This window comes from Maritimibacter sp. UBA3975, assembly GCF_002384975.1.
Classification (GTDB): domain Bacteria; phylum Pseudomonadota; class Alphaproteobacteria; order Rhodobacterales; family Rhodobacteraceae; genus Maritimibacter.
The window spans coordinates 479,358-650,633 of sequence record NZ_DGCP01000017.1 but is presented as its reverse complement, the minus strand read 5'-3'; the positions used below and the strand labels follow the sequence as shown (position 1 = coordinate 650,633).

Sequence of the window (171,276 nt, the reverse complement as noted above, 5' to 3'; positions counted from 1 at the left end):
TCCAAATCATTTGACGACGGACACTTCGCGTATCTTACAAACGCGGCAGTGCCCGACACCGTAACGGACCCTCGGGCCGTGGCTCTCAGCCGTGTCGCATCTGAAATGGGCAGCAATCGGCTTAGCGGCTCGGAATAGTCTGAAATTCAACGCGCGGCCCCGCCGTCGGGCGGTTCCTATGCGTGATCATGCCGCCCGTTTAACCCGCGCAAGCATAGTGGAACATGCAATTGCAAAAGATCGGCATTGGGCCGCAAGAGCCAGTTGGGCCGATCAGTGCCAAGGAGTTTTGTCCGCACTGCTGACCTTCGACCTCTGTATCAATCTCGCGACCGAAGCGAATGGCCAGTTCGGTAAACCGGACATGCAGCGTAGTCCAACACCATGAATGCACGCAACGGGCCGAAAGCAGAACTAAAACCAGGCTCGAATAGGATAGAACTTGTTACATTTGTGTTGTTAACACAAATGTAACAACTTTCCCCGCCGCCAAGGATGGATTGAAAATCCTCGTGTCGGTGGTTCGATTCCGCCCCCGGGCACCATTTTTCTAGATACTTGCAGATAGTGGCGGCCGCTCGGATTCAAGCTTTGCCTCGTGTTCAGTCTGGTTGATCTTGAAGATCGACACCGCCGCGCGGAGACGTTCCGTTCCGTTTGCCAGTGCGTGGCCGGCGGCCTTGTTTCCTTCAAACACCACCGTGTTTTCGCGTGTAGCCTGGTCCAGGTCTGCGAGCCGGGACGTGACCGATTCAAAATCCTTTGACCGCGAGACGGCGCTTTCGGAAATGGCGCCGATCCGCGAGACGATGTCTTCGACTGCGGCGAGGACGCGATCGTTCGCTTTTCCGGAATCCCGGACGAGGCCCACGCCTTCGCCGACGTGCCTGTCGCTCGCTGCAATCAGATCATTGATTTCACGCGCCGCATCTGAACTGCGCTGAGCGAGCGCCCGCACCTCACTTGCGACAACCGCGAAGCCGCGGCCGCTTTCACCCGCTCTCGCGGCTTCGACACCGGCATTCAGCGCAAGCAGGTTCGTTTGAAATGCGATGTCGTCAATGACACCAACAATATTCTGAATCTGTTGGGAGGACTCCTCTATCGCTCCCATCGCGTGGACCGCTTTCCGGCCCAACTCCGCGCTGTTCTCCACCTCCGCCCGTGACTCATCGGCCTTTGTCTGCGCCGTCCTGGCCTCGTTCGCCGTTTCGCGGATGGCTTCATTCAGCTGGGATATGGTCGCTGCGATGGCAGCAAGACTGCGCGATTGGGCCTCGGTTTTCTGGGACATGTCTTCAGAAGACTTGAGCAGCAAACCGACTTCGGAATTGATCATGTCCGCATTGGATTTGACGGTTCCGATAAGCTCGCGAAGTGCTGCAGTTGCAGCACTGAAGTCTTCTTCCAGATCGGAATAGTTGGCAGAAAACTCGCCTTCCAGCTCGTTTCTGAGGTCGGCATTTCGCAGATCGCGCAGCCCTGTACGCAATGTCGCGACGACGGTCTCCTGCTCTCTGACGAGCTCCGACATCCGGGCCGCGTCCCGGTCGGCTTTGAGCTTGGCCCGAGCGTCGGTTTCGCGCGCATACTCTGCTTCCTCTTCCGCGCGCCGAAGTGCCTCCTCCGCCTGAAGGCGGCTCTGATCGGCTTTCTCTCGTTCCATTTCAGCTTCGACAAGCGCCGCCTCGGCGTCTGCTTTCGCTTGCTCGGCTGCCTTCATGCTGAGGGCCAGTTGGCGGGACTGATCCCTGTCGTGCGCATCCATGCGTTGCCTGATCACGATCGCATAGCACAACGCCGCAGCTTCGAAGATGACGACGACGGCGTGAAACATGGTTCTGGGAAGGTTCTGAGAAAGCTCGGTCGTGGGATATACCAACGCTGGCATGAGCACGGTCAACGTAAGGTGATGGACCGCAATAAGGGCCGTCGCCGCAAGTGTCGCGCGCAAATCCGAAAAGATCATCGTTCCAGCGAGGACGGCGAAGTAGACCATATGCGAGTCGATCTGCCATCCATGGCCTGCCAGAGCCGCGTTCATCACCGCGACCGCTCCGACCCAGGTGATCGCATTCGTCATCGCTGCGAACCTTGGGAGAGCGCGCGTTGCGACCAAGCCGGCCACGGCCCATAGGAGTGTGATTGTCCCCACGGCGACGACATTTGTCCCAGCCCACCAAGAAACGGCGCAGTTCACGGGAATCCATAGAAGGGCGCAAAGGGCGACCAAGCTGGAAACGCGTCGGTCAACCATTTCGTTGTTGAGGAACGTTGGTGTCATGAGTTTGTCCTGCACAATGCCGCAATGAGGGCGCCGTCGATGACGGCCCAAGCACCTTGCTGTCGAAGTCTTGCAGAGAACCCGCGATCATCTGACGAAGCAAAGACGCCAAACATGGCTCGCCTGGGTCCGATGATTTCGCCGCCTTGCTCGGCAACGATTGCTTCCGCGTCCTCGCCCCAGTTCGAGATCACGAGCACGGGACCCTCAGATCGACCGGGCGCGGAGGCCACGACCACGAAGGGGCCAAGCAAGATGCCCCCGAAGGCGAAGGTCAAGAAAGCAATGACGGCCAGAGTCTGTGTCAATGAAGCGGCGTTCATGCCGCTTCATGTCATTCAGGCGTTCCCAAATGTTTAATGATCGAGGCGCCTCGTGCGATCTTTCAGGTCCGCATGATCGGAACAAAAGGGTCCCCGACGCGGAACATGCCGCGTCGGGGCTCACTCAAAGAACGAAGTCGTCCGTGTCGAACCTGTAGTCTGCGGCGAGGATAGTCAGGTCTGCCGCGCCGTCGCCGTCGGTATCGCCCAGCAAACGGTCGCCAGACTGCCAAAGACTCCCGGCCCCGGCGCTGCCGGCCGCCTGTCCCAACCAGACGAACGCCTGATCGTCGGACTGCGTCGTATCCGCATCGATCCGGTTGAGATCGATCACGTCGCCCGCAGCGAAATCGGTGATCGTGTCGATCCCCCACGCGCCGCTTTCTTGCGCACGGTAGAAAAGGAAAGTGTCGGCGCCGCTGCGTCCGGTCAGGGTGTCAGCCCCGCCGCCGCCGAACAAACGGTCGTTGCCGCTGCCTGCATCGATCTCGTCGTTGCCGGACCCCCCGAAAATGGCGTCATCGCCATCGCGCGCAAAGACCCGGTCGTCGCCTTCGTTGCCGCGGACAATGTTCGATGCGTCATTGCCAAGGATGAGATCGTCTCCGCCGCTGCCTGTCGCAGCAATCGGCGCCGTTCCGACGAGTTCGAGCTTTTCCAAGCCGTCGCTCATGGTGAAGTCTACCGTGGTGTAAGCGGTGTCCCAGCCGCCGTCGGCGTGGACAATGGTGTTTTCCTCGGTGATTTCGAACGTGTCCTTGCCGTCGGTCCCGGTCAGGATCGGGCCAGAGGGTGTCGGATCGGGCTCGGTCGGGTCCGGCTCCGGTTCCGGCTGAGGAGCGGGCTCGGCAGGTTCGGGATCGGGCTCTGGTGTCGGCTCCGGCTCGGGTGCAGGGGTGGTCTCGGTCGTCTCGACATAGCCGTCGTCCGTCAGTGTGAGCTGAGCATCGTCGAAAACCAGCGTCTCGACGTTCCACAGCCGATCCCGGCCCCATGTCTCGGTCAAATCCTTGACCTGCCAGGACCCATCGTCTTCACCCATGAACTTGTAGGAGGCAAGCACACCGTCGAAGATCGCAGTGTCATGGCCACCGCCGCCATAGATAAGGTCGTTCCCTTCGCCGCCGCGGAAGGTGTCGTCGCCCCCTTGTCCGCGCAGCGTGTCATTGGCCCCGGCACCGTCCAGGTAGGCCCCGGCATCATAGGCGGTCACATCATCCTTGAGGCGGGTGCCGATGACATAGCCGAAGGTCGCGGTGTTCGCGCCTTCTTCGGTCGGCGCGCCGTAGCGGCGACCTTCGGTGTTGAAAAAAATGGTGGGCGCGATGATGTCGGATTCGGCATCGCGCACGGACCGGTCGACCGTTACGACGTTGTCGTGGTCACGCCCGCCGTGGAAGTTGATGTCCCGGTCGGTTTCCAGAACGTGAACCTCGTTCCCGACGGCCGACCGCCACGAGGCGAAAAGCACGCTGTGGCGCATATCCATGTCGCTGTGGTTCAGGAACGAGCTGTCATAGACGTCACGAATTTGAATGGCATAGCCGTTGCCGCCCGCACCCTTGTTATGTGCGCCGGTGAAGGTCGTATGATCGGTGGATATTTCTCGCGAAAGCGCCACGTTCAGCCCCAGCGATGGCACGTCATACGATTTGATGTCATGAATAACCGCTCCGGTGGTGCCTTCGACTTCGATGACCGCGTTTCGGTTATAGTTTGAAAGCGTGTTCGAAAAGTCGGACGGGTCAGCCGGGCCGAGACCATAGTCGATCGTGAACCCGCCCAGGGCAATGTTGTCCAGAAGGTCAATCTCCTGAATGGTCGTTTCACCACGGTCAAAGTCGAAATGAACTCCGCCGGTAAAGGTCAGGGTGTTGCCATCGACCTCGGCGATCTCGACGATAGAGGTGCGCAACGGCGCGTCCTTTCGCCACAAGGTGTCTCCGATGTCTTCGAAAAAGGCATCGGTATTCTCGGCGAAAAGATAGACGTGGTCGCCGACCTCGAAGGAATGCGGGCCGTCCAGAGTAATCCGGGGGTCGCCTTCGTTGACCGAGGACTTGAGCGTCATGTCCCCCTCGCGTGTGCCGCCATCGATCTCGAATGCCGCTTCGCCGAGTGTGCCGGGCACATGGATGGTCACATCTTCCGAGCCGACGCCCTGGATGGCGATGTCGCTGCGGTCCACGACGATGGTGCGATCGAAATGATAGTCACCAGCGCCGAGTGTGATCGTTGCGCCCGGTGCCGCCGACTCGATCAGCGATTGCAACTCGGACGCGCTGATCGACGGATCGACGACGATGTCGCCTTCAGCGGGAAGCGCCGGTATTTGACCTTCTGAATTGTCATCCACAGGTGCTTCTTCTGCGGGGGGCGCTTCCGCAACGGGCGTCTCGTCGGTCGTCGCGTCGGGAAGCGTGACCGAGATAACCTCGAACGACGCCACATCGGCATCAGCCACGAAGCCACCGTCCGCGCGTGCACCGGGAGCAAGGTCGTCTACGGTCACCCGGAACACGTCCGGCCCGATTTGTTCGAAGCTGGCATCGCCCCAGATTTTCGAGATGTCGCCATCCAGGCGAATGTCGATCGAGACAGGGCCTGCGACGGGCGAAGAGTTGAGAATTTCGTAGTCAGCTTTGAACCCACCGGTCCATTGGCTAACGAGGTTCACGTCAGTCATTCCATGCTTCCATAGAGAGGTTCCGACCGGTCGAATATGAACCCGAAAGGGGTCGTGTGCCGGACGATCATTTCAAGCGGTGAGCGCCACGATCAAAACCAAACCGCCCATTTCTGGACCACACATTCAAACGCTCGGCTTGGTGTTTAAAAAAATGGTGAATGGTTTTCAATAATCATGAAATTCTCGGCATGAAATCGCGCAGCGCGTGTTTGTTTTCCCACAGGGGAGGATTACTGAGCGAAATATGTAAGCAGTAACTCGCAGTATTAAATGCGCGTTTAATCACGAATTAATATTCCCTACCGGCACCATCCCGATCGCGGCTCCGGATGCGAACCTGACCGATGATCGTTGTGACCTGTTGGTGGAGAGCCTGTTCACCGCTATGAAGAAGCTGGGGATGCGCTTGCGCGGAGCGTCTTTCAGGGACCGCAGACCAAAGCAACAAGCAGTCCTCACATGCAATCGTTCACAAATGCCCGACCCTGCCCGCATCTGCGTTGACAACCGGGTGTGCATCACCTTCGGTAGGGAGCGGAAAGAACAGTGGGTGGAGCCGGGTGACAAAGACTTTCGACAAAGTGGCGGCCATCATCGTGGAGTGGTCTGATGTGGAGATCGACTCTATCGGACCGGACAGCCACCTCGTCGAAGATCTTAAGCTGGATTCCGTCGACCTGTTCGACGTGGTCTTCGCCCTTGAACGCGAGTTCGATATCGAGCTTCCCATCGAAGAATGGGGCGAGGAGCGTGAAGGGCAGGAGCCGATCCAGGCCCCGGAACTTTTCATGAAGAATTTCTGCGAGAGAATCGACAATCTGGTCGCGCAGAAAAGCGCCGCCTGAGTGAAACGCACGGGCCGGCTCGCAACTTGTTATGTGAGGCGTGGATGAGCCGATCTGTCGTCATCACGGGCGTTGGGCTGGTGTCGGCCTGCGGCACGACAGCGGACGGGCATTTGGCGTCAATCGACGGTGCCCCCACGAAGCCGGATCGGGACGTCTTCACGCCCCATTCCGTGTTCCGCGCGGCGCCCGTCGATTTCGCGGAAACCATCTCGAGCAAGAGCGACCGCCGACAGATGGAGCCGTGGCAGCTCCTCGGCGTGACGGCGGCTGGGTTCGCGCTCGAATCTGCCGGGTTGGCTGAACGCGATACGCGCGAACACCTGTATCTGAACGTGGCCGCCAATGGCGGTGCGCGCGAGGTGGATGTGGATATGGAGGTGCTTGCGGACCTGCATGGCACGGCCGATCCCGAAGGCGCGCTCGTTGGCGCTCTGTCACGCAAGCTGCGGCCTTCGTTCCTGCTTGGGCAGCTATCCAACATGCTTGCCGGCAATATCGCCATCGTCCTTGGCGTTGGCGGCGGCGCGCGGACCTTCATGGGTGACGAGATGGCCGGGATCGAAGCGGTGGCCGACGCGGTCGCCCGGATTGCCTCGGGCCAGTCGGAGCGGGTGCTCGTTGGCGGCGTGCAGGACGCGGAGCGGTCCGATCTGTTCTTGTCTCTCGCGCTCGGCGGGCTGTTGTCGGAAGGGGAAGTGCCTCCGGTCCTTGATCCGGCGCGCACGGGGCAAACGCCGGGCAGCATCGCAGCCTTTCTGGTCCTGGAGTCCGGTGAGGCAGCGCAGGCGCGCAAGGCAGAGGCGATCGCTCAGCTCTCGCCGGTGACATCGGCTTTCGGGCCGGGGGCTGTCCCGGCGTGCGTGCAAGGCCTGCCGTCGGGGGACGTGTCCGCCATCTTGTCTGCCGTGTCGGGTGTGCAGCCGGAAACGTTGCAGGTGTCCGAGGCGTTGCAGCAGGCGTGGCCCGATGCGCATATGATCGCGACCAGCGATCTTGCCGGCCACGGCGGTGAAGCGGCATTCCCCTTTGCGATCGCCTTGTCGGCCCTCATGGTGCAGACCAAGCGCGCCGAGCGCGCCGTGTCGGTCGGCGTGTATTCAGACGGAGCAGCGACGGCAATGCTTGAGGCCGCCCGATGACGAGCGCGCCGTCCATCGCTGTGACCGGACTCGGTATCGTCTCGTCGCTCGGACGTGGTGCTTCCGCGAACTGGGACGCGCTGCACGACGGTCGGTCAGGGGCCGCGTCCGTCACGCGGTTTCCGACCGAGGGCCTCGCCACGCAGTTTGCGGCAACGGTGGACGACATCGTGGACCCGACGTTGCGTCCGACGGAGCGCACGACCGCGCTGGCCATTCTCGCGATGGACGAGGCGTTGGAGCAAGCCGGACACGACACCACCGATCCCTTCCCCGGAAAGCTCGTCGTCGGCATTCCGCCGATCCAGATGGAGTGGTCAGACCGGATTGCCCTCGACCGTTTGGTGCCAGAGGGGGCGGGTGACTATGCCGACCTTATCCGCGTGGCGCGCGATCCCGGCCAAAGGGCGCTCCGCGACACGGTGCGGTTTGACGGCACGACACGAGCGCTCGCCGAACGCCTGCGCCCGTCAGGTCGCCCCGTGACGATTACGACGGCCTGTTCCTCCGGTGCGACGGCCATCCAGATGGGGGTGGAGGCGATCCGGCGCGGCGAGGTCGACCGCGCGCTCGTACTCGGGGCGGATGCGTCGGTCAGCCCCGAGATGCTCCTGCGGTTCGGTCTGCTCGCAGCCCTGTCGCGGCGCAACGACAGCCCCGAGACCGCGTCGCGACCCTTCGACAAGACCCGCGACGGGTTCGTACCGGGGGAAGGGGCAGGGGCGCTCGTCCTCGAGCGGGCAGAGGTCGCGCATGCGCGCGGGGCGCGGGTCCTGGGCTATGTCAGGGGCATCGGAGAACGGTTGGACGCCTACCACCGTATCCGCCAACGCCCCGATGCCGGACCGGTGGGCGTGGCGATGGGGGCCGCCATTCTGGATGCGGGGCTCGCGCCGGAGGATATCAGCTACGTCAACGCCCATGGCACCGCGACAGGCGAGAACGATCGCGTGGAATGCCTCGGCATTCGCAACGTCTTCGGCGAAAGCGCCGAAAATCTGCCGGTCTCTTCGCTCAAGTCCATGACCGGTCATACGCTGAGTGCGGCTGCTGCAATCGAGGCGGCGGCCTCTCTTTTGATGCTGGCCGAGCAGACGCTTCTGCCTACGATCAACTACACCACGCCGGACCCGGACATACTTCTGGACGTCGTTCCGAACGCGGCGCGGGCGGCACCCGTCACGCATATACTGAGCAATTCCTTCGGGTTCGGCGGGCAGAATGTCTGCCTCGTCCTGTCGGCGGAACCATGAACGCTCAAACTGGTCCGGCGCGGATCACACAGGGCACACAGAAATCGAGGGCGAAATGCCAGCTTATCTGAACGAGATTGGAACGGCGGTTCCGGTGCATGACGTGCATGCGCCCTATCTCGAAATCGCGCCATACTTCCTGCCGTCCGAGACCGAGCGGCGCAGCTTCGCCAAGATGGCAAAGCGGGCGGGGATCACGCACCGGTATTCGACGCTGGAACCGGCCGACCCGTCCCGCTGGACCGACAGGTACGACGCCGAAGGCTTCTATCGTCCGGGCGCCTTCCCGACGACGGGCGAGCGGATGAAGCGTTATTCGCGGGAAGCGCCGCTTCTGGTGGATCGCGCGCTTGCAGACCTCGCCAAACGGGCTGGGGGCGGCTGGGCCGAAGGGTTGACGCACCTCGTCATCTGCACCTGCACCGGGTTCGCCGCGCCGGGGCTGGATCATCACCTGGTCAACGCGCATGGCATCCCGTCGACGGTCGAGCGCACGCTGATCGGTTTCATGGGCTGCAACGCTGCCATCAATGGGTACAAGACCGCGCGGCATATCGTGATTTCGGACCCGTCCGCCAAGGTGCTTGTCCTCAACGTCGAGCTCTGCGGACTACATTTTCAGGAGAACGCGCCGCTTCAGACTGCGCTGATGTTCATGCTCTTTGCCGATGGCGCGGCGGCGGCCCTTGTCAGCGCTGAGCCGACCGGCTTCGAACTGGAAGCGTTCCGCTCGGATATGCTGCCGGACAGCCGGGACCATATCACATGGGACATCGGCGACGACGGGTTCGACATGTGGCTTTCCGGCCGGGTGCCGCGCACGATCTTCAAGAACCTGCCGGGGCATTTCGAGACGCTGGCCGCCGCCGCAGGTCGCGACATCGACCTCTGGGCGATCCATCCGGGCGGGCGCACGATCATCGATGCGGTCGAGGCGAGCTTGTCTCTGACGCCGGCCGATGTGGCCTGCTCGCGGGGCGTGCTCAACGATTTCGGCAACATGTCCTCAGCCACGCTGCCTTTTGTGCTCCAGCGCATGCTGTCGCAGCCGCGCGCGGGCCGCACCGGCGTTGCCATCGGGTTTGGGCCGGGGGTGAGCGTCGAGAGCATGGTGTTCTCGGAGGCGGCGCAATGAAGGATGGCGCTTTCGTCTTGCCGGGGCGCATCCACGAAGAAGAGTTGATGGATATTGAGGATGTGCCCGAGGCCGAGCTCGCCCGTTGCCTGCGTGACCTCGCCCGCGTCAACGTCATCAGCGCAGGCTATAGGCCGACCTTGCACTGGCTCGACCAAGCGACCATCGGGCGCGACCGGGTGTCCATCGTCGACATCGGCTGCGGCTACGGTGACATGCTGCGGCGTGTGGAACGCTGGGGCAAGGCGCGCGGGATCGAGACTGACCTTTTGGGCATTGACCTGAACCCCAAGACCATACGCATCGCGCAGGCCGCGACGGACCCGGCGTCGACGATCCGCTGGGAGGCCGTAAACCTCTTCGACATACCCGAAGACCATCGCCCCGACATCGTCATCAGCTCGCTTTTCGCGCACCACCTCGGCGACGAGGAACTCGTCGGTTTCGTGCGTTGGCTCGATCGCAACTGCCGGGTCGGATGGTTCATCAACGATCTGCACCGGCACTGGATTTCGGCCTGGGGCCTCACGCTCATCTTCGCGTTTTGGCCGGTCCACCGGTTCGTGCGCAACGATGGTCCCGTCTCGGTGCGCCGCGCCTTCATCCGCGAGGATTTGCGGAGGGTCGCGGAGGCCGCGGGCGTGCCGGAACGGACTCTCACGCTCAGATGGTGGTTTCCGTTCCGTTTTGGCTTCGGCCGGATCACCGAAAGGGGATAGCCATCGCCGGGATCGTCGTCATCGGAGGAGGTCTGGCGGGGGCCGCGACGGCGACGCACCTCGCGCAAGCCGGCCGCGCCGTCGTACTGTTGGAGCGGGACCGGACGCCAACCAGCAAGGTTTGCGGGGAATTCCTCGGACCGATGGCCTGCCGCGAACTTGCCGGGCTTGGCATCGACCTTACTGCCCTGGGCGCGCAAGCCATCGGGCAGATGCGATTGTTTGCAGGTCGCCGCAGCGCCGATGCCCGACTGCCTTTTCAGGCAAGCGGCTTGTCCCGAACGATCCTGGACGAAAAACTGCGGGGGGTCGCGGCCGAGACTGGCGTGGACGTGCGACTGGGCGTTCGTGCCACTGAAATCGCGCGGCGGAACGTGACGCTCAATGGTGGAGGCCACATCGCGGCAGATGATGTGGTCGTCGCGACTGGAAAGCACGAGGTGCGCGGCGTGGTGCGGCGGTCGGTCGCGAACCAGAAGGACGCCAAGATCGGGATCAAGGAACACCTGCGTCTTGCGCCGGAGCCTTTCGCCGAGATGGGAAAGGCGGTCGAATTGCATTTCTTTCCCGGCGGCTATGCCGGCCTCATGCCGGTCGCGGACGGCGTCGCCAACCTGAGCATCGCGATGGAGACCGAAGTCTGGCGCCGCGAAGGTTTGACGCCGGCCACCTATCTTGACTGGTTGCGTACATCTGTAGGGTCGCTCTCAGAGCGGCTTGCCGGTGCGGATCGTGTCTTTGACCGTCCCTTGATGGTGAGTGGCGTGCCCTACGGCTTCCGCCTGTGGAACGCGCCGTCGGATGCGCCGGGTCTCTGGCGCGTCGGGGATCAGGCCATCGTGACGCCGTCATTGACCGGTGAAGGTATGTCGCTGGCCCTCGGCACGGCGCGGTGTCTTGCGGAGTGCCTTATCGAGGGTGCACCTCAAAGTACTTATCGCGACCGGCTCCGGCGCAGGTATGGACGCCAGATCGCGGTCGCCCGCGCGTTCGAAGTGATGCTGGAGCGGCAGGCACTCCGGATGCCCCTTCTGACCGCGCTGGCAATGTTTCCCGGCGCCCTCAGAACCGGCGCAACGTGGTCGCGTGGTGGCTAGCGCGATATTTTTTGCGAGTTGAGAGGAGTGTTCAGGGTCCAGGGCGTGAAACGGCGTCTGGCCGGATTGCTGTAGTGCCTTTGGGCCCGTCCGAAACGACCCAATACCCAGCCGCGCGCAGCTCACGCCGCATGGCGCCCAGCCGGGCCGGGCGTGACCGCCAACCTTGAATCTGGAACAGCGCAGGCGCCGAGAATGTGCCTGCGTCGATGGCGGCGAGACAGGCGGATACGATCTCGGAATCCTCGCCTTGTGTCGCAAGCGCGACGACCACTGGCGATGGGATGCCCGACGCCTCGACGAGTTCGGCCCAAGGCAGGGCAGGGCGCGTCGTTCGCACCATCGCAGCGGCGCGGGACGGGAGCAGGTATTGGAGGAGGTCCCGGGCCGTCGGTCGATCGAGGCGGTCTTCGGGCGGCACTTCGCTGCGCGGGCGATGAACCGCGACCCCGCCCGCGGTTTGCGCAAAGCCAGCCTCGACCAACCGGATGCCAGCGCGCCCAGCGAGCATTTCACGCATCCGCTTGACGGCGGGCCAGTCGGTCACACAGATCGCGCCCTCAACGCCGTTTCGCAAGAGGAGTCCGTCGATCACATCAATCGGCGCACCTATCTGGAGCACCCGCAGAGGCTTGGCATTTCCGGCGACATGCTCCAGCGCCTCCTGCCTCAGGTCGCGCGTCTCCGCCTTGGCTTGCCACACATGAGCGGCCCGTAGAGCAGGCCGCAATGCCGCGTCCGGGAAGCTCGACGCGACGAACCCGGCTGCGGTGACTGAAGGCAGCTTGGTAAACTGGACATGGTATTCGTCGCCCCGACGCATGTAGGTCGCGAACCGCTCATCTGACAGGAGGCGCACCAGATGAGCCTGCTGGTCTGCGGATGCCTCGTTGACATTGTGCGAGTGGATCACCTTCACACCCATCCCCGCGCCCTTGGACTGATGCGAGAACTCGGCGCGGAAATTGTACTCCGGCGGCAGGATGAGAAACCGGACGTCGGACCGGTAGAGGAGCCGATTGAACGACGGCTGGTCCTGGGTCGAGACTGCAATGGTTTCGCGATAGCTATCTTCCCAGGCGGAAAGGAAGCTCCGGGTCGCGGGATCGGTGAGGTTCAAGCCGATGAAACCTGCATTCAGGCCTGTGAAACATTCGGGAAGGGCCAGATCCCATGTTTCGAGCGGATAACGCCGGAACGGGGTATGGCAGGCGGCAAGACCGAAATCCTCGAGCGCGTCGAAAACCGAGGTCACGTCACCCGCGAAGATCGTATCGGAATCGACATAGATGACCTTATCGTACGGTGCTGTCGTGACGGCGCGGATTTTGCCGATGCGGGTGTGGTCGTCTGGCGCAATTTCGATCCGCTGGATTGCGTCGAACCCTTCTGCCGGCGGGTCCGCCAGCGTCGTCGCGAGCGTGACATGGGCTTCCGGAGTGATCGCGCGCAGAGATGCGACCGACCGTTCGGCCTGCGCAATGAAATGCGGTGTGTCTGCGTAATAGAGAAATCCACGGGTCTTGGTCATGCGAAACGATCCTTTGGGCGATCCCGGCGTTAAACCTGCGGGCCGACGACGGTGCAAGGGGCAAGCGGTTCCGCACGTTGTGCCTGACAGCCCAAACACATCGCGCGAGTGGCTTAATCAAGCTCCTGATTATGGACACTATCCTGACGTGTCCCTCTTGCCGCCCAGGGTTCCTTCGGCGAGGCTGCGCGGGCGCGAACGGGAAAGGTGTATGCGATGGCCGAAGAAGAGATGTCGACCGGAATGATGGGTGCTGAAAGCCTCGTGCGGACCTTGGTGGCGGGCGGGGTCGATACCTGTTTCGCCAATCCGGGCACCTCGGAGATGCATTTCGTCTCGGCGCTCGACAGGGTGCCCGAGATGCGCTGCGTGTTGTGCTTGTTCGAGGGCGTGGCGACCGGCGCGGCGGACGGCTATGCGCGCATGACCGGGCGGCCTGCGGCGACGCTCCTTCACCTCGGTCCGGGTCTCGCCAACGGGTTGTCAAACCTGCACAACGCCAAACGCGCGCAGTCCGCGGTGGTCAATGTGATCGGCGATCACGCAACGGGTCACCGGCAACTCGACGCACCCCTGACTTCCGATATCGAGGGCGCCGCGCGACCCTTCAGCGACTGGGTGCGCACCTCGCCCAACGCCGATGCCGTGGCAACGGACGGGGCGGCGGCCATCGCGGCGGCACGCTCGCTCAATGGTCGCGTCGCGTCACTCATCCTGCCCGCCGACACCGCCTGGACCCCGCTGTCACCGGCGCGCAGCGCCGATACGCGCGACGGGGTCGCGCCTGTCCCGGCTATCACGCCACCCGCCAAGGCCGACCCCGACCGGATCGCGGCCGCCGTCGAGGTGCTGCGCCGCGACGAGGCGACCGTGATCTTTCTCACCGGGGAAGCGGTGCGCGACCCTCTGATCGACGTGGCCGGCCGGATCGCGGCGGCGACCGGGGCTGACCTCATGACCCCGACACAATGCCCCGTGATTTCGCGCGGAGCGGGGCGGCCCGAGGTCACGCGTCTGCCCTATCCGATCGCGCAGGCGGTCGAGGCTCTGTCTGGCTATCGCAACGTTCTCCTGCTCGGTGCCAAGGCGCCCGTCAGCTTCTTCGCTTATCCCGGGCGGCCGGGCGAACTCGTGCCGCCCGGTGTGAATGTCCAGAAGATCTGCGGACCGGAGGACGACATCGCCGATACCCTCACCGCGCTCTGCAATGCGCTGGGCGCGAACGAGGTCGAACCGGCGCGGGCACCACTCGACGTCCCGGCGCAGCCCTCGGGCGAGATCACGCCGGAAAGCCTTGGTCCCGCCATCGCGGCAGCGATACCGGACAATGCCATCGTGATCGACGAAAGCCTGACCTCGGGCCGCAGTTTCATGGGCCCGACGTCCACGGCACGCCCGCATGACTGGGTTCTGGGCACCGGCGGCTCCATTGGCTATGCACTGCCCAATGCCATCGGTGCGGCCATCGCTTGCCCGGACCGCAAGGTGATCTGCCTCGAGAGTGACGGGAGCGGGATGTACATGCCACAGGCGCTTTGGACGATGGCGCGTGAGAAGCTTCCGATCCTCATCGTGATTTTCGCCAATCGGAAATACCAGATCCTGCGGGCGGAGATGACCAACGTCGGCGCTCAGATCGGGCCGTCGGCCGCCTCGCTCCTCGATATCGACCAACCGACCATCGACTGGACCGGGCTTGCCCGTAGCCTCTCGGTCGAAGCGGAGCAGGTGACGGACCTCGATGCGCTCAACCGGGCGCTGGCGCATGGGGTCGCTCTGGACGCGCCTTACTTGGTGGAAGTCGTGCTCTGAGATCAGCCGATCAGCGTGCGCAGATAGATCAGGGCGGCGAAAGCGGCTATCACCATGAGGTAGCCTGCCAGCACCACGGCCCCGTCGCGTGCCAGGATGCCAAAGGCGAAGACGGCGATCGGCAGGCCCATGATCGGTGCCGCGATGGGCAAAGCCCCGAGGACCAGCATCGACGCGCCGGAGGCCATGAGCAACAATGCAATGATGGTCAGAGAAACGCGGCTGCCTGACAGGTACTCCATGCGAACGTGCAGGTGCCGGCGCAGCCAGTGAAGGGCCGGACGCACCCGTTGCGCTGCGTGGCAGATCCTGTCTGCGGGCAATTCACGGTCGCGCATGAAGCGGGGCAGGGCGATCTTGCGGTTGCCGAGCAGCATGTGAAACCCGATCACGGCCACGAGCGTGCCGAGGACGCCGCCCACACCGGGGATCATGCCGACAGGCAGGATCAGGAAAATCGCAGCGATCATGAGCAACGGCGCATGGCCCTGCGCGCCGATCGTGCGCACGAGTTGATCGACCGTCACGCATTCCTTGTCTTGCGCCAGCCGCTCGAGCCGCTCAGCGAGTTCCGGCATCGCCTGCGGTCCGGGTCCCGACATGGACGGGTCCGCGCCGGCGGGTATGTAATCTGTCGGTCGCATCCGGCGCTTGCCGGAGGAGTGCGTCACGCTGTCCGTCATGGGGACCTTTCGGGCGGTCGGGAGCGCAAGCGGTACTGCCCGCCTCGCGCGGTTTTCTATGTCCGGTCTCAACGGCGTCTGTGCGCGAAAGTTCCGCTTTTTCCGCAGCCTAGTCGCGCCTCGCCAGCGCGCCTCGCAGGGCGAGAGCTTCAAGGACGGCGCGGGGGTTGCGTGGGCGGTCGAGGTCCATTCGGGCCAGCGCTGCGGTGTCCGCGCCGGATTTGACGAGGCCAGCGAGGATCAGGCCTGCCATTGCGCCAGGGCTGCCCTGGGCCTGTGACAGCCGCTCCAGGGCCGGGAGGATGCGCCGTTCGGTCGCGTCGAAATCCGTGCCGAAGGGGAAGGTCGGCAGGTCGAAGGGGGCGAGCCAGCGCTCGACCCGGTCGGGCAGGTTCACGCGCCAGCCCGCCGGGATCTCGAAATCGCGCGCGATCTTGCCCGCCCGCTTTGCGTCCTCCAGCAGCGCGTCCTGAAACCGGCTGTCGGTGATGCGCAGCATCCGGGCCACAACGTCCTCGTCGCGCTGTCCGCGCAGGTCGGCGATCCCGTATTCGGTCACGATGATGTCGCGATACTGGCGCGGCACTGTTTCGTGCGGATGATCCCAGACGATGTTGGACTGGGTGCGCCCGCGCCGGGTCCGCGTGGCCGGCAGCGTGATGATCGAGCGGGCATCGTCGAGCGCGAAGGCCTGTTCGACGAAGTTGAACTGGCCGCCCACGCCACTCACCTCGGACCCCTGCGCGGTGGCGTCACTGACCACGCCGCCCAGAAGCGTGGCCTTCATCGCCGCGTTCACGAACCGAGCGTCCTTGCGCGCGGCCCGTTTTGCGGCTTCGTCGCCGTAGAGCTGATTGGTGAAGGACACCGGCACCATGTGGATCTTCGCGCGGTCCGGTTCCGGAAGATCGCGCAGCCGGGCATAGAAGTCGTGGCAGTCGACAAAGAACCCGGCATGGATCGCGGCGCCCGCCACCTCCCGCCGGATGATCCCGGCCTCGAAGAGCTGAAGGATACCGTCGACCAGCATCTCGGTCACGGCGTAGAGCCCCTCTTCGAACGGGCCGTCCTCGCGCGGGGCCTGGGTGCGGTCCGGCGCGAATGGCGTCGCGTTGTGGATCTCGCCCGTGCGCCCGTTTTGGCGGGCGATGAGCGCGTGGGCAACCGCATCCCCGATGGCGCCGATCCCGATCTGGATCGTGCCGCCGTCACGGATCAGGCGCGACGCGTGGAGGCCGATAGCGTGTTCGACCGCGCCCACCGGGCGTTTAACGACCGAGAAGAGGTCGAAATCCGCGCCGTCATACAGCAGGTCCACGTCTTCGCGCGGCACCCGCGCCTCGGGGTTGGTAAAGGCCGGGAGGTTCCGATTCACCTCGCCCGCGACCAGCAGGTCGAGGGTTCCCTCGGCGCGGTCGCGCAGAAGATCGGTCGAAATGTCGGTATTGCACGACAGCGACAGCGTGCCATCCGCATCCTCACCGAACAGTTGCAAGATGACGTTGGGCTTCCAGTCGCGCAGCACGTCATAGGCGTGGGTGTAGTTCGCGGCGATATAGCGGCGCTGCATCTGCGGCACACCCAGCCAGCGGCCGGCGAGGAGGAAGAACTCGGACACCTCGATATTGTCCGGCAACGTGCCCGCGCGCATCATCCGGGCATAGTCCAGCGCGGGGTAGTCGCCGAACAGCCGGGTCGCGGCAGGGGCGAGAAACCGGGCCGCCATGCCTTCGGTCATGTCGGGCGCTTCGAGAGTCAGCGCGGTGAGGATCGTCAAACGCGTTTCCGGACGCGCGGCCACCGCGCGGGTGAGCGCGTTGACCAGAGTGACGGGCTTGCCGAGCCCCAAAGGGAGCGCGAGCCGGATGTCGCCCCCTGTCCGCGCGATGATCTCGGCGGCGATGGCATCGGGGTCCGACGGGCTGTCAGCCAAAATCGGACCACCCCGCATCCGGTTGGAACCGAGGGCCGTGCGTGTCTGCGAGCGAGGACAGCACCTTGGGCACGTCGCCGCGCGTGCGCGCGTAGGTCAGCGGACCGCCCCGGAAGGGCGCCCAGCCGGTGCCGAAGATCACCGCGCCGTCGATCGTATCGGCATCCGGCGCGACGCCGTTGCGCAGACATTCCACGGCGGCGTCGCACATCGGCAGGATCAGCCGGTCGGCGATTTCCGTGTCGGCCTCGCCGGTCTCCGGCGGCTCGTCGCTGTCGTAGTCGTAAAGACCCTTGCCGGCCTTCTTGCCGGTCTCGCCCTTGTCGACCTTCTCGGCCAGCCAGTCGGGAGTGTCCGCCACCGGGCGGTCGAGGTCGCGCCGCATGGATTTCGCTACTTCGAGGCAGATGTCGAGACCCACCTGATCGGCGAGCGTCACCGGACCCATCGGCATCCCGAAGGCCAGCGCGGCACGGTCGATTTCCTCCTTCGACTTGCCCTCGTCCAAGAGCGCCATCGCCTCCATCAGGTAGGGGGCGAGGACGCGGTTCACGAGGAAGCCGGGATAGTCAGTCACACGGGCAGGCAGCCGGTCTATGCCCGCCACGAAGGCTGCGAGACGGTCCAGCACCTTCTTGTCCGCCCTGTCATGCGAGACGACCTCGACCAGCGGCATTTGCGAGACGGGGTTGAAAAAGTGCAAGCCTGCGAAGCGTGTCGGGGCAGAAACGCCGTCGACAAGGTCGGAAAGTTTCAGGCTCGACGTATTGCTGGCAAGGATCGCGCCGGGCTTCAACTTGCCTTTCAGCCCCGCGTAGATCTTTTCCTTCAACTCCGGTTTCTCCGGCACCGCCTCAATAACGAGGTCCGCGCGGGACCGGCCCAGACCCGACGGGTCGGGCATCATCCGGTCGAGCGCATCGCGCGCGTCGATCCCGCTCAGGTGCTTTTTCTGGTAGATCTTGGAGGCTCGCTTCACGGCGGCTCCGAGCGGCTCCAGCGCGACGTCTTCCAGCGTTACGCGCTTGCCCTGCATCGCGCTCCACGCGGCGATCTCGGCACCCATCGCGCCTGCGCCGATGACATGCACATGGTCGATGCCGTCATCGCCCTTGCCGCCTTCCTTAAGCTTGCGGCGCAGGAAAAAGACGCGGATCAGATTGCGGGCCGTCTCGGTTTCCAGAAGGCGGGCGAAGGAGGCGATCTCGCCCTTCTGCATCGCGTTCCGGTCACCGCCGTGATCGGCCCAGAGGTCGATCAGCGCGTGCGGGGCGGGGTAGTCCGCCTTGGGCGCCTGTTTCTCGGTCTCGCTGCGCATCCGGCTCGCCGCAATGGACCGCGCGACGCCGGTGCGCATGGCACCTGCGCGCAGGTTCGTGTCCCGGTCCACCTTGCCCCGCGCGGCGGCCTCGACCGCCGCATCGACGTGGCGATCCGGCACGAGGTCATCGACGATACCCAGTTTCTTTGCCTTCCGGTCATGGGCGGATTTGCCGGTCAGCATCATCTGCATCGCCTCGACGGGGTCGATCAGCGCGGGCAGGCGGAAGGTGCCGCCGAGCCCGGGATGCAGACCCAGCTGAACCTCGGGAAATCCGGTCTTCACGCCCTCGATCCCGATGCGGTAGTCGCAGGCCAGCGCGAGTTCGAAACCGCCGCCGAGCGTCGCGCCGTGGATCACGGCCACTGTCGTCATCGGCAGGGCTTCGAGGCGGTCGAGCACCCGGTGGCCCTCGGTCAGCATTTCCTCCGCGGCTTCACGTTCCAGCCCGGAAAACCCGTCGATGTCGGCCCCTGCCGCGAAACCGCCGGGCTTGGCGGACCGCAGGACGAGCGTTTTCGGCTGCACTGCCTCGACATGCGCCACCAGCGCGTCGAGTTCACGCAGAACGGCCTCGGAGATCACGTTGGTGCCCGTATCCTTCAGATCGAGCCAGAGGGTGAGCGTGTCGCCCGCCTTCTCCAGCCGCCAGTTCTCGGCCTCGGGGGGCGTGGCGGCGTCCTCGGCCGGGTCGTCGGGAATGATGGTGTCCAGTACGTCGGTCATGCGGCCTCCAGAAGCATTGCGCCGCCCAGCCCGCCACCAATGCATTCGGTGGCGATCCCGCGGCGATGGTTGCCTGCCTTCATGGCGTTGGCGAGGTGCAGGACGATGCGGTTCCCGCTCGTGCCGACCGGATGGCCGAGGCTGATCGCCCCGCCGTCGACATTGAGCCGTGCGCGGTCGATCCGCCCGAAGGCTTCGTCATAGCCCAGCACGTCGCGGCAGAAGTCGTCGTCCTGCCACGCGGCGAGGCAGGACAACACCTGTGCGGCGAAGGCTTCGTTGAGTTCCCACAGGTCGATGTCGTCGACCGACAGCCCGTGGCGCTGGGCAAGGGGCGTGGCGGACAACACGGGGCCCAGCCCCATGATCGACGGGTCGAGCGCGGCCCATTCGCTGTCCTTGATCTCGGCGATGGGCTCCAGCCCATGCGCCTCGACGGCGGTTTCCGAAGCGAGGATGAGCCATGAGGCGCCATCGGTGATCTGGCTCGAATTGCCGGGGGTCACCTTGCCGTAGGGTTTCTCGAAGGCCGGGCTCAGCTTGGCGAGCTTCTCGATCGAACTGTCGGGGCGCACCCCGTCATCGCTGCCATGCGCACCGCCGTCACGGTCGAAGGCCGGCACCACTTCGCCGTCCAGCGTGCCTGCCTCCTGCGCGGCGGCAAGGCGTTTGTGGCTCTCGACGGCGTAGGCGTCAGCGGTGGCCCGGTCGATGCCGAAGCGGTGGGCGAGCACCTCGGCAGTCTGGCCCATGTTGAGCGTGGTGATAGGATCGGTCAGGCCCCTCTCCAGCCCAACGACGGGGGAGAAGAAGTCGGGCCGGATCTCGGTCAGCTTCTGCGCCTTGTCGAGCGGGCTCTTGGCCTGCGCCATGCCGCCGAACCATTCCGTCGCGGACTGGCGCAGGACGAGCGGGGCGTGGCTCAACGCCTCGGTGCCACCGGCGAGGATCATTTCGTGCGACCCCTCGCGGATGTAGCGATATGCGGTGTCGATGCTCTGCATCCCGGAGCCGCAGTTGATCTGGACGGTGAAGGCAACTTGCTCTTCTCCCATCCCGAGCCGCAGCGCAGCGACCCGCGCCGGGTTCATTTCGTCCGAGATGACGTTGACGCAGCCTAGGATCACGAGATCGAACGCGCTGCGTTCAAAGGGCTGCCGTGTGAGGAGCGGACGACCCGCCTGTACGGCGAGGTCCACGGGGGTGAAGGGTCCGGGTTTGCCACGCGCACGCAGGAAAGGTGTGCGCGCGCCATCGACGATATAGACGGGTCTGCTCATTCTGCGGCCTCCCGCGGCGTATCGAAGTCGTTCTCCGGATTGTGCCGCATATCTGGGAAGAAGGTTTCCAGCTCTGCGGGGGTGTATTCATCCACCGCGACGGTCTTTTGCACCGCCTTCTGGGCTTCTTCGAGTTGCTTGAACTCGGCATCGGAGAGGATGCCGGCTTCGAGCGCCTGCGCGGGGGTCTTCTTGACCTCGCGCAGCCGCTTCTCGATCGGTGCGACCTCCAGCACGCGGGCATATGCCTCTTCAAGGATGCCCAGGCCGCTGTCCGGCTTGGCCGGGTGCAGAAGGCCGACGAGACGGTCGCGTGCCTCGGACGGGTGATAGGCGATCATGGCCGCTGCTTCCGTCAGGTTGTGGGACGGGGCGTTCCGATGCGCGGCGGGGCGCAGGACCGGGCGCAGGAGCCAGCGCACCCAAGCGGCGGGGAAATTCTCGATCACCTCGTCCAGCGCCTTGCCGATCCGGGCGAAGGACGTGTCGGCGGAGAACCTGACTAGCGGCAGATCCGCCTCTTGGCGGCCTTCGTCCTCCCACCGCTTCAGCGTTGCGGCGACGAGATACATCTCCGACAGGGCATCGCCGAGGCGGGCCGAAATCATCTCGCGCCGCTTGAGGTCGCCGCCGAGGCTGAGGAAGGCCATGTCGGCAGTGACGGCAAAAGCTGCCGACCAACGCGACAAGCGGGAATAGATGGGGACTGCGGCGCCCGCGTCTTTGGGCACACCACCGCGGCCTGTCCAGGCAGACCCCCATGCCTTGAAGAAGGTCTTCATGGAGTGGCTGACGTGCTTCCAGAAGTGCTCGTCAAAGTCGGTGAGCGCTTTGTCCTGATCGGGTTCCTGAAGCGCGCGCATCTCGTCCAGAATATGCGGATGCGCCCGGATCGCGCCCTGGCCGAAGATGATGAGGTTGCGCGTCACGATGTTCGCGCCTTCCACCGTGATCCCGATGGGCACGGCGCGGTATATCGGCTGGAGGTAGTTCAACGGCCCGTCGATCACGGCCTTGCCGGAATGGACGTCCATCGCGTCGTCCACCGCTTCCCGCATGCGGGTGGTGGCGTGGTATTTCATGATTGCCGAGATGACGGCGAGGTTGTGCCCCTGATCGAGGGTCGCGGTCGTGAGCCTGCGTCCCGCGTCGATGGTGTAGGCATTCGCCGCGATCCGCGCGAGCGGCTCCTGCACGCCACCGAACAGGCCGATGGGCATGCCGAACTGTTTGCGCACCCGCGCGTAGGCTCCGGTCGAATGGGCCGCGACAGAGGCCGCCGCAGCCGACAGGGAGGGCAGCGAAATGCCCCGACCGGCCGACAGCGCGCTCATCAGCATCATCCAGCCTTTGCCAGCGTAATCGGGCCCGCCGATGATGTTCTCGAGCGGGATGAAAACGTCCTCGCCGGTGGTCGGGCCGTTCATGAACATGGTGCCGGAAGGCAGGTGGCGCCGCCCGGTCTCCACCCCCTGCAGATCGGTGGGCACGAGGGCGCAGGTGATGCCGAGGTCGCTCTCGCCGCCAAGATGCCCGTCCGGGTCGCGCAGTTGGAAGGCGAGGCCCAGAACCGTGCAGACCGGCGCGAGGGTGATATAGCGTTTGGCCCAGTTGAGCCGGATTCCCAGAACCTCTTTGCCGTTCCACTCGCCCTTGCAGATCACGCCGTTGTCCACCATTGCGGAGGCATCCGACCCCGCTTCTTCACTGGTGAGACCGAAGGCGGGAAGCTCCTCGCCCTTGGCAAGTCGCGGCAGCCAATGTGCCTGCTGGTCGTCTGTGCCAAACTGGAGGATCAGTTCGCCGGGTCCGAGCGAGTTGGGCACCATGACGGTCACGGCCCCGGCGAGGGAATGGGCCGAGATGTAGCGCACCACTTCGGAATGGGCGTAGGCCGAAAAGCCCAGCCCGCCATGTTCCTTGGGGATGATCATGCCGAAGAACCCCTTGGCGCGCAGGAAGTCCCACGCCTCGCGGGGCAGGTCGCCGGTCATCTTGTCGATTTCCCAGCTGTCCAGCATGTCGCAGAACTCGCGGACCGGCCCGTCCATGAAGGCCTGTTCCTCATCCGTCAGCTTTGGCGCGGGGACGCCGCGCAGCATCGACCAATCCGGGTTGCCGGAAAACAGTTCGGCTTCGAAATGGACATCGCCGGACTCCACCGCTTCGGCTTCGGTGCTCGACAGGGTCGGCAGCGCACCCTTGGCCCACTTGAAAATCGGCTTGGTCAGGTAGTTCTTGCGAAATGACATGGATCGCCCTCCTGACCGGTCAACGCCGGGTGCGGTCGGGTGTTCCTTCACGGGCGGGTGTATCGGCCGCAGCGCTCGGTGCGCCGCTCGCATGTTTCGGGCAAGCCGTTGACCGCGTGCGGAAAACCGGGCAGCCAGCGCCGCCATTTTCGTGGCGTCAGCGCAGAGGTTTCGTCAGGAGTTCAGGATCTCGTTGCGGCGGGCGCGTTCGATAGCGGCGTAGTGGTCGTAGAGATCGAGTTGCGCGGCGTTGAACCCATTGCCCCGGATGTCCAGCGCCGCCAGCGCCTCGGCGATCCGGCCCCGGATGGCGGGCACCTCGCCCGCATGGACGCAATAGGTGGTAAGATACCACGCCACGAAGCGGGCCCGGAAGGCGGGCCCCACGGCGTCCAGCCCGTCGAGCGCGTGGGCGAGTTCGCCGGGCGTCGTCGCCTCCCATGTCGCGATGCGGAAATCCGACCGGCCATAGGCGACCACGGGCTTGCCATGCACCAGCGCCTCGAACAGAACGCCGGAGTTGCAGCCGACCACCGCTTCGGCCCCCGCGATCAGCGGATGGATCGAGCCGGTGGAGAGATGCAGGTTGCCGTAGTCGCGCGACAACTCCTTCAGCCCCGCTTCGATACGGCGCGCGGTGCAGAGCGGATGACGCTTGGCCACGACCGACCAGCCCCGCGCCCTGGCCTTGGCCGCGGTTATGGCGAGCGCATCGATCTGGTCTATATGCGCAAAGCCCGCGACCGGGTCCTCGATCGTCTGGAGGGGCACGAACAGATAGGGGCCTCCGGGCAGGTCCGCCTCTGGCTTCGGCTGGGCATATTTCGACGCGTTCCGGCGCACCAAGGTCTGGCGCAACTCTGCCACGAAATGCTCGGCGGTCTTCAGCGGGACACGCTCGATCTCGTGGCGAAAACGCTCCGGCTCGTTCGCGAGCTTCGAGAAGCCCGAGTATCCCATCGGATCGGCGGTGTAATAGGGCGGAACGTAGCTTTCCTTGAACCGAAGCAAATTGCCATCGTCACCATGCGAGTGAAAGCTGATGACAAGCTGGCCGTGGGCATGCAGCCGTTCGGCCCCGTCGGCGGCATAGGGCAGGCGGATCGGGCGCACCGTCACGGACAGTTCCGCCAGCGCGACGAGGAGCGAGGCGTAAAGCCGTTGATGCCGGTCGCGGTCCAGCGGGTTGTCGAACCACTCCGACGGCACTTCGAGGATGACATCGGCGTCGCTCATCGCCTCACCGCATCTCGCCGCGCGGGAACAGGAGGCGGCCGAGGAGCTGGCCAATCTTCGACGGGCTGCGGCGCACGAACAGGATCGGGTCGCGCTTGAGGTCGGCGACCATCGCGTGGTTCCCGGTCACCCGCAGGCCCCAGGACAGAACCGGCACCCAAACCTTGAAGGCACCCAAGGCGTCGGCATTCGGATACATGAGCCCGACCTGAAGCGGGCGATGATGCGACCAGTGGCGGCGCACATATTCCGCGGGCTCACGCAGAAATTCCGGCGACTGGTCGGGCATGGCCTTGGAAACATAGAGCCGGTCCACGATCGGGGCGAGGAGCCAGAGGCGCCACCCGAAGTGCCCGTAGTTCACGATCCTCGGCTGGCCCGCCCGCACGTTCACCGGCTTCGAGACGCCCGCGTAGATCGGCCTGTCGTCCGTCAGCCCGTTGGTGTCGAGGAAGGCGCGTTCGACGAGCGCAAGCTCCTCGGGGTGGAGCGACACTTCTTCCTCGGGGCCCTGTGCGGGCGTGGCGGGAAAGAGCGTTCCGTCCTCACGTCCGAAGTAGCGCTTAGCGATTTCCGCGTTGCTCTCTGCCGTCTCTGCCACGATCCGCTCCGACAGGTCCGGGGTCAGATACCACGGTTTCGTCATCGGCAGGCCGCGTTCCTCGCGCCAAGCCTGAAGTCCCGTCGTCACCGTCTCGATAAAGGTGAAATAGGCGTCGCGGTTCTTGAACTCGCGCGTGTTGTACATGCGTATGAGCTCCACATGCGCCGTCGAGAGCCGCGCGGAATTGGCCTGCAGCCCGTCGGGCTCCGGCAACTCGCGCAACATGGGCAAGTTGGTCACATGCGCGAAATCGGTGAGCAGATCGCCACCCTCGAAACCCTCCTTGCCAAACAGCCGCGCAGTCACGTTGTCCGGCCCGATGGCCTCCGCCCAGGCATCGAGCGGATTGCGGTAGTCGAGCCGCTCGCGCGTCACTTCGTCGGCGAGCCATGCCTCGAACGACACGTCCACCCGGCCCACGGCCCCGCCCGCGACGAACTCGGCATATTGTGCGTTGGCCCATTCGTCCTGACGGCGCAGGTAACAGACCATCTCCACCGGGTAGTCCGAGAAATAATGCGCGATCTTCACCGCGTTGCGTTGCAGGAAGAATGCCTCGCTCGACAGGACGATGGTGTGGATCTTGCCCCCGGCCAGCGCCACCCCCCGCTCGATATGTGCCTTCAACCCGGCGGCGTTCTGCATGGCGGCGGGCGTGAACTCGGAATGCCCCGCCTGCTTGTGCGGGCGCACCGTCTGCCAAAACAGGCCGACCTCGGGATACCAGACACCTTCGCGCAGAAGCGCCGGGCGGTTCGTTTCCATCAGGTGCTGGATATAGGTCGAGCCGGTCTTGGTCGCGCCGATATGGACAATGATGCGTGGCTTCTGCCCGGGCGCGGCAAACCCTTTCTTGGCGGTCCGCACGAGGTCGTTGCGGGCATAGGCATTGACCGCGTCCACCAGCCCGGCCTCGCGTTCGGTCGCGGGCGGGGTGAGGTAAAGCGCCATAAGCTCGTCCTGCGGGATCGGGGCGAGGTCCACGGCCCGGTCCACGAGGTCACGCCGATCCGCGCGCACCGCTTCGATGATGAGCTGGTAGGCACCCGCGCGCTGATGGCGCAGGCTCTGACCCGCCCGCGTCCCGTCGAAATCCGCGCCGCGCAGATGGCAGTTGTCGAAAGCGCTGCGCACACTGTCCCACAGCGTCCGGAACACCTCGCCGTCGCGTTCGCGTGCCAGCGAATAGGTCGCGCCGAGGAAGATGAGGTGGACGAACTGCGACAGCACGATGTTGAAATGCGGCCGAAGCGGGCTGTCACGTTCGGCCGCGCCCGCCTGCTTGAACTGTTCGAAGACGAGCGAGAAGTTCTGGAGGAACCGTTCGTTGTCGCGCTCGGTCCGCTTACGTTTCATGGTGGAGCCGTGGCGCACGCGGTAGCGCGTCGCCTCTTCCGCGAGGAGCGACACCGTGTCAGCGGCCAGAAGCGCCTGAATGACGAAGGGCCGCTCTTCCATCTGTGTCAGCTCAAAGCGCAGCCCGATGCGCTCGACGAAGTCGCGCCGGTAAAGCCAGAGCCAGAAATGCCAGCTCTCCATCAGCAGAGGCATGTCGCGCACCGCCAAGCGCTCCAGCGTATCGGGGAAATACTGCTCGGCCACGTCGGGCGAGAGGGTATGCCCCTCGACCCCCTCGGTCTCCACATGCCGCCAGATCTTGCGCCCGCGTACCATGTCCGACCCGGTCCGCTCGGCCATCTCCACGGCCTTGGCGAGGAAGGCCGGGTTCGGCATGTAGTCGTCCGCGTCTATGAACCAAACGTAGTCGCCGCGCGCCACGCCGAGCGCCTTGTTGCGCGCAAAGCCCTGGCCCACGTTCTTGTCGAGCATCATGGGCCGGATGCGCGCGTCCTCTTTAGCCAGCCGGTCGATGATCGCCTGCGAGCCGTCGGGGGAGACGTCGTTCACCGGGATGATCTCGATCTCGCGCAGGGTCTGGCGCTGGACCGACCGGATGCATTCCTCAATGTAATTCTCGACCCCGTGCACCGGAATGATGATCGACACCTTGGGCTCCGCCGGCGCCTCGGCCACCGCTTCGGGCAGGGAATAGGGGCGGTGCGCCTCGATGAAGTCGAGCGCATCCTCGACCCGCGAGGGCACTGCGCAGCCGGGGACGTGGTAGATCGTGTACCAGATGTAGAAGGCGTGAAAGATGTCCTCGAGCGTGCGGGTCCGGTGGCGGTGGGGGATCGCCTGCCGGTCGTCCGTCAGGCCCCAGCCCGCGTAGAACGGCACGCCGAATGTCACCACCTTCTTGCCGGCGAACAGCGCCTCCAGCCCCATCTGGCTCGTGCCGACATAGACCGTGTCGACCATGTCGAAGACCGTGTAGGGGTTCACCGGATCGGTGAGGATCACGACGCGTTCGGTGCTCTCCAGATGGGTGTAATAGCCCATCCGCTTGCTCTTCTCCCAACTCGAATCCGGGTGTGTCTTGACGATGATCTGCGCATCCGGGTTCTCGCGGATCGCGGTGAACAGCATCTCCTCGAACGCCGCTTCGTCGACCTTGCCGTAGACGGTCGAGGCATCGGCAAAGGCCTGATCGCAGACCAGAACGCGGCGGGCGTAGCCGCCGGGCAGGGTCGGTGCCTCCATCGGCTGCGCGTTGTATTTTGAGATGCGGCGCGCCACCATCCGGTCGATCAGTCCGCGCGCGCGAGTTTGCTCTTCCTGGGTGAACTCCAGCTCGCTGTTGAGCCGCTGGATCAGACGGTTGGGATAGTCGGCCATGAAATAGTAGGCCATGTCATCATAGACATAGCCCAGGCAGGCCATCTCGGGATCGCCCTCGCGAAACGCATGCGCCCAGCTGTGCGAGGTGGCGACGAAGGCAGGTTCGAAAAACAGCAGGTCGGCCCCGACCGGCACCTTGTTCAGGAAGCGCACGCCTCCGGTATGCGTGAACTCCGGATCGCGAAAGATCGTGCCGGTCAGAAGGAAATGCTCGGCGTCATCGACCCCCTCGTCATCGACCGCCTTGATGTGCGGAAAGAGCGTTTTCAGGTTCGCGCCGAACTTGGTGTCGATATTGGCGCGGACGTAGCCGCAGCCGACTGGGCGTTCGCGCAGGGCGAGCACGTAGTCGCGGATGTCTCGCTCCGGGTCGTGGTCGATCTGCCGCGTGTCGAGCAACTCGCAGAAACGCTGGAAGGCAGACTGGTTCTCCGACATCGCTCAGAATTTTCCTGCGGTTGGGGCCGTGATCTGTAGCGGGCCGTGCATGGATTCCCAAAGCCGGACCGCCCGCACCTCGGCTTCGGTCGGGGGGCGGCGGTGAACCGGCTCGGCGGCTGCTTCGAGAAAGAGCTCCTCCCAACCGTCATGCACGACGGTGTTCGCATAGCGTTCAAGAAACAACTCGCGCGCCCGCGCGCCCATCCGCTGCCTGAGGGCATCGTCGGACATGAGCTTGCGCATGTCTTCGCCCAGCGACCCCATGTCCTGACCGCCGGACGAGAGGAACCCGTTTTCACCGGGGATGATCTGTTCGTTCACGCCATTGCAGACGGCATAGCCGATGCCCGGCACGCCATGCGCGTTCGCCTCGCACAGCGTCAGCCCGAACCCCTCGAAGAGCGCCGGGGTCACAAAAACATCCGCCTTGCGATATTCGGGGTAGGGGTCGCTGAGTTCGCCCACGAACACCACCTGCCGCGCGATGCCCAGCTTGCGCGCGAGTTTCTTGAGCGGCCCTTTGGACTTGCCGTCGCCCACGATGCGCAGGTTCCAGTCGGGAAACTGCCGGGCCAGCGGCGCAAAGGCCTCCAGCAGCCGGTCCACGTTCTTGCGCGGGACGAGGCGCGAGACGGTGACGACGTTGCGGGTCTTTTTAGTGGCAGCAAGATCCGCCAGCGCCTCGGGTTCGCGGATCGTGTTTGGCACGACGCGCACGCGGTCGCGGATATCGGGTTGGAACGTCTCGCGGAAGGCGTCGACGAGGATGTGGATGCGCGTGGCTCCGGAAAAGGTGATCTGACGCTCGTCCTCGGGAAACACGCCCAGCCAGTTGGGGAAGCGCGGGTCGATGTGCTCGGACAGCACGATGGGCAGGCCGGTCTTGTATGCGCAGCGAAGGTAGCGCGTGAAGGCGCGGTTCATGTGCAGACCCACGAGAAGGTCGAGGTTGCGAGCGGCAACTTCCAGCGCCATCTGGTCGTCCGCCGGCGCATCATCTTTCTCGCTCAGATGAACGACCTCGATCCCGTCTTCGAGGGGCCAGAGTGAAGGGCCCTTCTTGTCATCGAAAGTGAAAATCACGACATGGTGCCCGCGCACGCGCATCGCGTTGGCCATCATGTGGCCGACGTTCTCGGTGCCGCCGCGCCCCTTGGTGATCCAGGGGACGAAGAAACCGATCCGCAGTCGCCCCGTGTCTTGCGTTCCGGTTGTCGCCATCGAGCCCTTCCCCTAGGTCGCCGCAGCGCGGCGTCTCAGTCGTCTACCGAAACAGCTCACGCGTCAACGCGTCATAGCGCACGAGGGACGTGAGAACACCCGCAAGTTCGTCCACCGGGATCATGTTCGGCCCGTCGGACGGCGCGTTGTCCGGGTCTTCGTGGGTTTCGAGGAACACCGCCGAGACACCGACCGCACAGGCCGCCCGCGCAAGGATCGGCGCGAATTCGCGCTGCCCGCCCGATGTGGTGCCCTGTCCGCCCGGCTGCTGCACGGAGTGCGTGGCATCGAATACGACCGGGTATCCGGTCTGCGCCATGATCGGCAGGCCCCGGAAATCCGTGACCAGCGTGTTGTAGCCGAAAGACGTGCCCCGGTCGCACAGCATGACCTTGTCGTTGCCGGTCGAGGCAATCTTGTCGGCCACGTTGCCCATGTCCCACGGCGCAAGAAACTGACCCTTCTTGACGTTAACCGCGCGCCCCGTCTCGCCGGCGGCGAGCAGGAGGTCGGTCTGGCGGCACAAAAATGCGGGGATCTGGAGCACATCGACCGCTTCGCCCACGGGGCCGCACTGATGCGCGTCATGCACGTCGGTCAGGACCGGCACGCCGAACTCGTCACGGATCTTGGACAGGATCGACAAACCCTCGTCCATGCCAAGACCCCGCGTGGTCGAAATCGACGACCGGTTGGCCTTGTCGTAGCTCGACTTGAAGATGAATTTCGCACCCGCCGTCTCGCAGGCCGCCGCGATCTTTTCAGCCATCATCCGCGCATGGTCGAGGCTTTCGAGCTGGCAGGGGCCGAGGATGAACGCGACGGGGTTCTCACCGCCCACGCTCAGGTCGAGGATATCGACGGTCTTGGTCATTGGGCGATGGCCTCCAGTGCCTGTTCGATGCGGGCTGTGTCGTGCGGGTTGTTGAGCTCCCAGAACACCCGGCCGCGCCCGTCCACTTCGACGCAGCGCACCGGCGCGCCGTTGGCGAGAAAACGCAGCTGCTCCAACCCTTCAAGCCGTTCCAGTTCGCATTCCCCCCACGCCGCATAAGACAGCAGAGTGTCGCGACGATACGCATAGACACCGACATGGTGGAAAACGGGGATCGGGTCCATGTCCGCGACCTTTTGCGGGTCGAGCCACGGGATCACTTCCTTCGAGAAATAGAGCGCGTTGCCATGCACGTCCTGTACGGCGGTGGTGCCGCCGACCATGCCGTTCTTGCGGTCCTCGACGAAATTGCCATAAGTCTCGCGGTCGCAGCGGATGATCGGCGTGGCCATGACCGCATCCGGGTCGCGCTTCATCTCGTCAATGAGCGCCTCGACGAACCACGGCGGCGTCAGCGGCGCGTCGCCCTGCAGGTTCACGATCAGGTCGGCATCCAGTTTGGCCCGCGTGACCGCATCGGCGCAGCGCGCGGTCCCGTTCTCGGCCTCGCGGGACGTCATGATGACCTCGGCCCCGAACCGCTTGGCGGCATCCTCAATCCGCGCATCGTCCGTGGCGACATAGACCGCATCCACGCCGGGCACCGAACAGGCCGCCTCCCAGCTCATCTGGATCAGCGACTTGTGGCTTCCGTCAGGCTGGCGCAGCGTGACCAGCGGTTTGCCGGGATAGCGGGTCGAGGCATAGCGGGCGGGGATCAGGATGACGGTTTTCATTGGACACCGAGACGCAGGAGGTCGTGAAGGTGGACGATGCCGATCGGCTCGCCCGCCTCGTTCGTCACGAACAGCGCCGAGACCGAGTGTTCCTCGATCCGCGAGAGAGCCTGGCTCACCGGGACCTCCGTGCTGGTGGTGATCGGTGTTTTCGTCATGATCGCCTGCGCGGTATGATCGAACAGCCCGTCGATGTTCCGGCGCACGTCCCCGTCGGTGATGATCCCAACGAGCTTGCCACCTTCCACGACGCCTGCTGTGCCGAAGCCCTTTTCGGAGATCGTCAGAACGGCTTCCTTCATCGGCGTCTCGGGCGCAAGAAGCGGCATCCGGTCGCCGTCGTGCATCACCTGACCCACGCGCATCAGTTGCACGCCCAGTTTTCCGCCGGGGTGGAAGACACCGAAGTCCGTCGGGCTGAACCCACGCTTCTGCATGAGACTTGCGGCCAGCGCATCGCCAAGCGCGAGCGTCATGGTCGTCGAGGTCATCGGCGCCAGCCGGATCGGGCAGGCCTCAGGCACCTTGGGCAGCAGGAGCCGGAAGGTGGAGGCCATCATCAGGGTCGAGCCGGGGACCGAGGAAATGCCGATCACGGGGATCGAAAAACGCTGGCAGTATTCCAGCATCACGAGCAATTCGTTCGTTTCGCCGGAGTTCGAGATGAGGATAACGGTGTCGGCCTCCTCGATCATCCCGAGGTCGCCGTGGGCGGCCTCAGTCGGATGGATGAAGAACGCGGGAGAGCCGGTGGAAGACAGCGTCGCGGCCATCTTTCGCGCAATATGGCCGGACTTGCCCACGCCACCCACCACCACCTTGCCGGTCCGCTCGAGGATCATCGAAACGGCGGCTTCGAAGTCGGAGGGCAGGTTTTCGGAAAGCGAGGTGAGCGCCGCAGCCTCGGACAAAAGCACGTCGCGGGCGGTGTCGATCACGGTCGTCGGCATCTGTTCCAAAATCATTCTCAGCGCCACCCCGACGGAGGCGCTTGGGCGCGCAAACAAGTGTCACAATACCCCCGGCGCGTCAACTTGGCCGGGCACGGGCGGGCATCAGGACTGAGGAGTTCCGGCGAGGGCGTCACGCAGGACCGCCGCGAGTTCCGCGGGTGGGCAGGGTTTCTGTAGGATCGGGGCCACCACCGGGCCCATCTGAGCCTCGGAAATCTCTGTGTAGCCAGACATGTAAATGACCGGCAGGTCCGGCGAAATCGCGCGTAGCGCGACCGCCAGTTCAAATCCGCTCATGCCCGGCATCACCACATCGGTCAGAAGCAGGTCGCAGGACTCGCCGCTCGAAACGTGGTCGAGCGCCTCGGACCCGGAGCATGCCGTCAGGACACTGTAGCCAAGCCCTGCCAGCACATCGCGGGTGAGGGCGAGCAGGTCGGGCTGATCGTCGACGAGGAGAATCCGCTGTCCCGTGCCGGTGGGTAGGATCGGTGGGGGCGGTTCGGCCGCGGACTGCTGATCAGGGCGACCACGGGGCAGGAACATCCGGATCGTCGTGCCACGTCCGACGTCGGAGTAAATCTTGAGAAGTCCCCCCGCATGCTCGACGAAGCCGTAGACCATCGACAGGCCAAGCCCCGTGCCTTCACCCTGTGGCTTGGTTGTGAAGAAAGGATCGGTTGCACGCCTGCGCACTTCGGGCGTCATACCGGGGCCATTGTCGCTGACCGAAATTTCGACGAATTCTGTGATGACGTCCTGATCTGCGTCAGGCCTGTTTTCGCCAAGTTGGCGGCGTGTCATACCGTCGATTACGCGCGCCCTAATCTCGATCCGATTTCCCTGACCGCTGTCACGGATCGCGTCACGTCCGTTGAGTGTGAGGTTCAGGAGCGCATTCTCGAGCTGCGCCTCATCGCACAGGACGTGGAGCCCTTCTGCCGGTGGCGTGATCGAGACCTCGATCGAAGCGTCCACCACAGGCCGGGCGAGAGCCGACAGATTTTCGAGTGCCCGGGCCACCGGGACAGGCTGTACAAGTGTGGGTTGGCGCCGGGCGAATGTGAGAAGCCGCTGTGTCAGCTCGGCGCCGCGCCGGACCGCATTGCGGGCCGTATCGAGAAACCGGTTGTCGGCGCCGGGCGTCTCGTCCCGGGCCAGTTCCACGGCATACTCGATCGTGCCGAGCAGGTTGTTGAAGTCATGCGCGATTCCGCCCGTGAGTTGCCCCAGCGCATCGAGCCGGGCGGCGCGTTCGAATTGCTGGCGCCCACGCTCGATCTCGGTCACGTCGTCCAGCGTCACGACGGTCTGCACGTCGTCCGTGGTACGGGGTGCGACACGGGCGCTGGTGACACGCAGGTATCGCGCTTCTTCACCGTCGCCCATGATTGCGACCTCGCCGCGTAATGCCTCACCGGCGACCGCGCGCCAGAGGGGATGAGCATCGCGGGAATAGACTGTCAGGTCTTCGGTCCGCCTCAGCGGGACGCGATCCGGCCAGTCGCTGTCGGCGCCGAACGCATCTGTACCAAGCAGGTCACGCGCGCCCGGGTTCGCGACCCGGATCGAACCGTCCGGCCCAAGCCCGAGGATACCGTTGCGCGCTGTCAGCAGGATCGCATTGAGCCGTTCGTCGAGCGAGGCGATGCGCATCGCGTCCCGCAGTTTGGTGCGCTGGGCCGACAGAATGAGCCCCGCCACGAGTGCTATGCCGATGACGAACGCAGCGATCAGGCCCGAGGCCAGAGCCGTGATCCGCAATCGGTTCGCCTCCAACTCGTTGTTCAGAGCTGTGTTCAGCGTTTGGTGAAGGGCCGCGAGATCGGCTATGGCGTCATCGTCCGGCAACCGAACGGCCGCGTCTATCTGGCCAATCGTCGCGCCGGCGGCGTACAGACGGTCCACGTCGTCGAGTTTCGACGCATAGGCGTCGAGCGTCGCGAGCAGATCGGCCGTGTCCAGCGGGATGTCTTGCCGTGCGGCCATGGCTTCGAGGTCGGAGATGTAACCGCGGGCCTCGTCGTAGTTCGCGCGTGCTGCGACGCCATAACGCTCTTCGTCGGTGCGCAGCACATGGTTCTTGAAGTTGTGAATGAACCCGCCGTAACCGATGGACCGTTCGAGTGCTGCGATGGTGGCAGGGACCTCTTCGGTGACCAGTTCGAACTCCGCTTCGGACTGGCGGACGGTAGAATAGAGCGCGCTTGCGGCGACCAACACCAGCACGCCCCCAACCGCTGCGAGTGCGGCGAACCAGAACGACCGCCCGGATAAGGGGGTCGCGCTGTCCGCCCGTGCGCGAGTCACGCCGGGTCCCCCCCTGTGTCGGGCGCAAGCAGCCGCTCGACTTCGGCGTTCAGGGTGTCGGGCGGAAACGGCTTGGACAGCGTGACGTCCGCGCCCATGTGCCGGGCGAGATCGAGCATGTGTTCCTGCCCGCTGAAACCGGTCGCCCCCGAGATCGCGATGATCGGCAGGTCGGTGGGCGCGCGCAACCGGGAGTCGGGACCAGGACGCCGGATGCGATTGATAAGCAGGATTCCCCCGTCCGCCACCGGCTGACCGAGGTCGCGGACATAGATGTCGGTAATAAGAAGGTCGACGTCCTGCGTTTCGAGGATGTCGATAGCCGCCGAACCGCGCGCGACCACCACCACACGATGATCCTGCCTGCGCAGGCTGTGCTCCAGCAAGAACCCGAAATCGGGGTCATCATCCATGATGAGGATATGCGCCATGCGCCTCCGCACCTTTCATCGCGAGCTTGAGTGGGCGTGGTTCGCGACACGCCCCATTCGCGTTTTGCACGGACCACCCGATGCCCTGCAACAAAAAAAGGCGCCGCAGAGCCCGCGACGCCTCGACAGTTAAGGGTTTGTTTTCGCTTACTTCGTGTGCCCGCCCAGCGTTTCCGCGAACCAGTCGGCGATGAGCGAACGGCCGAACGACATGTTGTCCGCGCCGACATGTTCGACACCGCCTTCGTATGCGGTGAAGATTTTCAGCTCCCGCTTGGGCGAATTGGTCAGCTGGTCATAGGCCTGCCGGGCGTATTCCAGTCCGATCTGGCGGTCCTTTTCGCCGTGGGTGACGAGGAAGGGAACCTTGATCTTCTCCATCTGGCCATTGAGGTTCATCCCCTTGGCCTTCTCCATGAAATCGTCCTGATCCTTGGCGTCGAATACCCACCAGACATGATGCCAGTAATGCGGTACCGGGTTCTCGCCCTCACGCCGCATGCGTTTTTCCTGCACTTCCGCCCAGTTGTGGTTCGCGCCCCAGACGGCGCCAGACGCATAGCGCGGCTCGTTCGCGACGATGCGCGGGACATAGTACCCGCCAAGCGAGATGCCAGAGCAGCCAACGCGCGCCGCGTCCACGTCGGGGCGGGCTGCGGCATATTCGTAAACCGGCGTCCCCCAGCGTTCGCTGTCATATGTCGCGTGCAGTCCCTGAAGCCGGATCGACTCGCCCGTGCCGGGCTGGTCGACACACAGGGTCGAGATGCCACGGCGGGCCAGTTCTTGCGGAAGCCAGGTCCAGTAGAGCAGTTCCTTGTTGGAATCGAGCCCGTTCAGGAAGACGACGCAGGGCGCCTCGCCATCGACCCCCTCGGCGCGGGTGAAATAGGCAGGCAGCACCTTGTCTCCATAGGGTATTTCCACCCGCTCGCAGTTCTCTTTGCGGTAAGACACGTACTTGTCGAAGCATTCCAGAGCTTTGGCAAAAGTCTCGGCCCGGCCCGGATGACCGTGGCCCTGCATCCGCTCGGCAGTGAGCAGGTAAAGGCAGGCGCGCCGAAGCTTGTCGCCCGCGGAAAACAGCCGGTCTTTGGCCTCGTCATCGGACGCCTGCGTGATCAGGTCTTCGGCCTTCTTCAGCCATTCCTTGAGAAATTCGGCCGTGCCCGCATCCTCACCGGCTTCGGCCTTTTCCAGAAGCGGTTTGGACATGTCGATGATCTCACCCATCTCGCCGCCGGACTGTATCGCGATCGACAGGGACAGGTTCCAGACATAGTTCGGAAAATACTCGAAAAGTGCCATGCACGTTCCTCCTCAGATTTCGTGCGGACGCTACGGCTGCTTCCTTGCAATGTGAAATTGAAAGGGGAATGGGCAGGTATCGAGCACATCAATAGACCGGATGAGAAGAAACAATTTCTCCAATACTCGCCGCGTCCTTAGGTTCCCGGCGAAAACAACAGGAGAGTGTCCGTGCGGGCCGACCGTTCGAAACCAAGTGTAGGATCTGATCGCAGCGTTGCCGTGTCCATGCCCGTTGAGGGGGACGCCCGTCCTGCCGTCCGCGTAGGCAGGCCCTTGTGCCGGCTCGACGACCTGCCGGTTGGTCAGTCGCGCGGGTTCGACCCACTGGGTGAAGGGCGCGACACGATGTTTATCGTGCGACAGGGCGACAGGCTTTACGGATACCGCAACCGCTGCCCTCATTACGACAACGTCCGTATGGCGTGGAAGAAGGACGAGTTCCTTAATTCCGACCGTAGCCGCATTGTCTGCGGTGCCCACGGCGCGCTTTTCGAGATCGACACCGGGCGCTGCACCCTCGGCCCCTGTCTTGGTGACAGCCTGACTCCCGTCGCGCTTGATCTACGCGAGGGCGAAGTCTTCCTCTCCCACCCTTACGCCCCTGGGCTGCGCCCACGTCCGGGCCGCCAAAAGACCTGAAGGAGCTTTTCATGCCGCGTCGTATCGTCGACCTCTCCGTTACCCTGAAGGCCGGGATCGCCTCGGACCCGCCGCCGCTTTTGCCCAAGATCACTTATCGTGACCACGCTTTCGGAGCCGCCGAGTTCGCGCCGATGGCCGGGTTGGAGGCCTCGGACATGTTGGAAGGGGCGGGTCCCGCGTCGGAGGAATGCCTCGTCACCACCCATGTCGGCACCCATATGGACGCGCCGTGGCATTATCACCCGACCATGAACAACGGCGAACGGTCGATCACGATCGACGAGGTGCCGCTGGAATGGTGCATGGGACCGGGCGTGAAGCTCGATTTCCGCGACATGCCGGACGGCCACGTTGTGACGGCGGCAGAAGTCGAAGCGGAACTCGCGCGCATCGGACACGAGCTTCAGCCGGGCGACATCGTGCTCGTCAACACCGCCGCCGGGGCGCGCTACGGTGAGGACGATTACCTCACCCGCGGGATCGGCATGGGACGCGAAGCGACGCTGTATCTGACCGAACGGGGCATGAAGGTCTGCGGGATCGACGCCTGGGGCTGGGATGCGCCGATGTCCTACCAGAAGCAGGCCATCGCCGAGACCGGGAACAAGTCGCTTCTGTGGGAGGGTCACAAGGCCGGCGCCGAGACCGTCTATTGCCACATGGAGAAGCTTCACAATCTCGAAGAGCTTCCTGCGACCGGCTACACGGTGGCGGCCTTTCCGGTGAAGGTAGAGCGCGGTTCGGCGGGCTGGACCCGCTGCGTGGCGATCTTCGACGACTGAAGGGCTTGAACTGCTGATGCACGCCGGCGATCGCTCGCGACGCTGGGAAGTCCGATCAGCGTCCTGCGGCTGGTCGAAAAACTGGTGAACGGCGCTGCGCGCCTGCCCCGGACTCGAGAGTAGATCCATACTTCGGCCCGGCAGAATTGCATCGACGGCGTGAATATGTCGCATCAAGTCAAACAGTTTTACCAATATGCGTGCCGGGGGTAGTGTCTCGGTGAGGAGAAATGGGAGGCATTCATGGGCGACAACCTGTCCAAACATGTGAAATCCGCGCTGATCGTCGGTGGCGGAATCGGTGGCCCGGCAGCGGCGATACGGCTGGCGGAGCGTGGTGTCGCGGTGGACCTCGTGGATATCGAGGAGAACTGGGGCGTGGCCGGGACCGGCGTGACGCTTTCCTCGCTGACCTGCCGCGCGCTGTGCGACCTTGGCTTTGCGGATGAGCTGATGGAAAAGGGCAAGCTTCATGACGGGCTGACGATGTGCGACCCCGTCGGCAACGTGGTGGCCGAACATGATACGCCGCGGCTCTACTCTCCCGACGTGCCCGGCGAAGGTGGCGTGATGCGCCCCGTGCTTCATGACATGATGGCGCGCCGCATGGAGGAGTTGGGCGTGAAGGTTCGCACCGGCACCACAGTTACGGCGCTCGATCAGGACGACCTCGCCGTCACGGCGACTTTCACGGATGGCTCCACAGGCACCTATGACCTCGTCATCGGCGCGGACGGCATGTTCTCCAAGGTGCGCGAGATGGTCATGCCCGACGCGCCTGCGCCGGTCTACACGGGGCAGGTCTGCTGGCGCGCGCAGATGCCGTTGCCGCCGCACTGGACCCGGGCAAAGATGTTCATGGGACCAGTCAAGGTGGGGTTCACGCCATATGCCCACGACCGGATGTACATGTTCCTGCTGGAAAACGTGACAGACAAGCCATTCTATGAACCCGACGAGTTGTTGCCGAAGCTCAAGGCCCTGCTTGCGCCCTTCGGCGGCGAACTTGCCGAGATCCGGGACGCAATGAACGAAGACACGCCGATCCTCGCACGTCCGCTTGAGGCGATCCTGCTGGACCGCCCGTGGAACGTGGGGCGGGTGCTTTTGATTGGCGACGCGGCCCACGCGACTACCCCGCATCTGGCTTCCGGCGCCGGAATGGCGGTCGAAGATGCGATCGTGCTGGTCGATGAACTGGACAAGGCCGAGACCTTCGAGGGTGCGATGGAGTCCTTCATGGCCCGCCGCCTGCCGCGCGGAAAACTGGTGGTCGGCAACTCCCTCAAGCTCGGGGAACTGGAGCAGGCGGGGGCAGGCATGGACCAGATTGGTCCGCTCATGGGTCAGTCGCTCGCGGCAATCGCGCAGCCATACTGACGCGCGGGACGCAGAAAAACGGGCGGCTGCGTTGCGGCCGCTCCGTGTCAGGGTTCTAGGCCGGCGAACACAAGCGCGACCAGACGCGCGATCCGATCCTGCCGCTGAGCCCGGTCTCCATAGCTAAGACCGCGGCCCAGAGTGTCGAGCAGCAACTCCAGGTCCTGGCGCGTCACATCCGGTCGCAACTCACGCGTCGCAATCGCGACCAGCCGGAACTTGTCGAGCGTTGAAATGACGCGTTCGCGCAGCTCCGTCAGGTCATCCTCGACATCGGCTACGGCGAGTGCCTGACCCAGCGCCGCGTGGTTCGCGATGTCTTCGGCCAGCGCATCGAATAGCCGCCGAAAGCCGTTCGGCGTTTCCGGCGTGTCGGCGGCCAGTTGTTCGAAACGGACAACATTCTCGTCGAACACCGCCAAGGCGAGCGCTGATCTGTTCGGAAAATTGCGATAAAGCGTGGCGCGACCTACCTGTGCTTCCATAGCAATCCGGTCGAGAGCGATGTCGAAGCCGTCGCGGGCAAAGACCTCAGCCGCAGCTCTCAGGATCGCGTCGCGATTGCGCTGCCCGTCCGCTCTCATCCGTTTCCGCTCCATCGGAAGTCTGTAGCCCGACCTGTCGCGGCCCGGCAAGCGGTGTGACCCCGAAAACGTCCGGCAAAAGGCTGTGTGCGGGTGGCGCCCGGCAGTGCCGTGGAGCATGCCGGGCGTCCGGTCAGGCCTGGACGACCTGTTGGTCGATCGCGCCGAAAACCGACTGTCCGTCGGCGTCGAAAACCTCCATCTTCACCCGGTCGCCGAAGCGCATGAATCCGGTCTTGGCCTCGCCCTCGTCGATCATCTCGATCCCGCGCCGCTCCGCGATGCAGGAAGAGCCGACGTCGCGGTAGGTTTCATTCGAGACGGTGCCGGAGCCGATGACGGTGCCGGCAACAAGGTCGCGGGAGTAAGCGGCATGGGCCACCAGTTCATCGAAACCCACCGACATGGCGTAGCCATTGGCGGACCCGAACTTTTCGCCGTTCCACCAGACGTTCAGCGCCAGATCGACGCGCGCATCGCGCCATGCCGCGCCCAACTCGTCTGGGGTGACGGCGACCGGGGCCACCGCACACGGCGGCTTTGCGAGGACCCAGCCGAAGCCTGCTTTCATCTCAATCGGCGCGATCCGGCGCAGGGACCAGTCGTTGATCTGCACGATCAGGCGGATGTGCGTGCGAGCCGCCTCGGCGGAAGTGCCCAGCGGCACCTTGTCGGTGATGATCCCGAACTCGCCCTCGAAGTCGATGAAGTCGTCTTCGGTCGCGAATTTCACGTCCTCGGTCGGTCCGTAGAATTTCGACGACACGCCTTGGTACATATAGGGAAACGGCGGCTTGCTCTGATCTTCCATCCCGAAGACCTTGCTCATCAGGTCGCCGTGACTGTCATAGGCCGACCCGTCGAGCCATTGCCAGGCGCGCGGCAGGGGAGCCAGCGCTGCGGCGGGGTTGAAACCGCCTCCAAGGCCGTTGTTCACGGCTTCGTATTCCATCTCGAGCTGGATCTCGACCTCGTCCCAGCGCTCCATGAGCTCCTGCATTGTATGCGCGCCCTTGGCGGGTTCGATGCGGGTCATGTCACGGCTGACGATAAAGAGCCGTCCGTCCTTCGTGCCGTCCGGCAACGTCGTGAATTTCATGCTGTCCTCCTTTTGAGTGTTCTTATCTGGTGTCAGGCAAAAGCTGCGTCGACGAGCGCCGGGGCATCGGCATCGCGCTTGAAGCCGAGCCGGTCGGCGGTCTCCGTCTCCAGCCGGGGAAACTGGCCAAAAAGCGCGACGGTCGCGGGGTCGGGGTCAAAGGTGACGCGCGACGGGCTGTCGGGAAAGCGGGCGTGGAGCGCCGCGACCAGCTCACCGAAGGTGAGCGACAGGGCGGGAAGGGTGAAGGCACGTTCCGCCCCGATCTCAGGCAACTTGGCAGCGTGGATGAAGTTGGCCGCCACGGTGTCGACCGAGGTAAGCCAGCTCCGGCTGTCCTGAGCTACCGGGAGAGTGATGTCCTCGCCGCGGCGGACGCTCCAGAACAAGCGCGACATGAAAGCCGACTTGAGTCCCGCATCCGCCCCGTCGCGCGCCATCACACCGGAGGGGCGCAACGATACCCCGTCGAGCCACCCTTTCGCGGTGAAGTTGGATAGCGCCACTTCCATCATCAATTTCTGCGCGCCGTAGACCATCGTGGGGGCAAAGGGCGTCGCATCCGTCACCGGGTCCGGGAGAGGCATGGCATAGACCGCGATGGTGGATGCGAAGACCATGCGCGTTAGCGGCGCGGTATCCCGCAGGTATTCGAACAGGTCGAGTGTCGCGTCGACGTTCACCGCGCGGGCAAGGCCATAATCGGCTTCTGCTGCGCCGCCCAGTATGGCGGCCAGCATGATTACCGCGTCGGCCCCGTCGAGCGCCGCGCCGCGTAGGTCAGGGTCGGAGAAATCACCATTGAACATTTGCGCATGCGCCCCTTCGGGTGCCGTCAGGCCAGCCCGGTCGACGAGCGACAATGCCGTGACATCCGGATCCGCCGCGAGTTGCGCCGCCACGCGTTGCCCGACGAATCCGCCTGCGCCGATGACGGTGACTTTCATGGATCGGAACTCCGTGGCATGGTTGGTTGATCGACCAAACACTAGGGTCAATGCCTTGAAGGAACAAGAAAAGGCAGACGTTTCGGATATCCGTTTTTTTGTCGCAAGGTATTGATGAAAACCATGAGACTTTCCTCGGATTATCGGTTTGAACGAAGCCCGAGACGGCAGCGAAGGGAGCAAACGTCCGATGGCCAGATATCTCAAGGAAGGCGTTGACCCGGGTGTCGTGAAGGCGGCGGATGACAAGGTGCGGGGGATCGTCGAGGCGACGCTTGCCGACATCGAAGCGCGGGGGAACGCGGCGATCCGTGACCTCAGTGTGAAGTTCGATGGGTGGGACCGTGACGACTACCGGCTGACGTCGGACGAGATCAACGCCTGCATGGACGAGATGAGCGCCCAGGATCTTCATGACATCGAGTTCGCTCAGGACCAGGTGCGCGGCTTCGCGCAGATCCAGAAAGACGCGCTTCTGGACGTCGAAGTCGAGACGATGCCGGGCGTGATCCTGGGTCACAAGAACGTGCCGATCCAGAACGCAGGTTGCTATGTTCCCGGCGGCAAGTATCCCATGCTCGCCTCCGCTCACATGTCGGTGCTGACGGCCAAGGTCGCGGGCGTGCCACGGGTCATCACCTGCGCGCCGCCTTACAAGGGCCGGCCCGCCGCTGCCATCGTCGCGGCACAGCACATGGCCGGGGCGGACGAGATCTATGCGCTTGGCGGCATACAGGCGGTCGGCGCGATGGCGCTGGGGACAGAGACCATCGACCCGGTGGATATTCTCGTGGGACCGGGAAACGCCTTCGTCGCCGAAGCCAAACGCCAGCTCTATGGGCGCGTCGGGATCGACCTCTTCGCCGGTCCGACCGAGACGCTCGTGATCGCGGACGAGACGGTGGATGCCGAGCTTTGCGCCACCGACCTTCTGGGCCAGGCCGAGCACGGGCCGGACAGCCCTGCGATCCTGCTCACCACGTCCGAAAAGCTCGCGCGCGAGACGATGGCAGAGGTCGCGCGGCTGCTCGAAATCCTGCCCACCGCCGGGCACGCGGGCAAGGCGTGGGAGACCTACGGCCAGGTGATCGTCGTCGAGGATCATGACGAGATGCTGGCCGTCGCCAACGACATCGCCTCGGAGCATGTGCAGGTGATGACGGATCGTGACGATTGGTACCTCGACCACATGGTCAACTACGGCGCACTCTTTCTCGGCCCGCGCACCAACGTGGCCTATGGCGACAAGGCGATCGGGACGAACCATACGCTCCCCACGAAGAAGGCCGGGCGCTACACCGGTGGCCTCTGGGTCGGCAAGTTCCTCAAGACCCACACCTACCAGAAGGTGCTGACGGACGAGGCCTCGGCGCTGGTCGGGCGCTATTGCTCGCGCCTGTGCATGTTGGAGGGGTTCCAGGGACACGCCGAACAGGCCAACGTACGGGTGCGCCGCTACGGCGGGCAGAACGTCGCCTACGCCGAAGGTGCAGCCCCTGTCGTCGGCGCAGACAAGGCAGCAGAATGATGGACCTGCCACGGACACCAAGTCTGAGGCTCGACGGGAAACGGGCACTCGTCACGGGCGCCGGGCGGGGCATCGGACTTGCGGCCGCTGCGGCACTCGCCGAGGCGGGGGCATCAGTGACGCTCGCGGCTCGCTCGTCGGGCGAAATCGAGGCCGCTGCCGAGGCCGTTGTCGCGGCCGGCGGTCAGGCCGACGCGATCACTCTGGACGTTTCCGATATCGCAGGCACCACGCGCGAAATCGCACGATCCGGGCCCTTCGACGTGCTGGTCAACAACGCGGGCACCAATCGGCCCAAGCCGGTCTGGGAGGTCAGCGAGGGCGACTACGATGCCGTGCTCGACCTCAATCTGAAGGCCGCGTATTTCGTGGCCAAGGCGGTGGCCGAGGGCCTCATCGCCGCGGGGCGCGCCGGCTCGCTGATTCATATGTCGAGCCAGATGGGGCAGGTCTCCGGACCGGGTCGCTCGCTTTACTCAGCCTCGAAATTCGCCATCGAGGGAATGAACAAGGGTCTGGCGATCGATCTTGCGCCACATGGCATCCGCTCGAACACCATCGCGCCGACCTTCATCGAAACTCCGCTCACCCGGCCCTTCTTGGACGATCCCGGGTTTCTCGAAACCGTGCTGTCCAAGATCAAGCTCGGACGGCTCGGACAAGTGACGGACCTCATGGGCGCGGTGACATTCCTGGCCTCGGACGCGTCGGGGCTGATGACCGGCTCGACGCTTACAGTGGACGGTGGCTGGACCGCCGAGTGACGCGGGGTCTGGCCCTGATCGCAGCTGCGAGGTAAGCGATGGCATGGACCTCGCTTTTCCAATCGCCCTGTCGCTGATCGCCGCCGCCATGTGGGGTATTTCCGCCCACATTCAGCGGCTTGGCCTCGACGGCACAGATGCACTCACCGGCGCATTCGTCTCGGTCGGGACCGGCGCGCTCCTCATGTGGAGCGCAGCGCCGTTCTTCGTTCAGTCTGCATGGTGGACCCATCCCGCGACGCTGATCTTCCTTGCCGTCGGCGTGATCTTTCCGGCGCTGGGGCAGCGGTTTCAGATCGCGAGCGTGGACCTCGTCGGCGCGTCGCTGACAGCTTCACTCTCCTCCGCCGCCCCGGTGGTCGCTGTGACCATCGGCGTGCTGCTGCTTGGCGAAACCCTCGGCCTGCAAGGCGCGCTCGGCATCGCCATCATGGTGACGGGCTTCGTTCTGGCCACGCATTCGCCGCGTGGGATCAAGCGGGGATTTCCGGTCTGGGCGTTGTTCGTCCCCGTCGGCGCGGCGGTGGTCCGCGGGATTGCCCAGCCGGGGCTCAAATTGGGGCTCTCCGATCTTCCGAGTCCGGCCTTCGCACTTCTGATCGGCACGACAATGTCCACGGTCACCCTCGGCTTACTGCTTCTGCCGCGTGCCGTGCGTGGCCGGGTGTCCCTCGGAGGCGGGTGGATCTGGTTCGTGCTGAACGGCGCGATGTTTTCGCTGGGAATACTCTGTCTCAACATGGCCCTGTCGCGCGGGACCGTCACGCTCGTCTCGCCGCTCGCAGCAACGACGCCGCTCTGGACGCTGGCCTTTGGCGCTCTCCTGTTCAAGCGGGAGCAACTGGGCCTCAAGCACTTGGCCATCGCGCTCATGGTAGTGATCGGTGCGGCGCTAATCGTCACCCGGTGACACCCATCCTTGCAGCGGTGCGGTCCTGTCCTCGGCTAATGCGGGTGTCGAAAGACTTGTCTGAAGTATGCTTAGTTTCGCAGTGCGGAATATAATTCTGAAAACTGGACAGGTGGAACCCTCCCGATTAACGTGACTCTGTGACCCATTTGTTCGCGCTATCGAACCGCGTCGGGTCCATACAGGGAGGAACACACATGAACAGGAATTTACTCGCCGCAATCGCGGCTCTTGGGCTGTCGTCGCCCGCTTTCGCTCAGACGCCGGACTATGGCGACGCGGCCAACTGGCTGTGCAGGCCGGGTGTCGAGGGGCCCTGCGCTGCCAATCTCGATACGACAGTGATCGAGGCGGATGGAAGCACCCGGCGCGAGGACTTCGTCGCTGCAGAGGACCCGGGCGTCGACTGCTTCTACGTCTACCCCACGGTCTCGACCGATTCGACGCCCAACTCCGACATGCAGGCCGACCCGGCGGAACGCACCGTGGCCGAGCGCCAGTTCGCCCGTTTCGGCGAAGTCTGCCGCCTTTATGCTCCGCTTTACAGGCAGGTGACACTCGCGGGTCTGCGCGCGCAGCTGTCGGGGAGCAACGCCGGGACGGATTGGGCGATGGCGATGGGCGACGTGGGCGCGGCTTTCCGGCAGTACATCGAAAACGACAACGACGGGCGCCCCTTCGTCCTGATTGGCCACAGTCAGGGCTCGATCATGCTGGAACCGCTTATCGCACGCGCCGTCGCCGGAACGCCGCTGGCCGATCAACTCCTGTCCGCGATCCTCGTCGGAACCAACGTCGAACGGCCGACAGGTGAACCATCAGGCGGCGATCTCGCATCCTTGCCGCGGTGCGAGTCGGCGCAGGACACCGGGTGTGCGATTTCTTATGTCACGTTTCTCGAGGGCGCGACGCCGCCGGAAGGCGGATTGTTCGGGCGCGCGGAAGGGGAGGGGATGCAGGTTGGCTGCACCGACCCCGCAGCACTCCTCGGTCGTGATGAACTCATGCCGTATTTCCCCGTGGAATACGGCGGCTCGGCGCGGCAGGGCGACCCCTGGCTGGCCGATGGCGAGATCGGAACCGGTTGGGTTTCCACGCCCGGGCTCCTCAGCGCCGAGTGTATCGACCGGGACGGGGCGCAGTTTCTGTCGCTCAAGGTCCATGCCGAACCGGAAGACCCGCGCGCAGACGACATCGGCGGAGAGCTGACCGTCATGGGCAACCCCTCACCGCAGTGGGGCCTCCACCTGATCGAGATGTACGCCACGCAGGGCGACCTGATCGAGTTGGTCCGGCAGCAGGCCGCCGCCCACATGACCGATTGACAGGCCGGGGCGTCGGCAACCCGTCGCCCCGAAGCAACGACGCGTCAGCCTGCGAGATCGACGGCTGCGACGTAGCGCCCGTCCCATGCCCTGTAGAACATGACGGTTCCGGAGACCGTGCCGTTCACGACGGCACGCCGCACCACGTTGGATGACAGCCCGCAGAACGCCGTCACCTCGGCAGAGCCCAAAAGCTGACGACGCTGCAAATTCACGAAGTATCCGTCGCGGCTGTCGAAGGCCGTCGATTTCCCGAATTTATGCACGTTCGCGCGGTCCTGTTGAAGGACGGCCGCAGCGCTCTGCAAACGTACACCCTTGGAATTGAAATGGTCGAAATCCGACCAATCGGCCGTGTAGCGCACGACGAACGTGCCGGGAAGTTCGGACGGGTCGGACGTGTAGGGGATACAGTCCTGAGCGAGGGACGGTGACGCGGCCAAGGCTACGAGGAGCGAGAAAAGGGATGTGAGCTTCATTGAGTCCTCCTTTTCCCGATAATACGCGCGGCCGCAGGAGCCATCCATGCGACAGATCAAGTCGACTAGTCGCATGGGCAAGGCCGGTTCGCTCGGGTAAATGAGGTGCAAAGGAGTGCCCATGCAGCCCCAGATTCCCCTGACCCGAGACCTTGTGCTGATCGGCGGCGGCCACGCTCATGCGCTCGCGCTGCGGAAGTGGGGCATGGCACCCCTACCGGGTGTGCGCCTGACGCTCATCAACCCCGGTCCGACTGCGCCGTATTCGGGGATGCTTCCCGGGCATATTGCCGGGCATTACAGCCGGACAGACCTCGACATCGACCTCGTTCGGCTCGCGCGGTTCGCCGGGGCCCGGCTGATCCTCGGCGCGGTGGACGGGCTGGATGCGCAGGCTCGGACCGTGCACGTCGCGGGGCGGGGAGACATTGGGTATGATGTGGCCTCGGTCGATATCGGCATCCACGCCGAAATGCCGGGGATCGAAGGGTTCGCAGACCACGGGATCGGGGCCAAGCCGCTGGATCGGTACGCCTCGGCATGGGAGCGCTTTGTTGCCGAGGTTGTTGATGGCGGCGCGCGGCCCGAGGTTGCCGTGATCGGTGGAGGCGTGGCCGGAACGGAGCTTTCGCTCGCCATGTCCCATAGGCTCACCGAGGCGGGCGCATCGCCGCGGGTGACGCTCATCGAGGCGGGCCCGGATTTGACCGGCTTCACGCCCCGTGCGCTGTCCAGCGTCCGAACGGCGCTCGCCGATCATGGTGTCGAGGTGCTGACGGGTAGCGGGGTGGCACAGGTCGCGCCGGATCACGTCATCCTCGTCGATGGCAGGACCATTCCGGCGGCACTAACCGTTGGCGCGGCAGGCGCTTTCGCCCATTCCTGGCTGGCGGACACAGCGCTGCCGACCACGTCCGAGGGCTTCCTCCGCGTCGGCCCCACGCTTCAGGTGGAGGGGCACCCGGAGCTTTTCGCCGTCGGCGACTGTGCACACCTCACCGAAACGCCGCGCCCGAAAGCCGGGGTCTTCGCCGTGCGCGCCGCGCCGGTTCTCGCCGCGAACCTCAAAGCGGCGTTGTCGGGCGGCCCGATGCGGTCGTTCCGCCCGCAGAAGGACTTTCTCAAGCTGGTCTCGCTCGGCGGCAAATCTGCGCTCGCCTCCAAGTGGTCGCTTGCGGCGGCCGGTCCGCTCCTTTGGCAATGGAAGAACCGGATCGATCAGAAATTCATGGACCGTTTCCGCCACCTGCCCGACATGACCGCACCGGGATTGCCGGCGCAGGTCGCAGATGGCGTGCGTGCGGAGCTTGGGACGGACGCGCAGATGTTGTGTGCCGGCTGCGGGTCCAAGGTCGGGCCGGACGTGCTTGCCGCCGCGCTGGCGCGGATGCAGGCAGGCCCCGGGCGCAAGGATGTCCTGTCTGGGCCCGGAGACGACGCCGCCGTTCTCGATATCGGCGGGGTGCGGCAGGTTCTGACCACCGACCATCTGCGCGCGTTCACGGAAGACCCGGCCCTGTTTGCCCGGATCGCTGCTGTTCACGCGCTTGGCGACATCTGGGCGATGGGGGCGGAGCCGCAGGCCGCACTCGTCTCGATCACCTTGCCGCGCCAGTCCGAGCCGCTACAGGCCCGCGTGATCGCCGAGATCATGGCAGCGGCCGAGGATGTCATCACCGCTGCCGGTGCGCAGATCGTCGGTGGTCACAGCACGATGGGGGCCGAAATGGTGCTGGGCTTCACCCTCACCGGGCTGGCCCCCCGAGATCCCATTTCGGTCGCAGGCGCAAAACCGGGCGACGCCGTGATCCTCACCCGGCCCATCGGAACCGGCACGCTTCTTGCGGGTGAGATGCAGGGCAAGGCGGACGGCCGCGACGTGGCCGAAGTCCTCGCCACCATGGCCCGACCGCAGGGCGCAGCCGCCGCCGCACTGGCCGGCGCCCATGCCATGACGGATGTGACCGGCTTCGGCCTCGCAGGCCACCTTGCCGCCATCTGCAAGGCGTCGGGCGTCGGGGCGGAGATCGACCTTTCCGCCGTTCCGACCTATCCGGGCGCGCGGGCGCTTGCGGCGCAGGGCGTGCGCTCGACGATCCATGCCGCGAACGTCGCCGCCGCGCCGGTCGCGGGAATGGGGGACAATGACCTTATGGCGCTGCTGCATGATCCGCAAACCGCCGGGGGCTTTCTCGCGGTCGTGTCGCCGGATGATGTCGCTGGATGCCTCGCGGCCATTGCTGCGACGGGTGAACCCGGCGTCGTGATCCGGCGGATCGTTGAAGGCGCGGGTCTGTCTGTCGCCTGAACGGTCAGCCGTAGGTATTCACGAGGTCGCGCGCGGTCGCGGACAGGGACGCGTCCGACAGATCGTCGAGATTCAAGACCTGTTCAGGCTCGGCCTCCCGCCGAATCCGTTTGTATCGCGGGTCGTAATGCGTGCCGATCAGGGCCTCCGCCAGCGCTGTCCAGTCGCCAGCCGCCGCGAGCTCCTTCCATCCGCCAATGACCTCGCGCCCATGGTAGCATACGAGCTGGTCGAGGGTGGCAGCGAGCCGTTCCGGGTCGTCAACGATATCCGGGTAGGTGGCGACGGAATGGCGCGCGCGGGCGGTGAGCGGGGCCGATATTTCGACATAGGGTGCTGCGAGCATCGCTTTCCATAGCGACGGTGGGACGAGCACCTCGCCCACCTTGCTGCTCTCGGCTTCCACGAACACGGGCCGAGACGGGTCGAGCCTTGCGAGCGTCATGGCGATGCCCGACTCGAACGCCTTCTGGCTCGGTTGCGCGCCGCCCACCAAGCCGAAGAGCGACCCCCTGTGCGAGGCGTGCCCTTCGAGGTCGAGCACCTGACCGCCCGAGTCTCCGATGTGATGCAGAAGCCGCGTCTTCGCCGACCCTGTCCCGCCGTCGATCAACATAAGCCGGTGGGGCAGGGCATCCCGGTGGAGCATATCCACGACCAGCCGGCGGTAGGTGCGGTAGCCCCCCTCAAGCACATCCGCGCGCCAGCCGATCTGGCTCAGGATCGACGCGAAGGAATTGGAGCGTTGCCCGCCGCGCCAGCAATAGACCAGCGGTTTCCATCCGCCGTCGCGCCCCGCCAGCGGCCCCTCGATATGGGCCGCGGCATTGCGCGCGACCAGCGCCGCGCCGATCTTGCGGGCCGTGAACGGGTCCTGCTGCACATAGATCGTGCCAACCCGTGCGCGCTCGTCATTGTCCAGCACCGGCAAGCTCATTGCCCCCGGCACCCGATCCTCGGCGTATTCGGCGGGCGAGCGCGCGTCGATGATGTCGTCGAAACCGAGCGCGTCGAGATCGGTGAGCGAGGTAAGCCGGACGGCCATGGGCACTCCTTCGGGGCCGGGCCGCGCCCGGTTTCGATTGCGGGGTTTAGCCGAACCGCCCGGTCAAGGCCAGCCGGGGCTTGCGCCGGCGCACGGTGCGTCGGAAACTGCGCCATGAGCGCCGACGATCCGATCCTGATCTATTGCCGCTGGGAGGCGGCAGGAGGCATCGAGCGCGTCTCTCTGCGCCTGCGTGATTTCCTGCGCCGTCACGGTGTCGCAGCGGAACTCGTCTGTCGCGGCGGTGGCGAGGTTTATGGTGCCCGCGCCCTGCCGGTGGAGGCGTTGAAGCTGCGGGGACGTCGTCTCGTCGTTTCCCGCAAGCGCGATCTGCTCGAGATTGGGCCGCGCGCGCTGACCGCGCGTCTTGTCTATTGGCGTCACGTTCCGGTCGTCGGCGGCGTGGCGCGGCGAGGCCTGGACCGGGCCTTCATCGAAGCGATGAGCCACATCGGCCCCGTGATCTGCGTCTGTGACGAGCTGGCCCGAGACATTTCCGGATTGCCCTTCGTGCGGCGACGAGCAATCCGGTCAGCACTATCACCCGTCGCGGCGAACCTCCCGGCCTCGGTCGCGATCCGTGCGTCGGCGGAGATGGGCCACCTTGTCCACGTCGGGCGACCCGGAAGGCAAAAGCGGTTCGATCTGATCTGTGTGGCCATCGGGGACGCGCGCGCGCAAGGACACCGCGTCCAACTCACGGCCTTCGGATATCCGGCGGACCAGCCGGTGCCGGAGGGGGTCACGCTCGCGCCCCCGGGCGCGGACCCGCAACCCGCACTCGCCTCGGCCGATGCGCTGGTCGTCTGGTCCGACTACGAGGGCTTTCCCACGATCATGGTTGAGGCCGCCCTTGCCGGGTGCCCGATCCTTGCGAATGGCTTTCACACCGGCCGCGCGGACTTCGTGCGTCGCATAGGGCCCGTCACTGAAATCGACCCGTCCCCAGACACACTCACTCGTGCCTTTACGCGGCTTGCGCGAGGCCGCTATGATCTTACCGGGGTTTGGGACGAGGCGCTTTGGCCAGTCTGGCAGGAGGCGCTTGGTCTGGAGATATCGGTAGAATGTCGCGATCTGGCGCGTTCTGACGCCGATACAACCGGTCTGCGCGCGTCGAAGGTTTGAATAATGCTATACAGCGCAACCACCGTTTCAGGGCATTCACGCCTGATCGCCACCGAAGATGACCTGCACGACTGGCTTGTGAGACCGCGGAAGATGTCGGAAGTCGCCTGGTATCTGAACCCGTACACACTGGCTCTCCAGCGCGCCGGTCAATTCCCGGTGGGGGCCGACGACTTCGTGGTGGCCGACGGCGGGGTGATGGCGCGGTTGGCTGCGCGGGTGGCAGGCAGGCCCTGCGAAAGCCTGTCTTTCGATTATTCGGCAGTCGGTTTGCGGGCAATTGACCGGATCGCGGCGGCCGGCCTGCGCCTCGCCCTTGTTGGCGGTACGGCGCAGGAAGCCGCAGGTGTCGCCCGGTGTCTCGAGGATCGACACCCGGGCCTCGACATCGTGTTGGCGCGCTCCGGCTATGACATCGCCGGGCGGCAGGTGCTCGACGAACTCGCGCGTGCCGAGCCGGACGTGGTTCTGTTGTCGGTCGGGAGCCCGTGGCAGGAGCAACTGGCGCTTCAGGCGAAAGCGTGGCTCGCGAAACCGGCGGCTATCGTGACCTGCGGCGCGTTTGTCCACCAGACGGCACGACATCCCTATTACCCAGATCCGATCGTGCGGCTGAACATGCGCTGGCTGTACCGCGCCCTGCGGACGCCGCATGTGGCGTTGCGGATCGCACGGTATTATCTGCCGTTCGTCACGCGCGCCATGCTCAGACAGCCGACGCTGCCCTTCCGGCGCTAGTCAGACGAACTCTGCCTGATCCTCGCGCGCGGCGATCTGCAAATCCTTCAGGAAATGCGGGTCGGCGGCGTGGACCCGGTTCCACGTCGGGATGAACGGTGTCTCGTGCGGGTTGTCGAGAAAGATGTTCCCGGCGCGGATGATGTTCTCGGCAAAAAGCTCGATCGACTTCTCCTCGCCATGCCGGTCGATCAACAGGCCGTTCATCTTGGCGTCGTTGTAATAGCCGTCGAGCAGGTCGAGCGCCTGGCGGTAATACGTCGCCTTGAGCGTGCGGAAGACGTTGGGCGTAAACACGGTTCCGTCTGCGGCGAGCTTGCGGAAGATCGCCTTGCAGATGTCAGTGGACATGCGGCTTAGCCCGGTCGAAGCATCCTCGGCCGACAGGTCCTGATGCTTGTGGTCATAGGCATCCGCGATTTCGACCTGGCAGACCGATTTCGGCGCGAGGTTTCGCCATGCCTCGGACAAGACGCCGATTTCCAGCCCCCAGTCCGACGGGATGCGCAGGTCGGGCAGAATCGCCGTGCGCATCGCGAATTCACCCGAGAGCGGATAGCGGAACGAGCGCAGGTAGTCGATGTAATCGCGGTCCCCGATTACCTTCTTGAGGGCGATGAGAAGTGGCGACACCAAGAGGCGGGTGACGCGACCGTTGAGCTTGCCGTCCCCGATCCGGGGGTAATATCCCTTGGCAACCTGGTAGGGGAAAGTCGGGTTCGCGACCGGATAAACCAGCCGCGCGAGCATCTCGTTGTCGTAGGTCAGGATATCGCAGTCATGGATCGCCATGACCGCGCTGTCGGCACATCCGATGAGATAGCCGATGCAGGACCAGACATTTTTGCCCTTGCCCGGCTCTTGCGGTGCGAGGCCGAGGTTCTCCAGCCGCGCCTGCATTTCCTGCATCCGAGGGCTGTCGTTCCAGATGACGATGTGGTTCTGGGGCAGCCGTGCAAAAAACTCCCGCGCTTTGCGGAACTGGCTTTCCTCCGCGCGGTCCAGCCCGATAACGATCCGGTGCAGGTACGGGACCTTGGAGAGCTCGTCGATGATGTGGCTCAGCGCTGGCCCTTCGAGCTCCGAGTAGAGTGAAGGCAGGATGAGGCTGATCTTACGGGTCTGGGCGAAGGCCGCCAGCTCGTAATTCAGCTCCTCGACCCCGCGCGAACGCAGGTTGTGGAGCGTCGTGATATTGCCGTTCTGGTGAAAGTCAGCCATGCCGCGCCCCGTTCTGCGAAAGGTCCAATTCGTCAATAACTTGGCCCACCGTAATGTTCCAGCCTTCGGGGCCGGGATGCGGCGCGCGCCGGATGCGACCCTCTGTCTCGCCCGGCAAATCGGGGAGCGCCGACCCGTGCGGGTTCGGGATGATGACGCCGATATCCGCGGACGCGATCATTTCGGCGTCGTTGGGCGCGTCGCCGAGCGCCATCGTGCGCAGGGGTGCAAGCCTGTTTGTGACCTCAGCCATCGCGTCGGCCTTGGTGCGCCCGAACGACAGGGTAAGGAAACGGCCCCCCATCCGGGCCTGAACGCCCGCGCGGGCAAGTGCTCCAATGAACTCCTCCCGGTCCGCGTCGCTGCCCGACCATGTCCCGGGTTCCGAAAAAAGGCGCCGCTTGGCCTGTGTGGCGGCATCGAAGGACAGGCCGGTCACCTCCGCCACGCCCTGTGCGTCCAGATCGCCGAAACCGGTGAAGGACGCGCGCAAGGCGTCGGGCAGGGCATCCAGCGCGTCCCGAAGGCGCAGATAGTCATCACCGGCCCCCTGCGCCTTCGCGCCCGGCGCGATCACGCCAGCGCCGTTCTCGACAATGGCGGGCCAGGCCTCCAGCCCCATCGCCGCGCGCAGCGGGATCACCTCGGCGGCGGTCTTGGAGGTGGCGAGGACGCAGCCGCCCCCAATCGCCAGCAACCGCCTCATGGCAGGGCGTGCGGGCGACCAGTCGTAACTGGCATGATCGAGCAGGGTCCCGTCGAGATCGGAGAAGACGAGCAGCGGGATGGGCCGGTCGGGGTCGGACAAATGCCCCTCCTGTGCGGATCAGTGGTCCAGCCGATTGGACAACACGGCGCGCAGGGCCGCAACGTCGAATGGCAGGTTCATCGCCTCAAAAACCGGGCGCAGGGAAGACGGGTCCGTCACCGTCGTGTCGTGGTGAAGATGAACTGCGTGATCCGGGTGGCTGGCTGTATAGTCGGCAAAGCGCGCATCCAGCCGTGCGACCATCCGGGCCACATCGCCGGGTGGGTGCTCGGCCCACCATTTCGAGGCCGCGACATCCGCCGCCGCCCGGGAATTGAACAGGATCATCGCGTTGGGAAAGCTGCGGCGCAGCGTGTCGATGTAGGTGTCGAACCTGTCCTCCCACGGCTGAAGGCGGATTTCCTTGAACCCCAACCAGCGGACGTCGTGGGGGGGACGGATGACATGGGCTGCAAAGGCGAGGCCAAGCGCCGCCTCCAGCGCCCATTCGTCGATCATGTCGGCTCCGTGCCAGGGATGGTCCGGCCCGCGCGGGTCTTGCCCCCAGGTCATGTGCGCACGCGTCGCGCGCTCGCTCGCCGTCACCAGCGCGCCGAATGCGTCAAAGCTCTCGCCCGCGATATGGACGCCCGGCGCGCTGTTGAGGAGCGCCTGAAGGAGGGTGGACCCGGATCGGCCGTAGGTGAGGATGAAGACGGTGCCCTCGAGCCGCGGAAACCGGCGCCGGAATTTCGTAAGCAGATCCGGCGCGGGGCGTCCGATCATGGCGCGGAACCGGTCTCCAAGCCGCCCGATCATGGATGCAGCCGTTCGTGGATTTGCGAAGCGCGCACGAGCGCGGCGGCACCGCGGAGCGCGTCCGACACCGACGAATCTGCTGCCGCCTCTGCCAGGCCGGCGAGCGCCTCACCCTCAGCCAGGTCCAGCGCGATCCGTTGGGATGCCGGGCGCAGGAGGTCGCAGTAATGCGACACGACCGAGCGCAGAGAGAGGGCACTGGCGGGAGCGCCCCGCAGAAGTCGCGCAAGTCGGGCGTATCCCGCGTTGATCGCCGCGATCCGAGCGTCGAGGTCGGCCAGTGAAACCACCGATACAGTGACACCGTCATCCCCGCCTGCGCGGCGTTTCGCATAGCGCGCGACCTCAAGCTCCGCCGGGCCGGGCGTCACGTTCGCCAGTGGGATGTCCGCGCGGCTATAGGGTATCGTCCGCGTTGCCCAGAGCAGCCGGTGCACCTGCGCGCGCGTGGGGCCGCCATAGCCGATTACCCGTAGCGAGCTGGGGCCAAACGCCGCCGCGAACCGCGATGCAATAGGGGCTTGTGCGAGGAAATCCGGGTTCAGACCGGCGAAAAAGCTCAGGAACGTCGGACGTGGGCGCGGCGCGCGGCAGACTTGTGCGTACCACGAGGTCAGGAGCGACAGCGGCTCACGCACCGTGAATATCGTGGTCACGCGATGCGGGGCGAGCCGACTGGCGAGGTCTGCCAACGCCGCCTGCGGGTCGTTGCACAGTGCAAGCTGCACAAATTCCTCACTGGAGATCAAAGCTCTGCGCGCCGGAGCGCTTGAAAGTTCATTTTGAAGCCGCGCATATGCCACGTCAGCGTCCGGGCCGCCCCGATACCAGGACGGCGCGACAAACCCATGGGTCTGCGCGAGCGGGACCGAAAGCCCCGCGTGGTTCGTCGGCGCCACGGGCAGCCGTCCCGCCTCGACATAATGCAGGCCACGCCGCGCGAGGCCTTTTGCATTGGCGGCGCAGTAGGCCTGAAACGCCGTGGTCCCGGTCTTGTAATGACCGATATGAAGGTAGACCCGCATCAGTTGAGCCAGCGAAAGCGGCCGAGCGCCCAGCGGTAAAGGCGCAGGAGGAGTGGCATCAGTGCCGGAAACCGCCGCCCGAGCGAGCGCCCGGCGACGACCACGCCGTGTTTCCAAGTGTCAGCACGCAACAGGCGGGACGGGAGGCTGCGGTATCGGCGCGTCGACTCGAGGACTTCGAACCAGAACGGCGTTTCGGCCAGCGCGCGCCAGAACAGCCCCGCGAATTCCACGTCCGGTTCCCGCCACGGTTTCTGATGCGCGGCGGCGAAATGGACGATGAAGGGGTCAGCCTTGGCCGCGAGCGCGGCATTCCGGATCGGCACCGGTACGTTGTCATAGGCCCCACGGTCGGAATTATGCACGTTGTAGCGCGGGGGGAGGGTGAGGGCTTCATCCTTGAACACGACGTTCAGAATGTCCTGGTCGCGAAAGAAGTATCGGTTTCCCGTGACCCGCCTCCGCAGGTCCGCGCCGACCGCTGCCACGTCCATCGCCGCAAAGTTCAGGATCAGAACACCCGCGTTGAAATACCGCGCGATCTCGTCGTCCGCCAGGCCGAGGTCACCCGACAGATAGTCGTACAGGTCCGGCACCGCCGGGTCTCGGGTGCGGACGCGCGTTGCCAGCACGCGGGTCATCAGCGCGTCCGTCACGGCGGCGATCGGCGCGTTCCCCATCTCGGTATCGAAGAGCTCTGCGACGTCGCCGCACAGGACGAGATCGACGTCGAGATAAACCAGCCGCCTCACCTCCGGCAGCAGGTCGAACAGCAGGAAACGGTTGTAGGTCGCGTTGGACGGCGCATGGTGGCGCGCCCGGTATTCTCCCGCGAACGGCTGTGCGACGTTGATCGGGTGGAGCGAGATTTCCGGGTAGGCGACGAGGACGGAAGCCAGCAGATCCAGGTCACGAGGCCCGATGTTTTCATGCAGGTAGAACAGGTTATAGTGCCGCTCGGGGTCCGTATGCCGGGCGAGCGAGGCGACCATAGCAGCGGTCTGCGGCAGATAGGCCCTGTCGGAGGTGAAGGCCACGTTCACCTCGGTCTCCCCATTGAAACGGTCGCCACGCGCGTAGGGGATAACCAGGCTGCGTGACAGGTTCAGGATGTTGACCCGCCGCACGACAGTCTCAGGATTGTCGCGCAAGTACTTGCGGACAAACACCGTGAACAGCCGCTCCGAGACGAAGCCGAGGTAACGCGCGTTATAGGGGCTGACGTGGGGGCGCGGGATGTCGGCCGCGCGCAGCGCTTCCAGCAGGTTGAAGGCCCAACTGCAATAGGCGTCGATGATGTCGCGTCGCGCGTACACCATGTTTGCCAAGAGAAGCTCGCGGCCGTCCAGCACCGCGCGGAAATCCTCCAGGTATCCGGGCGACACGTCGGCGATGCGGGCCTCGACAAAGGCGAGGTCGCGGGGGTCGTGCTGGTCTCGGTAATTTTCGGCCACCGTCATCGGCATCCGATGCGCGACGGGGAGCACGAGGTCCACGCCCGGATGCGCGGCCAGCCAGTCATCGGTCTGTTGGGCATAATCCTCGAGCCGCAGGGCGTCCGGCCAGACTTCGGCGGCGGGCGAGCGGTGGTCGCCCGCAAAATCCAGAAACCGGCGGTAGTGCATCAGTCCGATATGGGTCGAGGTCGTATCGTTCTTCCACACCCAGTAAAGCGTCGTGAGCTCTGAATACGCGCCGTTGTGGGGTGACAGGGTCTCGCCGGTGTCGTCACCGATCATGCCCGGCAGGGGGGCGTCGGCCAGCGCCCGACCCGCATGGATGGGCGTGATCGACGCGCTCGTAACCACGGGCGCGGGGGCGTGATGCGCCGTGTAGATCGTGGCCTTCATCTACGGCTCCCGGCAGGCTCGCGCCTGTCTACACGCGCCCGGATCGACGCGAAAGTCTCAGCCCGCCGGATTGGCCGCATCCCGGCTGTTCGCGGACTTGCGCATCAGGGCAATGAGCAGACGCTGCTCGTCATAGGACAGGCCATGCAGGATTTCGTTCTGAAGGATGCGGACCTGCGGGCGGGCGCGGTCGAGCAGTACGACGCCATTCTGCGTAAGCCTGAGTGCCTTGGCCCGCCGGTCGGTCAGCGAAGGACGGCGGTCGATCATCAGCTTGGCCACAAGCCGGTCGACCACCCCGCCGATCGTCACCTTGTCATAGGCAATCGTCGCCGCCAGCCGCGCCTGATCGATCCCGGGCATCTCGGCCAGCGCTTCAAGCGTGGCGAATTGCACGGGCGTGAGGTCGAGCCCGATCTCGGCCATCCTCTCGCGAAACAAGGCCGTGGAGACCTGGTTCATCCGGCGAATGAGGTGTCCGGGCATGTCGAGGAAATCCGGGCGGGCGTCGGTCATGGGCACAGGCTAGCCGGTGGGCCGTGGATTTGACAAGTATGCGTATCATCCGCATGAAGTCACGCAGTGCGGCTGCACGGCTTGCAAAGGAGAGCGCCATGACAGACCTCTTGTTCGACCTGCCCGAAACCCCGAGCATAGTGGTGCGCGGCGAAACGGCTCGTTACCCGGTGCGCCGCGTTTTCTGTGTGGGCCGCAACTATGAAGCGCACGCGACGGAGATGGGGAACGTGGTCGACCGCGAGGCGCCTTTCTACTTCACGAAGTCGCCCGCGCACCTGATACACAGTGGTGCGACGCTGCCGTATCCGCCGGGCACCGAGAACCTGCACCACGAGATGGAGCTTTTCTTCACCATCGGAAGTCCGGTCCATCACGCATCGAAAGAGGAAGCAGTGGGCGCGATCCACGCCTACGGCGCGGCGCTCGACATGACCCGGCGCGACCTGCAGGACACGGCGAAGGACAAACGGCGTCCGTGGGATCTGAGCAAGGATTTCGAGGGCAGCGTGGTCGTGGGCCCGCTCACCCCGGCAAGTGATGTGGGTGAGATCGGACCGCAGCGCATCTCGCTCGCCGTGAACGGTGAGACCCGGCAGGATGCGACCCTGTCGCTCCTGATCCATTCCTGCACCGACATCGTGACGCACCTGTCGCGCTTCTACCATCTCGCGCCGGGTGACGTGATCCTGACGGGAACCCCCGCCGGGGTCGGCGCGGTGGGGCCGGGGGACCGGTTGTCGGGCACCATTGACGGGCTCGCGCCGGTTGAGCTCACCATCGGTCCCGCGGACTAGTCTCAGGCCTTTTTCTTGCGGCCCTTGCCCTTCTTGGTGGCCTTTTCGGCGATAAGCTCGACGGCCATTTCCATCGTCACGTCTTCGGGCTTGGTGTCCTTGGGCAAGGTCGCGTTGACCTTGGCCCATTTAACGTACGGCCCATAGCGCCCGTCCATTACGTTGACCGGCCCGCCCTCTTCGGGATGCTCGCCAAGCTCCTTGAGCGCCTTGGCCGCGCCGGCCCGCCCGCGCCCAGGATTGGCGCGTTTCTCGGCCAGGAGCTCGACCGCCCGGTTCATGCCGATCTCGAACACGTCGTCCGGGTCCTTGAGGTTGGCATAGGTCGGTTTGGGCGCGTCGGGAAGCTGGTGCATCACATAGGGGCCATAACGACCGAAGTTCGACTTGATCTCGCCGCCCTCGGGATGGGTGCCGACAAGACGCGGCAGGCTGAGAAGCGTGAGCGCCTTTTCAAGGTCCATGTCGTCCGTCGACCAGCCTTTGGGCAGGCTTGCCCGGTCGGGTTTCTTGTTGTCCTCGGTCACTTCGCCGCGCTGAACATAGGGGCCGAAACGGCCCGAACGCAGGCTGATTTCCTCGCCGTTCTCGTCTTCGCCCAGCACCCGGTCGCCCTGCGTTTCCTCGCCGCCGCCGATGGGGCGGGTATAGCGACATTCCGGGTAGTTGGAGCAGCCGATGAAACCGCCTGAGCGCGAGGTCTTCAGATGCAGATCGCCATTGCCGCACAGCGGGCATTTGCGCGGGTCCGACCCGTCCTCGCGCGGCGGATAGAGCTGCGGGGCCAGCGCCGCGTCGAGTTTGTCGAGTACTTCCGAGATGCGCAGTTCGCTCGTCTCGGCGATGGCGGCCGAGAAGTCGCGCCAGAACTGGGCGAGCAGCTTCTTGTAGTCCTGGTTGCCCGCCGAAACCTCGTCCAGCTCTTCTTCGAGCTGAGCGGTGAATTCGTAGCCCACGTAGCGGCGGAAGAAGTTGAGCAGGAAGATCGTGACGATCCGCCCCTTGTCCTCGGGAAAGAGCCGGTTCTTGTCCTTGCGAACGTATTCCCGGTCCTGAATCGTCGTGACGATCGAGGCATAGGTGGAGGGGCGCCCGATCCCGAGCTCCTCCATCTTCTTGACCAGCGTCGCCTCGGTGTAGCGCGGCGGGGGCTGGGTGAAATGCTGTTCAGGCGTGACGTTTTCCTTGGCCGTTGCATCGCCCTGCGAGAGCTGCGGCAGGCGGCCGTCGTCGTCATCCTCAAGCACGTCGTCGTCGCGCCCTTCCTCGTAGACCTTGAGGAAGCCGTCGAAGAGCACGACCTGCCCGGTGGCCCGCAGACCGACCTGACCGTCCTGCGATCCGACCTCGACCGTCGTGCGCTCGAGCTTCGCGCCCTCCATCTGGCAGGCGAGCGTGCGCTTCCAGATCAGGTCGTAAAGCTTGCGCTGATCCGGCTCCAGTTTCGGCAACTGGCCCGCATCGACGCTCATGTCCGTGGGGCGGATACATTCGTGCGCTTCCTGCGCGTTCTTCGCCTTGTTCTTGTAGACCCGCGGCTCTTTCGGCACATATTCGGCGCCGTAGCGGGAGGCGATTTCCTCGCGCGCGGCGGTCATCGCCTCGGGCGCCATGTCGATCCCGTCGGTCCGCATGTAGGTGATGTAGCCCGCTTCATAGAGACGCTGGGCGGTCGACATCGTCTGGCGCGCGCCGAAGCCGAACTTGCGGCTGGCTTCCTGCTGCAAAGTCGAAGTCATGAAGGGGGCCGAAGGGTTGCGGCTGCCCGGCTTGGCCTCAACCGAGGTAACCGCGAGGTCGCGTTTCTCGACGGCGGCGACCGCCAGAGCGGCAGCCTCTTCATTCTCAAGGTCGTAACGGTCGAGCTTCTTGCCGGCGTAGTTCACCAAACGCGCCTCGAACGACTGGCCACGCGGCGAGGTGAGCAGGGCCTTCACGCTCCAGTATTCGCGCGCCTTGAACGCCTCGATCTCCATTTCCCGCTCGACGATGAGCCGGAGGCAGACCGATTGAACCCGGCCTGCCGAGCGCGCGCCCGGAAGCTTGCGCCAGAGAACCGGCGACAGGTTGAAGCCCACGAGATAGTCGAGTGCGCGCCGGGCGAGGTAGGCTTCTACAAGGTCGCCGTCCACGTCGCGCGGGTTCTGCATCGCTTCGGTCACGGCGCTCTTGGTGATCGCGTTGAAGACGACACGGCTGACGGCCGTGTCCTTCTTGATCGCCTTGCGCTTGCGCAGCGTCTCTTCAAGGTGCCACGAAATCGCCTCACCCTCGCGGTCGGGGTCGGTCGCGAGGATCAGGGTGTTGTCGTCCTTGAGCGCGTCGGCGATCGCCTTGACGTGTTTGCGGCTATCCGCGCCGACCTCCCATTTCATCTCGAAATCGTGCTCGGTATCGACCGAGCCGTCTTTCGGGGGCAGGTCACGCACATGCCCGTAGGAGGCGAGAACCGTGTAGTCCTTTCCCAGATACTTGTTGATTGTCTTGGCCTTGGCAGGGCTCTCAACGACGACGACTGGCATCGATTTCCTCGCGACTCGGATAAGGGGCGTCTGGGGGGGTTAGATGGGTCGCGGTCGCAGGGGTTGTCAATGGCACGCCGGATCACGCCTTGTCGGGCGCTTCAGCCCAACGGGTCAGGCGCGGCGCGAAATCATGCCGCCCGGCGCCCGTTGAATCTGCCCCTCGAGTTCGAGATCGGTAAGCTCGGAAGCAACCGTGCCGGTGGGCAGCGCGAGGTCGCGCACAAGCTGGTCTTCGGACACCGGGCTGGGTCCGAGCCGGTCGAGGATCTGCTGATGCAGTGCCGCCGTTTCCGAAAGCGTGCGGGTCTCGGGCGGGGCAGGGGGGATGTCCACCGGAGGCGCGCCCACGAAGGGTTCGCATACCACTTCGGCCGGAATGTCCGGCTCGGCGCGGGGGGCGGCGACAGCTTCGGCATCCAGCGCGTCGAGCATGTCCCGTGCGCCGCGAAGGAGCGTGGCCCCGTCTCGGATCAACCGGTTACACCCGCTGGCCCGCGCATCGAAGGGGTGGCCGGGGACCGCGAACACCTCGCGCCCCTGTTCGAGCGCCATTTCGGCGGTGATAAGAGAGCCGGACTTTGCGGCCGCTTCCACCACCACCACGGCCCGCGACAGGCCCGAGATGATGCGGTTGCGGCGCGGGAAATGCCGGGCTTGCGGGGTGAGTGACATGGGCGCTTCCGACAGGCGCAGCCCGTCTCGTCCGATTTCCTCGCCCAGGACGGCATTCTCTGACGGGTAGATGACGTCGACACCGCCGGCCATGACGGCGATGGTCCCGGTCGCGAGCGCGGCCGCATGGGCTGCCGTGTCCACGCCGCGTGCCAGTCCGGAGGTCACGACCATCCCGGCCTCCCCCAAGTCAGCGGCGAGTTTGCGCGCCATACGGGTGCCGAGTGACGAGGCATTGCGCGCGCCGACCAGTCCGACCGACGGCCGGGCGAGCAGGCCGATGTCTCCGATAGCCCAAAGAATCGGTGGGGGATCCGGAATGTCCGTGAGCATTGCGGGATAGTCCGGCGCCCCGAAACACAGCATCCGCGCGCCGCATTTCTGGGCCCAGTCGAGCTCTTTCTCGACGATGGGAAGGGGGCAGACCTGATACTCAGTCACGCCCGCAGCCTTGGCCACATCCGGCAGCACCTCAAGCGCGGCTTCTGCCGATCCGTGTTCGCCCATGAGGCGGAAGAATGTGGTCACGCCCACGCGGCGTGAGCGCAAGAGGCGGAGCCAGGCCACCCGATCTTCCGTGCTTTGGGGTGGGGTGAGGGGGTGGTTGGAAGGGAATAAATCCACGGGGCTACCTGATTCCGTCTCTTGCCCGTTTACCATGCGACTCAAATGGTTAACGGGCCGTTACCAACGGAATAACCCATGCAGCGGCGAAGCTTATGGGGCGTTTGTCCGCCAGTCGGCGCGCGGGCTTTGCCGCGCGCCGTGGTCTTACGACTGACTTCCGCCCACGGTCAGCCCGCCGATCATCAAGGTCGGTTGGCCGACGCCAACCGGCACCCACTGGCCGGCCTTGCCGCAGTTACCGATACCGGGGTCGAGCGCCATGTCGTTGCCGACCGCGCGGACCTGCTTCATCGCCTTGGGTCCGTCGCCGATCAGTGTCGCGCCCTTCACCGGCGCACCGATCTTGCCGTTCTTCACACGGTAGGCCTCGGTGCAGGAAAAGACGAATTTGCCGTTCGTTATGTCGACCTGTCCGCCGCCGAAGCCGACGGCGTAGATCCCGTCCTTGAGGTCGGCCACGATTTCGCCGGGTGTGGCGTCGCCGCCCTCCATGATCGTGTTGGTCATGCGCGGCATCGGCGCATGGGCGTAGCTCTCGCGCCGTCCGTTGCCCGTCGCCTCGACCCCCATGAGGCGCGCGTTCTGGCGGTCCTGCATGTAGCCGACGAGCACCCCGTCCTCGATCAGCACCGTGCGCGAGGAGGGCGTGCCCTCGTCATCAATGGTGAGCGAGCCGCGCCGGTCCGCGATGGTCCCGTCGTCCACGACGGTGACGCCCTTGGCTGCGACCTGCTGGCCGACGAGGCCCGAGAAGGCGCTCGACCCCTTGCGGTTGAAGTCGCCCTCGAGCCCGTGCCCGACCGCCTCATGCAGCAGGATGCCGGGCCAGCCGTTTCCGAGCACCACATCCATCTGGCCCGCCGGCGCCGCCTCGGCCTCGAGGTTGACGAGCGCGATGCGCAGAGCCTCGTCCACGCTGGCCTTCCAGTGATCCGCCTCGATCAGCGGCGTGAGGCTTGCGCGACCGCCGCCGCCGTGGCTGCCGCTCTCGCGCCGCCCGTCCTTCTCGACGATGACCGAGACGTTCACGCGGGTCATGGGCCGGGTGTCCGAGACGAGGGTGCCGTCCGGGCGCAGGATGTGGACTTCCTGCAGACTCGCCGCAATCGTGGCGGACACCTGAACCACACGTTTGTCGCGGCCACGGGCGTATGCGTCAATTTCGCGCAGGGTTTCGACCTTCACCGGGAACTCGGCGTCGGTCATCGGATCGTTGTCCGTATATAACTTGTGATTGGTGCGCGCCGGCGTTGCGGCCAGCGTCCCGCCGCCTTCGGCCACCGCGAGGCGCGCGGTCTCGCAGGCGCGGATGAGCGAGGCTTCCGAGATGTCGGTGGAATGGGCGTATCCCGCCGTCTCGCCGCGTACAGCCCTGAGACCAAAGCCTTCCGAGGCATCATAGCTTGCATTGCGCAGCCGCCCGTCGTCGAAGACGAGCGCTTCTGACCGGCGTCGTTCGAGGAAAAGCTCCCCGTCGTCGGCGCCGTCCGTGGCTGCGCGCAGGCTCTTGAGTGCGCGCTCCTGGTCGAGCTGGTTGTCGAACGGGCGGAAGGGGGATTGGTCGGTCATGATGTCCTTTTCTGCCTGCTATGATCTGCATCAAAAGCATGCGAGATGAAGCATGTGTGCGGCTGAATGTAGCAGGATTTATCTTGTTCCTAGCCCCCTAATATGGTTTTAGACGCCCGGGAGACAACGGGATTCCCACGCACGGTGTGGTGAATACGGATGTGTGGCGCGAACCCCGCGTCGAGACAGGATGATAGGGAAGCAAAGAATGACGAAGACCCTGCGGCCTCTGGCCCTTCTGGCGGCAACTTTCTCGGGCGCAGCGGCCTGGGCTCAGGACGTGTCCCAAGAGCTCGAAGTGATCGGCGCGCCGACCGCCCGCGGCACCGGGTTTCAGCCGGCTGCCACCGACATCGCGCGGGCCACGTTCAGCCTCGACACCATGCTTCTCTACATCATCATCGCCATTTCGGTCTTCGTCGCGGCGCTGATCATCTGGGTGATCCTTCGCTACAACCGCGCGGCCAACAAGACGCCCGGGACCTTTACCCACAACACGGGTGTTGAGATCGCATGGACGCTGATCCCGATCGTCATTCTCGTCTTCATCGGCGCTCAGTCGCTCCCGGTTCTGTTCAAGCAGCAGGAAATCCCGGAAGGCGACGTGGTCATCAAGGCGACTGGCTACCAGTGGTACTGGGGCTACGAATACGTTGACGAAGAGTTCGGGTTCGACAGCTTCATGTTGGGTCGCGACGAGCTGGGCGAATATGGTTACGACGATGATCTCTATCGCCTCGCTACCGATACCGCCGTTGTGGTTCCGACCGGCAAGAAGATCGTCGTGCAGGTGACCGGCGCGGACGTGATCCACGCTTGGACCGTGCCTGCCTTCGGCGTGAAACAGGACGCGGTGCCGGGTCGCCTTGCCGAGCTTTGGTTCACCGTCGACGAGGGGATGGAAGGCATCTACTTCGGCCAGTGTTCGGAGCTTTGCGGCAAGGACCACGCCTTCATGCCGATCACGGTCAAGGCCGTGAGCCAGGAGGCGTACGACGCCTGGCTGGAAGAGGCGCGCGCGGAATACGCGGGCATCCCGGCCAAGGTGCAGGTGGCTTCGGCCGAGTGAACGGACCGGGGGGCCGCCGCAACGCGGCCCCGCGTAATCCGACCCCAAGGGGCTCTGGCCTCCGAGGTGATGAAACATGAGCGACACGACCATTCTTGATCAGGACCGCGACGCAGGCTTCGGCGACTACTTCGCCCTTCTGAAGCCGCGCGTGATGTCGCTCGTCGTGTTCACGGCCTTCGTCGGCCTGCTCGTCGCGCCCGGCGCGATCAATCCCTTCGTCGGGCTCTGCGCGATCCTGTTCATTGCCGTGGGCGGCGGTGCCTCCGGCGCGCTCAACATGTGGTGGGACGCGGATATCGACGCCAAGATGCGCCGCACGGTGAAGCGCCCCATTCCCGCTGGCAAGATCGAGCCGGGCGAGGCGCTGGGCCTCGGCATCGCGCTCACCGGCTTCTCGGTCATCATGCTGTTCCTCGCGACCAACTGGGTCGCCGGCGCGCTTCTGGCCTTCACGATCTTCTTCTACGTCGTGATCTACACGATGTGGCTCAAGCGTTGGACGCCGCAGAACATCGTCATCGGCGGGGCCGCAGGTGCCTTCCCCCCGATGATCGGATGGGCCGCCGTCACCGGCGATATCGCGCTCGAGTCGATCCTGATGTTCGCTCTGACTTTCGCGTGGACGCCGCCGCACTTCTGGTCGCTCGCGCTCTTCGTGAAAAGCGACTACAAGGATGCCGACGTGCCGATGCTGACCGTCACCCACGGTCGCCGGGTCACGCGCAACCATATCCTCGTCTACACCTTCGCGCTCGCCGCCGTGGCGATCGGCCTGGGTCTGACCTCCATCGGCGGGCCCGCCTACATGGCCGTGGCGGTCGTCATGAACCTTTGGTTCATCAAGGGTGCGATCGACATCTGGCGCCGGACCGATGCCGACAGCGAAGCGGACAGCCACCTCGTCGAGCGCAAGTTCTTCAAGTTTTCGCTGCTCTACCTCTTCGTCCATTTCGGGATGCTGTTGGTGGAGACATCGCTGACGCCCTTCGGGCTGGGAGGCTGGTCATGACCCAGATTCGCGCAACGCACGAAATTCACGGACGCCGGCTGTCCCGCAATATCGGCCTGGGTATTGTGCTCGTGGCCTTTGTCGGCATCGTATACGGCCTCACCATTGCCAAGGTCGGCACGGACCCCAATGACGATCTGGGCGCGCCCTGGGCGCAGGCTCAGGACAAGGCGGCGAAATGAGCGAACGGTCGACAACCAAATCAGCCCTGATGCTGGTGGGCGTCGTCGTGTTCATGGGTGGCATGGCGTGGGCGGCGGTGCCGTTCTACGACTGGTTCTGCCGCGTGACCGGCTTCGGCGGAACGACCGCCGCCGCGGACGCGGGATCGGACGTGGTGCTGGACAAGACGATCAAGGTCCGTTTCGACGGCTCCGTCGAGCGCGACTTCCCGTGGGAGTTCAAGCCGGCGCAGCGCCAGATGGAAGTGAAACTCGGGGAGACGGGGCTTGCCTTCTATGAGGCGACGAACACCTCCGACCGCCCGATCGCGGGCACGGCGAGCTACAATGTCGCCCCCTATTCGGCTGGCGGCTACTTCACCAAGATCGATTGCTTCTGCTTCGAACTGCAGGTGCTCGAACCCGGCGAAACGGTGATGATGCCCGTCACTTTCTACGTCGATCCCGAAATTACCCAGGACCGTGACGCCAAGTTTGCCAAGGTCATCACGCTCTCGTATACCTTCCACGAAACAGATCTGCCCGAGGAATACGCCGCGCTGGACGCGGATGTATCGGGACAGGCGGATCAGAACTAACCCAGGGACGCAAAAGATGGCCCACGCCAAGAACCACGACTACCACATCCTGCCTCCGTCGATTAACCCGCTCCTCGCGGCGGTCGGCGCTTTCGTCATGCTCTTCGGGGCGGTGAAATGGATGCATGACAGCGGCCCGTGGATCTTCCTCGCCGGCCTTCTCGTCGTGCTCTACACCATGTTCACCTGGTGGTCCGACGTGGTCGAAGAGGGCCAGACGGGCGATCACACACCGGTCGTGCGTATCGGGCTGAAGTACGGCTTCATCCTGTTCATCATGTCCGAGATCATGTTCTTCGTGGTGTGGTTCTGGAACTTCTTCAAGCACGCCATGTACCCGATGGGCCCCGAAAGCCCGGCCGTTGATGGCGTCTGGCCGCCGGCAGGGATCGAGACGTTCGACCCCTGGCACCTGCCGCTCATCAACACGCTGATCCTGCTCCTGTCCGGCGCGGCGGCGACCTGGGCGCACCACGCCCTCGTGCATGAGAACAACCGCAAGGACGTGAAGACCGGCCTGATCCTCGCGATCCTGCTGGGCATCCTCTTCACCTTCTTCCAGGCCTACGAATACAGCCACGCCGCCTTCGGCCTGTCGGGCAACATCTATGGCGCGACCTTCTTCATGGCGACGGGTTTCCACGGCTTCCACGTCATCATCGGGACGATCTTCCTCTTTGTCTGCCTGATGCGCATCTACGCGGGCCACTTCACGCAGGACCATCACGTCGGCTTCGAGGCCGCCGCGTGGTACTGGCACTTCGTGGACGTCGTCTGGCTCTTCCTGTTCTGCGCCGTCTACATCTGGGGCGGCTGACAACAGCGACAGATCGAATTCGGACGGGCGGGGGTGACCTCGCCCGTTTCACGTTCGGGGGTGTCTCCCACCGCCAGACAACACGCTCTGGAGGCCCCCGAACGCCGGTGCTAAGGGAAACCCATGCTGAAACAGGTCATCACCGCCATCCTGCTGATCGCCGGCCTCGCGTCCTTCGTGTCGCTTGGTGTCTGGCAACTCCAGCGGCTCGAGTGGAAACAGGGCGTGCTGGACGAGATCGAAGCGCAGATCGCCGGAGAGGCGGGGCCGCTGCCCTCAGACCCCGATCCCGAAACGGACCGCTATCGACCCGTGGCCGTCACCGGCACGATGGGGGACGATGAAATCCACGTCCTCGTCTCCTCGCGGGACTTCGGCGCGGGCTTTCGCATCATCGCGCCGTTTACGACCGAAACGGGCCGCCGCATCCTCGTCGACCGGGGGTTCGTGCCGACCGAAATGAAGACCGCCGCGCGTACGACCGGGCCGATGGAGGTGGAGGGGAATCTGCATTGGCCCGAGGAGCGTGACAGCTTCACCCCGGACGACGATCCGGACGGCAACTGGTGGTACGCCCGCGACGTGGACAAGATCGCCGGGGCGCTCGGCACCGACCCCGTGCTCGTCATCGCGCGCAGCCAGACGGACCCCGACGTCTTACCCCTCCCGGTCACGACCGAAGGCATCCCGAACGACCATCTGGAATACGCGATGACATGGTTTCTCATGGCCGTGACCTGGGTGGTGATGACAGGGTTCGCACTTTGGCGTATACGGCGGCGGAACGAGAAACGGGTGGCCGGGACGTGACGCGCAAGAGCGTCGTTTCGCACCGGAACCAAGCCGGAAACCGCGCCAGTTTGAGGAGCGCGACACCGGCCCGGACCGCCTGCAAGGACGAGGACACGAGCACATGAAATACGTCTCGACACGCGGGAGCGCTCCCACGCTCAGCTTCGAGGAAGCCATGCTGACCGGGCTCGCCCGTGACGGCGGCCTGTATGTTCCCGAGTCCGTGCCGACCATGACCACCGAAGAGATCGCGGCTCTCGCAGGTCGATCCTATGAAGACGTGGCCTTCACGGTCATGAAGCCTTTCATCGGCGACAGCTTCTCGGACAACCAGCTCCGCGCCCGCATCCGCCACGCCTACGCGGGTTTCGGCCACGCGGCCCGCGCGCCGCTGGTGCAACTCGGTCCCAATCACTTCCTGCTGGAGCTGTTCCACGGTCCGACGCTGGCGTTCAAGGATTTCGCCATGCAGCTTATCGGCCAGCTCTTTCAGGCGGCGCTGGAGCGGCGGGGCGAAAAGATCACCATCGTGGGAGCGACGAGCGGCGACACCGGCTCGGCGGCGATCGAGGCGTTCCGGGGGCTCGACAATGTCGACGTCTTTATCCTCTTCCCCGATGGCCGGGTGTCCGATGTGCAGCGGCGGCAGATGACCACCCCGTCCGAGGGCAACGTCCACGCGCTCGCGCTGGCGGGCGATTTCGACGATTGCCAGGCCCGGCTCAAGGACATGTTCAACCATTTCGAGTTCCGCGACGCCGTGGGGCTCGCCGGTGTGAATTCGATCAACTGGGCGCGGGTGCTGGCGCAGGTCGTCTACTACTTCACCTCCGCCGTGGCGCTGGGCGCACCGCACCGCGAGGTGAGCTTCACCGTGCCCACGGGCAATTTCGGTGACGTGTTCGCGGGTTACATCGCGCGTCAGATGGGCCTGCCCATCCGCGACCTCGTGATCGCGACGAACCAGAACGACATCCTGCACCGGACGCTGGAAACAGGCTCCTACACCAAGGAAACCGTGCTGCCCTCGGTCAGCCCCTCGATGGACATTCAGGTGTCGTCCAACTTCGAACGTGTGCTGTTCGACGCCTACGGTCGCGACGGCGCGGTCGTAGCCGACCAGATGGCCGACCTCGCGGGCGATGGCTTTACCATCAGTCAGGGTGCCATCGACTTCCTGCGCGGTCAGTTCAAGTCGGGCCGCGCATCTGAGGAAGAAACGCTTGCCACGATCCAGTCCACATGGGACGCGACGGGCGAAGTCATCTGCCCCCACACCGCCGTCGGCGTGAAGGTCGCGAACGAGCACCAGTCGGATGTGCCGATGATCACGCTTGCCACGGCCCATCCGGCCAAGTTCCCCGCAGCGGTCAAGGAGGCTTCCGGCCGTGATGCCCATCTCCCCCCGCGCATGTCGGACCTGTTCGACCGCGAGGAACGGGTGCGCAAGGTGCCCAACGACCTCACCGCGCTCGAAACCCTGATTTACAACGAGCGCCGCACATGACCATTCGTTTCGACACCCTGTCCAACGGCTTTCGCGTCGTGACCGAACACATGCCCGGGATCGAAAGTGCGAGCCTCGGCGTCTGGATCACGGCTGGCGGCCGGCATGAGCGGCTGGAACAGAACGGTATCGCACATTTCCTGGAACACATGGCGTTCAAAGGGACCAAGCGGCGCACGACGCTCCAGATCGCCGAAGAGATCGAAGACGTGGGCGGCTACCTGAATGCCTATACCGGGCGCGAGGTGACGGCCTATTACGCGCGGGTCCTGCGCGAGGATGTGGCGCTGGCCGTTGACGTGATCTCCGACATCCTGATGAACCCGGTTTTCGACCCGGACGAAATCGAGGTGGAGCGCGGCGTGATCCTTCAGGAAATCGGGCAGGCGCTCGACACGCCCGACGACGTGATCTTCGACTGGTTGCAGGAAGCGGCCTATCCGGAGCAGGCCATCGGTCGTCCCATCCTCGGCCCCGCCGAACGGGTGCAGGGCTTTGCGCGCGGCGATCTCGCCGGGTTCGTGGATGAGCACTATGGCCCCGACCGCATGATCCTCGCCGCTGCTGGCGCGGTGGACCATGACGAAATCATGCGACTCGCAGAAAAGGCCTTCGGCGGCCTCAACCGCCCGTCGTCCAGCGTGATCCAACCTGCCGGCTTCGTCGGCGGCGAGCGGCGCGAACTCAAGCACCTCGAACAGGTACATTTCACGCTCGCGCTGGAGGGGCCGGGCTACCTGGACGATACGATCTATACTGCGCAGGTGTATGCCAACGCGCTCGGCGGTGGCATGTCCTCGCGCCTCTTTCAGGAAGCGCGGGAGAAGCGGGGCCTGTGCTACACGATCTTTTCGCAGGCGGGCGCGTGGTCGGACACCGGCCTCATCACGATCTACGCCGGCACCTCGGCGGGCGAGATCGCGGGACTTGCGGAGCTGACCATCGACGAGCTGCGCCGCGCGGCCACCGACATGACCGTGGCCGAAGTCGACAGGGCGCGCGCGCAGTTGCGTGCCGGGATGCTCATGGGTATGGAATCGGCCTCGTCCCGTGCCGAACGGCTGGCCCGGCAGGTGGCGATCTGGAACCGTGTCGTGCCTGTCGAGGAAACCCTCGCGCGGCTCGACTCCGTCACGACCGAGGACGTGCGCGGCCTCGGCACCCGGATCGCTACGAACCCGCGCGCCGCGCTCGCGCTCTATGGCCCTGCCGAAACTGCACCGACGCTGTCCGCACTGACCGACAGGCTCGCCGCGTGATGCTCCGGCGGCCGAAAAAGGTCCGGATCGATACCGAGCGGCTGACCCTTCGCCCGCTCAACCACGGCGATTTCCACGCATGGACCGAGCTTCGCGCCTCCAGCCGCGCGTTTCTCACGCCGTGGGAGCCGACCTGGACTGCCGACCACCTGACGCGCAAGGGCTTCACGAACCGGGTCTATTGGGTGAATCGCTCGGTCTCTCAAGGCTCGGCCCTGCCGCTCCTCATCATCCGCCGCCACGACAATGTGCTGCTCGGCGCGATCACGGTGGACAACGTGCGGCGCGGCCCGGCCCAGTCGGCCACCTGCGGATACTGGGTCGGCGAACCTTTCGCTCGGCAGGGTTACATGCGTGAGGCGCTCGACGCCGTGGTGAACCACGCCTTCACCGAGATGGACCTTTCGCGGCTCGAGGCGGGCTGCCTGCCGGAAAACACCGCCTCGCGCGGGGTGCTGGAGAAATGCGGCTTCAAATACGAAGGCGTGGCGCAGAGCTACCTCCAGATCAACGGACGTTGGCGCAACCACGTCCTGTATGCCGCGCTCCGTGCCGACCGGCGGGGGCGGACGGACGCGGGCTGACCAACAGCTTTCTTCAAGTTGACGCCGGCGACGCAGGACCGCTCATGTTCTGCGGCCAGACGCTCGACAAGCTCGTGCGCCATGTGCCGGGTCAACGCTGACCAAGGTCAGGCACGCCCTCACACGGAGTTGAGGCGACAGGCCCGTGATCCATGGCAGGATGCGGGCCATGTCCATGATCCGCCTTGCCGCCGCCCTGACCCTCACCGCCACGCCACTCGCCGCGCAGGAGCGCATCGAGTCCCATTGTCACGCGCTCGCGCAGAACATGGCGGCCCCCTATGTCCAGCTTGCCTCCTACACCGACCCGGTGCCGGCCGAGAGTGTGCGCATTTCCTATGTCGGCCATGCCTCGTTCCTGATCCAGACCGAGGGCGGGCTCGCCTTCATCACCGATTACACGGGCGATCAGGGCGGGGCCGACCTGATCCCGGACGTGGTGACGATGAACAACGCCCATATCAGCCACTTCACATGGTCGCCCGACCCGGACATCCCGAACGTGTTACAGGGCTGGGCGGATGGCGACGGCCAGCGAAACCACGAACTCGACCTTGGTGAGGCGCTGATCCGCAACATCCATACCGACATTCGTGGCTATGAAAGTCTTGTCGAAGATGGAAATTCAATTTTCGTGTTCGAGGTGGCCGGCCTGTGCATTGGGCATCTGGGCCACCTCCACCACGTTCCCGACGCGGGCCAGTATGCCGAGATCGGGCGGCTGGACGTGGTGATGGCGGCCGTGGACGGGGGCGTTTCGCTCGACACGCAGAGCATGATCCGCGTGATGGAGCGGCTGCGTGCCCGCGTGGTCATTCCGATGCACTGGTTCGGGCGCTACACGCTCGACCGGTTCCTTGGCGGGATGCGCGACGGGGACTTCGACGTGGTCGATGCGGGGATCGGAGAGATCACGCTGTCGATGGACACGCTGCCGGGACGACCAACGGTGATGGTGCTTCAACCGGGCATGCTCGACTGACTTGCCCCGCGCCCGTTTGGGTGCCATCCAGTTTCCATGAGCGATCTCAATCCTGCCGATGCGGCTTTCGAGGCCCGCCTGCGCGACGCGCTGCCCGAGGCCGCGTTCCGCCCCCTGACACCTGCTTATCTGGAAGAACCGCGCGGGCTGTTTCAAGGCGGCGAGGGCCTGCTGGTCGCGCCGGGATCGACCGAAGACGTGGCGAAGGTCGTTCGCGCGGCCCTCAAGGCGCGGGTTGCCGTGGTGCCCTATGGCGGCGGGACCGGGCTCGTCGGCGGTCAGATCATGGCCGAGGGGCCGCGCCCGGTGATCCTGTCGCTCGAACGCATGACGCAGGTGCGCGGCGTTTATCCGACTGAAAACGTGGTGATCGCGGAAGCGGGCGTGATCTTGGCGGACTTGCAATCGGCGGCCGAAGCCGAGGACCGGCTGTTCCCAATGTCGCTGGCCTCGGAAGGCTCCGCGCGGCTGGGTGGTATCCTCTCCACCAATGCAGGCGGCGTGAACGTCCTGCGTTACGGGAACACGCGCGAGCTATGCCTCGGGCTGGAGGCCGTGCTGCCGGACGGCACGATCTGGCACGGGTTGAAGCGGCTCAGGAAAGACAACACCGGCTACGACCTGCGCGGGATTCTCGTGGGGGCCGAAGGCACGCTGGGCATCATCACGGCGGCGTCGATGCGGCTTTTCCCTCGCCCCGCCCGCACAGGGACCGCACTCATTGCAGTTGAAAGCCCGGCGGCGGCGCTGGAGCTACTGGCGCTCGCAGGCGCGCGGATCGGGCCGGGGATCAGCGCGTTCGAGCTGGTGTCGGGGCAGGGGCCGCGATTCCTCGTCGAAACCGATTGCCCGGCGCGGTGCCCGATGGACCCGGTGCCGGACTGGTCGGTGCTGATCGACCTCGGCCTTGGTGCTGAGGACGATCCCGACGCCGCCCTCACGGGGCTCTTCGAGGCGGCGCTCGAAGCAAGCCTTGCCCACGACGGCGTTATCGCGAGCAGCGAAACGCAGAGGGCCGAACTGTGGCAGATGCGTGAGGAAATCCCCGAAGCGAACCGGCGGATCGGCTCCGTTTCTTCCCATGACATTTCGCTGCCCCTGTCCGAAATCCCCGCGTTTCTGGAACATGCGGGGGCCGCGGTGGCCGCGCTTGGGAATTTCCGGATCAACGTGTTCGGCCACTTGGGCGACGGCAACCTGCACTACAATATCTTCCCGCCCAAGGGCGTGGCGCGCGACAGCCTGCGCGACAAGCGCGGCGCGGTCGCGGCGGTGGTCTATGACCTCGTGGCCGAAAAGGGGGGCTCGTTCTCGGCTGAACACGGGATCGGCCGGCTAAAGGTCGCGGACCTCGCCCGCTACGGCGATCCGGCCAAGGCTGCGGCGATGCGCGCGATCAAGGCGGCGCTGGATCCGGACGGCATCATGAACCCCGGCGTGATGCTGGAGCGGTAGCTGTTGCCAAATTGTGCGCCTGCGGCGCGCTCAGGTCTGGTGACAGGTGACACAGGCCTCACAAGGCATGGCGACCATGTGAAAGCGCCCCGCCGAGGGGGATGGCGGGGCGCTGCACGGGGGGACGTGCTGATCAAGCAGCGGTCCGTGCTCCCACGAACCAAAGTTGACGGTAGGAGCGAGTCGTTAAGAAAACGTCTACGCGCCTTCAAAGTCGCAAAGCGTATGAACGGCCATGCCCATCCCGTCGAGTTTGGCGTGGCCGCCAAGCTCCGGCAGGTCGACGATGAAAGCGCAGCCCACCACCTCGCCGCCCAACCGTTCGATAAGCTGGATGCCCGCCGCTGCCGTGCCGCCCGTGGCCAGGAGGTCGTCGACGAGCAAGACACGTTCGCCGGGCTGGATCGCGTCGTCGTGGATTTCCATCACCGCCTCGCCGTATTCGAGTTCATAGGCCTGGCTCACCGTGGCACCCGGCAATTTTCCCTTCTTGCGGATCGGTGTGAAGCCGACAGAAAGCTGGTGCGCGATGGCACCGCCGATGATGAAGCCCCGCGCCTCCAGCCCCGCGACCTTGTCGATCCGGGTGCCGGCATAGGGGTGAAGCATCTGGTCGATGCACATGCGGAAGCCACGCGGGTCGGAGAAGAGCGTGGTCACATCGCGGAACATGATCCCCTCGTGGGGGAAGTCGACGATGGTGCGGATGTAGTCCTTGACGGTTTTCATGGGGTCACTTCGTATTTTCGATCATGGAACGGCTCACCACATAAAGGAGCGTGTCGCCGGGTGCACGCTGACATTCGGTCATGGTCAGCTCGAAGATCTTGAGCCCACCGACCTCCTCGACAATATCGACAAAGCCCGTCTCGCGCGTGAAGGTGGCGTGCGACCAGAAACCCATGAGCCAGCCGACGAGTTGCTCATAGGCCATGCCTTCGCCAGAGTTGGCCGCTTCCAGCGCCCTGGCGCAATCCCATCGGCCGGCCCCCATCACGAACCCGTCGGCCTGCGCGGGCAGGGCGGAACAGAGGGAAAGGAAGGCGGCAGGGACGAGACGGCGCATGGCGGGCTCCTTCAGCGGGCATAGTGGCGTTGCAGGGCCATGATGTCTTGCGGGCCGAGCGCCGTCGAGGCATTCGTGTCCTGCGCGAAGACAGAGGTTTCGTCGTAATGCGGGTTTCGGATGTCCGTCATCAACCCCATTGCCTGTGTCAACTCTTCCAGCATGACGCTCTCATAGGCACGAATCTGGAGCGTGGTGGAGAAGATCACGGCCACCTGCCGGATGCGCCCGGTCTCGCGCTCGAACAGCACGCGGGTGGAGGCTCCGCCGAGGGGCGAGCCGTCCACGCCCTCGATCCCCGTGCCCGCGATCGGTTCACCGCGTTCGAGGTCGAAAAAGAACAGTTCGATTTCCGCTTCCGCGCCTTCGTCGACTTCGACAAGCCGCACGCCAGCTTCTGCGCCGTTCAACTCCTGTATCGCCCGTTCCAACGCTGCGAAGGCGCGCAGGCGTTTGCCACCGAGATAGGCGTCGTCCATCTGCCGGATCGCGATGCGGATCGGCCGTCCCTCCCGTTCCCACCGCACGAACGGCTTGCGGCATTCCCCGCCCGGCTCGGCCCCACAGGCGACGGCGTTGTAGAAATCGTCGTCGCTCATCGGTCCGCGCGCCTCGACGAATTCCTGTGCCAGCGCGGCCCCCGGCAGAAGCGCCGCGAAAAGCGCGGCCCGCCAGATCAAAGGACGCGGCCCGCCACTGTGGTGAGCTTCGCGACAAGATCGGGGTCGCGCTTTTCCGGGGCCGTCATGATTGCGAACTCCAGAGCCTTGTCGCAGCCGTGCGGGCAGGCTTCACGGGTCGCGCCCAGAAGCGCGGGCAGGCGGGCGATCAGGTTGCGCGCGTTCTCGGAATTTGCGCCCAGCGTGGCGATGATCTCGGCAATGTCGACCTCGCCATGGTGCGGATGCCAGCTGTCGTAATCGGTGATCATGGCGACGGAGGCATAGTCGATCTCGGCCTCGCGGGCGAGCTTGGCCTCCGGCATGTTGGTCATGCCGATCACGTCGCAGCCCCAGACCTCACGGTAGAGCTTCGATTCGGCGAGGGTCGAGAACTGTGGCCCCTCCATGCACAGGTAGGTGCCGCCGTTGTGGACGCTGACCCCGGCCTCCCGTGCCGCCGTCAGACAGGCATCGGCCAGCCGCGCGCAGATCGGGTGGGCGAGGCTCACATGGGCGACGCAGCCGGTGCCGAAGAAGCTTTTCTCTCGCGCTACGGTCCGGTCGATGAACTGGTCGAGGATCACGAAATCGCCCGGTGCCATATCCTCGCGGAACGACCCGCAGGCGGAGACCGAGATGATGTCGGTCACACCCAGCGATTTCAGCGCATGGATGTTGGCGCGATAGGGCACCGTGGTCGGAGTATGGACATGCCCGCGCCCGTGGCGGGGCAGAAAGGCCATGCGCACCCCGTCGAGCGTGCCGGTCAGCACCTGATCGGACGGGTCACCCCACGGCGTCTGGATCGTGACCCAGTCCGCGCCCTCCAAGCCCTCGATCTCGTAAAGGCCCGATCCTCCGATCACGCCGATCATGGTTTCCGCCATCCTGCCCTCCTGTCACTCGCGGCGAGTGAAGCAGCCTTACGGGGCCGAAGCAAGCGGATCGGGCCAAGCCTTGCACCCTGCGGGACAGGGTTTTGCGGGATTGCGGGTGGTCTTTTCTGCATTGCGGCGATAGGAGGGGCGCGCGAACAATCAATCCCTACATGAGGTGCCCCGTGGCCCGAGCCCTGCTGGCGCGATTTGCCAACCGCATAGAGACTCCCGACCTGCGCATCGCGCCGGGCAGCCCGCTGAACGCCGGGCGCATCCGGATCGAGCTGCTGTCGGGCCTCACCGTGGCGCTGGCCTTGGTGCCCGAAGCGGTCGCCTTCGCCTTCGTCGCGGGGGTCCATCCGCTCGTTGGCCTCTACGCGGCCTTCCTCGTGGGGCTCATCACAGCCGTCTTCGGCGGGCGTCCGGGCATGATTTCGGGGGCCACCGGCGCGCTGGCCGTGGTCATGGTCGCGCTGGTGGCGCAGCACGGGGTGGAATACCTCTTCGCCGCCGTCGTCCTTATGGGGCTGATCCAGGTCTTCGCGGGGGTCATGCATTGGGGCAAGTTCATCCGGCTCGTGCCGCATCCGGTGATGTTGGGCTTCGTCAACGGGCTCGCCATCGTGATCTTTCTCGCGCAGCTCACGCAGTTCAAGGTGCCGGGCACGATGGAGGCCACGGGGCACGGCATGGGCGGGGGCGAATGGCTCTCGGGTATGCCGCTTTACACCATGCTCGGCCTCGTGGCGCTGACGATGCTGGTGATCTGGGCGATGCCCAAGATCACGCGCGTCGTCCCCGCGCCGCTTGCCGGGATCGGAATCGTCGCCGCCGTGGTGATCGGCTTCGGCATCGACGTGCCGCGCGTCGGCGACCTTGCCACGATCAAGGGCGGCCTGCCGCCGTTTCACATCCCGATGGTGCCGTTCAATCTGGAGACGCTCCAGATCATCCTGCCCTACGCGGTAATCCTTGCGGCCATCGGTCTAATCGAAAGCCTGCTGACCCTGAACCTCGTGGGCGAGATGACCGGCCAACGTGGCGGCGCATCGCAGGAGTGTATCGCGCAGGGCGTGGCCAACACGGTGACGGGGTTCTTCGGCGGCATGGGCGGTTGCGCCATGATCGGCCAGTCGATGATCAACGTGAAATCCGGCGGGCGCACGCGGATCGCGGGCATCGCTGCGGCGCTGTTTCTGTTGTCCTTCATCCTCTTCGCCTCGCCGCTGATCGAGCAGATCCCGCTGGCCGCCCTCGTGGGTGTGATGTTCATGGTCGTCATCGGCACCTTCGCCTGGAACTCTGTCCGCATCCTGACCCGCGTGCCGCGCATGGACGCTTTCGTGATCCTTCTCGTGACGGTCGTGACGGTGATGGAAGACCTCGCGGTCGCCGTGGTCGTCGGCGTGATCGTCTCGGCGCTCGCCTATGCCTGGGGCAACGCGACGCGTATCCGGGCCAAGACCTACACGACTCCAGAAGGGGCCAAGGTCTATCAGGTCAACGGGCCGTTGTTCTTTGGCTCGTCCGACGGGTTCACGGAACTGTTCGATGTCGAGAGCGACCCGTCGCGCGTGGTCGTTGACTTCGAGGACAGCCGTGTGGTGGACCAGTCCGCCCTTCAGGCGATCGAGGCGATTGCGGGCAAGTATGAGGCGGCGGGCAAGCAACTCCAGCTGCGGCACTTGTCGCGGGATTGTCACCAGCTTCTGAAAAAGGCCGGGCACCTGATGGTCGATAGCGATGACGATCCGGACTACCAGGTCGCGGTCGATTATTCGGTGCGCACGGGGATCCTTGGCGGGCACTGATCGGCTTTTCGTCGGCCCCGTTCTTCTCTGGAATGCTAAAGACGCGGGGTCTCAGTGCAGGCCGTGACCAACGCGCCTGCATCAAAACGACAGATGCGTCCGCTTGAAGTCGCCCCGCGCCTTCAGGCCATAGCCCACCGCCCGGTCGATTGCGATATGGCTCCACCAGATCGCGCCAAGCGCGAGGATGAGCGGCGCTCCGACCCACCAGCCAAGACCGATCACGACGGCCGGCCCCGTGAAGACATGGGCGATGTTGTAGGCAACAGCGCCCACGCGTGCCCCTGCGAGATAGCCGAGCGCGCTCAGGTCCGGCGCAAGGATCAGGACCGCGAAGAGCCACCAACTCTCCCCGCTGGACGCGAACAACCCAAATCCAAGAGCGGTGAGCGCAAGGCCTTCGAGCCGCAAATGGACAATCTGGTCGCGGTCGAGCGGTTGGCGCGGTGTGGTGGTCATGGCGGTCTCCTTCATTCAGGAGAACGTTCGCATCTTCGCCTGTGAATGGAAATCCGCCAGAACTGGTGATCAGATATTCAAAAGTGACTGGCTCAATCGTCCGGCCGTGTCAGCTCAAATGCGTCGCGGATGATCGTGTAGTCCCGATAGCCGAGTCGCGAGACCATTCCGAACTTCGTGATGTCGAACTTGCCGTCCACGAGGCAATCGTCGCGGATATGCACACCGACGACCCGACCGACGACGAGGAAATTGTCCTCGCCCTCCAGCGTCACGAGCTGGCTCAGCTTGCATTCGAGCGAGGCGGGGGCGAGCGCGACGCGGGAACAGGCGATCTCGTTACAGGCGGCCTTCGTCACCTTGGCATGGGGAAACTCATCCTCGCCCGCCGAAAGCGTCTGCGAGCTTGCGTTCATGTGGTCGATGGCTTCGGCCTCCACCACGTTCACGCAGAACACGCCGGTCTGGTCGATGTTACCCAGCGAATCCTTGCCGCGCGCCCGGTCCGACTTGCCCGAGGTCGAGGCGAACATGACCTGCGGCGGCGAATAGGCCACGCCGTTGAAAAAGGAATAAGGGGCGAGGTTGTCGATGCCCCGGCTCGACCGGGTCGAAATCCAGCCGATCGGGCGGGGCGTGATGATGGCATTGAAGGGGTTGTGGGGAAGGCCGTGGCCGTCTTCTGGTCGATAAAACATGGCGGTCCTCGTCTGGTTGCCCTTTGCTACCGCGCCCGGCCGGGGATTGGAATGCGCCGGGGCGCGCGATCCGCCGGCATCCTCCCGAATTCACGAAGATATTCCCGCACCGCCGCCGCCGTCTCGGGGCTTTCACCTCCCCGCTGGTTTGGGCTATGGCGGGGAGGCAGGCCGACAGAAGGGGGCGCGCGCTGTTCAATCTGGCACCAGAAACGCCCGCCGACTGGTGGGAGGTCGAAGCACTCTACGACCTCTGTTTCGCACCGGGGCGCGAGGCGCTGTCCTCCTATCGTCTGCGCGACGACGTTGACCCCGTCGTCGGGCTGTCCACGACCGCGCGCGACGGTGACGGCATCCTCGCGGGCGCGATCCGGTTCTGGCCCGTGCATGTGGGGAGTCACGATGCGCTGCTCCTCGGTCCCGTGGCGGTCCACCCAACCCGGCAGGGCGAGGGGCTGGGCGGCCTGCTCATCAGCCACAGCCTCGACCTCGCGCGCGCACAGGGTTGGGCGCGCGCGCTTCTCGTGGGGGATGCACCCTATTACGGGCGCTTCGGGTTCGACCGACTGGAAGGTGTCGAGATGCCGCCGCCTACCAACCCGGACCGCGTACTGGGCATCGCTCTGGCACCGGAGGGCTGGTCGGGCGTGACGGGCAGGGTTCGGCGATGGACCGACCCCGGCTGACGTCAGTTGCCGGTCGCGTCACGGCGGAACAGGTAATCCATCACCGGCTCGCGCACCGACTGAATGCCCGATCCCCGCGCCTCGTCGAGCACCTGGCGCAATTCGGAGAGGTCCGTGCGCCGGATCAGGTGTTTCACCGGGCCGACCGAGGCGGGGCGCATCGACAGGCTGCGCATCCCGAGGGCCGCGAAACAGACCGCTTCGACGGGCCGCCCGGCATCCTCGCCGCAGAAAGACAGCGGTGTCCCGGCCTCTTCGCAGCGTCGGATAATCATGTCGATGATGTTCAGAAACGACGCGTTCAGTGTGTCATAGCGCCGCCGAACCCGCTCGTTTTCGCGATCTGCGGCAAAGAAGAACTGCTTGAGGTCGTTGCCGCCGATCGAGATGAAATCGGCTTCCTCATAGAACTGCCGCGGCGCGAAGGCGAGCGAGGGGGTCTCCAGCATCGCGCCCACCTCGACGTTCTTCGGCAAGACGTGACCCATCGTCTCCTCCCGCTTGAGCTCGCGGTAGAAGATCTCTTTGGCCTGCGAGAATTCCTCGTACTGGGCGACGAACGGAAACATGATCGACAGATCGCGCCCGGCGGCCGCCCGGATCAGCGCCTGGACCTGCATCCGCATCACACCGGGCTTGTCGAGCCCCACGCGGATCGCGCGCCAGCCGAGCGCGGGGTTCGGCTCCTCGGTCGGCTTCATGTAGGGCAGCACCTTGTCCGACCCGATATCGAGTGTGCGAAACACGACGCGCTTGCCACTGGCGGCGTCCAGCACCCGCGAATAAAGCGCCGCCAACTCGCCCCGGCGCGGGACGTTGGAGCGGATCAGGAACTGAAGCTCCGTGCGAAACAACCCGACGCCCTCGGCGCCGGAGCCTTCGAGCGACGGCAGATCCGCCATCAGACCCGCGTTCATCATCAACGAGACGGTTGTGCCCTCGTCGCTGGTCGCCGGCATGTCGCGCAGGCCGACATAGCGCTGTTGTTGTTCGGCCTGCATCGCCATCTTGTCGCGGAACGCGCTGCGCACGCTGTCCTCGGGGCGCAGGTGGACCAGCCCCTGATCTCCGTCGACGATGATCGGGTCGCCGTTCAGCGCCTCGGTCGTGATGCGCCGCGCGTTGACGACAAGCGGGATGGCCAGCGCACGGGCGACGATGGCGGCATGGCTCGCCACCGACCCGCCCTCGAGCACCACGCCCTTCAGTCCGCGCCCGTATTCGAGCAACTCGCCGGGGCCGATGTTCTGGGCGATCAGGATCGGGTCCTCGGGCATCTCCGCACCCGTATCGCCCCCTTGGCCGGTGAGGATACGCAGCAGCCGGTTGGACAGGTCGTCAAGGTCGTGGAGCCGCTCGCGCAGGTAAGCGTCAGGCACCTGCGCCATGCGCGAGCGTGCAGAGCTTTGTTCCTTCTCAACGGCCGCCTCGGCAGACAGGCCCCGGTAGATGTCCTCCTCCATCCGGCGCATCCAGCCCTTGGAATTGGCGAACATCCGGTAGGCTTCGAGCACCTGCAACTGGTCCTTGTCGACGCCCTGTGTTGTGGCGAGCAGCTCGTCCACCGACACCCGCAACTCGTCCACGGCGGCCCGCAGCCGGCGTGCCTCTTCGTGTGGGTCATCCGCGATCGGGTTCGTCACCACCACACGGGGCTCATGCAGCCAGACATGACCCTCGGCGATCCCCTCCTGCCCGGAACCGCCCCGGAACATGGCCGGACGCTGGTGGAGGGCGGCAAGCGCCGCGCCCTCTCCGACGAAGGCTCCAAGTTCCGTCATTTCGGCAAGGACCATCGCCACGACTTCCATGCCGTAGACCTCGTCCTCGGTGAACCCGCGCGCCTCTTTCGATTGGACGACAAGGACGCCCAGCGTCTCGCCCAGCCGCTGGATCGGGATGCCGAGGAAGGACGAGAAGATTTCCTCGCCGGTTTCAGGCATGTAACGGAATCCGCGCTCGGCGGGTGCATCCGGCGTATTGATGACCCGCGAGGTGCGCGCCACGCGACCGACAAGGCCCTCGCCCATCCGCATCCGGGTCTGGTGGACGGCTTCGGCCTTCAGACCTTCGGTCGCGCAGAGTTCCAGAGTGTCCGAATCCCGGAACAGGTAGATCGAGCAGACTTCCACGCCCATCGAGGTGGCGATGATGCGGGTCACATGGTCCAGACGCTCCTGACCCGCGGAATCCGCGGCCAGTGCTTCACGCAGACGGCCGAGCAGCTTGCGCGACTCGGACGGCTCCGTTTCTGGCGTGTGTTCCCTGTTCACGATGCATCCCCGGACATTCGACATGGTTAAAACACACCGCCGCCCCCGGCGGAAAGCGTTTTCAGCGAATCATTAGGCGGTCTTCGGCTTGTGACGCGGGCGCAAGCGCACCAAGCGCATGACTGCAAGTCCGGCGGGCGGTCGGGGAATCCGTGCGGAAAACGCGCGATGCACCCCCGGCCATCCGGGCGATGTCCTGATCGCGGGTACGCCCCGTGACCCTGTCAGACCTTGTCGAGGTCGAACGCGTCGTGGAGGGACTGGACGGCCAACTCCATATATTTCCGGTCCACCAAGACCGAGATCTTGATCTCGGACGTCGTGATGACCTTGATGTTGATGCCCTCGTTCGCGAGCACCGAGAACATCCGCGCCGCGATCCCGGCGTGGGAGCGCATACCGATCCCCACGACCGACACCTTCGCCACATCTTCATCCGCGACAAGCTCGCGAAAGTTGATGTCGCCCTTTTCCTTGGCCGCGGTCAGCGCTTTTTCCGCGCGCGCCACCTGTCCCACGGGGCAGGAGAAGGTCATGTCGGTGCGACCTTCCTCCGAGATGTTCTGAACGATCATGTCCACGTTCACGCCGGCCTCGGAGAGGGGGGTGAAGATCGCGCTCGCGATGCCGGGGCGGTCGGCCACCGAGATCAGCGTCATTTTGGCTTCATCGCGGCTGTAGGCCACACCGGAGACGGCATTCTGTTCCACGATTTCCTCCTCGTCGCAGACCAGCGTGCCTGCATTGGGGTCATATTCTTCGAAAGACGACAAGACGCGCAGCTTCACCTTGAAGCGCATGGCAAGCTCGACCGAGCGGGTCTGGAGCACCTTGGCGCCCAGGCTGGCCAGTTCGAGCATTTCCTCGAAGGCGATCTTGTCGAGCTTGCGGGCCTTGTCCTCGATCCGGGGGTCGGTGGTGTAGACCCCGTCGACGTCGGTGTAGATGTCGCAGCGCTCAGCACCGAAAGCGGCGGCAAAGGCCACGGCGGTGGTGTCCGAGCCACCCCGGCCCAACGTGGTCACCCGGCCCTCGGGCGAGATGCCCTGAAAGCCCGCCACCACGGCGACCTTGAAGCCTTCGTCGAATTTCGCGTTGATCGCGTCGGTGCCGATGTCTTCGATCCTGGCCGACGAATGGGCCGAGTTGGTCTTGAGCGGCACCTGCCAGCCCTGCCAGCTGCGCGCCGGGACATCCATTTCCTGAAGTCGCAGCGCCATGAGACCGGCGGTCACGATCTCGCCCGAAGCCACGACCGCATCGTATTCGCGCGCGTCGTACATGGGAGAGGTTTCTTCGACCCAGCCGACCAGCTCGTTGGTCTTTCCGGCCATCGCCGAGACGACGACAATCACGTCGTAGCCATTCGCGACTTCGCGCGCGACCCGCTTGGAGGCGCGCGCGATCCGGTCGAGGGTGGCGACGGAGGTGCCGCCGAATTTCATCACCAGAAGCGGCATTTGCGCCCGTCCCCGTGGTCCCAGTCAATCCCGCGCCTGATAGAGCCCGGCGCGGACTTGCGCAAGAGGTCAGGGAACCGCGACGGGCTCTTCCTGGAGCGTCACGTTCGGGATGTCGGCCGGTGTGAGACCCTGCAGGGTCAGGGCCACCGAGGCCGCGACGCCGCCGCCTGTGCTGCTGGTCGTCCAGAGCAGGTAGAGGCCGTCCGCGCCGCCATCGACGATGGAGTAGTTGCCCAGTTCCCCGGCCGGGACCATCACCACGTCGTCGGCGGTGTTGAAGTCGGTGACCACGCGGTCGTTCGTGCCGTCGGTGCCGACCTCGTTTCGCACGAAGATCGTGTCGTCCCCGTCGCCCAGCGTGATCTCGCCCACACCTTCGACCGCGACGAAGTCGTTGCCACTGCCGGCGTTGACCGTGTCGTTGCCGGTGCCGGTCTCGATCGTGTCGTCGCCGCTGCCGCCGCTTATGTCGTCATCGCCAGCGCCGCCGTCCAGGGTATCGCCCATCGCTTCGCCGTTGATGATGTCGTCGCCGTCGCCACCACGAATGGTGTCGCCGCCGTCGTAGCCCAGCAGTGTGTCGTTGCCTGCGCCACCATCGATCACGTCGGAGCCGCTCCAGCCGTCGACGTAATCGTTGCCATCGCCCGCGTCGATCGTGTCGCCGCCGGTATCGCCGAAGATGGTGTCGTTCCCGGCGCCGCCGGTCACGGTGTCGTCGCCAGCACCGGCATCGATGTCGTCTTCGCCGTCACCGCCGTCGATGTCGTCGTTGCCGCCGCCACCTTCGATGTTGTCGTTACCCGCGCCACCGCGCAGGATGTCGTCGTTGGTGCCGCCGAGGATCGTGTCGTCGCCATCGCCGCCATCGACCTCGTCCGCGCCGCCCATGCCGTCGATGGTGTCGTTCCCACCGCCACCGTCGATCATGTCGTCGCCCGGATTCCCGAAGATCTCGTCATCGCCAGCGCCGCCGAAGATGGTGTCGTCGCCGCTGCCACCGGCGAGCGTCGTGCCGCCATCGCCGCCGGTGATGACGTCATTGCCATCGCCGCCTTCGATCAGGTCGGTGAGGATGCCGCCGCCCACGATGTCGTCGCCGTCACGGGCGATGATCGTGTTGGCCGTGGAGTTGGCCGAGAGCACGTCGTCATCGTTGGTGCCGAACACGTCCGGACCCTGGATGTCGTCAATATCCGCCTCGGTCAGACCCTTGAGCAGGATGCGGGCATAGACCACGTCGGACCCCGACGAACTGTCGGTGATCGTGAACAGGAGCCCGGCGTCGAGCCCGGTGGCGTTCACCGCGAGTGCCCCGTCGAGGGCCAGTTCGTTGGCGTTGGCGCCCACGATGGCCAGCACGTCGGTCGAGGTGTCGAAATCTTCGATCACGGCGACGTTCGGCGTGGTGCCGTCGGCCTCGTAATAGTCGGTGCCGGAATTATCCACCACGAAGGTGTCCGCCCCGTCGCCGCCGGTCGCGCTGTCGCCGATATCCATGTACAGGGTGTCGTCGCCGGCGCCGCCGTCGAGCGTGTCGTTACCCTGTCCCCCATTCAGGACATCATTGCCATCACCGCCATCGAGCGTGTCTTCACCGGCGCCGCCGTCGAGCGTGTCGTTGCCCGCGCCGCCCGAGATCGTGTCGTCGCCGACGCTGCCGGAGACCGTGTCGTCCCCGTCGCCGGCCGTGATGGTGTCGTCGCCAAGCCCGCCGTCGACGAAGTCGTCGCCGTCGCCTGCATCCACCGTGTCATTGCCGTCGCCCGCATAGATCGTGTCGTCACCGGCACCGGAAATGATGGTGTCGGCCCCGTCGTCGCTGTTGATCGTGTCGGCCCCGGCGCCGGTCGTGATGGAGTCGTCGCCCGCGCCGCTCCAGACCTGGTTGTCGCCGTCGCCGACGTCGATGTCGTCATCGCCATCGCCACCGCGCACGGCATCGTTGCCGGCGCCCGCGACGATGGTGTCGTTGCCTATCCCGCCGCGCAGATCGTTGTTGCCTTCGCCGCCGTCGATCGCGTCGTTGCCGTCGCTGCCCTGGACGTAGTCGTCGCCCGCGCCGCCATCGAGGTCGTCATCGCCCGAGCCGCCGTTGATCTCGTCATTGCCCAGACCGCCGGTGATCGTGTCGATCCCGTTGCCGCCCTGGATCTCGTCGTCGCCGTCGCCACCATCCACGGTGTCGTCGCCGTCGCCCGCGTCGATCTTGTCGTTGCCGGTTCCGCCGGTGATCACGTCGTCGTCGGCGCCGCCGTAAATCTCGTCGTCGTCCGCGCCGCCGTCGATCACGTCATTGCCGGACTTGCCGCGCAGGATGTCCTTGCCCGCGTCGCCGGTGATCGTGTCTGCGCCCGCGCCTCCGGTCACGTCGTCGTCGCCGTCGCCGCCGCTTACGGTATCGTCGCCGAAGCCCGCGTAGATCGTGTCGTTTCCGCCATCGCCCGAAATGATGTCGGCGCCGCCCACGCCCTGGATCAGGTCGTCTCCGAGACCGCCGGAAATGGTGTCCGCGCCACTCCCACCGTCGATGGAGTCGTTGCCGGCGCCACCATCGAGCGTATCGTCGTTCGCGCCGCCGGTGATCGTGTCGTTTCCGGCTTCACCGAGGATCGTATCCTCGCCACCGCCGCCGTTGAGGTCGTCATCGCCCGCGCCACCGGTAATCCGGTCGTCGCCCGCTGCGCCAAACGCATAATCTTCACCCGCGCCGCCCCCGATGGTGTCATCGCCGAAGCCGCCGTAGAGATTGTCGTCGCCGCCCTGGCCATAGATCTGGTCGTCACCGTTCATGCCGCTGACGGTGTCGTCCCCGTCGAGTGCGTAGATTTCCTGCGCTCCGGCGCCTGCGTAGTAGAGGTCGATCTGGTCGGTGAGGTAGATCGGCCCGGTGTTCACACCGCCGCCGCCTCCGGTGCCGCCCGTGCCGGACCCGCCGTTTCCGCCGGGGTCGATGGTGCTGCCGCCGCCCTCGTTGCCGTCCATGTCTTCATTCGGGTCCGGGTCGTCGTCCGGCGTGAAGTCGAACAGAAAAGCAGCGCCGATGAGAAGCGGGATGAGCAGCAAGAGCAGAAACATGGACAGTGTCCCCCGAAGTCGAAATGCATACGGGTATGGACGCCGGAAAACTGGCCCCATCCCCCCCAAGTGTTCTTGAACTTACCCGGCATTAAGACTTTTCGCCTAGAGAAATCCCGGCTTTGGCCAAAAAAAAGCCACATTAACCAAGAAGTTAGCCGCCCACTGTTTCCGGCGCGCACTGCACAGCGTGCGGCATGTCGAATTGTTCCGAAACTGGAAACGCGCTACTGCGCGGCGATTCCCTCGTCGCCCTCTTTGCGTTGCGCATTGGGAAAATGGGCGGCGAGCCAAGGGAAGTAGGGGAAGACCTCGGCGATCTGGTCGTCCGACAGATGCTCGTCGGACTGGTGCGCCCGGCTGTCGTTCAACCCGTGAACGGCGCGCAGGTAATAGGGCCTGAGATGCGTCACCATGTACGACGGGTGACGCTGCCCGATCCGCTTGTGACTGGTCAGGAACGGATTTCTCTTGGTGTCCGAGGGCGCGATCAGCGCCAGGCCGAGGTTCGTGTAAGGCACATAGCGCTGCGACAGCCACGACAGGCGACCGTCCTCGATGCCGAGCGTATAGCCGCGCGGAAACGACAGGAACGTGTAGGGGCGCGGGTTCATGGGGTCGCGCAGGGCGAAGGTGCCGTAATGCTTCACGGCCGCCACGAAGTCGGTCGAGACGGCGTCGTCGTCGTCCAGCACCACCTGCGCCACGGTCTGATCCTTGTAGAGCTTCGCGACCGTGTTCTTCATGATGTGCCCGGCGGAGCCTTCGGGACGGTACAAGATCCGGCAGCGCTCTTTGCCCAGCACGTCAAAGCACAGCTCCCGCAAGCGCTTTTGCCAGCCTTCCGGCATCAGGCTCGAGGACAGGACCATGTGCTCAAAGGCGCGGTCGGTCTGGCCGGTGAGGCTGGCGAGCGTGACCTGCTCGAAATACTTCATCCGCTGGGCAAGCCGGTCGCTGTCGAACAGTAGGTTCGGATCCGCCGCGTGGTCGGATTTCCAGCCGGATTGGCCGAAGAACGAGAACCGGGTTTCGAAGACGACCTTCATGGCTCGACCCTACCAGCTTTCCGGGCGTTTTCTACAGGCTAGTTGGCCTTGCGCGTCGGGATGAAGGGCAGGGGAGCGACGGCGATCCCGTCTTGCAACAAAGCGAGCGCGTCCTTCGGTTTCGCCTCGCCGTAAATGCCGCGTTTGGGCGTCTCGCCCTCGTGAATCTTGCGCGCCTCGGTGACAAAGGAGCTGCCGACATAGTCGCATTCCGCCTCCACCTTGGCCTTGAACGCGGCAAGGTCCGCTTCGCGGGGCGGTGTGTCTGTTTTCGGCGCGGGGGTTTTCGTCGTGGCCACGCGGGGGGCCATGAGCGATTTGGACACATCGCCGCTGCCGCAGTCCGGGCAGGTGACATGCCCCGCCTTGGCGAGCGTGTCGAAGGCGCCTGCATTCTGGAACCAGCTTTCGAAATCGTGCCCGTCGGCACATTTCAGAGCGTAACGGATCATGTTGCGAACCTGTCACAAAGGGTTTGCGAATATGTAACCCTTCGTGCGTCCCGCGCAAGGGTGTTCGGTGCGCCCGATCACATGCCGCGCGGGTCGAAGTGTTTGACGATCTGGCGCAATTCCGGCTCGTCGAGCACCTTGGCGGCCTTCTTCGGGCTCAGCCATTTCCGTTTGCGCTGGCCTGCTTCCGGCCAGTCGTTGAGCAACCGGCGCACCCTGACGGGAAAGATGGCCACGACCACCGGAAGGCGCTCTTTTTCGTGGACCTTGAAGTAGGAATAAAAGCCCACGACCGTATCGAGCGGCGTGCCATCGACACCGGCTTCCTCGAAAGCTTCGGTCGCGGCGGCCTGTGCCGGCGTTGCCCCGTCCATCGGCCAGCCCTTGGGCAAAATCCACCGGCCGGTGCCCCGCGAGGTGATCAGGAGCACCTGAAGTTTGCCGTTCTTCACCCGGTAGGGCAGCGCGCCGAACTGTGTCCGAACGTCCCGCTTGCCCGCCGATTGCAGGTGGACTGGCTTTTGCCTTGCGTTCACGACGATCATCCTGCTCGGAACCTTCTGCCGTAGGATGATGTTAGCGGCGGCCCGCCCGCCGGGGAAGGCCGAACTTGGCGAATATCACGCGCGCGCCCGTCCGTGGCTCAGTCGCGCTGGCCCGAGAACTGCGCTTGCCACGCCTCGCGCTGCTCGTCGGTGATCTTTGCGAACAGCACCTCCGGCACGGTGAACGCGTGGCCTGCGGGCAGCGCCGACAACGCGGTGGCCAGATCGTCGGGCCAGTCTGTGTCGAGCGTGTTCATGCCGGACAGCATCTTGGCCGCCGCATCGGGCACGAAGGGGGACGAGATCACGGCATAGACCCGGATCAGGTTCAGCATCAGGCGGATGATCGCGGCGGCGCGGTCCTCGTCCTCCTTGAACACCGACCACGGCGCGGCTGCCTGAAGGTATTCGTTGCCGACGGCCCAGATCGCGCGAAGTTCCTGCGCGGCCTTGCGGATTTCCATCGCCTCCATCTGGCGTTCGTAGGAGCGGATGCGTTTTTCCAGATCGGCGATAAGCGCGGTTTCCGCCTCGCCCATCTCGCCCGCGGCCGGAACCTCCTCGCCGAATTTCGAACGGCAGAACTTGGTGACGCGGCTGACGAAGTTGCCCAGCACGTCGGCGAGGTCCTTGTTGATCGAGGATTGGAAGTTTTCCCAGGTGAACTCGGCGTCCGAGTTTTCCGGCGCGTGGGACAGCAGCCACCAGCGCCAGTAGTCGGCGGGCAGGATGTCGAGCGCCTGATCCATGAACACGCCGCGCCCTTGCGAGGTCGAGAATTGGCCGCCATCGTAGTTCAGGTAGTTGAACGACTTGATGTAATCGACCAGCTTCCACGGCTCGCGCGACCCCATGATCGTCGCGGGGAAGGACAGGGTGTGGAAGGGCACATTATCCTTGCCCATGAATTGCACATAGCGAACATCGTCGGCGCCTTTGTCGGTGCGCCACCAGCGTTCCCATTCACTTTCCGAACGTCCCGTCGCTTCGGCCCATTCTGCCGTCGCGCCGATGTATTCGATGGGGGCGTCGAACCAGACGTAGAAGACTTTGCCCTCCATCCCCGGCCAGTCGGCGTCGCCGCGCTTGACCGGCACGCCCCAGTCGAGGTCGCGGGTGATGCCGCGATCGCGCAGTCCGTCACCATCATGCAGCCATTTCTTTGCGATGGAGGTCGTGAGCACGGGCCAGCCGGCCTGACTGTCGATCCACTGATCGAGCTCGTCCTTCAGCGCGGATTGCTTGAGGAACAGGTGCTTGGTCTCGCGCACCTCCAGATCGGTCGAGCCGGAGATGGCCGAGCGCGGCTCGATCAGGTCCACGGGGTCGAGCTGCTTGGTGCAGTTCTCGCACTGGTCGCCGCGGGCCTTGTCGTAGCCGCAGTTGGGGCAGGTGCCTTCGATATACCGGTCGGGGAGGAAGCGGCCGTCGGCGTTGGAATAGACCTGCTCCTCGCTCACTTCCTCGATGTAGCCGTTGTCGTAGAGCTTGCCCGCGAAGTGCTGCGTCAGCTTGCGGTTCTGGGGCGAGGACGAGCGGCCGTAATGGTCGAAGGACAGGCGGAACCCCTCGGCGAGCTTCGTCTGAACGCCATGCAGCTCGGCGCAGTACTCCGCGACCGGCTTGCCCGCCTTCTTCGCGGCGAGTTCCGCGGGGGTCCCGTGTTCGTCCGTCGCGCAAATGAACATCACTTCGTGACCGCGCGCGCGCATGTAGCGGGCATAGAGATCGGCGGGAAGCTGGGACCCCACGAGGTTCCCGAGATGCTTGATCCCGTTGATATAGGGCAGGGCCGAGGTGATGAGGATGCGCGACATGTTCAATCCTTGATCCGTTCGCGCCGGGTGTAACGCAACCGAATGGGACGTGCCAGATGTAAGGCGGGCTCAAAGCGCCTGCTTCACCGCGCGATTGAGGGCCCGGTAGGAACGGGCGGTAATGGGGCAATGCGCGGGACACGAGATGGCGAGCCCCCGTGCGCGTGAGTTTTCGGCAGCGATCCGGGCCAGGTGCCGCACAGGCGGGCAGGGGCCGGATCAGGTAACGAGGACCAGCGCCACGATGGAGACGAGGAGGAGCGCCATGCCCGCCACTTCCCGCCGCGTGGAGCGGTCGTGGAACACCAGCCACGACACCAGCAGCGAGAAGACGAGCTCGATCTGCCCGAGCGCCCGCACATATGCCGCGTTCTGGAGCGCAAAGGCCACGAACCAGCCGAGCGACCCCAGCATCCCCGTCACGCCCACCAGACCTGTGACCCGCCAACGCCGGGCGACCCGCGTGATCTCGCCCGGTTGAGCCGCGCGCAGATAGGCCGCCATGACGATGCTCTGAAACGTGGTCACGGCGGCCAGCGTCAGCACCGCCCGCAGGAACGCGCTGTCGGCGGCGATCTCCAGTGTCGCGCCGCGATAGCCGATGGCGGCCATGCCGAAAAGCGCGCCCGCGAGCAGGCCCAGCCCCGACGCCTTGTTCACGAGTGCTAGGCGCCCTCCGCCGGTGCGCCAGCTCAGGAGCACGACGCCGACCACGCCCACGAGGATCGCCGCGAAACCGGGCGCCGTGACCGGCTCGCTCAACAGCACCAGCGAGAAAAGGACGACGAGGATCGTCTCGGTCTTGGTGAATGCGATGCCGACGGCGAAGTTGCGCTCCGAGAAGAGCTGAACGGTCGCCATCGTCGCGACGACCTGGCTCAACCCGCCGAACACGACGAAGGTCCAGAACCGGGGGGTGAAGGCGGGCAGGGGCTCGCCACGTTGCACGAGCCAGACCGCGGTCACGGCGATTGCGATGGGTGCTGCAAACACGAAACGGGCGAACGTCGCGCCCCCGGCGCTAAGGCCGCTGCCCTTGAGCGTCTTTTGCAGCGCGAAGCGAACTGTCTGAACGGCCCCGGCGGCGAGCGCCACGAGCACCCAGACTTCGATCACCGTATCTCTGCGGCGTCGTAGCCGTTCCAGACCATGATCTCGCGCGCCGCGCGCAGCCGGTCGGGCGGGATCGCACCACCCTTGTTCAGGATGGCGCCGAAGCGATTATCCGGGCGACCCAGCACGAGGGTCCTGTCGTCCGCATCGGCCCAGAGGACGAAAAGCGTGCCAGTCGCATCTGCGAAATCGAGCCGGCCGTTGCCCCGGTCGATGGCCGTCACCACGTTCTCGCCACCGGGACGCACGAGGAAAAGCGTGTCGCCTTCCCGGTCATGAAAGCTCCAGCGCCCGCCGGGCGCACGGCCGACGGCCCCCACCTCGACCCATTGACCCATGAGGCGATCCACATCGAACCCGGCCACGGCCGTCATGCGAGGAGTGTCGGGACCGCCCGTGGAACAGGCGGCCAGAGTCAGAAGGGCGGCGACGATAAACGCTTTCATGCCGCCCTTCTAGGGTTTGGCTTACTGCGGGACCAGTACAATCTCGGACGTATCGTATCCGTTCTTGCGCAGGACCGAATAGGCCTGATCGAGCTGGCTCTGCCGGATCTGCGGGGTGCGCGACAGGACCCAGCCGGTGCTTCCGCTCGGCTCGCCCACAACGGCGAGCGAGTAATCCGATGCGACGTAGAGTACCCAGTAGTCCCCGACGCCAATACCCGGCAATGCCTGAACGAAATCGACCTTGACCTTGCCGGGGCCGACCGGCGTGGCTTCAGCCTTGCGCGATCGGGCGGGGCCGTCCGGCGAGCCCTTGTGGCAGGTGTTGAGCACTTCGAACGTGTCGCCCTGAAGCGTGTATTGCGCGGTCACGCCCGCGCAGTTCGTCTCGAACCAGTTGGGGAAGCGCGCGATTTCGTACCACTTGCCCATGTAGCGCTCGACGTCGACATTGACCGTGGTCATCGGCACCGAGGTGTCGCGGTATTCGGCCATTGCCGGGGTGGCCATGGCAGCGGCGGCCGCCAACGCCATCAGGCCTTTCGTGAAACGCATGTGTCTGTCTCCTTGTCCGTTTGGAATGGATACGGCGCGCGACGGTCTCCGGATGAGTTCAGAACGGCATCGGGTGCGCTTTGTGGGCGGCGGAAATCTCGGCCTGCACCTCGTCCGACAGGGACAGGTCGGCGGCACCGAGCGCGCGTTCTATATGCTCGGGTTTCGTCGCGCCAAAGATCGTCGACCCCATGAAGGGCCGCGACGTGCAGAAGGCCAGCGCCATGTGAACCGGATCAAGCCCGTGTTTCTCTGCAATCGCGAGATAGGCGTCGATAGCCGGCCAGACGCGGTCCGTGGTGCGCCCGCCGAGGTTCGACACATGTGTCATGCGCGACCCTTCGGGCACGGTCCGGCCGCCCTCGTACTTCCCGGTCAGAAGTCCTGCGGCGAGCGGCGAGTAGGCAAGGCACCGGACGCCCTCGTTCATGCACAGTTCGGCAAGGTCGAGGTCGAACAACCGGCACAGCAGCGAATATTCGTTCTGGATCGTGACCACTTCGGGCCCGCCCATCTCCCGCGCGATCTGGAGCCATTTCTGCGTGCCCCAGGCGGTTTCGTTGGACAGTGCGAAATGCCGGACCTTCCCGGCGTCCACCAGCTCGGTCATCGTCTCCATCACGTCGCGCATGTGGTCGTCTGTATCCACCGGGTCCTGCCCGGACGGGTCGTATTTCCAGTTCTGCCGGAAATGGTAGGAGCCGCGCTGCGGCCAGTGCAGCTGATAGATGTCGATGTGGTCGGTCTGGAGTCTGCGCAGGCTGCCCTCGACCGTCTCGCGCAGGATCTCGCCGTCATACCCGTCCTCGCGCACCGTGGCCGAAGGGCCCGTGACCTTGGTGGCCAGCACCACGTCCTCGCGCCGACCGGTCCTGGCGAACCAGGTGCCGATGATCTTTTCGGTATTGCCCCAGTGATCCTTCGACAGCGGGTTGGTCGGATACATCTCGGCGGTGTCGATGAAGTTGATCCCGTGATCGAGCGCCATGTCGATCTGGGCATGACCCTCGGCCTCGGTGTTCTGCGTGCCCCATGTCATCGTGCCGAGGCAAAGCTCACTGACCTCGAGAGCGCCGCCGGCGAGCGTATTCATTCTCATGTGGGAAATCTCCTGTCCGGTTCGCGCGCACTCTTGCGTGGACGATCAGGAAAGTGAACCCCCGGGATCGGGCGATCCCGGGGGTGCCTGGTCAGGGCCGGACGTAGGCGTAACCCTGCTCCTGCAACTCCATCAGCCGCACGACTCCCGAGGGCACGACGTGAGCCTCGGACAGGAGCGCGACTTCGGTGCCCGCCTTTTTTGACATGTTGCGCAGGGTGTTGCCGCAGGCGGCGAAGGTGATGTCGTCGCTTTCCAGCGACATGGTCGAGATCCGGTCCGCCACCGGGCTTTTGCCGTCCACGAACATGGTCAGACCGGGGCCGTATGCGACGATCTCGATCACCACCGTGTCCCCCTGTTCGGCATAATAGCTGCGCACGTTCTGGGCATTGTTCAGCGCCATGTTCATGACCTGCGCGTCGGCCTCGTCCACATGGATGGCAAGGTGGTGGGTCTCTCCTTCGGCGAAAGCCGAGGTGGCAGTGGCGAGCGCGATGGCGCTCGCGAGAGCTAGGTGTTTCATGGTTTCCTCCCGTGTTGTGATACTATCGTATCATTGAATTCGTGAATGTGTTGAAAAATTCCTGTCGGGAGGGATTGAGAACATAATGGGAACATTTATCATGGGGGCATGCACCAGACCGTTCTTCTCGACCGCCGACCGCATCGCGACCGCCCCGGCCAGCCCTTCCTCGGGCGGCTGGCGCTGACGCAGGCGCGGGTGCATGAGCTGTGCGGCCCGGCACGTCATACGCTGGCCGGGATCGTCGCGGGCGGTATGGAGGGGCCGGTGATCTGGGTGCGTCCGACGTGGGAGGGGGCGCGGGTCCACGGGCCCGGTCTGGCCCGCCTGATGGACCCCGGCCGTGTGGTCTTCGTCGATGCCGAGCGGCCCACGGACCTGCTCTGGACGCTGGAAGAGGCGCTGCGCTCCGGCGTCGTGCCGCTGGTGGTGGGCGAACTGCCCGGCCCGCCGGGGCTTACCCCCATGCGGCGCCTGCAACTGGCCTGCGAGGCGGGCGCGGGGCAGGGGCTGCGCCCGCTCGGGCTGGTGCTCACCCCCGAGGGGGCGAGTCCGGGGGGCGAAAGCCGCTGGCACATGACCCCGGCCCACGCGCTGCGCGAGGAGGGCTGGCACCTCACCCGCGAACGCCACCGGCAGGACCCGCCCCGCTCGTGGCAGGTGGGCGTGAAGGGCGAAGGTTTCGCGCTGGGCACCAGCCTCTCGCCCGAGGGGCCGTTGCCACATTGAGCGCGGGCAAGCCCGCGCGCAGGTCTTGCGCGTCACCGCCTGCGGCGGACACGCGCGGTGGGAGGGGCGCTGCCCCTCGCCAGGTTTGACAGGCAAACCTGTCTCACCCCGAGGTATTTTGGGACCGGAGAAGACATGAAAAGGCCCGGTCGTTTGACCGGGCCCTGTCGTTGCGTCTCGGGGGCCTCAGGCGGCCTTGGCGGCGTCCGGGCCGAAGCGGCCGTAGAAGGTTTCGCCCTTCTGGGCCATCTCGCGCAGGAGCTTGGGCGTGGTGAACCGCTCACCGTAGGCCTCGGTCAGGTGGTCGCAGATTTCGACCGCCTTCGCGGCGCCGATCATGTCGAGCCACGAGAACGGCCCGCCCGACCACGGCGCGAAGCCCCAGCCGAGGATCGCGCCCACGTCGCCCTCGCGGATGTCCATGAGAACGCCCTCTTCCAGTGCGCGCACCGCTTCGAGGACCTGGCTCATCATCAGGCGATGCTGCACCTCGGTCAGCTCCGGCTGATCGTCCGAGGCCGGGAACCGTTCCTGCACGACCGGCGAGAAGCCGGCGCGCTTGCCCTTCTCGTCGTAGTCGTAGAACCCCGCGTTGGATTTGCGGCCCAGACGCCCTTCGTCATACATCCAGAACATGATCTCGTCGGTCGCGTCGTCATAGGCATCGCCCATCGCGGCCTTGGTCGCCTTGGCGATCTTCACGCCGAGGTCGATCGAGGTCTCGTCCACCAGTTGCAGCGGCCCCACCGGGAAGCCGAGCAAGCGCGCGGCGTTGTCGATGAGCGGCATCTCGGTGCCTTCGGTGACCAGCCGAACACCTTCGTTGATGTAGGGGATGATGCAGCGGTTGGCGTAGAAGAAGCGCGCGTCGTTGACCACGATCGGGGTCTTCTTGATTTGGCGCACATAGTCGAGCGCCTTGGCCACGGCCCGGTCGCCGGTTTCCTTGCCCTTGATGATCTCGACAAGGGCCATCTTCTCGACGGGCGAGAAGAAGTGGATGCCGATGAATTGGTCGGGACGCGACGACGCCTTGGCCAGATCGGTGATCGGCAGGGTCGAGGTGTTGGTGGCGAAGATGCAGGTGTCGGGAATGACAGCCTCCACGTTCTTCGTCACCTCGGCCTTGATGCCCGGATCCTCGAACACGGCCTCGATGATGAGGTCGGCGTCGGAGAGCGCGTCGTAATCCGTGGTCGCGGTGATGCGGCCCAGAACCTCGTCCTTCTTCTCAGGCGTGGTCTTGCGCTTCTTTATGCCCGCGTCGAGGTAGTTCTCGACATAGGCTTTGCCCTTGTCCGCGGCCTCTTGTGTCTGGTCGATGAGCGTGACCTCGATGCCCGCCTGTGCAGACACCAACGCGATGCCCGCGCCCATCATGCCGGCGCCCAGAACGCCCACCTTCTTCACGCGCTGATCCGGCACGCCTTCGGGGCGCACGGCACCCTTTTCGAGCGCCTCCTTCGAGAGGAACAGCGAGCGGATCATGGAGCCCGAGGACGGGTCCATGATGACCTTGGTGAACCAGCGCGCCTCGATCTTGAGGGCGGTGTCGAAGGGAACCATCAGCCCCTCATAGACCGCCGAGAGCATCGCCTTGGGGGCCGGGTAGGCGCCCCATGTGTTTCCCATGATCATGGCATTGGCGCCGACGAAGGTCTGGAAGCCCGCCGGGTGATAGGGCGCGCCGCCGGGCACCTTGAAACCCTTTTCGTCCCACGGCTTCACGATGTCCTTGTCGGTCGCTTCCAGCACCCAGGCTTTTGCCGCGGCGACCGGATCATCGACCACCTCGTCGATCAGGCCCGCTTTCTGCGCCTGTTCCGGCGAGGACATTTTCGCCTGCAGGAGGAACGGCGAGGCCGCCATGACGCCCAGTTTGCGGGCAAGGCGCGTGGTGCCGCCCATGCCGGGGAAGATGCCGACCTGAATTTCAGGCAGGCCAATTTTGGCCTTGGGGTTGTTGGCCGCGAAGATGCGGTGGCAGGCCAGCGGAAGCTCAAGCCCGATGCCGAGCGCGGTGCCGGGTAGGGCTGCCGCGACGGGCTTGCCGCCCTTGTTGGTCTTGGGGTCCATCCCGGCGCGTTCGAGTTTGCGCAGCATCTTGTGGCCCGTCATCGTGCCCTCGAACACGCCCTCGGCGCCCTGTTCCTTGAACTGGGCCAGGATGTTCAGGTCCATGCCCCCAGCGAAGGTGTCCTTGCCGGAGGTGATGACGATGCCTTTGACGCTGTCGTCGCCCAGAGCCTCGTCGGCCAGCGCGGTCAGCTCCTCGATACCCTGCTGGGTGAGGACGTTCATCGAACGGCCCGGCAGGTCCCAGGTGATGATGGCGACGCCGTCGGCGTCTTTTTCCATGGTGAATTCAGCCATTGGTCGAAACTCCCTTACACGCGCTCGATGATGGTGGCGGCACCCATGCCGGAGGCGACGCAGAGCGTGGCCAGACCGGTCGACAGGTCGCGCCGCTCCATCTCGTCCAGAAGCGTGCCGATGATGATCGCGCCCGAGGCGCCGAGCGGGTGGCCCATCGCGATGGCGCCTCCGTTCACGTTCAGCTTGGAATGGTCCACGTCGAAGGCTTGCATGAAGCGCAGGACCACGGCCGAGAACGCCTCGTTCACTTCGAACAGGTCGATGTCGGAGATCGACATGCCGGACTGTTCGAGGATGCGTTCGGTCGCGGGCACGGGGCCGGTCAGCATGATCGTCGGGTCGGTGCCGATCTTGGCCGTCGCACGGATGCGCGCGCGGGGCGTCAACCCATGTTTCTCGCCGAATTCCTTGGAACCCACGAGGACCGCCGCCGAACCATCCACGATGCCGGACGAGTTGCCGGCGTGGTGGACGTGGTTGATGCGCTCGAGGTGCGGGTACTTGAGCCGGGCGACCTTGTCGAATCCGGGCATGCTCTCGCCCATGTCCTTGAACGACGCCTTGAGAGAGCCGAGGCCCTGCATGTCGGTGCCGGGGCGCATGTATTCGTCATGGTCGAGGATGGGGAGGCCGTTCACGTCCCGCACCGTCACAATCGACTTGTCGAACCGGCGCTCTTCCCAGGCTTCGGCGGCGCGCTTCTGGCTTTCCACGGCAAAGGCGTCCACGTCATCGCGCGAGAACCCGTATTCCGTGGCGATGATGTCGGCCGAGATGCCCTGCGGCACGAAATAGCTGTCCATCGCGACGGTGGGATCGACGGCGACCGCGGCCCCGTCCGAGCCCATCGGCACGCGGCTCATGCATTCGACGCCGCCCGCGATATAGGCTTCGCCCGCGCCGCCCTTCACTTGGTTGGCCGCAAGGTTCACGGCTTCCATGCCGGAGGCGCAGAAACGGTTGATCGACAGGCCCGGGATTCGCTCGTCGAGGTCGGAGGCAAGCACGGTGGTCCGTGCAAGGCAGCCGCCCTGTTCCATCGCCTGCGTGGCGTTGCCCCAGATCACGTCCTCCACGGCGTGACCGTCGAGGTTGGAGCGTTCCTTGATCGCGTTCAGCATCTGCTTGCCCAGGCTGACCGAGGTCACTTCGTGCAGGCTGCCGTCGGCGCGGCCCTTGCCGCGCGGGCTGCGCACGGCGTCATAGATATAGGCTTCGGACATGGTGTTCCTTTCGGTGTCGTCAGTCGTTGATCAGGCCCGGTCGGCAGGCGAGCCGGGCATCAGGTCATAGGGGTGTTTCCACCCCGGTGTTTCGGAAATGCGGTCGAGCCAGGCCGAGATCGCGGGATACTCCGCGCGGTCGAAGCCGAAGGGCTCGGGGTAATAGAGGTAGGCACAGCACGACAGGTCGGCCATCGTGAGCCGGTCGCAGGCGAGCCAGTCGCGGGTCGCGAGTTCCGCCTCCAACACGGCGAGCGCGGCTTTGCAGCGGCCTTGCATGAAGGCGATGACATCGGCGTTGCGATGCTTTTCCGGCAGGAAGTTCATCAGGAACCGGGTGACGCCGAACTGCGACGATCCCTTGTGGTTGTCCCAGAACTGCCAGCGCAGGATCTCGCGCCGCTCCGCCGGGTCGTCGGACCAGAACTTGCCGGTTTGCTCCACCACCCAGTCCTGGATCGCGCCCGATTGGGACAGACGCAGGTCGCCATCGACCAGCACCGGGGCCTCGCCCATCGGGTTGATCTCCTTGTAGGCGTCCGAGCGGGCCTCGCCGCTGAAGAAATCGACGAACACTGGCTCCCAGTCGATGCCCGCAAGCTCCATCGGCAGCGCTGCCTTGTAGGAATTTCCGCTTTCGCCGAAGCAGTAGAGTTTCGCCGTCATGTTCCGTCCTCCCGATCTGTCGTTTGTTCGTGCGGGAAGACCGGGGCCCCGCCCCGGACATCCCGAGATGTGCGGCCCGGAGCAAAACCCCCGGACCCGCGTCGATCAGGGCAGGCGCACGTTGGCGAAGCCCGGATAGACCGCTTTCACGATCTCGTATTGTTGGGCCTGCTCGATCCGCACAAGGTACCAGGCGCCGCCGTCCTGCAATGCGAGCGTCTGGGTGTTCGTGGTCTGCCGCCCTTCGGGGCCCTTCACGGTCGTGCGCGTCGGGATGAAGGCAAAGTCGATGCCGTCATTGGTGGTGCCCGTGGCCATCCGGTTCATGTTCATGTTGAACTTCTCGACCTTCACGTCGTCCATGAAGACGGACATCTGTTTGGCCAGCGTGCTGGCAAGCTGATTGGCCGGGATGCCCGTCTGCCGGGACATGTAGTCGAGAACCCTCGGTGGCATCGCGTTCAGGACGCCCTCGAAGTTGTTGGACTTGAAGTCCTGCGCGAAGCTTTGCGTCACCGCTTGCACGGCGGCCTTGTCCGAATTGTCGAAGGCAAGCGCCGACAGGGGCAGGGCGGTCGCGAATGCGGCGGCGGTGAGTATGCGTTTCATGGGTCCTCCTCAGCGTTTTCTCTCATCGATCTCGGCATTGAAAAGCCGAAGCCGGTGCGTCAGCGCGTCGGTATCCGTCACGCTGTCGAAATGCTCGAACAGGAAGGAGAGCGCTTCACCCTCGTCCAGCCCCGCCTCGCGGGAAAAGGACTTCAGTTTCCGATACCCGTCCTCGGTCATGGCGACCGGGAAACGCCGGGTCAGGCGGAAACGCTTGGGCATGTGGCTCTCTCCTCCCTTGAACGATCAGAACGCTTCGGCGGCCAGCTCCATCACCGGGTCCGCACCGCTTTCGATGCGGGCGAGGTGCATCTTGGTCGCCGGAAGCTGGCGCTTCATGTAGTAACGCCCGGTTGCGAGTTTCGTCTCATAGAACGCCGCGTCATCGGTGCCCGCGTCAAGGGCGTCGTAGGACGCCTTGGCCATATTGGCCCACATGAAGCCAAGGCAGACATGGCCGAACATGGTCATGAAGTCATAGGAACCGGCCAGCGCATGGTTGGGGTTCTTCATGCCGTTCTGCATGAAATACATCGCGGCGGCCTGAAGATCCTTGGAGGCGTCCTTGAGCGGATCGAGGAAGTCGGACTTGAGCGGCCCGTTGCCCTCGTTCTCCTTGGCGAAGTTCTTCACCAGCTCGAAGAAGCCCATGACGTGCTTGCCGTTGTCCTGGGCGAGCTTGCGGCCCACGAGGTCGAGCGCCTGAATGCCGTTCGCGCCCTCATAGATCATGGCGATCCGGCTGTCGCGGACGAACTGGGACATGCCCCATTCCTCGATATAACCGTGGCCGCCAAAGACCTGCTGCGCCTGCACGGCGCTTTCCAGACCCTTGTCGGTGAGGAAGCCCTTGAGCACCGGGATCATCAGCGAGACGAGGCCCTCGGCCTCCTCATCGCCTTGGCGCTGCGAGCGGTCGATCAGTTCGGCCGACCACAGCACGAAGGCGCGCGCGCCTTCGATAAAGGACTTCTGGTCGAGCAGCGCACGGCGGATATCCGGGTGGACGATGATCGGGTCGGCCGGTTTCTCGGGTGCTTCCACGCCGGTGATGGCGCGGCCCTGAAGCCGGTCGCGGGCGTATTCCAGCGCGTTCTGGTAGGCGGCGGTCGCCTGACCCAGCCCCTGAACGCCGACGCCGAGACGGGCCTCGTTCATCATGGTGAACATGGCGCGCATGCCCTTGTGCTCGGTCCCGAGCAGATAGCCGGTCGCACCGTCGTAGTTCATCACGCAGGTGGAATTGCCGTGGATGCCCATCTTCTCTTCCAGCGCACCCACGGAAACCGCGTTGCGCTCACCCAGAGAGCCGTCCTCTTTCACGAGGAACTTGGGTACGATGAAGAGCGAGATGCCCTTCACGCCGTCCGGGCCGCCGGGAATTTTCGCCAGCACGAGGTGGATGACGTTGTCCGACATGTCGTGATCGCCGGCGGAGATGAAGATTTTTTGCCCGCTGATCTTGTAGGTGCCGTCATCCTGCGGCTCGGCCTTGGTGCGCATGAGGCCCAGATCGGTGCCGGAATGCGGCTCCGTCAGGTTCATGGTGCCCGTCCACTGGCAGCTCACCATGTTGGGCAGGTAGGTCTGCTTCTGCGCGTCCGTGCCGTGCGCGTGGATGGCGGAATAAGCCCCGTGCGTCAGGCCCTGATACATGTTGAACGCCATGTTCGAGGCCGTAAGGAACTCGCCCACCGCCGAGCCAAGCACATGGGGCAGGCCCTGACCGCCGTATTCGGGGTCGCAGTCGAGCCCGGTCCAGCCGCCGTCGCGGACCTGATCGAAGGCCTCCTTGAAGCCGGTCGGCGTGCGCACGACACCGTTCTCGAGTTTGCAGCCCTCGACGTCGCCGACGCGGTTGAGGGGCGCGAGCACTTCGGAGGAAATCTTGGCGGCCTCTTCGAGAATCGCCGAGGTAAAGCTCGGGTCGAGGTCGTCGTAGCCGGGAATGTCCTTGGACTCGACCTTCAGCACATCGTGCAGGACAAAGGCCATATCGCGGGTGTCGGGGGTGTAGCTGGGCATGTTCTCTCCCTAAAAATATTCTCTGCGCGGCGTTATTCGGCCGCTTCGTCCTGTTCCATCGAGGCCAGCATCTTGCGGCCCCAGTCCAGTTGGCCGGAGAGGTCGCTGATCGCCTCGTCCAGCTCGGCGCGCTGGGCGCGCAATTCGTTGAGGTGGCGCTCGGCCAGATCGATGGTGCGCGTGTATTGCGTCCGTTGCTGATCCCCCACGTCGTAGAGGTCGAGCAGCTGGCGAATCTCTTCGAGCGGGAAGCCGAACCGCTTGCCCCGCAGGATGAGTTTCAGCCGCGCCCGGTCACGCCGGGTGAACAGGCGTTTCTGACCGTCGCGCACGGGCGAGAGCAGTTCCTTCTGCTCGTAAAAACGCAGGGTCCGTGCGGTGACGCCGAACAGATCGCACATTTCGCGAATGGTCATGAGATCGTCGGTCATGCCAAACTCCAGTTGGTTGCGGTGACGCTGACATAGGTCACTTGCCGCCGGAGTTCAGCAGAACATTACGTTTACGTCAACGTAACGTGGCGTCACAACGCCGAGAGGGCGCCCTCAGCCCTTTTTCATCGCCGCCGAGACCTGTTCGCGCATCTCGGCAAGCTCCTGACGCGCGGTCTTGAGATCCTCGATCTGCTGCCCGAGAACGCCCAGCTGGCGGTCGGCCATCTCGATCCAGACCTCGTTCTGCGCCTCGGTGCCCTGCTCATCGTAGATCAACAGGAACTGGCGGCACTCTTCGAGCGAAAAGCCCCACCGCCGCCCACGCATGACGAGCGTCATGCGTGCGACCTCGCGCGGGGTGTACCAGCGCGTGCGCCCTTCCTTCTCGGGTTCGAGAAGCTCGATGTATTCGTAATAGCGCAGGGTGCGCGGGGTCACGTCGAATTTCTCGCACATGTCCTTGAAGGACAGGCGGTCCGATTTCGCCCCGGATACGTCTTTCATGGTCATGGCCGTCGCTGGATGATCCTCACTGTGACGCAGGGTAACGGGGGAATCAGGGCGCGTCCAGTCGTTTCGCTTTGCGAAAGTCTGTTTCGCTATGTGGCCTGTGCGCTGCCATGCGGAACGCGCCTGCGCGCGTGCAGGTCTTGCGCCGCCCTGCCTCCGGCAGGTCGTCGCGGTGGCGCGGGGCGGCTGGTGTCATCCTGCCGCGCCCGATTCAGTTCATGAAGCCGGGCGCGAGCCAGTAGAAGGTGTAGGCGACGATCAAAGCCGGCACTGCCGAATAGAGCGTCGCGATCACGGCGGCCCGCGGATTGAGCGCGATGGCCGGGAACAGCGCATCCCCGTCGTTGGAAATGGCATTGCCCATGAGCGCCGAGAACGGGATCAGCCCGTTGATATAGAGCGTCGCGACAAGCACCTGAGGGCCGCACCCCGGCACGAAACCGATGGCCACGGCGATCAGAGGCAAGAGAGGGGCGACAGCCGCGAAAAGCGCCTCGAGGTCGAGCCCGGAATAGGCCGCGAGATAGTCATAGGCGAGGTAGGCGCCGATCACCCAGACCGAGATGAACGAGGTCTCCTCGGCCATCCGCGTGATTGGAGCGTCCGCCGGGTTGGTCATCGCCTGAAGCGGAGAAAAGGCCCATATGACGAGGCCCAGGAACGTGCCCGCAAGCGCGATCCAGAGGATCGGGATACCGGCGATCGACCCGATCTCGACCATGCCAAGCTGGGCCGCGCCGACGACGAGGCCCGGGACGGCGAGGCCGAGATAGGCGTAGTCCACAAGGCGGGTCTGGCCGATCAGCGGCACTTCGTGATGCCCGGCGGCCGAGAGGTCGCGAAATTCCGCCGTGTTGAACTTGTCCACGATCCAGCCGGACACGATGCCGACCCCGAAGGACAGGGGCAGGACGACCGCCGCCGCATCGGGCCGGGTCGCGATCAGAAGAAACGCCGCGTCGCCCATCGTCGCGGTCAGCGTCGCCACGACCGCGCCGAATCCCACGTTGCCCGAGGAATAGGCCGCGACCACCACGACCGCGCCGCCACAGCCGGGCGTGGCACCCAGCAGGGCCGCGAGCGGCACCTGCGCGCGCCCGGCAGACCGAAGAGACCGGCCGATATCGAAACCGAACACCCGCTCGGCGCCGTAAAACAAAAGCAGCGTCGCCGCGACGAAGACCGAAACCTGCACATAGGCATCCGTCATGAGCTCCCGCGTCAACGTGCCGAGGCTGCCCGGAGCGATGGTGAGCACGAGCAGGACGAACAGCACGAACAGACGGCGTGGCCGGAACGCGGGCCATGTCCGGTTGGCTTCTTCAACGTTCATCCAGTCGATCGGGGTCATGCGCCACCTTTTTAGAACGGTTCCAAGTTTGGGAGTTTAACACTTGTTTGTCAGGCAGCAAGGGGCGAATAACGGGGCGACTGGAGGACCGATGGACCGGAAGAAAAAAGCTCAACTCGTGCGCCACTTCACCGAAGCGATCCCGTTTTCGAACGCCTTATCCATGCGACTGGACGAACTGGGCGAGGGGGATGCGGTGATCTCGATGCCCCATGACGACCGTTTCGTGGGCGACCCTGCGACGGGCGTCATTCACGGCGGCGCCGTGTCGGCGCTGATGGACACGACGGGTGGCGCGGCGGTGATGAGCCACCCGGATGCGCCCGTTGTGACGGCAACGCTCGACCTGCGCATCGACTACATGCGCGCGGCCACGCCGGGTCAGCGGATCGTGTGCCGGGCCGAGTGTTACCACGTCACCCGCTCGGTCGCCTTCATGCGCGCCTGGGCGCATGATGACGACTCAGACAACCCCATCGCCACGGCGACGGGGGCCTTCACGGCGGATGGCGGCAAGACCACGGACAAGAGCGCGGGGGCCCCGACATGAGGCGCCCCGAACCCGTGCAGGTGGTCAAGGAACGCCGCGACGCGGCCCTTGCGGCACTGGTCGACCGGGTGCCCTATATCGGCTTTCTCGGCGTCCATTTCGACCGGCGCGGCGACGAACTGACCGCCGTTCTGCCCTATACCGAAACGCTGATCGGCAACCCGGCGCTTCCCGCGATCCACGGCGGGGTCACCGCTTCGTTCCTCGAGGTCACCTCGATCATCGAACTGGGGTGGGTGCTCCTGTGGGAAGAGATCGAAAGCGGGACGCGCCCTATCGAAGACATCACCCCCGAAACCCTGCCGCGTCTGCCCAAGACGATCGACTTCACCATCGACTACCTGCGCTCGGGTCTGCCGCGTGACGCCTATGCGCGCGCCCGGATCAACCGCTCCGGACGACGGTATGCCAGTGTTCATGTCGAGGCATGGCAGGACAATCGCACGCGCCTCTTCGCGCAGGCCACCGGGCATTTCCTGATGCCCGCGGGCGATGGCTGACACCACCGGGGCGATCACGCACCGCCGGGTTCTGAAAATCGCCCTGCCGGTGGTAGCCGCGAATGTCACCGTGCCGATCCTCGGCGCGGTGGATACCGGCGTTGTCGGGCAACTGGGGGAGGCCGCGCCCATCGGGGCCGTGGGCCTCGGCGCGATCATCCTCACCGCGATCTACTGGATTTTCGGTTTTCTGCGCATGGGAACCGCCGGGCTCGCCAGTCAGGCGCTCGGAGCTGGCGACCGGGGCGAGCTGGCCGCGATCCTGACCCGCGTGCTGATGATCGGGCTGGCCGGCGGTACGGCGATCATTCTGCTTCAGGTGCCAATCTTCTACGGCGCGTTCCTCATCTCCCCCGCTTCGGACGAGGTGGAGGGGCTGGCGCGGGCCTACATGGGCATCCGTGTCTGGTCCGCCCCCGCCATCATCGCGCTCTACGGCGTCATGGGCTGGCTCATCGCGCAGGAGCGCACACGCGGGCTGCTCGTCGTGCAACTGGCGATGAACGGCGTGAACATCGGCCTCGACCTTCTGTTCGTGCTGGGCTTCGACTGGGGCGTGCAGGGCGTGGCGGTGGCCACCGTGATCTCGGAGTGGAGCGGTCTGGCACTGGGCCTGTGGCTGTGTCGCGGCGCGTTCCGGGTGCCCGCGTGGCGCGACTGGGCGCGGGTCTTCGACCGGGTGAGGCTGGTACGCATGGCGCGGGTGAACACGGACATCCTGATCCGCTCGCTTCTGCTCGAAGTGATGATCGTGAGCTTCATGTTCACCGGCGCGCGCTTCGGCGACGTGGCGCTGGCCGCGAACCAGGTGCTGTTGCAGTTCCTCCACGTCACCTCCTTCGCGATGGACGGCTTCGCTTTCGGGGCCGAGGCGCTGGTGGGCCAGGCGCTGGGCGCGCGCAACCGGGCGGCCCTGCGCCGTGCGGCCATCTTCTCGTCGATCTGGGCGGCGGTGGTGGTCGTGGTGCTGGCGGCGGTCTTCGCACTCGCCGGCGGCTGGATCATCGACCTGATGGCGACTGACCCGGGCGTGCGGGAGGCCGCGCGCGGCTATCTCGTCTGGATGGTGCTGGCCCCGCTCGTGGGCTGGGCACCGTGGATGCTCGACGGCATCTTCATCGGCGCGACCCGCACGGCGGACATGCGCAACATGATGCTGGTGTCCCTGGCGGTATATCTCGTCGCGCTCGCGGCGCTCGTGCCGTGGATCGGCAATCACGGCCTTTGGGCGGCCTACATCATCTCCTACGCCGCGCGGGGCGTGACGCTGGCCCTGCGTTATCCTGCGCTGGAGAAAGGAGCGGGCTGACGCCCGCGCAGGGTGTGCGCCGACCTGCCTTCGGCCGGTCGGCGCGGTCGCGGGGCCAGCCCCGCACCCCGAGGTATTTCCGGACCGAAGAAGATCAGAGGATCTCGAGCACCTGTTCGGGCGGGCGCCCAAGACGGGCGGTGCCGTTCGCGAAGACGATGGGACGCTCGATCAGCTTGGGCGTCTGCGCCATCGCCGCGATGAGGGTCGCCTCGTCGGTGTCCCTCGTCAGGCCGGCCGCTTTGAACTCGGCCTCCTTCGTGCGCATCGCGTCGATTGCGGGGAGGCCGAGGGCCGCGAGCGCGGCGCGGATCTCCTCCTCGGTGGGCGCGTCTTCAAGGTACTTGCGCACCGACGGCGCGATCCCGCGCGCCTCCAGCAGCGCGAGCGTTTCGCGCGACTTGGTGCAGCGGGGATTGTGCCAGATGGTCACGTCGCTCATAGCCAGGTCTCCCGTTGTGTGCCGATGGCCTTGCTGATGTGGTCGTGGCCGTCTTCGGCCAGCATCCGGTCCAGCCCGCGTGCGATCCGGTCGGCGAGGCTGAGACCCTCGTAGGCCAACGCGGAGTACAGCTGCACCGCATGCGCCCCGGCCTTGATCTTGGTGTAGGCATCCTCTGGGGAGGAGATGCCGCCGACACCGATCAAAACCATGTGGCCGTCCGTAAGCCTGGACAGGCGGGCCAGGACGCGTGAGGATTTTTCGAACAAAGGTTCGCCCGAAAGCCCGCCCTTCTCGCCCCGGCTTTCACTTTTCAGACCTTCCCGGTCCAGTGTCGTGTTGGTCGCGATGATCGCGTCCAGGTGCACGGCGCGGGCCACGTCCGCGATTTCGCCAAGTTCCGCCTCGGTCAGGTCAGGCGCGATCTTGAGGAACACGGGGATGAACCTGTCCATCCCCTCGCGTGCCGCCATGACGCCCGACAGCAGCGCATGGAGCGCCTCGGCCCCTTGCAGGTCGCGCAGCTTCTCGGTGTTGGGGGACGACACGTTGACCGTCACGAAATCCACCACCGGGCCGCAGCGTTCCAGCACGCGCACATAGTCGCCCGCCCGGTCGTCGCTGTCCTTGTTGGCCCCGAGGTTCAGACCCACCGGCACGCCCGCGCGTCGGTCACGTTTGGTCAGGCGCGAGAACGCCGCTTCCATCCCGTCGTTGTTGAAGCCGAAGCGGTTGATGACCGCCCGGTCCTCGGCAAGCCGGAACATGCGCGGTTTCGGGTTGCCGGGCTGGGCGCGCGGGGTCACGGCACCCACTTCGACGAACCCGAACCCCGCCTGCGTGAGCGCGTCCACCACCTCGGCGTTCTTGTCGTAACCTGCCGCGAGTCCCACAGGGTTGGGCAGGTCGAGCCCGCCGACATGGCACCTGATCCGGTCGGATGTGAAGGTGCCCGACAGCGGCACGAGCCCCGCCTTCATGGCGGAAAGCGCAAGCCGGTGCGCGCGCTCCGGGTCCACCCGGTGCAACGCTGTCAGACCGATCCGCTCGACGAGGTTCACTTGACCTCCGCGGGAAGGACATGGCCCTCGGGGCCGAGCGGGTAGGGCTTGGCCCAGACGACATCGGTGGCGTCGAGGCTGCGGTAGAGATGCGGAAACAGCGCACCGCCCCGCGACGGCTCCCACTCAAGCGCGTCGCCCAGAGCATCGGTCTCGACGGCCACGATCATCAGCCCCTCTTCGCGGGCGAAATGCTTGGCTGCCGTTTCGGCCACCTGGCCCGCGGTCGAGAAATGGATATAGCCATCGGCAAGGTCGATCGGCGCGCCCTCGGTGCGGCCCGCCGCCTCGAACGCGGCCCATTCCTCGGCCCGGAGTATCTTGTAGATCAGCATGACCCTCAAATGCCGCGCGCCGGCGGGACGGTCAAGATGAACCGACGCTCCGGGCGTATGCAGGTCGCGCCTTTCGGCCTGTCCGCCGCCTGCCTCGCGCGCGGGCAGGGCGCCCGTTACAAAGGCGTCACGGGAATCGGCGAAGTGAGACAAGCGCTTGCCTTTGACAGGACGCGCGACTCGTCGCACTCTGACCGAATAGTCAAAAAAACAGGGAGACACCCCATGAAACGCGTCCTCGGCTCGGCGGCCGTGCTCGCCCTCTCGTCAGGCATGGCCTGGGCGGACTTTTCGCTCACCATCCTGCATACCAACGATTTCCACGCCCGTTTCGAACCGATCAGCAAATACGACTCGGGCTGCTCGGCGGAGGACAACGACGCAGGCGAGTGCTTCGGCGGTTCCGCCCGCCTCGTCACTGCCATCGAAGAGGCCAAGGGTCGGGCCGAGAACTGGCTGCTCGTCGACGGCGGCGACCAGTTTCAGGGCACGTTGTTTTACACCTATTACAAAGGCGCGCTCGCGGCCGAGATGATGAACAAGATGGGCTATGACGGGATGACCGTCGGCAACCACGAGTTCGACGACGGCCCCGAAGTGCTCTCGGGTTTCATGGACGCGGTGGACTTCCCGGTCCTCATGTCCAACGCCGACGTGTCGGGCGAGGAACTGCTGGCCGACAAGCTGATGAAATCGACCGTCATCGAAAAGGGCGGCGAGAAGATCGGCCTCATCGGTCTGACCCCCATCGACACGGACGAACTGTCGAGCCCGGGCAAGGACATCATCTTCACCGATCCCTCCGACGCGGTGCAGGGCGAGGTCGACCGGCTCACCGAGCAGGGCGTGAACAAGATCGTGGTGCTCAGCCATTCCGGCTACGGTGTGGATCAGACGGTGGCGGAAAACACCACCGGCGTCGACGTGATCGTCGGCGGTCACACCAACACGCTGCTGGGTGACATGGACGGCGCTGCCGGGCCCTATCCCACAGTGGTCAACGGCGTGCAGATCGTCTCGGCCTATGCCTATGGCAAGTTTCTGGGCGAGCTCAACGTGACCTTCGATGACGCGGGCAACGTGACCGACGCTTCGGGCGCGCCGCTCGTCATGGACGCGGCCGTGACCGAGGACGAGGCGACCGTGGGCCGCATCGCCGAGGCCGCCGAACCGCTTGACGAGATCCGCAACCGCGTCGTGGCCGAGACCTCCGAGGCGATCGACGGCTCCCGCGATACCTGTCGGGCGGGCGAGTGCCAGATGGGCAACCTGGTGGCCGAAGCCATGCTCGACCGGGTGTCCGATCAGGGCGTGACGGTGGCGATCACCAACGGCGGGGGGCTGCGTGCCTCCATCGACGCGGGCGAGGTGACGATGGGCGAAGTGCTCACGGTGCTGCCGTTCCAGAACACCCTTTCGACCTTCGAAACTGACGGCGAGAGCCTCATCGCCGCGCTGGAGAACGGTGTGAGTCAGGTGGAGGAAGGCGCGGGCCGCTTCCCGCAGATCGCCGGGATGCAGTTCACCTGGGACCCGGAGGCGGAGCCGGGCAGCCGCGTCGTCGACGTCTGGGTGCGTGAGGGCATGGACTGGGCCCCGATCGATCCCGAGGCCACCTACCTCGCCGTGACGAACAACTATGTGCGCAATGGCGGTGATGGCTATTCGGTCTTCGAAGGGGCCGCGAATGCTTATGACTTCGGTCCCGACCTGGCCGATGTGACGGCGGAGTACCTCGCCGAAATGGCGCCCTACCAGCCGTTCACGGACGGACGCATCAAGACGGCCGAGTAAACGCGACCCCGACGATACATCAGCCCTCGCCGGGTGACCGGCGGGGGCTTCCTTTTTGGGCGCGCGCCCCTATCTTTGTGGGCGAAAGGATCGCGACATGGATCATCCCCTCATGGACCTCATCTCGGCGAAGATCGCTGAGGCCGAGAAGAACGGCGAGTTCGACAACCTGCCAGGCGCGGGCAAGCCGCTGCCGAAGGACGACGATCCGGAAAACGCGCTCCTGCGGCGGATCATGCAGGAAAACAACGCCGTGCCACCCTTCATCGCGCTGGGCCGCGAACTCGAGAAGCTGCGCGAGGAGCTCAGGCGCACCACCGACACCGTGTCGCGCAAGGACATCATGAAAGAGATGTCCATGATGGAAGCCAAGATCGCCATTGCCCGCAAGGGCTGGACCGGCTGACCGCACATGTGCGGGCGCATGGCCAACACGCTGCCGCATGACGCGATGGCCAACCTGTTTGCTGCCACGCCTGCCAACGCGCTCCCCCCTCTGCCTGACTACAACATCTGCCCGACGCAGGAGGTCGCGGTCGTCACGCAAGAGGGCGGGCGGCGCTATCGCCCGATGCGCTGGGGGTTCTTGCCTGTGTGGTACAAGGCCGTGAACGACGGGCCTTTGCTCATCAACGCGCGTGCCGAAACCGTGGCCGAAAAACCTGCCTTCCGCAAAGCGGTGCGTGAGCGGCGGTGTCTGGTGCCGGTGTCGGGGTTTTACGAATGGTATCGCGCGGGCGAGGAGAAACTGCCGCACTACTTCCACCGCGCCGATGGCGAGCCTCTCGTGATGGCCGGCCTCTGGCAGGACTGGGGTGAGGACGCGCTGCCCACCTTCGCCGTGCTGACCATCGAGGCCAATGCGCTCATGGCTCCGATCCACAACCGTATCCCGGTGGTGGTCGAGCCGCAGGACTGGGCCAAATGGCTGGGCGAAGAGGGGCATGGGGCCGCCACTCTGATGCAGCCGCCCGCCGAGGAGGTCCTGACATTTCATCGCGTGGACAAGGCCGTGAACTCCAACCGCGCGGCCGGTCCCGACCTGATCGAACCGCTGGCGGCGTGACCTGACTGTGCGGGCGTGCGCCCGCGCTCTCAGATGCGAGGGGCAGGCCCCTCGCGCTCCCCGTCCTTAGTTGAGGGGTGCCCCCTCAAACACCCCGATGGGGGCCAGCCCCCAGGACTCATTTGCGGGCAAATGAGTCCTCCCCCGAGGTTTCTGGAAACAGAGAAGATCAGAGTGCGTCGCGCAGCGTGGCGAGCGGGTAGCCCAGACGCAAGATGTTGCGGCGCAGGGGCGCGAGGGGGAAGCGGCGGAGCGGGCTGCGCATGAGGGCGGGCCGGATGTCATCGCCCAGAAACAGGCGCGCGGCGGCGTGGCCGGACCAGGTGCCCATCGCAACCCCGTTGCCGTGGTAGGCCATCGCGGCGAGCGCTGTGGGGTCGCCTGCAACCACGCTCACATGGGGCAGGAGGTCGCGTGACAGGGCGGCGAGGCCGGACCAGGTCTGCGCGATCTCGACCCCGCGCCACGCCGGGAACATCGCGTGGAAATGAGCGATCAGGCGGCGGGTGGTGCGCCTGTCGGCGGCGACCGATGCGCGGATGCCGCCGCGCATACCGAACAGGAACCGCCCGTCTGGCATCCGCCGGAAATAGTGCAGGAGCGTGCGGGTGTCATAGGCCATGAGGTCCGATGTCCAGCCCTGCGCCGCCTGTTCCTCAGGGCTGAGTGGGCGGGTGACGAGGACGTTGGACTGCACCGGGAGCACCGGCGCCTTCAGGGGGCCGAGCGCTTCGGGCGTGTAGCCGTTGGTGGCGACGAGGAGGCGCGCGGCGGTGAGCGTGCCCTTCGGCGTCTCGAGGTGCCAGCGGTGGCCTGACTTGGTCAGGGTCGTGACCGGGCTCATCGCGTGAATGTGCGCACCGGCCGCGTGTGCGGCACGGGCGAGCCCGATGGCATAGGCGCCTGGGTCGAGGCCGAAGCCCTTGCGCAGGTGAAGCCCCGCGTGAAACCCCGGACCGCCCAGCCCGCGCGCGTCGAGATCGGCTTTCGACAGAACCCGCGCCCCGATCCCGTGGTCGCGGTATTGCTGCGCTTCGGCCTCGAACCCGCGTGCCGCACGCGGGGTATGGGCCAGCCGCACTTCGCCATCCGAATGGCGCTGCACGTCGATCCCGTGCCGGTCGATTAGCGCATCCACATGGTCGATGGCAGCGACCTGCGTGTCGTGCAGCGCGCGGGCCGCCGGCGCGCCGAACTGCCGCTCCAGCATGTCGCCCGAGAGCCCCGCGCCGCCGAGGCAGCAGAACCCGCCGTTGCGCCCCGACGCGCCCCAGCCAGGGGCCTGCGCGTCGAGCACGGTGACCGCAACCCCCGCCTCGGCGAGCGTGAGCGCCGCCGACAGGCCCGTGTAGCCCGCGCCGATCACGGCAACATCGGTCTCGCCCCCGGCGAAGACCGGCCAGTCCCGGTCGATGGCCCAGGCGCAATGCTCGCGAGGAGCGTCGGAATAGGCGCGCGGTTCGTAAAGGTGGGTCACAGCCGCCCGAGGTAGGTCCGGTACTCGATCTGGCTGATCGCCGTGGTCAGCTGCGAGATCTCATCGCGGCGCACAGCGGCGTAGATATCGCGGTAGCCGGGCAGGAACATCGCCTCAGCCACGTCGCTGTCGGCGAAACACTCGACCGCCGTGAACCAGTCCGAGGTGAGCGGATCGGAGAACTCCCCGTTCTGCTCGTCGAGCGGCGCGGGCAGCGGCAGGTCCGGGTGATCGAAGCCATACAGCATCCCGCCCAGAACGCCGGCGATCACGAGGTAGGGGTTCGCATCCGCCCCCGCGATCCGGTGTTCGAGCCGCGCGCCTGGCCCGGCCACTTCCGGCAGGCGCACGGCGGCGGCCCGGTTGTCGAGCCCCCAGTCGGGCGTATGCGGCGCGAAGGAGCCGCGCTGGAACCGGCGGTAGCTGTTCATGTGCGGCGCGAAGATCGCCTGCAAGTCGTCCATCGTGTCCAGCGTGCCCGCCACCGCCTGCCTGAGCAGCGCCGAGGGCTCATCCCCGCCCTCGTCGAAGACGTTCTCGCCCGCCTCGTTCACAACCGAGACATGCACATGCATCCCGTTGCCGGGGTAGTCGGCATAGGGTTTGGCCATGAAGGTCGCGCCCATCCCGTGCTTGCGGGCCACGCCACGAACGATGCGGCGGAAATAGAGCGCATCGTCGGCGGCGGCCATGACGTCGTCAGTGTGGTGGAAGTTCACCTCGAACTGGCCGGGCCCGTATTCCGCGATCAGCGTGTCCGGGGTCATGCCCTGATCCCACGCCGCATCGAGGATGTCGTCGAGGATCGCCTGCGTCCGGTCCAGCACATCTAGGTCGAAATTCTGCGCGGTGGGCGAGCGGTCGGGCGGGATCGGCGCGTCGTTCATGTCCTCGCGCGGCTTGTAGAGATAGAACTCGAGCTCGGTGGCGACCACCGGTTTCATCCCCCGCGCGGCGAAGATCTCCAGCACGTTTTCAAGCTGGCGGCGCGGCGAATAGGGCGCGACCTTTTCGTTCTCGTCATGCATCTCGCACAGAACCTGCGCGACGCTCCCGCCCGAGGCAGAAGCCCAGGGCACCGGGCGCAGCGAGCCGGGAACCGGGTAGAGCTGGCCGTCCGGGTCGCCCACGGCGATGCCCAGCCCGGTGTCTTCCACCTCTTCGCCCAGAATGTTGGGGGCATAAGTCGACAGTGGCATCCGCACACCGCCCTTGGCGATCTTCTCCTCGTCGTCGCCGGGGAGCCATTTGCCGCGCAGGATCGCGTTGATGTCGCACATCATCAACTCGACCCGTTCGGGGCGGCCGTGTTCGTCGCAGAAGGCTGCGTATTCGTCGAGGAAGTCTTGCATGTCAGGTGGCATTCTCTTCGCGCCGGCGTCGAACCACCGCGCGTTTCGTTGTGATCGAGAAAGTGATGACGCCAATTGTCACGAAACCGATCAGGATGGAAGAGAGCGCGTTGATCTCGGGGCTGACGCCCAGCCGGACGGCAGAGAAGATCTTGATCGGCAGGGTCGTCGAGGACGGACCCGACGCGAAGGAGGCGATCACGAGGTCGTCGAGCGACAGGGTGAAGCCCAGCAGCCAGCCGGAGATGACGGCGGGCGCGATGATCGGAAGCGTGACCGAGCGGAACGCGTCCCACGCTGTGCAGCCGAGGTCCAGCGCGGCCTCCTCCAGCGAGCGGTCGAAGGACACGAGGCGCGACGACACGACGACGGCGACGTAACACATCGAAAACGTCGTGTGGGCGAGGATGATGGTCAGCATCCCACGGTCCAGCCCGACCGCGATGAACAGAAGCAGGAGCGACAGGCCCAGGATCACGTCGGGCATGACCAGCGGCGCATAGATCATGCCGGAAAACAGCGTCTTGCCGAAGAACTTGCCCCCGCGCACGAGGACATAGGCCGCCGCGGTGCCAAGGACCGTGGCGAGGGTCGAGGAGATGAGCGCCACGCGCAGCGTCACCCAGGCCGCATCGAGGAACGCCTCGTTGCGGAACAACTCGCCATACCACTTGGTCGAAAACCCCGCCCAGACCGTTACCAGTTTGGATTCGTTGAACGAATAGATCACGAGGATGACCATCGGCAGATAGAGGAAGGCGAACCCGATGGTCAGGGAGGTCGCGTTGAACCAGCTCAGCCTACGCATGGGCCGCACCTGTGCTCTTCAAGGCCACGGGCCTTTCATCGCGAAGAACGGGGGCACCCCGTGATGAGCGATGCGGCCTCATCCCTCGGCCTCCCTTTGCTTTTCCTCGTTGCGCTGGAACAGCACGATCGGGATCACGAGCAGGAGCAGCAGGATCACCGCCACCGCCGAGGCCACCGGCCAGTCGCGGTTGGAGAAGAACTCTTCCCACAGTACTTTGCCGATCATCAGCGTCTGCGAGCCGCCCAAAAGGGCCGGGATCACGAATTCGCCCATCACCGGGATGAAGACGAGGAAACAGCCGGCAATGATCCCGTTGCGTGACAGCGGGAAGGTGACGAGCCAGAAAGCCTGAAACCGCGTGCAGCCCAGGTCTTCGGCCGCTTCGAGCAGCGAGGCGTCCAGCTTCTCAAGCGCCGAATAGAGCGGGAGCACCATGAAGGGCAGGTAGGTATAGACGATGCCGATATAGACCGCGGTGGGGGTGTTCAGGATCTGAAGCGGCTCGTCGATCACCCGGATCGCGATCAGAAGCTGGTTCAACAGCCCCTCGTTGGCGAGGATCGCCTTCCACGAATAGACCCGGATGAGGAACGACGACCAGAACGGCAGGATGACCAGCATCATCAGCGTCGGACGCCATTCGTCCGGTGCGCGCGCCATGCCGTAGGCCAGCGGATAGGCGACGCAAAGCGCCGCGAAGGTCGAGATCGAGGCGATCTTCAGCGACGACAGATAGGCTTTCCAGTACAGGTCATCGGTCGTCAGGAACTTGAAATTGTCGAAGTCGAGCTGGCTAACGAAATCCTTGATCCCCTGCCAGCCCGCACTCAGGTCGAGGTTCGGCGTATAGGGCGGGATCGCGAGTGCGATATCCGACAGGCTGATCTTGATGACGATCAGGAACGGCACCAGAAACAGCGCGATCAGCCACGAATAGGGCAGGAGGATGAGGGCCGCCCGCTTCATTCCGTCAGCACCACCCCGGCGGAGGCGCGGAAGGAGAGCCAGACCTTGTCCTCCCAGCTGTAGTCGCGCCGCGAAATCCGGCTGGAATTCGTCATGGTCGCCTTGACCATCTGCCCGCCGGGCAATTCGACGTGATAGGTCGACAGGTTCCCGAGATAGCCGATGTCGATGATCGTGCCCTCGACGGCGTTGGCCCGGTCGTCGGGCTGCTCGCGGGTGACGAGGATCTTCTCGGGCCGGATCGCGAAGGTGACGTGGCTCCCGTCGGCGATGTCGGCCTCGCATTCCGTGACGTGGATCGGGTCGGCCCCCGCCGCGAAGGACACGTCATAGGCGTATTCCCCGGTCGCGGTGGCCGTGCCTTCGATCAGGTTCACGTCCCCGATGAAGTCGGCCACATAGACGGTGTTGGGCGTCTCATAGATCGCGGGCGGCGTATCCACCTGCACGATCCTGCCCGCGTCCATCACGGCCACGCGGGAGGCGACGGTCATCGCCTCTTCCTGGTCGTGTGTCACGATGACGAAGGTGGTCCCGGTCTTCTCCTGAATATCCATCAGCTCGAACTGCGTCTCTTCGCGCAATTTCTTGTCGAGCGCGCCGAGCGGCTCATCGAGGAGCAGGAGCGCGGGCGCCTTGGCGAGCGAGCGGGCCAGCGCCACGCGCTGCCGCTGGCCGCCGGAAATCTGGTGCGGCTTGCGCTTGGCGAACTGTTCCAGCCGCGTCAGGCGCAGCATTTCCTGCACGCGGTCAGGGATCTCGGCCTTGGGCATGTCCGAGCGTTTCAGCCCGAAGGCGATGTTGTCGTAAACCGACAGATGCGGGAACAGCGCGTAGCTCTGGAACATCATGTTCACCGCCCGCTGGTTCGGCGGCACATGGGCCATGTCGCGCCCGTCGATCTCGATCGTGCCCTCGCTCGGCGTCTCGAAGCCCGCGAGCATCCGCATCATCGTGGTCTTGCCGCAGCCCGACGGCCCCAGCAGCGCGAAGAATTCCTGCGGATAGATGTCGAGCGTCAGGTCGTCGATCGCCGTGAAGGCCCCGAACCGCTTGGTGACGTTCTTGAACCGGATCAGGGGCACCGCCTGCGGGTCGGTCCACGGCGCGAAAGTCCCCTCTTGGGGTATCGGTTTCGTCTCTGCCATCTGTCCCCCGGATGAAAGAGGCCCCCGGACGTGCCGGGGGCCGGTGCAGGCTCAGGTGCCCGACTTGATCTTGGTCCACAGCCGCGTGACGGTGCGCTGCACCTGCGGCGGGTAGGGGGTCGTGGTGAACAGGTTGTCCAGCGTCTCCTGGCTCGGATAGATCGCGCTGTCGCCGATCACGTCCTCGTTCAGGAAGTCCTGCGACGCCTTGTTGCCGTTGGCGTAGTAGACGTAGTTGGACGCCTGCGCCATGTTCTCGGCATCCATGATGAAGTTCAGGAAGGTATGGGCCGCTTCCGGGTTCGGCGCATCGACCGGGATGGCCATCTGGTCGAACCACATCTGCGCGCCTTCCTTCGGCACGACGTACTCGATGGTATTGCCGTTGTCGGCCTCGGCGGCGCGGTCACGGGCTTGCAGGATGTCGCCGGACCAGCCGACCGCCACGCAAATGTCGCCGTTCGCCAGCGCGTCGATGTATTCGGACGAGTGAAACTTCTGGATATGGGGCCGGATCGGCATGTAGACGTCTTCGACCTTGGCGATCACGTCGGGGTCATGGCTGTCCGGGTCCTCACCGATATAGTTCAGCGCGGCCGGGATCATCTCTGCCGGCGCGTCGAGGAAGTGAACGCCGCAATCGGCGAGCTTTTCCATGTTCGCGGGGTCGAAGACCAGCGCCCAGCTGTCCAACGGGGCGTCTTCGCCGAGCGCCTCGGTCACCCTGCCGACGTTGATGCCGATGCCCGTGGTGCCCCACATGTAGTTGATCGAGTATTCCCCGCCCGGGTCGTACTTGTCCGTGCGCGTGCTCACCACGTCCCACAGGTTCTCTGCGTTGGGCAGCTGCGACTTGTCGAGCTTCTGGAACGCGCCGGCCTGAATCTGACGCTGGAGGAACGTGCCGGTCGGCACCACCACGTCATAGCCGGACCCACCGGCGAGCATCTTGGTCTCCAACACTTCGTTCGAGTCGAACACGTCGTAGATGAGATCGATGCCCGTCTCTTCCTCGAACTGGGTGAGCAGGTCTTCGTCGATATAGTCGGACCAGTTGTAGACACGCACCTCCTGCGCCGTCGCCGCACCGGCGATCAGGGCGAGGCCCGCGGTCATCGTGACCAGTTTCGTATTCATTGCAGTCTCCCTTGTTGGACTTCCGCCCCATTTTCGCGTTATTTGATCAAAAGTGACCGGTGTCGGCAAGTCGGTCAAGTCGATCACCCCGCTGGGGTCGCGTTTGACACTATCGGTGAGAACCGCAAACGCAACGGTAAGGTTGGACGGGCGAGAGGAATTGGCGTGAACGCACCGCATGAAAAGATGCCGGACCATGAAAAGGCCTACCGGGCGCTGCGCGACATGATCCTGCATGGCGAACTCGCGCCCGGTCAGGCGGTCACGATCCAGGGGCTGGTCGAGACGCTGGGCCTCGGCATGACTCCGGTGCGCGAGGCGATCCGGCGGCTCACGTCGCGTGGGGCGCTGGAGTTCAAGGGCAACCGCCGCGTTTCCGTTCCCGAAATGGACGCGGGCACCTATGACGAACTCGCCTTCGTGCGCCTCACGGTCGAACCCGAGCTCGCCCGCCGCGCCGTTGAAAAGCTGGACGAAAACGCGATAGGCGAGCTCGAAGCACTGGATGCGCGCGTCGACGACGCCATCGAGCGCGGCGACGTGCGCGACTATCTCGAGGCCAACCGCCTCTTCCACACCCGTCTCTATCAGGCCTCAGGGGCGGATGTCCTGCTCGCGATTTCCGAAATGCTCTGGCTGCGCTCTGGCCCCTCGCTGCGGGTCATGCTGGGCCGGGCGGGAACCGCGAACCTGCCCGACAAGCACCGCGAGGCGCTTGCGGCGATGCGGGCTGGGGATGCCGACGGGGTGGCGGAGGCGATCCGCGGCGACATCCTTCAGGGCATCAAGCAGGTGACCTCGACTTTGGGCGATGACGCGTGAAGTCGCAGCGGGCGCGTTGACAGTCCAAAATTTGATCATATTGTGAGCGCGACTTTTCCCCGACCCGGAGCGCGCCATGAACAAGATCACGAATCACATGCCCACCGCCGAGCTTCAGGCGATCGACGCGGCGCATCACATGCACCCGTTCACGGCGAACGACGAACTCGCGGAAAAGGGCGCGCGGATCATCACGCGGGCCTCCGGCGTGACGCTCACCGACAGCGAAGGGAACGAGATCCTCGACGCGATGGCGGGGCTGTGGTGCGTGAACATCGGCTACGGGCGTGACGAACTGGCCGAGGCCGCCGCGCGCCAGATGAAGGAACTGCCGTATTACAACACCTTCTTCATGTCCTCCCACGTTCCCGCCATCGCGCTGGCCCAGAAGCTCGCCGAAATGGCGCCGGGCGATCTGAACCACGTCTTCTTCGCCTCCGGCGGGTCCGAAGCGAACGACACCAACATCCGGCTGGTGCGCCGCTACTGGGACCTGATGGGCAAGCCCACGAAGAAGGTCATCATCAGCCGCAAGAACGCCTATCACGGCACGTCGGTCGGGTCCGCCTCACTCGGGGGCATGCAGGGGATGCACGCGCAGGGCGGTATGCCGATCCCGGACATCGTCCACATCGGTCAGCCCTACTGGTATCTCGAAGGCGGCGACATGAGCCCCGATGAGTTCGGCCTCATGCGCGCGCGCGAATTGGAGCAGGAGATCGACAAGCTGGGCGAGGACCGGGTCGCGGCCTTCATCGCGGAACCGATCCAGGGCGCAGGGGGCGTCATCATCCCGCCCGACAGCTACTGGCCCGAGGTGCGCCGCATCTGCGCCGAGCGCGACATCCTCTTCATCGCGGACGAGGTGATCTGCGGCTTCGGACGCACGGGCGAGATGTTCGGGACGCAGTATTACGACCTGACCCCCGACATCATGACGGTCGCCAAGGGCCTCTCGTCGGGCTACGCCCCCATCGGCGCCTCCATCGTGTCCGACGGCGTGGCGAAGGTGATCGACTCCGAGGAATTCACCCACGGCTACACCTATTCCGGCCACCCGGTCGCCGCCGCCGTTGCGCTCGAAAACCTGCGCATCATTGAGGAGGAGGACATCGTCGGCCATGTGAAGAACGAGGCCGCGCCTTATCTCGCCGAGAAATGGCATTCGCTCGCCGACCACCCGTTCGTGGGCGAAACGACCATCGTCGGCATGATGGCCTCGCTCGCGCTGACCGCCGACAAGTCGGTGCGCAAGCCGTTCAAAGCGCCGGCCGGAACCGTGGGCTACATGACCCGCGAACGCTGCTTCGCCAACAACCTCATCATGCGCCATGTGGCCGACCGGATGATCGTCGCCCCGCCGCTGGTAATGACGAAATCCGACATCGACACGCTTTATGAGCGCGCCGTGAAGTCGCTCGACGAGGCGTATAAGAACGTCACCGACGCGGGCCTTATGGAAACCGCCGACTGACAAGATCGCGCCCGACCCGCCCGCAGGGCGGGCGTGAACGCCCACCCTCGGGGCGGGCGCAATCCGGAGGGCGTTTCTTGACCCGTCTCGACATCCTCACCGCCAATGACCGACCGGGCGAATACCCGGCGTCCTACTACGCGGCCAGCACCCCGACGCTCGACCCGATGCCACCCGCGCAGGGCGACATCCGGGCGGACGTGTGCATCATCGGCGGCGGCTTCACCGGCCTGTCCGCCGCGCTCCATATGGCCCAATCCGGGCTGAACGTCGTGGTGCTTGAGGCGCAGCGCGTGGGCTTCGGCGCGTCAGGGCGCAACGGCGGGCAGGTGAACACCGGCCAGCGGCAGGACCAAGACGTGCTGGAGGAGATGGTGGGCGTTGAGCGCGCCCGCGCACTGTGGGATCTCGCCTGCGAGGCGGTGGAGCTCACCAAATCGCTCGCCGCCACCCACGCCCCCGACGCGGGCTTCACCCCCGGCGTCATCCACGCCGACCACCGCGCCCGCTACGTTGCCGAAAGCCACGCCTACGCCCGCAAGCTGAACGACGACTACGGCTACGACAGCATCCGCGCGCTGGATCGCGAGGAACTGCGCGCGCTCTGCGCCTCGGACGCCTATCACGGCGGCACCATCGACACGGCCGCAGGCCATCTCCACCCGCTCGCCTACGCGCTGGGCCTCGCCCGCGCCGCACAGGCCGCAGGGGCCCGCCTGTATGAGCGCAGCCGCGTGATCCGCGTGACCGAGGGCGACCCGGCGACCGTCGAGACCGATGCCGCCCACATCACCGCCGACCACGTTCTCTGGGCCACGAACGGCTATATGGGCCGGGCCGAGCCGCGCGTGGCGGACAAGGTCATGCCCATCAACAACTTCATCGTGGCGACCGAGCCGCTGGGCGAACTGGCGGACGCGCTTCTGCCGGGGAACCACGCTGTCGCGGACTCCAAGTTCGTCATCAACTATTTCCGGCTGTCTCAGGACAAGCGGATGCTTTTCGGGGGCGGCGAGAGCTATGGCTACCGCTTCCCCAACGACATCGCCGCCAAGGCGGGCAAGCCGATGCGCCAGATTTTCCCGCAACTGGCCGATGCCCGGATCGACTACGCCTGGGGCGGCACGCTCGGGATCACGATGAACCGGATGCCGCATTTCACCCGGCTTTCCCCCAATATCTACGCCGCCACCGGATACTCGGGGCAGGGGGTCGCCACCGCCACCCTGGCGGGCAAGCTGGTCGGCGAGATGGTGGCGGGGCAGGCGGGGCGCTTCGACCTGATGGCCTCGGTTCCGACCCCGCGCTTTCCCGGCGGCGCGGCCCTGCGCACCCCGCTCCTCGTTGCCGGGATGCTCTGGTTTTCGCTCCGCGACCGGCTCTAACCGCCCGTCCGCGCCTCGATCTGTTGCCGGAACGCGCGCGGCGACAGGCCCGTGGCCCGGCTGAACACCCGGCTGAAATGCGACGGGTCCTGATACCCGAGCGCATAGGCCACCTCGGACACCGACAGGTTGGAATAGGCAAGGTTGCGGCGCGCCTCGCGGATCACCCGGTCCTGAATGACGCCCGAGGCCGGTCGTCCCGTCGCCGCCCGCATGACCCGGCTCAGGTGGGTCGGCGTCACCGCCAACTGGCCGGCATAATCCGCGACCCCTAGATGCTCGACAAAATGCGCCTCCACCAGCGCCTCGAACCGGCGTTGTAGCGTGGTGTCGGGCGAGGCGGCGGCGGGCGCCTGATCCGCGATGGCCCGCGCCACAAGCCCGGCAAGCAGCGCGATCCGCGCGCGCAGCACATGGGCGCGGCCGAAATCGCGCGTCTCGAACTCGTCGAAGATCGTGGTGATCGTGTCGCGGATATCCATGTTGCCGGGCACCTGCGCGGGGCGCGACAGCACCGGGCGCAGGCCCTCGCCCTCGGCCAGCCATTCGTCCAGAACCTCGCTCGCCACCGTCACGACCCAGCCCTGCGTGCCCGGCTCGAAGCTGTAGGAATGGACGCAGCCGGTCGGCACGTTCACGACCGTATTGTCAGATAGGTCCACCTCTACATCATCGAACCGCCCTCGTGCATGGCCGCGGTGCAGCATGAGGAACTGATGCAGCCGCCCGTGCCGGTGCGGTGTCAACTCCCAGTCATGCAGGGCCGAACGCACCTCGATCGTCTCGCAATGCACGACATCGGGCAGGTCCGCGAGCTCTCCGAACAGGTTGAAATTGGCGATCTGATCCATGTTCGATCCGTACATGTTTCGGACGGGTCGGTCCATTCAAATGACCGCATCGCGGAGGCATCTATCGACGGAACGCGAGGAGGAAACGCATGACCACCACCAAGACCAAAGTCGGAATCATCGGGGGCGGCCCGTCCGGTCTGCTCCTGTCGCAACTGCTGGACCTCAAGGGGATCGACAGCGTCGTCCTCGAAAGGAAGAGCCGTGACTACGTTCTGAGCCGCATCCGCGCGGGCGTGCTGGAGCAGGGCTTCACCGACCTGATGCGCGAGGCGGGCGTGGGCGAGCGGATGGATGCCGAAGGCGAAATTCACGAGGGCGTCGTGATCTCGGACAACGGAACCGAACACCGCATCGACCTCAAGGGCCTGACCGGCGGTGATACGGTCATGGTCTACGGCCAGACCGAAGTGACCCGCGACCTCTATGACGCCCGTGAGGCGCGTGACGGCAAGGTCATTCACGACGCCGACAACGTCCAGCCCCATGACCTGACCACCGACGCCCCCTACCTGACATATGAGAAGGATGGCGAGACGCACCGCGTCGATTGCGATTTCATCGTGGGCGCCGACGGCTTCCACGGGGTGAGCCGCAAGTCGATCCCCGAAGACAAGATCACCGAATACGAAAAGGTCTATCCCTTCGGTTGGCTCGGCATCCTGTCCGAAACCAAGCCGGTGCATGACGAGCTGATCTACGCCCGCTCCGAGCGCGGCTTCGCCCTGTGCTCGCTGCGCAGTCAGGTTCTCAGCCGCTACTACGTTCAGGTTCCGCTCGACGACAAGGTCGAGGATTGGTCGGACGACCGCTTCTGGGATGAGCTGAAAGCACGGCTGCCCGAGGACGTGGCGGCCCGGCTGGAAACCGGCCCGTCGATCGAGAAATCCATCGCCCCGCTGCGCTCGTTCGTCTGCGAGCCGATGCGCTACGGCAACCTGTTCCTCGCAGGTGACGCGGCCCATATCGTGCCGCCGACCGGGGCAAAGGGCCTGAACTCGGCCGCAAGCGACATCTACTATCTCTACCACGCGATGGTGGCGCATTATGATGAAGGCGACAGTTCGGGGCTCGACAGCTACTCGGAAACCGCGCTGCGCCGCGTCTGGAAGGCCCAGCGATTCAGCTGGTGGATGACGTCGATGCTGCACCAGTTCCCGAACGAAGACCCGTTCGACCAGAAACTTCAGGAAATCGAGCTGAGCTACTTCCTGTCGTCCGAGGCCGCGCGCACATCGCTGGCCGAAAACTATGTGGGCCTGCCGTTCTGATCGCACCGCAGGCCGGATGACCCGAACGCCCCCGCCCTTCCGGCGGGGGCGTTTTCGTCTTGTCCGAGGGGCGGAGCCAGTGCCCTGACGCCCCGCCGATCATGCCCCTGCGGCGGTTTGACCTATGTCATGGCCGCACCCCCCGACGCGCCCGTATGTAAGCTCAGACAGAAACGGAGCGCTGACAGATGTACAAGAATATCCTGGTCCCCATCACCTTCGACGAAACGCGGGACTCCAAAACGGCCCTCGAAATCGCCCATGCGATTTCCGATGAGGGCGCAAAGATCACCGCCCTGCACGTCGTCGAGGAAATTCCTTCCTACGTCGCGCAATACCTGCCCGAGGGGCAGATGACCGAGAACGTCCACGAAATCGAAAAAATCCTCGCCGAGAAGATCGCGAACGAGGTCGGGGTGGACGTGAAGGTCGTGCAGGGTCACGCGGGCCACTCGATCGTCGATTACGCCGCCAAGAACGGCGTCGACTGCATCGTGGTCGCCTCCCACCGGCCGGGCTTCCAGGACTATTTCCTGGGCAGCACCGCTGCGCGCGTCGTTCGGCACGCGCCATGCTCGGTCCACGTCGTGCGATGAGGAGGATCTGCGCACACGGGTGAGGCGGGGCGGGCCGGTTGCGGCCCGCCTTTTTCGTGCGCATATGCCTTGCAGGAGGTGCCGCGCATGATCTGTCCCAACTGTGCCCGCGAGATGGAGCACATCACACGCCACGGCGTGACGCTCGACCGGTGCGAGGTCTGCGGTGGCATCTGGCTCGACCGTGGGGAGCTTGAGCATCTGCTGGAAACGGTGCGCGCGCCCGTCGTCCTGCCCAACCCGGAACCCGCCCCGCGCCCGGCCGCGCCCGCGCGCCGGCCCGAGCCCACCCGGCGCGAACCCCGGTGGGAGGAGCGCGCGCCGAAGAAGAAGGGCAAGCGCAAGGCCCACCGGAAGAAATACTCCCCCAAGGCGCGGATCAAATACATGCTGAAGGAACTGCTCGACTGAGTTTCGCGGGCGCGGCAGCGGTGCTACGCTCGGGCCAACACAGGAGGAACCGATGCCGACCATCCAGACGTCCAACGAATACCAGACCGTGCTCACCACCTTCGAGACGACCCCCGGCACCTGTCAGGATCTGCTCGACCTGCTGAACGATGCCTATGCTGTGTTCATTTCCAAACAGCCCGGTTTCATCGGGGCCGGTCTGCACGTCAATGATGCGCAGACGCGAATTGCGAATTATTCGCAATGGGAAAAGCGCGAGGACTTTCAGGCGATGCTGCGCACCGACGAAATGCGGCGGCGCAATCGCGAGATCAACGACCTGTGCAAGAGTTTCGAGCCGGTGATGTACGAGCTCGCGGCGACCTTCTGAGCAATCAGCTTGCGCGCCGTTTGGGGGCCGTGCGTCCCTTCGCTGCAGGGCTCATGCGGCGGTCGTCCACCCGGCGATGGCGCGACAGCGGCGCGGGCACGACCGGCCCCTGAACCGGCGCTTCGGCCTTGTCCGGCAGTCCGGACCCCGCATTCCCCAGGCGGCGCAGAACGCTCACGACCTCGGTGCGCAGCCGCGCGATCCGGCCCGAACCCGGGCGCGGCCCGCGGCCACCCGGGTAAAGACGCAGGCCGAAGAACGCGCCCAGCCGCACCTTGCGCAGATGTCCCAGAGCCTCGGCCCGCTTCTGTTCCAGCACGGCCTTCAGAAGCCAGGACGCCGAGAAGGCCCAGACGCCAAGGCTTTCGTCCCAGTAGACGACGTTGTGGGCTTGGATGACCTCGGCGAGCCAGCCGGAGCCGTTGTTCTTGATCCCCGACAGGATCATCACGTTCCAGCCCGTCGTCCACACGATCGCCCCCATGACGAGGTAGAATTTGCGCTCCCACCCGGTCGCGTCGGGCGCGTAGATCAGAAAGCAGGTGAGCGACATCATCAGGTAGAGCAGGACCGCCGAGACATAGTGGAACGCCGGCGACAGCTCCAGCCCGAGGGCGCGCTGCGTGAAGGTCGAGATCGTCTCGCTCTCGTTCGGGAAGAAGGCGACGCCGATCGCCGCCAGCCCCGCGACCATCGCGATCAGATCGGGCGAAATCCAGCGGCCCGGATAGCGTCGCAGGCCCCGGTGAACGGCAAGGAAAAGCCCGATGGCCACCAGCCCGCCGACGAGCAGATCACGCTGTGTCGTGTGAAAGAAATCCGAGATTGTCGGCTGCACGCGACCGTCCGCGACAAGGCCCGCCACTGCGAGAAGCAGCGGCAGTAGTATTCCAATCAGTCCAAAAGCGATGCGAAGCCGGAAATAGGCTCTGGCGCCGTCTTGAACGTGGTTTCTGGGCCATAAACTGTTCATGTTTGGTCGACGAGTGGCAGCACCACCAGTCTACGCCAGCGGGTGGCCCGATCAAGCCACGTCAGGCGAGCAACACGGTAAGGATACCCCTACTAGTTGCGTGCTTTTAGTCAAATTTAAGACAAATTGTCGCGCGGAAGGCGCCGCAATGCATACCAAAAAAGAGCCGGGACCTCGCGTATCACCGCCTTTGTGATTCGCCAAGGATTGCCGCCCCTTAGCGGCGTGGTCACGCCGCTTGCGTCCAGTCCGAGCCGCCGAGCGGTCAGAAGCGCCCGCGGCAGATGCCATGAATCCGTCACAATGACCACCCGTGCGCGCGGACCCAAAAGCCTCCGGGTTTGGACCAGATTTTCGAGCGTCGAGGTAGACAGGTTTTCCAGCAGGATCCGGTCGGACGGCACGCCCATGCCGGTGAGGATCTTGGCACTCGCCTCGGCCTCCGATGGTGGATGCTCTCCCACCGCGCCGGTGGCCACGATCCGCTCCGCCTGACCGGCCAGGAACAGACGCCCGGCCGTCTCGGCGCGACGCCGCAACGCTGGCGAGGGCACACCGTCGGGCCAGACGGCGGCGCCCATCACCACCGCGCTCACTCCGGGTAGAGTTGGGCGCACTGGGCTTTCGCGAGGTTGGCTTTCTCCTGCAACGCGGGCAGCCGGGCCTTCAGCGCGGCAAGCTGGCGGCGCTGGTCGGCGACATCGATCGGCACCGGGGTCTCGACCGTGCGGAAATCCGTCTTGGTGCACTCGTAAGGCTCGCCGTCCCGGTCGCGACAGACGGCCCGATACTCGTAGGGTTCGGTCGAGCGATGGATCGCATAGCCGCGCGCCACGTTCCCCTCAAGCTCTCCGATCCGGCTCTCGGCCGCGCGCAGGTCCTGCGTGTTGCGCAGGACGCAAAGGTCCTGCTCGGTGCAGGCGGCAAGCGCGAGGAGCGCGGCGAGGGCGAAGAGACGTGATTTCATGGTGCGATCATGCGGCGGCGGGCGCGGGCTGTCTAGCGGGCCGGCGCGTCAGCCAAGGCCGAGGTCGGCGGGTGTCAGCCGGAATGCCTTGCCGAACCCGCCGTTCAGATGCGCGGCCACCACGTCGAAGGTGACGAAGTGGAAATCCGCGAAGTCGACATAGAGTTTCGATTTCGGATGGGTGGCGAGGTAATGCGCCCGCAGCGCCGGGTCCTTGCGCAGAAACCGCGCGGTCGCCTCGAGCGTGAGGCGCGGATGCGTCAATGGATCGCCGCGCGGTCCCGGCTCTCCGACCAGCAGACTCGCCTTCGGGTCGGCCCGCAGCGCAACCGTGTGCGCCGCAAGGTCGGACACCAGCGTCAGCGGCGCGCCCCGCGGCGTCGTGCCAAGGGCGATGCGAGTCACGACGGGGCGACCCTCCGCCAGCACGGCGAGGGCCGCGAACCGTGCCTCGTCGATCAGCGACCGGGCCAGCCGCCGCGCCTCGTCATCCGTCGGGCGGATCGGGTTGGTCCGGGGCCTCTCGGGCCCCGTGTCAGGCACAGCCATCTATCGCCACGCGATGCGCGCGGCCTACGCTGTTCATGCGGTTGAGAAGGTCCGTAATGCCGACCCCGCGCGATGTGGCCACGGCGACGATCCCTTCGTCCCAGGCTTCCCGCCGGCGAATGCCACCGGCGCGGGCGCTGGCGGCTTCGTCCGCAACGGCATCGTAAAGGGCGAGGGCCTCGGCCCCCACATCGGCGCGCAGTGCGTCGGTCGCACAGGCGCATTGGCTGTCGCTGGTGCCCGGTCGCGCCTCGCACATCGCTGCGGCATCCGCCCGGGCGAGGCCCGGCGCGAGGGCGAGGATGACGACTGTTAGGCGTAACATGGCGCAAGCCTAAACGCGCCAAAGGGCAGGACGCAATGGCCCCGCCCCAGAAGTGATCATGCGCGAGCAGTCAGGCTCAGCTACAGGTGTCGATCGCGTTGACGTGCTTTTGCCCAACGCTTTCCATGCGCAGGAGCAGGTCTTCGCCGGTCATGTTGTTCTGCGTCGCAGTGCTCTCGAAGGCGGATTCCCATGCATCGGCAAGGGGCATCTCCTCACCTTTCAGCGACAGGAAGGTGTCGCTGAGCGTGTCATAGAGATTGCGGTCTTCCAGCGTGATGTTGCTGTTGAGCGATGTCGTGGCGCAGTCGCACTGCGTCGCGGAAGTGCCCATGTCGACGCACAGCTCGGCGGACCCGGCGTGGGCGGCGAGCGGCATCAGGGCCAGAATGGACAGAAGCTTTTTCATTGCAACGGTTCCCAGGTCAATTTGAGCCTTAAGGAGTCGCACGACTTTGCGGTGGATTTGTGGCGCGGATGTGCCGGACATGGGGCGGCCCGCGCGGGTTGCGTGACGTGGCGTAGCAGCGCGCCACCCCCTCCCGCTGGTGGAACATTTGCCCAGAGCGAGCGGTTGATCACACGAGACGGCAACGATTTGCCGACACAGAAAGGATGGGAACATGAACAGAGGAACCGCGATCATACTTGGCCTCGTGGTCATCGTCGTGCTGGCCTTCGGGTTCTACATGGTCGATTTCGACGTGACCGAAGAAGGCGCGATGCCGGATGTCGACGTCTCGGTGGAAGAGGGTGACATGCCCGAAGTCGATGCCGAGGTGGGCGAGATCGAAACCGGCACCGAGACCGAAGAGGTCACCGTCCCGGATGTCGATGTGGATGTCGACACCCAGGAAGAAGAAGTCGAAGTCCCGACCATCGACGTGAACCCGCCGGAAGACGACAACCAGTAAGGTCGTTCGAGCGGACGAATATCATGCCCCTTCGCGGTGACGCGGAGGGGCTTCGTTCTGCCTGAGTGCGAAAGGTCCGGACGGCGCCGGATTTGACAGGCTCCGCCCGTGGGCTAGTCTCGAACCGATCGGTCGATAACCGACAGGCGAGCCGGGGGAGACATGCGCCGCATCCTGATGATCTGTGTCCTGGTGGGTGTGCTGCCGTCCCTCGCACGCGCGGAACCGGTCACCAAATATGCGCCGATCGTGGTGGACCCGGATTTTCCGGGCGTCTTCGCGCTCTTGGGCACCATCGACGGGCGCACGGCGCTGAACTTCGAGCGTGCGATGGACGAATACGGTCGGCCGGACGTGCTCCTGCTGTCCAGCGGCGGCGGGCTGGTGGGCCAGGCCCTGCTCATCGCGCGTCGGGTGCGCGAGATCGGGGCGGACACGCATATCTCCGAAGGCGACCGGTGCTTCTCCGCCTGCGCCTACATCTTCCTCGCAGGCACCGTCCGCAACGCCGAAGGCGATCTCGGGCTGCACCAGATCAGCTCGGACAATGCCGACCTTGTCAGCGGGCAGATGTCGGTCTCGGACATCATCGACACGCTGTCGGATTTCGATGTGCCGAACGACCTCATGGTCGAGATGTTCCGCACGCCGCCCGACGAGATGTATATCCTGACAGACGCGGAGAAGGTCCGCTACGCGCTTCTGGCCGGGCCAAGCGGGCGGGGGGCACCCGATCCGCGCGCGCCGGAGCCGCCGGTTGTCACGCCGGGGCGCAGCGCGGAACGGGCGGCGTTCGACTTCCTCGCGGCCTTCTTCGCTGCGTGGTCGCGGCCCAACGAGACCGCGCTGGAGCGCACGGTCGCCATGTACGGGCCGAGCGTCGATTTCTACGGAACACGATATTCCAAGGGGGAGGTCGCGGCGGAAAAGGCGCGCTTCGCCGAGCGCTGGCCAAGGCGCGACTACCGGATCATCGGCGAGACGGTGGCGATCTCCTGCGATACGGCGCGGTGCTATACGCAAGGCAACTACAGCTTCCGGTCGAGCTCGTCGGTGATCGGGGACGAGTCGGCGGGGGTGGCCTATTTCGAGATGATATTACAAAGACTTGGCGCCGGTTTCGCCATCATCAAGGAAGACGGGCGCGTCGTCGAACGGCGCTAGGGCCCGCCTACTTGCAGGTGTCACCCAGCGCCCGGTGAACCGCGCCGGTTTGGTCCAGCGACGCCTTCAGCGCCTCGAGGGGCATACCGTTTTGCTGGGCGACCGCGGCGACGGCGGCGCGCCAGGCTTTGAGCCAGCCCTGGCCGGTGGCGCGGTTGGCGAGGTAACCCTTTGTCACCGCATCATAAAGCGCCACCTCGGAGCCCGAAACCTGTGCCCTAAGCTTCTCGGTGGCGCAGGCGCATTGCGCGGGCTCGGTGCCCGGCAGGACGCGGCAGAAGGCCGTGATATCGGCCTGTGCGGCCAACGGGGCAAGGGTGAGGACGGTGGCGAGGGCGATGCGTTTCATCCCGAAACGCTAGGGGCGTGCGGGGGGCTTGTCCATCGGGATCGCTGTCACATTGCGGGGAGCGGGCGCGCGGCGCGCGGGGCCTTCATGAAAAGGGCGAACATCCGCTCACGGCCTGTCAAAGAGCGTACACAGCCTGTGCACACGCTGTGCATACGCACGCCACACAAGCACGGCGTTAACCTTTCCGCGCTGAACTGGCCGCCCGACCCGAGGAGCCCCCGCATGACCCGACGCCGCCCGGCCAGCGCCACCCGCAAGATGCAGCTTCGATACCTCGTCGACCGGATGCAGCAGGTGGAATGGGACCTGCACCAGCCCATCGTCGACCGCTGGGCCATTCCCCCGGCGTGGAAGGACCTCGCCGCCCGCACCCCCCGGCGCGAGAAGGTGCGCATCACGATCCGGGTCGAGGAGGACGTGGTGAAGTTCTTCAAGTCGCTCGGCGCGGGGTATCAGGTGAAGATGAACGAGGTGCTGGCGAGCTTCATGCACGCCAAGCTCGCCGGGCTTCTGGTCGATGAGGACGCCATCGGGGAATACGCGCGGGAGGCGGCGCTGAAGGCCCGGCCCGAACTTGGCGACACGGACCGCTTTTATGACAAGGTGCAGGCCGTGGTCGATGAGTACTAGAAGGAGCAAGGGGAGGGGTGAAACCCCGTCTATCGCCGGAGGGGGCCGATCTGAGCGAAGAGGACATCTCGCTCGTCACCGGCTGCGACTGGCGGCAATTGCAGCCGGTCATGGCCGAGGCCGAGGGGCAGACGCCCTATGGCGAACCGGCGGTGTTCTCGGTCAGGGGCGTGGTCGTGGGCCAGAACGCCGAGGCCGAACCCACGAGCATCTTCGGCACGTTCCGGGTGCAGGGCATCGGCCTGGACGTGGCGGTGACGCGGACGATGGTGATGGCGCGGTAGGGGGGGTGCTGAGCCGTGCGCGCGCCTGACCGTCGCGCCGGAGGTGCGCATCAAGAATGTGTGGCGCCTTCACATGGTCCAGCCAAGCGCGGAGCCGTGCGCGCCTGTCCGTGGGGTGGCGCTTTTGTCGGTTGAGCGGGGCGCTTTATGGGGCCGTGTCATTGCCGGGGTCGGCATGGGCGCTGGTGGTTGAGAAGCGCCAGCCCGCCGGGACGGGCAGGCGCTCGCACGGCGGCCTAACGGCCTTGATTCCGTGCGGTTGCTTGCCGCCCAAAGTTCATTGATAGCGTAGGACGCTACTCATTCCAACTATTGATTGCAAGGGTTCTCGTAAAAAACCGATACTACGGCTGTTGATTAGACGAAAAAAAGAAATGGCGATCTCTAGTCTTGTGAAGGTCAAAGTGTGCGATATGAGCGTCTGTCATTTCAACGTTGTCTGAAAAAAGCTGAATGCACGATTCATCCATAACGTATTCGGCAATCACCGCAGAAAAATCCTTATCATAAACACCATTTAATATCTTTAGATTTGTCGAGGGGAAGGATTTCTTGAATTCAATATTATATTTCGGCAGAAAGTATCTGATCATTGCGGCCTCATAGAGGCTGACGCGTTCCGCCATGCTCATGCCGAATAGTTGATCCAATCCTTTAGAGATTCGATCATCGGAAATCTTTTCATCTTGCTCATCGGCAAAGGGATTTAATTGGGTGATTAGTTGGTTGCTGGCGAGTTCGACCATTAGTATTGAGAGTTGGCATCCTTCTGATGGCCCTCTAATTGCAATCTCTTGCAGTTTTTCATGCTTCAAGAGGCGATCTGCCGCGGTCCTACTTCCATCTGTTCCATATGCCTGCCCAATATAAAGAACTTTGAACGGCAAAGGGTGGCCGGTGCATGCAATTAGCTGTTCGGTGCTTGGAGCGGTTTTTCTCCCGTCTTTGTCAATGATGTAATAGTACTGTTCATCCATATGAAGTGCGCTGCCAGTAGGCATTTCGAGCGTGCCAGTTGCTTCAGTACCTCCTATGTCCATTACGACCAGAAGGGTATTTCCCGCCCTTGCAACGGATCGCATGACAACTCGTGGTGTTTCTCCAATAAAATAAATGTGAGATCGCGAAGGAACTCCGTTCAGGTAGTCGTCGTATTCTTCCAATTCATATATGACCTCGGGCGGTAGGACAGCATAGCTGTAAGCATACATTCCGACCGCGTTCTCTACCCCAAATGCAGCACCTAAGAATAAATCATCAATCATCGCCCCCGCCCTTTCCGTCCAGCCCTCTGCCCCGGCCTCCCGGCCGTTGAGCGCCCCTTGGTTGCCTTCTCGCCGGCGGCCTCCACCGCCGCCTGACGCGCCATCGGGTCGTCGGCGACGGCCAGGTCCACCGCTTCCAGCCGTTTGACCTCGTCGCGCAGGCGGGCGGCTTCCTCGAACTCCAGGTTCTCGGCGGCCTTGCGCATGTCTTCCTTCAGACCCTCCAGATGCGCCTGCAGGTTCTGGCCGATGCCGACCTTGTCCACGGTGGCGGTGACGCGGTTCATGTCCACGTCGCCCTTGTAGAGACCGGCCAGCACGTCCTCGACATTCTTGCGCACCGTCGCGGGGGTGATGTTGTGCTCCACGTTGTAGGCGATCTGTTTCTCGCGGCGGCGGTTGGTTTCGTCCAGCGCGCGTTCCATCGAGCCGGTGATGCGGTCGGCATACATGATGACGCGGCCGTCGGCGTTGCGCGCGGCGCGGCCGATGGTCTGGATGAGGGAGGTTTCCGAGCGCAGGAACCCCTCCTTATCCGCGTCGAGAATGGCGACGAGGCCACATTCGGGGATGTCGAGCCCCTCACGCAGCAGGTTGATGCCGATCAGCACGTCGAAGGCGCCGAGACGCAGGTCGCGCAGGATCTCGATCCGTTCGATCGTGTCGATGTCCGAGTGCATGTAGCGCACGCGGATGCCCTGTTCGTGCATGTATTCGGTCAGATCCTCGGCCATGCGTTTGGTCAGCGTGGTGACGAGGGTGCGGTAGCCCGCGTCGGCCACGCGGCGCACTTCGTCGAGGAGATCGTCGACCTGCATCTCGACAGGCCGGATTTCGACCTGCGGGTCGAGGAGGCCGGTGGGGCGGATGACCTGTTCGGTGAAGACGCCCTCGGTGCGCTCCATCTCCCATTTCCCCGGGGTGGCGGAGACGAAGACGGATTGCGGGCGCATGGCGTCCCATTCCTCGAACTTGAGCGGGCGGTTGTCCATGCAGGAGGGCAGGCGGAAGCCGTGTTCGGCCAGCGTGAACTTGCGCCGGTAGTCGCCGCGATACATGCCGCCGATCTGGGGGACGGAAACGTGGGATTCGTCGGCAAAGACGATGGCGTTGTCGGGGATGTATTCGAAGAGCGTCGGGGGCGGCTCGCCGGGATTGCGGCCGGTGAGGTAGCGGGAGTAGTTCTCGATCCCGTTGCAGAAGCCCGAGGCCTCGAGCATTTCGAGGTCGAAGCGGGTGCGTTGTTCGAGGCGCTGGGCTTCGAGCAGCTTCCCCTCCTTCTCGAATTCGGCGAGGCGCAGGGTGAGCTCGCGTTTGATGCCCTCGATGGCTTGGCGGAGCGTGGGCGTGGGCGTGACGTAGTGCGAATTGGCGTAGATGCGGACCTTTTGCAGGCTGTCGGTCTTGGCGCCGGTGAGGGTGTCGAATTCGGTGATCGACTCCAGCTCCTCGCCGAAGAAGGACAGGCGCCAGCCGCGATCCTCGAGGTGGGAGGGCCAGATTTCGAGGGAGTCGCCGCGCACGCGGAAGCTGCCGCGATCGAAGGCGTTGTCGTTGCGGCGGTATTGCTGGGCGACGAGGTCCTTCATCATCATGCGCTGGTCGTATTCCTCGCCCACCGTGATGTCCTGCGTCATGGCGGTGTAGGTCTCGGGCGACCCGATGCCGTAGATGCAGGAGACGGAGGCGATGATGATGACGTCGTCGCGTTCGAGGAGCGACCGGGTGGCGGAGTGGCGCATCCGGTCGATCTGTTCGTTGATCTGGCTTTCCTTCTCGATGAAGGTGTCGGACCGGGGGACGTAGGCCTCGGGCTGGTAGTAGTCGTAGTAGGAGACGAAATACTCGACCGCGTTGTCCGGGAAGAAGCCCTTGAACTCGCCGTAAAGCTGGGCGGCCAGCGTCTTGTTCGGGGCGAGGATGATGGCGGGGCGCTGCGTCTCTTCGATGATCTTGCCCATCGTGTAGGTCTTGCCGGTGCCGGTCGCGCCGAGAAGCACCTGATCGCGTTCGCCGCTGCGCACGCCCTCGGCCAGCTCCGCGATGGCCTTGGGCTGGTCGCCCGCCGGGCTGAACTCGGTGTTCATGCGGAAGCGGATGCCGCCTTCCAGCTTGGGCCGGGCGGTCGGGGCGACGGTGGGCGAGGTAAGGGGGCTGTCGGGCATGGGAGACTCCTTCGGCCCACACAGTTGTTCTCTTTTTGGCCCCGTTCAAGGGGCAAGGCGGCGCCGGGGTGCGTGCTCCTGACAGGAGGTGGCGGGAGGGATGTGCGCAAAGGCCACATATCGAACATTAGAGCCTTGGAAACGGGCCATGACGGAACGGTCCGTTGACAGAATACAGCCTTCGGGCGAGTCTGATGCAAACAAAAGAGGCATCAGAAGATGTCGAGCAGACAGGCAAATACCGCGACGGCGGCCCGACGGGGTCCGCCACCGCCCGGCGATGAACAGATGCTTGCCCTTGGCAAGCTGTCGTTCCTTGCGTCCTATTGCCCGCTTCACCGCACCTATCCCGGTCATGTCATTTCGTCGATCTTCATTCCGGCGGTGAACAATTCCTGCGTCCGTTTCTTCGAGAACGCCGACGGCGCGACGGCGGCGGCGCTGATCTGGGCGCGGCTGGACGAGGCTGTGTCGCGCCGGATGCTGTTCGACGGTGTTGCCCCGACCAATGACGAGTGGGCGGCAGGCGACACGCTGTGGTTCATCGACCTGCTGGCGCCCTTCGGGCATGGGCGCGCCATCGCGCGCGAGATCGCCCGCCACCCGCCTGATGTGCCGTTCTACTTCGCGCGGCTCGACCGGCAGGGGCAGGTGAAGAAGGTGGTCGAGGGCGACCGGAACCGGGGCCAGCGCGGGCTGGTGCGTGCGCATTTTACGGATGAGGTTGCCTGATGGGGTTCCCGCGTCCCTCCACCGGTGCGGTCACCGAGGATACCGGCGTGGTCGGCGGCAACCTCGTCGCGAGCGGTGACATCGACTATTATGTCGGCAACGACAACGGCGACTGGACGCCCGGCACGCTGACGGGCACCTACGGCGACCTCGTGATCGACAGTGACGGGGTCTGGACCTACACCGCCGACAACTCGCAACCGGCGATCCAGGCGCTGGACACGGGCGATACGCTGACCGAGGTGTTCAACGTCACGTCGACAGGTGGCAATTCCACCGTCACCATCACCATCAACGGGCTGGACGAGCCGCCCTGCTTTACGCGTGGCACGATGATCGACACGCCCCACGGCCCGCGCCCGGTCGAGGCGCTCAGGGCGGGGGACGAGGTGCTGACGGTCGACATGGGGGTGCAGCGCATCCTGTGGGCCGGGTCGAAGCGGGTCGATCTGCGCGACGCGGCACCGGATGCGCGCCTGCGCCCCGTGCGTGTCACGGCCGGCTCCATCGCACCGGGGGTTCCCGCGCGCGATCTGCTCGTCTCGCCCATGCACCGCATCCTGATCGACGGGCCGGAGGCCCAGCTATACTTCGGGCAGGACGAGGTTCTGGCAGCCGCGCGTCACCTTGTGAACGGCACCACGATCGTGACCGACGCGGTGGGAGAGGTGGAGTATTTCCACCTGCTGTTCGCCCGTCACCAGATCCTGAGCGCCGAAGGGCTGATCAGCGAGAGCTTCTATCCCGGCGGGGTCGGGCTGTCGGCCTTCGAGGAAGAGGCGCGCGAAGAAATCCTGACGCTGTTTCCCGAGTTGCGCACCCTCACGGGCGGCTATGGCAAGACTGCGCGCGACGTGCTGAAACGGCATGAAGCCGATCTTCTGCGGCGGGTGACGCTGCCGCAGCCGTTGATCCGGCCTCTCATGGACCGGAAAGCCGCCTGAGAGCGCAGGCCGTTCCCGACATCGCTGGTGCCCGGCGTCAGGCTCTGGCGCACGAATCACTCCCCCGATCTGGCGAATACCCGGCGCCGCGTCATTGCGCGATTCTGCCGTCATGAGGCTTCGTCTCTGCCCTGCCTGCGCTGTTGCGCACGGAGGCGGCTTCGCCGTTCCTGCCGCCCTCTCGCGGGTGCGCGAAATGGTTACGATTTCCTTACCACCTTAAGGCGAACTTTAATTTCTTTTTTCCGTTTAGGTAGAATTTTGCGTTGCGGCGCACCGCCCGGACTTGGTAGTCATTGGGTGCAAGCAGCAGACTGGCTGCCGGTCCCGGTGAACACCCACCCCACCCCTCGCTCCCTCGCCGGGGCCGGCAGTCACCCTCCCAAAGCGGGGCTTTTGCCCTTGCGAAAGCCCCGCTTTATCCCCCATAAAACAGGCGATCAGACGGAGGCTTCCATGCGTGCTCGCATTTACAAACCCGCCCGCAACGCGATGACGTCCGGCCAGGCCCGGACCAAGCAGTGGGTGCTCGACTACGTCGCGGACGAAAAGCGCGAGATCGATCCGCTGATGGGCTGGACCAGCTCCTCCGACACCCAAAGCCAGGTGCGCATCCGGTTTTCCTCGAAAGAGGCGGCGCTCGCCTATGCCGAGGAGAAGGGGATCGACGCTGTGGTGATGGAGCCGCACAAGCGCAAGCTCAACATCCGCCCCGGCGGCTATGGTGACAACTTCGCCACCAACCGGCGTCAGGTCTGGACGCACTGAACCTTGCCGCAGTCCGGGCGTTCGGGGCATGGACCCCAGCCCGGATGACCAAATGCCCGACCGTTCCAACGTAATCGCCGCCCTTCTGCGCCGCGTGGAGACCGTGACCCTGCTTGCCGTGCTTTGCGTCGCGGGCGGGGTGTGGGCCTTTGTCGTGCTGTCCGGGCAGATGATCGAGGGCGACCTGCGCGCCTTCGACGAATCCGTGCTGATGGCGCTGCGCAGCGCGGGCGATCCGGCGACCCCGATCGGCGGGCCTCAGGTTGAGGTCGTGATGCGCGACATCACGGCGCTGGGCGGGGTCACGGTGCTGACGCTGGTGACGGTCGCGGCGCTCGTCCACCTCGTCCTGCGCGGCCGGCGCGGCGCCGCGCTGTTCCTTGCCATCGCGGTGCTGGGCGGGCGGGCGCTGTCGCACGTCGCCAAGGCCGGGTTCGACCGCCCGCGCCCCGACCTCGTCCCGCATGGGGTGGAGGTCGCGACCGCGTCCTTCCCCTCGGGCCATTCGATGATGGCGGCGGTCACCTACCTCACGCTCGCGGTGATGCTGGCCCGGCTGGAGGGCCGCCGGTCGATCCGCGCTTTCTATGCCGTGGCGGCGGTGCTTCTGACCCTGTCGGTGGGGGTGAGCCGGGTCTACCTCGGTGTCCACTGGCCGTCCGACGTTCTGGCGGGCTGGACGCTGGGCGCGGCCTGGGCGCTGATCGTCTGGCTCGTGGCCCGCTGGATCGGCAAGCGCAGGGAGGCGGCGCACCGTCCGGCAGACTGATGCTCAGCCGTCGAGGAACGCGCGCGCCGCCGCCTCGAACTCGCGCGGCTTCTCGGCATGGAGCCAATGGCCCGCACCCGGGATCTTGGCCTGCCGCGCCTCGGGGAAGAGGGTCTTGATGATCTCGCGGTGCTCGGGCCGGACGTAATCGCTCTCGGCCCCGGCGAGGAACAGCGTCGGCCCCTCGAAGCTGCCGGTCACATCGGGAAAGCCGGTGACCACGTCCATGTCGCGCCCCAGCACGTCGAGGTTCAGCTTCCATTGCCCCTCGCGCACGTCGAGGGACTGGAGCAGGAAGGACCGCACGCCCTTTTCCGCAACCGCCTCCGCAAGCGCCGCATCCGCGTCCGAGCGTGTCTCGATCCCCGAAAGGTCCAGCGCCTGCATCGCCTCCACCAGCGCCATCTGGCTGTGGCCATAGGCGACGGGGGCGATATCGGCCACGATCAGGCGGTTCACGCAGTCGGGCCGGGTAAGCGCGAGCACCATCGCAGCCTTGCCCCCCATCGAATGCCCGATCACATCCGCCGTGCCGCCGATCTCGCCGATCACCTCGGCAAGGTCGCGGGCCATCTCGGGATAGGACTGGCTGTCCGCGCGCGGGCTGTCGCCGTGGTTGCGCATGTCGACCGTGACGACCCGGCGGCTGTCGGCCAGCCGCTTGGCGATCACGCCCCAGTTGCGGCCCGATCCGAACAGGCCGTGGACGATGAGGACGGGCGGGCGCGTGTCATCCGCGCCGAAGGATTGCATCGCGAGCATGAACCCCCCATAGCGTGCGGGCGTTGAGGCGAAAAGACCCTTCGCCTATTCTGCTGCCGGAAAGAGAGAGACATGGACCTGCACGCCCGCGCCGATCACCTCGCGCAGCTCATGGAAGAACGGCTGGACATCCGCGGCCCCGACCTCGCCACCAAGCTCAGGCGGGCGGGGCGGCGCATTCCGCGCTGGGTGCGGCGCGAACTCGACGCACTGGTCGAGGCGCTGGACCGGGTGGACCACCCAAAGCTCGCGGCCCAGGTGGATTACGGACGGATCGAGACGGGGACGAAACGCGCCGAGGGCTGGCTCGAAGCGGTGGACCCGTGGGACCGGCGCAAGAGCGTGGTGATCCACTGGCTCGCGGGAAATGCGCTCAACATCCTGATCGTGATCGGCATAGCGCTCGCCCTCATGGGCTGGCGCGGGCTGCTCTGACACTTCTCTGGTCCGAAAATACCTCGGGGAGCGCGAGGGGCCGCGCCCCTCGCCGCCGCGACGGCCCGGCGTAGCCGGGGCGGCGCAAATGCTGCGCGGGCGGCCCTGGCCGCCCGCACCGCCTGATTACAGGTCGGGGTAGATCGGGAAGGCGTCGCAGAGGGCGGCGACCTTGGCCTTCACGGCCTCTTCAACGGCCCCGTTGCCCTCTTCACCGTTCGCGGCCAGACCGTCCACCACTTCGACGATCAGGTCGGCGATCTGGCGGAACTCGTCCTCGCCGAAGCCGCGGGTCGTGCCCGCCGGCGTGCCGAGGCGGATGCCCGAGGTGACCATCGGCTTTTCCGGATCGAAGGGGATGCCGTTCTTGTTGCAGGTGATATGGGCGCGGCCGAGGGCCTTTTCGGTCGCGTTGCCCTTCACGCCCTTGGGGCGCAGGTCGACGAGCATGACATGCGTGTCGGTGCCGCCGGTCACGATGTCCAGACCGCCCTTCATCAGCTGGTCGGCCAGTGCCACGGCATTGGCGCGCACGGCCTTCTGGTAGGTCTTGAACGACGGGTCGAGCGCCTCGCCGAACGCCACGGCCTTGGCCGCGATGACGTGCATCAAGGGGCCGCCCTGGATGCCGGGGAAGATCGCCGAATTGATCTTCTTGGCGATCTCGGGGTCATTGGTCAGGATCATGCCGCCGCGCGGGCCGCGCAGGGTCTTGTGCGTCGTGGTGGTCGCGACATCGGCATGGGGGAAGGGCGAGGGGTGTTCGCCCGCCGCCACGAGGCCCGCGAAATGGGCCATGTCGACGAGGAGGTAAGCGCCGACCATGTCGGCGATTTCACGGAAGCGCGCGAAGTCGATCTGGCGCGGGATGGCCGAGCCACCTGCGATGATGAGCTTGGGCTGGTGTTCCTTGGCCAGCGCCTCGACCTCGTCATAGTCGATCAGGTTGTCCTGCTTGCGCACGCCGTACTGGATCGCGTTGAACCACTTGCCCGACTGGTTCGGCGGCGCGCCGTGAGTCAGGTGGCCGCCGGAGGCGAGGTTCATGCCGAGGATCGTGTCGCCCGGCTTGATGAGCGCGGTGAAGGCGCCCTGGTTGGCCTGCGAGCCGGAGTTGGGCTGCACGTTGGCGAACTGGCAGCCGAACAGCTCGGTCGCGCGTTCGATGGCCAGCGTCTCGGCCACGTCGACATACTGACAGCCGCCGTAGTAGCGCTTGCCGGGGTAGCCCTCGGCGTACTTGTTGGTCATCACCGACCCCTGCGCTTCCATCACGGCGGCGGAGACGATGTTCTCGGAGGCGATGAGTTCGATCTCGTCGCGCTGGCGGCCCAGTTCGCCGGTGATCGAGGCCCAGAGCTCGGGATCGCGGGAGGAAAGCGGCTCGGAAAAGAAGCCGGGTGAGCGAATGTCCTTCATGGCGCGTCTCCTTGGGACTGGCATATGCCGCTCACATACGGCCTTTTCGGCTGTGCTGAAAGGCCGGGGGCGACACGCAGGGTCAAATTCGCGGCAATTCTGGCGCTTGGGAGAAACTTGTGTTTCTTTCGGAACCAAGTGAGCGTGACAGGAAACCAGCGGGGCGTGGAGATGGCACCAAAACTGGCCTTCATGGCCTCCGACGGCCCCAATGCGCAGACCGCCCTGGCGGAGCTGTGCGAGCGGTATGGCAATGTCCCTCCCGCCGAGGCCGACGTGATCGTGGCGCTGGGGGGTGACGGCTTCATGCTCCAGACCTTGCACGGGACGCAGGAGCTCGACGTGCCGGTCTATGGCATGAACCGGGGGACGGTCGGTTTTCTGATGAACGAGTTTTCCGTGGAGCGGCTGGAAGAGCGGCTGGGCGACGCGGAGCTGGAGGTCATCAACCCGCTGAAGATGCGCGCGACCACGCGGGACGGGGGCATCGTCGAGAAGCTCGCGATCAACGAGGTGTCGATGCTGCGGGCCGGGCCGCAGGCCGCCAAGATCGCGATCTCGGTTGACGGGCGGCGGCGGCTGGCAGAGCTGGTCTGCGACGGTGCGCTGATCGCGACGCCTGCGGGCTCCACCGCCTACAACTATTCGGCGCATGGTCCGATCCTGCCCATCGGCGCGGATGTGCTGGCGCTGACCGCCATCGCGGCCTTCCGCCCCCGGCGCTGGCGCGGGGCGCTGTTGCCCAAGGCAGCGAGCGTCCGGTTCGACGTGCTGGAGCCCGACAAGCGCCCGGTCATGGCGGATGCGGACAGCCGGACGGCGGGGGTCGTGACCTCGGTCGAGGTGACGAGCGCGTCGGACATCCGGCACAAGGTTCTGTTCGATCCCGGTCACGGGCTCGAGGAACGGCTGATCCGGGAGCAGTTCGTCTGACGCGGCCGGGGCCGGGTCAGTCCAGCCGGGTCCAGCCTTCGCGCTTGCGGTAGATCGTCGACGGCGACACGTCGAGCACCTTCGCCGCGCGGGGGATGGAGCCGCCTTCGGAGGCGATGGTCGCCTCGATCACGGCGCGTTCGATTTCGGCCAGCGGTCGCCCGATGAGCGGGGCGAGGTCGCCGCGCGCGGCGGTGCCGTGGCTGTTGGGCGGGCGCAGGCTGGACAGCGTTTCCTCTTCCAGCACGTCTGTCGGCAGGTCGCGGGTCGAGATGACCTCGCCACAGGTCAGGAGCACGCCGCGCAGGGTGTTGACCAGTTCGGTGAGGTTGCCGGGCCAGCGATAGGTGCTGAGGACCGACAGGGCCGGGCCGCGCAGGTCCGGGGCCTCGCGCCCGAGCGCCTTTGCGATGTCGCGCGTTTTCGTCAGGAGTATGTTGCCCACGTCGCCGCCGCGCATCCGGAGCGGGGGCAGGGCGAAGGCGAGCACGTTCAGGGCGTAGTAGAAATCCTCGCGCAGCCGGCCCTCGGCCAGCGCCTGGGCCGGTGTGCGCGACATGGTGGCGATCATGCGCGCGGTCGCCGCGGCCCCGTCGGGCGTCGCGTGCTGTGCCACGAGCGGCAGGAGCCGGGCCTGAAGGCGGGTGTCGAGCTCGTCCACCCGGTCGATGAGGAGCGTGCCGCGCCCCGCCCGCGCGACGGCGCCCGAAGGATTGGCCGGTGACAGTTCCGTCTCCAGCGTTTCGGGGTCGAGCGCGGCGCAGTCGAGCGTGACGAATGGCGCGCCCGCACGCGACGAGGCGTCGTGGATCGCGCGGGCGAAGGTCGAGCGGCCGGTCCCGATCTCGCCGTGGATGAGCACCGGGTCTGAGACGCTGGCCGCAGCGTCGATCTTTCGAAACAGCCGGCGCATCTCGGGAGTGGTGCCGATCATCCCGTGAACCGGCTCGGGCAGGCGCGATGCGGGGCCGCTGTCAGGCGCATCCCCGTCATTCGCGGCTTTCACCTCGGCGCGGTGAGACGCCGTTGCGGGCTGACGGGCGGTGCCGGTGCCCGTGACCGACCGCAGGGTCCGGGTCAGGCGGGCGTTGGAGAAGGGGTGGAACAGGCAATCATCCGCGCCGACGCGCATCGCCTCGGCGGCGTCGTTGATCTGATCGCTCTCGGCGATCACGATGACCGAGATCTGTTTCTCGGCTTTGCACATGGTCAGGTAGGGGATGAGGGATTCGCCCTCGATCTTCAGCGGAATCACCAAAAGGTCTGGATTCCGTGACTTGCACAGTTCGGTCGCCTCATAGAGCGTGTGCGCACGCAGAAGCGTGCAGCCTGCCATGGCGAAAGCTTCTTCGGCAAAGAAATCGGCGGCTTCCGCCGTGCTGACGACAATCGCGAGTGGTTGATCGTCCACTGCAACGCGTTCTGACGCGTGGTCGAACTCGCCTTGTCTTCCCTTATCCACAATGCCACCCCGATCTGCGCACGTCCTTATCATTTCGGACGTAACGGATAAGGACATTGCAATTTTTCATTAATAAAATCCACCCCGGCGGACCCCGCCGGAGCGAATTTAATGTAATCAGTTACTTGCTGATCAGGTCAGGCGGTGGCGTAGCCAAGATCCTGCAACGCTTCGCGAATCTCATCGAGAATCGCCGGATCGTCGATCGTCGCGGGAAGTTTGAAGTCCTTTCCGTCGGCGATGGACACCATCGTGGCGCGCAGGATCTTGCCCGAGCGGGTCTTGGGCAGGCGGTCGACCACCACGGCGGATTTGAACGCGGCGACCGGGCCGATCTTGTCGCGCACCAGCTTGACACATTCGGCCACGACCTCTTTCTCATCCCGGTCCGAACCGGTGTTGAGGCAGAGAAAGCCCAGCGGGAGCTGGCCCTTGAGCTGGTCCGTCACGCCGATGACCGCGCATTCCGCCACGTCTGGGTGGGAGGCCAGAACCTCCTCCATCCCGCCGGTCGACAGGCGGTGGCCCGCGACGTTGATGACGTCATCGGTGCGCGCCATGATGTAGAGGTATCCGTCTTCGTCCACATATCCCGCATCCCCCGTCTCGTAATAGCCGGGGAAGGTGGTGAGGTAGGATTTGCGGAACCGGTCCTCGGCATTCCACAGCGTCGGCAGCGTGCCGGGGGGCAGAGGAAGCTTGGCGACGATGGCGCCCAACTGGCCGGCGGGGAGTTCGTTGCCGCCTTCGTCGAGGATCTTCATGTCGTAGCCGGGCATCGGCACGGCGGGCGAGCCGAGCTTGGTTTCGAGCAGTTCGATCCCCACCGGGTTCGCCACGGCCGGGAAGCCCAGTTCGGTCTGCCACCAGTGGTCGATGACCGGCACGCCGAGCTGGTCCTGCGTCCAGACGATCGTGTCGGGATCGGCCCGTTCGCCGGCGAGGTACACGGTCTTGAGGCACGACAGGTCGTATTTCTTGATGAAGTCGCCCTTCGGGTCTTCGCGCTTCACGGCGCGGAAGGCCGTGGGCGCGGTGAAGAAGGACTTTACGTTGTGCTCGGAAATCACGCGCCAGAAGGTGCCCGCGTCGGGCGTGCCGACCGGCTTGCCCTCGAACACGATGGTGGTGTTGCCGTGGATGAGCGGCGCGTAGCAGATATAGCTGTGGCCCACCACCCAGCCCACGTCTGAGGCGGCCCAGAACACGTCGCCCGGATCGACGTTGTAGACGTTCTTCATCGTCCAGTTCAGCGCCACCAGATGCCCGGCGGTGTGACGGATCACGCCCTTGGGCTGGCCGGTGGTGCCGGATGTGTAGAGCACATAGGCCGGGTGATTGCCCTCGACGGGGAGGCAGGGGGCAGGGTCGGCGGCGCTTACGTCGTTCCAGTCGTAATCGTATCCGTCCTTCATCTCGGCGGTGAGCGCGTCGCGCTGGAGGATCACGGTAAACTCGGGCTTGTGGTCGGCCAGGTCGATGGCACCGTCGAGGAGCGGTTTGTAGGGCACGGTGCGGTTCGGCTCGAGCCCGCAGGAGCCTGCGATGATCGCCTTGGGGGTCGCGTCGTTGATCCGGGTGGCAAGCTCGTTCGACGCGAAGCCGCCGAAGACGACCGAATGGACTGCGCCGATCCGCACGGTGGCGAGCATGGCAATGACCGCTTCGGGCACCATCGGCATGTAGATGATGACACGGTCGCCCTTGGTCACGCCCTTGGCGGCCAGCCCGCCGGCAAGGCGCGCGACGCGGTCCTGCAATTCGGCAAAGGTGATCTTGTCCTTCGCGCCGGTGATCGGGCTGTCATAGATGATCGCGGTCTGGTCGCCGCGCCCCGCGTCGACGTGGCGGTCCACGGCGTTGTAGCAGGTGTTCACCATCCCGTCGGAGAACCATTCGTAGAGGTCGTTGCCGAGGTCGAACAGCGCCTTGGATGGTTTCCTGTCCCAGTCGATCGCCTCGGCGGCGTCCATCCAGAACCCTTCCGGGTCGTTCTGCCAGCGGGCGTAAACTTCCTGATAGGTCGACATGAAAACCTCCTCCGCGTTCTGTCAGCCGAGGTGGTAGTGACGTGACGTCGTTTGGGCAAGTCTGTTGGTGGTAACCTGCGACCTTATGGCCGGGAAATTTGCAGAACCGGCGGAATCAGGCCTGCAAAGTTTTGCAAATCATCCGCAAATTCGCAGTTGGGCGCGGTAGCGGCGCGGAGTTTGCAAAGTCGGACTTTGCGGGTGAGGGAATCGGTGACCCCGTGTACGGCCGAGCGCCACCCGCGCCCTGGCCGGAACAGGGGCCGGTGGGCAAGGCGGCTATTTCGGCGGCCAGTCGACCTCGCCCGCGCGGGTGAGGCCCTCGGCGGTGAAGCGGTAGAAGACCGCGCAGGGGGTGTCGCGGTCGGCGCTGCATTCGGACGGGTGGCGGCGGAACACCATGCCGCCCTCGACCGTGCGGAACCCCTCGGCGATGCCCCGGAAGCCCTCGACGAAGCCCTGGCCACGGGCGAGGTGGACGGCCACCTCGCAGCCCGCCCAGCCACACCAGGCCGAGCCGATGGGGCCGCAGTTGGCGGTGCCGTAGTTCACCAGCCAGTCGGCGCGCCCGTCGCCGTCAAAATCCTCCTGCCGGGTGAAGCCCTCGTTCATCACCGCGCCCCGGTTGTGGGCGTCGCGGCAGTAGGATGTGACTTCGGAGCGGGCGGCGGCATCGGGGTCGCGGGCCGGGTCGGGGTCGGCGCGCCAGCAGGCGGAGAGCGCGTGGTCGATGGCGGCGCGGGAATTGGCCAGCGGCAGGTGATCGCGCCACAGGTAGTCGTCGGTGAAGAAGGTCACGGTGCCGGAAGAGCCCGCCTGCAACGCCTCGATCCCCGCGGTCCATTGCGCGCCGGTCATGCCCTTTTCATAGGTGCCCTCGCCGGTGGCCATGAGGCGCAGGTCCCAGATCTCCTCCCCGTCCACGCGGATCGCCACGCCGAGGTCGCCGGGCGTGTCGAAGCCCGCGACGGAGGCGGCGAGGACCAGCGGCTCGCCCGGCACGCAGGCAAGCGACAGGCAGTTGTGTGTCCCGGCTTCGGGGTTTTCATAGGGGCAGATGCTCGCCCCCGTCTCGCCGGTGATCGGGTTGTCGGGGATGATCGTCCAGCGGGACGTGTCGGCAACGGCGGGCAGGGTGACGAGACCGGCGAAGAGTGCGGCGCGGATTGTCGGCAGGATCACGGGTACTCTCCCTCCCTCACATGGAACGGGGTGAGCGTAACGGGCCTGTCGCGCGATGCAACGGCGCTGCGCGGGCCCGTCAGCCGTAATGGGCGACGGGCGTTCCGGCGATGGCCGACACGTTCAGGAGCCCGCGCGCGGTGATCGACGGGGTGACGACGTGGGCGCGGTTGCCCATGCCCATGAGGATCGGGCCGACTTCGAGCCCGCCCGCCTTCATCTTGAGCATGTTGCGCACGCCGGAGGCCGCGTCGGTGTTGGCGAAGACCAGCACGTTCGCGGGGCCTTCGAAGCGGGCCCCGGGGAACATGCGTTCGCGCACGTCCACGTCGAGCGCGCTGTCCACATGCATCTCGCCCTCATAAGGGAAATTGCGCTCCTCGCTGTCGAGAATGTCGAGCGCGCCGCGCATCCGGCGGCCTGTGTCGCAGTCGAGGTTGCCGAACTGCGAGTAGGAGCACAGCGCCACCTTGGGGGCGACGCCGAAGCGCCGGACGTGCCGTGCCGCGCCGCAGACGGTTTCCGCGATCTGTTCGGCGGTGGGTTCCGGGTGAACATGCGTGTCGGCGATGAAGAGCGGGCCGTCCTGAAGGATCATGAGGGAGAGCGCGGCTACGGGATGGTGCTTCTCGGGCCCGCCGCCCAGGATCTCCTGCACATATTTCAGGTGCCACAGGTATTGGCCGAACGTGCCGCAGATCAGGCTGTCGGCCTCGCCGCGATGCACCATGATACCGCCGATGGCGGTGGTGTTGGTGCGCATGATCGCGCGGGCGATGTCGGGGGTGACGCCGCGCCGGGCCATGATGGCGTGATAGGTTTCCCAGTAGTCGCGGTAGCGCGGGTCGTTTTCCGGGTTCACCACTTCGAAATCCCGGCCGGGCTTGAGCGGCAATCCCGCGCGGGCGAGGCGGGTTTCGATGACTTCGGGGCGGCCGATGAGGATCGGGGCGTCGGTGGTTTCCTCGAGCATCGCGTTGGCGGCGCGCAGCACGCGCTCGTCCTCGCCCTCGGCGAACACGATCTTGCGCTCGGCGGTGGCGGCGGCCTCGAACACCGGACGCATGATGAGGGCGGAGCGGAACACCGAGCGGTCGAGCCCGTCCTTGTAGTCGGCAAGGTCGGGCAGGGGGCGCGCGGCCACGCCGGACTCCATCGCGGCCTTGGCCACGGCGGAGGCGACGACCCCCATGAGGCGCGGATCAAAGGGTTTGGGGATCAGGTAATCGGCGCCAAAGGTGAGCTGTTCGCCCTTGTAGGCCGCGGCGGCCTCGGCACTCGTGGTGGCGCGGGCGAGGGCCGCGATCCCCTCGATACAGCCGATCTGCATTTCGTCGTTGATCTCGGTCGCGCCCACGTCGAGCGCGCCCCGGAAGATGAACGGGAAGCACAGGACGTTGTTGACCTGGTTGGGGTAATCCGAGCGGCCTGTGGCGATGAGCGCGTCCGGGGCCACCTCGCGCACGAGGTCGGGCATGATCTCTGGCGTCGGGTTGGCGAGCGCGAAGATGATCGGGCGCTCGGCCATCTGCTTGACGTGCTCCTGCGTGAGCACGCCGGGGCCGGAGAGACCGAGGAACAGGTCGGCATCCGCCACCACGTCGTCGAGGGTGCGCAACTCGGTCTCCTGCGCGAAGGCGGCTTTCTGCGGGTTGAGGTCGTCGCGGCCCGTGTGGACCAGCCCGTCGACATCGCAAAGCCAGACGTTTTCACGCCGCACACCCAGTTTCAGGAGCATGTTGAGGCAGGCGATACCGGCGGCACCCCCGCCGGTGGAGACGACCTTGATGTCCTCGAAGGATTTGCCCGCCACGCGCAGCGCATTGGTGGCGGCCGCGCCGACGACGATGGCCGTCCCATGCTGGTCGTCGTGGAAAACGGGGATGTTCATGCGTTCGCGGCAGATTTGTTCAACGATGAAACAATCCGGGGCCTTGATGTCCTCAAGGTTGATCGCGCCGAAGGTCGGCTCCAGCGCGCAAATCAGGTCGGCAAGCTTCTCGGGCTCGGATTCGTCAAGCTCGAGGTCGAAGCAGTCGATGTTGGCGAACTTCTTGAAGAGCACCGCCTTGCCCTCCATCACTGGCTTGGAGGCCAGGGCGCCGATGTTGCCGAGCCCCAGCACGGCGCTGCCGTTCGAGACGACGGCGACGAGGTTGCCGCGGGCGGTGTAGCGGGGCGCGGTGAGCGGATCGGCCTTGATTTCAAGACAGGCTTCGGCGACGCCGGGGGAATATGCCAGCGACAGGTCGCGCCCGTTCGCCATCGGCTTGGTCGCGCGGATTTCGAGTTTACCGGGGCGTGGGAACTCGTGATAGTCCAGCGCGGGGTGGCGGGGCGTGGTGCTCTGGTCGTCGGCCATGTCTCTCCTCCCGGGAGGTAGTTTAATGCTAAACCAAATCCTTCCAAGCGCGGCATAGCCGATCACGCGGGGTCAAGGCAAGCGACCGCGCGATTCGCCTTGCACCGGGGCGAAAAGGTTTCAAACTGCACGATACGGACAAAGGAGGCGCCCGTGTCAGAAAATACGGCGGCGGAGAAATCCCTGATGGACCTGGCGAAAGAGGTGCGGGTCAATGCCCACGCGCCCTATTCCGGGTTCAAGGTGGGGGCGGCGCTCCGGTCGACCTCGGGCCGGGTGCATCTCGGCGTGAATGTCGAGAACGCGGCCTATCCCGAAGGTACCTGTGCGGAAGCCGGGGCCATCGCGGCGATGATCGCGGCGGGCGACACCGAGATCGCCGAGATCGCGGTGGCGGGCGATGCGCCGGAGCCGGTGACGCCCTGCGGCGGATGCCGCCAGAAGATCGCGGAATTCGCGCCCAAGGGCGTGCGCGTGACGATGGGCACCATGACCGGCGAGGAACTGGTCGTGCCGATCGAGGAGCTCATCCCCTGGGCCTTCGCCAAGGCGCAGATGGAGGGCGGATGACCCGCGCGTTTCTCATCGTGATGGACAGCGTCGGGATCGGCGGTGCACCGGACGCGGATGCCTTCTTCAACGACGGCACGCCGGACACGGGGTCGAACACCGTGGGCCATATCGCCGAGGCCTGTGCGGCGGGACTGGCGGACGAGGGGCGCGCGGGTGCCTTGCAACTGCCCAACCTTGACCGGCTCGGGCTGGGCATGGCGGTAAAGCTGGCGTCCGACATGGTCGCGCCGGGGCTTGGTGCCGACCCGGCCGGGGCCTGGGGCGCGGCGACGGAGGTGTCGCGGGGCAAGGACACGCCGTCGGGGCACTGGGAGCTTGCGGGCGTGCCGGTGCCGTTCGACTGGACGTACTTCCCGGACGAGGAGCCGGCGTTTCCGCCCGAGATCACCCAGGCGATCTGCGATGCGGCGGGGGTCGATGCGATCCTCGGCGACAAACATGCGAGCGGGACAGTCATCCTCGAGGAACTCGGGGCGGAGCATCTGCGGACCGGCCTGCCCATCTGCTACACGAGCGCGGATAGCGTGCTTCAGATCGCGGCGCATGAGGAGGTTTTCGGGCTTCAGAGACTCTATGACGTCTGTGAGGCCATCGCGCCGATGCTGCACGAACGCCGGGTCGGACGGGTGATTGCGCGGCCCTTTCTGGGCGATGCGGACAGCGGGTTCGAGCGCACGGTGAATCGGCGCGACTTCGCGCTGGCCGCGCCGGAGCCGACGCTTCTGGACTGGGTGGTCGAGGCGGGGCGACCGATGCATGCGGTCGGCAAGATCGGGGATATTTTCGCCCACCGGGGCGTGACCGACAATGCCAAGGGCGCGGATGAGGACCTGATGGAGGCTCTGATCGCGCTGGGCGGGACGGCGGAGGAGGGGAGCCTGACCTTCGCCAATTTCGTGGAGTTCGATTCCAAGTATGGCCACCGGCGCAACGTGGCGGGATATGCCCGGCACCTCGAATGGTTCGACGCGCAGCTCGGTCGGTTCTTCGCGACCATGCGCGAGGGGGATCTGGTGATCTTCACCGCCGATCATGGCAACGATCCCACATGGGTCGGGACCGATCACACGCGGGAGCGGGTGCCGGTGCTGTGCCAGGGGATCGGGATGCGCAAACTGGGACTGATCGCCTTTGCCGACGTGGCTGCGAGTGTGGCCGAGCACCTCGGCCTCACGCCGCGCGGGGCCGGGAGGTCATTTCTGTGACTGAGACCGAGGAGCTGACCGACGCCATCGCGAAACTGCCCAAGGTGGAGCTGCATCACCACATCGAAGGGGCGGCCCAGCCGGAGCTGGTGCGGCGGATGGCGCAGGAGAAGGGTTTGAACCTTTCGAACATTTTTGACGGGTCGGGCGCCTATAAATACGCAGATTTCTTGCAGTTTCTCGATGTCTACGAGCAGGCGGTGCGTCCGTTCCAGACGCCGGAGGATTATGCGCGGCTGACGCGATCCAACCTTGAGGAAGCAGCCGCGCACGGGGTCGTCTATCTCGAAACCTTCGTCTCGCCCGCCTTCTGCGGCGGTGGCGACGTGGCGGCGTGGAAGGAATACATCCACGCGATCCGGGAGGCGGCGGCGGCCGTGCCCGGGATCGACATGCGGGTGATCGTGACGCCCGTGCGTCACTTCGGGCCGGACCCTGCAAAGGCGGCGGCGGCCTGCGCGCAGGACACGGCGGGCGATTTCGTGACCGGCTTCGGCATCGGCGGGGACGAGAATGCGGGGCACCTGTCGGACTTTACCTATGCCTTCGACGCGGCGCGCGAGGCGGGGCTGGGGCTGACCGCCCATGCCGGCGAATGGGGCGGGCCGCAGTCGGTGCGCGATGCCATCGACCACCTCAAGGTCACGCGGATCGGCCACGGGGTGCGCGCGATCGAGGATGCGAAACTGGTCGAATACCTCGCGGCCTCCGGCATCGTGCTGGAGGTCTGTCCGCAGTCGAACGTGGCGCTCGGCGTCTATCCGTCGACCCGCGCCCATCCCATCGCCAAGTTGCGCGCGGCGGGTGTGCGTGTGACCGTGTCGACCGACGACCCGCCGTTTTTCCACACCACGATGACGCGGGAGTACGAGGAACTGGCCCGCGCCTTCGATTGGGGCGTTGACGATTTCCGCGCGCTGGGCAAGACCGCCGCCGAGGCCGCGTTCTGCGATGAGGACACGCGGGCCGCGCTGAGTGAAAAACTGGAGACCTTTCATGTCTGAACATCTGACCGTCGTTAAGCACCCGCTGGTCCAGCACAAGCTGTCGATCATGCGCGACAAGAGCACATCGACGGCGGTGTTCCGGCAGTTGCTCAAGGAAATCAGCCTGCTGCTCGCCTATGAGGTAACGCGCGACCTGCCGATGACGACGAAGACCATCGAGACGCCGCTGATCGAGATGCCCGCGCCGATCCTCGACGGACGCAAGCTCGCCCTGATCTCGATCCTGCGGGCGGGCAACGGGCTTCTGGACGGGATGCTGGAGCTGATCCCCTCGGCCCGGGTGGGGTTCGTCGGGCTGTACCGCGACGAGGAGACGCTCAAGCCGGTGCAGTATTATTTCAAGGTCCCGGACCTGATGAGCGAGCGGGTGGTGATCGCGGTGGACCCGATGCTGGCCACTGGCAACAGCTCGGCCGCGGCCATCGACCTGTTGAAAGAGTCGGGCGCGACCGACATCCGTTTCCTGTGTCTGCTAGCGGCCCCCGAAGGCGTGGCCCGGATGAAGGAGGCCCATCCGGACGTGCCGATCGTGACGGCGGCGCTGGATGAGAAGCTCAACGAAATGGGATATATCGTGCCCGGTCTCGGCGATGCCGGGGACCGGATGTTCGGCACGAAATAACCTGTTTCCAAGGTCTTGTGTCGGTTTTGTCGTGGGACCCCTAGACTCGCTGTGGAGCTTGGGTCATGGTGAACCCAATCTATAGTGTTGGGGGACACTGAATGAAAATTGTCAGTTATCTGAGCGCCTTGGCCATCGCTGCCACGATGACCACCACGACGGCCGCTGCCGTCACATTGGAACAGGGCGCCAAGCCGCGTGAGACGCCGCCGGCCGCCTATGGCGGCGATGTCTATGTCGACAGCCGGGGCTGCGCCTATGCGCGGGCCAATGTGGGGAGCGCCACCAACTGGGTGCCGCGCCTGTCGCCCAACCGCAAGGAAGTGGTCTGCGGGCTGAACCCGACCTTCGCCGCCGGCACGCCGCGCGCCTCGGCGCCGCCCCGACCGATCGCACCCCCTGCACCGGAAGCAGTGGCCGCAGCACCGTCCGCCGAAGCTCAGGCGACGACGACTGCCAGCGCCCGTGCGCCGGGTGCGCTGACCACGATGCGCACGCCCAGCGGCGCACCGGCCCCGTCCAACCTTTCGGCCCAGACCGAGCGTCAGGTTCAGACCCAGCCGCGACAGGCGGCGTTCCAGACCGCCGGTGGGCTGTTCGGCAACCTTCCGACGCCGAGCCCGGCGCCGGAGCCGTCGAACCTGTCGGCGGGTCGCAGCGACGTGGCCGAAGCACCGGGTGGAAATCGCCGGATGGAAGTGACCTGTCCTGCCACCTCGGGCAGCGCCCGGGTGCGGATCGGCGGCGCGACCGTCAACGTGAACTGCGGCACCTCGGCGACCCAGCCGCGCGTCTACCGCGTCCAGCACACCGACGGCTACATGACCGAGCTGGTGGCGACCCCCGCCCCGGTGGTCATGGCGCAGGCCGCTCAGGTCTCCACCTACGGCCAGTACCGCCCGGCGCGCACCTATGCCAACTCCGGCTTTGCGGTTCCGGTGATCCCGAACCCGCCGTCGCCGCGTGTCACGGTGAACCACCCGACCTATCCGGTCTATGCGGCCACGCCGGACCGGCGCGCGCTGACCACAGCGCCGCGCATGACGATGCAGGACGCCAACATCACCTCGACCTACCGCGTGCCGCGTGCTGGCGAGAGCTATCAGGCCTATATCGCCGACAAGGCGCGGGCGATGGCGCAGTCTGGCATCCCCTACAACTACGGTCGTGAGCTTCAGGCGCGTCCGCTGCCGTCGCCCTTTGCCCATGATGGCCGCAACTATCACCGGGCTCCGGCCACGGTGCGCGGGTCGGTCTATTCCAACCCGCCCGCAGCCGTCACTGCGCCGGTGCAGGCCACGCCCGAAGGGTATCGCCCGGCATGGGAAGACGGTCGGCTGAACCCGGCGCGTGGACCGCGCACCATTCAGGGTGAAGTGGACATGCAGCAGGTCTGGACCAACACCGTTCCGCGCCGTCTGGTGACCGTCAAACGCTGACCGCGACGCCGCTTCGACACACAGAAAACCCCTGCCGACCGGCGGGGGTTTTTCATTCGCTGCACATGCTTTGAAGGCTGATCCACGCGTTGTCGGGGATGAGCGGCTCGGCGGCGTCGACGGCGACCGGATCGGCTTCGATCAGGCCCAGTGTCGACTCGCCGGTCGGGTCCAGCGCATAGGCGTAGGGGGTCGAGCGCACGCCCGCTTCCGCGAAGGCCGCGATGAGCGCGTCGTCGGGCAGGGGCGCGGGAGCCGTGGTGAGGATGTCCTGCGCGTAGGCGTCGAGGACCGGGTCGGACAGCGCCCCCGTGGTCAGCATCCGCACGGTCGCGACCAGCCCGGCATGTTCCAGCAGGTCCTGCATCGGGTCGCTCCGCCGGATGCGCAGCGCCTCGGCGAGCAGGGCACCGGCGGCGGCGTCCGGTTCTTCGGCGCTTTCGATCAGCGCGTCGTTCAGGACGATGATACGGCCGGGAAGGTGGGTCGCACGCTCGACACCGCCGGTCACCATGACCACGCGCGGCGCTTCGGGCCCCATCACGCGGCGGGCAAGGCGGGTGAGCGCGGCCTGGCCCGCCGCGCTGTCGCACGCCGGGCCGGTCACGCGCAGGATGCGCGACAGGAGGCGTTCGCCCACGTCCGTGCGCGTCACATCCGGCAGGAGCGTTACGGTCTGGCGCGTAAGAGCACCCGGAAGCCACGCGACGGCGGCGGTGACGAGACCGACGGTCACCGCGGCGGTCAGCACGAAGCGCACCCGCCCGCTGCGCGGCCTGCGCCGGGCGATGGCTTTGCGGATGCGTTCGATGGCCGCGATCATGTCGTCGTCGGCCAGTTCGAGTTGCTCATCCTCGGAGGGCGCGTCGGAGGGGGCGTAGAGGGCCGGGCGCTTGCCCGGGTTGATCCGGTGCAGCGCGGCCAGCGACCAGTGGGACAGGGCGCGGTCGGCCATGTCGGTGACGGTGAGCGTGGCATCCCCGATAGACACGACAACGTCGACGCGCTGCGCCGCCGGGTCCGGACGCCAAAGCCCGGGCGCCTCCAACCTGTCGTATTCCTTCAGGGCCGTCATGGGCCGCTCGCTGCTCGTTTTCGTGGTTCAGAGGAGGATACGCGGGGAAATACCGTTTGGAAAGGAGCCGGAAAGCCGCGTGATCGGGAAACAAGCGATTCCTTACTTGCAGAGCCCGCGCGTATTAAGTGAGACTTGATTGGTCCGAACGGAGGCGTGCGAAAGGTGCATGGCTGATTCGAAATTGGACGATACGCTGTAAGCGGACCGTGGGACCGCGCCGGGATGCGGGATCTATGTGACGGAGTTTCGAGTGGTGTTTCGCCGCGACAAGGACAGTGCGACCTGGCGCATCACGCCCGACCTGATGGGCGTGCTGGACGAGAGCGGCTATTTCACCCAGACGAATCCGGCCTGGTACAAGACGCTGGGATACCGCGCGAGCGAGGTCGAGACGCGGCCGTTCATGGAATTCGTCCATCTGGAGGATGTGGCGCGCACCGAGAAGGCGTTTCACGACATCAAGCGGGGCATGCCGATCCTGAAGTTCCGCAACCGCTATCGCCACCGGGACGGGCATTATCGCTGGCTGTCGTGGAACTGCGTGCCGGAGGGTGACGTGTTCTTCTGCTCGGCCCGCGACATCACCGCCGAGAAGGAGAAGGAAGACGCGCTTCTGTCCCATGAGCAGGAGGCGGCGCTGCGCGAACAGTTCATCGCCGTGCTTGGTCACGACCTGCGCAACCCGATCGCCGCCACCGGGGCCGCCGTGCGTATGGCGAAGCGGGAGCCGCAGACGGACAAGGCGCGCGAACTTCTGGACATGGCGACGGGGTCTCTCGACGGCATGTCACGGCTGGTCAATCACGTCATGGATTTCGCCCGCGCGCGCCTTGGCGGCGGCATCGACGTGGACATCACCGAGGAGCGGCCCCTGCGTCCGGCGCTGGAGCAGGTGCTGGACGAGGTCAGGCTGGCCCATGAAGAGGTGGTCATCGAGGCTGAGTTCGACTTCGTGGACCCGGTACGCTGCGATCCCGACCGGGTGTCGCAGCTCTTTTCCAACCTGCTCACCAATTCGGTGACCCACGGGCTCCGCTCCCGCCCGATCCGGGTGGCGGCGCGCGACGAGGGGGGCGATTTCGTCCTGTCGGTCGGCAATACCGGCGAGCCGATCGCGCCCGAGGCGCTGCCCAAGCTGTTCGAGCCGTTCAAACGCTCCGAGGTGCGCGAGTCGCAGGAGGGGCTGGGTCTGGGCCTGTTCATCGCGCATGAAATCGCGCTGCGCCATGACGGCGAGATCGAGGTGCAATCGGACGCCGACTGGACCCAATTCACCTTTCGGATGCCACGCAACGACGCCTAGGCGCGGGCGAGCCGACGCCCCAGGAGGATGAGGCCGCCCAGAAACGCCACCAGCAGGTAGTCGATAAGCGGGATGCGCGCGACTTCCTCGAGCCGGGCCCAGCCGCGGTCGGAATAGACGACGAGCGTTCCCGCGACGATCACCACGGCGATCCCCCAGCGCACCGCCCGCGACAGGCCCAGCCCGTGCATCTGGGTGATGACGATGAGGGCCGCGAAGCCGAAGGCGAACATCGGCCAGAAATCCTGCCCGCCCACCACTGCGACGATCACGCCATGGATGAGGACGGTGGCCTCCAGCACGAAGGTCCACCAGCGGTTCGTATGGACGCGGGTGAAGATGAAGCTCGCCTGGATGAACAGCAGGAACGTGTATAGGAAGCCCCAGATGTGGCCCCATGTCACCTCCATCGGGTGATACCAGTAGGTGAACGTCACGGCCCAGGCGAAGTAATAGCCGTGGGTGCGGATCAGCAGCGGGCGCGTGGCCGCGAACCAGCCTTTGCCGTGGCCGAAGAACAGCCCGCGCCGGGGGGCCTCCATCAACAGGACGAGCACGAGGACCAGCACGACCGAACCTTGCGAATACATCACCGGGACGTCCTGCGCGAGACCGTCGTAGAACACCGCGGTCTGGAGCGCGTGGAGCGCGACGAAGAGGGCGGTTCCGCCGAGGGCGACCCAGTTGAGCGGGTGCATGGTGGCCCGGTTGCGCAGGCTGTCGCGGTTGCGTTGGGACCACCAGATGAGGCCCCAGATGAACGCCTGATGCGCGAGGTATCCGCCCCAGGCGGTCGCGCGGCTCCAGACATCCGGGTCGGGGCGTTTCCACAGATACCAGTTGTACCCCTGGTCGGGCGGAAACGTGATCCCGGCGATGACCGGGTGCAGGAGCCTGATCGCAAGGGCTGCCAGCACGGCGATGAGCACGGAAAGCGCGAAGGGGCGGGCGATGGCGGCTGGCATGGATGTCCCGGTCTGTTTTTCCGATTACGCCCTGTTCGCGTCCCGGGATCAACCGCGATGCACAGGTTGCCCAGTATTCAGGCACAGGCGCGCGGCGAACGTGCTGGCATGCAACGAGATTTGCAACCGGCGTGCGGCTTGCCTAAAACCGAGGCATTCGCCTTGCAGGCCGGGCGCCCCCCTGCCAGCGTGGCCCCAAGCGAGGCGTGAGTGCCGGGATGAATTACGACAAGATCGACAAGAAGGCCCGAAAGGTGCTCGAGACCAACGACCGGGGTCTCTATACCGTGCCGACCAAGGGGCTGTATCCCTACCAGTGGAACTGGGACAGCGCCTTCGCGGCCTGGGGCTTTTCGGTCTTCGACGCGAAGCGCGGCTGGGCCGAGCTTGAGACGCTGTTCCAGGGCCAGTGGGACACGGGGATGGTGCCGCACATCGTCTTTCACAAGCAGAGTTTCGGCTATTTCCCCGGCCCGGACGTGTGGGACGTGGACCGCGTGCCGCATACCTCGGGCATCAGCCAGCCGCCGATCGCGGCCACGATGGCGCGGGCGGTCTATGAGGCGGACAAGCGCTATGGCCATATCCACATGGAGCTTCTCTACGGCCGGCTCGTAAGCTGGCATCGCTGGTGGATGAAGAACCGGGTCGAGAACGGCATGGTCTGCATCACCCATCCGTGGGAGAGCGGGCGCGACAATGCCGTGGACTGGGACGCGGCGCTGGTCGGTGTCGATACCGCGCAGGTGGGCGAATATCACCGCTCCGACACCGATCACATCGACCCGTCGATGCGCCCGAGCCAGCTTGATTACGACCGCTACGTCGCTCTCGTGCAGCTGTCGAAAGCGGCGGATTGGAACGAAAAGGTCATCGCCGAGACGAGCCCGTTCCGGGTGGCCGATTGCGGCATGACCTTCATGTTCCTGCGCGCCTGTCGCGACCTCCTCCATATCGCGGCCGAGTTCGACATGGGCACGGACGAGATCGAGGGCTGGATCTATGAACTCAAACAGGGGGTGAAGGGCCACTGGAACGAGGCGCGCGGGCATTACGACAGCGTCAACATGCGCACCGGCGCCTTCACCAACACGCTGAGTTCGGCCAGTTTCCTCAACTGGTATGCCGGGATTCGCGACGACCGGCAGCTCAAGCACCTGCACCGCATCCTCGATCAGGTGAAGTTCGGCATTCCCTCGCTCGACCCCGAGAACCCGCATTTCGACCAGTTGCGCTACTGGCGCGGGCCGGTCTGGGGCATCATCAACTCGCTGATCGGGATCGGGTTGGCCGAAACCGGGCACACCGTGCTGGCCGAACGGCTGCGCAAGGACACCCAGAGGCTCATCGCCGAGCACGGGTTCTACGAATATTTCTGCCCCATCGACGGCGCGTCGGCGGGCGGGGGCGAGTTCACCTGGACCGCCGCCGTCTGGCTCACATGGGCCAGCCCCCATGCGAAGGGGCGGTTCTAGGCCGTTAGGCGAATCTTCACCGCCGGATGCGAGGAACGCACCGAAGTGGCACGCGCGGCGTGCGGCCGGACGGAGCGTATCATGCGGTTTCTCAACAATCTGAGCATCTCGAAAAAGATGCCGATCATCATGGTCCTGCTGGTGGTGCTGTCGGCCAGCGTTTCGGGCGTGCTGTCCGCGACGAAACAGCGAAAGGCGCTGCTGGACAGTGCGCAGGAACAGCTGGCCTCGGTGGTCGACACGCGCGCGCAGCTCATGGCGCAGGTGACGCAGGCTGCGGCGATGAACCTCGACGCCCTTGTCGACAGGCCGACGACGATTGCGCAGGTCGGTGCGCTCCTGAACGGCGTCGCGATGCTGGGGGAAGAGGCGCCGGAGCGCCTGACCGAGGCTTTTGTCACGGCCAATCCCCATCCGGCCGAGGCGCGCGCGGAACTGGTCGAACCGGCGGCGGCAGGCCTGTGGGCTTACGGCGGGGCACATAAGGTCTTCCACCCGCAGGTGCGGGCTTTCGCGGGCCATTACGGTTACCTCGACGTCTATGTGATCACGCCTGAAGGGCAGGTGATCTATTCGATGAACAAGGGGCCGGCTTTCACCGAGAACCTCGCCACGGGGCCGTTTGCGGATGAGGTGCTGGGCCGGACCTTTGCGGCCGCATTGGCGAACGGAGACGCGCCGGATCGGGCGGTCGGCGGCCTTTTCGGTGAGCATCGAGGCGCCGTTGCGACCTTCATCATGCAGGGCGTAGCCGGTCCCGATGGCGCGGTGCTGGGTTACCTTGCGATCCAGCCGGACACCGCCACGCTCGACTGGGTCGCCAACGACCCGAGCGGGTTGGGCGAGACCGGGGAAGTGTTCGTCATCGGCGAAGATGCCACGTTCCGCACCGGCTCGCGCTTCGAAGGCGGTCACGCGGCGACCGACCCGGTGCGGGGCGGGCCGCAGATCGAAGCCGTGCTGGCCGGGGACACAGGGGTCGAAGTCGGCACAGGGCAGGACGGACGCCCGGCGCTCATCGCCTATGGCCCTCTCGGCGCGGCGACGCCCGGATGGGGCGTGGTGGCAGAGCAGGACATGGAAGAGATACTCGCGCCCGCACGCGACCTCATGGTGCAGATGGTGATCCAGCAGGGACTTGTGATCCTGTGCGTTTCCGTCGTCGCATTCCTGTTCTCCGCGAGCCTGGCGCGGCCACTGCGGCGTGTGACCGGGGCGATGACCGACATTTCGCGGGGCGAGCTGGATATCGAAGTGCCCGACGTCACGCGCCGTGACGAGGTGGGCCAGATCGCCGGGACGCTGGAACAGTTCCGCGTGGGCCTTATCGAGTCGCGCAAGCGGGCGTTTCACGGCAATTTCCGCAGCGCGGCCTTCGCCAACAGCCGCTCGGCGATCATGATGACCAACATGTTCCATGAGATCATGCATGTGAACAAGGCGCTTGCGGACATGCTGCGGCGCTACGAAGACGTGTTTTCCCAGGTCGTGGGCCGGTTCGATGCGGACGAGATCGTGGGCCGATCGGTCCATGATTATCACCCGCCGGGCATACGCGAGCGTGTCGAGGCGGTGCTGAAAGATCCCGCGAACCTGCCCTATTCTGCCGATATCGCCTTTGGCGACGTGCGCATCACGCTCGACATTTCGGCGGTCCACGACGAACATGGCAAGCACATCGGCTATGTGACCGAATGGACGGACGTGACCGAAGGCTACATGAACCGCGCCATACTGCGCGCAATGGACGCCAACCAGGTCAAGGCAGAATTCGCGGCCGACGGCACGCTCATGCGCACGAACGACATGTTCACGCGGGTCGTCGGCGCACCGGCGGGACCGGCCGGGTCGATCAACGCGATTTCACAGGTGTCCGACGACCTTGCGGCGGCGTTCGAGCGCGCGAAAGGGGGCGAGGCTGTTTTCGACCGGTTCGAATGGCCGCGCGGGGATGGCGACACGGCCATCATCGACGGCTCCTTTGCCCCGGTGACGGACGGCAACGGCCGGCTCATGCGCGTCGTGCTCGTCGGAAACGACATCACCGAAGCCACCCGTGCGATGCGCGCGGCGGAGGACGACAGGCGCGCGATGCAGGAAGGTCAGGCGCGTGTCGTGGACGCGCTTCGTGGAGGTCTCGAGAGCCTGGCCGAGGGCGACTTGATGACCCGGATCGACGATGCGTTCCCTGCGGACTACGAACAGTTGCGCAACGACTTCAACCGTGCGGCGGACAAGCTGCTGGAGGCAATGCGCGGCGTGATCGAGAACGCCGACCTCATCACCGGCGAGGCCTCGGAAATCTCCTCCGCCGCAGACGACCTCTCGGCCCGGACCGAGAAACAGGCCGCGACGCTGGAGGAAACCGCCTCCGCGCTCGACCAGCTGACCTCCTCGGTGCGCTCGGCGGCGGATGGCGCGGCCCATGCCAACGAGATCGTCGAGAAAGCGCGAGAAAATGCAGCGGCTTCGGGTGAGGTCGTGCGCGAAGCGGTCGGGGCGATGGGCGAGATCGAAACCAGCTCGACCCAGATTTCCAAGATCACCGGCGTGATCGACGACATCGCCTTCCAGACCAACCTGCTCGCGCTCAACGCAGGGGTAGAGGCGGCCCGCGCGGGCGAGGCCGGGCGTGGTTTCGCGGTCGTGGCCTCGGAGGTGCGCGCGCCGGCGCAGCGCTCGTCCGATGCCGCACGCGAGATCAACGAGCTCATCTCCGCCTCGGGCGGGCAGGTGAAACGCGGTGTGAGCCTCGTCGGGCAGGCCGGTGAGGCACTGAAGGGGATCGTCGAGAGCGTGACCGAGATCAGCCGGAACGTCTCGGAGATCGCTGTCAGTGCGCGAGAGCAAAGCTCGGGCCTTGCCGAGATCAACACGGCGGTGAACCAGCTCGACCAGGTGACGCAACAGAACGCGGCGATGTTCGAGGAAACGACGGCGGCGAGCCACGCACTCACCCGCGAGGCCGAGACGCTGGCGCGCACAATGGGACGATTCCGCACGGGCGACCCGGCGGCTGGCGCCGCCGAACCCCCGGTGGACTTTGCCTCCCGCCGCGTTGCACCCAAGCCACCCGCCGCCGCGGCGCCGCTCGCCACACAAGCGGTTGCCGCGCCGGTCGTCGATGACGACGACGGGTGGGACGAATTCTGAGGCGCGGTTGCCGGTCGGCTGGGGCGGGCGACGCGGGCCCATCTGCCCGCGCTTACCCTGATCGGTCAGTCGCTGCCGCCGGAGAGGCAGGTTTCCAGCGTCGTGGCGAGACCGGTCATGAGGGCGGCGTAGAGTTCCGGCCCCGGCTCCAGGGTCGTGCCGGTCGCGTCGAGGACGCCGGTGCGCAGGCCCGTGCCCTGTTCGATGGCCGCGAGGAGATCCGGGTCCGCGCCGGGTTCGGAGAAGGCGCACTCAACGCCATGATCCGCGACAAGGTCACGCAGGTCTGACAGGGCGGCGGCGGAGGGTGCCGAGGCGTCGCCGGGTTTGACCGTCCCGATCACGTCCAGCCCGTAAGACCCGGCGAAATAGCCGAAGGCATCGTGCATCGTCACGATCTCGGCCCCGTTGAAAGGGTCGAGCCGGGCCGAGATTTCGGCGTCGAGCCGCGAGATCTCGACGATCGCCGCCTGTGCGTTCTCCTGATAAAGCCCTGCGTTGTCCGGATCGCGGGCGGCGAGTTCCTCCGCCAGCGAGCCGAGCCAGGCGCGGGCGTTGTCGGGCGAGAGCCAGGCATGGGGGTCGGTGCCTGCGTGATCGTGGTCGTGTTCTTCGCCGTCGGCGGCGTCTTCCTCACCGAGCAGGGTCGCGTTTTCTTCCTCATGCAGATGGACATCCGCGTCGGAAAATTCGCGCAAGGTGGTGGCCGGCAGGTCCAGAAGCGCGATGGTTTCGGCCCGCGCGAGCCCGTCGAGGGCGCGTTCGAGCCAGGGCTCGAGGTCCGCGCCCATCCAGATCACGAGATCGGCCTGTTCGAGCAGCCGCGCCTGACTGGGCTTGAGCGCGACGGAATGCGGGTCCGTCGCGCCGCTCACGAGAAGGTCGGGCGTGCCGACCCCGGCCATGACCTGAGCGACGAGCGAATGGACCGGCGCGATGTCGGTCACGATCTGCGGCGGGTCCGCGAGCGCGGGCAGCGGGGCGAGGAGGACGCTTGCAAAAAGTAGGTGCTTCACTTGTCGGGTCTCCAGCAATGTTATAGTGTTACACGAACGTAATATCATAACACTCACGGGCGCAACCCATGAATCACGACCCTTCCGCCGCCTTTCACGATCACGACCACGGGGCCTGCGCGGCCACCGCGCTTGAACAGGCCGAGGCGATCTGCGCGCGCCACGGGGTCCGGCTGACGCCGGTGCGCCGCCGCGCGCTCGAGATCCTGCTGGAAGAACACCGCGCGCTCGGCGCCTATGACGTACTTGCGAAACTGGCCGAGGACGGGTTCGGCAAGCAGCCGCCGGTGGCCTACCGCGCGCTCGATTTCCTCGTGGAACACGGGCTGGCGCACCGCATCCGGCGGCTCAACGCCTTCACGGCCTGTACCCGTCCGGGCGACGCCCATGCGCCGGTGTTCCTGATCTGCACGCAATGCGACGCGGTGGCCGAAGCGCCGGGGGTGGAGGTGCGCCACGCGCTCGACGGTGCGGCCGGCGCGATCGGGTTCACCGTGACGCGCGCGAATGTCGAGGCGGTGGGCCTGTGCCCGGGCTGTGGGGGCGGGGCATGAGCCTTTTGCGTGCCGACAACCTGTCGCTGTCATATGGCGAGCGCAAAGTGCTCGACGGGGTATCGCTGGCCATCGAGCCCGGCGAGATCGTGACGCTGGTGGGCCCGAACGGGTCCGGCAAGTCGTCGCTGGTCAAACTGCTGACCGGACAGATCCGGCCCGATGCGGGGCGCGTGCAGCGCAAACCAGACCTGCGGCTGGGCTATGTCCCGCAACAACTGGCGCTCGATCCGAGCCTGCCGATGACCGTGACGCGGTTTCTCAACCTGCCCAAGCGGCGCCACCCGGAGGCGATCCGGCGGGCCGAGGGGGAAACCGGGATCATGGGGCTGGGAGAGCGGCAGGTGTCGCAGCTTTCGGGCGGGCAGATGCAGCGCGTTCTGCTGGCGCGCGCGCTCCTGACGTCACCCGAGCTTCTGATCCTCGACGAGCCGACGCAGGGCCTCGACCAGCCCGGGGAGGCGGCGTTCTACCTTCACCTCGAGCGGCTGCGTGACGAGCTGGGCTGCGCGGTGTTCATGGTGAGCCATGACCTTCACGTCGTGATGAGTGCGAGCGACCGGGTGATCTGTCTCAACCATCATATCTGCTGCGAAGGCACGCCGCATGTGGTGAGCGAAGCGCCGGAATACCGGGCGCTGTTCGGCCACGGGACGGGCGGCGCGCTGGCGCTTTACCAGCACGAACATGACCATAGCCATGAGCATCATCACGACCATGCTTGACGATTTCCTCGTGCGCGCCGCGCTGGCCGGCGTCGGTCTGGCCGTGGCGGCGGGGCCCTTGGGCTCTTTCGTGGTGTGGCGACGGATGGCCTATTTCGGCGATGCGACGGCGCATGCGGCGATCCTCGGCGTGGCGCTGGCGCTATTGTTCTCGGTCCCGGTGACGGCAGGCACGCTGGTCGTGGCACTCGCCATGGCGCTGGCGGTGAGCGCGCTGGCCACGCGCGGGCATGCGATGGACGCGACGCTGGGGGTGCTCAGCCATTCCGCGCTGGCGCTTGGGCTGGTCGCGATCAGCTTTGTGCCCGGCGTTCGGGTGGACCTGTCGGCGTTCCTGTTCGGTGACATCCTGTCGGTGACACGCGCGGACCTTGGCGTGATCTGGGGCGGGGCCGTGCTGGTTGCCGCGCTGCTTGTCTGGCGCTGGTCCGCCCTGCTTACCGCGACCATGTCGGAGGAGCTGGCGGTGGCCTCGGGCATCGACCCGCGGCGGGAGCGGCTGGTGCTGACGCTGGCACTGGCGGTGGTCGTGGCGGTGGCGCTCAAGGTCGTGGGGGCGCTGCTCATCGCGGCCATGCTCATCATCCCGGCGGCGGCGGCGCGGGGTCTCTCGCGCACGCCGGAGGCGATGGCAGGCTGGGCCGTGGTCATCGGGATCGGCGCCGCGTTGGGCGGGCTCGCGCTGTCTTACGGGGCGGATACGCCCACGGGGCCGTCCATCGTGGTGGTGGCGGCGGCGGCGTTTCTTGGCGTGGTGAGCGTGGCGCGCCGTTAGGGCAGCGCGTGAAGCCAGAGCCAGATCGTGAGGATCGAGGTCGCGGTGGCCACGAGCACGCCGGTCGCGTTCACCCGTTTGCTCACCCCGTACATGTTCGCGAAGAGGAACGCGTTGACGCCGGGCGCCATCGCGGCGGTCAGCACGGCGGAACGGAACTGCGCGTCGGTGAGCCCCGTGAGCGTGCCCATGACCCAGGTCACGGCGGGGTGCAGGACGAGCGAGACGCCCACGATCCACGCCACCACCCGCATGTCGCCCTGCGGTCTGTAGGCCACGAGCACGCCGCCGAGGCCAAAGAGTGCGGCGGGCAGGGCGGCGCGGGCGACGAGGTCGACCGCATCGCGGGCCGGGCCGGGCAGTGTCAGGTTGGTCACGTTGGCGAGGATGCCGAGCGCGATCCCGATAACGAGCGGATTGCGCGACATGGACCGGGCGACGCCCATGACCGGGGCCATGACGCCCGAGCCGCCGGAGCGCACGATCTCCATCGCCGTGACGCCGATGACGTAGCAGACCGGCGCGTGGATCGCGATGATCGCGTAGTTCGGGCCAAGCGCGTCGCTGCCATAAGCGCGCTCCATGATCGGCAGGCCGAGCAGGACCGAGTTCGAGAACAGGGTGGCGAAGCCGATGGCCACGCTGTCCGCCCAGGGCCGCCCGAACAGGTAGCGCGCGCCGAGGAGGCCGGCGGCGAAGCCGGTGAAGGCCCCGGTGTAGAAAGAGGCCAGCAGCGCCGGGTCGAAGTTCGCCCCGAGATCGAGGGTGGACAGGGCGCGGAACAGAAGGACCGGGACCGCGAAATTCTGCGCGAATTTCATCAGGCCCTGCACGGCGGTTTCGCCGAAGCCCAGTTTCCAGCTTGCGAGGTATCCGAAGCCGAGCACGAGGAAGACCGGCAGGATGACCTCGATCAGGGCCTGCATCAGATGTCGTAGGTGATGGTCATGCCATCGTAGGCCGCCGAGATATGGTCGGGCGTTTCGGCCGAGATCGTGGCGTGGTCGATGTCGATATGCATGTTGGTGAGCACCCCGCGCCGCGTGCCGGATTGCTCAAGCCAGTCGAGCGCCTTTTCCACATGGACGTGGGTCGGGTGCGGTGCGTAGCGCAGCGCGTCCAGCACCCAGCAGTCGAGCCCGGTGAGCACGTTCCACGCCTCGTCCTTCATTTCGGACACGTCCGGGAGATAGGCGAGGTCGGCGACGCGGAACCCCAGCGCGTCGATGTTGCCATGCTCCACTTCGAAGGGTGTGAAGGTGATCGGGCCACCTGCGCCGTCGATGGTAAAGGGGTCGTCCCGGTCGATCGTGTGCATGTCGAGGATGGGCGGATAGCTCGACCCCGCCGGCTGCACGAAAGCATATCCGAAGCGGGAAAACAGCGCGTCCTGCGTGGCGCCGTCGGCATAGACGGGGAGGCGTTTGCGCATGTTGAAGACGATCATGCGCAGGTCGTCGATCCCGTGGACGTGGTCGGCATGGGCGTGGGTGTAGAGCACCGCGTCGAGCGTGCCGACATTCGCGTCGAGCAATTGCGCGCGCAGGTCGGGCGAGGTGTCGATGAGCACGCGGGTCGTGCCCTCGCCCTCGGTCCGCTCGACCAGCATGGAACAGCGGCGGCGCGTGTTGCGCGGGTTCGTCGGGTCGCAGGCGCCCCAGTGGCCGCCCAGACGTGGCACGCCCCCGGAGGAGCCGCAGCCCAGGATGGTGAAGGTCAGCCGGGCCATCAGGCCGCCTTCCAGAACAGGCGTTCGAAGTTCTCCTGCGTGGCGCGGGCGAAATCCGGGTAGTCGAGGCCGAAGACCTCGGCCCCCACGCGGGCGGTATGCGCGGTGAAGGCCGGTTCGTTGCGCTTGCCGCGATGGGGCGGGGGGGCGAGATACGGGCTGTCGGTTTCCACGAGGATACGCTCGAGGGGAGCCGCGCCGAAGATGTCGCGCAGGTCGGTGGAGCGCGGGAAGGCCGCGATGCCGGACATGGAGAGGTAGAAGTCGAGGTCGAGCGCGGCGCGCGCCAGTTCCGGCCCGGAGGAAAAGCAGTGCATGACGCAGGTGTAGGGGCCCGCCGCGTGTTCCTCGGTCAGGATGCGGGCCACGTCGTCATCTGCGTCGCGGGCGTGGATGATGAGGGGCAGCCTGGTCTGGCGCGCGGCTTCGATATGGATGCGCAGGCTCTCCTGCTGGATGTCCTTGGAGTCGGCCGTGTAGTGGTAGTCCAGCCCGGACTCGCCGATGCCCACGAATTTGGGATGCTCGGCCAGCGCCACAAGCTCCTCCACGCTGGCGAGCGGTTCCTCGGCGGCGCTCATCGGATGGGTGGCTGCCGCGAAGAAGATGCGCTCATGCGCCTCGGCAATGGCCCGAACCTGCGGCACGTTCCTAAGCTTGGTCGCGATGGTGACCATGCGCGTCACGCCCGCCTCGGCGGCGCGGGCGACGACATCATCGAGTTGCCCTTCGAAGTCCGGGAAGTCGAGGTGGCAATGGCTGTCTGTGATCTGGGGCTGCTCGGTCATGCTGCCTGTGCTGCGGCGGTCTCGTTGATCTTGAAGACGATATCGAGGATGAGGGCGGCAGGGTCAAGGTTCACCGCCCGTCCGTGACCCGCGCGGGCCGAGATCGTCTGGGCCAGTTCCGCCCAGCGGCGCGCGGCGCCGGGGTGGGGCGCGAGGCGGGCGAAGAGGGCGGTCTCGCCCGGTGCGGCCTCGACCAGCGGCGGGCGTCCGGCACCGGCGCGCGCAAGGCGGGTGAGGAACAGGTCGATCAGGTCGAGGATCAGCGCGTAACGCGTGGCATTGGCCGCCCCCGGCGCGCTCTGGGCGAGTGCGATGGCGCGCGGGCGGTCGTAGCGCGGCGCGTGGGAGAAGATGGCGATGAGGTCGGCATAGATCGCGAGGCCCCCGATATTGATGAGCCGGAGCGCCTCGCCCACCGAGCCGCCCGCAAGCTCCCCTAGTGCCTCGGTGTCCGGGCCGGGGGGGGTGCCGGCGGCTTCGAGCGCCTGCGCGAGGTCGGGGGGGGAGAGCGGGGAGAGCCGCAACTCGCGGCATCGTGACCGGATGGTGGGCAAAAGCCGGCTGGGCTGGTGGCTCACGAGAAGGAGTGTGGCGCCCTTGGGCGGTTCTTCCAGCATTTTCAGAAGCGCGTTGGCGGCCTGCGTGTTCATCTCGTCGGCGGCGTCCACGATCACCACGCGCCGCCCGCCTTCGGCGGAGGCGGAGAGACCGAAGAATTCGCGCAGGCGGCGCACTTCGTTCACGCGGATGTCGGCGGAGCGCTTGTCGCCCTTGTCGTTCGGACCCCGGCGCAGGAGGAACAGTCCCGGCTCGGCCAGTTGCATGGAGCGGCGCATGACCGGGTGTTCGGGGTCGATGTCGAGCGATGTGGGCGTGGGCGGTGCGCCGAAGAGGCCCGCGTCATCGGCAGGCGGGGTGGCCAGGAGGAACCGCGCGATGCGCCATGCGAGCGTGGCCTTGCCCACCCCGCGCGGCCCGGTGATGAGCCATGCGTGATGCAGCCGCCCGCCCGTATAGGCGTCGAGGAACCCGCGCTCGGCGGCGTCCTGCCCGGTTAGCAGGGGCGTTTCGCGCGGATGGGGCGCGCCCTCCACGCGGTCGGGTTCTGGCAGTTCGAGGATGTCGCTCATGCGGGCCAATCTACGCCATTGCGCGGCGGGCGAAACCCCGGATCGCTAGCCGGCGAGGCGGTCGTGGGCGATGCGGGTGACGTCTTGGGCCACCGCCTCGGGCGCCCGGTCGCCGTCGATCACGACGCAGCGGTCGGGGGCCGCTTTCGCGAGGTCGAGAAAGCCCGCGCGCATCTGAACCTGAAGGTCGGCGCCGAAATCCTCGAACCGCTCCTCGGTCCCGTTGCGCCCCTTGGCGCGGGCATGGCCCTTGGACGGATCCATGTCGATGATGAAGGTGAGGTCCGGCTCGCGCCCGATCATCAGGGCGTGGAGGTCGTCCACGATCTTGCGCAGGCCGGGGGCGCGCAGGCCCTGATACATGCGGGTGGAATCGGCGAAGCGGTCGCAGATCACGGTGCGCCCGGCCGCGAGCGAGGGCTCGATCAGCCGTTCGAGGTGGTCGCGGCGCGCGGCGGTGAACAGCAGGATCTCGGTCTCGGCCGACCAGCGGTCCGGGTCGCCTTCGAGCACGAGGCGGCGGATTTCCTCGGCGCCAGGGGAGCCTCCGGGTTCACGGGTCGCGACAACGTCCACCCCGTCGGCGGCGAGCCGGTCGGCCAGCATCCGGGCCTGGGTCGACTTGCCGGAGCCGTCGATCCCCTCGAAGGTCATGAACAGACCGGGCATCCGGGTCAGTTCACCGCGGGCTGCGTTTCGGGCGCCTCAGCCTCGCCGACCCCGGCGAGGTCGCGGGCCATCGAGAACACCTGACCGGCGGCGGCGGAGAAGCGCGGCAGGAAGCCCGCCTTGCCGACGCTGTTGGCGGCGACAAGCGGGATCACCGTGTCGCCCATGCCGTCACGCCGGATGGTGAAGGTGGCGATCTCGTCGCCCTGTGCGATCGGCGGCTCAAGCGGGCCGGTCCACGTCACGTCGCCGGTGATACCGTCCTGCGCGGTGACCGGCATGAGGAGTTCGAGGTCTTCGGCGGGGGCGAGGGCCACGGTCGGCGCGTCGCCCAGAAACACGGGGACTTCCGCGATGACCTGACCGGCCTCAACGGCGGTGCGCATCACGAACTGACGGAACGACCAGTTGAGAATGGCGGCGCTTTCGGATTTGCGCGCGGCTTCGCTGTCCAGCCCCGAGATGACGAAGACCACCCGGCGCTTGCCCTGCATGGCGGAGCCGACGAGGCCGTAGCCCGCCTCCTGCGTGTGGCCGGTCTTGAGCCCGTCGGCGCCGAGGCCAAGGGTGAGCAGCGGGTTGCGGTTGAACCGGTTGTCCGGCGCGCGTCCGTCGTAGGGAAATTCGTTCATGCCGAAATAGTGGTAATACTCCGGAAATTCCTCGATCAGGCGCGTGGCCAGAATGGCGAGGTCCTCGGTGCTCATGCGCTGGGCCGGGTGGGGCCAGCCGGAGGCATTGCCGAAGGTGGAATTCTCCATCCCCAGCGCCTGCGCCCGCTGGGTCATCATCGAGGCGAAGGCGTCTTCCGTGCCGCCCAGCCCCTCGGCCACCACGACGCAGGCGTCATTGCCCGACAGCACGATGATGCCCTTGATGAGCTCTTCCACCGTCGGCCGGTCCTGGGTCGTGAGGAACATGGTCGAGCCGCCCATGTCCATCGCGCGCTGGCTTACATTGAACTGGGTGTCGAGCGACACGCGCCCGTCCTCCAGCGCCTCGAACAGCATGTTCAGCGTTATCAGCTTGGACATCGACGCGGGCGGCAGCGGCACCTCTGCGTTTTTCTCCATCAGCACCGTGTCGGTGGTGAGGTCGACAACATAGGCCGAGCGCGCAGTGGTCTCGAAGGCGAGGGCGGGAAGGGCGGTGAGCCCGGCCAGCAGTGTCAGAAGCAGGCGGGCCGTGACGTGGCAGCGTCGCATGGAAGGGTCCTCGTCTGTCCCGGCCGGGGCCGGGCACTGGTCAGTTGGTCACATAGTACGCGTCGTTGAAGCCCAGCTCCTTGATCTTCTTCAGAAGCTGCGCCCGTTCCGCGCCGGTTCCCGCCGGGCCCACGATGACCCGCCAGAAATCCTTGCCGCTCATCTTACCCGGCTTGATCGTGGGGACCATCCCCGCGCGGCGCAGGCTCTCGGCAGTGTTATTTGCATTCTGCTCGACCGAGAAGATGCCGATCTGGATATAGGGCTTGGACAGCGACGAGGCAGGGGCGCTGCGGGTGGGCTGCGGCGCGGTGGCGGCGGCCACGGTGCTGGAGGATGTCGCGGGCGCGGAGGTGCCGTTTTCGGCCGCGTCGAGCGCGGCGGCGGCGGCCGCGATCGGGTCGAGCGCGCGCGATTCGACCTGCGGTGCGGCGGCCACGGTGGTTTCTGCGCCGTCCGACCCGGTTTCGGCGGGGGCGTCTTCGGACACCTCCTCGCGCCGAAGCGCGGTGACGCTGAGATCGGCAGGCTGCCCCGCCAGCATT

160 protein-coding genes (1 of these 160 cut by a window edge) are annotated in these 171,276 nt (G+C 65.5%); 66 read left to right on the top strand and 94 right to left on the bottom strand.

Translation table 11 applies throughout. The features are described from left to right. Positions 1-550: 550 nt before the first annotated feature. The 3 genes from B2585_RS19750 to B2585_RS19740 all read right to left on the bottom strand — a co-directional run bounded on the left by B2585_RS19750 (position 551) and on the right by B2585_RS19740 (position 5,293). Positions 551-2,083 carry a methyl-accepting chemotaxis protein gene (locus B2585_RS19750; protein ID WP_292025653.1) on the bottom strand — a complete coding sequence of 511 codons (1,533 nt, stop codon included), beginning with the start codon at positions 2,081-2,083 and terminating at the stop codon, positions 551-553. Positions 2,084-2,280: 197 nt separating this feature from the next. After that, positions 2,281-2,607 carry a hypothetical protein gene (locus B2585_RS19745; protein WP_292025652.1) on the bottom strand — a complete coding sequence of 109 codons (327 nt, stop codon included), beginning with the start codon at positions 2,605-2,607 and terminating at the stop codon, positions 2,281-2,283. 124 nt (positions 2,608-2,731) lie between these two features. Further along, a complete protein-coding gene (locus B2585_RS19740) occupies positions 2,732-5,293 on the bottom strand; it encodes a calcium-binding protein (protein ID WP_292025651.1) in 2,562 nt (853 codons plus the stop codon). 563 nt (positions 5,294-5,856) lie between these two features. On the opposite strand from B2585_RS19740, the gene B2585_RS19735 reads away from it, so the two are divergent. From B2585_RS19735 to B2585_RS19710, 6 genes are read left to right on the top strand one after another with little or no spacing between them, the layout of a single operon-like run. Continuing rightward, complete coding sequence (locus tag B2585_RS19735) at positions 5,857-6,141, top strand: acyl carrier protein (protein ID WP_292025650.1); 285 nt, start codon at positions 5,857-5,859, stop codon at positions 6,139-6,141. Positions 6,142-6,185: 44 nt separating this feature from the next. Beyond that, a complete protein-coding gene (locus B2585_RS19730; RefSeq protein WP_292025649.1) occupies positions 6,186-7,283 on the top strand; it encodes a beta-ketoacyl synthase N-terminal-like domain-containing protein in 1,098 nt (365 codons plus the stop codon). Next, positions 7,280-8,536 (top strand): beta-ketoacyl synthase N-terminal-like domain-containing protein, encoded by a 1,257-nt coding sequence (locus B2585_RS19725; protein ID WP_292025648.1) that lies wholly within the window; start codon positions 7,280-7,282, stop codon positions 8,534-8,536. Before B2585_RS19730 ends, B2585_RS19725 begins: the two co-directional genes overlap by 4 nt. Before the next feature lie 55 nt (positions 8,537-8,591). Then, the gene (locus B2585_RS19720; RefSeq protein ID WP_292025647.1) at positions 8,592-9,671 is read left to right on the top strand and encodes a type III polyketide synthase; all 1,080 of its coding nucleotides are present in this window, start codon (positions 8,592-8,594) and stop codon (positions 9,669-9,671) included. Further along, a complete protein-coding gene (locus B2585_RS19715) occupies positions 9,668-10,390 on the top strand; it encodes a methyltransferase domain-containing protein (protein WP_292025646.1) in 723 nt (240 codons plus the stop codon). Before B2585_RS19720 ends, B2585_RS19715 begins: the two co-directional genes overlap by 4 nt. After that, on the top strand, positions 10,339-11,487 hold the full coding sequence (locus B2585_RS19710) for an NAD(P)/FAD-dependent oxidoreductase (RefSeq protein ID WP_339717007.1): 1,149 nt from the start codon (positions 10,339-10,341) through the stop codon (positions 11,485-11,487). Before B2585_RS19715 ends, B2585_RS19710 begins: the two co-directional genes overlap by 52 nt. Before the next feature lie 31 nt (positions 11,488-11,518). Here B2585_RS19710 and B2585_RS19705 read toward each other — a convergent pair whose 3' ends face one another. Beyond that, positions 11,519-13,018, bottom strand: a complete 1,500-nt coding sequence (locus B2585_RS19705; protein WP_292025644.1) for a glycosyltransferase — start codon at positions 13,016-13,018, stop codon at positions 11,519-11,521. 216 nt (positions 13,019-13,234) lie between these two features. Here B2585_RS19705 and B2585_RS19700 point away from each other — a divergent pair, with 216 nt between their 5' ends. Next, on the top strand, positions 13,235-14,830 hold the full coding sequence (locus B2585_RS19700) for an acetolactate synthase large subunit (RefSeq protein WP_292025643.1): 1,596 nt from the start codon (positions 13,235-13,237) through the stop codon (positions 14,828-14,830). Positions 14,831-14,832: 2 nt separating this feature from the next. Here the strand turns inward: B2585_RS19700 and B2585_RS19695 are convergent, their stop codons facing one another. From B2585_RS19695 to B2585_RS19630, 14 genes are all read right to left on the bottom strand, one after another. Continuing rightward, the gene (locus B2585_RS19695) at positions 14,833-15,513 is read right to left on the bottom strand and encodes an exopolysaccharide biosynthesis protein (RefSeq protein WP_292025642.1); all 681 of its coding nucleotides are present in this window, start codon (positions 15,511-15,513) and stop codon (positions 14,833-14,835) included. A gap of 109 nt (positions 15,514-15,622) precedes the next feature. After that, positions 15,623-17,446, bottom strand: a complete 1,824-nt coding sequence (locus B2585_RS19690) for an acetyl-CoA hydrolase/transferase C-terminal domain-containing protein (protein ID WP_292025641.1) — start codon at positions 17,444-17,446, stop codon at positions 15,623-15,625. Next, a complete protein-coding gene (locus tag B2585_RS19685; RefSeq protein ID WP_292025640.1) occupies positions 17,439-19,493 on the bottom strand; it encodes a 3-hydroxyacyl-CoA dehydrogenase NAD-binding domain-containing protein in 2,055 nt (684 codons plus the stop codon). Before B2585_RS19685 ends, B2585_RS19690 begins: the two co-directional genes overlap by 8 nt. Beyond that, a complete protein-coding gene (locus tag B2585_RS19680; protein WP_292025639.1) occupies positions 19,490-20,773 on the bottom strand; it encodes an acetyl-CoA C-acetyltransferase in 1,284 nt (427 codons plus the stop codon). Before B2585_RS19680 ends, B2585_RS19685 begins: the two co-directional genes overlap by 4 nt. Next, positions 20,770-23,025, bottom strand: a complete 2,256-nt coding sequence (locus tag B2585_RS19675; RefSeq protein ID WP_292025638.1) for an acyl-CoA dehydrogenase — start codon at positions 23,023-23,025, stop codon at positions 20,770-20,772. Before B2585_RS19675 ends, B2585_RS19680 begins: the two co-directional genes overlap by 4 nt. A 174-nt stretch (positions 23,026-23,199) precedes the next feature. Further along, positions 23,200-24,261: a hypothetical protein gene (locus B2585_RS19670; RefSeq protein ID WP_292025637.1), complete on the bottom strand. Its 1,062-nt coding sequence runs from the start codon at positions 24,259-24,261 to the stop codon at positions 23,200-23,202. Positions 24,262-24,265: 4 nt separating this feature from the next. After that, the gene (locus B2585_RS19665; RefSeq protein WP_292025636.1) at positions 24,266-28,042 is read right to left on the bottom strand and encodes a glycosyltransferase; all 3,777 of its coding nucleotides are present in this window, start codon (positions 28,040-28,042) and stop codon (positions 24,266-24,268) included. A 3-nt stretch (positions 28,043-28,045) separates the two neighbouring features. Next, positions 28,046-29,266, bottom strand: a complete 1,221-nt coding sequence (locus B2585_RS19660; protein WP_292025635.1) for a glycosyltransferase — start codon at positions 29,264-29,266, stop codon at positions 28,046-28,048. 43 nt (positions 29,267-29,309) lie between these two features. After that, a complete protein-coding gene (kdsA, locus tag B2585_RS19655; protein ID WP_292025634.1) occupies positions 29,310-30,140 on the bottom strand; it encodes a 3-deoxy-8-phosphooctulonate synthase in 831 nt (276 codons plus the stop codon). Then, the gene (locus B2585_RS19650) at positions 30,137-30,937 is read right to left on the bottom strand and encodes a 3-deoxy-manno-octulosonate cytidylyltransferase (RefSeq protein WP_292025633.1); all 801 of its coding nucleotides are present in this window, start codon (positions 30,935-30,937) and stop codon (positions 30,137-30,139) included. The genes kdsA and B2585_RS19650 overlap by 4 nt, the downstream gene beginning before the upstream one ends. Further along, positions 30,934-31,887: a KpsF/GutQ family sugar-phosphate isomerase gene (locus B2585_RS19645; RefSeq protein ID WP_292025632.1), complete on the bottom strand. Its 954-nt coding sequence runs from the start codon at positions 31,885-31,887 to the stop codon at positions 30,934-30,936. The genes B2585_RS19650 and B2585_RS19645 overlap by 4 nt, the downstream gene beginning before the upstream one ends. A 105-nt stretch (positions 31,888-31,992) precedes the next feature. Then, positions 31,993-34,200 (bottom strand): hybrid sensor histidine kinase/response regulator, encoded by a 2,208-nt coding sequence (locus B2585_RS19640; RefSeq protein WP_292025631.1) that lies wholly within the window; start codon positions 34,198-34,200, stop codon positions 31,993-31,995. After that, a complete protein-coding gene (locus B2585_RS19635) occupies positions 34,197-34,631 on the bottom strand; it encodes a response regulator (RefSeq protein WP_292025630.1) in 435 nt (144 codons plus the stop codon). The genes B2585_RS19640 and B2585_RS19635 overlap by 4 nt, the downstream gene beginning before the upstream one ends. A 147-nt stretch (positions 34,632-34,778) precedes the next feature. Beyond that, complete coding sequence (locus B2585_RS19630) at positions 34,779-35,939, bottom strand: alpha/beta hydrolase family protein (RefSeq protein WP_292025629.1); 1,161 nt, start codon at positions 35,937-35,939, stop codon at positions 34,779-34,781. 228 nt (positions 35,940-36,167) lie between these two features. On the opposite strand from B2585_RS19630, the gene B2585_RS19625 reads away from it, so the two are divergent. The 3 genes from B2585_RS19625 to B2585_RS19615 all read left to right on the top strand — a co-directional run bounded on the left by B2585_RS19625 (position 36,168) and on the right by B2585_RS19615 (position 38,746). Continuing rightward, on the top strand, positions 36,168-36,581 hold the full coding sequence (locus B2585_RS19625) for a Rieske (2Fe-2S) protein (protein ID WP_292025671.1): 414 nt from the start codon (positions 36,168-36,170) through the stop codon (positions 36,579-36,581). Between the two features lie 11 nt (positions 36,582-36,592). Next, a complete protein-coding gene (locus B2585_RS19620) occupies positions 36,593-37,366 on the top strand; it encodes a cyclase family protein (RefSeq protein WP_292025628.1) in 774 nt (257 codons plus the stop codon). A 243-nt stretch (positions 37,367-37,609) separates the two neighbouring features. Next, positions 37,610-38,746, top strand: a complete 1,137-nt coding sequence (locus B2585_RS19615) for an FAD-dependent monooxygenase (protein WP_292025627.1) — start codon at positions 37,610-37,612, stop codon at positions 38,744-38,746. Between the two features lie 47 nt (positions 38,747-38,793). Here B2585_RS19615 and B2585_RS19610 read toward each other — a convergent pair whose 3' ends face one another. The 3 genes from B2585_RS19610 to B2585_RS19600 all read right to left on the bottom strand — a co-directional run bounded on the left by B2585_RS19610 (position 38,794) and on the right by B2585_RS19600 (position 41,376). Further along, positions 38,794-39,345, bottom strand: coding sequence for a TetR/AcrR family transcriptional regulator (locus B2585_RS19610; RefSeq protein ID WP_292025626.1), 552 nt, complete (start codon positions 39,343-39,345; stop codon positions 38,794-38,796). Between the two features lie 118 nt (positions 39,346-39,463). Further along, entirely contained in the window at positions 39,464-40,429 is a 966-nt protein-coding gene (locus B2585_RS19605; protein WP_292025625.1) for a fumarylacetoacetate hydrolase family protein, read from the bottom strand. Positions 40,430-40,461: 32 nt separating this feature from the next. Then, the gene (locus B2585_RS19600; protein ID WP_292025624.1) at positions 40,462-41,376 is read right to left on the bottom strand and encodes an NAD-dependent epimerase/dehydratase family protein; all 915 of its coding nucleotides are present in this window, start codon (positions 41,374-41,376) and stop codon (positions 40,462-40,464) included. A gap of 190 nt (positions 41,377-41,566) precedes the next feature. Here B2585_RS19600 and hisD point away from each other — a divergent pair, with 190 nt between their 5' ends. The 4 genes from hisD (at position 41,567) to B2585_RS19580 (ending at position 45,903) form a co-directional block, all read left to right on the top strand. Beyond that, positions 41,567-42,904: a histidinol dehydrogenase gene (gene hisD / locus B2585_RS19595; protein ID WP_292025623.1), complete on the top strand. Its 1,338-nt coding sequence runs from the start codon at positions 41,567-41,569 to the stop codon at positions 42,902-42,904. After that, positions 42,904-43,668, top strand: coding sequence for an SDR family NAD(P)-dependent oxidoreductase (locus B2585_RS19590; RefSeq protein ID WP_292025670.1), 765 nt, complete (start codon positions 42,904-42,906; stop codon positions 43,666-43,668). The genes hisD and B2585_RS19590 overlap by 1 nt, the downstream gene beginning before the upstream one ends. 43 nt (positions 43,669-43,711) lie before the next feature. Beyond that, on the top strand, positions 43,712-44,578 hold the full coding sequence (locus tag B2585_RS19585) for a DMT family transporter (protein ID WP_292025622.1): 867 nt from the start codon (positions 43,712-43,714) through the stop codon (positions 44,576-44,578). A gap of 197 nt (positions 44,579-44,775) precedes the next feature. Then, positions 44,776-45,903 carry a DUF3089 domain-containing protein gene (locus B2585_RS19580; protein WP_292025621.1) on the top strand — a complete coding sequence of 376 codons (1,128 nt, stop codon included), beginning with the start codon at positions 44,776-44,778 and terminating at the stop codon, positions 45,901-45,903. A gap of 44 nt (positions 45,904-45,947) precedes the next feature. Here the strand turns inward: B2585_RS19580 and B2585_RS19575 are convergent, their stop codons facing one another. Beyond that, complete coding sequence (locus tag B2585_RS19575; RefSeq protein WP_292025620.1) at positions 45,948-46,382, bottom strand: hypothetical protein; 435 nt, start codon at positions 46,380-46,382, stop codon at positions 45,948-45,950. 121 nt (positions 46,383-46,503) lie between these two features. On the opposite strand from B2585_RS19575, the gene selD reads away from it, so the two are divergent. Next, the gene (gene selD, locus B2585_RS19570; protein ID WP_292025619.1) at positions 46,504-48,690 is read left to right on the top strand and encodes a selenide, water dikinase SelD; all 2,187 of its coding nucleotides are present in this window, start codon (positions 46,504-46,506) and stop codon (positions 48,688-48,690) included. A gap of 4 nt (positions 48,691-48,694) precedes the next feature. Here selD and mnmH read toward each other — a convergent pair whose 3' ends face one another. Further along, positions 48,695-49,735, bottom strand: coding sequence for a tRNA 2-selenouridine(34) synthase MnmH (gene mnmH, locus B2585_RS19565; RefSeq protein WP_292025618.1), 1,041 nt, complete (start codon positions 49,733-49,735; stop codon positions 48,695-48,697). A 114-nt stretch (positions 49,736-49,849) separates the two neighbouring features. Between mnmH and B2585_RS19560 the strand changes: the two genes are divergently transcribed. Together B2585_RS19560 and B2585_RS19555 are read left to right on the top strand one after the other, a co-directional pair. Then, positions 49,850-50,863, top strand: a complete 1,014-nt coding sequence (locus B2585_RS19560) for a glycosyltransferase (RefSeq protein WP_292025617.1) — start codon at positions 49,850-49,852, stop codon at positions 50,861-50,863. A gap of 93 nt (positions 50,864-50,956) precedes the next feature. Continuing rightward, the gene (locus B2585_RS19555) at positions 50,957-51,601 is read left to right on the top strand and encodes a WecB/TagA/CpsF family glycosyltransferase (RefSeq protein ID WP_292025616.1); all 645 of its coding nucleotides are present in this window, start codon (positions 50,957-50,959) and stop codon (positions 51,599-51,601) included. On the opposite strand, the gene B2585_RS19550 is transcribed toward B2585_RS19555, so the two are convergent. Genes B2585_RS19550 through B2585_RS19525 form a run of 6 tightly spaced genes read right to left on the bottom strand, consistent with a single transcriptional unit; the run spans position 51,602 to position 57,780 of the window. Next, positions 51,602-52,822 (bottom strand): glycosyl transferase, encoded by a 1,221-nt coding sequence (locus B2585_RS19550; protein ID WP_292025615.1) that lies wholly within the window; start codon positions 52,820-52,822, stop codon positions 51,602-51,604. Continuing rightward, the gene (locus tag B2585_RS19545; RefSeq protein ID WP_292025614.1) at positions 52,815-53,630 is read right to left on the bottom strand and encodes an HAD-IIB family hydrolase; all 816 of its coding nucleotides are present in this window, start codon (positions 53,628-53,630) and stop codon (positions 52,815-52,817) included. The genes B2585_RS19550 and B2585_RS19545 overlap by 8 nt, the downstream gene beginning before the upstream one ends. Positions 53,631-53,648: 18 nt before the next feature. Continuing rightward, positions 53,649-54,389: a sulfotransferase gene (locus tag B2585_RS19540; protein WP_292025613.1), complete on the bottom strand. Its 741-nt coding sequence runs from the start codon at positions 54,387-54,389 to the stop codon at positions 53,649-53,651. Continuing rightward, a complete protein-coding gene (locus B2585_RS19535; RefSeq protein ID WP_292025612.1) occupies positions 54,386-55,414 on the bottom strand; it encodes a hypothetical protein in 1,029 nt (342 codons plus the stop codon). Before B2585_RS19535 ends, B2585_RS19540 begins: the two co-directional genes overlap by 4 nt. After that, a complete protein-coding gene (locus B2585_RS19530; RefSeq protein WP_292025611.1) occupies positions 55,414-57,264 on the bottom strand; it encodes a DUF4422 domain-containing protein in 1,851 nt (616 codons plus the stop codon). The genes B2585_RS19535 and B2585_RS19530 overlap by 1 nt, the downstream gene beginning before the upstream one ends. Positions 57,265-57,321: 57 nt before the next feature. Then, complete coding sequence (locus B2585_RS19525) at positions 57,322-57,780, bottom strand: MarR family winged helix-turn-helix transcriptional regulator (protein WP_292025610.1); 459 nt, start codon at positions 57,778-57,780, stop codon at positions 57,322-57,324. Between the two features lie 98 nt (positions 57,781-57,878). Between B2585_RS19525 and B2585_RS19520 the strand changes: the two genes are divergently transcribed. Further along, positions 57,879-58,577, top strand: a complete 699-nt coding sequence (locus tag B2585_RS19520) for a fumarylacetoacetate hydrolase family protein (RefSeq protein ID WP_292025609.1) — start codon at positions 57,879-57,881, stop codon at positions 58,575-58,577. Positions 58,578-58,579: 2 nt separating this feature from the next. Here B2585_RS19520 and topA read toward each other — a convergent pair whose 3' ends face one another. The 3 genes from topA to tldD all read right to left on the bottom strand — a co-directional run bounded on the left by topA (position 58,580) and on the right by tldD (position 63,970). Further along, on the bottom strand, positions 58,580-61,099 hold the full coding sequence (gene topA, locus B2585_RS19515; RefSeq protein WP_292025608.1) for a type I DNA topoisomerase: 2,520 nt from the start codon (positions 61,097-61,099) through the stop codon (positions 58,580-58,582). A gap of 114 nt (positions 61,100-61,213) precedes the next feature. Then, positions 61,214-62,341 (bottom strand): DNA-processing protein DprA, encoded by a 1,128-nt coding sequence (gene dprA, locus B2585_RS19510; protein ID WP_292025607.1) that lies wholly within the window; start codon positions 62,339-62,341, stop codon positions 61,214-61,216. 204 nt (positions 62,342-62,545) lie between these two features. After that, entirely contained in the window at positions 62,546-63,970 is a 1,425-nt protein-coding gene (gene tldD, locus B2585_RS19505) for a metalloprotease TldD (RefSeq protein WP_292025606.1), read from the bottom strand. Positions 63,971-64,178: 208 nt separating this feature from the next. Between tldD and coxB the strand changes: the two genes are divergently transcribed. The 11 genes from coxB (at position 64,179) to B2585_RS19450 (ending at position 74,207) form a co-directional block, all read left to right on the top strand. Further along, a complete protein-coding gene (coxB, locus tag B2585_RS19500) occupies positions 64,179-65,039 on the top strand; it encodes a cytochrome c oxidase subunit II (RefSeq protein WP_292025605.1) in 861 nt (286 codons plus the stop codon). A 76-nt stretch (positions 65,040-65,115) separates the two neighbouring features. Then, entirely contained in the window at positions 65,116-66,051 is a 936-nt protein-coding gene (gene cyoE, locus B2585_RS19495; protein WP_292025604.1) for a heme o synthase, read from the top strand. Continuing rightward, positions 66,048-66,233 (top strand): hypothetical protein, encoded by a 186-nt coding sequence (locus tag B2585_RS19490; RefSeq protein WP_292025603.1) that lies wholly within the window; start codon positions 66,048-66,050, stop codon positions 66,231-66,233. The genes cyoE and B2585_RS19490 overlap by 4 nt, the downstream gene beginning before the upstream one ends. Further along, entirely contained in the window at positions 66,230-66,811 is a 582-nt protein-coding gene (locus tag B2585_RS19485) for a cytochrome c oxidase assembly protein (protein ID WP_292025602.1), read from the top strand. Before B2585_RS19490 ends, B2585_RS19485 begins: the two co-directional genes overlap by 4 nt. Before the next feature lie 16 nt (positions 66,812-66,827). Beyond that, positions 66,828-67,628, top strand: coding sequence for a cytochrome c oxidase subunit 3 (locus B2585_RS19480; protein ID WP_292025601.1), 801 nt, complete (start codon positions 66,828-66,830; stop codon positions 67,626-67,628). A 123-nt stretch (positions 67,629-67,751) separates the two neighbouring features. Further along, on the top strand, positions 67,752-68,438 hold the full coding sequence (locus B2585_RS19475; RefSeq protein WP_292025600.1) for an SURF1 family protein: 687 nt from the start codon (positions 67,752-67,754) through the stop codon (positions 68,436-68,438). Between the two features lie 103 nt (positions 68,439-68,541). Further along, a complete protein-coding gene (gene thrC / locus B2585_RS19470; RefSeq protein WP_292025599.1) occupies positions 68,542-69,927 on the top strand; it encodes a threonine synthase in 1,386 nt (461 codons plus the stop codon). Next, entirely contained in the window at positions 69,924-71,186 is a 1,263-nt protein-coding gene (locus B2585_RS19465; protein WP_292025598.1) for a M16 family metallopeptidase, read from the top strand. Before thrC ends, B2585_RS19465 begins: the two co-directional genes overlap by 4 nt. Then, positions 71,186-71,770 (top strand): GNAT family N-acetyltransferase, encoded by a 585-nt coding sequence (locus B2585_RS19460; RefSeq protein WP_292025597.1) that lies wholly within the window; start codon positions 71,186-71,188, stop codon positions 71,768-71,770. The genes B2585_RS19465 and B2585_RS19460 overlap by 1 nt, the downstream gene beginning before the upstream one ends. A 169-nt stretch (positions 71,771-71,939) precedes the next feature. Then, entirely contained in the window at positions 71,940-72,752 is an 813-nt protein-coding gene (locus B2585_RS19455) for an MBL fold metallo-hydrolase (protein WP_292025596.1), read from the top strand. Between the two features lie 36 nt (positions 72,753-72,788). Continuing rightward, positions 72,789-74,207, top strand: coding sequence for an FAD-binding oxidoreductase (locus B2585_RS19450; protein ID WP_292025595.1), 1,419 nt, complete (start codon positions 72,789-72,791; stop codon positions 74,205-74,207). Between the two features lie 198 nt (positions 74,208-74,405). Here B2585_RS19450 and B2585_RS19445 read toward each other — a convergent pair whose 3' ends face one another. Genes B2585_RS19445 through B2585_RS19430 form a run of 4 tightly spaced genes read right to left on the bottom strand, consistent with a single transcriptional unit; the run spans position 74,406 to position 76,822 of the window. Next, a complete protein-coding gene (locus B2585_RS19445) occupies positions 74,406-74,936 on the bottom strand; it encodes an adenine phosphoribosyltransferase (RefSeq protein WP_292025594.1) in 531 nt (176 codons plus the stop codon). A gap of 4 nt (positions 74,937-74,940) precedes the next feature. After that, a complete protein-coding gene (locus B2585_RS19440; RefSeq protein WP_292025593.1) occupies positions 74,941-75,273 on the bottom strand; it encodes a 5'-methylthioadenosine phosphorylase in 333 nt (110 codons plus the stop codon). An 11-nt stretch (positions 75,274-75,284) separates the two neighbouring features. Further along, positions 75,285-75,953: a DUF2927 domain-containing protein gene (locus B2585_RS19435; protein ID WP_292025592.1), complete on the bottom strand. Its 669-nt coding sequence runs from the start codon at positions 75,951-75,953 to the stop codon at positions 75,285-75,287. Next, positions 75,950-76,822: an S-methyl-5'-thioadenosine phosphorylase gene (locus B2585_RS19430; RefSeq protein ID WP_292025591.1), complete on the bottom strand. Its 873-nt coding sequence runs from the start codon at positions 76,820-76,822 to the stop codon at positions 75,950-75,952. Before B2585_RS19430 ends, B2585_RS19435 begins: the two co-directional genes overlap by 4 nt. Positions 76,823-76,995: 173 nt before the next feature. Between B2585_RS19430 and B2585_RS19425 the strand changes: the two genes are divergently transcribed. Then, positions 76,996-78,624 (top strand): SulP family inorganic anion transporter, encoded by a 1,629-nt coding sequence (locus B2585_RS19425; RefSeq protein ID WP_292025590.1) that lies wholly within the window; start codon positions 76,996-76,998, stop codon positions 78,622-78,624. A gap of 81 nt (positions 78,625-78,705) precedes the next feature. Here the strand turns inward: B2585_RS19425 and B2585_RS19420 are convergent, their stop codons facing one another. Both B2585_RS19420 and B2585_RS19415 read right to left on the bottom strand, forming a co-directional pair. Then, positions 78,706-79,083, bottom strand: coding sequence for a DUF4260 domain-containing protein (locus B2585_RS19420; protein WP_292025589.1), 378 nt, complete (start codon positions 79,081-79,083; stop codon positions 78,706-78,708). A gap of 92 nt (positions 79,084-79,175) precedes the next feature. After that, positions 79,176-79,781 carry a flavin reductase family protein gene (locus B2585_RS19415; RefSeq protein ID WP_292025588.1) on the bottom strand — a complete coding sequence of 202 codons (606 nt, stop codon included), beginning with the start codon at positions 79,779-79,781 and terminating at the stop codon, positions 79,176-79,178. A 155-nt stretch (positions 79,782-79,936) separates the two neighbouring features. Here B2585_RS19415 and B2585_RS19410 point away from each other — a divergent pair, with 155 nt between their 5' ends. After that, positions 79,937-80,467 (top strand): GNAT family N-acetyltransferase, encoded by a 531-nt coding sequence (locus B2585_RS19410; protein WP_414674073.1) that lies wholly within the window; start codon positions 79,937-79,939, stop codon positions 80,465-80,467. A 2-nt stretch (positions 80,468-80,469) separates the two neighbouring features. On the opposite strand, the gene ptsP is transcribed toward B2585_RS19410, so the two are convergent. The 12 genes from ptsP to B2585_RS19350 all read right to left on the bottom strand — a co-directional run bounded on the left by ptsP (position 80,470) and on the right by B2585_RS19350 (position 94,883). Beyond that, entirely contained in the window at positions 80,470-82,740 is a 2,271-nt protein-coding gene (gene ptsP, locus B2585_RS19405) for a phosphoenolpyruvate--protein phosphotransferase (protein ID WP_414674072.1), read from the bottom strand. A gap of 224 nt (positions 82,741-82,964) precedes the next feature. Then, positions 82,965-84,200 (bottom strand): aspartate kinase, encoded by a 1,236-nt coding sequence (locus B2585_RS19400; protein WP_292025586.1) that lies wholly within the window; start codon positions 84,198-84,200, stop codon positions 82,965-82,967. Positions 84,201-84,269: 69 nt separating this feature from the next. Continuing rightward, on the bottom strand, positions 84,270-87,281 hold the full coding sequence (locus B2585_RS19395; protein ID WP_292025585.1) for a beta strand repeat-containing protein: 3,012 nt from the start codon (positions 87,279-87,281) through the stop codon (positions 84,270-84,272). Positions 87,282-87,508: 227 nt separating this feature from the next. Next, a complete protein-coding gene (locus tag B2585_RS19390) occupies positions 87,509-88,330 on the bottom strand; it encodes a glycosyltransferase (RefSeq protein ID WP_292025584.1) in 822 nt (273 codons plus the stop codon). 38 nt (positions 88,331-88,368) lie between these two features. Next, positions 88,369-88,782 (bottom strand): DUF1178 family protein, encoded by a 414-nt coding sequence (locus tag B2585_RS19385; RefSeq protein ID WP_292025583.1) that lies wholly within the window; start codon positions 88,780-88,782, stop codon positions 88,369-88,371. Between the two features lie 77 nt (positions 88,783-88,859). After that, positions 88,860-89,327 (bottom strand): NUDIX hydrolase, encoded by a 468-nt coding sequence (locus B2585_RS19380; protein WP_292025582.1) that lies wholly within the window; start codon positions 89,325-89,327, stop codon positions 88,860-88,862. A gap of 98 nt (positions 89,328-89,425) precedes the next feature. Further along, complete coding sequence (gene metG / locus B2585_RS19375; protein WP_292025581.1) at positions 89,426-91,144, bottom strand: methionine--tRNA ligase; 1,719 nt, start codon at positions 91,142-91,144, stop codon at positions 89,426-89,428. A gap of 219 nt (positions 91,145-91,363) precedes the next feature. Further along, entirely contained in the window at positions 91,364-92,260 is an 897-nt protein-coding gene (locus B2585_RS19370; RefSeq protein ID WP_292025580.1) for a DMT family transporter, read from the bottom strand. Continuing rightward, positions 92,257-92,703 carry a lipocalin gene (locus B2585_RS19365; RefSeq protein ID WP_292025579.1) on the bottom strand — a complete coding sequence of 149 codons (447 nt, stop codon included), beginning with the start codon at positions 92,701-92,703 and terminating at the stop codon, positions 92,257-92,259. Before B2585_RS19365 ends, B2585_RS19370 begins: the two co-directional genes overlap by 4 nt. Before the next feature lie 21 nt (positions 92,704-92,724). Further along, positions 92,725-93,258, bottom strand: coding sequence for a lipocalin family protein (locus tag B2585_RS19360; protein ID WP_292025578.1), 534 nt, complete (start codon positions 93,256-93,258; stop codon positions 92,725-92,727). Positions 93,259-93,316: 58 nt separating this feature from the next. Then, on the bottom strand, positions 93,317-94,357 hold the full coding sequence (locus B2585_RS19355) for an aldo/keto reductase (protein ID WP_292025577.1): 1,041 nt from the start codon (positions 94,355-94,357) through the stop codon (positions 93,317-93,319). Positions 94,358-94,448: 91 nt separating this feature from the next. Next, positions 94,449-94,883 (bottom strand): DsrE family protein, encoded by a 435-nt coding sequence (locus B2585_RS19350; RefSeq protein WP_292025576.1) that lies wholly within the window; start codon positions 94,881-94,883, stop codon positions 94,449-94,451. 108 nt (positions 94,884-94,991) lie between these two features. Between B2585_RS19350 and B2585_RS19345 the strand changes: the two genes are divergently transcribed. After that, a complete protein-coding gene (locus B2585_RS19345) occupies positions 94,992-95,612 on the top strand; it encodes an ImuA family protein (RefSeq protein ID WP_292025575.1) in 621 nt (206 codons plus the stop codon). A 186-nt stretch (positions 95,613-95,798) separates the two neighbouring features. Here B2585_RS19345 and B2585_RS19340 read toward each other — a convergent pair whose 3' ends face one another. The 9 genes from B2585_RS19340 to B2585_RS19300 form a co-directional block, all read right to left on the bottom strand. After that, on the bottom strand, positions 95,799-97,985 hold the full coding sequence (locus B2585_RS19340; protein ID WP_292025574.1) for a 3-hydroxyacyl-CoA dehydrogenase NAD-binding domain-containing protein: 2,187 nt from the start codon (positions 97,983-97,985) through the stop codon (positions 95,799-95,801). Between the two features lie 14 nt (positions 97,986-97,999). Then, positions 98,000-99,211, bottom strand: coding sequence for an acetyl-CoA C-acetyltransferase (locus tag B2585_RS19335; protein WP_292025573.1), 1,212 nt, complete (start codon positions 99,209-99,211; stop codon positions 98,000-98,002). Positions 99,212-99,241: 30 nt separating this feature from the next. Next, a complete protein-coding gene (locus B2585_RS19330; protein ID WP_292025572.1) occupies positions 99,242-99,877 on the bottom strand; it encodes a glutathione S-transferase family protein in 636 nt (211 codons plus the stop codon). A gap of 105 nt (positions 99,878-99,982) precedes the next feature. Beyond that, positions 99,983-100,486: a hypothetical protein gene (locus B2585_RS19325; RefSeq protein ID WP_292025571.1), complete on the bottom strand. Its 504-nt coding sequence runs from the start codon at positions 100,484-100,486 to the stop codon at positions 99,983-99,985. A gap of 9 nt (positions 100,487-100,495) precedes the next feature. After that, on the bottom strand, positions 100,496-100,708 hold the full coding sequence (locus B2585_RS19320) for a hypothetical protein (RefSeq protein WP_292025570.1): 213 nt from the start codon (positions 100,706-100,708) through the stop codon (positions 100,496-100,498). A 24-nt stretch (positions 100,709-100,732) separates the two neighbouring features. Next, the gene (locus B2585_RS19315) at positions 100,733-102,511 is read right to left on the bottom strand and encodes an acyl-CoA dehydrogenase C-terminal domain-containing protein (RefSeq protein ID WP_292025569.1); all 1,779 of its coding nucleotides are present in this window, start codon (positions 102,509-102,511) and stop codon (positions 100,733-100,735) included. Between the two features lie 32 nt (positions 102,512-102,543). Next, positions 102,544-102,942, bottom strand: a complete 399-nt coding sequence (locus B2585_RS19310) for a MerR family transcriptional regulator (RefSeq protein ID WP_292025568.1) — start codon at positions 102,940-102,942, stop codon at positions 102,544-102,546. A gap of 114 nt (positions 102,943-103,056) precedes the next feature. Next, entirely contained in the window at positions 103,057-103,455 is a 399-nt protein-coding gene (locus tag B2585_RS19305; protein ID WP_414674071.1) for a MerR family transcriptional regulator, read from the bottom strand. A 211-nt stretch (positions 103,456-103,666) separates the two neighbouring features. Next, positions 103,667-104,806, bottom strand: a complete 1,140-nt coding sequence (locus B2585_RS19300; protein ID WP_292025566.1) for a putative manganese transporter — start codon at positions 104,804-104,806, stop codon at positions 103,667-103,669. A 91-nt stretch (positions 104,807-104,897) separates the two neighbouring features. Between B2585_RS19300 and B2585_RS19295 the strand changes: the two genes are divergently transcribed. From B2585_RS19295 to B2585_RS19285, 3 genes are read left to right on the top strand one after another with little or no spacing between them, the layout of a single operon-like run. Then, on the top strand, positions 104,898-105,356 hold the full coding sequence (locus B2585_RS19295; protein ID WP_292025565.1) for a PaaI family thioesterase: 459 nt from the start codon (positions 104,898-104,900) through the stop codon (positions 105,354-105,356). Next, positions 105,353-105,856: a PaaI family thioesterase gene (locus tag B2585_RS19290; RefSeq protein WP_292025564.1), complete on the top strand. Its 504-nt coding sequence runs from the start codon at positions 105,353-105,355 to the stop codon at positions 105,854-105,856. Before B2585_RS19295 ends, B2585_RS19290 begins: the two co-directional genes overlap by 4 nt. Then, positions 105,849-107,165, top strand: coding sequence for an MATE family efflux transporter (locus B2585_RS19285; protein WP_292025563.1), 1,317 nt, complete (start codon positions 105,849-105,851; stop codon positions 107,163-107,165). Before B2585_RS19290 ends, B2585_RS19285 begins: the two co-directional genes overlap by 8 nt. A 94-nt stretch (positions 107,166-107,259) precedes the next feature. Here B2585_RS19285 and arsC read toward each other — a convergent pair whose 3' ends face one another. From arsC to B2585_RS19270, 3 genes are read right to left on the bottom strand one after another with little or no spacing between them, the layout of a single operon-like run. Then, on the bottom strand, positions 107,260-107,607 hold the full coding sequence (gene arsC / locus B2585_RS19280) for an arsenate reductase (glutaredoxin) (RefSeq protein WP_292025562.1): 348 nt from the start codon (positions 107,605-107,607) through the stop codon (positions 107,260-107,262). Then, positions 107,604-108,668: a quinone-dependent dihydroorotate dehydrogenase gene (locus tag B2585_RS19275; protein WP_292025561.1), complete on the bottom strand. Its 1,065-nt coding sequence runs from the start codon at positions 108,666-108,668 to the stop codon at positions 107,604-107,606. Before B2585_RS19275 ends, arsC begins: the two co-directional genes overlap by 4 nt. After that, the gene (locus B2585_RS19270; RefSeq protein WP_292025560.1) at positions 108,665-109,003 is read right to left on the bottom strand and encodes a DUF952 domain-containing protein; all 339 of its coding nucleotides are present in this window, start codon (positions 109,001-109,003) and stop codon (positions 108,665-108,667) included. The genes B2585_RS19275 and B2585_RS19270 overlap by 4 nt, the downstream gene beginning before the upstream one ends. Before the next feature lie 225 nt (positions 109,004-109,228). On the opposite strand from B2585_RS19270, the gene B2585_RS19265 reads away from it, so the two are divergent. The 3 genes from B2585_RS19265 (at position 109,229) to B2585_RS19255 (ending at position 111,863) form a co-directional block, all read left to right on the top strand. Next, entirely contained in the window at positions 109,229-110,797 is a 1,569-nt protein-coding gene (locus tag B2585_RS19265) for a bifunctional metallophosphatase/5'-nucleotidase (RefSeq protein ID WP_292025559.1), read from the top strand. A gap of 97 nt (positions 110,798-110,894) precedes the next feature. After that, a complete protein-coding gene (locus tag B2585_RS19260; RefSeq protein WP_292025558.1) occupies positions 110,895-111,203 on the top strand; it encodes a DUF1992 domain-containing protein in 309 nt (102 codons plus the stop codon). A gap of 18 nt (positions 111,204-111,221) precedes the next feature. Then, on the top strand, positions 111,222-111,863 hold the full coding sequence (locus tag B2585_RS19255; RefSeq protein WP_292025557.1) for an SOS response-associated peptidase: 642 nt from the start codon (positions 111,222-111,224) through the stop codon (positions 111,861-111,863). A gap of 169 nt (positions 111,864-112,032) precedes the next feature. Here the strand turns inward: B2585_RS19255 and B2585_RS19250 are convergent, their stop codons facing one another. The 6 genes from B2585_RS19250 to B2585_RS19225 all read right to left on the bottom strand — a co-directional run bounded on the left by B2585_RS19250 (position 112,033) and on the right by B2585_RS19225 (position 118,754). Then, a complete protein-coding gene (locus B2585_RS19250; protein WP_292025556.1) occupies positions 112,033-113,340 on the bottom strand; it encodes an NAD(P)/FAD-dependent oxidoreductase in 1,308 nt (435 codons plus the stop codon). Further along, on the bottom strand, positions 113,337-114,692 hold the full coding sequence (locus B2585_RS19245) for a glutamine synthetase family protein (protein WP_292025555.1): 1,356 nt from the start codon (positions 114,690-114,692) through the stop codon (positions 113,337-113,339). Before B2585_RS19245 ends, B2585_RS19250 begins: the two co-directional genes overlap by 4 nt. Position 114,693: 1 nt before the next feature. Further along, on the bottom strand, positions 114,694-115,500 hold the full coding sequence (locus tag B2585_RS19240) for an ABC transporter permease (RefSeq protein ID WP_292025554.1): 807 nt from the start codon (positions 115,498-115,500) through the stop codon (positions 114,694-114,696). 78 nt (positions 115,501-115,578) lie between these two features. Beyond that, positions 115,579-116,469, bottom strand: coding sequence for an ABC transporter permease subunit (locus B2585_RS19235; RefSeq protein ID WP_292025553.1), 891 nt, complete (start codon positions 116,467-116,469; stop codon positions 115,579-115,581). Then, positions 116,466-117,617, bottom strand: a complete 1,152-nt coding sequence (locus B2585_RS19230; RefSeq protein ID WP_292025552.1) for an ABC transporter ATP-binding protein — start codon at positions 117,615-117,617, stop codon at positions 116,466-116,468. Before B2585_RS19230 ends, B2585_RS19235 begins: the two co-directional genes overlap by 4 nt. Positions 117,618-117,668: 51 nt before the next feature. Then, entirely contained in the window at positions 117,669-118,754 is a 1,086-nt protein-coding gene (locus tag B2585_RS19225) for a polyamine ABC transporter substrate-binding protein (protein WP_292025551.1), read from the bottom strand. 186 nt (positions 118,755-118,940) lie between these two features. Here B2585_RS19225 and B2585_RS19220 point away from each other — a divergent pair, with 186 nt between their 5' ends. The 3 genes from B2585_RS19220 (at position 118,941) to B2585_RS19210 (ending at position 122,435) form a co-directional block, all read left to right on the top strand. After that, on the top strand, positions 118,941-119,576 hold the full coding sequence (locus tag B2585_RS19220; RefSeq protein ID WP_292025550.1) for a GntR family transcriptional regulator: 636 nt from the start codon (positions 118,941-118,943) through the stop codon (positions 119,574-119,576). A gap of 76 nt (positions 119,577-119,652) precedes the next feature. Continuing rightward, positions 119,653-121,050: an aspartate aminotransferase family protein gene (locus B2585_RS19215; protein ID WP_292025549.1), complete on the top strand. Its 1,398-nt coding sequence runs from the start codon at positions 119,653-119,655 to the stop codon at positions 121,048-121,050. Positions 121,051-121,127: 77 nt separating this feature from the next. Further along, positions 121,128-122,435, top strand: coding sequence for an NAD(P)/FAD-dependent oxidoreductase (locus B2585_RS19210; RefSeq protein ID WP_292025548.1), 1,308 nt, complete (start codon positions 121,128-121,130; stop codon positions 122,433-122,435). Here B2585_RS19210 and B2585_RS19205 read toward each other — a convergent pair. Next, positions 122,432-123,286 carry a helix-turn-helix domain-containing protein gene (locus B2585_RS19205; protein WP_292025547.1) on the bottom strand — a complete coding sequence of 285 codons (855 nt, stop codon included), beginning with the start codon at positions 123,284-123,286 and terminating at the stop codon, positions 122,432-122,434. The genes B2585_RS19210 and B2585_RS19205 overlap by 4 nt on opposite strands. Before the next feature lie 89 nt (positions 123,287-123,375). Here B2585_RS19205 and pobA point away from each other — a divergent pair, with 89 nt between their 5' ends. The 4 genes from pobA to B2585_RS19185 all read left to right on the top strand — a co-directional run bounded on the left by pobA (position 123,376) and on the right by B2585_RS19185 (position 125,934). Continuing rightward, a complete protein-coding gene (pobA, locus tag B2585_RS19200) occupies positions 123,376-124,557 on the top strand; it encodes a 4-hydroxybenzoate 3-monooxygenase (protein ID WP_292025546.1) in 1,182 nt (393 codons plus the stop codon). A gap of 188 nt (positions 124,558-124,745) precedes the next feature. Further along, positions 124,746-125,153 carry a universal stress protein gene (locus B2585_RS19195; RefSeq protein WP_292025545.1) on the top strand — a complete coding sequence of 136 codons (408 nt, stop codon included), beginning with the start codon at positions 124,746-124,748 and terminating at the stop codon, positions 125,151-125,153. A gap of 87 nt (positions 125,154-125,240) precedes the next feature. Continuing rightward, complete coding sequence (locus tag B2585_RS19190) at positions 125,241-125,564, top strand: zf-TFIIB domain-containing protein (protein WP_292025544.1); 324 nt, start codon at positions 125,241-125,243, stop codon at positions 125,562-125,564. 52 nt (positions 125,565-125,616) lie between these two features. Then, positions 125,617-125,934 (top strand): antibiotic biosynthesis monooxygenase family protein, encoded by a 318-nt coding sequence (locus B2585_RS19185; protein ID WP_292025543.1) that lies wholly within the window; start codon positions 125,617-125,619, stop codon positions 125,932-125,934. Between the two features lie 4 nt (positions 125,935-125,938). Here the strand turns inward: B2585_RS19185 and B2585_RS19180 are convergent, their stop codons facing one another. The 6 genes from B2585_RS19180 to B2585_RS19155 all read right to left on the bottom strand — a co-directional run bounded on the left by B2585_RS19180 (position 125,939) and on the right by B2585_RS19155 (position 129,157). Then, positions 125,939-126,772 carry a hypothetical protein gene (locus B2585_RS19180; RefSeq protein WP_292025542.1) on the bottom strand — a complete coding sequence of 278 codons (834 nt, stop codon included), beginning with the start codon at positions 126,770-126,772 and terminating at the stop codon, positions 125,939-125,941. Positions 126,773-127,023: 251 nt separating this feature from the next. Further along, the gene (locus B2585_RS19175) at positions 127,024-127,503 is read right to left on the bottom strand and encodes a YdcF family protein (RefSeq protein ID WP_292025541.1); all 480 of its coding nucleotides are present in this window, start codon (positions 127,501-127,503) and stop codon (positions 127,024-127,026) included. Next, a complete protein-coding gene (locus B2585_RS19170; protein ID WP_292025540.1) occupies positions 127,500-127,874 on the bottom strand; it encodes a hypothetical protein in 375 nt (124 codons plus the stop codon). The genes B2585_RS19175 and B2585_RS19170 overlap by 4 nt, the downstream gene beginning before the upstream one ends. A gap of 48 nt (positions 127,875-127,922) precedes the next feature. Next, positions 127,923-128,423 (bottom strand): HugZ family protein, encoded by a 501-nt coding sequence (locus tag B2585_RS19165; RefSeq protein WP_292025539.1) that lies wholly within the window; start codon positions 128,421-128,423, stop codon positions 127,923-127,925. Further along, a complete protein-coding gene (locus tag B2585_RS19160; RefSeq protein WP_292025538.1) occupies positions 128,410-128,748 on the bottom strand; it encodes a hypothetical protein in 339 nt (112 codons plus the stop codon). Before B2585_RS19160 ends, B2585_RS19165 begins: the two co-directional genes overlap by 14 nt. A 76-nt stretch (positions 128,749-128,824) precedes the next feature. After that, positions 128,825-129,157: a hypothetical protein gene (locus B2585_RS19155; RefSeq protein WP_292025537.1), complete on the bottom strand. Its 333-nt coding sequence runs from the start codon at positions 129,155-129,157 to the stop codon at positions 128,825-128,827. A 214-nt stretch (positions 129,158-129,371) separates the two neighbouring features. Here B2585_RS19155 and B2585_RS19150 point away from each other — a divergent pair, with 214 nt between their 5' ends. Together B2585_RS19150 and B2585_RS19145 are read left to right on the top strand one after the other, a co-directional pair. Then, positions 129,372-129,662 (top strand): hypothetical protein, encoded by a 291-nt coding sequence (locus tag B2585_RS19150; RefSeq protein ID WP_292025536.1) that lies wholly within the window; start codon positions 129,372-129,374, stop codon positions 129,660-129,662. A gap of 162 nt (positions 129,663-129,824) precedes the next feature. Next, a complete protein-coding gene (locus B2585_RS19145; RefSeq protein WP_292025535.1) occupies positions 129,825-130,826 on the top strand; it encodes a hypothetical protein in 1,002 nt (333 codons plus the stop codon). A gap of 7 nt (positions 130,827-130,833) precedes the next feature. Here B2585_RS19145 and B2585_RS19140 read toward each other — a convergent pair whose 3' ends face one another. Then, positions 130,834-131,175 carry a hypothetical protein gene (locus tag B2585_RS19140; RefSeq protein ID WP_292025534.1) on the bottom strand — a complete coding sequence of 114 codons (342 nt, stop codon included), beginning with the start codon at positions 131,173-131,175 and terminating at the stop codon, positions 130,834-130,836. A gap of 225 nt (positions 131,176-131,400) precedes the next feature. Here B2585_RS19140 and B2585_RS19135 point away from each other — a divergent pair, with 225 nt between their 5' ends. Both B2585_RS19135 and B2585_RS19130 read left to right on the top strand, forming a co-directional pair. Further along, entirely contained in the window at positions 131,401-131,808 is a 408-nt protein-coding gene (locus B2585_RS19135; RefSeq protein ID WP_292025533.1) for a BrnA antitoxin family protein, read from the top strand. Between the two features lie 17 nt (positions 131,809-131,825). After that, entirely contained in the window at positions 131,826-132,092 is a 267-nt protein-coding gene (locus B2585_RS19130) for a hypothetical protein (RefSeq protein ID WP_292025532.1), read from the top strand. A 344-nt stretch (positions 132,093-132,436) separates the two neighbouring features. On the opposite strand, the gene B2585_RS19125 is transcribed toward B2585_RS19130, so the two are convergent. Then, positions 132,437-133,357, bottom strand: a complete 921-nt coding sequence (locus B2585_RS19125; RefSeq protein WP_292025531.1) for a hypothetical protein — start codon at positions 133,355-133,357, stop codon at positions 132,437-132,439. Next, positions 133,354-135,522, bottom strand: coding sequence for an excinuclease ABC subunit UvrB (gene uvrB, locus B2585_RS19120; protein ID WP_292025530.1), 2,169 nt, complete (start codon positions 135,520-135,522; stop codon positions 133,354-133,356). Before uvrB ends, B2585_RS19125 begins: the two co-directional genes overlap by 4 nt. 219 nt (positions 135,523-135,741) lie before the next feature. Between uvrB and B2585_RS19115 the strand changes: the two genes are divergently transcribed. The 4 genes from B2585_RS19115 to B2585_RS19100 all read left to right on the top strand — a co-directional run bounded on the left by B2585_RS19115 (position 135,742) and on the right by B2585_RS19100 (position 138,735). Next, positions 135,742-136,254, top strand: a complete 513-nt coding sequence (locus tag B2585_RS19115) for a toxin-activating lysine-acyltransferase (RefSeq protein WP_292025529.1) — start codon at positions 135,742-135,744, stop codon at positions 136,252-136,254. Then, positions 136,254-137,198: a Hint domain-containing protein gene (locus B2585_RS19110; protein WP_292025528.1), complete on the top strand. Its 945-nt coding sequence runs from the start codon at positions 136,254-136,256 to the stop codon at positions 137,196-137,198. The genes B2585_RS19115 and B2585_RS19110 overlap by 1 nt, the downstream gene beginning before the upstream one ends. 456 nt (positions 137,199-137,654) lie before the next feature. Beyond that, a complete protein-coding gene (locus tag B2585_RS19105; RefSeq protein WP_292025527.1) occupies positions 137,655-137,966 on the top strand; it encodes an ETC complex I subunit in 312 nt (103 codons plus the stop codon). Between the two features lie 52 nt (positions 137,967-138,018). Further along, the gene (locus B2585_RS19100) at positions 138,019-138,735 is read left to right on the top strand and encodes a phosphatase PAP2 family protein (protein ID WP_292025526.1); all 717 of its coding nucleotides are present in this window, start codon (positions 138,019-138,021) and stop codon (positions 138,733-138,735) included. 3 nt (positions 138,736-138,738) lie between these two features. Here the strand turns inward: B2585_RS19100 and B2585_RS19095 are convergent, their stop codons facing one another. Beyond that, on the bottom strand, positions 138,739-139,497 hold the full coding sequence (locus B2585_RS19095) for an alpha/beta fold hydrolase (RefSeq protein WP_292025525.1): 759 nt from the start codon (positions 139,495-139,497) through the stop codon (positions 138,739-138,741). 72 nt (positions 139,498-139,569) lie between these two features. On the opposite strand from B2585_RS19095, the gene B2585_RS19090 reads away from it, so the two are divergent. Beyond that, positions 139,570-139,932 (top strand): hypothetical protein, encoded by a 363-nt coding sequence (locus B2585_RS19090; protein ID WP_292025524.1) that lies wholly within the window; start codon positions 139,570-139,572, stop codon positions 139,930-139,932. Between the two features lie 126 nt (positions 139,933-140,058). On the opposite strand, the gene glyA is transcribed toward B2585_RS19090, so the two are convergent. Further along, the gene (glyA, locus tag B2585_RS19085; RefSeq protein WP_292025523.1) at positions 140,059-141,351 is read right to left on the bottom strand and encodes a serine hydroxymethyltransferase; all 1,293 of its coding nucleotides are present in this window, start codon (positions 141,349-141,351) and stop codon (positions 140,059-140,061) included. Between the two features lie 171 nt (positions 141,352-141,522). On the opposite strand from glyA, the gene B2585_RS19080 reads away from it, so the two are divergent. Then, positions 141,523-142,284 carry an NAD kinase gene (locus tag B2585_RS19080; protein ID WP_292025522.1) on the top strand — a complete coding sequence of 254 codons (762 nt, stop codon included), beginning with the start codon at positions 141,523-141,525 and terminating at the stop codon, positions 142,282-142,284. Between the two features lie 16 nt (positions 142,285-142,300). On the opposite strand, the gene B2585_RS19075 is transcribed toward B2585_RS19080, so the two are convergent. The 4 genes from B2585_RS19075 to B2585_RS19060 form a co-directional block, all read right to left on the bottom strand. After that, the gene (locus B2585_RS19075; RefSeq protein WP_292025521.1) at positions 142,301-143,695 is read right to left on the bottom strand and encodes a sigma-54-dependent transcriptional regulator; all 1,395 of its coding nucleotides are present in this window, start codon (positions 143,693-143,695) and stop codon (positions 142,301-142,303) included. 188 nt (positions 143,696-143,883) lie between these two features. Next, positions 143,884-145,719 (bottom strand): AMP-binding protein, encoded by a 1,836-nt coding sequence (locus B2585_RS19070; RefSeq protein ID WP_414674076.1) that lies wholly within the window; start codon positions 145,717-145,719, stop codon positions 143,884-143,886. A gap of 336 nt (positions 145,720-146,055) precedes the next feature. After that, positions 146,056-146,958 (bottom strand): hypothetical protein, encoded by a 903-nt coding sequence (locus B2585_RS19065; protein WP_292025519.1) that lies wholly within the window; start codon positions 146,956-146,958, stop codon positions 146,056-146,058. A gap of 79 nt (positions 146,959-147,037) precedes the next feature. Continuing rightward, the gene (locus B2585_RS19060; RefSeq protein ID WP_292025518.1) at positions 147,038-149,320 is read right to left on the bottom strand and encodes an NADP-dependent malic enzyme; all 2,283 of its coding nucleotides are present in this window, start codon (positions 149,318-149,320) and stop codon (positions 147,038-147,040) included. A gap of 186 nt (positions 149,321-149,506) precedes the next feature. Here B2585_RS19060 and B2585_RS19055 point away from each other — a divergent pair, with 186 nt between their 5' ends. The 5 genes from B2585_RS19055 to B2585_RS19035 all read left to right on the top strand — a co-directional run bounded on the left by B2585_RS19055 (position 149,507) and on the right by B2585_RS19035 (position 154,166). Beyond that, entirely contained in the window at positions 149,507-149,890 is a 384-nt protein-coding gene (locus B2585_RS19055) for a cytidine deaminase (RefSeq protein WP_414674075.1), read from the top strand. Continuing rightward, a complete protein-coding gene (locus tag B2585_RS19050) occupies positions 149,887-151,098 on the top strand; it encodes a phosphopentomutase (RefSeq protein WP_292025517.1) in 1,212 nt (403 codons plus the stop codon). The genes B2585_RS19055 and B2585_RS19050 overlap by 4 nt, the downstream gene beginning before the upstream one ends. Further along, positions 151,095-152,102 carry an adenosine deaminase gene (locus tag B2585_RS19045; protein WP_292025516.1) on the top strand — a complete coding sequence of 336 codons (1,008 nt, stop codon included), beginning with the start codon at positions 151,095-151,097 and terminating at the stop codon, positions 152,100-152,102. The genes B2585_RS19050 and B2585_RS19045 overlap by 4 nt, the downstream gene beginning before the upstream one ends. Next, positions 152,095-152,727, top strand: coding sequence for a uracil phosphoribosyltransferase (gene upp / locus B2585_RS19040; protein WP_292025515.1), 633 nt, complete (start codon positions 152,095-152,097; stop codon positions 152,725-152,727). The genes B2585_RS19045 and upp overlap by 8 nt, the downstream gene beginning before the upstream one ends. A 101-nt stretch (positions 152,728-152,828) precedes the next feature. Next, positions 152,829-154,166, top strand: coding sequence for a hypothetical protein (locus B2585_RS19035; RefSeq protein WP_292025514.1), 1,338 nt, complete (start codon positions 152,829-152,831; stop codon positions 154,164-154,166). Between the two features lie 52 nt (positions 154,167-154,218). Here B2585_RS19035 and B2585_RS19030 read toward each other — a convergent pair whose 3' ends face one another. Next, entirely contained in the window at positions 154,219-155,241 is a 1,023-nt protein-coding gene (locus B2585_RS19030) for a hypothetical protein (RefSeq protein WP_292025513.1), read from the bottom strand. Positions 155,242-155,494: 253 nt separating this feature from the next. Between B2585_RS19030 and B2585_RS19025 the strand changes: the two genes are divergently transcribed. Then, positions 155,495-156,547 (top strand): PAS domain-containing sensor histidine kinase, encoded by a 1,053-nt coding sequence (locus B2585_RS19025; protein WP_292025512.1) that lies wholly within the window; start codon positions 155,495-155,497, stop codon positions 156,545-156,547. Here B2585_RS19025 and B2585_RS19020 read toward each other — a convergent pair. After that, positions 156,544-157,512: a hypothetical protein gene (locus tag B2585_RS19020; RefSeq protein ID WP_292025511.1), complete on the bottom strand. Its 969-nt coding sequence runs from the start codon at positions 157,510-157,512 to the stop codon at positions 156,544-156,546. The genes B2585_RS19025 and B2585_RS19020 overlap by 4 nt on opposite strands. A 218-nt stretch (positions 157,513-157,730) precedes the next feature. Here B2585_RS19020 and B2585_RS19015 point away from each other — a divergent pair, with 218 nt between their 5' ends. Together B2585_RS19015 and B2585_RS19010 are read left to right on the top strand one after the other, a co-directional pair. After that, complete coding sequence (locus B2585_RS19015; protein ID WP_292025510.1) at positions 157,731-158,987, top strand: MGH1-like glycoside hydrolase domain-containing protein; 1,257 nt, start codon at positions 157,731-157,733, stop codon at positions 158,985-158,987. 81 nt (positions 158,988-159,068) lie between these two features. Next, positions 159,069-162,140: a methyl-accepting chemotaxis protein gene (locus B2585_RS19010; RefSeq protein WP_292025509.1), complete on the top strand. Its 3,072-nt coding sequence runs from the start codon at positions 159,069-159,071 to the stop codon at positions 162,138-162,140. A 65-nt stretch (positions 162,141-162,205) separates the two neighbouring features. Here B2585_RS19010 and B2585_RS19005 read toward each other — a convergent pair whose 3' ends face one another. Next, positions 162,206-163,156, bottom strand: a complete 951-nt coding sequence (locus B2585_RS19005) for a zinc ABC transporter substrate-binding protein (protein ID WP_292025508.1) — start codon at positions 163,154-163,156, stop codon at positions 162,206-162,208. Positions 163,157-163,224: 68 nt separating this feature from the next. Between B2585_RS19005 and B2585_RS19000 the strand changes: the two genes are divergently transcribed. From B2585_RS19000 to B2585_RS18990, 3 genes are read left to right on the top strand one after another with little or no spacing between them, the layout of a single operon-like run. Next, positions 163,225-163,710 carry a Fur family transcriptional regulator gene (locus tag B2585_RS19000; protein WP_292025507.1) on the top strand — a complete coding sequence of 162 codons (486 nt, stop codon included), beginning with the start codon at positions 163,225-163,227 and terminating at the stop codon, positions 163,708-163,710. Next, entirely contained in the window at positions 163,707-164,435 is a 729-nt protein-coding gene (locus tag B2585_RS18995) for a metal ABC transporter ATP-binding protein (RefSeq protein ID WP_292025506.1), read from the top strand. The genes B2585_RS19000 and B2585_RS18995 overlap by 4 nt, the downstream gene beginning before the upstream one ends. Next, positions 164,428-165,210, top strand: a complete 783-nt coding sequence (locus B2585_RS18990; RefSeq protein ID WP_292025667.1) for a metal ABC transporter permease — start codon at positions 164,428-164,430, stop codon at positions 165,208-165,210. Before B2585_RS18995 ends, B2585_RS18990 begins: the two co-directional genes overlap by 8 nt. Here B2585_RS18990 and B2585_RS18985 read toward each other — a convergent pair. The 7 genes in view from B2585_RS18985 to B2585_RS18955 are tightly spaced (at most 45 nt apart) and all read right to left on the bottom strand, a layout consistent with a single transcriptional unit that may run on beyond the window. Continuing rightward, the gene (locus B2585_RS18985) at positions 165,207-166,136 is read right to left on the bottom strand and encodes an AEC family transporter (RefSeq protein ID WP_292025505.1); all 930 of its coding nucleotides are present in this window, start codon (positions 166,134-166,136) and stop codon (positions 165,207-165,209) included. The two genes, B2585_RS18990 and B2585_RS18985, sit on opposite strands and share 4 nt — an antisense overlap. Further along, positions 166,136-166,939, bottom strand: a complete 804-nt coding sequence (locus tag B2585_RS18980; protein WP_292025504.1) for an MBL fold metallo-hydrolase — start codon at positions 166,937-166,939, stop codon at positions 166,136-166,138. Before B2585_RS18980 ends, B2585_RS18985 begins: the two co-directional genes overlap by 1 nt. Further along, positions 166,939-167,727, bottom strand: coding sequence for a TatD family hydrolase (locus tag B2585_RS18975; protein WP_292025503.1), 789 nt, complete (start codon positions 167,725-167,727; stop codon positions 166,939-166,941). Before B2585_RS18975 ends, B2585_RS18980 begins: the two co-directional genes overlap by 1 nt. Continuing rightward, positions 167,724-168,857 (bottom strand): DNA polymerase III subunit delta', encoded by a 1,134-nt coding sequence (locus B2585_RS18970; protein ID WP_292025502.1) that lies wholly within the window; start codon positions 168,855-168,857, stop codon positions 167,724-167,726. The genes B2585_RS18975 and B2585_RS18970 overlap by 4 nt, the downstream gene beginning before the upstream one ends. A 45-nt stretch (positions 168,858-168,902) precedes the next feature. Next, positions 168,903-169,526 carry a dTMP kinase gene (gene tmk, locus B2585_RS18965; RefSeq protein ID WP_292025501.1) on the bottom strand — a complete coding sequence of 208 codons (624 nt, stop codon included), beginning with the start codon at positions 169,524-169,526 and terminating at the stop codon, positions 168,903-168,905. 5 nt (positions 169,527-169,531) lie between these two features. After that, complete coding sequence (locus B2585_RS18960) at positions 169,532-170,731, bottom strand: D-alanyl-D-alanine carboxypeptidase family protein (RefSeq protein ID WP_292025500.1); 1,200 nt, start codon at positions 170,729-170,731, stop codon at positions 169,532-169,534. Positions 170,732-170,771: 40 nt separating this feature from the next. Next, positions 170,772-171,276 carry the 3' portion of an SPOR domain-containing protein gene (locus B2585_RS18955; protein WP_292025499.1) on the bottom strand. It continues 386 nt past the right edge of the window, so 505 of the gene's 891 nt are visible here — the last part of the coding sequence; the start codon falls outside the window, past its right edge; the stop codon is at positions 170,772-170,774.

Excerpts from the sequence above, each read along its gene's own strand:
- B2585_RS19750 (WP_292025653.1), bottom strand. The coding sequence starts at position 2,083 with ATGACGAATGCGATCACCTGGGTCGGAGCGGTCGCGGTGATGAACGCG.
- B2585_RS19745 (WP_292025652.1), bottom strand. The coding sequence starts at position 2,607 with ATGAACGCCGCTTCATTGACACAGACTCTGGCCGTCATTGCTTTCTTG.
- B2585_RS19740 (WP_292025651.1), bottom strand. The coding sequence starts at position 5,293 with ATGACTGACGTGAACCTCGTTAGCCAATGGACCGGTGGGTTCAAAGCT.
- B2585_RS19730 (WP_292025649.1), top strand. The coding sequence starts at position 6,186 with ATGAGCCGATCTGTCGTCATCACGGGCGTTGGGCTGGTGTCGGCCTGC.
- B2585_RS19725 (WP_292025648.1), top strand. The coding sequence starts at position 7,280 with ATGACGAGCGCGCCGTCCATCGCTGTGACCGGACTCGGTATCGTCTCG.
- B2585_RS19720 (WP_292025647.1), top strand. The coding sequence starts at position 8,592 with ATGCCAGCTTATCTGAACGAGATTGGAACGGCGGTTCCGGTGCATGAC.
- B2585_RS19715 (WP_292025646.1), top strand. The coding sequence starts at position 9,668 with ATGAAGGATGGCGCTTTCGTCTTGCCGGGGCGCATCCACGAAGAAGAG.
- B2585_RS19710 (WP_339717007.1), top strand. The coding sequence starts at position 10,339 with ATGGTGGTTTCCGTTCCGTTTTGGCTTCGGCCGGATCACCGAAAGGGG.
- B2585_RS19705 (WP_292025644.1), bottom strand. The coding sequence starts at position 13,018 with ATGACCAAGACCCGTGGATTTCTCTATTACGCAGACACACCGCATTTC.
- B2585_RS19700 (WP_292025643.1), top strand. The coding sequence starts at position 13,235 with ATGGCCGAAGAAGAGATGTCGACCGGAATGATGGGTGCTGAAAGCCTC.
- B2585_RS19695 (WP_292025642.1), bottom strand. The coding sequence starts at position 15,513 with ATGACGGACAGCGTGACGCACTCCTCCGGCAAGCGCCGGATGCGACCG.
- B2585_RS19685 (WP_292025640.1), bottom strand. The coding sequence starts at position 19,493 with ATGACCGACGTACTGGACACCATCATTCCCGACGACCCGGCCGAGGAC.
- B2585_RS19680 (WP_292025639.1), bottom strand. The coding sequence starts at position 20,773 with ATGAGCAGACCCGTCTATATCGTCGATGGCGCGCGCACACCTTTCCTG.
- B2585_RS19675 (WP_292025638.1), bottom strand. The coding sequence starts at position 23,025 with ATGTCATTTCGCAAGAACTACCTGACCAAGCCGATTTTCAAGTGGGCC.
- B2585_RS19670 (WP_292025637.1), bottom strand. The coding sequence starts at position 24,261 with ATGAGCGACGCCGATGTCATCCTCGAAGTGCCGTCGGAGTGGTTCGAC.
- B2585_RS19665 (WP_292025636.1), bottom strand. The coding sequence starts at position 28,042 with ATGTCGGAGAACCAGTCTGCCTTCCAGCGTTTCTGCGAGTTGCTCGAC.
- B2585_RS19660 (WP_292025635.1), bottom strand. The coding sequence starts at position 29,266 with ATGGCGACAACCGGAACGCAAGACACGGGGCGACTGCGGATCGGTTTC.
- kdsA (WP_292025634.1), bottom strand. The coding sequence starts at position 30,140 with ATGACCAAGACCGTCGATATCCTCGACCTGAGCGTGGGCGGTGAGAAC.
- B2585_RS19650 (WP_292025633.1), bottom strand. The coding sequence starts at position 30,937 with ATGAAAACCGTCATCCTGATCCCCGCCCGCTATGCCTCGACCCGCTAT.
- B2585_RS19645 (WP_292025632.1), bottom strand. The coding sequence starts at position 31,887 with ATGCCGACGACCGTGATCGACACCGCCCGCGACGTGCTTTTGTCCGAG.
- B2585_RS19635 (WP_292025630.1), bottom strand. The coding sequence starts at position 34,631 with ATGGCGCATATCCTCATCATGGATGATGACCCCGATTTCGGGTTCTTG.
- B2585_RS19630 (WP_292025629.1), bottom strand. The coding sequence starts at position 35,939 with ATGGCACTTTTCGAGTATTTTCCGAACTATGTCTGGAACCTGTCCCTG.
- B2585_RS19625 (WP_292025671.1), top strand. The coding sequence starts at position 36,168 with ATGCCCGTTGAGGGGGACGCCCGTCCTGCCGTCCGCGTAGGCAGGCCC.
- B2585_RS19620 (WP_292025628.1), top strand. The coding sequence starts at position 36,593 with ATGCCGCGTCGTATCGTCGACCTCTCCGTTACCCTGAAGGCCGGGATC.
- B2585_RS19615 (WP_292025627.1), top strand. The coding sequence starts at position 37,610 with ATGGGCGACAACCTGTCCAAACATGTGAAATCCGCGCTGATCGTCGGT.
- B2585_RS19610 (WP_292025626.1), bottom strand. The coding sequence starts at position 39,345 with ATGGAGCGGAAACGGATGAGAGCGGACGGGCAGCGCAATCGCGACGCG.
- B2585_RS19605 (WP_292025625.1), bottom strand. The coding sequence starts at position 40,429 with ATGAAATTCACGACGTTGCCGGACGGCACGAAGGACGGACGGCTCTTT.
- B2585_RS19600 (WP_292025624.1), bottom strand. The coding sequence starts at position 41,376 with ATGAAAGTCACCGTCATCGGCGCAGGCGGATTCGTCGGGCAACGCGTG.
- hisD (WP_292025623.1), top strand. The coding sequence starts at position 41,567 with ATGGCCAGATATCTCAAGGAAGGCGTTGACCCGGGTGTCGTGAAGGCG.
- B2585_RS19590 (WP_292025670.1), top strand. The coding sequence starts at position 42,904 with ATGGACCTGCCACGGACACCAAGTCTGAGGCTCGACGGGAAACGGGCA.
- B2585_RS19585 (WP_292025622.1), top strand. The coding sequence starts at position 43,712 with ATGGACCTCGCTTTTCCAATCGCCCTGTCGCTGATCGCCGCCGCCATG.
- B2585_RS19580 (WP_292025621.1), top strand. The coding sequence starts at position 44,776 with ATGAACAGGAATTTACTCGCCGCAATCGCGGCTCTTGGGCTGTCGTCG.
- B2585_RS19575 (WP_292025620.1), bottom strand. The coding sequence starts at position 46,382 with ATGAAGCTCACATCCCTTTTCTCGCTCCTCGTAGCCTTGGCCGCGTCA.
- selD (WP_292025619.1), top strand. The coding sequence starts at position 46,504 with ATGCAGCCCCAGATTCCCCTGACCCGAGACCTTGTGCTGATCGGCGGC.
- mnmH (WP_292025618.1), bottom strand. The coding sequence starts at position 49,735 with ATGGCCGTCCGGCTTACCTCGCTCACCGATCTCGACGCGCTCGGTTTC.
- B2585_RS19560 (WP_292025617.1), top strand. The coding sequence starts at position 49,850 with ATGAGCGCCGACGATCCGATCCTGATCTATTGCCGCTGGGAGGCGGCA.
- B2585_RS19555 (WP_292025616.1), top strand. The coding sequence starts at position 50,957 with ATGTCGGAAGTCGCCTGGTATCTGAACCCGTACACACTGGCTCTCCAG.
- B2585_RS19550 (WP_292025615.1), bottom strand. The coding sequence starts at position 52,822 with ATGGCTGACTTTCACCAGAACGGCAATATCACGACGCTCCACAACCTG.
- B2585_RS19540 (WP_292025613.1), bottom strand. The coding sequence starts at position 54,389 with ATGATCGGGCGGCTTGGAGACCGGTTCCGCGCCATGATCGGACGCCCC.
- B2585_RS19535 (WP_292025612.1), bottom strand. The coding sequence starts at position 55,414 with ATGCGGGTCTACCTTCATATCGGTCATTACAAGACCGGGACCACGGCG.
- B2585_RS19530 (WP_292025611.1), bottom strand. The coding sequence starts at position 57,264 with ATGAAGGCCACGATCTACACGGCGCATCACGCCCCCGCGCCCGTGGTT.
- B2585_RS19525 (WP_292025610.1), bottom strand. The coding sequence starts at position 57,780 with ATGACCGACGCCCGCCCGGATTTCCTCGACATGCCCGGACACCTCATT.
- B2585_RS19520 (WP_292025609.1), top strand. The coding sequence starts at position 57,879 with ATGACAGACCTCTTGTTCGACCTGCCCGAAACCCCGAGCATAGTGGTG.
- topA (WP_292025608.1), bottom strand. The coding sequence starts at position 61,099 with ATGCCAGTCGTCGTCGTTGAGAGCCCTGCCAAGGCCAAGACAATCAAC.
- tldD (WP_292025606.1), bottom strand. The coding sequence starts at position 63,970 with ATGACCGACCAATCCCCCTTCCGCCCGTTCGACAACCAGCTCGACCAG.
- coxB (WP_292025605.1), top strand. The coding sequence starts at position 64,179 with ATGACGAAGACCCTGCGGCCTCTGGCCCTTCTGGCGGCAACTTTCTCG.
- cyoE (WP_292025604.1), top strand. The coding sequence starts at position 65,116 with ATGAGCGACACGACCATTCTTGATCAGGACCGCGACGCAGGCTTCGGC.
- B2585_RS19490 (WP_292025603.1), top strand. The coding sequence starts at position 66,048 with ATGACCCAGATTCGCGCAACGCACGAAATTCACGGACGCCGGCTGTCC.
- B2585_RS19485 (WP_292025602.1), top strand. The coding sequence starts at position 66,230 with ATGAGCGAACGGTCGACAACCAAATCAGCCCTGATGCTGGTGGGCGTC.
- B2585_RS19480 (WP_292025601.1), top strand. The coding sequence starts at position 66,828 with ATGGCCCACGCCAAGAACCACGACTACCACATCCTGCCTCCGTCGATT.
- B2585_RS19475 (WP_292025600.1), top strand. The coding sequence starts at position 67,752 with ATGCTGAAACAGGTCATCACCGCCATCCTGCTGATCGCCGGCCTCGCG.
- thrC (WP_292025599.1), top strand. The coding sequence starts at position 68,542 with ATGAAATACGTCTCGACACGCGGGAGCGCTCCCACGCTCAGCTTCGAG.
- B2585_RS19465 (WP_292025598.1), top strand. The coding sequence starts at position 69,924 with ATGACCATTCGTTTCGACACCCTGTCCAACGGCTTTCGCGTCGTGACC.
- B2585_RS19460 (WP_292025597.1), top strand. The coding sequence starts at position 71,186 with ATGCTCCGGCGGCCGAAAAAGGTCCGGATCGATACCGAGCGGCTGACC.
- B2585_RS19455 (WP_292025596.1), top strand. The coding sequence starts at position 71,940 with ATGTCCATGATCCGCCTTGCCGCCGCCCTGACCCTCACCGCCACGCCA.
- B2585_RS19450 (WP_292025595.1), top strand. The coding sequence starts at position 72,789 with ATGAGCGATCTCAATCCTGCCGATGCGGCTTTCGAGGCCCGCCTGCGC.
- B2585_RS19445 (WP_292025594.1), bottom strand. The coding sequence starts at position 74,936 with ATGAAAACCGTCAAGGACTACATCCGCACCATCGTCGACTTCCCCCAC.
- B2585_RS19440 (WP_292025593.1), bottom strand. The coding sequence starts at position 75,273 with ATGCGCCGTCTCGTCCCTGCCGCCTTCCTTTCCCTCTGTTCCGCCCTG.
- B2585_RS19430 (WP_292025591.1), bottom strand. The coding sequence starts at position 76,822 with ATGGCGGAAACCATGATCGGCGTGATCGGAGGATCGGGCCTTTACGAG.
- B2585_RS19420 (WP_292025589.1), bottom strand. The coding sequence starts at position 79,083 with ATGACCACCACACCGCGCCAACCGCTCGACCGCGACCAGATTGTCCAT.
- B2585_RS19415 (WP_292025588.1), bottom strand. The coding sequence starts at position 79,781 with ATGTTTTATCGACCAGAAGACGGCCACGGCCTTCCCCACAACCCCTTC.
- B2585_RS19410 (WP_414674073.1), top strand. The coding sequence starts at position 79,937 with ATGGCGGGGAGGCAGGCCGACAGAAGGGGGCGCGCGCTGTTCAATCTG.
- B2585_RS19400 (WP_292025586.1), bottom strand. The coding sequence starts at position 84,200 with ATGCCGCTTCTGGTGATGAAATTCGGCGGCACCTCCGTCGCCACCCTC.
- B2585_RS19395 (WP_292025585.1), bottom strand. The coding sequence starts at position 87,281 with ATGTTTCTGCTCTTGCTGCTCATCCCGCTTCTCATCGGCGCTGCTTTT.
- B2585_RS19390 (WP_292025584.1), bottom strand. The coding sequence starts at position 88,330 with ATGAAGGTCGTCTTCGAAACCCGGTTCTCGTTCTTCGGCCAATCCGGC.
- B2585_RS19385 (WP_292025583.1), bottom strand. The coding sequence starts at position 88,782 with ATGATCCGTTACGCTCTGAAATGTGCCGACGGGCACGATTTCGAAAGC.
- B2585_RS19380 (WP_292025582.1), bottom strand. The coding sequence starts at position 89,327 with ATGATCGTCGTGAACGCAAGGCAAAAGCCAGTCCACCTGCAATCGGCG.
- metG (WP_292025581.1), bottom strand. The coding sequence starts at position 91,144 with ATGTCGCGCATCCTCATCACCTCGGCCCTGCCCTATATCAACGGGATC.
- B2585_RS19365 (WP_292025579.1), bottom strand. The coding sequence starts at position 92,703 with ATGAAAGCGTTTATCGTCGCCGCCCTTCTGACTCTGGCCGCCTGTTCC.
- B2585_RS19360 (WP_292025578.1), bottom strand. The coding sequence starts at position 93,258 with ATGCGTTTCACGAAAGGCCTGATGGCGTTGGCGGCCGCCGCTGCCATG.
- B2585_RS19355 (WP_292025577.1), bottom strand. The coding sequence starts at position 94,357 with ATGAGAATGAATACGCTCGCCGGCGGCGCTCTCGAGGTCAGTGAGCTT.
- B2585_RS19350 (WP_292025576.1), bottom strand. The coding sequence starts at position 94,883 with ATGAAACACCTAGCTCTCGCGAGCGCCATCGCGCTCGCCACTGCCACC.
- B2585_RS19345 (WP_292025575.1), top strand. The coding sequence starts at position 94,992 with ATGCACCAGACCGTTCTTCTCGACCGCCGACCGCATCGCGACCGCCCC.
- B2585_RS19340 (WP_292025574.1), bottom strand. The coding sequence starts at position 97,985 with ATGGCTGAATTCACCATGGAAAAAGACGCCGACGGCGTCGCCATCATC.
- B2585_RS19335 (WP_292025573.1), bottom strand. The coding sequence starts at position 99,211 with ATGTCCGAAGCCTATATCTATGACGCCGTGCGCAGCCCGCGCGGCAAG.
- B2585_RS19330 (WP_292025572.1), bottom strand. The coding sequence starts at position 99,877 with ATGACGGCGAAACTCTACTGCTTCGGCGAAAGCGGAAATTCCTACAAG.
- B2585_RS19325 (WP_292025571.1), bottom strand. The coding sequence starts at position 100,486 with ATGAAACGCATACTCACCGCCGCCGCATTCGCGACCGCCCTGCCCCTG.
- B2585_RS19320 (WP_292025570.1), bottom strand. The coding sequence starts at position 100,708 with ATGCCCAAGCGTTTCCGCCTGACCCGGCGTTTCCCGGTCGCCATGACC.
- B2585_RS19315 (WP_292025569.1), bottom strand. The coding sequence starts at position 102,511 with ATGCCCAGCTACACCCCCGACACCCGCGATATGGCCTTTGTCCTGCAC.
- B2585_RS19310 (WP_292025568.1), bottom strand. The coding sequence starts at position 102,942 with ATGACCGACGATCTCATGACCATTCGCGAAATGTGCGATCTGTTCGGC.
- B2585_RS19305 (WP_414674071.1), bottom strand. The coding sequence starts at position 103,455 with ATGACCATGAAAGACGTATCCGGGGCGAAATCGGACCGCCTGTCCTTC.
- B2585_RS19300 (WP_292025566.1), bottom strand. The coding sequence starts at position 104,806 with ATGACCCCGATCGACTGGATGAACGTTGAAGAAGCCAACCGGACATGG.
- B2585_RS19295 (WP_292025565.1), top strand. The coding sequence starts at position 104,898 with ATGGACCGGAAGAAAAAAGCTCAACTCGTGCGCCACTTCACCGAAGCG.
- B2585_RS19290 (WP_292025564.1), top strand. The coding sequence starts at position 105,353 with ATGAGGCGCCCCGAACCCGTGCAGGTGGTCAAGGAACGCCGCGACGCG.
- B2585_RS19285 (WP_292025563.1), top strand. The coding sequence starts at position 105,849 with ATGGCTGACACCACCGGGGCGATCACGCACCGCCGGGTTCTGAAAATC.
- arsC (WP_292025562.1), bottom strand. The coding sequence starts at position 107,607 with ATGAGCGACGTGACCATCTGGCACAATCCCCGCTGCACCAAGTCGCGC.
- B2585_RS19270 (WP_292025560.1), bottom strand. The coding sequence starts at position 109,003 with ATGCTGATCTACAAGATACTCCGGGCCGAGGAATGGGCCGCGTTCGAG.
- B2585_RS19265 (WP_292025559.1), top strand. The coding sequence starts at position 109,229 with ATGAAACGCGTCCTCGGCTCGGCGGCCGTGCTCGCCCTCTCGTCAGGC.
- B2585_RS19260 (WP_292025558.1), top strand. The coding sequence starts at position 110,895 with ATGGATCATCCCCTCATGGACCTCATCTCGGCGAAGATCGCTGAGGCC.
- B2585_RS19255 (WP_292025557.1), top strand. The coding sequence starts at position 111,222 with ATGGCCAACACGCTGCCGCATGACGCGATGGCCAACCTGTTTGCTGCC.
- B2585_RS19245 (WP_292025555.1), bottom strand. The coding sequence starts at position 114,692 with ATGCAAGACTTCCTCGACGAATACGCAGCCTTCTGCGACGAACACGGC.
- B2585_RS19240 (WP_292025554.1), bottom strand. The coding sequence starts at position 115,500 with ATGCGTAGGCTGAGCTGGTTCAACGCGACCTCCCTGACCATCGGGTTC.
- B2585_RS19235 (WP_292025553.1), bottom strand. The coding sequence starts at position 116,469 with ATGAAGCGGGCGGCCCTCATCCTCCTGCCCTATTCGTGGCTGATCGCG.
- B2585_RS19230 (WP_292025552.1), bottom strand. The coding sequence starts at position 117,617 with ATGGCAGAGACGAAACCGATACCCCAAGAGGGGACTTTCGCGCCGTGG.
- B2585_RS19225 (WP_292025551.1), bottom strand. The coding sequence starts at position 118,754 with ATGAATACGAAACTGGTCACGATGACCGCGGGCCTCGCCCTGATCGCC.
- B2585_RS19220 (WP_292025550.1), top strand. The coding sequence starts at position 118,941 with ATGCCGGACCATGAAAAGGCCTACCGGGCGCTGCGCGACATGATCCTG.
- B2585_RS19215 (WP_292025549.1), top strand. The coding sequence starts at position 119,653 with ATGAACAAGATCACGAATCACATGCCCACCGCCGAGCTTCAGGCGATC.
- B2585_RS19205 (WP_292025547.1), bottom strand. The coding sequence starts at position 123,286 with ATGGATCAGATCGCCAATTTCAACCTGTTCGGAGAGCTCGCGGACCTG.
- pobA (WP_292025546.1), top strand. The coding sequence starts at position 123,376 with ATGACCACCACCAAGACCAAAGTCGGAATCATCGGGGGCGGCCCGTCC.
- B2585_RS19195 (WP_292025545.1), top strand. The coding sequence starts at position 124,746 with ATGTACAAGAATATCCTGGTCCCCATCACCTTCGACGAAACGCGGGAC.
- B2585_RS19190 (WP_292025544.1), top strand. The coding sequence starts at position 125,241 with ATGATCTGTCCCAACTGTGCCCGCGAGATGGAGCACATCACACGCCAC.
- B2585_RS19185 (WP_292025543.1), top strand. The coding sequence starts at position 125,617 with ATGCCGACCATCCAGACGTCCAACGAATACCAGACCGTGCTCACCACC.
- B2585_RS19170 (WP_292025540.1), bottom strand. The coding sequence starts at position 127,874 with ATGAAATCACGTCTCTTCGCCCTCGCCGCGCTCCTCGCGCTTGCCGCC.
- B2585_RS19165 (WP_292025539.1), bottom strand. The coding sequence starts at position 128,423 with ATGGCTGTGCCTGACACGGGGCCCGAGAGGCCCCGGACCAACCCGATC.
- B2585_RS19160 (WP_292025538.1), bottom strand. The coding sequence starts at position 128,748 with ATGTTACGCCTAACAGTCGTCATCCTCGCCCTCGCGCCGGGCCTCGCC.
- B2585_RS19155 (WP_292025537.1), bottom strand. The coding sequence starts at position 129,157 with ATGAAAAAGCTTCTGTCCATTCTGGCCCTGATGCCGCTCGCCGCCCAC.
- B2585_RS19150 (WP_292025536.1), top strand. The coding sequence starts at position 129,372 with ATGAACAGAGGAACCGCGATCATACTTGGCCTCGTGGTCATCGTCGTG.
- B2585_RS19145 (WP_292025535.1), top strand. The coding sequence starts at position 129,825 with ATGCGCCGCATCCTGATGATCTGTGTCCTGGTGGGTGTGCTGCCGTCC.
- B2585_RS19140 (WP_292025534.1), bottom strand. The coding sequence starts at position 131,175 with ATGAAACGCATCGCCCTCGCCACCGTCCTCACCCTTGCCCCGTTGGCC.
- B2585_RS19135 (WP_292025533.1), top strand. The coding sequence starts at position 131,401 with ATGACCCGACGCCGCCCGGCCAGCGCCACCCGCAAGATGCAGCTTCGA.
- B2585_RS19125 (WP_292025531.1), bottom strand. The coding sequence starts at position 133,357 with ATGATTGATGATTTATTCTTAGGTGCTGCATTTGGGGTAGAGAACGCG.
- uvrB (WP_292025530.1), bottom strand. The coding sequence starts at position 135,522 with ATGCCCGACAGCCCCCTTACCTCGCCCACCGTCGCCCCGACCGCCCGG.
- B2585_RS19115 (WP_292025529.1), top strand. The coding sequence starts at position 135,742 with ATGTCGAGCAGACAGGCAAATACCGCGACGGCGGCCCGACGGGGTCCG.
- B2585_RS19110 (WP_292025528.1), top strand. The coding sequence starts at position 136,254 with ATGGGGTTCCCGCGTCCCTCCACCGGTGCGGTCACCGAGGATACCGGC.
- B2585_RS19105 (WP_292025527.1), top strand. The coding sequence starts at position 137,655 with ATGCGTGCTCGCATTTACAAACCCGCCCGCAACGCGATGACGTCCGGC.
- B2585_RS19100 (WP_292025526.1), top strand. The coding sequence starts at position 138,019 with ATGCCCGACCGTTCCAACGTAATCGCCGCCCTTCTGCGCCGCGTGGAG.
- B2585_RS19095 (WP_292025525.1), bottom strand. The coding sequence starts at position 139,497 with ATGCTCGCGATGCAATCCTTCGGCGCGGATGACACGCGCCCGCCCGTC.
- B2585_RS19090 (WP_292025524.1), top strand. The coding sequence starts at position 139,570 with ATGGACCTGCACGCCCGCGCCGATCACCTCGCGCAGCTCATGGAAGAA.
- glyA (WP_292025523.1), bottom strand. The coding sequence starts at position 141,351 with ATGAAGGACATTCGCTCACCCGGCTTCTTTTCCGAGCCGCTTTCCTCC.
- B2585_RS19080 (WP_292025522.1), top strand. The coding sequence starts at position 141,523 with ATGGCACCAAAACTGGCCTTCATGGCCTCCGACGGCCCCAATGCGCAG.
- B2585_RS19070 (WP_414674076.1), bottom strand. The coding sequence starts at position 145,719 with ATGGACGCCGCCGAGGCGATCGACTGGGACAGGAAACCATCCAAGGCG.
- B2585_RS19060 (WP_292025518.1), bottom strand. The coding sequence starts at position 149,320 with ATGGCCGACGACCAGAGCACCACGCCCCGCCACCCCGCGCTGGACTAT.
- B2585_RS19055 (WP_414674075.1), top strand. The coding sequence starts at position 149,507 with ATGGACCTGGCGAAAGAGGTGCGGGTCAATGCCCACGCGCCCTATTCC.
- B2585_RS19050 (WP_292025517.1), top strand. The coding sequence starts at position 149,887 with ATGACCCGCGCGTTTCTCATCGTGATGGACAGCGTCGGGATCGGCGGT.
- upp (WP_292025515.1), top strand. The coding sequence starts at position 152,095 with ATGTCTGAACATCTGACCGTCGTTAAGCACCCGCTGGTCCAGCACAAG.
- B2585_RS19035 (WP_292025514.1), top strand. The coding sequence starts at position 152,829 with ATGAAAATTGTCAGTTATCTGAGCGCCTTGGCCATCGCTGCCACGATG.
- B2585_RS19030 (WP_292025513.1), bottom strand. The coding sequence starts at position 155,241 with ATGACGGCCCTGAAGGAATACGACAGGTTGGAGGCGCCCGGGCTTTGG.
- B2585_RS19020 (WP_292025511.1), bottom strand. The coding sequence starts at position 157,512 with ATGCCAGCCGCCATCGCCCGCCCCTTCGCGCTTTCCGTGCTCATCGCC.
- B2585_RS19015 (WP_292025510.1), top strand. The coding sequence starts at position 157,731 with ATGAATTACGACAAGATCGACAAGAAGGCCCGAAAGGTGCTCGAGACC.
- B2585_RS19010 (WP_292025509.1), top strand. The coding sequence starts at position 159,069 with ATGCGGTTTCTCAACAATCTGAGCATCTCGAAAAAGATGCCGATCATC.
- B2585_RS19000 (WP_292025507.1), top strand. The coding sequence starts at position 163,225 with ATGAATCACGACCCTTCCGCCGCCTTTCACGATCACGACCACGGGGCC.
- B2585_RS18995 (WP_292025506.1), top strand. The coding sequence starts at position 163,707 with ATGAGCCTTTTGCGTGCCGACAACCTGTCGCTGTCATATGGCGAGCGC.
- B2585_RS18990 (WP_292025667.1), top strand. The coding sequence starts at position 164,428 with ATGCTTGACGATTTCCTCGTGCGCGCCGCGCTGGCCGGCGTCGGTCTG.
- B2585_RS18985 (WP_292025505.1), bottom strand. The coding sequence starts at position 166,136 with ATGCAGGCCCTGATCGAGGTCATCCTGCCGGTCTTCCTCGTGCTCGGC.
- B2585_RS18980 (WP_292025504.1), bottom strand. The coding sequence starts at position 166,939 with ATGGCCCGGCTGACCTTCACCATCCTGGGCTGCGGCTCCTCCGGGGGC.
- B2585_RS18975 (WP_292025503.1), bottom strand. The coding sequence starts at position 167,727 with ATGACCGAGCAGCCCCAGATCACAGACAGCCATTGCCACCTCGACTTC.
- B2585_RS18970 (WP_292025502.1), bottom strand. The coding sequence starts at position 168,857 with ATGAGCGACATCCTCGAACTGCCAGAACCCGACCGCGTGGAGGGCGCG.
- tmk (WP_292025501.1), bottom strand. The coding sequence starts at position 169,526 with ATGCCCGGTCTGTTCATGACCTTCGAGGGGATCGACGGCTCCGGCAAG.
- B2585_RS18960 (WP_292025500.1), bottom strand. The coding sequence starts at position 170,731 with ATGCGACGCTGCCACGTCACGGCCCGCCTGCTTCTGACACTGCTGGCC.